Origin of the sequence: Ktedonobacter racemifer DSM 44963 (assembly GCF_000178855.1) — a bacterium.
Lineage (GTDB): Bacteria > Chloroflexota > Ktedonobacteria > Ktedonobacterales > Ktedonobacteraceae > Ktedonobacter > Ktedonobacter racemifer.
Genome location: NZ_ADVG01000001.1, coordinates 2,207,481 through 2,438,166, shown reverse-complemented (window position 1 = coordinate 2,438,166; position 230,686 = coordinate 2,207,481). Strand labels below are relative to the sequence as shown.

General features: G+C 54.1%; 192 protein-coding genes, 1 tRNA gene and 13 pseudogenes (1 of these 206 running past the window's edge). 92 read left to right on the top strand and 114 right to left on the bottom strand.

Features of this window, described 5'->3' with window-relative positions:
• Position 1 carries a 1-nt sliver of an integrase core domain-containing protein gene (locus KRAC_RS10575; RefSeq protein ID WP_007906793.1) on the bottom strand. 1,334 nt of this gene lie to the left of the window's left edge, so just 1 of its 1,335 coding nucleotides falls inside the window; the start codon is cut by the window's left edge — 1 of its three bases falls inside, at position 1; its stop codon lies off the left edge, out of view.
• Between the two features lie 83 nt (positions 2-84).
• Entirely contained in the window at positions 85-258 is a 174-nt protein-coding gene (locus KRAC_RS74490; RefSeq protein ID WP_211221262.1) for a hypothetical protein, read from the bottom strand.
• A gap of 356 nt (positions 259-614) precedes the next feature.
• Here KRAC_RS74490 and KRAC_RS61255 point away from each other — a divergent pair, with 356 nt between their 5' ends.
• Positions 615-3,896, top strand: a complete 3,282-nt coding sequence (locus KRAC_RS61255; protein WP_007906791.1) for a S53 family peptidase — start codon at positions 615-617, stop codon at positions 3,894-3,896.
• 287 nt (positions 3,897-4,183) lie between these two features.
• The gene (locus KRAC_RS73680) at positions 4,184-4,399 is read left to right on the top strand and encodes a hypothetical protein (RefSeq protein ID WP_040442271.1); all 216 of its coding nucleotides are present in this window, start codon (positions 4,184-4,186) and stop codon (positions 4,397-4,399) included.
• A 525-nt stretch (positions 4,400-4,924) separates the two neighbouring features.
• Here the strand turns inward: KRAC_RS73680 and KRAC_RS10555 are convergent.
• On the bottom strand, positions 4,925-5,320 hold the full coding sequence (locus KRAC_RS10555) for a hypothetical protein (protein WP_007906790.1): 396 nt from the start codon (positions 5,318-5,320) through the stop codon (positions 4,925-4,927).
• Between the two features lie 502 nt (positions 5,321-5,822).
• Here KRAC_RS10555 and KRAC_RS10550 point away from each other — a divergent pair.
• Positions 5,823-6,017 carry a hypothetical protein gene (locus KRAC_RS10550; RefSeq protein WP_007906789.1) on the top strand — a complete coding sequence of 65 codons (195 nt, stop codon included), beginning with the start codon at positions 5,823-5,825 and terminating at the stop codon, positions 6,015-6,017.
• 718 nt (positions 6,018-6,735) lie between these two features.
• On the opposite strand, the gene KRAC_RS75770 is transcribed toward KRAC_RS10550, so the two are convergent.
• Entirely contained in the window at positions 6,736-7,152 is a 417-nt protein-coding gene (locus tag KRAC_RS75770) for a hypothetical protein (protein ID WP_040442267.1), read from the bottom strand.
• Between KRAC_RS75770 and KRAC_RS75765 the strand changes: the two genes are divergently transcribed.
• Positions 7,124-7,918, top strand: a complete 795-nt coding sequence (locus tag KRAC_RS75765) for a hypothetical protein (RefSeq protein ID WP_244422006.1) — start codon at positions 7,124-7,126, stop codon at positions 7,916-7,918. The genes KRAC_RS75770 and KRAC_RS75765 overlap by 29 nt on opposite strands.
• Positions 7,919-8,555: 637 nt before the next feature.
• Positions 8,556-9,720 (top strand): annotated as a pseudogene (locus KRAC_RS10530) (RNA-guided endonuclease InsQ/TnpB family protein).
• Between the two features lie 174 nt (positions 9,721-9,894).
• Here the strand turns inward: KRAC_RS10530 and KRAC_RS10525 are convergent.
• The 4 genes and pseudogenes from KRAC_RS10525 to KRAC_RS10515 form a co-directional block, all read right to left on the bottom strand.
• On the bottom strand, positions 9,895-10,068 hold the full coding sequence (locus tag KRAC_RS10525; RefSeq protein ID WP_274532116.1) for a helix-turn-helix domain-containing protein: 174 nt from the start codon (positions 10,066-10,068) through the stop codon (positions 9,895-9,897).
• Positions 10,063-10,173: pseudogene (locus tag KRAC_RS78195) on the bottom strand (helix-turn-helix domain-containing protein); the annotation flags it as partial. The gene KRAC_RS10525 and the pseudogene KRAC_RS78195, both read right to left, overlap by 6 nt.
• Before the next feature lie 72 nt (positions 10,174-10,245).
• Complete coding sequence (locus KRAC_RS10520; RefSeq protein ID WP_244422004.1) at positions 10,246-10,446, bottom strand: hypothetical protein; 201 nt, start codon at positions 10,444-10,446, stop codon at positions 10,246-10,248.
• A 101-nt stretch (positions 10,447-10,547) separates the two neighbouring features.
• Entirely contained in the window at positions 10,548-10,742 is a 195-nt protein-coding gene (locus KRAC_RS10515) for a hypothetical protein (protein ID WP_007906777.1), read from the bottom strand.
• 344 nt (positions 10,743-11,086) lie between these two features.
• Between KRAC_RS10515 and KRAC_RS10510 the strand changes: the two genes are divergently transcribed.
• Entirely contained in the window at positions 11,087-12,592 is a 1,506-nt protein-coding gene (locus tag KRAC_RS10510; RefSeq protein ID WP_007906774.1) for a catalase, read from the top strand.
• Between the two features lie 193 nt (positions 12,593-12,785).
• Positions 12,786-13,331, top strand: coding sequence for a glutamyl-tRNA reductase (locus KRAC_RS10505; protein ID WP_083814588.1), 546 nt, complete (start codon positions 12,786-12,788; stop codon positions 13,329-13,331).
• On the opposite strand, the gene KRAC_RS10500 is transcribed toward KRAC_RS10505, so the two are convergent.
• Together KRAC_RS10500 and KRAC_RS10495 are read right to left on the bottom strand one after the other, a co-directional pair.
• Entirely contained in the window at positions 13,314-14,573 is a 1,260-nt protein-coding gene (locus KRAC_RS10500) for an RNA-guided endonuclease InsQ/TnpB family protein (RefSeq protein WP_007906772.1), read from the bottom strand. The two genes, KRAC_RS10505 and KRAC_RS10500, sit on opposite strands and share 18 nt — an antisense overlap.
• The gene (locus KRAC_RS10495; protein ID WP_007906770.1) at positions 14,545-15,159 is read right to left on the bottom strand and encodes an IS607 family transposase; all 615 of its coding nucleotides are present in this window, start codon (positions 15,157-15,159) and stop codon (positions 14,545-14,547) included. The genes KRAC_RS10500 and KRAC_RS10495 overlap by 29 nt, the downstream gene beginning before the upstream one ends.
• A gap of 44 nt (positions 15,160-15,203) precedes the next feature.
• On the opposite strand from KRAC_RS10495, the gene KRAC_RS79410 reads away from it, so the two are divergent.
• On the top strand, positions 15,204-15,398 hold the full coding sequence (locus KRAC_RS79410) for a hypothetical protein (RefSeq protein WP_083814691.1): 195 nt from the start codon (positions 15,204-15,206) through the stop codon (positions 15,396-15,398).
• A gap of 197 nt (positions 15,399-15,595) precedes the next feature.
• Here the strand turns inward: KRAC_RS79410 and KRAC_RS10490 are convergent, their stop codons facing one another.
• From KRAC_RS10490 to KRAC_RS10475, 4 genes are all read right to left on the bottom strand, one after another.
• Positions 15,596-16,378: an aquaporin gene (locus KRAC_RS10490; RefSeq protein WP_157506381.1), complete on the bottom strand. Its 783-nt coding sequence runs from the start codon at positions 16,376-16,378 to the stop codon at positions 15,596-15,598.
• A 661-nt stretch (positions 16,379-17,039) separates the two neighbouring features.
• Positions 17,040-17,165, bottom strand: coding sequence for a hypothetical protein (locus KRAC_RS78190; RefSeq protein ID WP_007906765.1), 126 nt, complete (start codon positions 17,163-17,165; stop codon positions 17,040-17,042).
• Positions 17,165-19,951 (bottom strand): winged helix-turn-helix domain-containing protein, encoded by a 2,787-nt coding sequence (locus KRAC_RS10485; protein WP_007906763.1) that lies wholly within the window; start codon positions 19,949-19,951, stop codon positions 17,165-17,167. Before KRAC_RS10485 ends, KRAC_RS78190 begins: the two co-directional genes overlap by 1 nt.
• Positions 19,952-21,017: 1,066 nt before the next feature.
• Entirely contained in the window at positions 21,018-22,061 is a 1,044-nt protein-coding gene (locus tag KRAC_RS10475; RefSeq protein WP_007906761.1) for a LacI family DNA-binding transcriptional regulator, read from the bottom strand.
• Between the two features lie 426 nt (positions 22,062-22,487).
• Here KRAC_RS10475 and KRAC_RS10470 point away from each other — a divergent pair, with 426 nt between their 5' ends.
• The 4 genes from KRAC_RS10470 to KRAC_RS10455 all read left to right on the top strand — a co-directional run bounded on the left by KRAC_RS10470 (position 22,488) and on the right by KRAC_RS10455 (position 27,346).
• Positions 22,488-23,822 (top strand): ABC transporter substrate-binding protein, encoded by a 1,335-nt coding sequence (locus KRAC_RS10470; RefSeq protein WP_007906756.1) that lies wholly within the window; start codon positions 22,488-22,490, stop codon positions 23,820-23,822.
• Positions 23,823-24,035: 213 nt separating this feature from the next.
• A complete protein-coding gene (locus tag KRAC_RS10465; protein ID WP_007906754.1) occupies positions 24,036-24,977 on the top strand; it encodes a carbohydrate ABC transporter permease in 942 nt (313 codons plus the stop codon).
• A 5-nt stretch (positions 24,978-24,982) separates the two neighbouring features.
• Positions 24,983-25,897: a carbohydrate ABC transporter permease gene (locus KRAC_RS10460; RefSeq protein WP_007906752.1), complete on the top strand. Its 915-nt coding sequence runs from the start codon at positions 24,983-24,985 to the stop codon at positions 25,895-25,897.
• Positions 25,898-25,945: 48 nt separating this feature from the next.
• Positions 25,946-27,346 (top strand): GH1 family beta-glucosidase, encoded by a 1,401-nt coding sequence (locus KRAC_RS10455; protein ID WP_007906750.1) that lies wholly within the window; start codon positions 25,946-25,948, stop codon positions 27,344-27,346.
• Here the strand turns inward: KRAC_RS10455 and KRAC_RS71060 are convergent.
• The 11 genes from KRAC_RS71060 to KRAC_RS10425 all read right to left on the bottom strand — a co-directional run bounded on the left by KRAC_RS71060 (position 27,317) and on the right by KRAC_RS10425 (position 34,891).
• The gene (locus tag KRAC_RS71060; RefSeq protein WP_157506380.1) at positions 27,317-27,646 is read right to left on the bottom strand and encodes a hypothetical protein; all 330 of its coding nucleotides are present in this window, start codon (positions 27,644-27,646) and stop codon (positions 27,317-27,319) included. The two genes, KRAC_RS10455 and KRAC_RS71060, sit on opposite strands and share 30 nt — an antisense overlap.
• Positions 27,615-27,839 (bottom strand): hypothetical protein, encoded by a 225-nt coding sequence (locus KRAC_RS71055; protein WP_157506379.1) that lies wholly within the window; start codon positions 27,837-27,839, stop codon positions 27,615-27,617. The genes KRAC_RS71060 and KRAC_RS71055 overlap by 32 nt, the downstream gene beginning before the upstream one ends.
• Before the next feature lie 38 nt (positions 27,840-27,877).
• On the bottom strand, positions 27,878-28,921 hold the full coding sequence (locus KRAC_RS10450) for a LacI family DNA-binding transcriptional regulator (RefSeq protein WP_007906749.1): 1,044 nt from the start codon (positions 28,919-28,921) through the stop codon (positions 27,878-27,880).
• A 197-nt stretch (positions 28,922-29,118) separates the two neighbouring features.
• Positions 29,119-29,463, bottom strand: a complete 345-nt coding sequence (locus tag KRAC_RS10445; RefSeq protein ID WP_040442254.1) for a helix-turn-helix domain-containing protein — start codon at positions 29,461-29,463, stop codon at positions 29,119-29,121.
• 156 nt (positions 29,464-29,619) lie between these two features.
• Positions 29,620-30,966: a branched-chain amino acid ABC transporter substrate-binding protein gene (locus KRAC_RS10440; RefSeq protein ID WP_007906748.1), complete on the bottom strand. Its 1,347-nt coding sequence runs from the start codon at positions 30,964-30,966 to the stop codon at positions 29,620-29,622.
• Positions 30,967-31,614: 648 nt separating this feature from the next.
• Entirely contained in the window at positions 31,615-31,734 is a 120-nt protein-coding gene (locus KRAC_RS79405) for a helix-turn-helix domain-containing protein (RefSeq protein WP_083814587.1), read from the bottom strand.
• A 17-nt stretch (positions 31,735-31,751) separates the two neighbouring features.
• Positions 31,752-31,928 carry a helix-turn-helix domain-containing protein gene (locus tag KRAC_RS71050; RefSeq protein WP_169460876.1) on the bottom strand — a complete coding sequence of 59 codons (177 nt, stop codon included), beginning with the start codon at positions 31,926-31,928 and terminating at the stop codon, positions 31,752-31,754.
• A gap of 122 nt (positions 31,929-32,050) precedes the next feature.
• Positions 32,051-33,787 carry a CocE/NonD family hydrolase gene (locus tag KRAC_RS10435; RefSeq protein WP_007906746.1) on the bottom strand — a complete coding sequence of 579 codons (1,737 nt, stop codon included), beginning with the start codon at positions 33,785-33,787 and terminating at the stop codon, positions 32,051-32,053.
• Positions 33,784-33,981, bottom strand: coding sequence for a hypothetical protein (locus KRAC_RS10430; protein ID WP_007906745.1), 198 nt, complete (start codon positions 33,979-33,981; stop codon positions 33,784-33,786). Before KRAC_RS10430 ends, KRAC_RS10435 begins: the two co-directional genes overlap by 4 nt.
• A 24-nt stretch (positions 33,982-34,005) precedes the next feature.
• On the bottom strand, positions 34,006-34,251 hold the full coding sequence (locus tag KRAC_RS75760; protein ID WP_244422002.1) for a Rossmann-fold NAD(P)-binding domain-containing protein: 246 nt from the start codon (positions 34,249-34,251) through the stop codon (positions 34,006-34,008).
• Positions 34,252-34,270: 19 nt separating this feature from the next.
• Entirely contained in the window at positions 34,271-34,891 is a 621-nt protein-coding gene (locus KRAC_RS10425) for an SDR family NAD(P)-dependent oxidoreductase (RefSeq protein WP_244422000.1), read from the bottom strand.
• A gap of 254 nt (positions 34,892-35,145) precedes the next feature.
• Between KRAC_RS10425 and KRAC_RS10420 the strand changes: the two genes are divergently transcribed.
• From KRAC_RS10420 to KRAC_RS10405, 4 genes are all read left to right on the top strand, one after another.
• The gene (locus KRAC_RS10420; RefSeq protein ID WP_007906744.1) at positions 35,146-35,556 is read left to right on the top strand and encodes a MerR family transcriptional regulator; all 411 of its coding nucleotides are present in this window, start codon (positions 35,146-35,148) and stop codon (positions 35,554-35,556) included.
• A gap of 754 nt (positions 35,557-36,310) precedes the next feature.
• On the top strand, positions 36,311-36,712 hold the full coding sequence (locus tag KRAC_RS10415) for a DNA-binding transcriptional response regulator (protein ID WP_007906742.1): 402 nt from the start codon (positions 36,311-36,313) through the stop codon (positions 36,710-36,712).
• A 48-nt stretch (positions 36,713-36,760) separates the two neighbouring features.
• Positions 36,761-37,120 (top strand): hypothetical protein, encoded by a 360-nt coding sequence (locus tag KRAC_RS10410; protein WP_007906741.1) that lies wholly within the window; start codon positions 36,761-36,763, stop codon positions 37,118-37,120.
• A gap of 299 nt (positions 37,121-37,419) precedes the next feature.
• The gene (locus KRAC_RS10405) at positions 37,420-37,707 is read left to right on the top strand and encodes a hypothetical protein (RefSeq protein WP_007906734.1); all 288 of its coding nucleotides are present in this window, start codon (positions 37,420-37,422) and stop codon (positions 37,705-37,707) included.
• A 22-nt stretch (positions 37,708-37,729) separates the two neighbouring features.
• Here KRAC_RS10405 and KRAC_RS10400 read toward each other — a convergent pair whose 3' ends face one another.
• On the bottom strand, positions 37,730-38,296 hold the full coding sequence (locus KRAC_RS10400) for a hypothetical protein (protein WP_007906733.1): 567 nt from the start codon (positions 38,294-38,296) through the stop codon (positions 37,730-37,732).
• Positions 38,297-38,547: 251 nt separating this feature from the next.
• Between KRAC_RS10400 and KRAC_RS10395 the strand changes: the two genes are divergently transcribed.
• From KRAC_RS10395 to KRAC_RS10370, 4 genes and pseudogenes are all read left to right on the top strand, one after another.
• Positions 38,548-39,306 (top strand): TrmB family transcriptional regulator, encoded by a 759-nt coding sequence (locus KRAC_RS10395; RefSeq protein WP_007906732.1) that lies wholly within the window; start codon positions 38,548-38,550, stop codon positions 39,304-39,306.
• Between the two features lie 21 nt (positions 39,307-39,327).
• A complete protein-coding gene (locus KRAC_RS10390; protein ID WP_007906730.1) occupies positions 39,328-40,581 on the top strand; it encodes an adenosylhomocysteinase in 1,254 nt (417 codons plus the stop codon).
• A gap of 431 nt (positions 40,582-41,012) precedes the next feature.
• Positions 41,013-42,553: pseudogene (locus tag KRAC_RS65665) on the top strand (nuclease/transposase family protein).
• A 116-nt stretch (positions 42,554-42,669) separates the two neighbouring features.
• Positions 42,670-43,434 (top strand): NAD-dependent epimerase/dehydratase family protein, encoded by a 765-nt coding sequence (locus KRAC_RS10370; protein ID WP_083814586.1) that lies wholly within the window; start codon positions 42,670-42,672, stop codon positions 43,432-43,434.
• Between the two features lie 475 nt (positions 43,435-43,909).
• Here KRAC_RS10370 and KRAC_RS10365 read toward each other — a convergent pair whose 3' ends face one another.
• From KRAC_RS10365 to KRAC_RS10355, 3 genes are all read right to left on the bottom strand, one after another.
• Complete coding sequence (locus KRAC_RS10365) at positions 43,910-44,803, bottom strand: carbohydrate ABC transporter permease (protein ID WP_007906728.1); 894 nt, start codon at positions 44,801-44,803, stop codon at positions 43,910-43,912.
• Positions 44,804-44,873: 70 nt separating this feature from the next.
• Positions 44,874-45,818: a carbohydrate ABC transporter permease gene (locus KRAC_RS10360; RefSeq protein ID WP_007906727.1), complete on the bottom strand. Its 945-nt coding sequence runs from the start codon at positions 45,816-45,818 to the stop codon at positions 44,874-44,876.
• Between the two features lie 63 nt (positions 45,819-45,881).
• On the bottom strand, positions 45,882-47,189 hold the full coding sequence (locus tag KRAC_RS10355; RefSeq protein WP_007906726.1) for an ABC transporter substrate-binding protein: 1,308 nt from the start codon (positions 47,187-47,189) through the stop codon (positions 45,882-45,884).
• Positions 47,190-48,012: 823 nt separating this feature from the next.
• Between KRAC_RS10355 and KRAC_RS61250 the strand changes: the two genes are divergently transcribed.
• Positions 48,013-48,696, top strand: a complete 684-nt coding sequence (locus KRAC_RS61250; RefSeq protein WP_007906724.1) for a hypothetical protein — start codon at positions 48,013-48,015, stop codon at positions 48,694-48,696.
• An 85-nt stretch (positions 48,697-48,781) separates the two neighbouring features.
• A pseudogene (locus tag KRAC_RS75755) lies at positions 48,782-49,045 on the top strand (IS6 family transposase); the annotation flags it as partial.
• Positions 49,046-49,311: 266 nt separating this feature from the next.
• Here KRAC_RS75755 and KRAC_RS10345 read toward each other — a convergent pair.
• From KRAC_RS10345 to KRAC_RS10335, 4 genes are all read right to left on the bottom strand, one after another.
• Positions 49,312-49,653 carry a hypothetical protein gene (locus KRAC_RS10345; protein ID WP_007906723.1) on the bottom strand — a complete coding sequence of 114 codons (342 nt, stop codon included), beginning with the start codon at positions 49,651-49,653 and terminating at the stop codon, positions 49,312-49,314.
• Positions 49,654-49,695: 42 nt separating this feature from the next.
• Entirely contained in the window at positions 49,696-50,028 is a 333-nt protein-coding gene (locus tag KRAC_RS61245; protein WP_075164198.1) for a LysR substrate-binding domain-containing protein, read from the bottom strand.
• On the bottom strand, positions 49,949-50,263 hold the full coding sequence (locus KRAC_RS65660; protein WP_244422117.1) for a helix-turn-helix domain-containing protein: 315 nt from the start codon (positions 50,261-50,263) through the stop codon (positions 49,949-49,951). The genes KRAC_RS61245 and KRAC_RS65660 overlap by 80 nt, the downstream gene beginning before the upstream one ends.
• A 237-nt stretch (positions 50,264-50,500) precedes the next feature.
• Positions 50,501-54,247, bottom strand: coding sequence for a WD40 domain-containing protein (locus KRAC_RS10335; RefSeq protein WP_007906714.1), 3,747 nt, complete (start codon positions 54,245-54,247; stop codon positions 50,501-50,503).
• A gap of 373 nt (positions 54,248-54,620) precedes the next feature.
• Here KRAC_RS10335 and KRAC_RS10330 point away from each other — a divergent pair, with 373 nt between their 5' ends.
• The 5 genes from KRAC_RS10330 (at position 54,621) to KRAC_RS10310 (ending at position 60,739) form a co-directional block, all read left to right on the top strand.
• Complete coding sequence (locus tag KRAC_RS10330; protein ID WP_040442242.1) at positions 54,621-55,361, top strand: SDR family NAD(P)-dependent oxidoreductase; 741 nt, start codon at positions 54,621-54,623, stop codon at positions 55,359-55,361.
• Between the two features lie 102 nt (positions 55,362-55,463).
• Positions 55,464-56,240: an enoyl-CoA hydratase/isomerase family protein gene (locus KRAC_RS10325; RefSeq protein WP_007906710.1), complete on the top strand. Its 777-nt coding sequence runs from the start codon at positions 55,464-55,466 to the stop codon at positions 56,238-56,240.
• 81 nt (positions 56,241-56,321) lie between these two features.
• Entirely contained in the window at positions 56,322-57,719 is a 1,398-nt protein-coding gene (locus KRAC_RS10320; RefSeq protein ID WP_007906708.1) for a mercuric reductase, read from the top strand.
• 176 nt (positions 57,720-57,895) lie between these two features.
• On the top strand, positions 57,896-58,492 hold the full coding sequence (locus KRAC_RS10315; protein ID WP_040442240.1) for a PAS domain-containing protein: 597 nt from the start codon (positions 57,896-57,898) through the stop codon (positions 58,490-58,492).
• Between the two features lie 486 nt (positions 58,493-58,978).
• Positions 58,979-60,739, top strand: coding sequence for a peptide ABC transporter substrate-binding protein (locus KRAC_RS10310; RefSeq protein ID WP_007906706.1), 1,761 nt, complete (start codon positions 58,979-58,981; stop codon positions 60,737-60,739).
• A 16-nt stretch (positions 60,740-60,755) separates the two neighbouring features.
• On the opposite strand, the gene KRAC_RS75750 is transcribed toward KRAC_RS10310, so the two are convergent.
• The gene (locus KRAC_RS75750) at positions 60,756-60,929 is read right to left on the bottom strand and encodes a hypothetical protein (RefSeq protein ID WP_244422116.1); all 174 of its coding nucleotides are present in this window, start codon (positions 60,927-60,929) and stop codon (positions 60,756-60,758) included.
• Positions 60,930-61,325: 396 nt separating this feature from the next.
• Between KRAC_RS75750 and KRAC_RS79400 the strand changes: the two are divergent.
• Both KRAC_RS79400 and KRAC_RS10300 read left to right on the top strand, forming a co-directional pair.
• Positions 61,326-61,496: pseudogene (locus KRAC_RS79400) on the top strand (DDE-type integrase/transposase/recombinase); the annotation flags it as partial.
• Positions 61,497-61,826: 330 nt separating this feature from the next.
• Positions 61,827-63,176, top strand: coding sequence for a serine/threonine protein kinase (locus KRAC_RS10300; protein ID WP_007906702.1), 1,350 nt, complete (start codon positions 61,827-61,829; stop codon positions 63,174-63,176).
• Between the two features lie 618 nt (positions 63,177-63,794).
• Here the strand turns inward: KRAC_RS10300 and KRAC_RS61235 are convergent.
• From KRAC_RS61235 to KRAC_RS10270, 4 genes are all read right to left on the bottom strand, one after another.
• Positions 63,795-66,251 carry a serine/threonine protein kinase gene (locus tag KRAC_RS61235; protein ID WP_007906700.1) on the bottom strand — a complete coding sequence of 819 codons (2,457 nt, stop codon included), beginning with the start codon at positions 66,249-66,251 and terminating at the stop codon, positions 63,795-63,797.
• 1,175 nt (positions 66,252-67,426) lie between these two features.
• Positions 67,427-68,443 (bottom strand): TIGR03842 family LLM class F420-dependent oxidoreductase, encoded by a 1,017-nt coding sequence (locus KRAC_RS10280; protein WP_007906698.1) that lies wholly within the window; start codon positions 68,441-68,443, stop codon positions 67,427-67,429.
• A gap of 191 nt (positions 68,444-68,634) precedes the next feature.
• Complete coding sequence (locus tag KRAC_RS10275) at positions 68,635-70,092, bottom strand: RNA-guided endonuclease InsQ/TnpB family protein (RefSeq protein WP_040441867.1); 1,458 nt, start codon at positions 70,090-70,092, stop codon at positions 68,635-68,637.
• On the bottom strand, positions 70,061-70,669 hold the full coding sequence (locus KRAC_RS10270) for an IS607 family transposase (RefSeq protein WP_007904553.1): 609 nt from the start codon (positions 70,667-70,669) through the stop codon (positions 70,061-70,063). The genes KRAC_RS10275 and KRAC_RS10270 overlap by 32 nt, the downstream gene beginning before the upstream one ends.
• A gap of 153 nt (positions 70,670-70,822) precedes the next feature.
• On the opposite strand from KRAC_RS10270, the pseudogene KRAC_RS71035 reads away from it, so the two are divergent.
• The 5 genes and pseudogenes from KRAC_RS71035 to KRAC_RS10250 all read left to right on the top strand — a co-directional run.
• Positions 70,823-71,256: pseudogene (locus tag KRAC_RS71035) on the top strand (DJ-1/PfpI family protein); the annotation flags it as partial.
• Positions 71,246-71,590 (top strand): annotated as a pseudogene (locus KRAC_RS65650) (IS6 family transposase); the annotation flags it as partial. The pseudogenes KRAC_RS71035 and KRAC_RS65650, both read left to right, overlap by 11 nt.
• Before the next feature lie 611 nt (positions 71,591-72,201).
• Positions 72,202-72,474, top strand: a complete 273-nt coding sequence (locus tag KRAC_RS65645; RefSeq protein WP_075164196.1) for a zinc ribbon domain-containing protein — start codon at positions 72,202-72,204, stop codon at positions 72,472-72,474.
• Positions 72,471-73,232, top strand: coding sequence for a PHP-associated domain-containing protein (locus tag KRAC_RS10255; RefSeq protein ID WP_007906695.1), 762 nt, complete (start codon positions 72,471-72,473; stop codon positions 73,230-73,232). The genes KRAC_RS65645 and KRAC_RS10255 overlap by 4 nt, the downstream gene beginning before the upstream one ends.
• Positions 73,233-73,554: 322 nt before the next feature.
• Positions 73,555-74,730 (top strand): alpha-D-ribose 1-methylphosphonate 5-triphosphate diphosphatase, encoded by a 1,176-nt coding sequence (locus KRAC_RS10250; RefSeq protein WP_007906693.1) that lies wholly within the window; start codon positions 73,555-73,557, stop codon positions 74,728-74,730.
• A gap of 173 nt (positions 74,731-74,903) precedes the next feature.
• Here the strand turns inward: KRAC_RS10250 and KRAC_RS10245 are convergent, their stop codons facing one another.
• Positions 74,904-75,419 carry a 2'-5' RNA ligase family protein gene (locus tag KRAC_RS10245; protein WP_007906692.1) on the bottom strand — a complete coding sequence of 172 codons (516 nt, stop codon included), beginning with the start codon at positions 75,417-75,419 and terminating at the stop codon, positions 74,904-74,906.
• Between the two features lie 280 nt (positions 75,420-75,699).
• On the opposite strand from KRAC_RS10245, the gene KRAC_RS10240 reads away from it, so the two are divergent.
• The gene (locus KRAC_RS10240) at positions 75,700-76,932 is read left to right on the top strand and encodes an RNA-guided endonuclease InsQ/TnpB family protein (RefSeq protein ID WP_007906691.1); all 1,233 of its coding nucleotides are present in this window, start codon (positions 75,700-75,702) and stop codon (positions 76,930-76,932) included.
• A gap of 136 nt (positions 76,933-77,068) precedes the next feature.
• On the opposite strand, the gene phnD is transcribed toward KRAC_RS10240, so the two are convergent.
• On the bottom strand, positions 77,069-78,769 hold the full coding sequence (phnD, locus tag KRAC_RS10235) for a phosphate/phosphite/phosphonate ABC transporter substrate-binding protein (RefSeq protein WP_007906690.1): 1,701 nt from the start codon (positions 78,767-78,769) through the stop codon (positions 77,069-77,071).
• Positions 78,770-79,077: 308 nt separating this feature from the next.
• Between phnD and phnC the strand changes: the two genes are divergently transcribed.
• The 11 genes from phnC to KRAC_RS10180 all read left to right on the top strand — a co-directional run bounded on the left by phnC (position 79,078) and on the right by KRAC_RS10180 (position 89,342).
• Entirely contained in the window at positions 79,078-79,872 is a 795-nt protein-coding gene (gene phnC / locus KRAC_RS10230) for a phosphonate ABC transporter ATP-binding protein (protein ID WP_244421998.1), read from the top strand.
• Positions 79,873-79,983: 111 nt separating this feature from the next.
• Positions 79,984-81,270, top strand: coding sequence for a phosphonate ABC transporter, permease protein PhnE (phnE, locus tag KRAC_RS61230; protein ID WP_007906688.1), 1,287 nt, complete (start codon positions 79,984-79,986; stop codon positions 81,268-81,270).
• A gap of 87 nt (positions 81,271-81,357) precedes the next feature.
• Complete coding sequence (locus tag KRAC_RS10220) at positions 81,358-82,293, top strand: phosphate/phosphite/phosphonate ABC transporter substrate-binding protein (RefSeq protein ID WP_007906686.1); 936 nt, start codon at positions 81,358-81,360, stop codon at positions 82,291-82,293.
• Between the two features lie 181 nt (positions 82,294-82,474).
• The gene (gene phnG / locus KRAC_RS10215; RefSeq protein ID WP_007906684.1) at positions 82,475-82,891 is read left to right on the top strand and encodes a phosphonate C-P lyase system protein PhnG; all 417 of its coding nucleotides are present in this window, start codon (positions 82,475-82,477) and stop codon (positions 82,889-82,891) included.
• Positions 82,892-82,909: 18 nt separating this feature from the next.
• A complete protein-coding gene (gene phnH / locus KRAC_RS10210; RefSeq protein ID WP_007906682.1) occupies positions 82,910-83,623 on the top strand; it encodes a phosphonate C-P lyase system protein PhnH in 714 nt (237 codons plus the stop codon).
• Positions 83,605-84,852, top strand: a complete 1,248-nt coding sequence (locus KRAC_RS10205) for a carbon-phosphorus lyase complex subunit (RefSeq protein WP_007906680.1) — start codon at positions 83,605-83,607, stop codon at positions 84,850-84,852. Before phnH ends, KRAC_RS10205 begins: the two co-directional genes overlap by 19 nt.
• Positions 84,853-84,936: 84 nt before the next feature.
• Positions 84,937-85,824 (top strand): alpha-D-ribose 1-methylphosphonate 5-phosphate C-P-lyase PhnJ, encoded by an 888-nt coding sequence (locus KRAC_RS10200; RefSeq protein WP_040443268.1) that lies wholly within the window; start codon positions 84,937-84,939, stop codon positions 85,822-85,824.
• Between the two features lie 25 nt (positions 85,825-85,849).
• Positions 85,850-86,713: an ATP-binding cassette domain-containing protein gene (locus KRAC_RS10195; RefSeq protein WP_040443266.1), complete on the top strand. Its 864-nt coding sequence runs from the start codon at positions 85,850-85,852 to the stop codon at positions 86,711-86,713.
• A 26-nt stretch (positions 86,714-86,739) separates the two neighbouring features.
• The gene (locus tag KRAC_RS10190; protein WP_007906676.1) at positions 86,740-87,444 is read left to right on the top strand and encodes a phosphonate C-P lyase system protein PhnL; all 705 of its coding nucleotides are present in this window, start codon (positions 86,740-86,742) and stop codon (positions 87,442-87,444) included.
• Positions 87,445-87,521: 77 nt separating this feature from the next.
• Positions 87,522-88,724, top strand: a complete 1,203-nt coding sequence (locus KRAC_RS10185; RefSeq protein WP_007906675.1) for an alpha-D-ribose 1-methylphosphonate 5-triphosphate diphosphatase — start codon at positions 87,522-87,524, stop codon at positions 88,722-88,724.
• A gap of 51 nt (positions 88,725-88,775) precedes the next feature.
• Positions 88,776-89,342, top strand: coding sequence for an HD domain-containing protein (locus tag KRAC_RS10180; protein WP_007906674.1), 567 nt, complete (start codon positions 88,776-88,778; stop codon positions 89,340-89,342).
• Between the two features lie 103 nt (positions 89,343-89,445).
• Here the strand turns inward: KRAC_RS10180 and KRAC_RS79395 are convergent.
• The 4 genes and pseudogenes from KRAC_RS79395 to KRAC_RS10170 form a co-directional block, all read right to left on the bottom strand.
• Positions 89,446-89,621: pseudogene (locus tag KRAC_RS79395) on the bottom strand (AAA family ATPase); the annotation flags it as partial.
• Between the two features lie 103 nt (positions 89,622-89,724).
• Complete coding sequence (locus tag KRAC_RS79390; protein ID WP_420795785.1) at positions 89,725-89,907, bottom strand: HNH endonuclease; 183 nt, start codon at positions 89,905-89,907, stop codon at positions 89,725-89,727.
• Positions 89,908-90,252: 345 nt separating this feature from the next.
• Positions 90,253-90,705: a hypothetical protein gene (locus tag KRAC_RS10175; RefSeq protein WP_040442233.1), complete on the bottom strand. Its 453-nt coding sequence runs from the start codon at positions 90,703-90,705 to the stop codon at positions 90,253-90,255.
• Between the two features lie 509 nt (positions 90,706-91,214).
• A complete protein-coding gene (locus KRAC_RS10170; protein WP_075164195.1) occupies positions 91,215-92,171 on the bottom strand; it encodes an IS110 family RNA-guided transposase in 957 nt (318 codons plus the stop codon).
• A gap of 256 nt (positions 92,172-92,427) precedes the next feature.
• Between KRAC_RS10170 and KRAC_RS65640 the strand changes: the two are divergent.
• The 3 genes and pseudogenes from KRAC_RS65640 to KRAC_RS73670 form a co-directional block, all read left to right on the top strand.
• A pseudogene (locus KRAC_RS65640) lies at positions 92,428-93,997 on the top strand (nuclease/transposase family protein); the annotation flags it as partial.
• A gap of 105 nt (positions 93,998-94,102) precedes the next feature.
• On the top strand, positions 94,103-94,477 hold the full coding sequence (locus KRAC_RS10155) for a recombinase family protein (protein WP_007906671.1): 375 nt from the start codon (positions 94,103-94,105) through the stop codon (positions 94,475-94,477).
• A 58-nt stretch (positions 94,478-94,535) separates the two neighbouring features.
• Complete coding sequence (locus KRAC_RS73670) at positions 94,536-95,039, top strand: hypothetical protein (RefSeq protein ID WP_007906670.1); 504 nt, start codon at positions 94,536-94,538, stop codon at positions 95,037-95,039.
• A gap of 172 nt (positions 95,040-95,211) precedes the next feature.
• Here KRAC_RS73670 and KRAC_RS75745 read toward each other — a convergent pair.
• Positions 95,212-95,349 (bottom strand): annotated as a pseudogene (locus KRAC_RS75745) (GntR family transcriptional regulator); the annotation flags it as partial.
• A 537-nt stretch (positions 95,350-95,886) separates the two neighbouring features.
• Between KRAC_RS75745 and KRAC_RS65630 the strand changes: the two are divergent.
• Both KRAC_RS65630 and KRAC_RS10135 read left to right on the top strand, forming a co-directional pair.
• Positions 95,887-97,020, top strand: coding sequence for an IS630 family transposase (locus tag KRAC_RS65630; protein ID WP_007906668.1), 1,134 nt, complete (start codon positions 95,887-95,889; stop codon positions 97,018-97,020).
• A 333-nt stretch (positions 97,021-97,353) separates the two neighbouring features.
• On the top strand, positions 97,354-98,187 hold the full coding sequence (locus tag KRAC_RS10135) for an aminoglycoside adenylyltransferase domain-containing protein (protein WP_007906666.1): 834 nt from the start codon (positions 97,354-97,356) through the stop codon (positions 98,185-98,187).
• 143 nt (positions 98,188-98,330) lie between these two features.
• On the opposite strand, the pseudogene KRAC_RS75740 reads toward KRAC_RS10135, so the two are convergent.
• Positions 98,331-98,494 (bottom strand): annotated as a pseudogene (locus KRAC_RS75740) (transposase); the annotation flags it as partial.
• A 24-nt stretch (positions 98,495-98,518) separates the two neighbouring features.
• Here KRAC_RS75740 and KRAC_RS79385 point away from each other — a divergent pair.
• Positions 98,519-98,708, top strand: a pseudogene (locus tag KRAC_RS79385) (hypothetical protein); the annotation flags it as partial.
• A gap of 43 nt (positions 98,709-98,751) precedes the next feature.
• Here the strand turns inward: KRAC_RS79385 and KRAC_RS10125 are convergent.
• The gene (locus tag KRAC_RS10125) at positions 98,752-100,149 is read right to left on the bottom strand and encodes a sensor histidine kinase (RefSeq protein WP_007906663.1); all 1,398 of its coding nucleotides are present in this window, start codon (positions 100,147-100,149) and stop codon (positions 98,752-98,754) included.
• Positions 100,136-100,843: a response regulator transcription factor gene (locus tag KRAC_RS10120; protein WP_007906661.1), complete on the bottom strand. Its 708-nt coding sequence runs from the start codon at positions 100,841-100,843 to the stop codon at positions 100,136-100,138. Before KRAC_RS10120 ends, KRAC_RS10125 begins: the two co-directional genes overlap by 14 nt.
• A gap of 453 nt (positions 100,844-101,296) precedes the next feature.
• Here KRAC_RS10120 and KRAC_RS61225 point away from each other — a divergent pair, with 453 nt between their 5' ends.
• The 9 genes from KRAC_RS61225 to KRAC_RS10075 all read left to right on the top strand — a co-directional run bounded on the left by KRAC_RS61225 (position 101,297) and on the right by KRAC_RS10075 (position 111,708).
• On the top strand, positions 101,297-101,794 hold the full coding sequence (locus KRAC_RS61225; RefSeq protein ID WP_007906659.1) for a GtrA family protein: 498 nt from the start codon (positions 101,297-101,299) through the stop codon (positions 101,792-101,794).
• Between the two features lie 46 nt (positions 101,795-101,840).
• Positions 101,841-102,647, top strand: a complete 807-nt coding sequence (locus KRAC_RS10110) for a glycosyltransferase family 2 protein (RefSeq protein ID WP_007906657.1) — start codon at positions 101,841-101,843, stop codon at positions 102,645-102,647.
• 70 nt (positions 102,648-102,717) lie between these two features.
• The gene (locus tag KRAC_RS74480; RefSeq protein ID WP_007906656.1) at positions 102,718-104,997 is read left to right on the top strand and encodes an ArnT family glycosyltransferase; all 2,280 of its coding nucleotides are present in this window, start codon (positions 102,718-102,720) and stop codon (positions 104,995-104,997) included.
• 175 nt (positions 104,998-105,172) lie between these two features.
• Complete coding sequence (locus KRAC_RS10100; RefSeq protein WP_007906655.1) at positions 105,173-106,630, top strand: ABC transporter permease; 1,458 nt, start codon at positions 105,173-105,175, stop codon at positions 106,628-106,630.
• A gap of 20 nt (positions 106,631-106,650) precedes the next feature.
• On the top strand, positions 106,651-107,457 hold the full coding sequence (locus KRAC_RS10095; RefSeq protein WP_007906654.1) for an ABC transporter ATP-binding protein: 807 nt from the start codon (positions 106,651-106,653) through the stop codon (positions 107,455-107,457).
• Positions 107,458-107,581: 124 nt separating this feature from the next.
• Positions 107,582-108,589 (top strand): IS630 family transposase, encoded by a 1,008-nt coding sequence (locus tag KRAC_RS61220; protein WP_052568120.1) that lies wholly within the window; start codon positions 107,582-107,584, stop codon positions 108,587-108,589.
• A gap of 67 nt (positions 108,590-108,656) precedes the next feature.
• Complete coding sequence (locus tag KRAC_RS10085) at positions 108,657-109,892, top strand: tetratricopeptide repeat protein (RefSeq protein ID WP_007906650.1); 1,236 nt, start codon at positions 108,657-108,659, stop codon at positions 109,890-109,892.
• 594 nt (positions 109,893-110,486) lie between these two features.
• Positions 110,487-110,924 (top strand): MarR family winged helix-turn-helix transcriptional regulator, encoded by a 438-nt coding sequence (locus tag KRAC_RS10080; RefSeq protein WP_007906648.1) that lies wholly within the window; start codon positions 110,487-110,489, stop codon positions 110,922-110,924.
• Between the two features lie 148 nt (positions 110,925-111,072).
• Positions 111,073-111,708 (top strand): LUD domain-containing protein, encoded by a 636-nt coding sequence (locus KRAC_RS10075; RefSeq protein ID WP_007906644.1) that lies wholly within the window; start codon positions 111,073-111,075, stop codon positions 111,706-111,708.
• A 70-nt stretch (positions 111,709-111,778) separates the two neighbouring features.
• On the opposite strand, the gene KRAC_RS75730 is transcribed toward KRAC_RS10075, so the two are convergent.
• Positions 111,779-112,273 carry a hypothetical protein gene (locus KRAC_RS75730; RefSeq protein ID WP_244422149.1) on the bottom strand — a complete coding sequence of 165 codons (495 nt, stop codon included), beginning with the start codon at positions 112,271-112,273 and terminating at the stop codon, positions 111,779-111,781.
• Here KRAC_RS75730 and KRAC_RS10070 point away from each other — a divergent pair.
• Positions 112,154-113,170 carry an LLM class flavin-dependent oxidoreductase gene (locus tag KRAC_RS10070; protein WP_244422113.1) on the top strand — a complete coding sequence of 339 codons (1,017 nt, stop codon included), beginning with the start codon at positions 112,154-112,156 and terminating at the stop codon, positions 113,168-113,170. The two genes, KRAC_RS75730 and KRAC_RS10070, sit on opposite strands and share 120 nt — an antisense overlap.
• A 1,031-nt stretch (positions 113,171-114,201) precedes the next feature.
• Here the strand turns inward: KRAC_RS10070 and KRAC_RS10065 are convergent.
• The 7 genes from KRAC_RS10065 to KRAC_RS10035 form a co-directional block, all read right to left on the bottom strand.
• Positions 114,202-114,774 (bottom strand): peroxiredoxin family protein, encoded by a 573-nt coding sequence (locus tag KRAC_RS10065; protein WP_007906636.1) that lies wholly within the window; start codon positions 114,772-114,774, stop codon positions 114,202-114,204.
• A 539-nt stretch (positions 114,775-115,313) separates the two neighbouring features.
• Complete coding sequence (locus tag KRAC_RS10060; RefSeq protein ID WP_007906635.1) at positions 115,314-117,560, bottom strand: ATP-binding cassette domain-containing protein; 2,247 nt, start codon at positions 117,558-117,560, stop codon at positions 115,314-115,316.
• Between the two features lie 250 nt (positions 117,561-117,810).
• A complete protein-coding gene (locus KRAC_RS69045; RefSeq protein ID WP_052568118.1) occupies positions 117,811-118,479 on the bottom strand; it encodes an NUDIX hydrolase N-terminal domain-containing protein in 669 nt (222 codons plus the stop codon).
• 336 nt (positions 118,480-118,815) lie between these two features.
• Entirely contained in the window at positions 118,816-119,274 is a 459-nt protein-coding gene (locus tag KRAC_RS10050; RefSeq protein WP_007906633.1) for a RidA family protein, read from the bottom strand.
• Positions 119,275-119,364: 90 nt separating this feature from the next.
• Positions 119,365-120,936 (bottom strand): hypothetical protein, encoded by a 1,572-nt coding sequence (locus tag KRAC_RS10045; RefSeq protein WP_007906632.1) that lies wholly within the window; start codon positions 120,934-120,936, stop codon positions 119,365-119,367.
• 470 nt (positions 120,937-121,406) lie between these two features.
• On the bottom strand, positions 121,407-122,513 hold the full coding sequence (locus KRAC_RS10040; RefSeq protein ID WP_040443247.1) for an alanine racemase: 1,107 nt from the start codon (positions 122,511-122,513) through the stop codon (positions 121,407-121,409).
• 25 nt (positions 122,514-122,538) lie between these two features.
• Complete coding sequence (locus KRAC_RS10035) at positions 122,539-124,155, bottom strand: N-acyl-D-amino-acid deacylase family protein (protein ID WP_007906626.1); 1,617 nt, start codon at positions 124,153-124,155, stop codon at positions 122,539-122,541.
• A 265-nt stretch (positions 124,156-124,420) separates the two neighbouring features.
• On the opposite strand from KRAC_RS10035, the gene KRAC_RS10030 reads away from it, so the two are divergent.
• Positions 124,421-124,957: a hypothetical protein gene (locus KRAC_RS10030; RefSeq protein WP_007906624.1), complete on the top strand. Its 537-nt coding sequence runs from the start codon at positions 124,421-124,423 to the stop codon at positions 124,955-124,957.
• A 201-nt stretch (positions 124,958-125,158) separates the two neighbouring features.
• Here the strand turns inward: KRAC_RS10030 and KRAC_RS10025 are convergent, their stop codons facing one another.
• From KRAC_RS10025 to KRAC_RS09985, 9 genes are all read right to left on the bottom strand, one after another.
• Positions 125,159-126,181 (bottom strand): ABC transporter ATP-binding protein, encoded by a 1,023-nt coding sequence (locus tag KRAC_RS10025; RefSeq protein ID WP_007906622.1) that lies wholly within the window; start codon positions 126,179-126,181, stop codon positions 125,159-125,161.
• 11 nt (positions 126,182-126,192) lie between these two features.
• Positions 126,193-127,272 (bottom strand): ABC transporter ATP-binding protein, encoded by a 1,080-nt coding sequence (locus KRAC_RS10020; RefSeq protein WP_007906620.1) that lies wholly within the window; start codon positions 127,270-127,272, stop codon positions 126,193-126,195.
• Positions 127,273-127,293: 21 nt separating this feature from the next.
• Positions 127,294-128,229 (bottom strand): ABC transporter permease, encoded by a 936-nt coding sequence (locus tag KRAC_RS10015; RefSeq protein ID WP_007906618.1) that lies wholly within the window; start codon positions 128,227-128,229, stop codon positions 127,294-127,296.
• A gap of 12 nt (positions 128,230-128,241) precedes the next feature.
• Positions 128,242-129,204 (bottom strand): ABC transporter permease, encoded by a 963-nt coding sequence (locus KRAC_RS10010; RefSeq protein WP_007906616.1) that lies wholly within the window; start codon positions 129,202-129,204, stop codon positions 128,242-128,244.
• Positions 129,205-129,395: 191 nt separating this feature from the next.
• Positions 129,396-131,084 (bottom strand): ABC transporter substrate-binding protein, encoded by a 1,689-nt coding sequence (locus KRAC_RS10005; protein WP_157506373.1) that lies wholly within the window; start codon positions 131,082-131,084, stop codon positions 129,396-129,398.
• A 263-nt stretch (positions 131,085-131,347) separates the two neighbouring features.
• Entirely contained in the window at positions 131,348-132,952 is a 1,605-nt protein-coding gene (locus tag KRAC_RS10000) for a response regulator (RefSeq protein ID WP_007906613.1), read from the bottom strand.
• A 37-nt stretch (positions 132,953-132,989) separates the two neighbouring features.
• Entirely contained in the window at positions 132,990-134,249 is a 1,260-nt protein-coding gene (locus KRAC_RS09995; RefSeq protein ID WP_007906611.1) for an RNA-guided endonuclease InsQ/TnpB family protein, read from the bottom strand.
• Entirely contained in the window at positions 134,221-134,835 is a 615-nt protein-coding gene (locus KRAC_RS09990) for an IS607 family transposase (protein ID WP_007906609.1), read from the bottom strand. Before KRAC_RS09990 ends, KRAC_RS09995 begins: the two co-directional genes overlap by 29 nt.
• 139 nt (positions 134,836-134,974) lie before the next feature.
• Entirely contained in the window at positions 134,975-138,733 is a 3,759-nt protein-coding gene (locus KRAC_RS09985) for a GAF domain-containing protein (protein WP_007906606.1), read from the bottom strand.
• 235 nt (positions 138,734-138,968) lie between these two features.
• On the opposite strand from KRAC_RS09985, the gene KRAC_RS09980 reads away from it, so the two are divergent.
• Both KRAC_RS09980 and KRAC_RS09975 read left to right on the top strand, forming a co-directional pair.
• Positions 138,969-142,535, top strand: a complete 3,567-nt coding sequence (locus KRAC_RS09980; protein ID WP_007906598.1) for a WD40 domain-containing protein — start codon at positions 138,969-138,971, stop codon at positions 142,533-142,535.
• Between the two features lie 385 nt (positions 142,536-142,920).
• On the top strand, positions 142,921-144,372 hold the full coding sequence (locus KRAC_RS09975; RefSeq protein ID WP_007906597.1) for an aminotransferase class V-fold PLP-dependent enzyme: 1,452 nt from the start codon (positions 142,921-142,923) through the stop codon (positions 144,370-144,372).
• 137 nt (positions 144,373-144,509) lie between these two features.
• Here the strand turns inward: KRAC_RS09975 and KRAC_RS61210 are convergent, their stop codons facing one another.
• Positions 144,510-146,714: a serine/threonine-protein kinase gene (locus KRAC_RS61210; RefSeq protein ID WP_007906596.1), complete on the bottom strand. Its 2,205-nt coding sequence runs from the start codon at positions 146,712-146,714 to the stop codon at positions 144,510-144,512.
• A 188-nt stretch (positions 146,715-146,902) separates the two neighbouring features.
• Here KRAC_RS61210 and KRAC_RS09965 point away from each other — a divergent pair, with 188 nt between their 5' ends.
• The 3 genes from KRAC_RS09965 (at position 146,903) to KRAC_RS74475 (ending at position 149,077) form a co-directional block, all read left to right on the top strand.
• The gene (locus tag KRAC_RS09965; protein ID WP_007906594.1) at positions 146,903-147,559 is read left to right on the top strand and encodes a hypothetical protein; all 657 of its coding nucleotides are present in this window, start codon (positions 146,903-146,905) and stop codon (positions 147,557-147,559) included.
• A gap of 117 nt (positions 147,560-147,676) precedes the next feature.
• The gene (locus KRAC_RS09960) at positions 147,677-148,231 is read left to right on the top strand and encodes a hypothetical protein (RefSeq protein WP_007906592.1); all 555 of its coding nucleotides are present in this window, start codon (positions 147,677-147,679) and stop codon (positions 148,229-148,231) included.
• 252 nt (positions 148,232-148,483) lie between these two features.
• A complete protein-coding gene (locus KRAC_RS74475) occupies positions 148,484-149,077 on the top strand; it encodes a DUF308 domain-containing protein (protein WP_007906590.1) in 594 nt (197 codons plus the stop codon).
• A gap of 63 nt (positions 149,078-149,140) precedes the next feature.
• Here the strand turns inward: KRAC_RS74475 and KRAC_RS09950 are convergent, their stop codons facing one another.
• Entirely contained in the window at positions 149,141-149,725 is a 585-nt protein-coding gene (locus tag KRAC_RS09950) for a hypothetical protein (RefSeq protein ID WP_007906589.1), read from the bottom strand.
• Between the two features lie 213 nt (positions 149,726-149,938).
• On the opposite strand from KRAC_RS09950, the gene KRAC_RS09945 reads away from it, so the two are divergent.
• Positions 149,939-150,331 (top strand): hypothetical protein, encoded by a 393-nt coding sequence (locus tag KRAC_RS09945; RefSeq protein WP_007906588.1) that lies wholly within the window; start codon positions 149,939-149,941, stop codon positions 150,329-150,331.
• 108 nt (positions 150,332-150,439) lie between these two features.
• On the opposite strand, the gene KRAC_RS09940 is transcribed toward KRAC_RS09945, so the two are convergent.
• The gene (locus KRAC_RS09940) at positions 150,440-150,967 is read right to left on the bottom strand and encodes a hypothetical protein (protein ID WP_007906587.1); all 528 of its coding nucleotides are present in this window, start codon (positions 150,965-150,967) and stop codon (positions 150,440-150,442) included.
• Positions 150,968-151,339: 372 nt separating this feature from the next.
• Between KRAC_RS09940 and KRAC_RS09935 the strand changes: the two genes are divergently transcribed.
• Positions 151,340-152,248, top strand: a complete 909-nt coding sequence (locus tag KRAC_RS09935) for a class I SAM-dependent methyltransferase (protein WP_007906586.1) — start codon at positions 151,340-151,342, stop codon at positions 152,246-152,248.
• Between the two features lie 182 nt (positions 152,249-152,430).
• Entirely contained in the window at positions 152,431-153,477 is a 1,047-nt protein-coding gene (locus tag KRAC_RS09930) for a proline racemase family protein (RefSeq protein WP_007906585.1), read from the top strand.
• Here KRAC_RS09930 and KRAC_RS09925 read toward each other — a convergent pair.
• Positions 153,467-154,036 (bottom strand): hypothetical protein, encoded by a 570-nt coding sequence (locus KRAC_RS09925; RefSeq protein ID WP_007906584.1) that lies wholly within the window; start codon positions 154,034-154,036, stop codon positions 153,467-153,469. The genes KRAC_RS09930 and KRAC_RS09925 overlap by 11 nt on opposite strands.
• Positions 154,037-154,400: 364 nt before the next feature.
• Between KRAC_RS09925 and KRAC_RS09920 the strand changes: the two genes are divergently transcribed.
• Complete coding sequence (locus tag KRAC_RS09920) at positions 154,401-154,589, top strand: hypothetical protein (protein WP_007906583.1); 189 nt, start codon at positions 154,401-154,403, stop codon at positions 154,587-154,589.
• Positions 154,590-154,738: 149 nt separating this feature from the next.
• Positions 154,739-155,656: a prephenate dehydratase gene (gene pheA, locus KRAC_RS09915; RefSeq protein ID WP_007906582.1), complete on the top strand. Its 918-nt coding sequence runs from the start codon at positions 154,739-154,741 to the stop codon at positions 155,654-155,656.
• Positions 155,657-155,755: 99 nt separating this feature from the next.
• On the opposite strand, the gene KRAC_RS61200 is transcribed toward pheA, so the two are convergent.
• Positions 155,756-157,285 (bottom strand): alpha/beta hydrolase, encoded by a 1,530-nt coding sequence (locus tag KRAC_RS61200; protein ID WP_007906573.1) that lies wholly within the window; start codon positions 157,283-157,285, stop codon positions 155,756-155,758.
• A 609-nt stretch (positions 157,286-157,894) separates the two neighbouring features.
• Between KRAC_RS61200 and KRAC_RS09905 the strand changes: the two genes are divergently transcribed.
• The gene (locus KRAC_RS09905; RefSeq protein WP_157506372.1) at positions 157,895-159,262 is read left to right on the top strand and encodes an RNA-guided endonuclease InsQ/TnpB family protein; all 1,368 of its coding nucleotides are present in this window, start codon (positions 157,895-157,897) and stop codon (positions 159,260-159,262) included.
• Positions 159,263-159,424: 162 nt separating this feature from the next.
• On the opposite strand, the gene KRAC_RS09900 is transcribed toward KRAC_RS09905, so the two are convergent.
• Both KRAC_RS09900 and KRAC_RS09895 read right to left on the bottom strand, forming a co-directional pair.
• Positions 159,425-160,273, bottom strand: coding sequence for a sulfite exporter TauE/SafE family protein (locus KRAC_RS09900; RefSeq protein ID WP_007906570.1), 849 nt, complete (start codon positions 160,271-160,273; stop codon positions 159,425-159,427).
• A complete protein-coding gene (locus KRAC_RS09895; protein WP_211221261.1) occupies positions 160,273-160,737 on the bottom strand; it encodes a DUF1634 domain-containing protein in 465 nt (154 codons plus the stop codon). Before KRAC_RS09895 ends, KRAC_RS09900 begins: the two co-directional genes overlap by 1 nt.
• A gap of 407 nt (positions 160,738-161,144) precedes the next feature.
• On the opposite strand from KRAC_RS09895, the gene KRAC_RS09890 reads away from it, so the two are divergent.
• On the top strand, positions 161,145-162,167 hold the full coding sequence (locus KRAC_RS09890) for an alpha/beta hydrolase (protein WP_007906566.1): 1,023 nt from the start codon (positions 161,145-161,147) through the stop codon (positions 162,165-162,167).
• A 67-nt stretch (positions 162,168-162,234) separates the two neighbouring features.
• On the opposite strand, the gene KRAC_RS09885 is transcribed toward KRAC_RS09890, so the two are convergent.
• A complete protein-coding gene (locus KRAC_RS09885) occupies positions 162,235-163,146 on the bottom strand; it encodes a ribonuclease Z (protein WP_007906564.1) in 912 nt (303 codons plus the stop codon).
• A 19-nt stretch (positions 163,147-163,165) separates the two neighbouring features.
• Positions 163,166-163,351: a hypothetical protein gene (locus tag KRAC_RS09880; RefSeq protein WP_007906563.1), complete on the bottom strand. Its 186-nt coding sequence runs from the start codon at positions 163,349-163,351 to the stop codon at positions 163,166-163,168.
• 182 nt (positions 163,352-163,533) lie between these two features.
• Between KRAC_RS09880 and KRAC_RS09875 the strand changes: the two genes are divergently transcribed.
• Together KRAC_RS09875 and mutM are read left to right on the top strand one after the other, a co-directional pair.
• Positions 163,534-164,205, top strand: coding sequence for a DUF3267 domain-containing protein (locus KRAC_RS09875; RefSeq protein ID WP_007906562.1), 672 nt, complete (start codon positions 163,534-163,536; stop codon positions 164,203-164,205).
• Positions 164,206-164,226: 21 nt separating this feature from the next.
• Positions 164,227-165,153 carry a DNA-formamidopyrimidine glycosylase gene (gene mutM / locus KRAC_RS09870; protein WP_007906561.1) on the top strand — a complete coding sequence of 309 codons (927 nt, stop codon included), beginning with the start codon at positions 164,227-164,229 and terminating at the stop codon, positions 165,151-165,153.
• On the opposite strand, the gene KRAC_RS09865 is transcribed toward mutM, so the two are convergent.
• Positions 165,140-165,625: a hypothetical protein gene (locus KRAC_RS09865; protein WP_007906560.1), complete on the bottom strand. Its 486-nt coding sequence runs from the start codon at positions 165,623-165,625 to the stop codon at positions 165,140-165,142. The two genes, mutM and KRAC_RS09865, sit on opposite strands and share 14 nt — an antisense overlap.
• Before the next feature lie 552 nt (positions 165,626-166,177).
• Here KRAC_RS09865 and larB point away from each other — a divergent pair.
• Both larB and KRAC_RS09855 read left to right on the top strand, forming a co-directional pair.
• A complete protein-coding gene (gene larB, locus KRAC_RS09860) occupies positions 166,178-167,044 on the top strand; it encodes a nickel pincer cofactor biosynthesis protein LarB (RefSeq protein WP_007906558.1) in 867 nt (288 codons plus the stop codon).
• An 89-nt stretch (positions 167,045-167,133) separates the two neighbouring features.
• On the top strand, positions 167,134-167,415 hold the full coding sequence (locus KRAC_RS09855; RefSeq protein WP_007906556.1) for a KGG domain-containing protein: 282 nt from the start codon (positions 167,134-167,136) through the stop codon (positions 167,413-167,415).
• 330 nt (positions 167,416-167,745) lie between these two features.
• Here the strand turns inward: KRAC_RS09855 and KRAC_RS79380 are convergent, their stop codons facing one another.
• The 4 genes and pseudogenes from KRAC_RS79380 to KRAC_RS61190 form a co-directional block, all read right to left on the bottom strand.
• Positions 167,746-167,982: a transposase gene (locus tag KRAC_RS79380; RefSeq protein ID WP_420795794.1), complete on the bottom strand. Its 237-nt coding sequence runs from the start codon at positions 167,980-167,982 to the stop codon at positions 167,746-167,748.
• Positions 167,982-169,249: pseudogene (gene iscB / locus KRAC_RS09845) on the bottom strand (RNA-guided endonuclease IscB). The gene KRAC_RS79380 and the pseudogene iscB overlap by 1 nt, the downstream one beginning before the upstream one ends.
• A 319-nt stretch (positions 169,250-169,568) precedes the next feature.
• The gene (gene ftsZ, locus KRAC_RS09840) at positions 169,569-171,185 is read right to left on the bottom strand and encodes a cell division protein FtsZ (RefSeq protein WP_052568114.1); all 1,617 of its coding nucleotides are present in this window, start codon (positions 171,183-171,185) and stop codon (positions 169,569-169,571) included.
• A 430-nt stretch (positions 171,186-171,615) separates the two neighbouring features.
• Positions 171,616-172,035, bottom strand: coding sequence for a response regulator (locus KRAC_RS61190; RefSeq protein ID WP_007906554.1), 420 nt, complete (start codon positions 172,033-172,035; stop codon positions 171,616-171,618).
• A gap of 751 nt (positions 172,036-172,786) precedes the next feature.
• On the opposite strand from KRAC_RS61190, the gene KRAC_RS09830 reads away from it, so the two are divergent.
• Entirely contained in the window at positions 172,787-174,175 is a 1,389-nt protein-coding gene (locus tag KRAC_RS09830) for an ATP-binding protein (RefSeq protein ID WP_007906553.1), read from the top strand.
• An 85-nt stretch (positions 174,176-174,260) separates the two neighbouring features.
• Here the strand turns inward: KRAC_RS09830 and KRAC_RS09825 are convergent, their stop codons facing one another.
• Complete coding sequence (locus KRAC_RS09825; protein ID WP_157506371.1) at positions 174,261-174,899, bottom strand: hypothetical protein; 639 nt, start codon at positions 174,897-174,899, stop codon at positions 174,261-174,263.
• A 278-nt stretch (positions 174,900-175,177) separates the two neighbouring features.
• A tRNA-Arg gene (locus tag KRAC_RS09820) sits at positions 175,178-175,251 on the bottom strand.
• Positions 175,252-175,568: 317 nt separating this feature from the next.
• Here KRAC_RS09820 and KRAC_RS09815 point away from each other — a divergent pair.
• Positions 175,569-176,744, top strand: a complete 1,176-nt coding sequence (locus KRAC_RS09815; protein WP_007906550.1) for a YncE family protein — start codon at positions 175,569-175,571, stop codon at positions 176,742-176,744.
• Between the two features lie 147 nt (positions 176,745-176,891).
• Here KRAC_RS09815 and KRAC_RS09810 read toward each other — a convergent pair whose 3' ends face one another.
• Positions 176,892-178,070 (bottom strand): FAD-dependent oxidoreductase, encoded by a 1,179-nt coding sequence (locus KRAC_RS09810; RefSeq protein WP_040442218.1) that lies wholly within the window; start codon positions 178,068-178,070, stop codon positions 176,892-176,894.
• 421 nt (positions 178,071-178,491) lie between these two features.
• Here KRAC_RS09810 and aroA point away from each other — a divergent pair, with 421 nt between their 5' ends.
• From aroA to KRAC_RS09795, 3 genes are all read left to right on the top strand, one after another.
• Complete coding sequence (gene aroA / locus KRAC_RS09805) at positions 178,492-179,844, top strand: 3-phosphoshikimate 1-carboxyvinyltransferase (protein ID WP_007906546.1); 1,353 nt, start codon at positions 178,492-178,494, stop codon at positions 179,842-179,844.
• Between the two features lie 170 nt (positions 179,845-180,014).
• A complete protein-coding gene (locus KRAC_RS09800) occupies positions 180,015-180,317 on the top strand; it encodes a hypothetical protein (RefSeq protein ID WP_007906544.1) in 303 nt (100 codons plus the stop codon).
• Between the two features lie 53 nt (positions 180,318-180,370).
• Entirely contained in the window at positions 180,371-181,642 is a 1,272-nt protein-coding gene (locus KRAC_RS09795; RefSeq protein ID WP_007906542.1) for a radical SAM family protein, read from the top strand.
• A gap of 71 nt (positions 181,643-181,713) precedes the next feature.
• Here the strand turns inward: KRAC_RS09795 and KRAC_RS09790 are convergent, their stop codons facing one another.
• From KRAC_RS09790 to ispE, 7 genes are all read right to left on the bottom strand, one after another.
• Positions 181,714-182,922 carry a glycosyltransferase family 9 protein gene (locus KRAC_RS09790; protein ID WP_007906539.1) on the bottom strand — a complete coding sequence of 403 codons (1,209 nt, stop codon included), beginning with the start codon at positions 182,920-182,922 and terminating at the stop codon, positions 181,714-181,716.
• Positions 182,919-183,746: a GNAT family N-acetyltransferase gene (locus tag KRAC_RS09785; RefSeq protein WP_007906538.1), complete on the bottom strand. Its 828-nt coding sequence runs from the start codon at positions 183,744-183,746 to the stop codon at positions 182,919-182,921. Before KRAC_RS09785 ends, KRAC_RS09790 begins: the two co-directional genes overlap by 4 nt.
• Positions 183,743-185,080: a lipopolysaccharide heptosyltransferase II gene (gene waaF, locus KRAC_RS09780; RefSeq protein ID WP_007906534.1), complete on the bottom strand. Its 1,338-nt coding sequence runs from the start codon at positions 185,078-185,080 to the stop codon at positions 183,743-183,745. Before waaF (KRAC_RS09780) ends, KRAC_RS09785 begins: the two co-directional genes overlap by 4 nt.
• A gap of 188 nt (positions 185,081-185,268) precedes the next feature.
• Positions 185,269-186,009: an IMP cyclohydrolase gene (locus tag KRAC_RS09775; protein ID WP_007906532.1), complete on the bottom strand. Its 741-nt coding sequence runs from the start codon at positions 186,007-186,009 to the stop codon at positions 185,269-185,271.
• Between the two features lie 139 nt (positions 186,010-186,148).
• Complete coding sequence (locus KRAC_RS09770; RefSeq protein ID WP_007906530.1) at positions 186,149-187,369, bottom strand: glycosyltransferase family 9 protein; 1,221 nt, start codon at positions 187,367-187,369, stop codon at positions 186,149-186,151.
• On the bottom strand, positions 187,366-188,457 hold the full coding sequence (gene waaF, locus KRAC_RS09765; protein ID WP_274532089.1) for a lipopolysaccharide heptosyltransferase II: 1,092 nt from the start codon (positions 188,455-188,457) through the stop codon (positions 187,366-187,368). The genes KRAC_RS09770 and waaF (KRAC_RS09765) overlap by 4 nt, the downstream gene beginning before the upstream one ends.
• A 216-nt stretch (positions 188,458-188,673) precedes the next feature.
• Positions 188,674-189,615, bottom strand: coding sequence for a 4-(cytidine 5'-diphospho)-2-C-methyl-D-erythritol kinase (gene ispE, locus KRAC_RS09760; protein ID WP_007906528.1), 942 nt, complete (start codon positions 189,613-189,615; stop codon positions 188,674-188,676).
• A 283-nt stretch (positions 189,616-189,898) separates the two neighbouring features.
• Between ispE and KRAC_RS09755 the strand changes: the two genes are divergently transcribed.
• On the top strand, positions 189,899-190,897 hold the full coding sequence (locus tag KRAC_RS09755) for a hypothetical protein (protein ID WP_040442215.1): 999 nt from the start codon (positions 189,899-189,901) through the stop codon (positions 190,895-190,897).
• A gap of 155 nt (positions 190,898-191,052) precedes the next feature.
• On the opposite strand, the gene KRAC_RS09750 is transcribed toward KRAC_RS09755, so the two are convergent.
• A complete protein-coding gene (locus KRAC_RS09750; protein ID WP_007906526.1) occupies positions 191,053-191,865 on the bottom strand; it encodes a hypothetical protein in 813 nt (270 codons plus the stop codon).
• A gap of 251 nt (positions 191,866-192,116) precedes the next feature.
• Between KRAC_RS09750 and KRAC_RS09745 the strand changes: the two genes are divergently transcribed.
• Positions 192,117-192,935, top strand: a complete 819-nt coding sequence (locus tag KRAC_RS09745; protein WP_040443214.1) for a purine-nucleoside phosphorylase — start codon at positions 192,117-192,119, stop codon at positions 192,933-192,935.
• 4 nt (positions 192,936-192,939) lie between these two features.
• Here the strand turns inward: KRAC_RS09745 and KRAC_RS09740 are convergent, their stop codons facing one another.
• Together KRAC_RS09740 and KRAC_RS09735 are read right to left on the bottom strand one after the other, a co-directional pair.
• Entirely contained in the window at positions 192,940-193,653 is a 714-nt protein-coding gene (locus tag KRAC_RS09740; protein WP_007906524.1) for a hypothetical protein, read from the bottom strand.
• Between the two features lie 203 nt (positions 193,654-193,856).
• On the bottom strand, positions 193,857-194,576 hold the full coding sequence (locus KRAC_RS09735) for a hypothetical protein (protein ID WP_007906523.1): 720 nt from the start codon (positions 194,574-194,576) through the stop codon (positions 193,857-193,859).
• A gap of 384 nt (positions 194,577-194,960) precedes the next feature.
• Between KRAC_RS09735 and KRAC_RS09730 the strand changes: the two genes are divergently transcribed.
• Entirely contained in the window at positions 194,961-195,209 is a 249-nt protein-coding gene (locus tag KRAC_RS09730; RefSeq protein ID WP_007906522.1) for a twin-arginine translocase TatA/TatE family subunit, read from the top strand.
• Between the two features lie 33 nt (positions 195,210-195,242).
• Positions 195,243-195,593, top strand: a complete 351-nt coding sequence (locus KRAC_RS09725; RefSeq protein ID WP_040443213.1) for a 4a-hydroxytetrahydrobiopterin dehydratase — start codon at positions 195,243-195,245, stop codon at positions 195,591-195,593.
• 58 nt (positions 195,594-195,651) lie between these two features.
• Here KRAC_RS09725 and KRAC_RS09720 read toward each other — a convergent pair whose 3' ends face one another.
• From KRAC_RS09720 to KRAC_RS09690, 7 genes are all read right to left on the bottom strand, one after another.
• Positions 195,652-196,317 carry an SDR family oxidoreductase gene (locus KRAC_RS09720; RefSeq protein ID WP_007906518.1) on the bottom strand — a complete coding sequence of 222 codons (666 nt, stop codon included), beginning with the start codon at positions 196,315-196,317 and terminating at the stop codon, positions 195,652-195,654.
• 81 nt (positions 196,318-196,398) lie between these two features.
• Positions 196,399-196,869, bottom strand: coding sequence for a 2-C-methyl-D-erythritol 2,4-cyclodiphosphate synthase (ispF, locus tag KRAC_RS09715; RefSeq protein WP_040443210.1), 471 nt, complete (start codon positions 196,867-196,869; stop codon positions 196,399-196,401).
• A 2-nt stretch (positions 196,870-196,871) separates the two neighbouring features.
• A complete protein-coding gene (gene ispD, locus KRAC_RS09710) occupies positions 196,872-197,567 on the bottom strand; it encodes a 2-C-methyl-D-erythritol 4-phosphate cytidylyltransferase (protein WP_007906513.1) in 696 nt (231 codons plus the stop codon).
• Positions 197,568-197,758: 191 nt separating this feature from the next.
• Entirely contained in the window at positions 197,759-198,934 is a 1,176-nt protein-coding gene (locus KRAC_RS09705; RefSeq protein WP_007906512.1) for a PIN/TRAM domain-containing protein, read from the bottom strand.
• 346 nt (positions 198,935-199,280) lie between these two features.
• Positions 199,281-200,702, bottom strand: a complete 1,422-nt coding sequence (gene radA / locus KRAC_RS09700) for a DNA repair protein RadA (protein ID WP_040443209.1) — start codon at positions 200,700-200,702, stop codon at positions 199,281-199,283.
• Between the two features lie 161 nt (positions 200,703-200,863).
• Complete coding sequence (locus KRAC_RS09695; protein WP_007906509.1) at positions 200,864-203,395, bottom strand: ATP-dependent Clp protease ATP-binding subunit; 2,532 nt, start codon at positions 203,393-203,395, stop codon at positions 200,864-200,866.
• An 831-nt stretch (positions 203,396-204,226) separates the two neighbouring features.
• Positions 204,227-205,750 carry a 30S ribosomal protein S1 gene (locus KRAC_RS09690; RefSeq protein WP_007906507.1) on the bottom strand — a complete coding sequence of 508 codons (1,524 nt, stop codon included), beginning with the start codon at positions 205,748-205,750 and terminating at the stop codon, positions 204,227-204,229.
• Between the two features lie 652 nt (positions 205,751-206,402).
• On the opposite strand from KRAC_RS09690, the gene KRAC_RS09685 reads away from it, so the two are divergent.
• On the top strand, positions 206,403-207,038 hold the full coding sequence (locus tag KRAC_RS09685; protein WP_007906500.1) for an NUDIX hydrolase: 636 nt from the start codon (positions 206,403-206,405) through the stop codon (positions 207,036-207,038).
• 786 nt (positions 207,039-207,824) lie between these two features.
• Here the strand turns inward: KRAC_RS09685 and KRAC_RS09675 are convergent.
• Positions 207,825-208,772, bottom strand: a complete 948-nt coding sequence (locus tag KRAC_RS09675) for a P1 family peptidase (RefSeq protein ID WP_007906496.1) — start codon at positions 208,770-208,772, stop codon at positions 207,825-207,827.
• Positions 208,773-209,335: 563 nt separating this feature from the next.
• Between KRAC_RS09675 and KRAC_RS09670 the strand changes: the two genes are divergently transcribed.
• Complete coding sequence (locus tag KRAC_RS09670) at positions 209,336-209,881, top strand: sigma-70 family RNA polymerase sigma factor (protein ID WP_007906494.1); 546 nt, start codon at positions 209,336-209,338, stop codon at positions 209,879-209,881.
• Positions 209,878-211,413, top strand: a complete 1,536-nt coding sequence (locus tag KRAC_RS09665; RefSeq protein WP_007906492.1) for a WD40/YVTN/BNR-like repeat-containing protein — start codon at positions 209,878-209,880, stop codon at positions 211,411-211,413. The genes KRAC_RS09670 and KRAC_RS09665 overlap by 4 nt, the downstream gene beginning before the upstream one ends.
• 230 nt (positions 211,414-211,643) lie before the next feature.
• On the opposite strand, the gene rpe is transcribed toward KRAC_RS09665, so the two are convergent.
• The 7 genes from rpe to mutS form a co-directional block, all read right to left on the bottom strand.
• On the bottom strand, positions 211,644-212,312 hold the full coding sequence (gene rpe, locus KRAC_RS09660; RefSeq protein WP_007906490.1) for a ribulose-phosphate 3-epimerase: 669 nt from the start codon (positions 212,310-212,312) through the stop codon (positions 211,644-211,646).
• Between the two features lie 18 nt (positions 212,313-212,330).
• Positions 212,331-213,077 (bottom strand): 6-phosphogluconolactonase, encoded by a 747-nt coding sequence (pgl, locus tag KRAC_RS09655; protein WP_007906488.1) that lies wholly within the window; start codon positions 213,075-213,077, stop codon positions 212,331-212,333.
• A 161-nt stretch (positions 213,078-213,238) separates the two neighbouring features.
• On the bottom strand, positions 213,239-214,516 hold the full coding sequence (locus KRAC_RS09650; RefSeq protein ID WP_007906486.1) for a glucose-6-phosphate dehydrogenase assembly protein OpcA: 1,278 nt from the start codon (positions 214,514-214,516) through the stop codon (positions 213,239-213,241).
• A gap of 97 nt (positions 214,517-214,613) precedes the next feature.
• Positions 214,614-216,164 carry a glucose-6-phosphate dehydrogenase gene (gene zwf, locus KRAC_RS09645; protein ID WP_007906484.1) on the bottom strand — a complete coding sequence of 517 codons (1,551 nt, stop codon included), beginning with the start codon at positions 216,162-216,164 and terminating at the stop codon, positions 214,614-214,616.
• Between the two features lie 352 nt (positions 216,165-216,516).
• Complete coding sequence (gene tal, locus KRAC_RS09635) at positions 216,517-217,647, bottom strand: transaldolase (protein ID WP_007906483.1); 1,131 nt, start codon at positions 217,645-217,647, stop codon at positions 216,517-216,519.
• A gap of 242 nt (positions 217,648-217,889) precedes the next feature.
• Positions 217,890-219,902: a transketolase gene (tkt, locus tag KRAC_RS09630; RefSeq protein ID WP_007906482.1), complete on the bottom strand. Its 2,013-nt coding sequence runs from the start codon at positions 219,900-219,902 to the stop codon at positions 217,890-217,892.
• 202 nt (positions 219,903-220,104) lie between these two features.
• Positions 220,105-222,891, bottom strand: a complete 2,787-nt coding sequence (gene mutS / locus KRAC_RS09625) for a DNA mismatch repair protein MutS (protein WP_040442207.1) — start codon at positions 222,889-222,891, stop codon at positions 220,105-220,107.
• A 321-nt stretch (positions 222,892-223,212) separates the two neighbouring features.
• On the opposite strand from mutS, the gene KRAC_RS09620 reads away from it, so the two are divergent.
• Entirely contained in the window at positions 223,213-223,623 is a 411-nt protein-coding gene (locus tag KRAC_RS09620) for a lipopolysaccharide assembly protein LapA domain-containing protein (protein WP_157506367.1), read from the top strand.
• A 32-nt stretch (positions 223,624-223,655) separates the two neighbouring features.
• On the opposite strand, the gene KRAC_RS09615 is transcribed toward KRAC_RS09620, so the two are convergent.
• The 7 genes from KRAC_RS09615 to KRAC_RS73660 all read right to left on the bottom strand — a co-directional run.
• Complete coding sequence (locus KRAC_RS09615; protein WP_007906475.1) at positions 223,656-225,194, bottom strand: hypothetical protein; 1,539 nt, start codon at positions 225,192-225,194, stop codon at positions 223,656-223,658.
• Positions 225,187-225,804 carry a hypothetical protein gene (locus KRAC_RS09610; protein ID WP_040442203.1) on the bottom strand — a complete coding sequence of 206 codons (618 nt, stop codon included), beginning with the start codon at positions 225,802-225,804 and terminating at the stop codon, positions 225,187-225,189. The genes KRAC_RS09615 and KRAC_RS09610 overlap by 8 nt, the downstream gene beginning before the upstream one ends.
• Positions 225,805-226,071: 267 nt before the next feature.
• Positions 226,072-227,484, bottom strand: coding sequence for an FtsW/RodA/SpoVE family cell cycle protein (locus tag KRAC_RS09605; protein ID WP_007906470.1), 1,413 nt, complete (start codon positions 227,482-227,484; stop codon positions 226,072-226,074).
• A gap of 54 nt (positions 227,485-227,538) precedes the next feature.
• On the bottom strand, positions 227,539-227,988 hold the full coding sequence (locus tag KRAC_RS09600; RefSeq protein ID WP_007906469.1) for an FHA domain-containing protein: 450 nt from the start codon (positions 227,986-227,988) through the stop codon (positions 227,539-227,541).
• An 11-nt stretch (positions 227,989-227,999) separates the two neighbouring features.
• Positions 228,000-228,872 carry a DUF3662 and FHA domain-containing protein gene (locus KRAC_RS09595; protein ID WP_007906468.1) on the bottom strand — a complete coding sequence of 291 codons (873 nt, stop codon included), beginning with the start codon at positions 228,870-228,872 and terminating at the stop codon, positions 228,000-228,002.
• Positions 228,869-229,834 (bottom strand): bifunctional riboflavin kinase/FAD synthetase, encoded by a 966-nt coding sequence (locus KRAC_RS09590; RefSeq protein ID WP_007906467.1) that lies wholly within the window; start codon positions 229,832-229,834, stop codon positions 228,869-228,871. The genes KRAC_RS09595 and KRAC_RS09590 overlap by 4 nt, the downstream gene beginning before the upstream one ends.
• A gap of 206 nt (positions 229,835-230,040) precedes the next feature.
• On the bottom strand, positions 230,041-230,686 hold a 646-nt coding region (locus KRAC_RS73660), incomplete at its 5' end, for a tRNA pseudouridine(55) synthase TruB (RefSeq protein ID WP_040442201.1).

The following is a 230,686-nucleotide window of genomic DNA, read 5'->3' as shown; positions in this document are numbered from 1 at the left end:
TCGGGTCACTCCTTCTATGGGTTCGGACCAACCATCACCCACTGAATCTACTCCCTTCCCGCTTGCTCAGCCACCCCACCATGCCTAAGTTCGGCCACGATGTTGGTATCCCACCCCGCTGACGATATGAGTGAGCCATACAATGTGTTCTGCCTTGTCGACGACCAGATGCAAGAGGTCCCCAAGCATAGCCAGGCCAAACTGTACCCAAGCGAGTTGGTCACGATCGGCTTGCTGTTCGCTCTGAAAGGAGGCCACTTCCGCACCTTTTATCGCTGGCTCAAACGAGACTATGAGGCCTTGCTCTCATCGGAAGCTTGCTGTATTCCTGTATTCCTTCCCTCACAATGATCTGCTTCTCGTCTTTATCGCACTTTTTCATGTTGAATCGCGCCTGGCGCAGCAAGCCTGGAAGTGAGCAAGCAGAACGTGCGTAGAGACAGAATTCCAACATGAAATCATATGAAACCATATGAAACATATTGAAACACTCTCTGTGGCGGGATAGCCTAAAAAGCCTATCAGATAATATAGAATGTGATAAATCCAGGCGCTTTTACGTATAATAGCTCAGATTAATATATTCTTTCTTATGAATATTTAAAGGAGTTTCAATGACCTCTCTCCCCTCGCAACCAGAGAAGAGAATGTGGGCAAAAAGCGCGTGGATCAAACGCAAAACTGTCGCTCTGCCTCTGCTCTGTATGATCATTTTTGGTATAATTATCAGCTCGCGTCTGATTGGTAATACCACCAGCGCCAGTGCCGCCAGCCTGGTGCCTCTCACCGGGCATGTGCCAAGCCTTGTGAAGAACAGCACACTGGTAGGGCCAGCGGATCCCAGCCAGAACCTCTCGATCTCGATCGATTTGAAGCTGCGCAACGCCGAAGCGCTCAAAGTTTATGCAGACAACACCATCCATTCGCGCTCGACGAAAAAGCCACAGCATCTTACCCAGGCTCAGGTCACTGAGGCTTTTGCGCCTCTGGCCAGTAGCCAGCAGACGGTGATTGACTATCTGCAGGGTTATGGTTTTACAGTAACGATGACTCTTTCACAGCACTTAGTGATTGGTTTCAAAGGCACTATCAGCGACGCAGAGAATGCTTTCCATATCCAGATCGATAACTATCGATCTTCTAAAGGAAAAAATTTCTACGCTCCTGCCAGCGATCCCCAGGTGCCATCCAGCCTGGCGGGATTGATCCAGAACATCTCTGGCCTGGACAATGCGGTAACTTTGACCCACCCACCTGTTACTAAACGTTCGCCATCGGGTCAGAGCACTTCCAATGCGCTGACCAGTAATGCTGTTACCTGTCGTACAGCGGCGCCAGGTCAACCGCTTCTGCCCTCGCAGGTTGCTACAGCCTATAACTTTAATGGCTTCTATAACGCAGGCTTCAAGGGTGAAGGGCAAACAATTGCCCTCGTCGAACTCGATGATTACAATTTATCGGACGTTAAAGCCTATACGGGCTGTTATGGCGGAGGCAGTGTGCCGATCAACAAGATTCTTGTTGATGGCGGCAATGGCGGCACTGGTAGCCCCCCTTCAGTCAACGCTTTCGAGGATGAGATGGATATGGAGCTCATCCTGGGTATGGCACCTCACCTGGCGGGTCTGAATGTCTATGAAGCTCCCAGGAGCCTGCAGGGGTTACATGACATATTTGCGCAGATCATCAATAATGCCGCTATTCCGGTGATCAGCACCAGTTGGGGGATCTGCGAGAGCAAGGCTGGTTCGTCTTACCTCAACGCGGAAAATAATCTTTTTATGCTAGCTGCGGCTCAAGGGCAAACCATCTTCGCCGCTTCTGGAGACCGTGGCACAAACGACTGCGGGGATACTCCTCAACCCGGGCAGCCGCCTATACAACCCTCCGTGGATGATCCGGCATCGCAACCCTATGTCACAGGCGTTGGCGGCACAACATTGGGCCTGAATGGCGACAATACCTACAATTCTGAGTCAGTCTGGTATACTCCTGGTACACCCGCTCTTTCTTCTGGCGGCGGGTTGAGCAGCGTCTGGTCTCAGCCTTCCTGGCAGCAAGGACCCGGCGTGAACAATTCCTATTCCAATGGTAAGCGCGAAGTACCAGATGTAGCGCTGGATGCTGATTGGAATAACTCCGGTTATCTGGTTTATTGCACGGTGGCAGCATCTTGTTCTGGCTATACCTGGTGGTATGGTGGTGGTACATCGGCGGGAGCGCCACTGTGGGCTGCGATGATGGCCCTGACCAATCAGAAGTCGCTGCATGATGGTGGCTTCAATGTGGGCTTTATCAACCCCCTGCTCTACCAGGTCGGTCAGAGCGCCAACGGCACTTTGTACAGCAATGACTTCCATGATGTCACTACTGGCAACAATGATACCATCGATAGCACGGGCCAGTATCCGGCCACAGCCAACTATGACATGACTACGGGCCTGGGCAGCTTCAATGCCTGGAACCTGGGTCAGGACCTGGAGACATTGGCCACTGCTCAGAGCGGCAGCCGGCAGGCACCAGCCAACACTACCTGGTACTTTGCTGAGGGCGCGGTTGGAGGGAGTTACAAAGAGTACATCACCATTCTCAATCCCTCCATTACCAATGCCAATGTGACCGTGCAATACTTCTTCCCCAATAAAGCTCCGGTTACCATCTCGCATGTTGCCCCAGCCAATCTACGCTCCACTATCAGTGTGAATACAGATCTGGGGGTGAGTCCGACCGGCACGCTCCAGGCGCACTCCACGCTGGTGACGTCCAGCGTACCAGTGGTGGTTGAGCGACCCATGTACTTCAATGTCTACGGCGTTCCTGGTGGTACCGATGTGCAGGGCACCAACAGTACTGCCACCAGCTTCTACTTCGCCGCTGGTGACGCACGGGCAAGCAGCTCGGCGACCTCTCATCAGGTGATTGCACTGCTTAACCCCACGAGCACAGCGGCTAACGTAACGGTAAACTACTACAGCGGCGGTACCCTTGTGGAAAGTGATCCGGTGACGCTCCCCGCGCAGTCACGAGGGACGGCCACTCCAACCAAACACGTCCAGGCGGCCATTCAAGTTACCTCTGATCAGCCCATCGTGGCCGAACGCACTGAGTACTTTTCAGGAACTGTGCAAACAGCCGGGGGCCTGACCACTGGCGCTTCTTCGACGATGGGAGTGACCAGCCAGGGCACCGACTGGTTGTTTGCTGAGGGCTACACGGGGACCAACTTCCAGGAAAACCTGGTTCTGGGCAACGTCAGCTCGACAGCGACCACCGCCACCATCAAGTTGGAGTACACCAACGGCACGGTGCAAACGGTCAGCAACGTTGCGGTGCCAGCGATGAGTCAGGTGATCTTTGACGTGAATAACGCCAATGGCCATCCCAACTGTAGCCCGACCAGCACGCCGTCCTGCACGGTTTCCAACAGCGTCTCGATTGAAGTGACTAGCGCTAATCCGATCGTGGCCGAACGGGTGCAGTACTTCCATTTCGGGCTCAACGGACATTCGTATCCGGGCATGGATGACACGGTGGGTCAGCCGGGTCCAGCCAGCCAGACCACCTACAGCTTCTCCGAGGGCTCCTGTGGGACCAATTTCCTCGACTGGTTGACCCTGCAAAACCCGAATGGAGGCAACGTGGTGGCCGTGATCACGGTCTTTGCAGATAATACAATTGTCCAGAAACAGATCACGTTGCATGCCCACAGTCGCACGAGCATGTTGCTCTGTGATATCGTCAACCCGCTGGCAAATGCCTACCCCAACTCGGCAGGTTACACCGTCTCGGCGGATGTGCAGTCCATTGGTGGACCAATAGCAGTTGAGCGACCCCTATACTTCTCCTTCAGTGGGAGTACTGGTGCCAGCTCCATCTTCGGCTACACTGGCCATTGATCAGCGGCATTTGTTTCTATCTCAATCGACGAGGAGCGGCCAGTCAAGCCGCTCCTCGTTGATTATTGCGCGATTTCTGGCCAGAAAATTTTTCCACGGTCGTGGAAGATCACCGTAGGCTTGCCAAAGCAGGGCCAGGAATGTTTGCAATCATAGCGCTTTACCAGATCTTCTTTTCTCTCCATTGCCTATTTGACCAGCCGCATATACTCTTCTTCTTTCAGGCTATCGAGTGAGAGAACTCCGGCAAGGATTGCTCCGGTTTTAACACATACCATGCCAGCAGCGTGAACTCGGCGTGTAATGGGAGTGCCATCCTGCGCGACGATGAACAGGTCTATGGTGTGCTCATCAACCTGGCATTCCTCAGCGGGGAAAGGAATAGAGAGCGTGTAGGAGTATGGGGAGATTTTATCCCTGAGTGGATGTTTGAGCCCGGAGCGGGCTTCAGTAACGCCTTTCTCATTAGAGAAGGACTCGATGAGTACGAGACTTGCCGATAGGTGGGCACTAAAACGGGTGCTCCACTCAATTTGGTCAGCTTATCTGCGAGATCTTTGAGTTCTATACTTTCGTATATCGCCTTGATGGTTGGACGCAGTGGTTGGGTGTACATTTTGCGAATCAGTTCCTGTGAATGAGCTTGCCCCGTTTTCGTAGAGTCTCTCCAGGTTGGAGTTGAGGAGCCATGCTCGCTGTGCCACGACCGATGTGTGTGCAATTTATGTGATAGCAGCCACGAAAATCTCTAGATTCCCTGTCCGCGTATCATTCCAGAAGGGATAGAACACATCTGGCCCACTGGCGAGGCCCTGTTAATTGCCAATCCACCAGGAAAAATCGCCACCGGATGAGGCCAGCTCGGGATCGAATGGCTGATCGGTGACAACTACTGGCCCTTCCAGATAAAGACTTTGCGGACGCGAGCGCGCCAGAACCACATTAATGCGCTCATTTGCATAGGCAAACGCGGAGACCGCGATGATCCCCGCCTTACTCTCAATCTAGACTAGATACAAGTCCTACTCCTATTTTTGCACTTCTGGTTGCATTGAGCGTGTCTGCCTAAAATCGATAAAGAGCTGGATAATGAGAAGCAGTTCAGCTCCCTTCACGAGTACATCGAATGGATCCCACGCTCCGCCTGCGCTTGGGCTACCAAAGAAAAACCATAAGATAATGGTTAACAAGGTGTAGCCGAGAAACAACAGATCAACGATTGCGTGAATCTTTTTAAATTGGGGCAGAACGAAGCCTACAAGCAAAGCAAGATAACCAAACCCATTGAGTAAAAAGATGAACCTGAGAGACTCATCGGGTTGAGAAGCAAGGTACAGATGAGCACCAGCAGTCAGGAGTCCAAGGGACAGAATGCCAGTATAAAAAGTAATCGGCTGAGGGCGTGACAAAGTAAGTTCTTTCATACCAATGAACCCAACTTTCTTTCTCTAAAAGGTACAATGTAGTGCTCGTTAATAACGAGTGGACTTCATTGACGTACTCAGCACAAAATTAAAACCCAAGGAGCTTATACTTGCACCTTCTAACAAAAACACAATCTTACCACACATTCCTGCTGATCATGCCTAAATGCTATGGGGAGTGAGCCTGGCATAAAGGTGCAGTATTGCTCAAATTGATTAGAGCTTACCGGTCTCTTTCCTGGTGGCAACAAGAAAAAGACATCGAGCAGGCACAGTACTGGTACGTTTTTCTAGTGAATATAAACAAGGTTTTTAATGTAGATTACGAATTCTATTCGACTGCCACAATTATTCTTGTAGCTTTATGATGATAATATCATCAATATCCTCATATTACAAATTCTTCTTACACTCTAGTCCCCAGGTACTATCGAGATTTCTAATCAAATATTGCTTATATCATTACAGATATAAGCAATAAATTTAAAATTATCAATGAGGGATGGCGTTCCGCCTGGAATCCACCCCCAAGGGCAATCTGCTAAGTACCGAGACCCGCATTCACGCGATGGACCCAGAGACAATGCGGGCTTTCACGGCGTACTGGTTCGTCATCCGCCCGTTTAGCGATGCGATTCGTCGGGAGGTCTTGAGAGTAGTCGCGCATCGAGCGGAAACGGCGCAAAGGCCGCATTGATTTGCAACGAGTCAGCGATAGCGGTCCAGTCCGGGTCCGTAATGCGGCTCCGTTGCTGGGTGACCGTGATTACAGAGAACGGCCCAGAAAGCCCCGCTTTTTCTAAGGCGGGGATGAATGGGCGTTCCTTTCGGGCTGGTTGGGTGGAGGGGAAGCATCACTCTTCTTTCGTACTGTGTTCTCCACAAGATGAAGAAAGATCATCGTCTTCTCTTGTTTCACGCTTGCGCGCGAAACTCCTTTCAGTCAGAGCGCCGGATCCGGTATCCTTCTCTTCGACCTAACGTAATCGCACGGAGTTGCTTCTCACGAATCCATTTCCGAACGGTACGTCGTCGAGTGACCGGAAGAAGCCTGCCCAACTGGAATAGCGGTGTAGACATGTGAACGTGTGGAAAGACACGAGAGACGGGCAGCCGTCCTGTCTCTTTCTCAAGAGATACTCTGCATCGGAAGGCAAAGCACGTCATGAAGCGAGCCCGCGACACCGACCTTTCTTCTTGAACTCCCCCTCCAAGTCGATTGGAGCCAGGAACGCCATGTACGTGCGCACCTGGAAGGTGCTCGGTGCCTCTACAACGCTCTGCTTGCTGAAGCCATGAAGCGGCTCCGGTGCATGCGCAATGATCCTGCTTGGAACAAGGCGCGGGCTCTCCCACACTCGCACGAACAGAAACGCGCTCAGGCTTTTTCTGCCTTACGCACAAAATACCACTTCTCAGAATATGAGATGCACGAGTATGCCAAGCGTGCCCGTGTCTCCTGGATCGTCGACCACATTGAGAGCACGATGGCTCAAACCCTTGCGACTCGCGCCTATCAGGCGGTCAATCGGGTCTGTGTTGGGAAAGCCAAACGAGTACGCTTCCGCAGCAAGGGACGTGGCATTGATAGCGTGGAGGGCAAACGCAACGACGCCGGCATGCGCTTCGTGCTGGACCCCAATGCGGGAGACGGTGGCTTCCTGATCTGGAACCAAGAGGTCATTCCGACGATCATCGACTGGCACGATCCCGTGATCCAGCATGGTATGCGCCACAAGATCAAATATGTCCGCCTGGTCCGCCGCAAGGCTTCCTCGCCCTCCGCTCAAGGGGCCGATCACGATGGCAACCGCTATGCGCGTCCAGCTCATCTTAGAGGGTCACGCACTCATCAAGAAAAAGCACGTGCAGACCGGAACCGACACGATTGGTCTGGATATCGGCCCCTCCAGCCTTGCCATTGTGTCGCGCGAGGGCAAAGCCGATCTGGTCACGTTCTGCGAGGAATTAACCCAGAACGCCCGAAAAAAGCGGCGCATCCAACGGAAAATGGACCGGCAACGCCGCGCCAACAATCCAGAAAACTACGATGAGCAAGGCCGGGTGAAGTCGGGCAAACGCCTGCGTTGGAAGGAGAGCAAGCGGTACCAGGCGACCAGGAGACAACATGCCAATGCTGAGCGCAGACTCGCCGCACACCGCAAGAGTCTGCATGGCAATCTGGCTCATCGCATCGCTTCGGTGGGGAACACGATCACCATAGAGAAAACCTCGTTCAAAGGATGGCAGAAGCAGTATGGTCGGAGCATCGGACTTCGCGCACCAGGGATGTTTCTAGCGCATTTGACTCGCATAGTTGCAAAAACTGGCGGCACCCTGCACGAAGCCTCAGCCTACCAGACCAGACTCTCTCAGTACTGCCAGAAGTCGGGGCAGTATCACAAGAAGCCAAGATCAGAGCGCTGGCACCAATGTCCTTGCGGATTCGGGCCGGTGCAGCGTGATCTCTACTCGGCATTCGCGGCTTTCCTACCTGGAACCGCAGCAAACGATCCCCTCTCTCACCCAGCCTGTCTGGGAAGGTGCGGAGCCGCGCCTGCAAGCCGTGATGGAGGAGCTTCAACAACGTGCGAATGAGGGGCAGCACTTGCCCCGAAGCATGGGCTTAGTGGCTCGACGCAAAAGCGGAGCTGCCCGTGCCGGAGCGCGTCGGCTGAAAAGTCCTGCCTATCTCCACCAAGAGCCGGTTTCTCCTTCGGGAGAGGCCGGAAACGGTGGGTGAGGAACAGGAACCTCCGTGCATGTATGCCGGAGAGGCCTCAGGGTCAGGAATGCGCGGGGTCATGCCCCCCTCCCTGTTGTTTCCCTTCACGGCGCGACGGGTTCTTCGAATACTCTTTGATGTCGGTCGGGAATTTCAGTAGGTTAAAGCCGACCTCGCGCGAATGCGGCTAGATCGACCCCAGTGTTTCCTCGTATTTGGGCAGCAGCATATAAATAGCCTGATTCCAGGTAAGCCCGCGTGATCCCCGTACATCCCCCCGTATGTTGTCGCGCGCCTTCAGATGGTACTCGTAATAGTCGCGCTGTCTTTCCCAACGTGAGGCTCTGCGCGAGCAGGCGGACTGCCATCGGGAGCGGCATAACCTGGACGAGGTAAAGAGGTTTCAACAGTATTGAAAAAGCGAGGAAAATAGGTTAAGATGTAGTTGTGGAACGTATGTTTTAAACAACAACCTTCTTCGAGCAGCGGTTCTGTGAAAGGATGTGAGGGATGATCAAGGCGCATAAGATCAGACTCCATCCCACAGCGGAACAGGCGGTGTACTTTGCCAAAGCCGCCGGGACCGCACGCTTTGTCTGGAACTGGGCATTGGCTGAGTGGAACCGCCAATATGAGGCCGGGGGAAGCCCCACCGCCTTCAAGCTCAAGAAGCAGTTTAACGAGATCAGGCGGGAGCAATTCCCCTGGACCTGGGAGGTCACCAAGAACGCCTCTGATCAGCCCTTTCTCGATTTGGGCAAGGCGTTTACCGCGTTCTTTGAGGGCCGTGCACGCCGCCCGAAGTTCAAAAGCAAGAAGCGCAGTACGCCGAGTTTCTACCTCGCCAACGATCAGTTTGAACTGGGTGATCACCGCATGTGGATCCCCAAGCTCGGCTGGGTGAATATGGCCGAGAAGCTCCGGTTTGCGGGCCGCGTGAAGGGGGCACGCATCACCAAAACAGCCGAGTGGTGGTTTGTGTCCATCCAGGTCGAGATCCCTGATACCATCGCGGTGAAGAAACCAGCCGCCGTGGGTATCGATGTGGGGCTGAACCGCCTGGCCACCTTGAGTACAGGAGAGGAAGTCGAAAACCAAGCCTTCCTCAAAACCACCCTCAAGAAATTGCGTCAGGCCAACAAACGGCTGCACCGCCGAAAACTGGGATCCCGCGAATCGGGAGAAAGCGCGCCGACAGGTCGCCCGTCTGCATTATCGCATCACCTGCCTGCGCCAGGATGTCCTTCAGAAGCTCACAACCAAACTAGCCGACAGTTACGGGATCATCGGGGTGGAAGATCTCCACCTCAAGGGACTCCTCAAGAATCGCCGTCTCGCTCGCTCGTTCGCCGATGCCTCGCTCGGCACCCTCAGACGTCTGCTCGAGGCAAAAGTGGCGCAACGTGGGGGAGAGGTGATCAAGGTGGACCGTTTCTTTCCTTCTAGTAAGACCTGTCATTGCTGCGGTTGGACGTGGGAAGCGATGACGCTCAAGGATCGCATCTTTGTGTGTCAGAATCCTGCTTGTCCGTATGATCAGTTTCCGCAGGATCGAGATCACAACGCAGGTCAGAATGTGTTACGGGAAGCCCTTCGCTTGATCGGGCTGATGGATCAAGCCGTCTCCGGTACTGGCTCGGACGAAGACGCAAACTTGCCTGCGGACGCGGGGTAAGACCAAAAGGCTTCGGCCCGGAGGCACCTACGGATGAAACAGGAACAACGAAATTCGGTGTGAATGTGTGCTTGCATACGTTTGCATATGAAAATCGGAGCAGAATCCCGTCGGTTCCGTTTGAGCAACCCCAGTGGGACACGCTGACACTCATCGAGTATTGGCGTACTTTTTTTACGAGGGCTTGTGCCTCATGGCCAACCGCCGAAGGGACTCGGGGTTGACGCCGAACTGCTGGGCCACCTGCCTCTGCGATACCCCCTCATCCAGTAGTCTGAACGCCTCTTCCCGCTGCTCGGGCGAGAGCTTCTGGCTCGTCTGCCGCTCGATGCCTTCCTGCTCAACCAACCGCTGGACCGTTCCCCGTGAGGTGCCCAGCCTACTTGCGACTTTGCGAATGGACATCTCGGGTTGCTGCAAGAGCGCGATCGCCTCTTTTCGCTGTGTGGGCGAGAGGCTCGGGGGAGCGGGTGGTGGGAGATGCCTGGTGGCGAGGTCTCGCTTGGGCGGCCAGTACTCGGCGCGTCACCAGAGCCCCTCCTCTCTCTGCTCCCATTTCCCCGTCTGTTGGATCCCTAACGCGAGGATGGGCAAGACGCTGGGCCGCGGGATAAGCCCGACGATGACTTGCCGCTCCAGGTCGTAGACCAGCCCTTCCACCATGAGCAGCTCACCAACGATATCGCGCCGCTCCTCCGGGGTTGCCTCACCCCAAGAGGCGGTCATCTCTGTGAGCGCTTCCCCCACGGAAAGAGCCGCTTGTCTGATTATTTCCGTGCCTTGCTCTAGGAGGGCTGGGAGCGTAAACAATTCTGAGCAGATACCCTCTATCTGGCGTCTAAGTCCTTTTCATCCAGGTAGCCCTTGGTGAGTGCCGTCACGAGCCGCTTTTGCTCTGCTTCGAGTTCTACGCGGCGCTGTGCGATGCGTTCGGTATCCTCATTCTTTGCCACTTCCTGTGAATAGCGTTCTGCAATCGCATCATGCCTTCTGACAGAACTCACCTCAGTGTCCTCCGGCATATGCTCCCTTCATTGGTTATTCCACGAAAGTAGGACAGGTGCTCATATGCACAATCCCACTTTTGTGGGATGACCTCGATCATGTCCAACCCTATACTGTTTCCCATGAGGAAATGCCTCCAAATACCCTTGCCAGATAGGCAGAAGGAGGGTCGAGCGGTCAGGAATTGTATCACCGCAAGGAGCGAGTCTCAGCTATCCTCCACCCGTTGCCAATATGGAGCCTGCTCTCCGACACCTGGTAATAGGGTCTAAACCAGGAGAGCGTGTATGTGTAGCGTGTAATCATTTCATCTGAGGACAACGTCAACATTTATGGAACAGATCACGATTGGGAGGAACAAGTGAGCGATCAACGCGAACAACAAAATCCGATAACGACGACCGATGCAGGCATTCCCGTCTCAAGCGATGAATATTCGGCTACCGTGGGTCCCGATGGACCCACCCTATTGCAGGATAGCTATCTCATCGAGAAAATGGCGCAGTTCAACCGTGAGCGCGTGCCCGAACGGGTCGTCCACGCCAAGGGTACCGGTGCCTTCGGTTACTTTGAGGTAACGGAGGACGTGACCCAGTGGACCAGGGCAGCGTTCCTCAATACAGTTGGCAAGCGCACTCCGCTGCTCATCCGCTTCTCGACGGTGGCGGGTGAACTGGGCTCAGCCGACACGGTGCGCGACCCACGCGGGTTCGCCATCAAGTTCTATACTGAAGAGGGCAACTACGATATGGTCGGTAACAATACACCGGTCTTCTTCGTGCGCGATGCGAGCAAGTTCCAGGACTTCATCCACTCTCAGAAGCGCATGCCCGGCGACGATCTGCGCAGCAACAATGCACAGTGGGACTTCTGGTCCCTCTCCCCAGAATCAGCCCACCAGGTCACCATCCTGATGTCCGATCGAGGGACGCCCCGCACCTTGCGCCACATGAACGGCTATAGCAGCCATACTTATATGTGGATCAACGCCAAGGGGGAACGGTTCTGGGTCAAATACCACTTCAAGACGGAGCAGGGCATCGCCAACTTCACCAACGCCGAGGCCAAGGCGATGACGGCCGAAGATCCCGACTACCATCGTCGCGACCTGCGTGAGGCCATCCAGAAGAAGGATTACCCGGTCTGGCGGCTGGAAATGCAAATCATGCCCTTCGAGGATGCAGCGACGTATCGCTTCAATCCCTTCGATCTCACCAAGGTCTGGCCGCACAAAGACTATCCGACCATTTCCATCGGGCGCATGGTGCTTGACCGCAACCCTGAGAATTTCTTCGCCCAGATCGAGCAGGCTGCTTTTGAACCCTCGAACATGGTGCCCGGCATCGGTCCCAGCCCGGACAAGATGCTGCTGGGCCGCCTGTTCAGCTATGCCGACACGCACCGCTATCGCATCGGCACCAACTACAAGCAGTTGCCGGTCAACGCGCCCGAGGTCGAGGTGCATAGCTATAGTAAGGACGGCTCGATGCGCTACCGCCACAACGGCAATCAGCCCGTCTACGCACCCAACAGCTATGGTGGCCCGCAGGCTGACCCGCAGCGCTATCCTGAGCCCAGTTGGTTCGCCAGCGGCGAGATCATGCGCAGCGCGTATACCCTGCATGCAGAGGACAACGACTTCGTGCAGGCAGGCAATCTCTACCGCCACGTGATGACCGAGACGGACCGCGAGCACCTGGTCGACAATATTGTCGGACACATCAGTCAGGGCGTTGAGCGCGTGATTCAAGAACGCACAGTCAATAACTACTGGTCCCAGGTCGACCCCGATCTGGGAGCGCGGGTGGCCAAAGGCCTCGGTTTGGAGCTCAGACCTGAGCTCCCCACATCGGTTGGAGGAGTATAGCCTTCTCTTAGAAGGGGCAAGACGCGTTCAAGGAAGCATCAGGGCCTGTATGACCAGGCCCTGATGCTTCCTTGAACGCCAAAGACCTGCTGCGATCACATGCGCGTAGCGGCGCTAGAGTCCTCATATACCCACGGGATGCGCAAAGAGGTGCTCTCTCTCGCGAACTGGCTCTGGACATGTTTTTAGCGATTTGGCACTCCCTAGTGAACGATTGCTCATCATAAATCGTACGCAAGAACATGCCATTGACCTGACCCAACGCTTCGGGGCAGTGCATCGATCCTTTGCTGAACTTGCGGCCACTCTGGTAGAGGCGGATGTAGTGATCAGTTCCACGTCAACTCCCCTGGCTCTTCTCACCCCTGCCCTCGTGCAGGAGGTGATGAAGCAGCGAGGCGGGCGCTCATTGCTGCTGCTCGACATTGCTCTCCCGCGCGACGTTGATCCCTCCGTTGGCAGCTTGCCAGGAATCCATCTCTATAACCTGGATGACCTGCATGCCGAAGTAAGTCCGGGTATGCCTCGCCGCATGCAGGAAGTTGAACAGGTGCAATCGATTATCGCTGAGAATGTGGGCGAGTTTGAGCGCTGGTTACGTTCGCACAGCGTTGTCGCCACCATCAGCGACCTGCGCCAGCGAGTTGACGTCTTCCGCAAGCTCGAACTGGCACGCACCATGGGGCAGTTGTCCTGCCTTTCTAAATCTACTCAAAAGTGCTTACACACCCTCAAATAGATTCAATTGCTGCACTTGCCCCTTACAGGAAGCCCCTTTGACTTCTACGCCGCTTTGGGTCGCATGCAGCACACCGCACTCAGGACGAGCCTGAGTGTGTGGCTCTTGCCGAGCAAAAAACCTCGTCAGGATATTGTGCGCACTATTCTCATCGCGATCCATAACGAGTCCACATTCGACACAACAATACGTTCTCTTCCACAGTGGCATGGCTTGCAGATTCCCACAGCCACTACACTGCTTGGAGGTATTGTGCTCATCTAAAAAGTGAAGGTCCTTCCCGTACAATTGGCTTTTGTAGGTGAGCATTTGAATGAAAGTGTACAAGCCCCACTCATTGAATACTGCACGATTGAGGTATTTGTTGCGCTCTCGATGCTCTTTCGTGACCATTTGTCTTTGGGAAAGGTCCCCAACCACAACGGTTCTCTCAACCAGTTTGTGGGCTATCAAGTGTGACGCTTTATGAAGACTATCCTGTTGTTTATTGCGTTTCTTCTGCGAAACGCGCTTGTAGACCTTGCTTAAGTGAATATATCGACGTGATTTCTTTTTGCACTTGTCACGCTTGGAACGAATCTTATCCAGTTGTTTGTTGTGCCAACGTGCCCCCTTGAAGCCGCCAATGGTATAGACTCTGCCTTGCTCATTGACGCCTGTTGCCAGGGTCTTGATGCCTAGATCAAAAGCAACCGTTCCTTCTGTTTCGTGTCGTTTCTCGTTGCGCTCTCTGACAAATGAGGCAGAGTAGTTGCCTCTGCCATCGCGACTGATCGCCACTTCTCGAAAACCCTCTGGGGGCGCTTCTGTGAGGCGTGCAACAATGTTGGGATACACCTTTGCACCATGTTTCCCTCCACCACCAGTAGGCAGAATGAGCGTATCGCCTTCAATCTTGAGATACATTGCAGGATAGCAGAGCGTGAAAAAGCAGTGACGTGGGCGTACTCGCGGGAATCCTGGCGTCTCTCCTGCTTTGACTCTGCGATAGAAGGCTTTCATCGCACCATGAAGGCGGTAGTAGACCTCTTGCAGCAGTTTACCATAGACCTGAACGAGCTCAGGATCATGCTGTTTGCTCTCTTGCAAGCTTCGTTTAGCTTCGTAGAGATCCCACTTCTCGCCCTCTCTGAGCCGCATCACCCACCAGTTGTACAGCCCTCTACACTTGCTTTGCATGAACTCAAGCGTAGCGGCATCCTGCTCGCTCACGTCAATCTTGATCTTTTTGCAAAGCAGCATCTTTTATTGCTTTCTTGTAGGAGCGCAATCCGTGAAGCCGGGCCGAAAAGACGGTCACGATAGCAATCAAATCTCGCACAAGCTCTTGTTCAGGAGAAAGGTTTTCGCCATTGATGACCACGAGTTCGGTATGGTGTCGCTCGCAAAACACTTCAAAGTATTCATAACCAAAGCGAACTAGCCGATCCCGATGGGCAAGAACAATGCGCCGTACCTGACCAAGCTCCACCATCTCCATGAGACGATTGAAGTGTTTGCGTTTATAGTTGAGTCCACTACCAATATCCGACATCCATTCATCGACCTTGAGCGAATGCTGGTGACAATAGGCTTCTAACGCTTTTGTTTGATGAAGCAAATCAGGCTTTTGAGCAATCCCAGAGACACGTGAGTAAGCGATGGTGAGGCCCTGTTCTGGCGCTTTAAACCCGCGATACTCAAGGTATTGATCGTGCGTATAGTAACGCCTGTTTGATTGTGGAGAACGGTGAGCAACTAATTTGCCTTCACGGTCCCATTTTTGGAGCGTTTTGGTGGACTTGCCAATAAGTTTTCCGAATGCCTGGATATCGTATGTGTTCTTCATAAACACATTTTAACACAATTTAGTGCTTATGTCAAAACTGTTTCATAACCTCCTCACTTTCTGAGCCAGAAGCTACTGCGATACAAGAACTGAGCATTCGCCTCATCAATAAGCTGTTACATACACCAACGCTGCGCCTCAAAGAGGCAACGGCAGTCGGTCACGGGCAGGTCTATGCTGAGGCCTTACGCTATCTCTTTGATTTAGAAGGATACACGCATGAAGTGCATGAGGAATAGGGACACGGGCCAGCACATTGGCGATGATCCAGACATATCAGGTGATCGAGCGACAGCGGCAGCAGTCGCCAGATCTTGAGATCAGCATCGAGCAGATACATATATGGGGGGCACATCCCTGATGTGCCCCCACTACCGCCACATCTTTCCTTTGCTCCTACAGAAGTAGAACTGGATGTGCCTGGGAGGCGACACATTCAGGTGGTGCTCTGAACCACCTGATGATCGGCCCGTCCCGTGCGCAAGATCACATACTCGTAGATCAGGGACGCGATAATGGCGCCGACAATTGGTCCGATCCAGTAGACGAGATCATTCTGCCAGAAGCCGCCAGCCAGAGCCGGGCCAAATGCGACCGCAGGATTCATCGCTGCGCCTGTCAGCGCTCCGCCCACCAGGATATCTACCAGCACCGTCAGGCCGATGCCAAAGCCACCGATCTTTGGTGCTCGTGGATCGACAGCGGTTCCGAAGACAGCCAGGAGCAAGAAGAACGTCAGGACCACCTCAACGAGAACTCCAGTGCCGAAGGAGACACCAGGCGCGAGGTTCGGCGTGCCGAGTTGGGCCGCCTGCCAGACCGCTTGCGGATAAATGGCCCGCAGCAGCAGTGCGGCCAGGGTTGCGCCAACAAGTTGGGCCACGATATAGAGGATCCCCAGAAGGGGCGCAATGTGCTTCGTTACCAGCAATCCTATGGTGACAGCGGGGTTGATATGTCCTCCCGAGGTCGCAGCGAAAATGGTGATCACGATGGCAAGTGCCAGTCCATGGGCAATGGCTATGCCTAACAAGCCGATCGCGCCATGCGTCAAGGTATTAGTGATGATCGATCCCGCGCCAATGAAGACGAAGACGAACGTCCCAATGAGTTCAGCAATGAGAGGCTTCACGTAGCCCTTGCTCATCTCCTCACCGAGGGAGGTCGTTTGATCTTTGAGATTTGTCGCTGTCAGCAGCGCTGGGGGCGGTGCCACCATCGTCCTATCCCTTTGCTCGTTTCTGAAGTCGTTGCTCATAATGTTTCCTTATATGTTAATATCACATCGAGCCCTCTCGACAAAGGGCCGGAGCAAGAAAACCCTTGCTGCTCTTTGTACGCTCCACTTGCACGCACTCCTGGTTGGCTTGTTGCCAGGTGCCGGGGAGCAAGCTCCATGTCGGCAAAGGGTGAAGGGGAGCTGAGACGCGCACGTATGGGCACTCTGCTTTGCCACTCGACCGTCTTTCTGCCGATCTGACAAGGGTATTTGGAGGGCATTCCCTCACAGCAAACAGTATAGGGTTGGACATGAAGGAGGTCATCCCACTTTTGTGGGGTTGTGCATATGAGCACCTGTCCTACTTTCGTGGGATAACCAATGAAGGGAGCATGTGCCAGAGGTCACTGAGCTGAACTAAATAAAAAATCGAGTTTTCCGAGAGAAAAAAAGAGGAAGACCTTTGCACCAAAAACATCAGAAGGAAGAAGCATCCTGAAGATACCGTTCTACTTGTCAAGAGTTTGCCCTCTTCATCAGCAAGAAACCTAAACCAGCATAGCCCTGAATGAGGGTGAACAAAGGCATGAGCGAGTATATCATACCGCTTAGCTGGTTCAATGGGAGCGAAGCGACCTCGACACAACTGCGCTTGCATGCTTTAGGGAAGAATGACCTGTTTGACTCCGATCACAAACATATGCGTTAATCCTTCAGCTACTTGAGGCTCATAGCGATTGTAGCGTTCAGATGCCTGGGTTCCGTAGAGGGCACTCTGCTTTGCCATTATCGTTCATCGGAGAGCCAGTCCAGGGCACGGGCTCGCGCCACTGCTTGGACGCGGTTACTCACCCCCAGTTTCTCGAAAATATGAGTCACATGGCGTTTGACAGTATCCAGAGTAATCATCAGCATCTCAGCAATTTTCTGGTTCGAGTCGCCTCGCGCGATCAGATGGAGCACTTCCAATTCGCGTTCGCTTAAAGGTTCCACGAGTGGGCGTTCCTGTATGCGTCCTCTAGACTGGTCTCCACCCTTGGGAGAGATGTGTGTCACGCTCTCAGATGAGAAAGCCGCTAGCAGCGCATCGAGGTACGCTGTTGGTCCTTTCTTCCGCTCCTGTTCACGTAGATGGGAGAGCAGAGCCTTCATCCGCGCCCCTTCGTCCACAAAGATGCGAGTGTAGTTTTCCGGTTCAGCCAGCTGCACAGCCTGGGCAAGGATAGCGCAAGCCTCTCGATCTTCGTCGCACATGGAATGAGCCAGGGCCTGCAAGACCTTCATTTCGATCACATGGCTCCAGCGTTCCTGCTTCTCAGCACGAACCTGCAGAGAATCCAAGAGCGAGAGGGCCTCGGTGGGCATCTTCTGGGCCAGCAAAATACGCGCGCGGGCTACATCTTCGCGTTCACATGCCAATGGAGAATGCACGTTGGCCTGTTGCGCACGTTCCTGTGCCCAGTTCCTGGCCCGCTCCAGTTCTCCACCTGCCAACCAGAACTGAACCCAATGCACGATGAGGTATGCATCACGCCGATACGGGCTGTAGGTTTTCGCCAGGACCTCTTCTGCCTTTTGGTAGGCAAGACGCGCTGCGTCCAATTCTTCTCGTGCCAGGTGGATGCCCATCAGTAATGTATATCCTAAATATAAAGCCACAATGGTTTCTGTCTGTTCACTCAGCTGGACCCCCTGTAATACCAGTTCCAGTGCCTCATCAAGTCGGTTCCACTCGCGCAATACGTCCGCATGGAAGATATACGCCCAACACATCATGGCATGCGGCAGTCCAACCGGTGTCGTTCCTAGCAGCGCGGCTTGCTGGGCAATCTGTACCACCTCATGGAGCTTTCCACGCAAGAGCAAGGAATACGCTGTTCTACACATATAGAGAATGGTTGAAGAAGTGTCCCCTGCTGCCTGGGCGAGAGCAGTGGCCTCCTTCGTGCCCTGGGTGGCTGCTACGATGTCACCGAAGGAATGGTAGGCCAGGGACTGAGCGTAGGCGACTTCTGCTCGTGCTAAGAGACTTTGTTCTGCCAGGTGGGTAAGGGCCTCCTGGCAGAAAGCCAGCGTGGAATGCCCCTCCCCGAGATAGTAGCCGGTAATGATTGCACGATAGGCAGTTATTTCTCCCAACAGGTTGTCCCGCAGGCGTTGTTCGGAGAGTGAGACCGCTCCGGTTCCAGCAGCCTCGTTCGTCAGAGTTGGTGAAGTGCCCCCCAGCGTGGTTTCTGCGTCTTGTAACCAGCGTTCTATCGTCGTGTAAGAGGAAACCATGAAGAGTGTCTTGGCATACGCCAGGCACAGACGAGGCCGCGAGCGTATCATCTCGGTGGGGAGCTTCTCCAGCCAGCGTCTCAACATAGCATGCTCACTGCTTCCCCAGATAAGTATAGAAACTTGCTCGATCAGGTCAGCAGCCAGCTGCCACTCCTGGGCTGTGATGGTATGAGATATTGCCTCGTTCAGGCGACCGTGCTGGGCATACCACTGGCCGGCTCGGTGATGTAAGAGAGGTACTAATGCGGGTTGTGTTTGCTCCAGGAGATGACGCAATGCTTTGGCAAAGAGGATATGATAGCGATACCAGTGGCGCTGTGTATCCAGGGACACGATGAATAAATTGGCTCGTTCCAACTGCTCAAGCATCTGCTGGCTCCCACTCTGTTCCAGGATAGCATCACACAAGGGAGCAGAGAACCGTCTCAGGATCGAGGTGTGCAACAGGAAGGTTTGCACGGAGGGGCTCTGACGCTGGAACACTTCCTCGATCAAGTAATCGAAGATGTAGCGCTGACTTCCACTCACCTCCTTCAGCAAATCGCTAGGATCTGCAAGGCCTTGCAGTGAGAGGGCAAGCAATTGCAAACCCACCAGCCAGCCTTCTATCCGAGTAGCCACTTCCTCGACCATGTGTTGAGAGAGGTGGATTCGTGCCATCTTCTTGAGGAAGGTCTTCACCTCATCTGGACTACAGCGTAACTGGTCGGTGCGCACCTCTAGAAGGTGCCCACGTGCTCGTAGCAACGAGATGGGCAGCGGAGGGTCGGCACGTGTCGCCAGGATAAGATGGAGTTGAGGAGGAAGATGCTCCACCAGGTAGGAGAGAGAGGTGTGAATCGCCTGCTCGGTGATCAGGTGGTAGTCATCTAGAATCAGGAGGAACTGCTCAGATTGCTCTGCAAGACGATTCATGAGCGTCTGCAGGACGGAACGCAGCGGTGGGGCCTGGTGTGTTTGCAGGTAGGTGATCAGCTGCGTGCAGAGCCCGGGCTGCCGGCTGTCCAGTGCGGTGAACGCATACCTCCAGAACAGCGTCGGCTCATTGTCTCCCTCATCCAGGGACACCCAGGCGATCTGCGGGCGCTCTGGTGGAAGTGATCGTATCCAGGTCGAGAGCAGCGTGGTTTTCCCGAAACCAGCAGGGGCCGAAACCAGCGTCAATGCGCACTCTAAGCTCGTATTGAGCAACTCAATCAAGCGGGGACGAGGGATCAGCGCATGGGAGGAAGAAGGGATAAAAAACTTCGTTGCCAGAAGCTGGTCGTGGAATAATTGTGACTCGTCCATAATAGACTCCTTTAGATACGTTGCTAAGTTGCTCTCTCACGATTCGTTGCGTCTGAATAACCCGGTGCTTCGATGTTTACGGGGATTGGCCAAGTTGAACTTTATATGCAGAGGATCGCCCTCAATAAACTGGAGTAACTGGGAGAGGTATACGATCATATCTCCTTTGCTCTGGCCCAAACGTTCTACTACGATTCACCTACTGGAATGGAGAAAAACTTCCGAGACATCCTTTTTCACACGAGAAGTCTCCAGGCTTTGCGCTCAGGGTGATTATCCTAGGGGTGAGCATGTGGCAGCGCTGTAACCATGACAGCACGTATTTGCTTTCACGATACCCGAGGTTACTGACAATGAGAAACTTCTGTGCATCTGACTGGAAGATAACAGGGAAACAGCTGCACGCACTGATGAGGACATTTCTCAGGCTACAGCGCTTCACATCAAAGCTCTGAGATGTGCTTCCCCTTGAAGGGGTGCGACTTTTTGCATTTCTCTCGTCAAGGACGAAGCATATCACACGCTTGTTATTTTATAGTAGAGCATCAAGCTGAGCAGAACCGTGCCTCCTACCTACTGCCTCTTCTACTCTATGGTGGCAGCAAACTCATAAAGTAGTTACCGTAGGCAACACATCACACTTCATTATTGCCTCTCAATGCAAGGGCCATGGCTTAAGATGGATGCGGGCTGCCTTGTGGGTTTCCACACACACATTCCACACCTGCGCAGCCTCCATGGGGAGGGCTTGCAGGCGTGTGAACTGTGTGGAGGGCAGGTGATTCAGTTGGTGGATTTTGACGGTTTTCACGTGTATGAATCTAGAATCCAAGAAAATAGTTTGCAAGTTAGTAAAAACAAGCTATACTCACTCCTCACCCGTCTCGTCTGGATACCGAAGTATCGCAGAGGCATCCTCACTGGGGAAGCGCGAGACGCGAGACCAAGCAGCTCATCGCCGAGGGCTGGCAAAAGCAGGGTTTGACGCTGGTGGCAATGGAGCTGGCCGCTGTCGCGCGCCCCCGCCGCAGAGGTGTGGGGGACTTCACCGGATACGATGAGCCACTCAGGGCCTGTGCGCCTGCTGCGCGAGTGGCCGACAGGACTGGCGTTCGACCAGATGCGTAGGCAGCACCACGCGAGCCGTTTCGGGTGGCTTCTCGTTGATCAGGCTCACGAGTATCGCTGCTGCTGCTCGTCCGAGTTCCAGACGCGGCGCGTGTATCGTGGTCAGCGGAGGATTCATAATTGCGGTGTAAGGGAGATTATCAAAACCAATCACGCTCATTTCATCGGGCACGGTAATGCCCAGTTCATGAAGCGCTCGGTAGACGCCGGCAGCCTGGTGATCGTTGCCAGCGAAGATCGCTGTAGGCGGTTCCGCTAGCTGTAACAGGGCTCTGGTCGCGTGATAGCCGTCAATCTCGTTGAACTCCCCCGCGCACTCCAGTTGCGGGTCGATGGGCAGGTGGGCTGCGTCCAGGGCCGCGCGATAGCCAGCGATGCGCTCGATGGCGTCCCGCGTCGGAGAGGTCTTACCTATATAGGCGATCCGTCGGTGTCCGAGGTTGAGCAGGTGCTGGGTTGCCACAAACCCCCCTTCCCAACTGGTGATCCTCACCGAAGGAGCCATGTTCAACAGACCACCCTGGTTGTGAATGAGCACAAAGGGGCGCCCCGCTTGTTCGAGACGCTCAATGGCTTCTTCTGTTGGCAAAACCAGCAGAATACCATCGATCGAGCGATCGGTCGCGTCATTGATCCACTGCGCATCTTCTTCAGAGTGATAATGAGTTGAGGTCAGCACCAGGCGCATTCCGGCTTCGCGTACCACCTGGGAAGCTCCCTCTAAGATGGGCAGGAAATATTCGTCGTCCAGGCGCGGGAGAACCAGGTCTACTAGCCCGGTTTTGCCCTTGCGTAAAGCGCGCGCTGCCCGGTTGCGGACGAAACCGTATTCCTCTATGACCCTCTCAACTCGTTCGCGGGTTTGTTGAGCCACGTCTGTCCGGCCATTCAAGACCTTCGAAACAGTCGGTATCGAGACGCCCGCAATTTGCGCAATCTCTGCGATGGTTGGACGGCTATCTGTTTTATGCCTCTTTGCCATCAGTTCATTCTCCCGATATTTTCAGAAACTTTCGATTCATTATAGCACATTAGAAGCCAAAATACCAGCTTGTTTTCGCAAAAATCAAAAAACAGCCAGAGGGCTGCGGCTCAACCTTGACAAACCCTCTGAAAGTCAGTATATTTGCATTTATACGATGTTTTAATTTTTCGGAAAATGTCGAAAAATCACTTGAGTCAGCCCTTACATGTGCTCCTCCAGGGCATTCGATTCAAAGGTCAGCACCAGGCCCGCCTGGTCAGAGATAAGGAGGCTCTCGGAAAAATAAACGCGTCAGGCGACAAAAAACCTTAGCTCAGCAATGACGCGGGTTTTGAGACCAGTACCTGATAGGTAGACCTCTCTAGATCAAAGGGAGAGGAGAGTTGTTGCTCCTATTTACACATCCAAAGGAGGTTTCAGACGATGCGGTTTTCCCCTTCTTTTCCGCGGTTGCGACGTTTCTCATCCGGGTTTGCCTTCGTCGCAGTTGCGCTCATACTCCTGCTTCCCCTCGCCGCTTGCGGTGGCTCCAGTCCGGGGAGCAGCAGTACCTCCACTGGCCCGGTGACCTTGACCTATTGGTCCTGGATACCGAATATAGATAAGCAGGTTGCGCTCTTCAACAAGACCCATCCTGATATCCATGTCAACGTGGCCAATGTGGGAGCCGGCCCTGATGAATACAACAAATTGTACACGGCAATCAAAGCCAATAACACGCCAGATCTGGCCCAAGTCGAGTACCAGCTTTTGCCAACCTTTGAGACGACGGGTGGACTTCTCGATCTGGCTCCCTACGACGCTGCTTCCGTGAAGAATCAGTATGCGTCCTGGGCGTGGAATCAAGTGACCCTCGGTAGTTCTATCTACGCCATCCCACAGGATAGCGGTCCCATGGCCATGTTCTATCGGGCTGACATTTTCAAGAAGTATAATCTCCCAGTGCCCACTACCTGGGCCCAGTATGCGGATGATGCAGCCAAATTGCATGCCGCCGATCCCAATGAGTATATCACCGACTTTCCTCCCAAGAACCCCGGACAGTTTGCCGGGCTAGCCTGGCAAGCGGGAGCCCATTGGTTTGGTGTCAATGGTCAATCCTGGAAAGTATCCGTCAATGATGCACCGACTCTGCAAGTTGCGTCATATTGGCAAGCTTTGATTAGCGCCAAGTCGGTAAAGACCGAAGCGGACTTCGCGAATGGCTGGTATCATGACCTGCAGACGGGGTCAGTGGCCACCTGGTTAACAGGTGCGTGGGGCGCTGGTATCATTGAACAAAATGCTCCGCAAAGCTCTGGGAACTGGCAGGTCGCCCCTCTTCCACAGTGGCAGGCTGGTGGAACTGCCAATGGTGATTGGGGCGGATCAGCTACCGTGGTGTTTAAGGATTCCAAGCATCCCCAGCAAGCCGCTGAGTTTGCCAAGTGGATCAGTGGCAACGAGCAGAGCGCCGAATTGGAGTTTACAGGGGGCGGAGCGTATCCGGCCTCGCTGACCTCTTTAAGCTCGTCCACAATCAACGGCCCGGTGCCGTTCTTTAAGAATCAGGTGATCAACGGTGTATTCAAGCAGGGGGCCACACAGGTGAATCAAAACTTCGTCTGGGGGCCAACCATGGACCAGGTCTATTCGGACCTCGGTGATAATTTCGCTAACGCAGTGAACGGTCATGGAACCCTGAGCAGTGCTCTGAATGCAGTGCAGCAACGCACCATCACCTTCATGAAATCGCAGGGATTTACCGTCAGTCCCTAAGATGCCAGAGTCCGAGCAGAATGCGGCATCGGCGATGCTGCTGCCTGGACCCCAGTCGAGTACATGAGGCACCGGAGGGGTGAGTCCCTTTCCAGACGAGAGCGGCTTACCCCTCTGGTGGGTACTTATAAAGAATCGGCAAACATCGTTCCTTGAGAGGTCTCTCGGGGAGATCTGTAAGCAGTGTTGCACTCTAGGGAGGAGCATGTGTCTATGGATTCTGAGTCTGTAATATCACCCTCACCCAGCGTAAAAAAATCATCCTGGTTTCGGAGTCATCGCAAGGTGGCACCCTATCTCTTTACCTTGCCTTTTGGGCTGCTGTTCCTCTTCTTTTTTATCGTGCCTATATTCTATGCTGTCTATGAGAGCTTATTCCGCTCTCAGCGCAGCGGACTCGGATTGGGAGCGCCTACTATCAGCTTCAACGGGGTGAATAACTACCTGCAAGTCATACATGATCCTGACTTCTACACAGGTGTGGGAAGGGTTCTGCTCTATGGCATAGTGCAAGTCCCGGTCATGTTGGGCTTAGCTTTGCTCCTGGCTCTGCTGTTGGACTCAACGGTGGTACGCTTCAAGTCTTTCTACCGCCTGGCCTTCTTTGTCCCGTATGCTATCCCTGGCCTCGTCGCTGCTCTGTTGTGGGGCTATCTCTACGATCCGGGGCTAAGCCCGATCGTCAAAAGCGTGAGTGCGCTGGGTCTTGGTACCCCTGATTTCCTGGGCGCAAACACGGTGCTGTGGTCGATTGCCAATATCACGACCTGGGCCTGGACTGGCTACAATATGCTGATCATTTTCGCAGCTTTGCAAGCCATCCCGTCCGAAATCTATGAGTCGGCGCGCCTGGACGGGGCTTCTGGCTGGCGCATTGCCTGGAGCATCAAAATTCCGCTGGTCGCCCCGGCCCTGATTCTGACCTGCATCTTCTCCATCATCGGCACTTTGCAACTCTTTAACGAGCCGCGGGTTCTCTCGTCCATCTCCAACAACATTTCCGTTTCCTATACACCTAACCTGTACGCTTACAACACCGCCTTTGGCAACAACAACTACTACTATGCCGCGGCGATCTCCGTGGTACTGGCCCTGGTGACGTGCGTGTTCTCTTTCGGCTTCTTACGTATCACCCAACGACAAGCAGGAGTATAAGCAGTATGAGTCAACAAACCGTGCCTGTGCCAATACCAGCCGCCCGGGAACGGGTGGACGCGAGGCGGCAGCGCCCTCGCCGTTCCAACCTGGAAAGCATCGTAGCCATGACCTTGCTGTCCCTCTTCGGCGTCTACTTTCTGGTCCCCTACTTCTGGTTGATCGTTTCCTCGACGAAGGACGCGGGCGACTTGTTTGGCACCTTCGGATTCTGGTTCGCCCCCAACTTTAATCTCTTCAGCAACCTGCAGCAACTGTTCACCTACCAGGACGGGATCTATACACGCTGGCTGCTCAACACTCTGCTCTATGCGGGAGTAGGAGCGCTGGTCAGCACCTGGCTCGCAGCTATGGCCGGCTACGCCCTGGCCAAATACGTCTTCCGCGGGCGCAATCTGATGTTCTCGCTCATCTTGGGAGCCATTCTGGTACCGGTGACCGCGTTAGCATTGCCGCTGTATCTGTTAATGAGCGGGGTGGGGCTGACCAACACCTACTGGGCGGTACTCTTGCCCAGCTGCGTCAGTCCATTCGGCGTGTACCTCTCACGCATCTACGCGGCGACGGCGGTTCCCGATGAACTGCTGGAAGCAGCGCGCATCGATGGAGCGGGCGAGTTTCGGGCCTTTACAATGGCGGTCAACTTGATGATCCCGGCGCTTGTGACGGTCTTTCTCTTCCAGTTTGTAGCCATTTGGAACAACTACTTTTTGCCCCTGGTCATGCTCAGTGATGAGAAGCTCTTTCCGATCACGGTTGGCTTACAGACCTGGAATGTGACAACAGGCGGGGTCACAAAGTTTCTCTACGGCTTGATCATCACTGGAGCCTTGATCTCCTCACTACCGCTCCTGGCTGGCTGCGTCGCGCTGCAGCGCTTCTGGCGTGGTGGACTGGGTGCAGGCAGCGTCAAGGGCTAACGGCACCGGTTTTTAGATGATATCACTGACCAACGAACAGGAGAACACATGGATATTACTCCCAAGGCGCCGATTCAGACTCAGGTCGATACCGACCTTGCCAGGAGATTTCCCCCGCGCTTTCTCTGGGGCGCGGCTACGGCCTCGTATCAGATCGAGGGCGCCGTCCACGAGGATGGCCGAGGGAGCAGCATCTGGGACGATTTCTCGGCGACGCCAGGCAAGGTGTTTGAAGGACACACCGGTGAGGTGGCCGCTGATCACTACCACCGGGTCGAGGAAGATACCGACCTGATGGTGCGGCTCGGGCTGAGCGCGTATCGCTTTTCGATTGCCTGGCCGCGTATCGTGCCGGAGGGGCGCGGCGCTATCAATCCGGCTGGCCTGGATTTCTATGATCGGCTGGTCGATACGCTGCTGGAGAAGGGCATTCAGCCGTTCGCGACGCTCTATCACTGGGATCTCCCTTCACCGCTGGAGCGCGCCGGTGGCTGGCTCAACCGTGAGACGGCCTATGCATTCGCCGACTACACCGAGATCGTCGCGCGGCGCCTGGGGGATCGGGTAGCGAGCTGGATCACGCTCAACGAGCCGTGGTGCAGCGCGTACCTGGGCTACGGGATCGGCGTGCATGCTCCCGGTCGCACCGATCGCCAGGGCGCGATCGACGCAGCTCATCATCTCCTGTTGGGTCATGGCCTGGCGGTGCCGCGGTTACGCGCGCAGGTGCCAGCTGGGACGCCGGTGGGCATTACCTTGATTGTGAACCCGGTGTATGGCGCGGATGAGCGGGCCGAGACCGCGCGTGATGTGAAACTCGCCCACGCGTTTAGCAACGCCTGGTTCCTGGATCCGATTTACCGTGGCTCGTATCCAGAGGGCTTCTTTGAGGCGATGGCCCTCAACCCACCGCCGATTCAGGAGGGCGATCTGGAGATCATCTCAGCTCCACTGGATTTTCTGGGCGTGAATAACTATTCGCGCACCCTGATCCGCGGCGCGCAGGAGCAGCCGCTGGCCGATAGCTGCCAGGCCGTCGCGCCGATCCCGAATGCCTGCTATACCGATATGGGCTGGGAGATCTATCCGCACGGCCTGCGCGATCTGCTGGTCAATGTAGCGCGCGACTATCCAGTGGGCAACATATATGTGACCGAGAATGGCGCGGCCTTTCCCGATACCTGGGATGGCGGCGAGACCATCAACGATCCGCGGCGCGTCTCCTACCTGCGTTCCTACCTTACCGCCTGTGCCGAAGCCCTTGAGCAAGGGGTGCCGCTGCGCGGCTACTTTGTCTGGTCCCTGATGGATAACTTTGAGTGGGCAGAAGGTTACGCCAAACGCTTTGGCATCGTCTACGTTGATTATTCCACGCAGCGCCGGATCATCAAAGAGAGCGGGTATTGGTATGCTGAGCTGCTAAACGCCTTCAACAATAACAACCGCTGAGCAAGCAGAGGTCAGCGGCCCCGCGACGGGAAAGCCCTCAAGAGAGCGGGGCGAAGAGAGGGCAAGGTCTTCATCCTGAAAGATCCCGCCCTCTCCTCTTTTGCCACATCTATAAAGAGCTCCGTTCCAGGAGCTGAGACTCCCCGGTGCATCTATGCGCGGGGGTTCTGGCCTGGCTTCCACGCTCACCGTCGGAGCACGGAGCCTCGTGGAAGCCAGGCCAGACGTGCGAGCCGATGGGCGCTGGCCCTCGTACACATCCGGGCTGTCAGCGGGCAAATGCCTCATCTGCTCGTCCACGGTCGCGCTCCCACAGGGGAAGACGATGTTCTCTCGTCCGACTCACGCCCTCATCCAGGCGCTGGTGGGAATGTCTGCCACCGACGAGAGCGCCGTGCCTTCCGGCACGTCGGAACACGCGTGCCAAAAAGGGGATTGGTGTCAGGCAAAGGAACGGCTTGAAAGCCCCCGCGATGCTCTCCGGGGCTTTCAAGCCACGTTCCTTTGTAAAAGTGTAAACGCGAAGAACTGCTACTGGCTTTTTGCCAGGCGTGCGAGGGGTCGGCAAGATTGGCGTTCGACCAGGTGGGTGGAGAGCACCACGCGAGCCATTTCGAGCGGCTTCCCATTGATCAGGCGCAGAAGCATAGTTGCTGCGGTGCGCCCCAATTCCAGGCGGGGTGCATGAATGGTCGTCAGAGGAGGATTCATGATCTCGGTAAAGGAAAGATTATCGAAGCCGATGACGCTCATCTCATCAGGTACGATCGTACCCAGCTCGTGGAGCGCGCGGTAGACTCCTGCTGCCTGGCGGTCGTTGCCGGCAAAGATCGCCGTAGGGGGTTCTGACAGCTCCAGCAGGGCTTTTGTCGCTTTATACCCATCCTCTTCGGTAAAGTCCCCCTTGCATTGCAACTGCGGATCAATGGGCAGGTCGGCCGCGTCCAAGGCCGCGCGGTAGCCGGCGATGCGCTCGATCGCTTCTCTGGCTACCGTGGCCTTGCCGATGTAGGCGATGCGCTGATGCCCACGGGCGATCAGGTATTGGGTTGCAACAAAGCCTCCTTCCCAACTGGCGATTCTCACTGACGGTGCAGTGGACAGCAAACCGCCCTGGCTGTGAATGAGTACAAAAGGCAGACCCGAACGTTCGAGATGCTCAATGGTTTCCTCCGCCGGCAGAACCACAAGAATACCGTCCGTGGAGTGATCGGTCACGGTATCAACCCCGCGGATTTCCTCTTCAGTTTGGTGATGGGTTGAGGTCAGCACTAGGCGCACTCCTGCCTCATGTAGTACCTGCGCTGCTCCCTCTAAAATGGGCAGAAAATATTCGTCATCCAGGCGAGGCAAGATGCAATCTACCAGCCCAGTTTTCCCTTTGCGTAAAGCGCGGCCCGCGCGATTACGCACGAAGCCGTATTCCACAATCACTTGCTCAACTCTTTTGCGAGTTGGCGGAGCCACATCCGTGTGGCTATTCAACACCTTCGAGACTGTTGGTACGGAAACGCCGGCGATCTGCGCGATCTGCGCCATAGTTAAGCGTTCATCTGCTTTATGCCTTTTAGCCATCCGCAGCATTTCCTCATTCTTTTCAGAGATTTCCGATCTGTTTTGATTTATCGTAGTATAGCATACGAAAATAGAAAGATGGTTATTTATCGCCCCGTTTTTCTCGTCCTATCGTCCTTCTCTCGCGAGCGGCCCCGCCCATCTGAGCTCCCCCAGTGGGACACGCCGACACTCATCGAGTGTCGGCGTTTTTGTTTTTACGAAGGCTTGTGCCTCATGACCAACCGCCGAAGTGACTCGGGGTTGACGCCGAACTGCCGGGCCACCTGTCTCAGCGATATTCCCTCATCCAGTAACCGAAACGTCTCTTCCCGCTGCTCAGGCGAGAGCTTCTGGCTCGTCTGCCGCTCGATGCCTTCTTGCTCAACCAATCGCTGGATCGTTCCCCGTGAGGTGCCCAGCCGACTGGCGACTTTGCGAATGGACATCTCGGGTTGCTGCAAGAGCTCGATCGCCTCTTCTCGCTGTGCGGGCGAGAGGCTCGGGTGTGTGAGCGGTGGGAGGTGCCTGGTGGTGATGTCCCGTTTGGGTGGACAGTACAATGATGCTTGTTTTTATGAGGTTATTCTCGCAGAGTGGTCCGCTCGGCTGTCAAGTTGACAATGGTGGCCCATATTGCAATGAGTGACAAAAGGCTTCCGGGCATTTTTCTATCCCGATGCCCAGAAGCCTTCCAAGATGGGGCGAGGAGTAGGGGGTTATTTGGCGGCCACCTGGTCTACGAACTTCCAGGTATCTTTGCCGTTGACAGTAGCAACTTGCCAGACGGAGATGACCTTATTGGTCGTATCGCCGTTTTCGGTGAAGCTGTGGTGGCCGGTAACGCCGTTATAATCCGTTTTTTGCATCGCTGCGATGACGGCCTCACGGAAAGATTTGCCGCCGGCGGCGTCATTGGAGTCTTTAGGCGTTTGAGCACCGTCGGCGAGGGCTCGTTTGATCGCTTGCAGCAGGATATTCATGCAGTCATAGCCAGCAGCGCTGTACGCTCCATAATCGTTCTCGCCATATATGCGATTATAGCGTGTGATAAAGTCTTTCGCCGAGGGGAGTATGGTTTCATTCACCTTGGCGATGGTGGCGAAGGTTGGACCACCCGTTGAGCCGACGACCTGGGCGAAGACCGGGTTTTCGATGCCATCGCCACCGCCAAAGGCCAGGCTAGCGGTTCCAGAGTCGTTGAGCAGTTGTTGGCGTAACTGGGTACCACCCTGACTATCGGTGCCGCCGTAGAATACCAGGTCGGGTTTAGCGCTTTTAATATTAGCAATGGTGCCACCATAGTCATTGCTCTTCTGCTTGCTTTCGCGGTTCCCCACGAGTTGCCCTCCCAGTTTTTGCCACTCGTTGCTAAAGATGTTTGCCAGTCCAACACCATAGACCGTCGTATCGTCTATAACGTAGACTTTCCTATAGTTTCTTTTCTGATACAGGTAATCCGCCAGGACTGATCCCTGGTGATCGTCCGTCGTCGCGATGCGGAAATAGGTTACCTTTCCAGTTGGGCGCAGTATGGGCACCTTATCCTGTGCCCCGGTGCAGTTAACCGAGGGTCCGCGTTGTGTTAAACAGGTATTGGTGTTGGAAGGGCTAATTAAGGTAATGGGGGCTTGATTGGCAATGGGCATCTCCGCCTGTGCTACTGAACTATTAAATGGTCCTACGATGCCTGCCACGAGGGCATCATTAATCAGCGCGGTAACATTATTCTTCCCCATATCAGGATCAAAGGTTCCCTGAGCTCCAACGTCGTCTTTGGGAACAAATACGATGTTATATCCAGGGATCAGATGCTGCGCATTTGCTTCCTGGACTGCCATCTCTGCCCCATCCTGCGCGGGCTTGCCATTGGGGGTATCCTGTCCCGATACCGGGAAATCAGTGGCTACTTTGATGGTTGTGGAGCCTTTGCCGCCTTTTTGACTTCCCGTGGCGACTGTGGGTCCGCAGGCGGTAAGGAGCAGGAGCAGTATACCAAGACTCACTATTGTCGTCCTTTTCAAGGTGCTGGTATGCGACCGCTGCCGTTGTCTATCGATTCTCATATTGCCTTTGCCTCCTTTAAAAGTAAGGGTCAAAAATCAATTATGATCATTACTTTTGAGTATAAGAAGAGTAAGAGGCGTTGTCAAGGCGGATAAGGGGATTATCGACTTATTTGTAAAAATGAAAGATACCGATGGCCTATAAGGAAAAAAGAGATGGGAAGCCAATGAGAAGTGGAGTGGTCGGTGTGGTTATGCGGCCTGCTTGCCCCCAGTCACCCGCGTTTCATTGCTGGAATCGGTCGTGCAAATTGGCACGGCACTCCCGGGCACACAAATGATGTTTTCGTGGTTGAAATGTCTAGCGATGACGTTTTCGGTGTAGAGATCAGAATGTCATTGCGACCAGCAAACAACTTCTCACTGGGGATCAAGGCCAGGTGCGACCGGTGGTTCGTCGCCCGTCGGTTCCGTTTGAAGAAGAAGCCTTGACACGTTGACAAAATCAACCAGTGTCAAGGCTTCTTCTTGTTCAGCCGTCGTCAGAAAAAGGGGAGAATTCTCTGTTAATAGAGCATATGTTTGCCATGCTTCAATTCTACAACTCTCGACAAAACAGGCTTCTAGAAACAAGCACACAATGGTACGTGGAGGCGTTTCTAGCTCTCCACGTACAAGAAATCCCTGGCACAAATCTAAACGCCCACCTCACCCATTGAGGAGCTTCCCCAAAGCCTGACGACTCACGCCAAACTGGCTGGCTACCTTACGTATAGAAACCCCTGCGGCAACTAATTTACGTGCTTGTTGCTGCTGCTCAGGTGCCAACTTCCTCTCAGTAGGCGTTAGCTTTTGTCCCTTGGGGCCAGTTCCACACCCGCACGAAGCGCCAACCGCCGTATCGTCTCATGAGCTACACCGAAACGACCGGCCACCTCGCGAAATGGTACATCAGATTGTAGCAAGGCCAGCGCCTCTTGCTGTTGCTCAGGAGTTAACTTCATACCAGTAGACGGCAGCACTCCACCTTCTCTCTGTGCCAACCGACGCAACGAACGTCAATCGGAGAGGAGATGGGCAATTGACTGGTGCATGCAACCCCAGAGAGCGTATGGCTCCTCTCTCCCCTCATTCGCTCGGCACCTCAGTTCCGCACAATCACGGGCAGGACAAGGTAGGAGGGATGCGCGCTCTCGTGATAGACGCGGTTGACCGCCTGCACGAATTCCTTCTCGGTTTCCGTCTCAATCGTGCCACCCGTATTACTATTGCGATCAAAGCGCGGGAAGTTGGAGCTGCTAACCTCCAGGCGGATGCGGTGCCCGGCTTTGAACAGGTTAGAGGTCGCCCACAGGTTCAGGCGCAGTTCGTAGATCTGCCCCGGCTCCAGCAACCTGGGCTCAGAGAATGACTCGCGGTAGCGGGCGCGCAGAACGCCGTCGGTCAGGATTTCGGCCCGGCCATTGGGATACACATCGACCAATTTGCCGGTAAAGTCGGTATCGCGTGCCGAGGAGGAGATGGAGAGCACCAATTCAATGGGGCCGGTCACCTCCACCGGCTCCTCCAGGACAGGCGTGCTATAGCAGAGCACATCCTCACGTGCTTCCACGCTGCGTTGATCGCGCGGCCCCTGATCGAGGCCATGAGACAGCAGAATGGCCCCTCCCACTGTCGGGACGGGCCGGCGTGGGTCGTAGAGATAGACATCCTCAGCCTCCTCTGCGGGTGCCTCGGTCGAAAGCTTCCCATCGCCTGCTGCGGTGTTGGCATGGCCGCTGCTGTGCAGGTAGTAGGGACGGAACTGGGTATCGGGCAGCGGCCAGTCTTCTTCCTCGCGCCATTGATCCAGTCCCATCACAAAGATCTTCACCGGCTTCTCCTGTTCCACGCCGTTGTCCTCGCCTTTGAGCCAGTGGTCATACCAACGCAGTTGCACCCCGACGAGATCTGCCGCATCACCACTGGCCATCAGACCGTACGTGCGTTCTGGAAAGACGCCGGTCATCCCTCCATGTGACCAGGGGCCGATCAGGAGCCGCTGGTGCTGGCGCGCCAGAGCACTTCCCCCGCGCTGCTTCATTCCGGTATAATTCTCAAGAGTCCCACCCAGGAAAATGTCATACCAGCCACCGATATTGAGCGCGGGCACCGTGATCTGCTCGTAGTATTCCTTGTGGGCCATCCCGCGCCAATAGTCATCGTAGGTGGGGTGGGCCAGCCACTCGAAATAGGAGGGAGCGAAGTCGTGCAGCAGAGGCATATCTCCCAGCGGGAGACGCTCGAACTGGGCGGGGACATTTCCCATCATCTGCATGAGCGCATCCATGTGTTCTCTGCTGGCTTTGCCCAGGCGTCGTTGCCGTTGCAGTTCCTCCGGTATCATGCCCAGGGACCAAGACAGGGAGATACCTAACTCGAAGACCCCGCCGGTATGACGCCACGGAGCCTGGTAATAGTCAGAGGTGGTGATGGCAGGGGCCATAGCTCGCAGCGCCTCTGGCTGCTCTCTGGCCAGTAGCCACTGGGTGAAGCCCAGGTAGGATCCCCCCACGGTGCCGATCTGGCCCGTAGACCAGGGCTGTTGAGCAATCCAGGCTACGGTATCGGCTCCATCGTTCGCTTCATTGACGATGGGGGTGAATGCGCCCTCCGAGGCAAAACGCCCGCGGCAGTCCTGGAACACGACGGCGTAGCCTGCCTGTACCGCCCGTGAGGCGTCCATAACCGCCTGCATCATTATGGGCAGGTCTTTGTTGTAGGGCAAACGCGCGAGCAGCACCGGGACCGGTCCTCCCTCGGCAGGACGATAGACATCGGTGGCGAGGCTGACGCCATCGCGCATAGGAACCATGACGTTTTTTTCAATCAGAATATTCATCGTTGCACTCGTTCTCCTTTGCCCCATGTGTAAGCCAGCCCACGCGCTCTCGTATACCCCATTCCCGCAGTCACGAAAACGGCCTTCTCCTCTCTCTCCCAGATAGTGTTCACGCTTGTGTCTCCCCCTGGTTTGTTCCTCTCTCTAGGAGAGCGCTGCGCGAGAGCATCCGGGGGATCTTGTTGTGACGTCATACGTTCTCTCCTTGATCTTTTTTCTCAGAGAGCATGGGAAAGCTCGCTTTGACGAATCAACTCCTGGGAGACTTCCCAGAGACGGTGACGGATGGCGACATCATAGGAGCGCTGAGAAGAGGGTGTCTCCTTGCCTTGTTTGCTTTGGGAGAAGTATTTTCCACTCACGCCCTCGACCTCCGGCGAGGTTGCCACGTAGAGCGTTGTCTGCGCCCCCTTCTCGGCATCTATTCCCATGATGAGGTAGAACAAGACCCCGATGGCATGCATAAAGCCTTTCATGCCGTTGTTAAAGTTGGAGCTCACCGGTCCGGGATGGAGTGCATTGACCGTGACACCAGTGCCTTTGAGCCGGCCAGCCAGTTCGTAGGTAAAGTAGATCTGCGCGAGCTTGGACTGGCCCATAGGCTTTCGTGGCGTTATACCTTCGTGTCCCTTGCAGATCAGCAAAATCAATGTTTCCGAGGACATGCCCGTTCGAACTCACATTCACGACACGTGCTGGTGCGCTCGCTTTCAGCACATCCAGCAGCTGTTCCGTGAGCAGGAATGGAGCCAGGTAATTCGTCGCAAAGGTGAACTCTAGCCCATCAGTCGTGACCTTGTGTTCGCTATTCACTCCTCCGGCGTTATTGATCAGCACGTGGAGCTGAGAGTACTTCTGTTTGAACTCGTTGGCCACGCGGCGTACCTGAGAAAGCTCTGAGAGGTCCGCGACGATCAGATCCACCTGGTCGTTCGAGCTTTCCTCTTTGATCTCGGCCTGCGCGGCTTCTCCCTTGGCCTGATTGCGGCAGACCATGACCACGGTCGCGCCCATTTTGGCCAGTTCTCTGGCTGTCACCTTGCCAATCCCTGAACTACTGCCTGTCACCAGGCACACTTTTCCCTGTATGCTGCTCGTTGCCATGAGATCTCTCTCCTCTCTGAATATGCGCGTTCTCTCCCAAAGGAGAGACATTCTTCCCATTTCTCCATGAAGCGCTTGTCGCACGACAAAATCGCCACCTCTTGTGACAAACCTCTAGGGAGACACTCGATGGTGCTTAGGTGAGTGAGAGTATTCCTCTTTCTTTCCTCCTCAAAGGTTATTGCCTCTTTGATGTCTAGAGTGTAAACTGTAGAGTAGGGTCTATAGTCAAGTCTTTTTTGGAGGAGTTTTCCATGCTCATCAAAGAATTGGAAAAAAAGACAGGTTTGACGCGTCACACCATTCGTTTTTATGAAAAACAAGGGTTCCTTGAGGAGCGCTCTTTCCGTCGCAAGGAAAATAACTATCGGGATTATTCCGAGGAGGCGGTTGGGTATCTCATGATACTCAAAGCAGGTCAGGCGGTAGGGTTTACGTTAGCAGAGATCAAAGAACTCATAGATGCAGATGAGGCGAATGATCTCCCTCTCCAAAGGAAAGTTGAGGTTATTCGCCAAAAGATGAAGGATATCGACAGGAAAAAAGCAGAATTAGACCAGATGCAGACATATCTCGCACAGATGTTGGCAGACAAGTTGGCGTGGATCGATGCCGAGGAAAAGGGAACTGCTCATGGTAAGATCTGCGTCATTCCTGGGCATTGACAGGCTGTCTTTCCACTGGGTGGAATATGCGCTCGTCTCACGACCGATCTCATAACTGTGCTCAGTGCGAGCAGGGGACTTAGTTATTGGCCTACCTCAGCTCAGGGGCCGTTCTATTCTATGGGGTGAGGAGTATCGCGACCCTCTTTCGTCTAAAACATATACCTGCCATCTTCTGTCAGGTTTCCGGCAGGTTCGGGCTCGCAGTCGGAATAGTATGTGAACGAAGTTATCTTCAATCCGGCGCTTCCCGCCAGGTCAACAAACCACCGTCAGTGACGAGAGGTCATGGCGCGCGGGTATTGTCAACTTAAAAAAATCTCTTGATGAGCTTTCCCCGCTGAACCTTCATTTGCGACCTTTCAGAGGGCCTTCTTTCGAGTTCATTTTGGGCTGACGCCCCACTTTTGTCTCGAATTTATGGTGATTAGCTCACCAATTATCGCTAAGTTGACAATACCTCGTCTCCGACGTTGGCAACAGCAATTGCACTCGCTCATCTCATCTCTTTTCATCTGCATCACACTGCGTTTACGCTGGGAATGAGCACCAGAAGAAAGCTTAGTGCTCAGATTGCTCTCAGCAACATCTCAGTTTTATTTTATGTCTGATGGTTATACTTCGCATGAAGCAAGAAAGCAAGTAAGAACAGTTTTTCCAGATTCCGTTGTTCCGATAGTGCAACATGGCTTCGCTACTCACCATCAGGGATATAACATACATTCCTCTCTCCTACAGGCAAGGATTCTCTCATATGCATATAGCAGTCATAGATGAAGCAGCTCTCATTCAAGACATGCTCCGCTCAGCTTTGGAACTCAGCGGGCATCAGGTCGAAACATACAGCACGGTGCCTGACCAATTCGCTCATTGTGACCTGATTATTCTAGAACCTGGTGAAGATGCTCAGGAGCTCATTCGTCTTCTCCCACTGCTACGCTCCCGCGCGCTCCCCATGCTGATTCTCACGTTCTACGAAGAAAATATTCTTCTGGCACACCTCAACGCATTCCCTGCTCTGCGTAAAATGCCTTTTGTGCTCTCACCCCTGCTTGCAAGGATTGAGCAGTTTGGCCCGCAAGGCATGCACCAACAGCAACACGATGCTTGCTCACCGATCCCGCTCCTAAAGGGACCTAGGCCCCTCTGCGAGTAGCCGCCTCTGCTCACAATGAGCAGACGATCCAAAGAACAGGAGAGTATCATGAGACCGGAACCACGACAACGTGACCCACAGGTGCCGACAACGAGCGCCCGCTCAAGCACGCCTGGACCCTCCTGCACTTGGCAGGAACGTCTCCCACCTGAAGAATACCTTCTGCTCTCCTGCTCTCCGTTCCTTGATACGTTCGCGATGGAGAGTATCGCTACCTCTCTGGTTGGCATGCAATTCTCTCAAGACAGTAGATCCTATGAAATTGTTGCCGGACGGGTTGATCGCCAGACACACCAGATCTATGGTATCTGTCGGGAAATAGATGCGTCCGCCTTGTTTGCCTCATTCAACTCACCATCAATCACGCCTCATTGGATACGGCAAGACGAGGAATGCATTGGTAAATGAGAGGAGCACCACCCCGTGCTTCCCGGCAGACCTTGCCCATGCTCTCCTCCCGCTCCGTTGTCTCCAGAGGAACACAAAAAAGCATCATGGGGCCGCAAACTGGCGAATGTGGCCCAACATGTCGTGATCTACCAGGAGCAGGGGGGTGATGACGCACGTTGCACGAACCTCTACTCCGAAGTACCACCATATTCCTTGGCAGGTAGAAAGAAGCTGTTTGCATTGAAAGGACGCGGCAGAAGTGGCGTGATTGTCCTTCGGAGCGGAATGAAGATGTGTGCTTTGTGATATGCTGTTTGATGTTGTTTGATGTTGTTTTAATGTATGTCAGAGAAAGTGGGGAAACCATGAATAATGGTGAGCAGAAGCGGAGAATGGTGCTTTTTCGCCAGTATAGAGAGCTATTTGGCGATTTGGTGAGCGATGGCGCGTACATGGTGGGCGATACCATTACGCTTGTCAATGGGATGAAGGGGGAAGTGATTTGGAAGTATCATATTCCCAGAGATGATGTGGTTTACGTTTTGGATGATGATACTGGTTATCTGATTGGGATCACGGCAGATGGCATCGCAGGCGGAGCATAATCTTACGCAATGGCTCTCTCTTTTAGACGACACAACGTACCACGTTCGGCCACTCAGAAACAGGGATTTTCCATTGCGCCTCGTCTGGGCCTGGGTGTCGCCGAGTAAGGGAAGTAATGGCTGGATTATAGAGCGCCTGGTCAAATGGATTATCAGAGTGGGCATAATCAGCACTCGATTTCGGTGTAGAGATCAGAATATCATCGCGACCAGCGAACAACCTCTCGATGGGGATCAAGGCCAGGTGCGACCGATGGTTCGTCGCCCGTCGGTTCCGTTTCGACCAGTGAATTGCTACAAGCAGCTCACTGGTTTCTTTGTGTTCAAAAACTCCTTGAAGCAGACAGAAAATGGGCAGGAATGCCGGGCGCGGTTTGAGCGCGGCAATCATTTTCAATTCGGTATCATAAAATAGTCCCTCTGGCTCCAAGAGAATGGTGATCATTTCATACCGCTCTTCAGGTGTGGCAACATCCCACAGAGCGGCCATACCTGGGAGGTGTTCACCTGCATCTATCACCTCGTCGTAGGTGACTCCCCCCACCTCTGGAACATCAAGCTTTTTGAGTGCGAGGGCGATCGCTGCCATTTCACCATTGAACTCTTCCTCCTCATTTTTCTCCAAACTTCACATGTACACTCAAGGGCGAAGAATCATACGCGATTTGCATCTTCTCCATGGTTTTTCTAGAGAGTTCCCAAAATTGCTAGGATCTTGACCTACCCTCTGCATAAGTAGCGCCTAGCGATTGCTGTCCCTATTCCTCCATCCCTTGCGGTCACCTTCTTTTGGGTGTATACTATTAACCACTAGAGTGGTTAATAGTTTTGGAGAGTGTTATGGATACGTTGCAACTGCTACAGCAGATAGGTCTGACAAAGTATGAGGCGGAGGCGTACGCGACGCTTGTCCAGTACGACTCAATGACGGGGTACGAGCTTGGCAAGCAGTCGCATGTGCCACTCTCGCGTATCTACGAGATCATCGAGCGGCTGGTGGAGAAGGGGCTGGTGCTGGTGCAACCTGGAGAGCCGCCGCGCTACCGTGCACAAGAGCCAGAGTACTTTCTGGGGCAAGTGCGCGCGACGATGGAACATACCCTCAATACGCTCGCGGCTTCCCTGACGCTACTGCACTCCAGGCAACCCAACGATGAGTTCTGGGTGGTGCGTGGCCAGCGCGCTACCCTTGAGCGCGTGCATCGTCTGCTGGGTGAGGCGCGAGAGGACGTGGACTTGGTCATGCCGGCGACGTATCTCGCAGAGATGCAAGAAGATTTGTGGCAGGCTCAGGAGCGTGGTTGTCGTGTCTACCAGGCCTCGACCACGACCATGAGCACACCCGATAGCGTGCTGGTTCTGTGTGACCGATGCCTGGCTCTGGTAGGTACGCTGAGTTCACAGGCCATCGTCACCTCCAATCCGGCACTTACACTCACGCTACGAGGCTACTTCGAGCACCAACGCCTGACAAACGATAACGCGCGCTCCAACGTTGTGTTGCCTGAGCGGGGAACTGCCTGGCTGGTGTGGGAGGAGCGCAAGCAGCGTCTGCTCTGGAACGTCAAGAACGCGTCTTCTCGCGCGACTCAACGCTAAATATCGGAAAGGATTCGACACGTGGATTACGATATTCGAGACATCGCCCTGGCTGCTCAAGGAAAGCGGCGCATTATCTGGGCCCAACAGCATATGCCCGTCCTGAGTCAGCTCAGCGCAGAGTTCGCCTCTGAGCGCTCTTTCGCGGGCAAGCGCATTGCGGCGGCTCTGCACATCACAACGGAGACGGCAGCTTTACTGATGGCCTTGCGCGCCGGTGGGGCGGAAGTGGCGCTCTGCGCCTCCAATCCGCTCTCCACTCGCGACGATGTTTGCGCAGCGCTCGTAGAAGAAGGGATTTCAGTGTACGCTTTCTATGGCGAGGACCTGGAGACCTACGGTCGTCATATCGAATGCGCGTTAGCCTGCGATCCTCACCTCGTCATGGACGATGGCGCGGACCTGATCGTCGCGCTTCACCAGAAGCCCTCGCGTGGGTCAACCGTTGCCGCAATTGAAGAGACGACAACGGGAGTGGTGCGCGCCCGCGCCCTGGCTGAGCAGAAGCTTCTGCGCTTCCCCGTAGTCGCTGTGAATGACGCGCCAACGAAGCACTACTTCGATAATCGCTACGGAACCGGGCAGAACACGATTGACGGCATCTTGCGTGCGACCAATACGCTCCTGGCAGGCGCGACGCTGGTAGCCGCAGGCTATGGCTGGTGTGGGCGTGGCGTGGCGGCGCGAGCGCGTGGCATGGGCGCTCGCGTTATAGTGTGTGAGGTCAACGCGACGCGGGCACTTGAGGCAGTGATGGACGGCTTCCAGGTGCTGCCCATGCTTCAGGCGGCTGAGCAGGGTGACATCTTTGTCACGGTGACCGGCATGGCAGATGTCATTCGGAACGAGCACTTCCAGCGCATGAAGGACGGAGCTATTCTGGCAAACTCGGGACACTTCAACGTCGAGATTGATATCGCGACCCTTGCAGACATCGCCAGCGAGCGGTCACAGATCCGCGAGCATCTTGAGGAGTATCGCCTGCCAGATGGGCGCAAGCTCTACCTGCTGGCCCAGGGGCGACTCGTGGGCCAGGTGGCAGCGGAAGCCAGCCCAGCAGCCATCATGGATCTCAGCTTCGCCGACCAGGCGCTCTGCACGCGCTATCTCCTGCAGGAGTACGAGCACCTAACACCTGATGTGCACGATGTGCCAGCCGAGATCGACGAGCGCGTGGCGGCGCTGAAACTGCGAGCACTGGGCATTGAGCTGGATAGCCTGAATGAGCAACAGCAAGCTTACTCGCGTTCCTGGCAGTCGGGGACAGTGGCGTAGGCTATGCGCGTCTTACAAAAAGTCGGGCTTGAAAGCCCCCGCGATTCCATCCGGGGGATAAAAAGCCGTTCCTTGTTTGGGGGGGAGGTGGGGGAGCAATCGAGGATGGTTTCTCCAAACTTGACAGGAGCCGCTGGTTGTAGTGCACTTGTTCTAATTTGCCGTGATCGGCACCGCGCTCTCGTTGGTGGCCGACATTCCCAGCAACGGGACTGATGCGGGGGTGAGTCGGACGAGAGAACCTCGTCCTCCCCCTGTGGGAACGCGAGACTGGACGATGCGGCGAAAACGGTGCTGATCGGGCCGGGACGCGATCGTTTTGCGCAGATGGCAGGGGACGTGAGCTTTTGCATGTGCACCCCATGCAAAAAGACAGAGAGAGGCTGAGCACCCCATGAAGCGAGCCCGCGACCCCAACGTTTCTCCTCGAAGTGCCCCTGCGCGTGGACTGGAGCCAGGAGCAGCGCTTGCGCGCTCACTTGGAGGCTGCTCGGCAGCTGTATAACGCGCTGCTTGGAGAAGCCAACAAGCGACTCAGGCGGATGCGTAACGATCCTGCCTGGAGCAAAGCCTGTGCCATTCCTCGTACTCACAGGCAAGAACGAACTCAGGCGTTTTCTCATATGCGCACAAAGCATCACTTTTCGGAGTACGCCCTGCATGAGTACGCGAAACGTGCTCGTGCCTCCTGGATCGCTGATCACATTGACAGTACCATGGCCCAAACACTGGCAAGCCGAGCGTATCACGCGGTAGAGTAGCGTCTGTGTGGGCAAAGCCAAACGAGTCCGCTTTCGCAGTCAAGGACGCGGCATCGATAGCGTCGAGGGCAAGCGCAACGATGTTGGCCTGCGCTTTCTCCTTGACCCAGGTGTGGGCGATGGAGGCTTTCTCCTCTGGAATACAGAAGTGATCCCGGCGATCATCGACTGGCGTGATCCTGTTGTCCAGCATGGTCTGCACCACCCCATCAAGTATGTGCGCCTGGTCCGCCGCAAAGCCTCCTCTCCACGAGCACAGGGCGCTGACCATGACGGCAACCACTATGTCGTGCAACTGGTCGCGAGAGGGTCATGCGTTCGTCAAGCCCAAGCACATGGAGGGAAGAACCGATACGATTGGTTTGGATATTGGCCCCTCCACGCTGGCGATTGTCCCGCGCGATGGCGACGCCGATCTTATGGCGTTCTGTGAGGGGCTGGTTCCTGATGCTCAACAAAAGCGGCGCTTGCAACGCAGGATGGAACGACAGCGCCGTGCAAACAATCCAGGAAACTACGACGAGATGGGACGCATCAAGAAACAGGGCAAAGCACGCTTGCCCTGGAAAGAGAGCAAGAGGTATCAAGCAACCAGGAGACAGCATGCCAACCTGGAGCGCAGACTCGCCGCGCACCGCAAAAGTCTCCATGGCAACCTCGCGCATCGCATTGCCCAGGTGGGTAATACCATCACCATCGAAAAAACCTCGTTCAAAGGATGGCAGAAGCAGTATGGTAAGAGTATTGGACTTCGCGCCCCAGGGCTGTTTCTAGCGCATTTGGCCCGCATAGTTGCAAAAACTGGCGGCACCCTGGGCGAAGTTTCTGCTTTCAAGACCAAACTGAGTCAGTATTGCCATCACTGTGGGCGGTATGTGAAGAAACCGAGATCACAACGCTGGCACCACTGCCCTTGCGGCTTAGGGCCGGTGCAACGCGATTTGTACTCGGCCTTTTTGCTGGCCCACCTGGAACCGGAACACACCACCCCCTCTGTCACCCAGCACGTCTGGGAAGGTGCGGAGCCGCGCCTGCGAGCCGTGATGGAGGGGCTGCAAAAACGTGCGAATGAGGGGCAAGTGCTGCCCCGAAGCATGGGCTTGCTGGCTTCTGGGAAAGCTGTCCGTGCCGGAGCGCGTCGGCTCGAAAGTCCTGCTTATCCCCACCAAGAGCCTTGTTCTCCGTCAGGTGAGCAAGGAAACGGTGGGTGAGCAACAGGAACCCCCGCGCATTCATGCCGGGGAGGTTTCAGTTACCGGAAACTCGGGGCTGCTTGGTAGCGCTATCGCTCAGGAGTTGACGGCGCCGGCAACACGAGGTCTATGGTATCGATCTGAGACTGGGACCCTGGACGGGGGAACTCGCCAACATTGGCAACCGCGAGGCGCTCTTCCAGCTGGCTCTGCGGGCTGACGTCGTGATGCATACCGCTTCGCTGCACCATCCAGACATGGCATGGCGCAGCGAGGCTGACTTTGTCGAGACCAACGTGAGCGGGACACTCAATCTGTTGGAGGCGGCGCGGGCCGCGGGCGTGAGACGCTTTGTCTACACCAGTACCACCTCGGTCTACGGGAAGGCGATGCGTTCGCGCCGGGGAGCGGTATGGGTGACGGAGGCGTTGCGTCCGCGACCGCGCGATATCTATGATCGGACCAAGCTCGCCGCCGAAGCGCTTTGCAAGCACTTTGCGCTCACGCAAGGCCTGCCGGCGATCTGCCTGCGTGTCGCGCGCTTCTTTCAGGAGTCGCCACGCGAGGTGGCGCTATACAGGGGCCTGGATGCGCGCGATGGAGCGACCGCTCATCTGCTGGCGGCCCTCAATGAGTCGCTCACCTTTGCTATCTTTAACATCGCCGCGCGCTCACCGTTCCAGTTGGAAGACACACCCCTCTTGCTACGTGATCCCGTGGCGGTCTTGCGACAACGCCTGCCTGAGGCGCTAGACGTGTTTGCTGGGCGAGGGTGGGCGCTGCCCGAGAGCATTGATCGTGTCTATGTCTCGGAGCGTGCGGAGCGTGCTCTGGGCTTCCGGCCCAATCACAACTTCCTTGAACATGTACGCGAGGTTGATATATCAAGGTTGGCCTAGGATACGTGTAGGGCTCGCTCGTGGTGATAGAGCTTTACACATACCGATGATCTGAGAGCTCCCTGCGCTACAGCGGCGGGGGGCCCAGGGGTTCGGCCCACACTTCCAGTCCTTCCCACCGCAGCAGGAAGGCTGGCTCTAGTGGTGGTTCCCTGAACTTTTGGGCAGACGTGCTCCAGCTCAAGGTATAGCAGGACGGTTTGGCTGATAGAGGAGCTGTTGATGACCCATTTCTAAGCGTTTCAAATGACAAAAATCGTAGTGACCGAAGGCTCGGAACCCGTCGGTTCCGTCTGAGCTCCCTCCAGTGGGACACACCGACACTCATCGAGTGTCGGCGTACTTTTTATTGCCGCTTGTGCCTCATGACCAACTGTTGGAGCGACTCCGGGTTCACAAGGAACGCGCCCTTCATCCCCATGTCTGAAGCATAGGGGCTTTCGGGCGCGGGGTCGGTATAGTAGTGTCTCTGGCCTTATTTTACAGCACCCTGGGTAAGACCCGCGATGAACTGGCGCTGGAATATAAGGAACATAAGAATAATAGGTAGCGAAGCCAGAACCGCGCCAGAGAGCAGAATTCCATATTGATAATCATATGGACCAACAAGGGCCGCGATTCCCAGGTTAGCGACAAACATAGATGGATCGGTAGTCACGACCAAAGGCCAGTAGAAGTCGTTCCATAAACCAGTGAAAGAAAGGATGCCTAGAACTGCTAGCCCTGGACGCACCAGGGGGAGGACGACGCGCCACCAGATGGCAAACTCGGATGCCCCATCGACGCGGGCGGAATCGAGAATCTCGTTGGGAACGGTTGTTGTATACTGACGCATCAGGAAGATTCCAAAGGCACCCACCGCGCGAGGAATAATCAACGACTGGTAGGTATTGAACCAGTGAAGTTCGCGAATCACCTCAAATTGTGGAATCTGCAAGACCTGTGGCGGGATGAGAAGCGTTACCAGCATAAGGGTGAAGAGGAGATTTTTGAGACGAAAGTCATATTTTGCGAAAGCAAAGCCTGCCAGCGAACTGAGTAGGAGCGATGTAATCGTACCGCCAATGGCTACAATTGCTGTGTTTAGCATCCAGCGTGCGAAGGGAAATTGCGTAAGCAAGGCCTTCATATTATCCAGGGTTGGGTTGCGTGGCAAGAGCGTAATCGGCGTACCAAAGATCTCTGTGTTAGGTTTGAAGGCGCTAAAAACCATATAGAGGAAAGGCACAACCGTCAGGATTAGCAGCAAAAGGAGCAGGAGGTTGACCAGCACTGAGCCAGTAATAAAAGAGTAGCGGCGTCTACGAGCAGCAGGCGAAAGCTGTGTTTTTGTCTTCGGTTCCTGAAACGTCGTATCAATGCTTGCCATGATGAGAACCTCTCTAAAGAACCCTGTGCGTGACGCACAGGCAAGGCACATAGCACAAACTATCTGGCTATCACGCTGCGTCTGAGGCTGTGGCAGTTCCATAACCACCGAATATCTTGATATTCAGAACGGAGAGGATGAGCAGCAGCAGCGTCATCGAATAGGCAATAGCACTCGCGTAGCCAACATTAAAGTTCTGGAAGCCCTGAGTGTAGACATAGAGCGTGATGGTTAGCGAGGCATCCGAAGGGCCACCACTGGTGAGCAGCAAAGGCTCAGCAAAGAGGTTATAAGAGCCGATAATGGCCTGGATGACGATAAAGAGCGTTACTGGCTTGAGCAGTGGAAGCGTAATGCGCCAGAAGGCCTGCCAGCGATTCGCGCCGTCAATCATAGCCGCCTCATAGTACTCTTTATTGATAGCATTGAGGCCCGCTATCCAGAAGAGTGTATTGATGCCAAGGTAGGTCCAGATGCCGATGAGGACAAAGGCTGGCATGACAACTGGTTGATCTGTAAGCCAACCAACCGGGGGAATACCAAACCAGCCAAGCGCTACGTTGAGCAAGCCGTATTGTGTATCAAGGACGCGCGCGAAGATAACCGTAATGACCACGGTTGAGGTAATGACCGGAAAGAAGAGGCCTATGCGGTAAAGTCCTTTCCAGCGCACGAAGAGGGAATTGATAGCCAGGGCCATGATCAGTGCCAGGGGGGTGAGGATAAACAGACTGCCAAGGGCATACTTCGTCGTATTGAGCACTGCAGTATAGTAGCGAGGGTCCTGAAAGAGGTGGATATAGTTGCCCAGGCCAAAGAAAGTCTTCTTATCGAAGCCAAAGCCTTTAAAGAAACTGAGCCAGAAGGAGTAGAGAATGGGATAGATCCCAAATATCAGGAAGAGAATGAAGAAGGGTGAGATGAAGATGTATGGAGCGAGCTTGCGTTGATTGCGACGCCACCAACTGCTACTCTGGCGAGGTCGGGCTATCATACCGGTATGAATCTGGGCCATGTGTAAACCTCCTTTGAGCATGGCATATGCGGATATTCTCAGGGGGCTAAATGGTACATGGTGTTAAGCAGTCTCGAAATTGATGATGCTCGAAGCCTCGCTATAAGCGGCTTTCAGCGCCGACTCTGGCGTGACGCCTGGCTGCTGTAAACAGGGCGTGAGCGCGATGCGTATAAAAGCATCGTTTGTCTCCGGCCAGTAGGGTGAGTTGTACCACTGATTAATCTCTGGAGAAACCTCTTTAATTACCGCACCCGCCCTCTGATTATCGAAGAACTTCAATGGCTCGCTTAATTTGGCCTGTTCCAGCGCGGGCTTATAGGTAGGCCAGGTCTGGCGTATCCCATAATCGCCAAGTAACGCTTCGATGCTCGTGTGTTCGTAGAGTATAAAGTCGAGGGCTTCCTCAACACTTGAAGAGGTCTTGAGCACAGTAACACCAGTACCGCCCTGCGTAGCGGTCCGCGAACCTCCCGTCTCCCATTGTGGAAGCGGTTGTAGATGCCATTTGCCAGCGGTATCAGCCGAATTCTGTTTTACAAAACCGCTAAAGTTCCAGGAAGGGCCAATGAGAGAGGCAAACGTACCATCGGAAACCTTGGCCCAGTAAGCCTGACCAATGGGGCGTATACCCGCCCAATTTTCGTTGATGGCCTGCTTCTGATAGCTAAGAGTGTTTAAAGCCTCGGAGGAGTTAAAGATAGGTTTGCCAGTGGAATCAAAGAAACCGCCTTTACGTTGAAGTACCTGTATCCACCAGTAGCCGGAGTCGTTGAAGGGGAAATCGATGAAATATTTGCCTGTAGCTTTTTGATAGCGGCGACCCGCTTCCGCAAACTCATCCCAAGTGTTTATGGGGGCCTTAATGCCAGCCTTTTCCCAGAGATCCCAACGGTAACTGAGCAGGCAGGTATTCAGTTCATTGCCAATACCATAGATCTTGCCCTTCCAGGACCAGGGATCGGTAGCCGAGGGATGATAAAACTCATCCAGGACTCCCATTTGCTGAAGCTTAGAGGCCATATCTACGAAAATGACGTCACCTTTTATGAAGCGCGCGAATTGACCAATCTCAATTTCAGCAATGTCTGGGCCGCCTGAGCCAGCCAGGGCAGTAATCAAGACCTTGTCGTGCATTTGCTGAAAAGGAAAGATCATCCAGTTGATCTCAAAGTCGGGTTTCTTCTCCTTCTTGTAGACTTCCCAGGCTTTTTGCTGCCATTGGATACGTGTGTTGGAGAATGCCCAGAAGTTGAGAGTCTTCTTGACTCCAGTATTGATAGCTGGCGCGCAACCGCTCAACAATAGACTGGCTCCAGTGGTCGCGCTTCCCACTGCCTTGAGGAAGGATCGTCGATGCATTGACTGCATATATGTACTCCTTCGTCCATATATTATCTATACGCATGAGCAGACAACAGCTCATCTACTACCATGCTCGAACTTCCATGTTGATTGGCATGAGCGACTGCATAATAGACAAGCAGGCAAGGTATACAAGAAAGATAACGTTTTCTAGATCGATTTGTCAAGCTTTTTAGTAGCGAATCGCGTGCCAAGACCATAAGAAGTATAATATCTCAGAATAAACGACACAATTAGTTCAGCTTTTAAAAGCATAAGCTGAACTAATTGTTGCTCAATATGGTTGTGTAGATAGAACACCACTAAACGGTGGAGGAGCATAAGACCCCTTTGTATAGGCGAACGAGAGGAGGAATGCCAGATTTCCCTGTGAGGAAAGGGGCGTGTCTTACCTGAAAGCTTGTCATCTGCAGCTTCGAGCAGAAGCCGAGAAGCAGCAGCACAGGGAAAAACGACCAGGATCATTCGAGAAAAACACCGTTTCATCTTTTGCCGAGCATACTGTTCGTGACGTCTGGGCTGTCAACAGGATTTATCACGTGTTTGAAACAAGGCAAGCCAGATAGGCCGATACCATCGGTTTTTGCTGCCGCTCCTCTGTTCTGATCAAAGGATACACTCTCAAGTGGCTTGGGAGTCAAGGCGCCTCTTCCTTGGCAAATTCTCTCAAAGACCTCCCTTGACGCAACACCATAATAGCCTGCTCTTGCTGAGAAAGTGTCAATGTGAGTAATTTCTGATTACGGCTTAGAATGTACGTAACAGTTTTTATAAGTGAGAACTCTTTAGTTGTGCTGTCTTTGCGAGTTATAAGAAAAGTTGTGATTACATGTTAAAGAGTGTTGAGATCCGTTGGTTTTTGTGTGGCAAGCTTGAAGAGGATATTTTAAAGAGATTTAAGAGTAAAAGGATAAAAGATGATATAGATCAGGTAAATCTAAGGAAGGATGTATATTTTGTATTGTGTGATACTGAGAGCATAGGGATGAAGATAAGAGGGTGTGGTGATTTAGAGGGAAGTAAGGACAAAATAGAAATAAAGTGGCGCCAAATGAGAGGGGAAACGATTCCTATCAATGGAAATAAGGCGTATGTAGAACATTGGATGAAATGGGGATTCAGTGACGAAGATGATGTAAGCCAATCCTTGTCTCAAATGTTACTGAATACTTCAAAGGAACCCATAAAGGATAATACAAAGAAGGCCTGGGTTACAGTTGAGAAGGCACGATATTCTCGTAAATATGAGTTGGTAGCAGGTACAAAGGTAAAAGATGTCCCAATACAAGTGTGCGTTAAAAATAGATGCACTGCTGAGTTGACTGCCTTGAAAGCCTTGGATCAAGAGTGGTGGACTCTGGGGTTTGAGGCAATCGGAGAGAATTTCTCTGCTATAGAGAATGCTATCAAGTACATTGCAGAGCATATTACTGCAGATTTAGGCTTCAATTCTCTGAAAGCAGAAGATTCATATGGGTATCCTAAGTGGTTGCATATCTTGAGATCGAAGTAGGTGTTATTATCAGAAAATATAGCTAGAAGGAGATATTGTATGACAGCTTATGGATCAAGTGTAGGACCCTATGGAGCTTTGAGCCCCTCGCGTCATCATCACTGATACGCTCAAAAGGTATGGGGCCGAGAAACGAGAGGTCCTGACTGGCGAGCAACATCGGCAGCACACATGCTTGAACCATCGAGCGGAAAATTCGCACCCCCTACACGATTGCGAGAGAAGGACATGCGGCGCTTCACATCAGCCCGCACAGACACAGCGCTTTCTCTCTGCGTTTGGCCTCATCTCTAGCCATTTCCAACCACGGCGTCACCCTCTGCGTGCCGGGGACTATCGTGCCACCTGACAAAGTCGATTCCAAACCTGGAAGAAGGTGGCTGCAGTCAAACGAGTCGCAGAGCCACATCGACCTCCCCACGCTTCTTGGCCTTCAACACCTTTTTCCGTGAGACCTCACCACTCTCTTCTATTTCTCCCAATACGTTGACCATACCTCTGCTACTTACTTGCAGCCCGAACGATACGCCTTATTGTTTCGTATGAGACGCTGTAATCGTCTGCAATCTTGCGTAGTGGTTCTTGGTTCTCAACAACACGGCGTATTACGTTCGATCATTCGGGAACAGGGATTTTCCATGGAGGCGTGTCTGGACCTGGACGGCGTTGCAATAAAGGAATGTCTACTTGATTACCAAGGGCTTGTTCAAATAAGGTACCAGATTGGGCATAATCAGCGCTCGATTTCGGGGTAGTGATCAGAATATCATTGCGATCAGCGAACAACTTGTCAATGGGGATCAAGGCAAGGTGCGACTGGTGGTTCGTCGCCCGTCGGTTCCGCTTCGACCAGTGAACTGCTTGTAGCAATTCACTGGTTTCTTTGTGTTCAAAAACACCTTGAAGCAAACGCAAGATCGGCAGGAATGCCGGGCGGGGTTTGAGTGCGGCAATCATTTTCGATTCAGTATCATAATAGAATCCCTCTGGATGCCGGAATCAAGGTCTCTCTTGCTCAAGCTGTTGGAAATACTGAATGACAAACGCTCGAAACTGCTGTGCCGCCTGCGAGAGGTAGTGCGTGGTGCGCCAGGCCAGTCCGAGATGACGCCGACAGCGCGGCTCTGCAATGGGAAGGATGCTGACCGGCTGTGCCGCGAGATACGGGGCACTGCGCACCATGAGGTGAGAGATAAACGTCACCCCCAGGCCAGCCATGACCAGGCCGCGAATCGTCTCGATCTCGTCGCCCTCAAAAACGACTCTGGGCGTAAAACCCGCCTGGCGACAGAAGCGGTTGGTCAGCTCCCGAAAGATATCCCCGGGCTTCAAACTGATAAAGAATAACCAGACGCCGGAGCGACTCGGGGTTCACGCCGAACTGCCGGGCTACCTGCCTCAGCGACACCCCCTCGTCCAGTAATCGGAAAGCCTCCTCCCGCTGCTCGAGCGAGAGCCTCTGGCTCGTCTGCCGCTCGATGCCTTCCTGCTCAACCAACCGCTGGATGGTTCCCCGTGAAGTACCCAGAGCACTGGCGACCTTCCGATTTCGAGGATAACACTGCATCGACTGATCAAGGTGCCCTCCACCAATTGCGAGCTGACCGCAAACCCCGCGTCCCACGGGGTGCGCAACAAGCAGGGTGTATAGCATGAATGGTTACGACAAGCCGTTTTATTCTTCTGGCTTGCTCGCTTGCTGATACCTTCTCGGACTCGCGTTCCAGGACGCAAGAGCGCAAATCGCTCAAGGCTGGTCCGGAGCTCATGACGAGAGCAAACATCTCGTTGCGCGCCCCGTGGGTTATGAGGCATCTCGGCAGGAGGATTTCCGTCGCCATCCCTCTTTCATCGAAAAGAGCACGCATGTGCTCTCGCCGATAGACGCTTTTTCGAACGCTCCCAACGTGCGCAGAGACGCCTTTTGTGCGTCGGAGAGCCCCCGGATGCCCGTGATGTCGAGCCGTTCGTAGGGGCGATCCCGCCGCAGCGTTCGAAGAGGTTTGCCTCGTTCGAGGTCCCAGAGCACAATCGCTCCATCATCACCGCTGCTCGCCAGCCTGCCTCCATCGGGACTCACCTTGAGCGCATGCACTGCTCCCTGATGCCCCTCTTGCACATGCACACACTCTCCGCTGTGGACCTCCCACCAGCGCACCTTGCCGTCCCTGCCTCCACTGATCAGCATCTGCCCATTGGGACTCCAGGTCAGCGCGGAGACTCCCCCCGGATGCCCCGTCAAGATGCGCACATATTCCCCATTGTGGGCATCCCACACCAACAGTTCCCCGTCCTCCTGCCCTCGGCTGCCACCACCAGAGGCCAGCCGGGAGCCATCGGGGCTCCAGGCCACGCTCATGACGGCTCCCTGATGCCCCGACAGCTGCTGGAGCAGCGTGCCATCAAAAGCGTCCCACACATACACGTGGCCATCACCGCCCCCGCCGACCAACCGCGTCCCGTCCGGGCTCCAGGCCACGCGACGGATCCAGGGAGGGAACTGTTGGCTCAGCCAGTGTGGGGAGCGCGCTGTCCCGTCCCACACCAGCACGCCTTGCAGAAGCGTTCCGCTCGCCAGGCGCTCCCCGTCCGGACTCCAGGCCACACCGGAGAAGACGGTGTCGGGGTGATCGAGATCCCGCAGGATCTGCACGCAGGTCCCGGTGGTTGGGTCCCAGAGCCGGATGGCATGATCCCACCCACAACTGGCGAGCAATCGTCCATAGGGACTCCACGCGACGCCGTACACGGTCCTGCTATGGCCGCGCAACACGCCTCGTGGCATCCCACTGGCCACCTCCCAGACGGTGACGTGCGTATCCGTGCCGCCACTGACGAGCTGGGTGGCATCCGGACTCCAGTCGAGGTCGTAGAGGGAGGCCGCGTAGCCCTGCAGGACGCGCAGCGACTCGCCACGCTCCACCTCCCACAGCCGTAGCGTGCCATCGTCACTGCCGCTGAGCAGATGGCGGCTGTCGGACGTGAAGGTCAGACTGTACACTGCGGCGCTATGGCCAGAGAGGACCACCCGAGAGCGGCCTCTCTGGACATCCCACAGTCGAATCGTGTGGTCAAAGCTGCCACTGGCCAGCGTGGCCCCGTCCGGACTCCAGGCCAGGCAGTGCACTCGCTGGGTATGTCCCTTAAGCGTTTGCACACAGCGCCCGCTGGTAAGTGCCCACAGCTTGACGGTCCCATCCCAGCTCGCGCTGGCCAGGACGCTGCCATCGGGGGAAAAGGCAAGCCCCCGCACCCAGTTGTTATGCCCGGCGAGTGCCTGTCTGTCGTGAGCCAGTCCAGTCGGTTGCCTCTTCCAGAGTTGAATGTGTCCATCAGAGCCGCTACTAGCGAGCCTGCGCCCATCGGTACTCCAGGCCAGTGCCCAGACCGCACCGGGATGGGACACGTCCTGGAGGAGAGTGCCCAGCTTCGGGTCCCAGACCCGGATGCTGGCATCATGTCCCCCACTGGCGAGCAGGTCTCCATCGGGGGAAAAGGCCAGGCAGACAATGGCGCTGGTATGCCAACCTACCCAGAGCAAGGCACGGCTTTCAATGTCCCACAGCTTGATGGTCCCATCCCAGCTCGCGCTGGCGAGCTGGCGTTCGTCCGGGCTGAAGGCAAGGGTCCAGACACTGTCCGCATGCGCCGACCAGACCAGGTGCAAGGTCTGGCCTGCCTCGCGCCACACCCGCACTTCCCCGCGCCCACTAGCTGCGGCCCAGTACTGTCCGCTCTTGCTGGTGGCGACTGCAGTGATGGCATCGAAGGTCTCCCGAAAGACGCTCTCCTGGAGATGCGACCCGGCAAGGGTCGCATCTTGCATCTCGACGCCTTGCAGATGCACGCCGCGCAGGGCCAGGTGCGAGAGATCCAGCCTACGCAGGTCCCCGCGCAGTAGCCGCAGTAGCGCCACCAGGTTCGCCGGGCCATACCCCTGGGCCTGTTCATCCCATGCGCGCACCGTCGAAAGCAGCTCGCGCAAGCGCTCCTCCACCTCCGCTCGCCCCCGATACACGCTCTTGAGGAGATCCAGCAGGGGAGTGAGCAGCAACCGCTCCTGCGTCTGTCGCACGTATTCCTTGGCCTGGGCTTGCGAGAGGCCATGCTCACGCAACAGCCGGAGCCTGCCGTGCTCGATCTCCTGTTTGGCCTCTGTGACCAGCCGGTCGGTCACGTACTCCAGCACCACCGACTGCAAGGTAAAGCTGCCAGCCCGTTGCCCCCGCTCGATGAGACTGCGCCGGCGCAGCCCATCCACGGCTTCCAACAGCTGCAGGGGCGCAAGCGGGGCCACCAACACGCAGAGGAGTTCCTCCAGGCTCACCGGCTCGCGCAGAATGGCCAGCCAGCCCAACACGGTCTGCTCGAGCGCCGAGAGGCGGGCATATTGCTCGTCCAGCAGTGCTCGCACCCCTCCAAAGACCGCCTCGCCTTGCCTCAGAAACGGGACAATCTCGCCCCCGAAGAGCTCCACGATGGTCTGCGCCACGATCTTTAAGGCCAGCGGGTTGCCCTGGTACACCTTGACCAGGCGCACCAGGTCCTGCGGGGAACCCACCACCTCTTTCTCTGTCAGGACCTGAGCGCCCGCCAGGTCGTCCAGTCCAGCCAGACGCAAAGCACGTACTGGCGAGCGCTTGCCTTCCAGGGGCCCGAGATCCGCCGGTTTCTCCCGGCTAGTCAGCAACAGGCAACTCTGGTGCCTGGTTTCCCCCATGAGTCGAAGGAGTTGGGCATAGCCTAGTGCTCCTGCACGTATGCGACCTGTGCCAGTCCCCTCCTCCAGGAGGGTCTCCGCATTGTCCAGCACCAGGAGGACCCGCCGAGCGCGCAGTTGCTCCATCAGCAGACGGAGGCGTTCTTCCAGGGCGTCCGGCACAGCTGACTGCGCTTGGGGATCAAGCACCTGGAAGCAGCTCTCCACCAGCGTGGCACAGGTGGGACTATCACGCAAGGAGCGCCAGATGACGACCTCGAACTGCCTGGCAACCTGGTGCATCACCGAGATGGCCAGCGCCGACTTGCCAATGCCGCCCATGCCCAGCACACTGACCACCCGGCAGCGGTCCTCTCCGATCCACCGTGCGAGCAAGGCCAGTTCCTCCTCGCGTCCATAGAAACTGGGCACATCGAGCGCCTCTCCCCAATCCACCCGTGGCCCACTTCCGGGAGCCGATGCGTTGGACAGGTCAGCGCTCAAGGGCCGTTGCACCGCACCTTCGCTTCCAGACGTGGCTGGTTGTCTGAGCAGTTCCCGCAGCCACGTCTCATCGAGCAGCACCTTCTGGTGAGCCGCTCGCCAGAAGGCGCGGATCGCCTCTTCCTCCTGTCCGGCGGGAAAGGCGCGTTGCTGATGAGCGAAGGCTAGCAGCACTTGCAGATGTGCGGTGATGGGATACGTCTCCCCTGCCTCCCATCGGCCAATGGCTTTGCGCGTGATGCCCAACCGCGCCGCCAGGCCCTCTTGCGTCAGCCCGATGCCGGTGCGCAGGGCCAGCATCCTCTGGCCGAAGACATAATCGCGTTCTCTGTGCGAGAACTGACTCATGAGTAGACTCCTTTGAACGGACTGCAGGAGGCTACTGACATGGGACGTGAAATGGGACGCGAAATGCGACCCGGTGAGTACTGCTTTCCTCGGCCTCTGCCAGTATACTGAGTCGTGTCGGATGTGCTCTATGCAGGTCCACACTGATGGCTGAGGGCCTCTTGACCTCTCACGTGCTTGCAGGTCCTCCCTTTGACGATTTGTCTCTATCATCATAGCAAATGTGCAATTACACGTCGAGCAGACAGCGTGTTGGGGGCGCAGGAAGCCAGCAAAAATCCTGCCTCACGGTGCAATGGACCGTAGAGTCCGATTTGCGGGACTGCGTCGTTCAATGCGTGACGAGAAACAGACGCTAGAAAAGGAAATATATATGCGCTTACAGGGAAAAACGGCTTTGGTTACGGGGAGTACCTCGGGGATTGGACAAGCGATTGCCGAAGCTTTTGCCAGGGAAGGGGTCCGAGTGGTAGTTAGTGGTCGAAACGCGCAGCGTGGACAGGCGGTGGTGGATGCCATTCGGGCCAAAGGAGGTCAGGCGACCTTTCTCGCCGCCGATCAGGCATCGGTGGAGGGGGTGCGCCGCTTAGCCAAAGAGGCAACAGCCGTGTTCGGGTCGATCGATATTCTGGTTAATAATGCAGGGATCTTCCCCTTTGCTCCATTAGAGCAGGTGGATGAAGCCACCTTCGACACCACCTATGCGATCAATGTGAAAGGGCCATTTTTTCTGACAGCCGCCTTAGCGCCGCAGATGGCGGAGCGTGGTTCAGGCAAGGTCATCAACATCACGACCATGGTTGCCCACGTGGGGGAGCCAATGATGTCGCTCTATGGCTCAACGAAAGCGGCACTGACGCTGTTGACTAAGGCCTGGGCCACCGAGCTTGGACCCAAGGGGGTCAATGTCAATGCCATCGCTCCAGGCCCGACGTACACGCCCTCAACAGAAGGTATGGCGGAAGGACTTCAGCAGTTAGCTGCTGCCCTGCCTGCCAAGAGGGTGGCCCAGGCTGCTGAGATTGCAGCCGCAGCCGTGTACCTGGCCAGTGATGAGGCGGACTTTGTCCACGGAGCGACCCTTCCCGTTGATGGGGGACGGATCGCCATCTAAACACGTCCACTTCTCTTTGTCTATCGGGAGGGGAAAGCGTGCATTACTACATTTCTCTCGATAGGTGGCAGTAAGATAGAAACATTTGAGAAAGTAAAAGCAATGACAGCGCATTCAACCACTCCAGGCTACTTCACTCACTACGAAAACCTTGCTTTCGAGCGGACGGACGACGGCGTCCTGACGCTGCGTTTCCATACCAACGGCGGTCCCATTACATTCACGGGCCAGACTCACGAGGATCTGCCGCAAGCGCTTGAGGAAATCGCGCTCGATCAGGACAACCGGGCGCTCCTTCTCACTGGCACAGGCGATACCTTTATGGATGCGATCGATGGTGCCAGTCTTGGTGAAATCTTCAAGCCAGCGCATTGGGAGAAAATTCGCCGCGAGGGAATCAACATCCTCCAGCGTCTCGTCGATCTTCCCATGCCAGTCATTGGGGTCGCCAACGGTCCGGCTACTGTTCACTCGGAGTATCTGCTCCTGGCGGATGTGCACATTGCGTCCGAGCGAGCCACGTATGGTGATTTCCCGCATCCTGCCTTTGGCATTACCGCTGGCGATGGTCTGCAGGTGGTCTGGGAAGAGGTCGCTGGTCCAGCGCGGGCCAAATGGTTGTTGTGGACGGGCGAGACCATCGATGCCCGAACGGCTGAACGATGGGGAGTCGTGACTGAGGTGCTGCCACATGAGCAGGTACTCGCACGAGGACTGGAAATCGCCCACAAGTTAGCGGCAAAACCCGATCTGTATCGCAGGCTCCAGCGCCAGACGCTCAACCAGCGTCTGCGCCGTCGCATTGCCGAAGGCGTGCCCTTTGGGATGGCCCTCGAAGGGCTCACCGCCGCTGATCTCCCTTACCAGGCTCAGGGGTAGCAGAGCCGTTGCCAGGGGCGGGGCGTCTCCCCGCCCCTGGCAGTCGTATGCATGCGTCGTGTTCGTAGGAGATGAACAAAAATGACTTCGACACACTATGATGTGATTGTGATCGGGACCAGTCAGGGCGGTAGGTTCCTCCCCATCGAGTTCGCGAGGGCGGGCCGGAAAGTGGCGCTGATTGAGCGCGATCACATGGGTGGGGTCTGCGTGAACGTCGGCTGTACCCCAACAAAAACGATGGTTGCCAGTGCACGCCTCGCCTATCAGGCAAGGCGTGGTGCTGAGTACGGCGTTCACACGGGCCCCATTTCGGTCGATCTGCAGGCCGTGCGCCAACGCAAACAAGGCATGGTCGAGGGCGCGCGCCTGAACTACGAGAGCCGTCTGACAGAGCTGCAAGGGCTCGGTCTGGATCTGCTCTTGGGCGAGGCCCATTTCCTCGCTCCCAAGACGCTTGAGGTCTCTCTCCAGGACGGCGGGACGCGGGAGATCACCGCGCCACTGATTGTGATCGATACGGGTGCCCGACCAGAGCCACTCACGATCAAAGGCGCCGAGCGCGTCCCTGTGCTCAACTCAACCACCATCATTGAACTGGACACGCTCCCCGAGCACCTGTTCATTCTCGGTGGCGGATACATCGGGCTGGAGTTCGGACAGATGTTTCGCCGCTTTGGCAGCCAGGTCACCATCATCCAGTCCCGTCCACGCTTGCTGATGAATGAGGATGAAGATGTCTCTAAAGAAGTCGCGAAGATTTTGCGCGAGGAGGGGATCACGGTCCTGACGGGAGCGATGCCGCAACAAGTTGAGTCGCTGGGCGAGGGGCGCATGCAGTTGACTGTACACACGCCTCAAGGCGAACAACAGCTTATTGGCTCGCACCTGCTGGCGGCAACCGGTCGCGTCCCCAACACGGAAGCGCTCACCCCCGAAGCGGCTGGCATCCACCTGGACCAGGCGGGCTACATCCAGGTCAATGAGCGACTGGAAACGAACGTTTCCGGTATCTACGCGCTGGGGGATGTCAAAGGGGGGCCAGCGTTCACCCACGTCTCGTACGATGACTACCGAATTTTGCGCACCAATCTACTGGAGCATGGCAGCGCCAGCACGCGGGATCGTCTGGTTCCCCATACCATCTTCATCGATCCCCAGCTTGGGCGTGTTGGTCTGACCGAAAACGAGGCCAGAAAACAGGGGCGTACCATCCGTGTGGCGAAATTGCCCATGAATGCCGTGCCCCGGGCCCTGGAAACCGGGGAGATGCGTGGCTTCATGAAGGCCATCGTCGATGCCGAGACCCAACACATCCTGGGCTGCGCCATCCTGGGTGTGGAAGGTGGCGAGATCATGACCATCATCCAGGTGGCAATGATGGGGAACCTCCCCTACACCGCCTTAAGAGACGGCATCTTCACGCATCCAACGCTGGCAGAAGGGCTCAACTCGTTGTTTATGACGCTCGATTCGTAGGGGACGTTGCTCCTCGATTGGTGCTTCTCGAAGAGATCCCATCATTTCAAGAGACGTCTTGAAGTTAGAGCAGGTATGCATCTTCGCGACCAGGGATGGGGACACGTGCAAGGGAGGTTAACCGCACGATGATAAAGACAACGCAGACCAAGCATCTCACTTGACACAGGAATGAGATGCTCCTCGCGCTTCTGGAGGCGCTTCCTGGTGCCTTGTTTGTCATTGATGACGACGCGACCATAGTGTATGCTAATGCCAGCGCGCAGACCATGCTCGGCACCACACAAGAGGCGCTTGTTGGAAACTGCTTCTGGTGCCTCGCTCCCCACCTGGTGAGCACCGCGCTCTATCAGGCGGTGCTCAAGGCCAGGCAGACGCGGAAGCTGACCGACGTGGACTATCGTTCCCCGGTGACCCAGACCTGGTTCCATGCACAGATCTCGCCCACCGGAGTGGGCCTCGCGGTCTGGTTCCAGGAAAACACGGAACCAGCGCAGTGCCAGGATGCCCTTTGCCAAAGTGAACAGCGGTATCGGGATCTCCTTGAACACAGTGCTGAGCATGTCGCAGTGTTGACACCCGAGGGACTGATTCTGGAGATCAGTCAGCGACCCTTGACGGACGCGCAGGTCCAGCTCGAGGAGGTGATTGGCAAACCGCTCACCGCTGTTCCCTGGTGGTCGTCTGTCCTGCTTCTCAATGGGGATCAACGCCAGGTGCGACCGGTGGTTCGTCGCTCGTCGGTTCCGTTGCGACCAGTGAGCTGCTTGTAGCAATTCACTGGTTTCTTTGTGTTCAAAAACTCCTTTACGCATACGGAAAATGGACAGGAATGCCGGGCGTGGTTTGAGTGCGGCAATCATTTTAGATTCAGTGTCATAATTGAACCCCCTGGCTCCAAGAGAATCGTGATCATTTCATACCGCTCTTCAGGTTGATATCAATGCGGAAACAAAGGTTGTACACATTTGCCTGGCAACGTAACGGGAATATTCTGTCGAATGGCTATGTTAATTATAGACAGGCAAGCGGCGTTGCCGTGCTTCTCAGTCTGGTTTCTGATGGTGCTGTAGAATCGCTTTCGATACCTGCTCGTAACGGGAAGTGGGCCTGTTTCTTGTCATTCTCAATGAGGAGACATGTGGTAGTTGGGCGCAAGTGAGCATACGTACCACATACTCCTGCTCCTTTCGACAACCGCCATGTAACACCATGAAGGTGTGTCCTTTTGGCTCCCAATTCATTAGAAGGATGTCTCTATGTATTCTCACAGAAAACGCCTACTTATGCTGCCACCACTCATTTTGTTGGGTCTTGTCGCCGCTCTCCTGCTGACAGCCTGTGGCGGCAATACCAACGTCGCGACGAATATCAGCAAGGCCGCGGCGAATCAGCAAATCTTGGTGCAGCCAATCAGTGGCTACTCGGATATTCAGACCCTTGATCCCGCGCTCGCGAATGAAATTCCGGCCCTAAACGTTGACAACATGCTGTATTCAGGGCTGGTACAGCTTAATAACAAACTCCAGGTGCAGGGGGAACTTGCCTCCTCTTATAGTGTGGCGCCAGATGGTACTACCTGGACGTTCAAGTTGAAACCAAACCTCACATTTAGCGATGGGCAGCCCCTCACTTCGGCGGAAGTTGCCTATAGCATTGATCGCGCCCTTGAGCCGACGCTGAAGTCCAGCGTCTCGCCCGCATATCTCGGCTTAATCAAAGATGCGGCGCGGCGCAACCATGGCGAGATCAAAACTCTGATAGGTGATAGTTTGCTGACGCCTGACAAGCAGACGATCATTATCAAGACCAGCAAACCAGCCGCGTATTTTCTCCAAACGCTGACCTACCAGTGCTCATTTGTCGTGGAAAAGAGTCTGATCGATAAGTATGGCAACAATTTCAGTGATCATCTGAATGAGGGTATTGGAGGATCCGGACCCTGGATGGTCTCGCAGTATATTCACAACAAAGAGATCGATTTCGTCCCCAATCCAAAGTACTTTGGTCCCAAACCCCAGCTCAAAAAGGTCGTTATGCCGTTCGTCAGCGAGGGCGATACGACGTATAAGCTGTATCAGAGCAACCAGGTTGATTCATCTCCCATCCCCTCGGTGCAGATTGCGAACGCCAGATCTCAGCTTGGAACACAGTTCCACCAGCAGCCCTTGCTAGATGTCTATTACGTGAGCCTGAACTACCTGGCAAAGCCGTTTGACAATATCAAGATACGTCAAGCTTTCGATCTGGCAATCAATAAAGATGCCATCGCTCATAATATCTTTCACGATATGGTCATTCCGACGAATCATATCGTTCCATCCGGAATGCCTGGCTATAATGCCAACTTGACAGGACCACAAACCCATAAAGGTACAAATAGCGATGTTCAGCTTGCCAGGCAGTTGTTTAACCAGGGCTTAAAAGAAGAAGGCCTGACCCTGGCTGACCTTCCTCCCATCACATTCACCACGGCCTCACAAGGATCTGTGGACAAGAGAAATGAGTACTCCGCGCTCCAGCAGATGTGGAAGTCCGCACTAGGGGTCAATGTCAAGATTGATGACATTGAACTCACGCGTCTATACGCTGAACGCAGCGCCACGGTCAATAATCCCAATGGTCTCCAGTTGCACACATTGGATTGGAGTGCGGACTATCCAGATCCTCAAAACTGGTTGACTCTGCTGTTCGATCAGGCTTCGCCCAAGAATGCCGGGAACTACGGGCAGAACCATACGTCAAATGCCATTCAACAGCAGGCGAATCAACGCCTCCTGGAGCAAGCTGACGTCAATCAAAATCCGACCGAGCGTCTCAAACAATACAATCAAGCGGAGCAAGCACTGATCAACGATGTTGCCTGGATTCCAATTTACCAGAACACGAATGTTTTGGCACGTAAATCTTGCGTCGTTGGTATTGTTGATAATGCCCAGAATATGATTCCTCCCGCTGACTGGGGAAACATCTACATCTCAACAGCGACTCCTTGTGCCAATACCAGTCAATATCAATAGCGGAGTTGTACCCGATTCAGTAGCCTGAGCAGACAGCGAGAGGGCGAGGCAAATGCTGCCTCGCCCTCTCGCTGTCTGCTCCTCTGAGCGCATGGTCATTCGGCTGCCGCTCGATGCCTTCCTGCTCAACCAACCGCTGGATCGTTCCCCGCGAGGTGCCAAGCCTACTTGCGACCTTCCTAATGGACAACTCGGGCTGCTGCAAGAGCTTGATCGCCTCTTCTCGCTGTGCGGAGATGAAGAAAAACAATATTCATCTTCCCACTATCAGGAGGCAACATATATGAATAGAGTAGCTCAACGCCGATTATGTTTTATCGCAGCCATTTTGTGGCTCGTTCTGGCTTGCTTCTTTTTCCTTTTTCTGAATTAGCCACTGCAGTATATAGTTCCTGCCATTTTATGTATCGCTACTTTGATTTTCTTTTTTACATTTCTCCGCAATACCACAAGAAGCTGAAAAGTGTGAAGATTACTCACGGACTGGCTCGCCTTCCAGGACGTGAGTGATATCTTGTCTGGTGAGTGCAGTCAGGGCCCGCGAGCCCTGACCGCGCTCACCATCGCGCTGTTGGATGGCCTATGCAATGCCAAGGCAGCCAGGCGATTTTTCTGCAAACGCCTCAAGGGATTGCACGTTGTCCCGCGTGATTATTACTGATAACTCAGAAGTTACGGTGCGACGAAACGCAGAATCTTGCCTGGGGTGGAGCACCGGCAACACAAAGGACTCAATAATCGGGCCGAGATCTCTCACCATTCCAACCTCTCCCCAAACTTCAACATCTCACTTTGTTCTGGTTCACCAATATATTTATCTCTGCAAATAAGTTGACGATACCTGTTGCCCTTGTCTGGGGCAAGACCAAGAAATCTACTAAAGTAGATACTACTATACCTCTTCTCATCAGTACTATTTGGTTACCCTTGCATCGTGAAAGCAATCGTATATGCTATATTTTATCTGTACAATTTTATGAACATATTCTCATGTTTTGCTTGCTGGCGAATGAATGTACTCCATGCCCTCTTCGTCCTGAGACGAGCTTTTATTTCGGACCACGTTAGTATGATGAGGTTTTGCTAGATGGATCAAATATTTCATGCGTATCAACTTGTGACAGCACTTGCCAGGAAGACAGCGAGTACTCTCTACCTCGCCCAGTCCATTACCGATCCTAATGAAAAGGTCATTATTAAGTTCTTTCACGCTCTTGATTCCAACGTTGAGCAAGAACGTTTCCAGAATGAAATCGACCAGATCTCCCAATTGCGCCATCCCTTTATTCTCCCTCTTCTCGAAGCTGGGATCGATGAAGAGCGCCCGTATTTGATAAGCGCATATGCATCTGGGAACTCATTACGTCATCGTATGATGGCCTTCACTCCTGATCCTTTCCCTTTTGATAAAGCAGTCGCTACGCTTGTACGAGTGGGACAGGCTCTTGCATATGCTCATACGCAAAATATCATGCATGCAAACATCAAACCCGAAAATATTTTTTTCAATATCCAGGAAGAGGCACTACTGGCTGACTTTACGCCTTTGAGTCTCATAGAAACGTATTTATCTACCTCTCGGATTGATCTCTTGCATGTGCATTCTGTGCCGCCCGAACAGTTTGAAGGTATCTATAGCAAGCAGAGCGATCAATATGCACTTGGATATCTGGCTTACGAACTGCTGACCGGTCAATCCCCTTTTCCTCCTGGAGACTCAACGACAGAAGAGACTTCGAAGTCTCCCACCCCGCTCACTCACATTGTCCCAGAACTCCCTCAGCATGTCGATGTAGCGGTGCTCAAAGCATTGGCAAAAGACCCGCTTGAACGTCATGAGAGCATTCAAGCTTTTCTCGAAGCACTCACGGCTTCTTCTTGGGATAGGATCATGACCACATTCCCATTGGCGACGGTGTCATCCTCAACTGGAAATGTGTCTCAGACTCCATCCATGAGCTTGGATGGCAAGAGTCTTGCGTCCTCAGAGAGTGAAGTCACGGCAAAACGTCCCGCTTTGGGGAGAACACCTACTCCTTCACCTCCTCAAAGCAGAAAAAGAGTCGCAATAGGGGTGGGGGTAGCCCTTGTTCTGGCATGTTTCCTGCTCCTGGGTATGGGAGTTCTGCCTCGCTTGCTTCTCTCGTCAGGCGTATCAAAGCAGAGCTATCAGCAAGGAATACCGACTCCGTCAGCAGGCTCAGCTACAACGACAGCAGCACAGGTGACACCTACCCTTCAACCAACTGTGACCGCTACTCAGGCTACACCATCACCTACGGTAGCGCCGCCTACCGTGGCACCATCGCCTACCGTGGCACCATCGCCTACTGTGGCGCCATCACCACCATCCCAACCCAAGCCAACGCCCAGGCCGACATCAGTTCCAACCCCCACTCCAACTCCTTGCCGATGTCTCCTCCTTTGTTCGTGTTGACCGTTTCGACAGAAAGGGTGTGGAGAGCAAACGGAACGAGGAGGTAAAATGCCTAAACCAGGCATTTTACCTCCTCTCTTTACACATCCCGATCAGCGGATACCATGTTTACACAATGGCTCTATTGTACGCAGGTAGCCTGCTTTGGTGGCGATTACCCGCTCTATGTCAGAGATAATCAGCCGAGGATGTGTGAGAACATGCTCCTCTATAGTGAGAAATAGAGCGCGTTAGAATGGTTTGAGGGAGGAAGTACAATTCCTATCAGTTAGTGGTCGCCAGCGCTGTGTTGAGAGAACCATCTGGAGCATAAGCAACTCTTGCCCTCCAGATGGCGCTTTTTCATTGTAAGCAGTGGCTTCGATTGGGGATGTCTCCTGATGCGCTACAACGGTTTCCTGAGGGTGTGGGTCTTTGTGCTGGTAGATAGTGTTCACATAGCACCAGAATACGAATAATGGGAGCGCAATTGTTCCTGCTGCCACAAGTCCATTGCCCTGGGCGATCCCATTGCTCTTGAGTATAGCACCGATGCCCATGGCAAAAATCGTAATTGCGAGCGCCCACACGGGTATTATCAATTTATTTGCAGAGATAAATTGATAATACCCACGCCAATTAGTAGCGGCTCCAGCCTACAAGGCGCAGATCGGTGCCATCGGAGATATCCGCAAAGTAGGTTGGGTCCCCTGTATCGAGGGAGCCATAGTACATCTTGCGATTAGCGCTATGAGGATTGGCCTCCTGGAGCGCAAAGAGTTGTCCATCCTGCGAGACATTCGACCAGGCATACTGAGAAAAGGGGCAGAGTGACTGACCACCGGTTGTATCGCTGGAGAGGCGTGTGAGGCTCGTACCATCGGTATTCATCCGCCAGAGACCATTCTGGCTGGTATCTCCGCTACCATTCTTGATCAGGAGGAGCAGTGTTGTAGGAGAGACGGCGCGTAGCATGGTAACGGCCTGATCTAGATGTGCGATGACCTGGGAAGTACCACCTGTTAAGGGCTGAACAGTGATCGTCGTTGGGCCAACGAGAGTGTGTCCATCGCTGGTGCCGCAGTTGGCAACGTAGAGTTTTGTGCTATCGTAGCTTGCATCAAAGCTTCCGCAGTTCCAGTTCTGACTAAGCAGCTTTTGCAGGTCGGCATCGTGCTGATTGGGCCCTCGTGTAATATCTAGGGTATAGAGATCGTTGAGAGTAGCACCCGAGTTTGGGATGAAAGAAGACAAAAGGACGCGGTTATTATCCAACCAGGTCATAGGTCTATAGGCCTGGGCATTTTGTGATTGGAGGATCATCTGGAGCGTGCCTGTGCCCATAGTATACAAGTAGAGCAGTGGCTTGCCTCCACTACCTGAGTACTGATTGAAGACTAGCTTCTGCCCGTCGTAGGAGAGCTGCATCTCAGCGAGCTGGCTGCCACTAGGGGCACAGTACAGCGTTTGTTGTTCCTGTCCATCCACTCGTAGGAGGCGGAGCTGGCTTATCCCATTTTTGTTCAAGATATAGACAACCCACTGCCCATTCTGTGTGACCTGTCCCTCATTGATATGGACGTTTAGTTCACCCAGGATGGGAGTAGCTTTATCTGTATTGTCGGCGTCGCGACGTTTTAGCGTTCCTTGTGTTGGTGCGCTGTCTGGTCCTTCATTCACGATGTAGATAAGCTGGCGATGGCTACCTTGCGTAACGGGATGGAGTATTGCGGGGCGGGCTACATTCCCTATTGGACAGTCAGTGGTAATAGCCGCCGCGGCTGGCTGGGGTAGTGTTTTTGAAGGTGTTTGGGTTGACCTATCACTTGTGCGTGTATTTATTGCGACCTCGGGTTTGGAGGGCGATGCTGCATGATTATTGAGGTAGCCAGTATTGTAGAGTAGGGCAAAGATACTGGCGGTCAATGCGGTACCAATTAAGATGTAGGTAAACGCAGTGAAGCGATTCGTTGCCCGTGCCGTGGGAGGAGTTGAATATGTTGATGGAGGATATGAAGCGAGGATAGTTGGGGCGAAGGTGGTCTGCTTCTGCGTAGGGACGGCCCCATGCAGCATAGGGAGGGAGTGGCTTGTTGGGGCAGTATAGTAATTCGCGCCTGTAGATTTAGGACCCATAGGTTCAGGGGGGGCGGGTGTGGTGGCGAATTGCGTCTGGAAAGGACTAGCTGATAGCCTCGAGTCTTTGACTATAGTAGAAGACATATCAGTGAGGACCGGGGCAGCAGAATCTGGTTTTACTGCCTCATTGAGAGCGGTGCGAAATGCAGCGGCCGACTGGAAGCGGTACGCAGGATCTTTTGCCAGAGCTTGGAGCACAACACGCTCAAGTATTGGCGTGATAGTAGGGTTGAGGGCACTCAAAGGACGTGGTTGCTCGCTGAGATGTTTTACCAGGAGTGCCATAGAGTCTTCAGCATGAAAGGGGCGCTGCCCGGTGAGTATTTCATAGAGCACTATACCGAGCGAGTAGATATCGCTCGTTTTATCGGGCCGGCTCTGAATCTGCTCTGGTGCCATATAATCGGGCGTGCCCTTAATGGCAAAGCTATCCGTGCGTGTGACATCATGCGTTAGGGGTTTGTTGTTTGTGTGCTCTACAATCTTGACGAGGCCGAAATCCGAGAGCATAAGTGTCTCTTCATTTTTGAAGAGGATATTGCCAGGTTTAATATCGCGGTGGATCAGACCTTGCTGATGAGCATATTCTAGTGCATTAAGGATTTGATGGATAAACAAGAGTGCTTGCTCAAGAGGGAGTGGCCCCTGGTGTTTTTGTAGATAGTCTCGAAGAGAGCCTCCAGGCATATAGGGCATAACCAGGTAGGCGTAAGTATCTTGCTCGCCATACTCATATACTGGGAGGATATGGGGGTGGTCCAGGCGCGCCAAAACGCGTGCCTCTCGCGTAAAATGAGCAAGGAATTCTGCTGTATTAGATGCCTGAGGGTTGGGTTCAAAGACTTTTACCGCAACCTGGCGATGTAGATGAATGTCTTCAGCTAGATAAACGGTCGCGGTACCACCCCGACCCAGTTCGCTTAACAGGCGATAGTGACCTAACATTGTTCCTAGCATGCTGTTACTTCCAGTTAATAGATAAAATTTAACTACGTCAATTCGCGCTTAATATCGCAGATAGGTGTTTAGCATAAAAGAAAGAGATGCAGTTGTGCATCTTGCTATAGCTATTTATTATGCGCAGATAACAAACAAAAACTCACAGCAAACTCGCCCCGGCTCATGCCATAATCTCCCCTCTCACTGGGTTCCTGATGCAGCCCAGGCTTCATGTTCGACGCTTTCGCCGAAACAGCCTACAGGCAGACCGTGCGTGAGCAAGTGGCGGAAGCGGAAGCTCTAAAATATGTTTGCGGGAGAAAGGCTTCCGGGCATTTTTCTATCACGATGCCCAGAAGCCTTCCAGGATGGGGTGAGGAGAAGGTTGGTAGCACAAAAAAAATCTCCTGACGAACACGCGAAGGAGAACTCTGACCTCCACGAAATAACTTATCAATGCTTATCAAAACTGTTCGTTTTCAGATTCAGTGGTTCTCTGTAATTACTAACCCTCTTTTGTCAGAGAGGGAGAGACAACCAGTGAGGTGTGGAGAGCACCACCCTCTGCAAGCCAAGGACTCTTCAACGTCCCTGCCCAAAAACACGGTGCTCTGTTTTGAGCATCTACTATCTTTGACAGAAGACCATCATGTCTGGGGACACCACCCAGCACCAAAATGGTCATTTAGAGAGGAGAGGGTTAGTGGTTAGTCCTTTTAGCTTTTAGGGAGATGATCCCCTGAAAATTGGTTCTGGCACATTCTCGATACTGCTGGCGAACCCCTCTCGACCGCATCAGAGTGGCATTGTAAAGGGCGCGTCTGGATCCCAAGCATGCTGAAAGCTCCTCAATCTTCGGTGAAATGCGGAATATATGAGCAATTCCTCCTTTTGTCAGTCTTCTGTTTGGCTCAAGGGTGTTCGCAGACTCGGCTCTCTTCACGTTACGCCTGTTCCCTGGCTGCCTCATCGCTCTCTCCAAGGTTCGCCAGCGGTATCATTCTCGGTGATTCCGCTTGATTGATTGCTTCAATCCATCGAAAGGACTCTCAACCCCATATATATGAGAAGTAAATAGCCCTGCTAGCGCTGTGCCTCTGTACAAGACAGAGGCACAGCGCTAGCAGGGCTATTTCGCGTTTTCGTGAGGCCATAACTCATCCATCTATTGCTCTCCCACGGGAGACTTTTTTTCAGGTGCGAGGTCTCACCTGGACATTGCAAAACTCTGGAATAATTTCTCGACCATAGATTTCCAGCAGGCGCTCTTGCTCTTCGGCCATCAGGTAGAGGTTGAATTCGTTGACGCCAATGGCGGCCAGTTCGCGGATACGCTGGCGACACTGCTCCGCTGTACCAATCACACAAAAGCGATCAACAACCTCGTCGGTGACAAACTCGGCATGGGATGCCCCTACTTGGCAATGCTCCTGGTAATCGTAGCCCAAACGCTGACGTACATAGCTGGTCAATTCCGCTGGCAAATCAGTGGCGGGATAGCGAGAGAGCAACTCGATAACGTGGTTGGAGACAAGCGCGGGGAACCAGCGTACCTGCGAACGCGCATACTCAAGGTCATCCGAAACATAGCCTGCCGTGGCACACATAATATGGAATTGTGACCAATCACGTCCCGCCTCCTCACAACCCTCGCGCACAAAGTTCAGACTCCATTTAATCAGATGGGGATCGGCACATTGCAGGACAACGCCATCGCCCACGCGTCCCGCCAGGCGTAAAGCTTTGGGTCCATAGGCAGCGACAAAAATAGGCAGGCGGCTACGCGCCCATTTTAGCTGGATAGCCTGCTCATTCAGATGTGTAGCCTCTCCCGAAACAAGGGTTCGTATCTCTTGAATAGCGTTCTCCATGACAGCCAGCGATACAGGTTGCTTTCCCATAACACGCAAGGAGCTATCTCCGCGACCAATGCCCATAATCATCCGGCCGCCTGAAATCGCCTGTAAGGTCGCGAAGGTGCTAGCCGTGACGCTGGGATCACGAGTGCCGGGATTGGTCACGCAGGTCCCTAGCCGTAAGCAAGTAGTATTCACGGCCATCAATGTGAGTAGAGGATAGGGATCCATCCAGAGTACATGTGAATCAAACAACCAGCCATAGGAGAAGTTCTGGGCCTCGGCCATACGCATCAGCTCAACAATACGCTCTGGTGGTCGATCGGGCCTGAGGGTAATACCAAACTCGATCATATTTTCATCTCCCTGTCACTATTCAAGTTCCCTTGTTTTCATCATAGGTAGGTAGTATAGTTGATCAAAGCATAACCATCTATTGCAATGATTATCCTTCTCACTTTAACCTACGCCTGTTTACCAAACAGCGGACTAGGCGGGAGGATGCACTACGAGCATCCTATGCACCTCTCTCTACTGAGAGATGTTCACTCGTGAGATGATTCCAGGAACATCTCTGGGGGATCCCAGAAGCTCAACTGGACGGGAGGCCCGGCATCCTGGATCCTCTGCTGATTCTGCTGTTTCCACGCTTCATGCCGCGTCATGAGGAGCGCCTTGACCTCCGAGGTCGAGCGACATGCCGCCAGTTTCCGATCCCCCCAGCGTCCCGCGAGCGTCTGTGCGGCTTTGCGGTCGGCCTGGTCTGCGTAACCACAGACCAGGCACTTGAAGGTTTTCTGGTTCGGCCGATTAGCGCGATCGACATAATGGCAGCGGGGGCATTCCTGAGAGGAATAGGCGGCTCGGACCGTGTGGGCTGCCATGCCCTGTTTGGCGGCGGCCCAGGCCAGCTGCTCTGGGATATGCCCCAGGTGAGAAGCATACAGATAACTGTTCATCACCCTTGCTTTGAAGCGCATCGAGGCCACATTGAGGTCCTCATAAATGAGTCTGGCATCTCGATGATCTTTGACCAACGCATTGACCGCCCGGTTGATCTCTTGCTTGACGTGACGGCTCAAGCGTTGCGACGTTTCAGAACTTGTCGAAGGAAGCTTGCCCTTTGGGACGCCTTTCTTTTCCAGACAGGCTCGCAGTTTCGCCTTGCGGCGACGCTTTTCCCGATCGTGCTTGTGCTGTCGGGCCATCTTGCCATGAAAACTGCCATACGCTTTATTGGTGGAGGTCGTGAGGAAATGGGCAATGCCCACATCGACGCCTACTGTAGGGGCGTCAGGCTTGGTTTGAAGAGGAACGTCCTCGTCAAAGGAGAGCGTCAGCCACCAGACTCCATTGCGCTTGTGAAGTGTTGTGGATGCATTGAGCGTGCGGCCTTCGAGTGCTCGTTTGTGATAGGAGGCGAGTTTGACTGGGACTCGAAGCGGATTCCCGACATCTAAGGTGGACACGCGCAGCCAGTAGTCGAACGTGGAGTCCTCCGACTTCTCGAGCACCACCACGTTGACATTGGCTTGGATGACTGGCACACGCAGCACAGGGAGATCCCATTCGGTCCAGGTCGGTTCGCGGCGTTTGAAGGCGGACATCCGGCCTTCCGCCTGAGCTTTGGCCTTGGCCTGAGCGTAATCAGCCACATCTTCCAGGTACGCCTGATAGGCGTTCGCTCGATTCGTGCGAACGCTTTTGGCAATGCCTGCGGCTTGCTGTATTGCCACTCGATGCAAGCGGTCGGAAAGATCGGTTTTGAAGACGGTTTCTTGGTACTTGTCTGGGCTTGTCTCGGCCTCGCAAAACAGGGTGGTGTACTGTTGGCACAGCGGCAAGTAAACCGCCACAAGCTGATCGAGCGCCTCAAGTTTGCCAGGATTGGCCTCAATGAGACGGATATGGGTCACCGCTCGAGTGATGGTCTGCTTCGTCTTCTTTTTGCGCTTGCGCTTTTTTTTCTCATCAAGCGAGGCTTTTTGGGGCTTCTTGCTCACGGGCGGGTCCATTCTGCTGCAAAGCCGCTAGCACTTGTTCCGTCTTGCGTTTGGCTTGTCTGCGACCATAAAGACGAGCGCAAAACGAGGGAATGATGCTGATAAAATCGCCCATGAGATCATCTTCGGCAGTATCAGCGGTGTTGACGATGACCAGTTTCCGTCCTTGCATAGCCAACAAGGTCTGAATATAGGCCACGCCAAAGCGAGAAGCGCGATCTTTGTGTTCAACCACGATCTGCCCGATTTTGGGATCTGCCAGCAGCGCCAGAAACTTGGGCCGCTGATCGTTGATGCCACTGCCGCACTCTTTGACGACTTTGCTGACCGACCAGCCTTGGGCATTGCACCAGGTCACCAGCCGCTCGGCTTGCCTTTCCAGGTTGTCTTTGTTTTCGCTGCTTGAAACACGAGCATACACAGCGACGGCGTGGACCGGAACCGAGCGAAGCTCTGGCGGATCAATGATCACGGTGCCGGTGGGCAATTGATAGCCGGGAATCTGGCCGCGTTTCCACATACGCCAGGCGCTGTTATAACTGATCCCAATCTTCTTGGCATAACTCGATAACTTCATACATCCAAGTATACTCTATCTGCTTGAGATATGCAAGAGATGATGATACTTTGTGATGGTTGCTTATACAAAATGGATACCTGGCAGGAAAAACACGATTCACCCCTGGCCTGAAGCCGCTTTTGCTCATTTCTTATTTGAAATCACTATCTCATCCCCTGGGTAGAACCACCGATTGAGGTGTTCGGGCGCACCCGTTTGCCAGGCGGACAAGCTGCTTACTGGGTACGAATCTGCGCGCCCACCAATGAGATCGACGCAGGCACATTTACGCTGCGCGTTCCCTATCGTCTGGATGTGCTGGCTGAGGCAGACACCATTATCCTGCCCGGTCTGGCTGACCCTACAGTGTCAATTCCCAATGAAGTATTGGTCGCGTTGCGCAACTCCGCGGCACGTGGTGCTCGGATCGCGTCGATCTGCGGCGGAGCATTCATCCTGGCTGCCACAGGACTGCCAGCTCGCTGGGTGCAACCACCCACTGGGTTGCACCCAGCGAGCTGGCACGACAATATCCCAAAGTGGATGTCGATGCCAATGTGCTCTTCGTCGATAATGGGCAGTTTTTGACCTCCGCTGGGGCGTCATTTTGAGGCAGAGATCATTTTGCTCTGCGTTCGCCGATATCTGCGGTATTCGCTCAGCTATCGTGACCTCGAAGAGGTCATGGTAGAACGAGGGTTGCATGTCGATCATACAACGATCTATCGCTCTCGTCCAACGGTATGCTCCCGAACTGGAGAAGCGTTGCCGTCCGCATCTCAAAACGACAACGGACTCCTGGCGAGTGGATGAGACCTACATAAAGATCAAAGGAGTGTGAATGTACCTGTATCGGGCTGTGGACCCCAAGGGAACACGCTCGAATTCTTTTTGAGTGCTGCTCGCGATACCCAAGCAGCGAAACACTTTTTGAGAAAGACCTCATCGCCGTACGTCAGTGAGAACGGCGATGATTGTAACAAGTGTGATAAAGTAACATGAATAACTTGTACTTTATGCTAAATGTAACAAGTTTTACAATATTTTAATGTGCATTTTACAATTAATTAATTTAACTATCATATCCTTCCCAAGGAAACTATTGAAGAATATGACTTTGCAAGATATGCTGTCGTATTTTTCTAATCTCATCTGTAGCTTTTTGCCGATGATGTTTCTGGTGGGATTGGTGGCAAATCAGCTGCAAATCCTGCTGCTCCTTATGCAGGTTACTGTTGTTAGGTTGGCTGTCTTCCATCTTCATTGGCTGCTGACAGGTGGAACGCAAGCTGGATTTGTCTGGATGTACCTGAATTTCTCCGTACGGCTGGGATCTCGAAGGCGAGTAAGGAGAAAGTGAGCAAGGAGATGTTCCTGGCATGATCGATTTTTTGTCCATACGTTGATAGGTCAAACGATCGTGGGTTACTTACTCGTGCTTACGATTCCGCCGTGCTGCCCCTTTCGTTCATCAAACTCGTCGGGTTGAAAGGACTCAGCAATGTCCTCTCTTTGCCCTGTGCGAGTACAAAGCGGAAGAGGCTGGTACGGTGCAGGTCGTGAAGGTTGACCCACGCTATACCAGTCAGATATGCAGCGGTTGTGGGACCGTTCGTCAAAAGACACTCTCTGAGCAATGGCATTTATGTGAGTGCGGCTGTGAGTTGGATCATGACCACAATGCGGCGCGCAACGTCAAACGGCTTTGGCTCGGAACCATCAGGAAGCGCAATCCTCCTGAGAAGCCTCCGCATGTATGTGTGGGGAGTCGTCACAAAACTATTACCTATTCTCTTCCTATTGTAGAAGGAGTTGCGAGATGATCATTGATTTTCATAACCATGTTAAAGTGACAAAGACAGCACCGTTTTCCTTGGAATATTTTCTTAACATTGTTCAAGAGGCACAAAGCGAAGGGTTAACGGCCTTTACGCTCACGGAACACTTCAATGCCGACCACTTTTTTGATATTTATGATACCCTGGATGCACGATATCCATATGTGAACGAGTATTACAATGTTGACGGGTTAAAGATTTTTGCAGGCATGGAGATTGACATTCAGGAAGGCAGCCATCTCTTGTTCACTGGCCATCGCCAGGACCTCCGTTCGCTACGTCAACAACTAGAGAATTATGTTAGTAAAGGTAGCTATATTCCTGTAAGGGAGTTATTCAAACGAAGCGAAGCATATAACTTTCTAAAAATCGGTGCTCATCCGTTCCGGCCCTCAAACCCATTGCACCATTTACCGGAAGACATTCTGAAGCAATTTGATGCATTTGATTTAAATGGATCTGATCTATTCAACAAAGGTATTGAACAAACCCAGGCCGAAGTGCATGAATTTGCTGCCAGGTTAGGAAAGCCCGTCGTCGCCGGCAGTGATTCCCACCACTCGCTCCAATTGGGATGTGTATACAACACCCTGGAACAGGAATGTGACACGATTAACGAATTGCGCCAGGCCATCCAGTCCGGCGCTTATCAGTTGAGTATCTCTCCGAGTCTTGGTATAAAAGTGAAAGCAGCGAAGCAAATCAAGGAATTGCTGAAAGCGAATTTACGATTAGTCTCCTAAACGAAACGGTCACGAGCTAAAACCAGGAACGTCAGCCGATCTTGAGAAGCTGAGTTTCAAGATCAGTCAAATAGAAGGTAAAATGGCAGGGCAACGCATCTAATTTGGAGGTGATGAATGCAAATATCACAATTCGCCTATCAAGTGCTCCAGAACGAGCCATACGCTACAAGGGGTTTCTTTTTTGTGCTCCACATGGCATTAGGCTGTTGGACGGTAGCGTGCTGCCCTGGTAGAGTGCTTTTCAGACTTTAATGATCTGGCTTTCTTTTTGAAAAAGCATGGTCGTGAGTAATTCCCTATGAAGTGATTAAAAAAATAGATGGATAAAAATATTACTGTTATTACGGGTGGCACAATCGTTCTGCCGGATCAAGCTGTAGCGGGTTCTCTCCTGATCCAGGATGGGTGTATTGAAGCCATCGTGCCAGCGGAGCAGACAGATCTTGTCCAATCTGCGCACAAAACGATCGATGCACATGGCATGTATGTCGTGCCGGGGATCATCGATACGCATAGTGATGCCATTGAGAAGGAGATTGAGCCGCGTCCCGGTTCGTGTTTCCCCATGGAGACCGCTTTCTATGAATTAGAAAAGAAGCTGGTAGGGCATGGTATCACGACGATCTATCATGGGCTCTCGATGTCTGGGGGCGTAGGGCCTCGAAGCGATGAAGTGGTTGAGCAGGCGTTGCAGACATTTTATCGGCTGGCGCAGGAACGCTGCCTCATGCGTCACCGTCTCCATCTGCGTTACGAAATGCTCAATTTTCCCGCGATTGAGATTGCGCATAAGCATATTCGCGATGGCTCAATCCATCTGCTCTCTTTGATGGATCATTCGCCCGGTCAGGGACAATATCGTACGCCCGGCTCCTATGCGGGCTATGTGAGCAAGACCCATGGCTTACAGGAGGAAGCGGCCAGAGCCAAGGCAGAAGAGATGATGGAGTTGCATAAGCTCATAGACTGGCAGGCGGTAAAACATCTGGCGCAGTCTGCGGTTCAGGCGGGCATTCCCGTAGCATCCCACGATGATGATACGCACGAGAAAGTCGATCAGATGCTGGATAGTGGCGTTTCGGTGTGCGAATTCCCCATGAACCTGAAGACGGCATTCTATGCCAGTGAGCGCGGCTTACAGGTGAGCGTGGGAGCTCCGAACGTGGTACGTGGCAGTTCGCACGGTAAGAATATGAGCGCGCTGGACGCGATCAATGCGGATGCAGCACATATCATCTGCTCCGATTATTATCCTGCAGCCATGCTGGTCTCAGTATTCCGTCTGGTCCGCGACGGTATGGATATGGCGAAGGCGTTTCGCATGGTCACGCTCAATCCGGCACGAGCACTCAAGATCGATCGCGATCTCGGTTCGATTGAGCTCGGGAAGTTTGCAGACCTGGTGGTGGTCGAGGAATATAACGGCTATCCGCTGGTGCGCAAAACGCTGGTGCAGGGCGAGATCGTATATCAGTCCGATTATGTCCAGCTTTAACGGGATTCAAAAGATGCTGCTCCGGGCGATTCAAGAGAGAATATGAATCGCCCGGAGCAGCATCTGTCTACTCTCTACTTTTTAGACTCGTTCCTATGCCTATCGTCGGGTAGTGGTCAAAACGAGAATGATGTAGTAGAAGTAGCAGGAGAGAGTGAAAGGAAAAGCTACCATTATTCCCGGAGAAGAAATGCATTGATTTTTTGCCAATCACTCACGGCGCCTTCAGTGAGATAGAGATAGAGAACAGTAGCCTCAAATGTATCCGTAAAGTGATCCCCTATCTTCTGTATGATTTCTTTCTTTGTCTCAACAGAAAAATCTCCATAGAGAAGACTGAGGTGGGGCATATAATCGGTTTTTTTGGCGCTCGGAAAGAGGTTTCTTGCCTGCTGATAGGCGCTCAGTACCTCTGCCGAAGCTTCTACTCTCACAAACAGTGCCCTGTAGTAAACGTCAGTATAGTCGACGTTTGTCAATTGAAGAGGATAAGGATGAAGCAATGACGCTAGTTCTTGTGCTTTCGTAAGGATCTCTTCCTCTTGTGCCTCTATACTTCCAATCAGGGTGACATGTGGGAGAAACGTCGGGGACGAGTAGCGTTGTGCTAGTTGTGAAATAAGTCGCGAAAATTTTTGCGCTGTTGCTCCTGCTGGCATGAGCCACAATGAATACTTTCGCAGTGACATCTTGCTATTCCTTTCGCTACTGCTTGGGAAACTGTGGGTAAAGTGGTATGATCTTCCTTCTCAAGGGCCTTGGTGTCATACCTTTGAGGACTTTTCACAGAGCCTCTTATAGACGAACAGTCATTCACCCAAAACGCCGCAGGATGCCCCTGCCCTTTCAGGCATGGGGAGGAATGCGGCGTTCCTTTGTCGGTGGCTTGGGTGGAATACGCCGTAGACATGCTCTCATCTGCTCATGTATTGTTGACAGTCAGATGAAAACTATGGTATAATTTAGCGTATGCAAACGGTATTAACAGCGAAACTCAAATTGAATACAACGCCCGAGCAATTCAAGGCATTACGTACAACGCAACTGGCGTATCGGGATTCTCTCAACTATGTGAGCCAGTACGCCTTTGCGCATGGCAAGATGAGCAATGCTGTTCGTTTGCAAGATGCCACCTACGAAGAGATCCGCCTCCGTTTTCATCTGCCTTCGCAAATGGCCTGTTCTGTTCCTCGCCAAGTTGGTGCCTCGTATAAAACCCTCTGGACAAAGGTCAAGAACAATGCTGTTCATCGTAAGGAAGGGAAGACCAAGAAACGCTACAAAGGGCTTGATAAGGCTCCCACGTTCATCTCCCCCACGTTGACCTATCAGTACAAGAAAGACTACACCTTCAAGAAAGAGCAGCAGGTGAGCATCCTGACCCTTGAGGGACGTGTTATCGTGCCCTATACTGGCTACAATAAGCATGTGGCATTGATCCAGCGTGGAGCGGAGATTGGTGCATCGAAACTCTGGTATGACAAGCCCAAGAAACAATTTTACCTCCTTGTCTCTCTTGCAATTGAGACGGCTGATCCTACACCTGAAACACACAAGCAAGTCGTTGGCGTGGATGTGGGGATGCGATACCTTGCCGTCACGGCGACGATGCAAGGGGATTGCACCTTCCATTCAGGCAAACAGATTGTCCCCAAGGCAAACCACTACGCACGACTGAGAAAACGTCTGCAAAAGAAAGGCACTCGTTCAGCGACAAGAAGGCTCGTTGCCATCAGTGGACGAGAGAGACGGTTGAAAGCAAACGTCAATCATGTCGTGAGTAAGCGGATTGTCCTACAGCACCCTCAAAGCTTGATTGGACTGGAGCATCTGACAGACATTCGAGAGCGTACCAAACGACGCAAAGGCAAAAATGCAAAACAGCGAAAAGCCAATCGTACCTTCTCCAAATGGTCCTTCGCTGAGTTGCATAGCATGATTGCCTATAAAGCGCTCTTACATCGAAGTATGGCGATCAAGGTCGATGCCAACTCTACCTCGCAAGCGTGCCCCAAATGTGGGCACACCTGCAAAGAGAATAGGCCCAACAAAGGATTGCTCTTCGTCTGTCAGAATTGTCAGTACACGCTCCATGCCGATCTGGTTGGTGCAAGAAACATTGCGATGCGAACGCTTCTTATCCGGCAAGACTGGATAGGAACGGGCCTCTTGTCAGTACGCGCCTTCTGTGTCGGACGATGAAGCCAAAGCAGCACGCCTGAAAAGGTATGCTGAATTGCGGTGGAGTTCAGACACAACTCCAAGCCCTCGGCTTTAGCCGTAGGGTACTGACTCAAGGTTATAACGATGACTGACTGATATGATATTTGTCATCATTTTAAGATATTGTACTCGTCTCAACATGGAAGGTTACATGTTCCTCACAAGGGGACATGGGTTTGTTGAGCATTCTCAACAAACGTCCAGCTACCACACGACCCAATGTCGACCCGTTGAAGGTCAGGCTTGGCCATCCTGAGAGGCGAGCCAGCGAAGTACGTCCGCAACTGACAAGTAGTGGCATTTCTGTGGATACTTTGAGGGATCGTCGTATGTGCCAGGCCGTCTGATCATCACTACAAAAAAAAGCGTTTGGTGGTTCCAAAGAGCTTTGAAGGCGTTCGATGAGATTCGTGCATTGCTCCATGTCTGTCAATTGATACACACAAATGTCTGGGAATTGCGCGCCAAATCGCTGTAATGTCGCAGGTTCAAGCCAGGTAGTCGGCCCAATGATAAGTGCTATCTTTCTGCTTCCTTGCTCACGTAACCAGTCATACACAACCTGCAAGCCCTCACTGAGGATATCCTGTTCAAATATTACATAGGGATTCCCACTGCGAATGACGTTATCAAGCGCTAAAGAGTCGAGGGCACTCCACTGGGTGAGAATGCTGCCATCAAAACGACCACTCGTAAGCATATGCAAATAGGCATTCTGTTGCATTACCCGTTCATGAGTATCTAGCAAACCGATAGGGCAAACGAGAAGGTGCATCTGCGCCTCATGTAGTTGACTCTGAATGCCAGCCACAATTTCGTTAATCTGTGGATATTCCAGAGTTGGTAACAACATCGCGATTAGATCGCTACGCCCTTTGTGCAGGCTGCGCGCATTGATATTAGGGCGATATCCTAGCTCCTCGACCAGACGCAAAATTCTGGCGGTCGTCGTAGACGAGATGCGATCACGCCCATTAATGGCGCGCGAGACGGTCGCATAGCTTACCCCCGCCAGATCGGCGATCGTCTTGAGTGTGTGTTCGCGGTGGACGGCTGCGGTATAGCGATGACCGGGAAAGAGAAGCAGTTCCTTAAAAGCTTCCTGGCTCTGGTGCAACTGCTCAAGGGCTGCCAGCAGACCCCGCTCTACTTGGGTCGGCAGCCCTTGACGGATTACCACAGGACCGCGTGACAACAGTGGCGAAGTTGCCAATCTCCTCAGAGGGAGGGAATGCTCTTTCTGTGCCAGACGTATCCATTCGGTCTCCATCATTGCTCCCCCAGCCACCTCACCCCTCAATACAGCCTGCGCAACTACCTGATGGCTGTGCAAAAACCGCGGCTGTAAATCAACATTGGCATCAATGCCCGCCTGCTGAAGCAAAAATGTCGCGACAAGATACCCCGAAGTCGAGTGGGGGCCAACAAAGCCAAATGACTTTCCCTTCAACTGCGCCAGGTGCGTAATCCCGCTATCAGCGCGTGTGAAGATCAGGCTTCGATAAGGAGGAGGCAGTTCACCCTTAGCCGAAGGAATTTCGATAGGGTTAGCCAGCGGTTTTACCCCTAAACGAGCCTGGGCGAGGGCAAAAGCATAGGGCCCAAGCTTTGCCCCATCAATTGTCCCCTCTTCCAGGCCGGTGAGTATCTCTTCATAATTTTGACTGAGCATCACCTGGACTTCTTGCTGGAGGTATCGGCCCAAATATTGCTCCAGTCGAAGCATGGTTGCTTGTAAATCGCCAGATCCACGTTCGAGACCGGGGTCGGTCGCAAAGACGAAAGGGGATTTGGCTCGTCGCTCTTCTTGTTTCATAGATATGAATTATAGCTTGCAGCCTGAGCATTTACAACTGCTCTTTCAGGCATATTTATGTGCTTCAGAGCCTCATTCTGCCTACTCACTGGCATCTTTTGACGAATGTTAAGCCTTTGTTTCATCTTTGTTAAAGAATCTCACTCTGCTTTTTACAGACACTTTACCTTCTCTTGATTGACTTGCCTCTTCAAAAAAGGTACAACATAAGTGCGTAAAGCCTTACGCGATAGAGCATGAGAAGCGGAGAAAGCCCGCTTGCATAGTAGCATGCTTTAGTAATGGAGAAAGAGATAGGCAAAGAACTCTTGAGTACCTCGAACACAGCCATTCTTGAGGTAGAAGATCTCTCAAAGATCTACCCAAACGGGTACGAGGCTCTGAGTGCTATTAGCTTCAAGGTAGAGCGTGGCGAATTTATCTGTATTATCGGTCGCAGCGGTGCTGGTAAATCAACGTTACTTCGTTGCATCAACGGTCTGATTCCTGTAACGCACGGTAGCATCCGCATCCAGGGAAAAGATCTGGGCGGCATGGATGATAATCAGCAATTAGCTCTGCGCCGTCACATTGGTTTTATCTTTCAGGAATTTAACCTTGTAGACCGCTTATCTGTTCTACACAACGTGTTAACCGGACGACTGGGTTATGTAAGCGATTTTGAAGCTTTGACAGGATACTTTGGTCGTAAACATCGCGAGAAGGCTCTCTCCTGTCTGGAGCGCGTCAACATGCTTCCACGCGCAACATACCGTGCAGACCGCCTCTCAGGAGGCGAGAAACAGCGCGTCGCCATCGCACGCGCCCTGGCACAAGAGCCGCTCCTCCTCCTGGCAGATGAACCAGTTGCCAGCCTGGACCCTGAACTCTCCTGGAACATCATACATGATCTGCGTACAGTCGCGAAGGAAGAGGGTGTACCCACACTGGTCAACATTCACGATATAGATACTGCCAAACAATTCGCTGATCGCATCATTGGCATCGCTCAGGGGCGTATTCTCTTTGATGGTCCCCCCGCTGAACTGGATGCGGAAACCTTGCGGGAGATCTATCGCGGCGCAAACCCCGCCGGTGTTTCGCGCTACGAACAACCTGCGTAAGCAGAACTTGCTACAAGCTTCCGCTTTTGCGCGCACCTGCTGTAGATGAGGAGTGAGACACTCAGGTATACCGCGTAGAAAGTTGGTGGATCGTGAAGGAGTTTGCTAGATATGTCTATTCCAATTGAAGAGAAAGTTCCTTCGGCGCGTGCGAACGAGGCGGTAGTCGCCGTTGGCAGTCAGGGGAGTACTGGTTTCCAACGCTGGTTGCGTGGTCCCGAACCAGATTTACGTCGCCCCTTCGGGAAGTTACGTTGGACACTGGCTATTCCCGCCGGGGCGTGTACGCTGCTGGCTGCTCTGCTCTTCTCTCGTGTTATTGACTGCGGCTCACTCGATGCTGGCTGGACCATCACCTTTCCAGTAAACATAACGATTGGGATTGTTCTCCTGCTGCTGATGCTCTATACCACAGGCGCGAAAGCATTCAAACAGCCACGCACACACGCATGGCGCAACCGCAATTCGCTCATCTCATTGATCTTGCTCCTTGTGCTGGCTGGCTATTTTGCGCTCGGTGCCGCTAGCCTGGGGCCGATACATGGCATCGACCTGGGAACATTTACTTACACGGTACAGACACTGGATATCAACTTGCTCCTTATCCTGGTGCTGGTCGCGGTATTAGTTGGCCTCGCTCTCATGAGAAGCGCGATTGCGGGCGCCGCATTGCTGGTGGGCTTTATCTGGTGGGGATGTAGTATTGATGGCTTTGGATGGCAATCGTTCGTCGATCTCTTTACTAGCCCGAGTGGGGGACGTTTCCTTCACGAGATGGTGCCCCCAGACTGGTCCTATTTCGGCAACGTCATCAACCCGCTCCTTCTCACGATTCAGACGGCGATTCTTGCAACCCTGATTGGCATCGTAGGCGCCTTGCCACTCAGTATTCTGGCCGCGCGCAACACCACGCCGCACCCAATGTTCTACAATGTCGTACGCTCCATTGTAAACACACTACGCGCGATTCCTTCCCTGATCCTGGCGATGGTATGCATCACCTTCGTGGGTCTGGGTCCCGTCGCGGGTGCCTTTGGTCTGGGAATCCACTCCCTTGCGGTGCTCACAAAACTCTTCGCCGAGGCTATCGAATCGGTCAAACCACAACCTATCGAGGCACTACGTGCTACGGGAGCCAATGGTTTGAAGATTTTTCGCTGGGGTATTATTCCTCAGGCGTTCCCGCTTCTAATAAGTTCATCCATCTACTACTGGGAATCCAATGTGCGTGACTCAACGGTGGTAGCTTTTGTAGGTGGAGGCGGCATCGGCTTCGTCTTACAGGCAAACCTCTCGCTCTTTGAATACGCTCATGTCTCAGTGATTATTGCCTCGCTTGTGCTGGTCGTCATTCTGCTCGACCGCATGAGCGATTATATTCGCTCGAGAGTTCTCTAGTCCCTGTTTCGGGACGTAGAAGTACATAGACGTACACGATTGTTTCTTCCAATTATATTGGGAATCACTTGAAAAAGGAGTTATTTTATGTCTAGCGTAAAGCTTTACGCGCGAAAATTTGGCTCACTGAGCACCGTACTGGTGCTTTGCCTTCTCGTACTGGCTGCTTGCGGAAGCGCCAGTAATAACACAAACGCTGCCGCTTCGAGCAATCCGAACTGCCATAAGGTGAGCCTGAGCCAGGTGAACCTGGGCGTCATTCCCGCTGAGAACGCGACGAAAGTGATGGATACAACTCGTCCCTTTGCCGACGAATTGAGCCGTCAGTTGTGTGGAGTGAAAGTGAACCTGACGGTGGGTACCAGCTACAGCGCCACCATCACGGCCATGAGCAGCCAGAAGGTAGACGTGGCATGGTTCGGCCCCTTCAGCTATGTTCTGGCAGCCGACAAGTATAACGCTCAGGCGATCCTGCGCCAGTTGTCGGTTGGCGGCGCTGACCACTACCAGAGTTACATTATCACAACGCCTAAAACGGGTATCAATTCGCTGCAAGATCTCAAGGGTCACAGCTTCTCGTTTGTTGATCCCGCTTCCACAAGCGGTAACCTGATTCCCCGCTATACGATGGTGAAGAATGGCCTCAACCCTGATAAGGATGTCAAGGGCATCTTCTCTGGTTCGCACGACCTCTCGCTGCTCGCCGTCATCAACGGTAAAGCCGATGCTGGTGCGGTCGCGAGCGACACGTTCGCCGAACTGGTCAAGCAGGGCAAGGTCAAAGAGAGTGACGTGAAGATCATCAGCAAGAGCGATCCTATTCCAAACAGCCCGATTGCCGTACGGAAAGAGTTAAGTCAGAGCGACAAGGACGCGATCCGTGATGCCTTCGTGGCAATTAAGGATCAGAAGCTCCTCGAACCGATGAATGCTGGCGGCTTCCGCCCGGACACGGACAGCACGTATAACAATCTCCGCGATGTCGCCCGCTCCCTCAACCTGGATCTCACCAAACTGAAATAGTTTGAAAGCTTTTGAGGGGTCCTACGCGATTGTAGAGACACGGTCAGCGCCAACTACCAGGCGCGACCGCGTCTCTACAATCGCCAATAAAGGCATATCAATTAAGCTATCTGGAGACGACATCTGGAAGCATGAGAGGGCGGCTCTGGCCGGTTCTTCCTCTCCTAGAGAGACACAAGGCATGACACACTACCGTATTCTTGCGAATGCCCCCGAGACTGATGTATGCCGACTCGCCTCGCTGGTAATGAATGATTATCCTCGTGAACAGGTGAAAATCCTCCGCGGTCCTAGCCTGGGTTTGGTGATGTTGCGAATGCGCGAGACGGTTGCCAATAGCCTGTTTAACGCTGGCGAAGTCCTGGTGACAGAGGTACGGCTTGAACTCAATGGACAGTTCGGCTTTGGGATGGTCATCGGTGATCGCCCGCGCCACGCCCTGGCGATTGCCCTGGTTGATGCCGCACTGCGCCAGGAAGGTGCGACGGCTGCCCGCCTCCTTCTAGAGCTTGAAGCCCTGGACCAGCACATCGCAGCCCACAACAGGCAGGAGCAACTGCTGGCTCTGGCCACCAAAGTTGAATTTGAGCGCATGTAGGAAAGAATTGGAGAGAAGATGATGGCAACCGCACAGGAGCGGCAGGTATGGAACAACACGCGTACCTTCCGCTTGCTCCTTGACAGTCTGGCTCGGCCCGGTAAGCAGAATAAGCTCCCCACATTTGCAGGCACGTTCCCCACCTACCAGGTGGGACATGAAGTACCAAAACAGGCCAATGGCTTCGCCCTGGGTGCCATGCTTTCGCTCCTCGACCGTGAGGTATCCTTTGCCATCGCGGCTCAGGGACAGTGGCTGACGCCGACGGATGCCCTTGTGCAATGGATAGCCTTATGCAGTAATTCAGGGGTAGCGGCCCCTGAGAAAGCCGACTTTGTCCTCTTCTGCGATGATGCCTGTGCTGAGCTCGTCTCACGTCTCCACGTTGGGACGCTGCTCAAACCCGAGGCCAGCGCAACTGCCTTCCTATGTGTTGATCGTCTCGTGCAGCTATCCCAACATGTAGGTAATGAAGAGGAAGCTCATGCAGAAGCAGGGGCCTTGCAGCTGACGTTGAGTGGGCCTGGCATTGAGCACACACACGAAGTAGCGCTGTGGGGACTTTCCCAAAACATGTATAGCGCCTTACAACACGTGCGCCAGGGATATCCTTTAGGCATTGACCTCTTTATTGTGGATCAGGAAGGGGGCTGCATAGGATTGCCACGCACAACTCAAATCAGCATGCGAAAGCACACGAAGGAGGTACAAGCATGGCCTACGTCGCGGTAAAAGGTGGCTCGCAGGCGGTCTTAAACGCCGAGCAACTGGTGGAGTACTACCGCCTGAAAGGGCAGAGCGAGCCTATTCGGACGCGCCAGATCCAGGATCAGATGCGCTTGGCTGTTGATCGCGCTATGAGCGAGGGCGCGCTCTACGCGCCAGAACTGGCGGCCTTAGCGCTAAAACAGGCCGAAGGCGATTCGCTAGAGGCGAGTTTCCTGCTCAGGGCCTATCGCTCCACCGTGCCGCGCCTGGACTATAGCCTGCCAATTGAAGGCGTACACATGCGACCGATACGCCGGATCTCGGCTACCTTCAAGGATATTCCTGGTGGCCAGATACTTGGTCCAACACGCGATTACCAACTGCGCCTGTTAAACACGTTGCTCACAGAAGAAAGCAGCACCTCGACCCGTGAGCTCTTGCGCGAGATCGAAGAGAGGCTGCTAAAGCAGGCAGAAGGCACGGAACTGACACCCATCTTTCCCAAGGTGATCGAGAGTATGCGTGCTCAGGGCATACTCGTTGACATCCCTCCTCAGGAACAGGCGGAGGCAGAGGCAGAGCCATATGACATCACTCGCCGCGCCCTGGTGTTCCCTGTTCCTCGTAGTGCACGCTTACAATCTCTGGCGCAGGCTGACGTTGGTAGCTTGCTCGCCTTCGCGTATAGCAGTGTGCGGGGCTATGGTGATGCGCACCCCACGCTAGGGGAGGTGCGTGGGGGCTATCTACCGATCCAGGTCGCGCATCCCTTGACCGGGGAAGCGGTAGACATCGGCGAGATCTTCGCGACTGAGTGCGAGGTGGTCTCCAAAGCCTTTACGGATGACGAGAAAAATGGTCTAGATGTGGTGGAGGGGGGAGTGCCCAAGTTTGGCCTGGGGTACGGCTTTAGCTTTGGGCAAAATGAGGTTAAAGCCATGAGCATGTCTATGCTCGACCGCGTGATGAGTGCCGCCAAAGAGGGGAGCGCGCATGGAGCTTCCGGTCCCGCCTCGAATGAAGAGTTTGTCCTGCTGCACAGCGATGGTATCGAAGCCAGCGGATTTACCGCTCACTTCAAGCTACCACACTATGTAACGTTTCAGGCAAATATCAGTGTGCTGGAGCGCGCGCAGGGACACCAAACGTCACTTTCTGCCCAGGCAGCCGGGCAGCGCCAGCAGGCCATGCAACAGGTGCAGGATTTGTTGCAGTCGATCACTGAGCAGGGGAACGAGCAGGAGCAGGAATAAGCAGACATGCAAGAGGATATACTACAAACACTACTACAGCAACCACAGAGTGACGAGAAGCAGGATCACTCACAGGCAAATGCTATGGGGCGCGAGACGCTTTACAACTTCGCCTTTATCGACGAAGATTCCAAGCGCGAAGTCCGTCGCCAACTTCTCAAAGCGGTCGCGATCCCTGGACACCTGGTGCCGTTTGCCAGCCGAGACCTTCCCATCGCGCGCGGCTGGGGAACAGGTGGCTTGCAGGTGACGATGGTGCTGGTAGAGCCACAGGACATTGTCAAAGTCATCGACCAGGGCGACGATGATAGCGTGAATGCCGTGAACCTGCGTCGCCTCATTCAGAAAACAACGGGCATTGAGTTCACCACCGATACCGTCCAGGCATCTATCATTCAGACACGTCACCGCATCCCGGAGGAAGCACTACGCGACGACCAGATTCTCGTCTTCCAGGTACCGATGGCCGATTCATTGCGCTGGGTTGAACCCGTCCTGGAACACTCGGCGCAGATGCATGCAGAAGCTGACTACGGGCGGATGTGGGTCTTTATGTACGAAAGCGTTGTGCGCGCTGGCGATGTGGAAATCTCCTCCCAATACCCGGTGATGGTTGAGGACCGCTACATCATGGACACCTCACCCATCCCACGCTATGACGTGCCACGCCTGCACATGGCGGAGACGCTCTATCTCTTTGGCGCTGGTCGCGAGAAGCGCGTTTATGCTGTCCCTCCCTATACGAGAGTAGTTCCTCTCCAATTTGAGGACTACCCCTTCAAGACGGAGCATGATCCCTCACAATCTTGTGAGCGCTGCGGCACGCATAATACGTTCCTGACGCGCTCTTTCGTTGAGCCTAAAAAGCCCGAAGAAGCTGGGCGCTGGATGCTTACCTGCTCAGATACGAGCTATTGCGACAAGCGCCTGCGCCAGCAAAGCTCGCATGAAACGTCTGAGGTTTCATTGTAGTATGCAGCAGATGGAGAGAGAACGTATGCACACAGAAGAACGTCCCTGGGTCCTCAAAGCAGAACACCTTCATAAACGCTATGGCCCCGGTTGCTCTTACTGCGAAGCGCTCACAGGGGCAGATACCACCAATCGCTGCCCGGTATGCGGAAGTGTCACTGGATGTGTAGATGTCAGCTTTACACTGGAGCAGGGCGAGGTCCTGGGCATCGTCGGCGAGAGTGGCAGTGGTAAGAGCACCCTGATGCAGATCGTCAACCTCAGCCTGCCCGTTGAGCAGGGCCAACTCTGGTATCGCGAGTTCGATGGTCAGCAGACGCCCCAGCGCGAGCCAGTCAACCTCCTCGCCCTGGATAAGTACGCACGTCGCCAGTTCCGCAATGAGCGGCTGGGAATTGTCTACCAGCGCCCGGAGCTTGGCTTAAATATGAACTTTACCGTGGGAGGCAATGTGGCCGAGAAATTGCTACTCGCAAACTGGCGACATGTTGGCAAGATCCGTTCGCGAACCAGCGAGTTGATGCGCCTGACCGAGCTACCACCCGAGCGCATCGATGAAGAGCCGCGCAAGTTTAGTGGCGGCATGCTCCAGCGTGTGCAGATCGCCAAAGCACTCTCAAGCGACCCTACCGTTCTGCTCCTGGACGAGGTTACCAGCGGCCTGGACCTCTCAGTTCAGGCAAGGGTGCTCGATCTCATCAAACGCCTGCGCTGGGAATTGCAGATGACCATGCTAGTGGTTTCACACGATCTGGGGGTCATCAAGCAGCTGGCCAGCCGCACCATCGTCATGAAGAACGGGCGGATTGTTGAAAGCGGCCTGACTGATCAAATCCTGGAAGATCCACAGCACCCCTACACACAGTTGTTGGTCTCCTCGGCGCTCTAATTTCTCAATAGCAATAGGCAAAGAATATGATGCACAATACAGAGATTCCCTACATTCTGGATGTCGAAAATCTCGGCAAGCAGTTCCAGCTTCACCTCGTGGATGGCCGTGTTATTACGCCATTTGCCAATGTCTCATTTAAAGTACGCCAGGGTCACCTCTTCATGATTAGCGGCAAGAGTGGGGCTGGAAAAACAACCATTTTAAAGTGTATCTACCGCACCTATTTGACGAACCAGGGCCACATCTGGTATGACTCGCGAGAGTTTGGCAGGATAGACATCGCTTCGGCTGATGAAAATAGTATCTCTCGTCTGCGTGAACAAGAACTCGGCTTCTGCTCGCAATTCCTCAAGGTGCTGCCGCGTGTACCAGCGCTGGAGGTAACCGCCGAGCCACTGATCAAGTGCGGAGTGCCACGCGATGAGGCTTTAGAAGAAGCAGCGCGTTGGCTTGGCCGCCTGGGAATTGAGGAGAGTCGCTGGCTGGCCAGCCCCATCACCTTTAGCGGTGGTGAACAGCAACGTTTGAACCTGGCACGGGCTTTTATCGCCGCGCCACGCATTCTCTTGCTCGATGAGCCGACCGCCAGCCTCGATGCTGTCTCCAAGTCAATTGTGCTCGACATGATACGCGAGGCCACGGAGAAAGGTATCACGATTCTTACCGTCTCGCATGATATTGCGGCGATCCAGGAACTTGCTGACGATACCTTCTGGCTTGAGGCGTAAAGGGGTATCTCTTTTTTATAAATATGCAAATATTGAAGCACACAGGGAAAACACTTTGATATAGCAGGAGGACGCGGGTGAAAACACTCATAACGCATGCCAGGCTGGTACTGCGTGACCAGGTACTCGATGATGGATGGTTGCTGATAGAGGGTGAGCGCATCCTTGACCTGGGCAAAGCACAAACATGTCCACAGGCCGAACCGGGCATCCATCTGGTCGATGCCGCAGGAAGCTACCTGCTACCCGGACTGATTGATCTGCACTGTGACGTTATAGAGAAACTGGTTGAGCCCCGTCCTGGTGTCCACGTCGACATGTATGTGGCGCTACAGGAGGCAGATTTACGCCTGGCTGGTTGCGGCATCACCACAGAGTTCCACGCGCTCAGCCTGGACGATAACGAGTTCGGGGTCCGCTCGGAAAACTTTTTCCGTGATCTCAATACGTACGTGCATATCATGCATGAGCGGTTGCTCATTCGCCATAAGATCCACGCACGCCTGGAACTTACCAGCAAGCATGGGTGCGAGAAGGGAATGGAGATGATGCGTCAGGGGACAAGTGCTCTGGTCTCCATGATGGATCACAGCCCGGGTCAGGGCCAGTATCGAACCGAGCAGGCATTTAGAGAGTACGTGATTCGCACCACCCATCGTACTCACGAAGAGGTTGATGAGTTGCTTGCGCGCAAGCGCGAGCAGATGCGTGAAAAGCCAGCGCGCATCACCGCTCTTAGCCAGGTTGCACATGAGACAGGCATACCTCTAGCAACACATGATGACGACACGCCCGAACTGATCGAGCAGTGGCATTCGCTCGGTGTCGCGATCAGCGAGTTCCCTACGACCATGGAGGCCGCTCGGTGCGCGCATGAGCTTGGCCTGAAAGTCTGCATGGGCGCGCCTAATGTCTTGCGCGGACGCTCAAGCGGTGGCAATTTAAGTGCACTCTCAGCTATAGAAGCGAACATCGTTGATGTGCTCTGCTCTGACTACTACCCATCCGCGATGCTGGCATCGGTCTTTCTGCTGGCAAAGAAGCAATATAAGGCCTTGCCGGAGGCGGTTCGCATGGTCACTCTGCACCCGGCTCAAGCAGTGGGAATCGGTCACGAGTACGGCTCGCTAGAAGTGGGGAAGATAGCCGACCTGATACAGGTTGAAGTCAGCGATCAGTACCGACCGCGTGTTCAGCGCGTGCTCGTCGGCGGACAAGAACGCTTCAGCATTACCGGAGTTCGTAACTCACAGGTAGCTGTGGAGACGATTACTTTGTAGTTATTGTAAAGTACAAAACGGCCTGAAGCACATTTGTAGGAGTAAGAGATAATGACAACCAAAAACCTGGAACCATTTCAAACCGCGGATGAAGCTTGGGCGGCGCTCGAAGAGCAGCAAGGCATGAGCGATGGAGAGCTGGTTGACCTCTGGCAACACCAACTCCAGACCGCAGAACAATTGCGTCACTTAGGAGCGGACGACGAACTCATCGTCGCGGGACTCCTCCATGACCTTGGCGATGGTCGTGTTGCGGAAGCTGAACATGCTCCCTGGGCAGCGCAATTGGTACGACCTCTCTTTGGTGAACGCATCGCCTGGGTCATTGGTGCCCATGCTGACGCAAAACGCTATCTCTGTACGACTGACCAGGGATACTGGTCTACCCTTTCACCAATCTCGCAGCAGACGATGATCCAACAGGGAGGGCTTATGAGTCAGGAGGAGGTGTCTGCGTTTGCAGCGAATCCCTGGGCCGAAGATGCTCTCCTCTTGCGCAAGTGTGACGACGCAGGGAAGAATCCCATGTATGAAGTCACCGATATCCAGTTTTTTCGCATAACTCTTCAGCATGTGGCTACATCTCGCATGCTGGATAAGAGCCGCTTAAATGAGTAACCTTAACCATGCCTCTGGAGGCAGAAGTTGATCGGTGGATCAGGCACAGAGTCACCGATAGAGGTAGGACGAGGATATTAGCATCTGAGAGCTCCCTGCTGCTTTAGCGCGGGGGTTCCAGGTGTTCGTTCCACGCTTCCAGTCTTGCATGCCGAAGCAAAAAGGCTGGCTCTTGTGTCGGTTCCCCTGGACAGTTGGGCAGACGCGCTCCGGCTTTGGGATGCCAAAGCTTCGGGGCAGCATCTGCCCCTCTTTCGCGCGTTGATGAGTACGCTCGTGTGGTAGGCTAGATCGCCAGCGAGTTGCGTTTCTTCGTACTTTTCTGACGATCCGCCACCGAATGAAGTAGGGGACCGGCGAGGCCCTTCACGGGCCTTTTCCGTTACCCTCTTCCCGAATCGAGCGGGCAAGATTTCCCCGCCGTTCCCACTTTCCGAAAAGGTGTGGTTGATCTTCCTCCGTGGATGGCTTCATGGCAGGAACGACAGACCACAAGGGTCTTGCGCCGTCGAGCGGCCATTTGTTTCATCCATTCCGGTTTTTTCCTCCGTCCTGGCTTGTCCATATCCGCAAGTTTACAGAGAAGGTGGCGAGAAAGCCCCGGTCATTGATGCCGGGGATGAATCGCCACCCCCGCGTGAGCGTGAGGACCGGAAAAAGCCAGCCTTCTAGAACTTGCGTTCTTCTCGACTCTCTGGTACAATAGACGTGCGAGGATCGATTGCACGTATGAGATTGAAGGAGGAGCAGGCATGCCAAAGAAATGCCTGGGGCAACGCAAGAAGAAGGAACAGCAGGAGAAACGGCCTGCCACTCCCACCTTTCCTCTGAAAACTTGGGACGAGAGACAAGAAATCTCCCCCTAAAATCTGAACTCTCTTTCTCAATTGTTCAGATGACGTAAGAGCGCTTAAGCGAGGGTCGTCTCGGCTTGAGGCTGCAAAATGACTGTGTTGCCCAGGCGTTCCAATTGGCGAACCAGCCGTTGTTGAATCTGCTGCTTATTGACCGTGATAAAGTAATCAGCTCCTTTCTCGTGATACGGCTCACCTGTCTTGACCATGTGATAGAAAATCACCAGAATGCTGTGGCCGACCGCCATTGCCGCTTTCTTGCTTCCCCGCCGTGCACTGATCCGACGGTATTGTTCGCCTAGATAGGTCCGAGTACGACCTGCCGCGTGCGCCGCCTGAATAAGGACCGCTTTGGCCCAGCGATTGCCTTGACGCGTACGGCCACTCTGTTGTTTGCCTCCCGTGCGCATGTTGACCTGGACAGTAGGATAGGCCGCGGGCGAGGTACTGCATAAACAGCCCTTTTCCCCCGGCCCTCCTCCGAACGCCGCATGCGAGTTTCCAGGCACGGCGCTCTCCAGTGCTTCTCTGTTTCCAGTGAGTCTTCCTTCAGTTATGGCAGAAGCGCATCTCGCGCACCTCCCTGAGAGGAAGACTCCAAGCACCTGTTTGGCTTCCCCCTGTGGCCAGCTCTCCTGGCTTCCCTGATCGGGCGTGACTCCGAGGAGTACTATCCAAGCTCCGTAACCATGAGGGTCTCCCCTTTTAGGTCATCCTGCATTCCGTCACTTGAGTACGTACGAGCACAACGTAGGTGTTCCACTCATCCCCTTCAAGAGACTCGCTGTCCATCATCTCGCCTCACGAAAGGTGGAGTGTCGGCATCTGAGTTCACTCCATGAGGCGACACCGCTCTTAGACGCTGTAGCGATGGGTGTGGGCATACACCGATTGGGGATTGGAATTTGAGCAGTGTAGCTCTCACCATATTGCACGGGTCTTGCGAGACGGTTCCATAAGCGTCTTCTGGTTTCCTCTCGCTTTCAGTGGCATGCTCTTGTCCCCGTTGTCTTTCGACTCAAGGTAAGCAATTGACCCAAGAACCTCCTTTCGAGTTCCTCCTGGCTGCGCCAGGGATACTCAAGTGCGTGATACAGCGCACGATCCCCACCCATGAAGCCGCATGGGCCGCATCTGGGAAGTGACTCATATCCCAGCCCAGTTCGCCGAGCAATACTTCGATGCTCCGTCGAGAGAGTCCTGTCACCGCATCCATTCGTTCAATGAGGGCATCAAATTGGTGTAAACGTTCAGCCACCTCCCGATCAAAGCGAGCAATCGAGTGATCTAACGTGGCAATCAACTGAAGCAGTTCTTCGAGCTGCATCCGGTGATGCGGAGCCAGCTTGCCTTGCAAGGCAGCTTGCAACTGATCTTCTTTCTTGACCAGGCTCCCGCGCGCCAAATGGGCCAGGCACTCAGGATTTTCCTGCCCAGCCACCAGCGCCTGGAGAATCGCCTGCCCGGTTACTCCCATGACGTCAGAAACGACCGAGGCCAGTTTGAGGTTGGCATCTTCGAGAACTTTTTGAATGCGATTGATCAGACGGGTACGCTCCTGAAGCAAACGCATCCGTGTCCGCGTCAGGTCGCGCACGGCCTGCTGCTCTGAGCTTGGGAGAAAGGAAGCTTTGAGCAGGCCATGCTGCAACAGATCCGCAATCCACTCGGCGTCTTTCACATCGGTTTTTCGTCCAGGTACCGCCTTCATATGCTGGGCATTCACCAGCACGATCTCGAAGGAGTCTTCGAGCAAGTGATACAGGGGTTTCCAAAACACACCAGTGGATTCCATCGCAATCTGGTGACAACCTGAAGCCTGAAGCCATCCTTTTAATGCCAGGATATCACTGGTCATCGTGCCGACCTGTCGCAGTTCTTTGTGACGCTGCCCGTTCTCGACGATACTCAAGCAGGCCACCACAAAGCGCTTATGGACATCGAGACCACTGCATCGTGGATACACTACTTCCATCGCCATTCCTCCTGAAACCTGTTTGACAGATGTCTTGAAAGATCCCCAAGAGGGCGTCTTTCCATGATGAGAGTTTCCTCTTCGTGCTTCCAGCATTGGAGCGACAATGAGCGGTTCTTCCAGACGCCCGAAGACAGCTTCTGCTTCAAGCTTTCTCACCTTAGTAAGGGGGTTGTTTTCATTCTTGGGATCTTTCCTCCACAAGTATAGCCCGCTGAAGCCGTTTTCATGCGGAGCGGTGCGCTTATGGCGCATAACCCTTCTGCTCGAACTGCCCCTGGTCGTCAATGCAGGGCAAGCCGCCCGCCTGCGTGCTCACCTGGAAGCCGCTCGTCAGCTCTACAATGCCATCCTCTCCGAAGGACAGAGGCGCCTGCGCCGCATGCGGGCTGACCTCGCCTGGCAAGAGGCTCGTGCCCTTCCTCGCACCCACAAAGCGGAACGAGCCGCCGCCTTCTCCGCTTTGCGCAAGAGGTATAGTTTCTCTGGAGCCGCTCTGCATGAAGCGGTCAAAGGACTGCGCGTCGGCTGGATTGCGGAACATATCGAGGCGGTGCTGGCTCAAACCCTGGCCACCCGCGCCTATCGCGCCCTCAACCGCGTCTGCCTGGGCCAGGCGAGACGGGTGCGTTTTAAGAGCCGAGGACGCGGTTTCTCCAGCATCGAGAACAAACGCAATGATACCAGTCTCCGCTTTGTCCTGCAGCCACCCGAGGCCGGAAATGCAGGGTTTGTGCTCTGGAACGGAGACCAGCTGCCCGCCCTCATCGATTGGAAGGATGAAGTGGTGCCCCATGGGCTCAGGCACCGCATCAAGTATACCCGCCTCATTCAACGTCCCGCCAGCAGCCCCAAAGCGGCTGGCGCTGATACACAGGGCTATCGCTACGCGCGTGCAACTGGCCTTGGAAGGCAAGCCCCACCACAAACCCAAGCACACGGTTGGGCAAGGTATCGTTGGGGGGGATCTCGGTCCCTCGACCCTGGCCCTCTTCCCTCAGGAAGGGGAAGCGAGCCTGGAGGTGTTCTGCGCGGAACTGGCACCTGAGGCCCGTGCCATTCGCCGTTTGCAACGGCAGATGGAGCGACAGCGGCGAGCCGCCAATCCGGAGAACTACGACGAGAAGGGGCGCATCAAGAAGCAGGGCAACAAGAAACTGCGGTGGAAGCAGAGTAAGCGCTACCAGGCCACCCGGCGGCGCAAAGTGACCAAAGAGCGCAAGCTGGCAGCGCACCGCAAGAGCCTGCATGGCCGCAAGGTGCATGAGGTGGTTGCACAGGGCAAGACCATCATCCTCGAAAAGATTTCCTACAAGGCATGGCAAAAGCAGTTTGGCAAGAGTGTGGGACTGCGCGCCCCAGGGATGTTTATAGAATGGTTGAGACGCACCGTTGCAAGCACGGGCGGCACCCTGGTGGAAGTTCCCACACGCACGACGGCGCTGAGCCAATGGTGTCACGGCTGTGGCAAGCGGGTGAAGAAGCCGCTCTCTCAGCGTTGGCATCAGTGCTCCTGTGGCGTGGGTCCCGTCCAACGTGACCTGTATTCGGCGTATCTTGCCGCCTCCCTTGATCCAGCAGACCCTATTCCCTCGTGTGCCCGATACCAGGCGTATTGGGAAGGTGCGGAGGCGCGCCTGCGGGCAGCACACGAGCGTACAGCACAACGCGCGAAAGAAGGGCAGAGCATGCCCCGAAGCTTTGGTCTGACCAGAGCCGGAGCGCGTCTGCCCAAAAGGTCAGGGGAACCACCACTAGAGCCAGCTCATCTCCTTCGGGGTGAAGAGCAGGAAGCGTGGGCCGAACCCCTGGAACCCCCGCTGCTTTCGCACGGGGAGCTCTCAGGTGGCATCGTTCACAAGCTGGAAGAGGACGGCATACCGATGCCGACACAGACTCGTTTCCCCGGTGCTAAACGCGCCCAGCATTAGATGCATACCACCGTCTATGACTTTTTGCGCAACCCGGTCAGCATCGGGACGCTAGTAATCTGTAAACGCCAGACGGTAGTTGACGAGCAGGGGCGTACCAAGCGCGTACCCCATCCCCAGCGCATCGAGGTCGAGGACGGCTTGCCTGCTATCGTGTCGCGCCTGATGTTCGAGCGCGCCCAGCGCAAGCTTGCCAATAACCAGGTGGATTTAAGCAACCTGTCGCGAGTGCCGGAAGCGTTTCTGCTGCGCGGCCATATCCGCTGTGGTACTTGCAAGTGGAGAATGTCGACCTGGACCATACGGCGCAAAAAAATATGTTTGGCCCTACTACTGCTGCGCCAACCGCCGCAACAAGTACGACAAATGCCCTGACATTCCGGTAGTCCGCGCTAGTCTAGTCAACGAGATTGTGTGGGAAGATTGCTGCAAAGTGTTTGAGCGTTTAGACCGCATCCAGGCTAAAATTGACCAGGAGCTTGAGCGCACGGTGCGCACTATGTTAGAAGATACGCACGGCCAGGAGCAGATGGTAGAGTTAAAGACTCGCATTGACTATGCGCTCACGGAACGCAGTAAGCACCCTGAAGGCAGCTACTACTACGAACTCATCACCGAAGACTTGCGAGTAAAACAGGAGCAGTTAGAGCGCTACGAGTCTGAGCATACCAATAGCCGGAGCTTAGTAGAGGTGACCGAACGCTACCGACAACGGGTGGCGGAATTCATAGAGTTTATCAATGTCATGCGCGGCAAGTACCACGATGCAACATTCCAGAGAAGCGGAACGCGCTTGATATTCTTAACAGTAGCACCCATCCCGCCAGAGAAGCGAGTGCGCGGTAAATACCCGACCATAGAGGATTTGCGCCCAAGGGTAAGTATCGCCTACTCGCCAATGCTGACAGGTGTTCAGCCAATTGGGCTTGGCACGTGAGTGCCTCTCCCAAGTGAGACAAGAAGAGGGTGGAGTGTGTGCTTTCGTCGGGAGCTGTTTTTCCCTGTGGAACTCCTTTGGGAAGGAAAAAGGTCTCAGGAAGGTCGCACGCTACCCTGGTCCCCTGCCCGACCCTTCTTTCGATATAGCCTTCAGCACAGAGATGTTCATAGGCATTGCTCACTGTATTCAGAGAAAAACCTAATTCGCTTGCCAGAACCCGTGTTGATGGGAGGACTTGACCTGGTTGCAATTGACCACTCAGGATGGCATGACGCAGTCGATCATACAACTGGCGATGCAATGGCATCGTGAATGTGTGATTGAGGGCAAGATCTGCTGTGTTTTGAAGTGCTTGTCGTCTTTTTGCCATGATTGAAAAGGAAGCCTCCAGCAAATGACACCATCAAATTTGCAAAAATGACTCTTGAAGGGGCTCTCTTTCTAGATTATGCTTCCTGCAAAGGTCATCACACGTTCTGATTGTAAGACTTCTTATTGGTAGAGATTGCTGAGAATGTGAGGAGAGTAAGCAAAGTGAAGGAGAAGACATTTGCCGTTCTGGAGTGTCAGTGGATTGGGAATGACTTACACCGAATTCGACATTTACAGCAGGAGCAACTCGTCTATGGTCCCTATGCTCTCATTCCTGACACTGTTCAGACGTATGAAGAGGCAATTCAATCTCTCGTGGCAGAGAACTTACGTCAACAATATGAAACACGACGGGAGAGGAGGAAATTGAACACTGCGAGGTGATGCTTGGGCTCAAATACTAGTGCTCCGTTCGTGAAGTGGTGATAGAATCAGAAGAGAGGAAGGTGGAAAAGAGAAAGGAGCGCGAGAGATGCCGAAGATCCTGCGAGCGCGAGCAGCGCAAGATGAACGCGAAGAGAGGCGAGTGCGCAAACTGGCCGCCAGCCGGCATGGACCAGCGGATTGGATCCTGCATGCACAGATGGTCGTGCGCAGCTGGGATGGAGAACGCGTGGAAGCCATTGCGCAGGCCCTGCACTGTGACGCGCAGACCGTGCGCCGTCGGTTGCACCGCTTTGAGACAGGGGGGATTGAGGGGCTGGGTGATCGACCCAAAGCCGGCCGTCCTCGTCGCTTGACGACAGAAGATGACAGCCGGATCATTGCCCTGGCCAAGCAGCCGCCTCCCGGGCGGTTGGTCAGGTACACTGACGGAAGCCTGGAGGCCAGAGAGGAGCAAAAAGCCGCGCAGTGGAGCCTGGATGCACTGGCCCAGGCAGCCAAGGAAGCCGGGATTGCCGTGAAACGCAGCCAGATCCGTACGATCTTGCTGCGCGAAGGGGTGCGGTGGCGTCGGACCCACAGTTGGGGGACCAGCGATGAAAAAGACGCGCGTCCCAAAAGGGTAGCGGTCGTCAGCCACTACACCGACCCACCCGCAGGCTCGACGACCATCTGTACCGACGAATTAGGGCCGGTCTTGCCCCGCAGCTTTCCCCCAGCACCTGGCTGGTCGCCGAATGGGCACCGGATCAAAGCGCCTCTGGAGTACAGCCGAGGACTGGAGAAAACCTGGATCTATGGGGCGTTGCGTGTGCGCGATGGCAAAGAACTCACCCGCTGTGCGCCCGCGCGCAACTCGACGAATTCTATCGAGTTGCTCAAACTGATCGAAGCCGACAATCCAACGGGCGACATTTTCATTATCACAGATAATCTGAGCAGCCACAACAGCCTGGAAACCCGCACCTGGCTGGCAGAACATCCCCGCATCCACCACGTCTTCATTCCCAAAGGAGCGTGCTGGCTCAACCTGCAAGAAGGCTGGTGGCGGCTCTTCCGCCGCGATGCCTTCGCCGGCCAGAGCTTTGCCAACCCGAGCGAGATTGATCTGGCCAGGCGCGTGGCGACCGCGCAACTCAACCACCGAGCCAAGCCCTGGGTTTGGGGACGGCCTCCCAAGACTCGTCGCCACTATCGGCGGCTCTTTTCTTACCGCATTTAACGAACGGAGCACTAGATAGTTGCTTCAAGACCTCGAGAAAGCTAGCGTTATCATACTTGTACTGTTTTATACTATAAAGAGGTCTGTCGCTGTCAAAATGTCACTATCTCCATCGAATAGTTGCGATTCTGCTGGCATTATTGCCTCAAATTGCTTTCCCAATACCGCTCGTAGCCGTTCTCCATGCTGGTAGACGTACTCTTGCAAGAGAGGAAGAATACGGATGGTGTAAGGAATGAGAAGAGGGGAAGTGGGCAAGGCTAGCTAGAACTTCTCAGGCATCTGGGTGCGAGATAGGAAACGCTTGTGTGTACTCATCCAAGGAGGTGTCAAGTGTCAATCAATCCTGATACTCGATTGCAGAACCTGCCACCCGAAATTCAAACCTACTCTCTGCAAATGGTTCAGTTACTTCATAACTATTTGCAAGGGAATTTATTAGGGGTCTACATAGTCGGTTCCGCAGCATTAGGAGGGTTTATTGTTGGTAGAAGCGATATCGATATACAAGGGGTATGTGCACGACAACTCAGCCAGGAAGAAAAGGAACAGATTACTTCCTTACTTGCCCATCCTTCCTTACCATGTCCAACGCGAGGATGTGAATTTGTTCTCTACAGTAGAGAGAAAGTAACTATCCCCTCTCCAACTGCCGGATTTGAAGTGAATCTCAATTCTGGTCCTCAAATGTGCTTTCACGTCACCTATGATTCAAAGGATGAATCATTTCACTGGTTTCTCCTCGATCGATCAATTGCACGAGAACATGGTATCAGCATTTTTGGCCCAGATGCTCACGAACTCTTTGGGGTCATTCCGAGAACATGGCTACTCAATGCTCTTCTCACTTCATTGCGCTGGCATACAGACCATGATGAGGCTGGCTATTCCAGTATCCTCAATGCATGTCGAGGGTGGCGATTTGCTGAAGAGAATCAATGGTCATCAAAAGTAGATGCGATTGAGTGGGCCAAAACACGTGTTGCTGATGGTGAGCTGCTTACGCAAGCCCTCGCTTTACGCGCTGGAACATGTGACGAAACATTAGATCAAAAGAAGGTAAAACAGTTTCTCAACAGCATCAGAGAGAGAATAGAGCAAGTACAACAGGTTGACACTCCCCGCACACATGACAGGGGATGCTTCTTTCATCCAGGCGGCTTGTAGCCTCCCATTGCTGAGGCTCCGTAGAGGCCCTCCTGTCCAGAAGCGTTTTACGAGACAAGCTCGTTGGTTCTCGTCTGCCCTACAATATTCCCTGCTTCCATTCTTCCGGTTTGAGCGAATTGCGCACCAGATGGAAGCTGGACGCGTGTGTGGGTAGAGCGTCTCAATGGCTTCAGGTAAGCCTGTGAGTCCATCCACACAGGCGATAAAGATGTCCTTGATTCCTCGGTTGTGCAATTCTGTGAAGACGGGTAACCAGAATGAGGGCGCCCTCATTCTGCCCCAATCACATCCCAAGCAGTTCTTTACATCAGCCCGCACAGGCATAGCGCTTCTTTCGGCCATTGGTCCCATCGCTGGACATTTCCAACCACGAAGACATCGTTTGCGTGCTCGGGAGTACCGTGCCATTTTGCAGGGCCGATTCCAACAATGAAACGCGGGTGACTGGAGTCAAGCGGGTCTGCATCACTATACCAACCTCCCACTTCTCATTGTCCTTCCACCGCTTTTTTATATAGATCATCAGCATCTTTCGTTTTTATAAATAAGTTGACAATACCTTTAAATAGCCTTGCTTGAACTTGCAATAGGCAGGGTAAATATGAAGCAGGTGCCCTGTCCCACATAGCTTTCCACGGTAATACGCCCACCATGTGCACATACCAGTTGCTCAACGATCGCCAGCCCGAGGCCGCTACCCCCTGTCTCACGGGTACGGGAGGTATCGGCACGGTAAAAGTGTTTAAAGATATAAGGCAAGTGCTCGGCTGCGATGCCCATCCCATTGTCTCGTACAGACACCTGTATCTCTTTTTGCAGAGCCCGTGCGCTCACCCGAACCTCCCCTTGCTCAGGCGTATATTTGATCGCATTATTCAAAAGATTGCGCATAATTTGTCCTACCCGTTGTGCATCTGCCTCGACCAATGGCAGATTGGGTGCGATATTGGCGGAAAAGGAGATCTTCTTGTTCTCTGCCTGAAGGGATAGAGCATTGATCGCCTTGGTGATGACATCCTCCAGCGCGATGTGAACTCGTTGCAGGCGCAATTGTCCTGCTTCAGCCAGGGCCAGATCCTGGAGATCTGTAACCATACGACTCAGGAGCATGGCTTCTTCATAGATTGATGCAATGACTGCGGGATCTGGCGTGATCACCTGGTCCTGGAACGCTTCGAGGTAACCACGAATATTGGTGAGCGGTGTTCGTAGCTCATGAGCAATATTGCTCAATAATTGGCGGCGCAGATGCTCTGAACGCTCCAGGCTATCTGCCATTGTATCAAAGGCGTGTGCCAGATCGCCGATTTCGTCTAGCCTCCGAATCTGCACTCTCTGCGTGAGATTCCCCTGCTCCAATTGTCTGGCCGCACGAGTTAAGGCGCGAACTGGTTTGAGAATGGTACCTGATAACATAATTGCCAGGATAAAGGCCACAAACCCGGCTACGAGAACGGCGAGCTCCAGCGCACGATTCACAGAATCAATAAAGTTTGTATTCGTCAGTGGCGCTGGCGGACCAGAAGCTACGATTCTCCCATCGGTTGACATAATGCGTACCGCTCTGCCGGGTGGAAATGGGGCTTCGGGCAAAGGAGGTTTTCCTGCGTTTGTGCTTTCAAGCGTGAGGAACAAGGGAATCGTCAGTGTCTGACCGACGAGCTTGCTTGCCGAATCGGCGACAATGAGCTGGTTGGGGTTAATTACAAGCGTCCTGACCTTATTTTGGGTCGCGCTTTGCTCAATCAGGGCTTGCAACCGCTGTGCATCCTGGTGCTGGTGATAAATGGCCTGAATTTGAGAGATCAGCCCTTGATCATTAGTCTGTCCGTTATCCAGGTAATGTTGAAATCTGTCTCGCGTGATCTGGCTGGCAAAGACAGCATATGCTCCTAACGCTATCGTTACGACGAGCATGAACATCAGTATCAAACGTACTCGTATACTACGAATCCTCATACTCTTTCTCTTTTCGTAATTTATAGCCAACTCCATATACCGTATGTAGATAGATGGGCTGATCAGGGAAAGGCTCAATCTTCTTGCGCAAGTTCATAAGATGCACATCAATGGTACGATCAAAACCCTCATAGTCAATGCCAAAGACCCTCGTGACCAGTTCTGCACGGCTAAAGGCACGGCCCGGTTCCCTTGCCAGTGTCTCCAGGAGTTTGAACTCTTTGGGGGTGAGACGAACGACAGTATTATGCAACCTGGCTTCATGCGCGTCAAAATCTACAACGAGGTCGCCCAGGCGCAGCGCTGGTAGACGATCATCCTCTTTCTGCTGGCTTGCGCGTCGCAACACCACTCGCACGCGAGCGACGAGTTCGCGCGGACTGAAGGGCTTCGTCAAGTAATCATCAGCTCCCAGATTCAGACCAAGCAATTTATCGTCCTCGGTCGATCTGGCAGTCAACATAATAATGGGAATGTCACATTCAGCGCGGAGAATACGACAGACATCCAGCCCATCAATGCTTGGCAACATCCAATCCAGGATGATCAGGCTCGGTTGTTTCTGTCGGGCCAGTTTCAGGGCCTGGGGCCCATCAGAGGCAATGATGACCTGATACCGCTCTTTCTCAAGGTAGATGCGGATCAGGTCTACTATTTTTCTATCGTCATCAACGACCAAAATTGTGTGCTGCATATTTCCTTCTGGAGTTCATTGAACTTGTTAGGGTAGATGCGGATCAGGTCTACTATCTTTCTATCGTCACCAACGACCAAAACTGTGTACTGCCTGGAGCTTATCGAACTAGTTTTTGCACGTTCGTATAGAGCCAAGATGCGGTCCTCTCGCTGCGCTTAGTATAGAAGAAAAATATAAAGTTTGTATGAAGACAGCGGAAAAGAAAGACAGAGCATTGTGGCATGCTCGACGTGGGCACTTGCGAACCCTTGCAATAAGCAAACAAACAGTATCTTGATGACTTCTTTATAAGATCTTCATAATGCTCCTGCTATAGTTGGATGTGTCGAGAAGGGAACTTGAAAAAAGCAAGCCAATCGACATTAAGAAAAACCATCGCGATTCTCTGACTCATATCAAAGAACGGAAAACTTTTTTGTTGGTTGTCAATGCGAGTGAAAGGAGTGTCTATTGATCGAGACAGAGGAAGTTCACAATAGACAGCAAGAGACAAAAGATGTCTACAAGCCTCCCTTACTTGCACATTGGAAGACGCATCCTCTGCAGGTAGTACGCTTTGGTCTGGTAGGGGGTGTCAACACCGGGCTGGATTTACTCGCCTTAAATGCTCTCCTCTTGCTGTTGCCAACGAACCGGACCTGGTTGATTCTGGCCTATAACGTCGTAGCATATAGCTTTGGTGCGTTCAATAGTTTCTTACTGAATAAGTACTGGACATTCCGCAATAAGCAGAGCATGAGCTGGCACGAATTAACACGTTTTGCTTGCACAACCTTTTTGGGGATGGTGGTGAATACGATGCTCGTCTGGGTGATACGTACTTTTCCTCATCCTTTCGTTCAAAGCATTACCCTCTGGACGAACCTTTCTAAGGTCCTTGCAATCATTGTCTCTGCTTCCATTTCGTTTCTCGGCATGCGTCTCTGGGTTTTTGTGCAAAAGCCATGAAACGTCGATTTCTGCAAGCAGACAATCTAGGGGAAGAGAGGAATTTATGTCTTATCATTTTGAGCAAATCAATAAACAAGCTTCAGCGTCGGCTGTAACCACTGCCGAGCCCATCGCAGAACACCCTGATACCAGATTGAACACCACCTATAGTCTCTCTGTTGTGTTGCCAGCGTATAACGAAGAACATGTTATCGCGATGACTGTACGTGATGTGCTCACTCGGCTTGATCGCTGGGGTATCGACTATGAGATCATCGTCATAAATGACGGCAGCAAGGACCGGACTGCGGCTCTTGTTGCCGAGATTTCCGCTGTCCATCCTCAGGTTCGCCTGATCAACCATGCCACCAATCAAGGATATGGGGCAGCGCTCGTCAGTGGCTTTGCCGCAGCATCAAAGAGCCTGACGTTCTTTATGGATTCTGATGGACAGTTTGCGATTGAGGAACTGCGTAGCTTTTTCGCCTTTATTGATACCTATGATGCCGTGATCGGGTACCGCCTCAATCGCCAGGATACCTGGATACGCAAATTGAATGCCTGGGGATGGAAATTTCTTGTTCATCTCGTGCTGGGTGTTTCTGTCCGTGATATCGATTGTGCATTCAAGCTTCTGCATACGCAATTGCTCCACGAATCCCCTCTGGAGACCCGAGGAGCCATGATCAATGCAGAATTACTCTACAAGTTGAAGCAAACACATCATTTCTATAAAGAGATCGGCGTTCATCATTTCCCTCGGCGCGCTGGTCGTGCGACTGGTGCTAAGGTCAGCGTTATCTTACGTGCTTTTGGAGAGCTCTTTTCTTATGCGACCAAATGGAAGCGTGACGGAATGAAGCAAAGATAGCTTTACGTTGGATGATTCATGCATGCAGCATCTGATAGTTGCTTGATTTTCATATATGGGGATAATACACATGCAAATGAAAAACATGTCTTTCACAACGCATCGCCAGGGCGATACTTCTGCGCAGGATGTGGGACAGCGTGAAACGGTCGCACCGACTCGCACCTGGCACCGCATCGCGCTAGCTTTGATTGTCGTCATCGCGGCGTTTTTGAACTTTTTTCAACAGCAACAAAATGGCTATGGAAACCAATTTTATGCTGCCGCCGTCAGAAGTATGCTTGATAGCTGGCATAATTTCTTCTTTGTCGCCTTTGATCCGGCTGGCTTCGTCACGGTTGATAAACCACCGCTTGGATTATGGATTCAGACCGCCAGTGCAGCCATATTTGGCTTTTCTGGGTTCAGCATTATCCTGCCACAATCCGTAGCCGGTATCCTCTCGGTGCTCGTGCTTTACTGGCTGGTGCGCCGTAAATTCGGTCCGGTCATGGGCTTGCTCGCCGCGCTTTTCCTGGCCCTGACCCCAATTAGTGTCGCGATGAACCGTGATAATAATCTTGATATGCTTCTGGTGCTCTTTGTTTTGTTAGCAACCTGGGCTGTCAGTCTAGCGGCTGAGACCGGCCGTTTGCGCTGGCTTTTGCTCGGGGCACTCCTGATTGCGTTTGGCTTCAACGTCAAAACATTAGAGGCCTATCTGGTCATTCCAGCGTTAGGGTTGCTCTACCTGTTGACGGCACCATTGAGTTGGCGCAAGCGGATACTCCATCTGGTTCTGGCAACGCTGATCATGCTCATTGTGTCATTTTCCTGGATTGTGGCCGTCGATATGGTACCAGCTTCGCAACGCCCATACGTTGATTCAACCTCGGATAATTCCGAACTCAGTTTGACTCTTGGCTACAACGGTATTCAACGTTTGCTGGGAACGAGTCAGGCTGGAGGAGGATCCCAGCCAGGCACGACCGACTCAAGGAGCACTTCTGTTACACCACCGACGTCTACATCCCAACCACCCTTTCCTGGGAGATTGGGCAATGGTGGAGGTACGGCGAACGGACTTCGTGGAGGAGCGGGCAATGGTGGAGGTACGGCGAACATATTCAACGGGGGCGGGCCAGCAAGTCCATTGCGATTTTTTAACGTGGATTTAGGTGGACAGGTCAGCTGGCTCTTGCCAATGGCGATTTTGGGACTCCTGGCTTTGCTCTGGCAACGTCGTGTCAGCTTCCCTCTTGATAATCGTTTGCAGGCGAGTGTGTTGTGGGGAGTATGGCTGTTAACAATGGGAACCTTTTTCAGTATCGCCAGCTTCTTTCATACATATTACATGGTGATCATCGCTCCTGCAATCGCTGCACTTGCAGCGATTGGTCTGGTCACCTTATGGAATGATTATCGTATGCGTGCTGACTGGCGTGGTTGGATATTACCGCTAGCTCTGCTGCTCACAGCGGGAGAACAGCTCTATCTGCTCTCCTCCTCTAACAGTTGGAATACAGTATTATCTCCAATTGTATTGATCCTGACGATACTTTCGGCAGCAGTACTCGTTTTTGCACGACTACGCCCCACATTGATCATCAATTCAAATTCCTGGTTGCGTTCTGCAATCGTTGCCGGTGTAGCTGTGTTGCTCATTACGCCAGCGATCTGGTCGTTTACAACGACCCTCCACCCGGAAAATACAACGTTGCCAACTGCTGGCCCTTCAACCATGGGGGGGATGATGGCCTTTCCAGGCGCTGATGGCGGTAGTATGTCATCCAAATATCGCACGGGTTCATTTAGCTCAACAGATTCCAAAGGTCGTGCTGGTGGCCCTCCGGCCGGTTTTGGTGGTATGGGAATGGGAGGAGGTGCGGCATCAGATCAAAAGCTGATCGATTACCTGACAGCAAATCAAGGAACGGCCCGTTACTTGTTGGCAACAATTCGCTCCACATCTGCCGAGTCGATTATTGTACAGACGAATAAGCCTGTAATGGCCTTAGGTGGATATCTCGGCAGTGACCCGATTCTAACCCAGAGTCAATTGACCTCGCTGATCAAGGATGGAACGGTACGTTACTTCCTGCTCCAGTCTCCGGGTAATCCGAATACAACGACCGATGCTTCTCCGACTCAGGCGAGCGGACCCACAGGGACAGGACAAATGAGGGGGAATGGCGGCGGTGGCCTATTAGGTGCTGGTCAGAATCAACAATTGACTGGCTGGGTACAGTCGCATTGTTCGATCGTACAGGCAAGCCTCTGGAGCACCAGTTCTACGCAATCGAATACGGCCGCCGGTGGTGGCTCTGATGTGGGCGGTCAACAACTATATGACTGTTCCTCGTTGCATTAAATAAATATCGTTCATAACCTTCCTCGATTCCTCCAGTGTTGAGGAAGGTCATGTATTGTTGGTGACCCGTTTCTGTGTACTTTGAAGGTTTGCCGCTTTGCATCAAAGATCAACAGCGGAAAAAAGATAAAACCAGTCACCGGGCTAACGGATAAAACGAAGGAGTACTAGTTGCATGGGTATAGTCTTACGCGGTATGCGAAACGTGGTACGGAATCCACTACGGTTGCTGCTCATCGTCTTGCTACTGGGAGCAAGCTTGATGTTTGTTGCGGCCATGGTCAGCCTCAACAGTAGCGCGCAGCAGCAACTTACCAAAGTGCGCTCAGAGGTAGGAACGGGCGTTACCATCAGTTATGTGACCGACAACCAGAGTCAAACACAGGATAATGGGAATAACAGCAGTGGAAATACTAGAGGTTTCCCCGGTGGCAATGGTGGTAATGGTGGTAATGGTGGTAATGGCGGCTTCAATCTGTTCCAATCACAAAACGCGAGCACGCCGATACCATCTGATGCCATCGATAAGGTCAAAAAGGTTTCTGGTGTTACCAGTGTCGAGGAGAGCCTGAGGCGCTACGACACCGATCAGGAATTGAAGACCGCCAGTGTCCAGATGCCTAATGGACAAAGCAGGACTATTCCAGCCTCGATTTATGGGATTTCAAGCGGCTCCACGCATTTCACTATCCAGGGTGGCACACCTACAATTACCTCTGGACGCGGCCTCCAGACGAGCGATGCTACGGCAAACGTCGCGCTCATGAGCAAGACACTGGCTGACACGAATAACCTTAAAGTTGGTTCAACCTTTACGCTCAAGGGTACCAAGCTCACAGTTATTGGACTCTACACCTCGGACGCAGCCACAGCCGATAATACGCTCACCTTGCCCCTGGCAACCATGCAAAAGCTTTATGCCGTTAGTGGCGTCGACAGTATTACGGCCTATGCTACCACCTATGACCAGGTAGACGCCGTTGCAACCACTATCCGCACAGCACTGGGCAGCAAATATAACGTCGTCACCGAGAGCAAAATGTACTCAAGCTCGATTAGTGCGCTCAGTACCGCACAAAACAGCATCAAGCTGGCGCTCATCGTCGCCATAGCTACCTCGGCCGCGATTATCATCTTCTCGGTCTTCGTTATCGTTCGCGAACGCACCGCGGAAATCGGTACGCTCAAGGCAATAGGTGCCTCACACTGGCAGGTAATAGGGCAGTTCTGGACGGAAGTCTTGGCCCTCAGTGTCCTGGCATCGGCGGTCGCGACCGTGCTTCTCGTGACACTTGGTCCCATCATCTCACAGAAGTTTGATGTCTCCACTGCATCCAGTGATATTGGTTCTGTAGCTGGCAGAGGCTCATTTATGACGAGAGGAACTCCAACGACACAAGGCACACAGGGAGGTCCATCGTTCCAGGGCTTTCAGGGTGGCTTCCAGGGCTTTCGCCAGGGATTAACGCAGCAGCTTGGCGATATTCACCTATCAACAGTGACCCTTAACGGGCAAACATTGCTCATCATCATGGGGTTGGGAATCGGTCTGGCAATCTTAACAAGCGTCATTCCCGCGCTCTATGTCGCGCGCATCCGACCTGCAGTCGTACTGAGAAAAGGCAACAACTAGTCTGAGGAGCGAGGAAAACTATGGAAGAAGAGACCATTATTGACGCGGCTACGCCCGCAGTTCTAGAGAAAGAGCCAACCGTTCAGAAAGAGCCGGTTGTTACGATTGTCGCTGATCATCTCAGCAAGCACTTTAAGATGCATGGTGAGGTCATCAAGGCCGTAGACGAGGCAAGCTTTGTCTTTACAGAGGGGCAATTTGTCACCATCATGGGTCCCAGCGGCAGCGGCAAATCGACCCTGCTCTATATTCTTGGAAGCCTGGATAAACCGACTGGAGGCGAACTGGTCGTCGATGGTGTTAATGTGATGAGCCTGACCGGGCCAAAGGAGCACACGTTCAGGCGTCAAAACGTGGGCTTCGTTTTCCAATCGTTTCACCTGATTCCCAATCTGACGGCGCTAGAGAATGTCATGCTTCCAATGGAGCTGGCAGGAGGAAAGTCACGAGCCGACATGCGCGAGCGAGCGCGGACACTTCTGCTCCAGGTCGGTATCGATGAGAATCGCCACCGGCATCACCCTGGCAGGCTCTCTGGTGGACAAAAGCAGCGCGTCGCCATCGCGCGGGCACTCGCCAACGATCCCAAAGTCATCCTGGCGGATGAGCCGACTGGAAACCTGGACTCACAGAATGGCAAGCGCATTATAGACCTGTTAAAGCGCCTGGCGAATCAAGGGCGCACGGTCATCGTAGTCAGTCATGATCGCAGCGTAGCGAAGGTGGCGGATGTGCGCATCGAGATTGAAGATGGCAAGATCGAGGAGATCAGTGGCGTCGTCGTACCTGCGCCTCAGCCAACCCTCAAGAAGAAGCGTAGAAGATAGCGGCTTCACTTCTGGTCATATGCATCTAGAGCCATGCTGGAAAGAATTCATTCTTTCCAGCATGGCTCTAGTCATGCCCACTACAGCGGTGTCCAGAAGGGTTGATCTATGATACACTGTCTGCGTGAAAGCCTATTCTCAAGACCTACGTCAACGCGTGCTGCGAGCCATCGGCCAAGGAAAAAAGCAGGCCGAAGTTGCAGAGATGTTTGCCATTTCCACCGCCACCATCAAACGCTATCTCAAAGCGCGACGAGAGAGGGGGCATGTCTTGCCCCAACCAATCCCTGGTCGTCCCAGCATCAAAGGAGCGGCCTTGCAGGCTGGCTTGCTCGACCAGTTAGAGGCCAACCCCGATGCGACCCGAGAGCAGCACTGCCAGATGTGGGAAGCCAGGACCGGCACCAAGGTCAGCCCCGCTTCCATCAGCCGTGCCAGAATGGCTTTAGGCTGGACGCGAAAAAAAAAGATTCTGAGAGCCAGCGAACAGGATGAAGCGGAACGCGCCGTCTGGCAGGAGCAAGCCAAGCAGTTGCCCACCCAAGATCTGGTCATCGTGGATGAGACGGGTTCGCGGATCAACATGACGCCGCTGTATGCCTATGCTCCGCAAGGAAAGCGGGCCATCGGTACGGTTCCCCGCAACTACGGGGCGAATTTGACATTAATTGCCTCGTTGTCGGTGCAAGGCATGGGCGAATCGATGCCGCTGGATGGCGCAGCTGATGCCGCCGCCTTTGAGACCTACATCGAGCAAATCCTGGCTCCCAGCTTGCGCGAAGGCCAGATCGTGATCCTGGACAATCTCTCGATACACCTGGGGCCTCGGGTCAAAGAGGCCATCGAAGCCCGAGGATGCCAACTCCTGTTTCTGCCTGCCTACTCGCCTGATTTCTCCCCGATAGAGGGAGCGTTTTCCAAATTGAAAACGATCTTGCGACGGGTCGGCGCTCGTACGCGCGAGGCGCTCCAAGACGCGATCATTGAGGTATTGCCTCGCATTACTCCTGCCGATGCGCTCGGCTGGTTTCTGCATTGTGGCTATCCTACGCCTTCGACGCTCCTGGATGGCGCAACAAGAAGGGAACCAGAAGCCGTGAAGTACGAAAGGCGGAGTGAGTTACCGCAATGAGCACACGGAGAGAGAATAGAGAGCCAAAACGACCAGGAAGGTGAATATCCTTCAAGGAGCAATGCCTATGAACGCACCTTTTCCGATGGAGGAACAGCCCTTTTGGGCAGTGATTGAGCAAACCAGACAAGCTACAACTCAACAGGAGCAAACGCAGCGGCTCGCTTATGGGCTGCATGCCCTTTCGCCTGAGCAGATTCGAGCCTTTGACCAACGCTTCCGTTCCTTATCCAACGATCTGTTCCCATCCCAATCCCTGCGACAACTGCTGCTCAATCGGCATTACACCTGGGGAGACGATAGCTGGCACTACTTTCTGTCCTGGATCATCATGCAGGGAAACGATGCCTACACCCTGGCATCCCACGCTTCAGCAAACCTTCTCCCTTTGATTCACGCGCATTCAAAGCCAGCAAAGGGATTAGCAGATATCCCCACCTGGTTTCGCCCCAGATGGCTTCCAGATTTTGAAGGAAGTGCATATGTTGCCGGGAAAGTCTACCTGAAAAAAACGGGACACGAGATCGAGGAGGACGAGGCCCAAGAAGATGAGCACCAGCAGGAACCAGAACCCAACGAATGGGAGGCCCTCCGGATCGCACGAGCCCGTGGCCATAGTCTCCTTCTTCAAGGGTTACGACGCCTTGCAGCACGGCGCAAGCAAGAAGAGGAAACAGATCTGAACGAGGCCGCCTGGGCGTCCAAGCAGTTTTATGCGCTCAATCGGCATGTTCTCAATCCGTACGGCACCCATCGTCCCTGGAGCTTGGATCGCCATCGGTACGAAGAGGCCCTGGAAGCTTTTAAACAGGTGCTACGCTTGCAACCTGATAATCTCTTTGCTCACCGCAAAAAAGGTCAAGCGTTGCAAGCGTTGGGACGGTATGAAGAAGCTTTGATTATCTTCGGTCAGCTTATCCATCTTACACCCGAAGATCTCTCGCTATTCTATGAGAAAGGGGCTCTCTTCTTCGAAGCCGAGCGCTACTGCGAGGCGCTTGCCGTCTTTGATCAGATCTTCCGTCGCAATCCTGACGATGCCATGCTTCATTACTACCAAGGTCTTGCCCTGCTTCGTCTTGGACGCATCCAGGAAGCACTCGGGGCGTTTGAACAGACGCTCCAGCTCGATCCGGACTACTTGCCTGCATACATCGCTCAAGGCAAGCTACTGGTGCAAAGCGGGCGTTCTCAGGAAGCGCTTCATGCCTGCGAACAGGTATTGCGCCTCAATCCACAAACGGCATGGGCGGTCCAAACGCACCAGGTGCTTCTCAGGCACGTTGAACGCAACGATCAGTGACCGAGATCGTTGCCCTCCCTCGACCAGAACCGCGATCTGTCCATGCTGATGAGGAGACGATGGCGGAACATCATTCAGCAACGCTCACTGGAGCGCAATCCTTCTGGACGCCGCTGTAGTCTGCAAAGTCTCAACGTCTGTTGGTACTCAGGAGGAACGATTTTTGTATGACTTTCAAGAGAGCCCTCTGTTCCCCAGGAAGGAGGACGCATGTGATAATCATGTAGAGGCACACGCATCCTGACACGAACACTCATTCTAGTATGTATCTCCCTTCTCCTGGATAATCAGAGGACCAACCGGCTGAGAGGAAGTATAAAAGGGAAAATGTTATGGAACCAGATGAGCAATTTTCCTGGGATGATTTTTCCCACTTTTACAGGTATTGTCAACTTAAAAAATTCTGTTGTTGAGCTTTCACCATTGGCTCCCCATTTTGCGGATGATTTTGTAGAAAACGTCCCCTGAAAACAGGGAAGCGTCACCACTTTTCCCTTATTTCTCTACATGCGTCTTGCTTACCCATGCTTCCTCCTCCTTGACAGGAGTGTCAAATTAGTTTATACTTCAACTATCAAAGACAGGGGGCGATGCATGAAGCATGAACTCAACCTTGGTGTACGGACATGGCTGCACCTTAACCGCGTCAGGTTTAAGGTTGAAAAACACCTTACAAAGCATCTGGAACACTATGACCTCACACCTGCACAATTCGCGGTGCTGGCTCATCTTCAGGCGTTTCCTGACATCTCACAGCAACGGTTGGCCGACCTGCTGTTTGTAACGAAAGGAAATATTGTCGGGCTACTCAACCGTTTGGAGTGTCGCGATTTAGTCCAGCGACGGTCTGACCCGGAGGATGGCCGCATGCATGTGGTCTCTTTGACAGAACGTGGCAGTGCGCTGGCCGCACAGGTGGTCCCAGAACAGGAGAAGTTGGTTGCTGAGTATATGGCGTTCGCCACGCCTGAAGATCAACGTGACCTCCATCAGTTGTTATTCACCCTGAATCGGAATCTTGGACCCGACTAATTTTTTTTGTCAAATTCGTTTAACTATAAACGAATTTGACAAAAAACTGTATCTCCGATGAGAGTTCTAGAGAAAGAAAGTCAAGAGCAAAGAGAAACTTTCTTCGTAGGAAGGCCCTTTGCTCCAGATCGGTAAAGGAGTTATAGACATGGGCAAATCTCAATTGGTACCGAATACGGAATTTCGTTATCTTGCACCTCTGGAGCGCGTGGCGAAAACCGCCGAGGCCCTCACCGCCAATGGTATGCGGACCTTCGTGGTCGCTAACGCTGAGGAGGCACGCAAGAAGGTTTTCGAGCTGATCCCCAATGGCGCTGAGGTTTTCAATGCGACATCTCGTACACTTGACCAGATTGGAGTTGCTACTGAGATTGAGTCATCCGGTCGCTATGATGTCGTGCGCAATCGCCTGATTGGGCTCGATCAAGAGGGACAGGAGCGTGCCAAACGTCAGCTGGGTGCCGCGCCTGATGTACTTGTCGCCAGTGTACACGCAGTCACAGAGCAGGGCCAGTTGATGATTGCTTCAATGAGCGGAAGCCAAATAGGGCCTGGTGTGTCTGGCGCCGCGAAGGTTATCTACGTGGTCGGTACACAGAAGCTGGTTGCGAACCTCAACGAGGGCATCCGCCGCATTCATGAATACACACTGCCACTTGAAGACGAGCGGGCTCTCAATGCCTATGACGTCAATAGCGCGGTGAACAAACTGCTGATCGTCAATCGGGAAATTTTCCCTGGACGCATTTCTGTCATTCTGGTCAATGAGAACCTTGGCTTCTAGACCCATCTAGCACAGCCCTGCTTAACCTGTGTTATCCCTACTACTATTAACATGCCATAAGTATGGCATGTTAATAGTAGTAGGGATCCGATGAAGGCGCCCGGCGCCCAATGAGGAGGTCTGCGACATGCTTGACGATGAAATGGCTGCTGGTGCGGTAATGCTGCAGCGTCTGACGGCTCGGGAGCTGGTGACCTGGCGTTCCCTGCTCGATACGACAGCCGAGCTTCGAGGGATTCTGGGTGCGAAGCCAAGGGAGCCCTGTCTTCGGCGCGTCGTTACACCGAACTGAATTTGAGCTTGCGGTCCGCGCCGAGGCATCGTAGGCCAGCACCGACTCGCTTAGACCCCATATCAGAAAGAGAGCATAGACATGACAACAACACCATCCAGTGCTGCATCCGTACAGTTTCCACTTATCCTGGGCCTTGACACCTTCGGCGATATCGCACACAACGAGGATGACCGCCCACTCTCGCACGCTCAGAACATCCGCGACATCGTTGAACAGGGGGTCCTTGCCGACCAGGCCGGCGTGGATTTCTTCGGGATTGGCGAACACCATACCGGTGACTACCCGCTGTCGGCTGCCGACGTGGTGCTTGGCGCGATCGCTGCACGCACCTCCCGCATCCATCTCGGGTCGGCCGTCACGGTCTTGAGCTCGGACGATCCGGTCCGGGTATTTCAGCGCTACTCCACACTCAACGCTATCTCCGCCGGTCGGGCAGAGGTCATCCTTGGACGAGGCTCCAGCATCGATTCGTTCCCTCTCTTCGGCTACGATCTTGCCGACTACGATGAGCTCTTCGAGGAGAAGACCAGCCTTTTCGCTGAGCTTGTCAAGGGCAGTCCCATCACCTGGCAGGGCAAGACCCGCGCGTCGCTCCACAACCAGGATGTGGTACCGCACGTGGAATTCAGACCGTTTCCCGTGTGGATCGGTGTTGGCGGAAGCCCTCAGTCGGTCATCCGCGCCGCACGCCATGGCTTCTCGCTGATGCTCGCTATCATCGGCGGGTCCCCGCTACGCTTCGCGCCTTTCTCACAACTGTTCCAGCAAGCCCTGGAGCGTTTCGGGCGCCCTCCGTTGCCGGTGGGCATACACGCGCCGGGTCATGTCGCCGCGACCGACGAGGAGGCTCGCGAAGAGTTCTGGCCGCGTTGGCAGGAGGCCGTCCGCAGGATGAGCAAGATCCGCGGCTTCGCCATCCCGACCAGGGAAGGCTTTCTTCATGATATTGGGCCAGAGGGAGCGCTCTATGTGGGGTCGCCAGAGACCGTTGCCCAGAAAATCGCGGCCAATCTCCCCGCTCTCGGCGCGGCCCGCTTCGACCTGAAGTACGGGATGATAGGTCTCTCGCAGCAATCCCTTATGACTGCCATAGAGCTTTACGGCACACAAGTGGTCCCCCGCGTTCGCGAACTCCTGGTGGAAGCGCAAGGTTACCGTTCTCATTGACAGGATCGAATTCGTCATATAGATGGTATTGTCAACTTAAGGAAAATTGTAGAGATTATAGTAGAGAAATAAGGGAAAAGTGGTGAAGCTTCGCTATTTTCAGGGAACATTTTCTACAAAATCTTCCGCAGTGGGGAGCCAATGGTGAAAGCTCAACAACAGGATTTTTTAAGTTGACAATACCTGTGTTTACGCGTTCGTCTCTCTTCTCTCTGAGAGTTTCTGGAGGTCCTGGTCCGATCAGATGGATCATCTGGGTTTCGAGTCGAAGGTGGGTTGCAGTTCATACTTGTTATCAAGCACACTTTCACTGACGAAGACATTCCGTCGTCGAAATGGTTCGGGTGTTGCTGAGCAAAGGAAATAATGGCTGGATTATCGAGCGCCTGGTTAAAGGTATCATTAGAGTGGGCATAATCAGCACTCGATTTCGGTGTAGAGATCAGAATATCATTGCGATCAGAAAACAACTTCTCAAAGGGGATCAAGGACAGATGCGATCGGTGGTTCAGAACCTGTTGGTTCCGTCTGAGTATCCCTAGTGGGATACGCCGACACTTCACAGTGTCGGTGTTTTTTTATGCGTGTTTATGCCGCTTGACCAGTCGCCTCAGCGATTCTGGATTCATCCCAAATCGCTTAGCAACCTGCCGCAATGGCATTTCCTCATCTCGCAAAAGGAATGCCTCTTCTCGCTGGTCACAATGCGTGTGCCAAGCCCTGGATCTGGGGATGACCTCCTCTGTCACCCCGTCGCCGTCGACTACTTTTTTCTTATCGCATTTAAGGAACGTAGCACTAAGGCCAATATGGGCAAGACGTTGGGTTTTGGGAGAGCCCTACAATTGTTTGCCGTTCCAGGTCGTAGATGAGTCCTTCTCCCATAAGCAATCCTCCTACCGTATCGCGTCGTTCCTCTTGCGTTGTCTCACTCCAATACTTTGCTCTATCCTTTAACGTTTCTCCTGCTGAAATAAAAGAGTATGCCGCCCCTGGCGAAGCCAGGGGCGGCATACTCTTTGTCCACAAGATTACTGCCTGGCTGCCTTGTAGGGATAATGTAAGGTCTTGTCGCCCTCCCAGTTCTCGCGGAGCCCGGGTTTAGCGAGATCCCAGTCAGGGCGCGTCTTCTGCATAATAGCGCGTAAGTCTTGACGGAGATCGTCAGGTGACGGGCGGCCCCAGAACCAGTAGCCATTGTAGATCTTGTAGATAATCAGCCCTGGCTCTAGTACGATGGTATGCGGGATCATTGGATTATGGTGGGGATCGGTGTATTCCTGGATATCCAGGTCTTGCTGAATCTTGCGACCTGAATCGGAGAGGAAGGTCCATTGCGCCCCCACTGCGCTGCGAAATTCGTTTGACTCCAGAATATTATCCGTCGAGATAGTCACGATCTGTGTATAAGCGACGGCTATTTTGGGATAGAACGCGGCCAGCTCCAGGTGTTGCTGATGATCTTTGGGACAGTAGTGTCCACGTGAGAGAATCAGGATCATCGGGTCAATGCCCTGTAGCTCACTAAGCTTACGCCGGGTTCTGGTGTGATCGGTCAGTTCATAGTCGGGAAATTGCGCACCGGGAACGATATCTGCTCGCATGCTAGACCTCCTGTATGGTATAGATGGAACGGCTGAAGGCCTCACTTCTACTATAAGCTTGACTGCTTACTTCTCTATAACACATGAGGCGCGAGGCTTCTTCCCCTGGCTGAAGTTGGTAATAAAATAGACGGTTGGCTGCCTGCTCTGAGAGATATACTTCACTATACAAGTTTTTGCCTGTTTGTAGGAGAAGAATCCTGTCCTTCAATATAATAATACCTGTGTGTTTGAGTCAGGCCTGCTCATGCTGGCCCGGACGAATGGTTTGAGCGTGGGGAGCGGGTACCGGGCTGGGATGATTGCGCGACCGTTGTCACCTTTGTGATGAAAACCAGCAGCCGCAGCCTTTTCCCTGGTGTGGAGAGGGTGTTGCCATGGACGCGAGATCCTCGCCTTCTTGCCCGAGCACTCCGACGGGATGTGGGCCCTCTGGCAAACCAGGCGTAGAGAGGAAGGACCGAGAGGGAGGGCAATGGCGCTCTCCCTCTCTCTATGGGCAGTATGATGCTGACCCGATCACCAACGCTTCCTTCTAGCTAGCGCAAATACTGGCTTGTCAGCGAATGCGTCGCATCGAGCAAATCTCGTGGCGTGCCCTCGAAGATGACTGAGCCTCCCTTATTGCCACCCTCAGGACCCATGTCAATGATCCAATCGGCATTGCGAATCACATCCAGATGGTGTTCAATCACAATTACGGTATTGCCACCATCGACCAGCCGGTTCATAATGGTAAGCAGGTGCCCAATATCCGATAAGTGCAGCCCGGTCGTTGGCTCATCCATAACGTAGATACTGCCTTGCTTATGGAGTTCGCTGGCCAACTTCAATCGCTGGCATTCGCCGCCAGAGAGGGTGCTCAAGGGCTGACCGAGGGTCAGATAGTCTAATCCAACATCGCTCATCGCCTGGAGCTTTGACTGCACATCTTTGATTGTGAAAAACGCGAGTGCCTGCTGGATGGTCATGCCCAGGACATCCGTAATGGATTTCCCATTGAAGGTATAGCCCAGCACTTCGTCCTTAAAGCGCTTCCCGCCACACACCTCGCAGGGAAGTTTGACCCCCTCAAGAAAGCCCAGATCGTTGTAGGTAACACCGAGTCCTTTGCAATTGGGGCAGGCTCCCTTCGAGTTGAAACTGAACAGACCAGCGTCAACGCGGTTGACCGCCGCAAAGGCTTTGCGCACATCATCCATGATGCCGGTATAGGTAGCCGGATTGGAGCGGCTGGAGATGCCTACTGGTGATTGGTCAATCACCACGGCCTCAGGATGCTGGCGGAGGAATGCCTCATTGATCAACGAACTCTTGCCCGAACCAGCCACGCCAGTAACGACCGTTAAGATGCCGGCGGGAATATCTACACTGACATCCTTCAGATTATTCGCTCTGGCGTGGACAATCGGTAGAGTTCCACGGGGTTGCCGGAACGTCTCCTTGAGCGGCCTTTGAAACTGCAAATGGTTGCCAGTGAGCGTGTCTGCTTTGAGCAGGCCAGCAAAGTCGCCATCATACACTACCTGACCACCTTCGCTCCCAGCGCGCGGTCCCATATCCACAAGGTAATCCGCGATTTTCATGACATCGGGGTCATGCTCTACCACGATCACCGTATTGCCTTTATCTCGTAAGTTCTCCAGTTGCTCGTTCAAACGGTGAACATCGCGTGGGTGTAAGCCGACACTGGGTTCGTCAAAAATATACATGACATCCGCCAGGCTCCCGTTGAGGTGCTTGACCATCTTCACACGCTGTGATTCACCGCCAGAGAGAGTGTCAGTTGGGCGATCCAGGCTCAGATACTCCAGACCAATATCCACCAGGTGCTGCAACCGTTGCGTTAGCGTTCGGATGACAGGTGCTGCCTCCGGCTCTTCGATGGTCTGTATCACTCCTACCAGCTCACCAATCTCCATCGCTGAGCACTCGGCAATCGTATACCCATTGATCTTGCAACTCAGTGCCGCTTGATTGAGACGGGCACCCTTACAAAGCGGGCAAGGACCAAGTTTCAAGAAAGGCTCAACCTGCTGCCGGGTGCGCTCGGAGAGGGTTTGAATATCTCTTTTAATAAATTTACGGTTAAATTTGAAAATTAAGCCTTCGTATGTCGCATTCATCTCCTTGTTGCCAATGTCCAGCTTATACTTCCTCGGCTCGCTTTTGAGTAGCAGGTCCATTTCTTCAGCCGTGTAATTGGCCAGTTTCTTGTCATTGTCAAATAAGCCAGAGCGAATATAGAGATCGCGCTCCCAGCTAGCCAATCCCGGGGCGATGACAGCACCCTCATTCAATGACCTGGTTGTGTCAATGAGCGCCTCCGGGTCCACGCCTATCTTGCGGCCAAGACCGTTACACTCCAGGCACATGCCTTGAGGGTCGTTGAAGGAAAACGCATTGGCATAGCCAACGTGTGGTGTACCGATGCGCGAAAAGAGCAGGCGCAACACAGGCGCAATGTCGGTGACCGTTCCTACTGTCGAGTGCGATCCACCCCCCAGGCGTTTCTGGTCCACAATCACGGCCATGCTCAGATTCTCAATCGCATCGGCGTCCGGGAGGGGATAGCGCGGCAGAAAGTTGCGAATGAACATACTAAAATTCTCAAATAAGAGTCGTTGCGCTTCTTGAGCAATGGTGTCAAATACCACGGATGATTTTCCTGAGCCAGACACACCGGTAAAGATGATGATTTTGCGCTTGGGTAGCCGTAACGAGACCTCTTGGAGGTTGTTCTCGCGTGCGCCACGAATTTCAATATATTCTTGAGATATGGTCATAGAAGCTCCCTCTTATATTGCTAGAATAGTGATGGCCGTAGCTTGCAACCAGGAGGTGTTTGTGCCTTGATGCCAGCAATCCTTCGCCCTGACGTTTCCGCTCTTTCCGCACAGACAATCAGTATAGCAGAGGTGGAGAGGCAAAACTTCTCCTTTCTTGCGATTTCTCAGGAAACATCGTTATTGGTCTACCTCAGCTCAGGGATCGTTCCATTCTATTGAGGGGGGAGCAGATGCAAAGTGATTTATTTTACGAGCCGTGAGCATCAAAATATGCCTGGGAGTCACCATGCCAGACGCGAAACGCTTCCGGGATACGCGCCGCATGACCCGGATCAAGATCATCAGGCAAAACATCCTCGGCGAACCAGCCCATTTCTTTTATCTCATTGGAGTGCGAGGGAGGATCAACGCGCTCAACGCCGGGTTTGAGACGACAGAGAAAGAGGAAGTGGTAGAGTTGAGCATTTGATACTGTGCCGCAGAGACGAGAGTCATGTACTCCGACCAGGGCGACAGGCTCGCAGGCCAGACCAGTTTCCTCCAGTGCCTCGCGAACCGCACCCTGAGCCGGAGTTTCTCCCACATCTAATCCACCACCCGGTATAGCCCAGCGCAAATTATCGGCCCGACGAATCAGTAGAATGCGCCCTTGCTCATCGATAATCGCGGCGTCACTCACCGGAATGGGCGCGCGATGCGCGAAAAGGTCAGCGTGTAATGGCTCAAAATCTTCTACCGATTTTGCGGAGGCAAGTGCCAGCAGTTCTAGCGCAACCTCGCGTACCTTGTGGTAGTGTTCCTGGTCGTAGATGTTGGAGGCAAAATGCAGGCCATTGTTGGCACGGGTAAGTAGAATATCAGCCCAGAGAGACAGTTTCTGTGCTGTATTCTGCGTGCCATTACTAGTTGTAGTCAAGATTATTCTCCACGTAGCTGCCTTTTGTTGGGAAAAGAAAGCACCATGTCCTCTCAGAATGCGCTTTGTAGAGCTTTTATTGTAGCATAGTTGCTTGTGAGGTTTCGATGTATTTTCTCTCAAGAACCTACTCAAGTTGTTATCACTAGCCGCAAAGGTACTGGCCAGGTATGCAACTATATCAGGTTGCCCTAAAGCCTGATAAGGCGAGGTGATTTTTGAAAGAAATAGTGTCATATATTGTGATGAATAACAATTGCCTAGCGTGAGTACGCACGCTCAAGAAAAGCTTGAGCGTGCGTACTCACATTTAGAGAGCGCCCAACCCACCAGGTATTAGCGGACCTCGACGACCATTTCCACTTCGACTGGGGCGCCAGCAGGTAGTTCCGCGACGCCAAGAGCCGCACGGGCATGTTTTCCCGTCTTCCCAAAGATTTCTTCAAGAAGGGTAGAGGCACCGTTGATGACGCGTGGCTGTTCCGTAAAGCCCTCCGCCGAGGCGACATACCCATTCAGCTTGACAATGCGCACTATAGCATCCAGCGAACCCGTCAAGCCACGTACCTCGGCCAGGCAGTTGAGCACCGCCTGGCGGGCTGCCTCCTGTCCCTGCTCAATCGAGACCTCGCGCCCCAATTTGCCTTGTATTGTCAACTTTCCCGCCACAGTCGGGGTCTGACCAGAGGCAAAAACAAGTTTGCCCACCTGAACGGCGGGAACATAGCTAAAGGCCGGCTTAGGCAGTTCCGGCATGGTGAGACCTAATTCTTTTACTCGTTCTTCAAAAGACATCGTATGCTTCCTTTCCTAGTTCTTGCTATAAATAGAGATAAGCAGGCAACTGAGGCCTCTCCGGCATACATGCACGGAGGTTCCTGTTCCTCACCCACCGTTTCCGGCCTCTCCCGAAGGAGAAACCGGCTCTTGGTGGAGATAGGCAGGACTTTTCAGCCGACGCGCTCCGGCACGGGCAGCTCCGCTTTTGCGTCGAGCCACTAAGCCCATGCTTCGGGGCAAGGGCTGCCCCTCATTCGCACGTTGTTGAAGCTCCTCCATCACGGCTTGCAGGCGCGGCTCCGCACCTTCCCAGACGTGCTGGGTGATGGAGGGTGTTGTTTGCTCAGGTTCCAGGTGGGCAATCAGGAAGGCCGAATACAGATCACGCTGCACTGGTCCCAACCCGCACTCACAACGATGCCAACGCTCAGATCGTGGCTTCTTGTGATACTGCCCCGACTTCTGGCAATATTGAGACAGTCTGGTCTGGTAGGCTGAAACTTCGTGCAGGGTGCCGCCAGTTTTTGCAACTATGCGAGTCAAATGCGCTAGAAAGATCCCTGGGGCACGAAGTCCGATGCTCCGACCATACTGCTTCTGCCATCCTTTGAACGATGTTTTCTCTATGGTGATCGTGTTCCCCACCGAAGCGATGCGATGAGCCAGATTGCCATGCAGACTCTTGCGGTGAGCAGCCAGCCTTCTTTCGGTCGTGGCGTGTTGTCGTCTGCTCGCCTGGTATCGCTTACTCTCTTTCCAGGTTCGGCGACCTTTTTTTACACGTCCCTTTTCGTCGTAATTGTCGGGATTATTGGCGCGTCTTTGCCGCTCCATCTTGCGCTGCAACCGGCGTTTTTTGCTGGCATTGGGGGAAAGCTCCTGGCAGAACGTGACCAGGTCCGCCTTTGCTCGACGAGGGACAAGAGCGAGGGTCGATGGGCCAATATCCAGGCCAATCGTGTCTTTGCCTCCCTCCTCATGCTTCGGTTTGACGAAGGCATGGCCCTCTAAAACCAGTTGCACGTAATAACGATTGCTGTCTTTATCGGCTCCCTGTGCCTGTGGTGAGGAAGCTTTGCGGCGAACCAGGCGCACATACTTGATGGGGTGGCGCATGCCATGCTGCACCACTGGGTCTCGCCAGTCGATGATGGCTGGGATGACCTCTTTGTTCCAGATCAGGAAGCCGCCATCGCCCGCATTGGGGTCCAGCACGAAGCGCATGCCGACATCGTTGCGTTTGCCCTCCACGCTATCGATGCCACGTCCCTTGCTGCGGAAGCGTACGCGTTTGGCTTTCCCAACACAGACCCGATTGACCGCCTGATAGGCGCGAGTCGCAAGGGTTTGAGCCATCGTGCTCTCAATGTGGTCGACGATCCAGGAAACACGGGCAAGCTTGGCATACTCGTGCAGCTCGTATTCCGAGAAGTGATACTTCTTGCGTAGGGCAGAGAACGCTTGTGCGCGTTCCTGCTTTTTTGAGTGAGGGAGAGCCCGCGCCTTGTTCCATGCCGGATCATTGCGCATGCATCGGAGCCGCTTCATGGCTTCAGCAAGCAGAGCGTTGTAGAGGCACCGAGCCGCTTCCAGGTGCGCACGTACCTGGCGTTCCTGGCTCCAATCGACCTGGAGAGGGAGCTCGAGAAGAAAGGTCGGTGTTTTTGTTCGCTTCATGACGTGCGTTGCCTTCCAATGCAGAGTATCTCTTCAAGAAAGTGAGGGGACTGCTGCCCGCCCCTGGTGTCTTTCTCCACGTTCACATGCCTACACAGCTATTCCAGTTGGGCAGGCTTCTTCCGGTCACTCGACGACGTACCGTTCGGAAATGGCTTCGTGAGAAGCAACTCCGTGCTCTTACGTGAGGTCGAAGAGGAGGATACCATATCCGGCGCTCTGACTTCCATGAGCTTCGCGCGCAAGCGTGAGACAAGAGAAGACGATGACCTTTCTTCATCCTGTGGAGAACACAGTGCGAAAGAAGAGCGATGCTTCCTCTCCACCCACCCAGCCCGAAAGGAACGCCCATTCATCCCCGCCTTAGAAAGAGCGGGGCTTTCTGGGCCGTTCTCTGTAAGACGGTCTCTCCAAAGGGTACCCTTCAATGTTGCCTTCTTTTCAGGCGGGAGTGGAAACCAGTGTTTTTGTTACTGCCTTCGCCCACGTGCCGCAACGCGCCAAATAGCCTTGACAACCTCTCCATGTGTCACAAGGACTTCATCCGACAGATTGACCGTCGTACAAACGTGATTTGGGAAAAACAATAGTTTGTCGCCAATTTCAGGGCTAAAACCTGGAGCAAGGCGTACTGTTCCGTGCTCCTCGTTCATACGAATCACCACCCCGTTCTGACCGTCTATTGTGGCGCCATATCCCTCTAAGCCTACATTGGCGGGGATGACATCGCCACAAAAGGTTTTTGACCCGGCATCGATGATCGCCAGGTCGGGTGCCGGACGGCTAACCACTGTTGCCAGAATGGAGAGCGCGAGCTCATCTGGTGCGCTCGTTCCCACTTGCGTGGTCATGCGGTCAAAAAAGACGTAGGTTCCCGGACGCACCTCGGTTATGCCTGGTACCTCGGCGGCCGATGTCGCGGTTGGCGTTGAACCCACACTGATCTCTTGAATCGGGATACCAGCACGACGCAGCCGTTCAGCGATCGCAACCATCATCTCTCCCTCCAGCCGGCCTAAGATCTGTGGATCTCTACTGGACGCCTCGGGGAAAGAGGCTCCGCGAAAGGTAAAAATGCCATCCAGGCTTAAACCTGGAGCATCCAGCACCTGGCGACACAGCTTTCCTGCGGCCTCCTGCCCCACTCCCGTACGACCCAGGCCTGAGTCGATCTCTACGCGTACCAGGAGCGTGGAACCAATCTGACTGGCGGCCTCAGAGAGTTGTTGCACTCCTTTCTCGCTCTCAACACCCACAATCAGGCGACAATGTTGAGCCAGTCGCGCCGCGCGCAGCGCTTTTTCAGGTCCAATGATGGGGTATGCGACAAAGATATCCTCGATGCCTGCCTCGGCGAAGACTTCTGCCTCGCCTAATTTGGCCGCGGTAATTCCTCCCGCCCCCGCTTGTAGTTGCATCTTTGCGATTTCTAACGTTTTATGCGTCTTGATATGGGGCCGCAAACGTACCCTGGCCTTCGCGGCGCTATCGGCATAGCGGCGGATATTCTTCTCTAATCGCGCAAGGTCGACAAGCAAAGCTGGTGTATCCACCTCTGTGAGAGAGCGACCAATCATCGACATCCACGTCTCCTTCCTGATACTATTCCACGACGTATGTTTCTCCATGAGCTGGCGCTATCAACTGTCCAGGTCGCTGCGGCGTGAGCTGCTTTTCTCGCACAACGATCTGACCTGAGACAATAACGGCCGAAATCCCCTCAGGATATACACGGGGCTGCTCATAGGTAGCGAGATCACTAATGGTTTCGGGATCAAAGATCACGAGATCGGCGATCTTGCCCACTGCAATCATACCGCGATCCGCAAGACGAAAACGCTCCGCGGGCAGAGCCGTCACCTTGCGTACAGCCTCTTCCAAAGCCAGGCTCCGCGTCTCGCGGACGTAGCGCTTAAAAAAACGGGGAAAGGTGCCATACAGTCTAGGGTGAGGACGTCCCGAGCGAAGAGGCAAACCATCCGAGCCAATCATCGAGAAGGGTGCTCGCACCACCTCGTCTACATCACGTTCATCCATATGGAAGATGAGAATCGTCATCTGCCCCTGCTCTTCTACGATCAGGTGAAAGAAGGCCTCTTCCGGTGCCATACCCAGGATTTCAGCTACTTCGACCAGGTTCAAGCCCTCAAGCGACCGCAAACGCTCCTTGCGCACCGCTGAGACAAACACACGATCCCAGCCGTTCGCGCCAACCTGGTTCTCCCAGCCCTCAATACCACGCGCGAAATCACGACAGACCTGGCGCTGCGTCTCTGGCTCGCGTAGTCGCTTGAGCATTGTTGCGAGGCCGCCTTCTTGCAACCAGGGTGGGAGAAGTTGCGTGCCCAGCGTTGATCCTGCGTTGTATGGATAGACATCGATGGTCACATCCAGACCGCGTGTATGTGCATCCGAAATAAGATTCAATGCCCGCTGAATACTGCCCCAGTTATTGCGCCCGGTTACCTTCAGGTGGCTGATATGCACCGCAACCTCTGCGCGCTCAGCGATGGTGAGCATCTCTGTAAGGGAGCTTAGAAGTTGGTCACCTTCGCCACGCATATGTGAGGTCACCACGCCGCCATAACGGCCCACTACAGAGGCAAGCCGTATAAGCTCAGATGTGGGCGTATACATGCCGGGCACATACATCAAACCCAGGGACATCCCGGCCGCGCCCGCCTCCATCGCTTCTCTCACCAACCCTTCCTGCGTGGTCATCTCCTGCTCCGTAGCATCACGCGGCTCAAAGCCCATGACCGCCACACGCACAGGGCCATGCCCAAACAGGGGACGTATATGCTGCCCCAGCGCTACATTGCGCAACGTCTCAAATAAAGCCTCCGTTGTATACCAGTTCCATGGGTGCGTGTCCTCCCCCAGCACAGGGGCCGAATAGTTTTTCACCGCGTCCGCGTGCGTGGGAGCCAGAGGAGCCAGGCTGAAGCCACAATTGCCGGTTATAACGGTGGTGATGCCCTGCTGGACCTTCATCGGAACCACACCCTCTCTCAGCACCGCCAGGTCATCATGTGTGTGTGCATCGATAAAGCCAGGTGCGACGACCTGCCCTCCGGCGTCAATCACGTGATGAGCCTCCGAAACAAGCTGAGGACCAAGCGCGACGATACGCTCGCCGACGATGCCGATATCACCTAGAATGGCTGGAAAGCCTGTGCCATCGACGATATGAGCATTCCGGATGCAAAGATCATACATTTGCGTTCACCGATCTATCATTTTTCTGCGTTCTTGAGGAATATCTTTTCTGCACTTTCTCTCCAGGTGAGCGAAAAGGAAAAGAAGAAATTACACATGCTCTATGCAGCGTACCATAATTTAAGGTGGGGAATCTATGGATGCTAGCACACGATGTGCCTATGGATCATCTATACCTATCTGGCCCTCTTTTCAGTTCCATTTCAGTTTACCATGTTATACCCGTATCAGATATCGTGTTCTATAGAAAGTGAAGAACCTATCTATGCCCTATTACCGCAAGTTTCTCATGTGTGGTCTCATTCTGGCCCTGCTCATGCTTTGCCTCTCGGCCTGCTCGTCAGGTAATACCTTCTCCACGAGCACGACTCCAGCCCCTTCCAACGCGGCTCCGACCGCTACGCCAACGCCCCGCCAGGCCAGCTTGCTCCCCTTTACACCTCCAACGAAGTGCCAGCCTCCCTCGCCTATCTCAACAAAACTTCCTGAAGTACGAGGGACCACGCCAAACGCCGAGCTCTGGGCCTTGCTCTTCCCCACTAGTGGCCTGCCCATCAAAGCCAAACAAGAAATCAAAATCGTCTGGCGTATGACCGGCTCTGGCGACATCCATCTGAGGGCCTACAATCCCGATGGCAAAAGTGTGAATCCTGTTTGGGGACCTGAAGAGCATGGCGGGTCAAGCTGGAATCGTCCCGGTGCTGAGTGGGGCACAGGCTTTAACTTTCCTACCCCCGGCTGCTGGAATGTCCACGTCGAGCGCACCAACGTCTCCGGCGATGTCTGGTTCAACGTAGCGTGATATTTGCGAATAAAAGCAGGAGTGAGAATATGGACACCACCATATTATTTAGTGACGAGTACCTGGTTGGTGGTCTGCTTGGACTCTTTCCGCAAATACACCACTTGAGGCGTATAAGGCCATGCTTGCATGGCCCCTACATAGGGTGTGGGAATGAGAAGAGGTGCTTGTCAACGCCGTTGACAAGCACCTCTTCTCATTTCAATTTGTTCCTAACTGGGCGACCCGCTCGGAGAAGTGGCAGGCGGCGTAGTGTTCTCGCCCCTCTTTGGCTTCGAAGGCAGGTTCTACCTCGCGGCAGATATCCTGGGCCATGGGACAGCGCGTGTGGAAGCGACAACCCTTGGGGATGTTGATCGGGCTGGGTAGGTCGCCGGAAAGGATGATGCGCTTACGCTGCTTCTCGATCTGGGGGCTGGGAATTGGCACGGCTGAGAGCAAGGCCCGGGTATAGGGATGTTGAGGCGCCGTGTAGAGTTCATCTCTATCCGAGATCTCAACGATCTTGCCCAGGTACATGACGGCGATGCGGTCGGCAACGTGTCGGACCACGCTCAGGTCATGCGAGACGAAGAGATAGGTCAGGGAGAACTGGCGCTGTAGGCTTTGGAGGAGGTTGAGCACCTGGGCGCGTACAGAGACATCCAGGGCCGAGACTGGCTCGTCGGCGATAATAAAATCGGGGTTGATCGCCAGCGCGCGTGCCACGGCGATGCGTTGGCGCTGTCCACCGCTGAACTCATGGGGATAGCGGTCATAGTATTCTGGACGCAGGCCCACCACGCGCAGCAGTTCAAGGACGCGCTCATGGACATCTCTTCCCTCAGCGACCCCGTGGATGTGCATTGGCTCCCCGATTAGTGAGCCGATGGTGAAGCGTGGATTGAGCGAGGCATAGGGGTCCTGAAAGACCATCTGAATGCGCTGGCGCACCTTGCGTAGCTCTTCCCCCTCTAAGCTGGCCAGGTTCTGCCCATCGAAGATGATCTGGCCTGCGGTTGGCTTATAGAGGCGTACCAGGGTTCTGGCGATGGTCGTCTTCCCCGAGCCACTTTCGCCGACCAGGCCCAGCGTCTGCCCGCGCACAATGCTGAAGCTGACATCGTCGACTGCACGTATATCTCCAATCTTGCGCTGGAAGACCAGGCCCCTGGTCAGGGGAAAGTAGGTCTTGAGGCCCTGCACCTCCAGGAGCGTCTGACTCCCTACGGCTGTGTCTGTCATGATTTTCCCCTTTAGCTTGAATGCAGAACTTTCTCGATGCTTTCCTGGCCCAGGCGGCGCATGGCTTCAGTGCGTGCCTCCTGTCTACGGGCCGCGTATGCCTTCTCCTTGGGATCAGTGATATCGGGCCAGCAGGCCTTATGGTGTGCAGTGTTCCCAGGTATGGCCTCCAGGGGCGGCATCTCGCGACACTTTGGCCGGGCGTAGAGGCAACGCGGCATAAAGGGGCAGCCCGTGGGGGGATGCAGCAGGTCAGGCGGCGCGCCCTCAATAGTTTTTAACTCTACCTGGCGCGCTTCATCCAGTCTGGGGACAGAGGCCAGCAGACCAAGTGTGTAGGGGTGGCGTGGATTGGCAAAAATCTCGTCGGTTGGCCCCTCTTCAACGACTTTCCCCGCGTACATGACGATGACGCGGTCGGTCATGCCCGCGACAACCCCCAGATCATGCGTGATAAGCATCAGGGCTGTCTGAAACTCTGTGCATATCTGGCTGATGAGTTCCAGAATCTGGGCCTGTACGGTGACATCCAGGGCTGTGGTTGGCTCATCGGCGATGAGCAGGCGCGGGTTGCAGGCCAGGGCTATAGCGATCATGACGCGCTGGCGCATGCCGCCGCTGAACTGGTGAGGATAGGCGTTGAGGCGCTCCGCCGCCGCTGGAATGCCAACCTGCTCCAGTAGGGTAATCGCGCGCTTGCGTGCCTCGCCCTGCGAGACCTTGAGGTGAATGCGCAAGGCCTCGATAATCTGGTTGCCAATGTTCATTGTTGGATTAAGACAGGTCATGGGGTCTTGAAAGATCATACTGATCTGGGCACCGCGTATCTTACGCATCTCGCTCTCAGGCACGCTGAGCAGGTCGTCTTCCGCGAAGATGATACTTCCATCGGCATACTTTCCAGGCGGTTGGGGAATTAGGCGCATGATTGAGAGTGCAGTGACGCTCTTGCCGCAGCCACTCTCGCCGACGATGGCCACTTTCTCGCCGGGCCGAATGCCAAAGTTGACGCCATCGACGGCATGCACATCGCCCTGTTTCGTCTTGAAATAGGTCTTGAGATTCTGGACATCTAAGAGATACTCACTCATGGTTGCTTCCCTTTTTCGCTACTAGCGCTCAGTCATATGGGGGTCGAGGGCATCGCGCAGACCATCGCCCACCAGATTGCAGCTCAGGACGGTCAGGAAGATCAGAATGCCGGGAATAAACACTAGCTTGGGATCGATATCAAGCTGTCCCTGTCCGTCGTTGATAAGTGTGCCCCAACTGGGGAAGGGGACCTTGACGCCAAAGCCAAAGAAGCTGAGGACCGATTCCAGGATGATGTTATTGCCTACTTGCAGGGTCGCGTTCACGATGATTGGGCCGATGGCATTGGGTAAGATATGGCGAAACATCAGGCGGAAGTCACCGGCGCCAATCGTACGCGCCGCCATCACATATTCACGCTCTTTCAAGGCCAGAAACTCGCCACGCACCAGGCGAGCAGCCGTGGTCCAACCAAAGACTGCGATAAGCGTGATAATGCTCAGTGTTGATCCATTAGTAAACGAAGCCGAAAGCACGAAGAGCAGAAGGTAGGTGGGGACTGAGAGGAAGACGTCGGTCACGCGCATAAGGACATTATCGATCCAGCCGCCATAGAAGCCAGCCAACGCGCCAATGGTGGTGCCAAGGATGATCGCGACCAACATGGAGGAGAGTCCCACCAGTAGCGAGACCTGGCCGCCAATCGCCGCGCGCGCGAAGAGGTCGCGCCCCAGGTCATCCGCGCCAAGGGGATACTGCCACGAGGGCGCGGCCGAGGGATCGGTCAGGGCGGGCTGCGTTGCGTTGTTATGTCCGGTGATAATCGGCCCTACAAAGCAGAAGAGGAAGAGCAGGATCAGGCAGCAGGCGCCAACAGTTGCCGCGCGGTTGCGTACAAAGCGATCAAAGATGATGCGTGCCTGGCTACGCCGCTTGCGCGCAAGCTCTGGCGTGACATCGAGCAGGGGTTCTAGCTCGTCTTCAGGTGTCATGTCGAGTTGTTTGGGTGTCTCCATACAAATACCTCCTCATGCGTAGCGTATGCGCGGGTCCATCACGGCATAGAGGATATCCGCTAGCAGATTAAAGAGAACCACAAAGACCGCGCTCAATATCAGAATCGCCAGCAGGACGGGATAATCGCGGTGCTCTGCCGAGTCCAGGAAGAGTCTTCCCATGCCGGGCCAGGCGAAGACGCTTTCGGTAATCGCCGCGCCGCCGGCGACCGAGCCAAAGTCGATGGCGACAACCGTAATCAGCGGGATAACCGCGTTGCGCAACGCGTGCCGTCGCAGGAGCGGAATGGGGGGGAGTCCCTTGGCGCGGGCGGTGCGGATATAATCCTGGCGCGTGACTTCAAGCATACTTGAGCGCATATAGCGGCTCCAGCGCGCGGTAAAGGTCAGGGCCAGGACGGTCATAGGCAGGATGAGGTGAATGAGATGGTCGAGCAAACCATTAAAAAAGTCATAGGTGTAGCCTGCGGTTGTGCTCCCCGATGGAGGTAGCCAGCCAAGCCAGCGCGAAAAAACCTCCTGCATGAGCAGGCCTAGTAAGAAGATAGGTAGCGAGATACCTACGTAGGTCAGCGTCGTCACAAGATAATCTGTCAGTTTCCCCTGACGCGTCGCGGAGAGCGTTCCCAGTGTGATGGCGATGATGAGCGCCAGCAGGAGGGCCAGAGAGAAGAGCTCCAGCGTCGATGGAAAGTGATCGAGAATTACGGAGGAGACGGTCTGGTTGGTGAAAAATGAGTAACCAAAGTTGCCGTGCAGCGCGCTCACCAGCCATTTAAGGTACTGGATAGGTATCGGGTCATCCAATCCCAGGCTGGCGCGTAAGGCCTGGCGTCCCGCTTCATCCAGATTTGGATTATAGAGCACCTCTTCAGGGCCACCCGGCAGGAGGTGGATGAGGGTGAACATAAAGATGGAGAGCAGGAAAAGGAGTGGAAGCGCTTGAAGCAAGCGCCTGGTCACATATCGTCCCATAGAGATCTCCAGTACTGCTAGAGGTATGTGGACAACTAACGTCTATAGTGTAACATAGCCACCAGGAATAGTATGAGGGTATTTCAATTATGCTTTGCAATCCCTGGGTAGTGCAGGTGGTGGTTCTCCAGACGAAGTCCAGAGAACCACCACCTGCACTCAAGCTATTTCGCGTTCTACGCGCTATCAGTCTAGGCGGGGCACTTGCCGTTGTCGCACCACCACTGGGCCGCGCCAACGGTCTCGGAGTTGGCGAAGGGTCCCGGCTTATAGTTGTGTGTACCCTTCTTATGGATTTCAAGGTCGATCAGGTTGTAGAGGCCGATAAACGGTAACTTGTCCAGCATCGCCTGGTGAATCTGGTTAAAGACCTGCTGGCGCTGCGTGGGATCGGATATCGCCTGCTCCTGCTGGAAGAGCTGATCAAGGTTTGGATCGCAGAAGAAGTTCAGATTCTGCCCATGTGGTGGAATCTGGTTGCAGGCGAAAGAGGCGGCGTCATCGGGATCATAGGTATAGGAACTGGCCCACTCCGCCAGGTCATACTTTCCAGGTTGTCCTCCTTTGAGGAAAGGCCCGAAGAAGGTACTACCGGGATAGTTGGTGATGTCCAGCTTGATACCAATCTTGGCGAAATCGGCCTGGATCAAGGCCTGGTCTTTCTCGCGCCAGCGGTTGTTGGCCGTAGTCGAATACTGGAACTCCAGCCGTTGCCCACCCTTCTGGCGCACATTATCGCTGCCTAGCTTCCAGCCAGCGTCATCGAGGACTTTGTTGGCGCCCGCGATATCAAACGGAGGACACTGCAAGTCTTGCTGGTAGCCAGGATGATAGGCGGGACCATGATCGGTACAGAGAGGGATGGCCTGCCCCAGGCGTGCCACCTGCTGTAATTGCTGGCGGTCAATGGCCATCGCCATGGCCTTACGCACATTAATGTCTTTGAAGATGGGGTTATTGGAGTTAATGTGCAGGCCCTCATAGCTCGCGGAGGGATTGGTCACGATCTCGTAGTTCGAAAGGGCCTTGTAGGATGGTGTTTTGGTGACGTCCAGGAACCAGGCCGAGTCGGCAGTTCCGGCCTGAAGGTCCTTCAGAATGGTATCCTGGCTGGGAACAGCACGGAAGACGATCTCATCCAGGTATGGCAGCCCCTGGGAGGCCAGGTAGTAGTTGTCGTTGCGCACAACGGTGTAGTGGTCACCAGGCTTGCTCTCCTTCATCTTGAAGGGTCCGCTGGTTACCTGGGGATCGAGCCCCTCAGTCTTTTTGATATCTGCTGGGTTCATGCTCTCGAAATGATGCTTGGGCAGGGGCGCGAGAGCGCCATCGGTCCAGGACGCGATAAAGGGGGCATAAGGCTTCGAGAGGTGGAATGTAATCGAGAGCTTGTCAGAAGAGACATCCGCCGACTCGATCAGGCGGAAGGCGACGGTGCTGGCGGCTGCGAAGCTCGGGTTGGTCCAGGTCTTCCAGCTAAAATACACATCGTCGGCGTTCAATGGTTGTCCATCAGACCATTTCAAGCCAGGTTTGAGGGTGAACTTCCAGGTTTTAAGGTCGGAGCTGATCCCGCCGTTCTGCTGCGTTGGCAGTTCGGTGGCGAGCGCGGGATGAATCTGTCCGGAAGCATCGCCTTCAAAGAGCGCGGAGTAAAGCGTTCCATCTACCATGTTTGCGAATGTCTGCACTGACGCGTTAGGAATGAGTGCGTCTGGTTCGTTGAACAAATCGTCAACCCAGATACCACCACGCTGTGGTTTACTCGTATTGCTGGTAGTTGGCGTCCCCTGAGGGGCGCAGGCGCTGGCGAAGAGCATCAGCACCGAGGAGAGCGCGACAAGTATTGTCAGGAAGCGTGAACCAGGTCGTTTGACCATTTGATCCTCCTTGCAGATAAGGGCGAACAGGTAGCGTGTTGAGTCTGGCTGCATAAGCATGTTCCCTCATGCTTATTTTTACGCTACCTCTTCAACAGTTTGAGAATGCGTTTCCTTTGCCGCTGGCTTGCTTGGGGATATATACGTATCTTAACATACAAACGAGCCTTTATTGAAGTCTAGTTTGTATTTGCCATATACTACGCAAACTATCCGTTAATACTCACAAGGAAGAGTTAATAGCGGTCAATTGCCGAAGTGTTTTATTTGTGCCCATCGATGTTGTCCAGGAGCAGGCTGGCGCAGAGGAGGGCATGCTGGCGTTGCTGGGGCGAGAGGGTCGAGAACGTCAGTGTGCGCAGGGCGTTGTGAAGAAGCGCGATAAAGTATTCGCTCATATCGTCATTGCTGAGCCTATCCAGGTGGCGAACCATACGGCGAATGTGGATGACGGTGAGATAGGCCTTGCGTAGAGCGGCGTTCTCTGTTCGGAAGGTAGCTTCAGCCTGTGCTAACTGGGTGAAACGCGTGATGCGGCAGAGCGCCTCCTCCATGTGCAGGCGTTCCTCCAGCGAGGCTGCGCGCGAGGTCAGTAATTGGAAGCGCACGACAGAGTCAAGCATCGCCAGGTCGCGTAGGTAATGTCCCTGACCTGTGCTACAGAAGTCAATCAGCCATGTCCGGTGCTCCTCGTCAATGAGAATGTTATGCTGGTTGAGATCGCCATGCGTCGTGCTGATATAGGTGGAGCGCCGGAAGGGGCGTGTTGCTGCGGGCAGCGGATCGGTGAATGTGCGCTCATCGTCGAGGGCGCGTAACGAGAAGCGCTGTTTGGGGTGAGGTACAATCAGGCCATCCAGGGTCTCCTCCAGTGGACGCGAGACCTCGCCAAAGGTCTGGTTATAGTTTTCGGTGAGATCACAGAGCTGCTGGCGTCCCAAATTCGCGTACCAGGATTTACAGGTATCGAAAAAGAGATTATCGAGAACTTGCTGGATGGCCTCGCTGTCTGACTTCTGGTAGAAGGTGCCAAAATCTTCCAATCGCTCATTCGCCGTTCCGAGCAACGAATAGATGATACCTCCCAGTAAGGGCGTATAGCGCACGCTCTGGACCATCGTGTTACGCCCACCACCGATAAAGGGGAGAACATAGGTATTAAAGTTGGTGTTCTCCTTCTCGATCTTCTGCGTTGCGCCAAATTTGGTGACCACGACACGTGCCCCACCATACGGATTAAAGGGCTGCACGAGCATGACCCCTGTGCCACTAAAACCCGGGGCCAGGGGCCTGACCAGAACACTGTTCGCCGTGCCAAAAAGGCGGCAAAGAAGATCTGCCAGTTCTTCACGTACCTGCTGATAGCGCTGGGTGCCGGGGCGAATCCGTTCACGCTGGATATCGATGTGTGAGAGCACCTGTTCTTCGGCTTCGAGTGGCTCCCAGTGGATTTCTAGCTCCAGGTTGATCTTTTTTAGTGCTTCGCGTACGCATGTTAGCAGTTTATCGGGACTGAAACGATCCTTGGGCAGAAAGTCTGCTACCTTGTGATCATGAAAGGCCTCGTGTACATGGTCGAAGGTACCGTGTGCCGAGAGAATCACAATTTGCAGCGCGTCATTGAGGCTGTACTGGCTCAAGATCTTGAGCATGGCGACGCCTTCAAAGTTGCTAATATCCGATGAGTTCATGCGCAAGTCGAGAATGAGCAGGTGGAAAAAGGTGTCCTGTAGCTTTTGGAAAGCCGCGTCAATAGTGGCCGCGCTGTCGACCAGGTAATGCTCGGCCTGCAAGATCTCTGTAAGCTCTTCACGCCATTGAGGCAGGTCATCTACAATGAGTATGCGTCCATGCCGCTGCTGTGCCATTGTCCAGTACTGCCTTTCTAAATCTACTCAAAAGTGCTTACACACCCTCAAATAGATTCAATTGCTGCACTTGCCCCTTACAGGAAGCCCCTTTGACTTCTACGCCGCTTTGGGTCGCATGCAGCACACCGCACTCAGGACGAGCCTGAGTGTGTGGCTCTTGCCGAGCAAAAAACCTCGTCAGGATGTTGTGCGCGCTATTTTCATCGCGATCCATGACGAGTCCACATTCGACGCAACAATACGTTCTCTTCCACAGTGGCATGGCTTGCAGATTCCCACAGCCACTACACTGCTTGGAGGTATTGCGCTCATCTAAAAAGTGAAGGTCCTTCCCGTACAACTGGCATTTGTAGGTGAGCATTTGAATGAAAGTGTACAAGCCCCACTCATTGAACACTGCACGATTGAGGTGTTTGTTGCGCTCTCGATGCTCTTTCATGACCATTTGTCGTTGGGAAAGATCACCCACCACAATAGTTCTCTCAACCAGTTTGTGGGCTATCAAGTGTGACGCTTTATGAAGACTATCCTGTTGTTTATTGCGCTTCTTCTGCGAAACGCGCTTGTAGACCTTGCTCAAGTGGAGGTAGCGACGTGACTTTTTCTTGCATTTGTCACGCTTTGACCGAATCTTATCCAGTTGTTTGTTGTGCCAACGTGCCCCCTTGAAGCCGCCAATGCTATAGACTCTGCCTTGCTCGTTAATACCGGTTGCCAGAGTCTTGATGCCTAGATCAAAAGCAACCGTTCCTTCTGTTTCGTGCCGTTTCTCGTTGCGCTCTCTGACAAATGAGGCAGAGTAGTTGCCTCTGCCATCGCGACTGATCGCCACTTCACGAAAACCCTTTGGGGGCGCTTCTGTGAGGCGTGCAACAATGTTGGGATACACCTTTGCCCCATGTTTCCCCCCACCACCAGTAGGCAGAATGAGCGTATCGCCTTCAATCTTGAGATACATTGCAGGATAGCAGAGCGTGAAAAAGCAGTGACGTGGGCGTACACGTGGGAAACCGGGCGTTTCTCCTGCTTTGACTCTGCGATAGAAGGCTTTCATCGCACCATGAAGGCGGTAGTAGACCTCTTGCAGCAGTTTACCATAGACCTGAACGAGCTCAGGATCATGCTGTTTGCTCTCTTGCAAGCTTCGTTTCGCTTCGTAGAGATCCCACTTCTCGCCTTCTCTGAGCCGCATCACCCACCAGTTGTACAATCCCCGACATTTGCCCTGCATGAATTCAAGCGTGGCGACGTCTTGCTCGCTCACTTCAATCTTGATCTTTTTGCAAAGCAGCATCTTTAATCGCTTTCTTGTAAGAACGTAGTCCATGAAGTCGAGCACTAAACACAGTCACAATGGCGAGAAGGTCACGTACAAGCTCTTGCTCAGGCGAAAGATTTTCACCATTGATAACCACAAGTTCGGTATGATGCCGCTCACAAAAGGCTTCAAAGTACTCATAGCCAAAGCGAACAAGCCGATCTCGGTGGGCAAGAACAACTCTCCTCACTTGTCCAAGCTCTACCATCTCCATGAGACGATTGAAGTGTTTGCGTTTGTAGTTGAGTCCACTGCCAATATCCTGTATCCATTCATCAACAGAAATCTCATGCGCAATGCAATACGCTTGCAAGGCTGCAACTTGATTGGCAAGATCAGGCTTTTGTGCGACTCCTGAAACGCGGGCATAGACAATGGTAAGTCCCTGTTCAGGCGCTTTTAACCCACGATACTCAAGGTACTGATCGTGCGTATAGTAACGCCTGTTTGATTGTGGAGAACGGTGAGCAACTAATTTGCCTTCACGGTCCCACTTTTGGAGCGTTTTGGTGGACTTGCCAATAAGTTTTCCGAATGCCTGGATATCGTATGTGTTCTTCATAAACACATTTTAACATAATTTAGTGCTTATGTCAAAACTGTTTCTAAACTCCTCTCTTTGCCAGAACTGATTACGCGTCACGCTCTCTACCTCTTAGACGATGTGTCATTGCGTTTCTTGAAAAGATGAGCGCTTTTTTCTACTCCTTTGGTAGCAGTAGCGTAAAGGTGACGCCAGGGCCATCGGGGTTGTCTTCAAACCAGAGATATCCATTCTGACGCAAGGCATTGCGGCGGGCGCTCCAGAGGCCAAAGCCCGAGCTGCCCTTGGTGGAGTAGAACAGGCTAAAGACCTTGTTCTTGATGTGTGGCTCAATGCCCTTGCCGTTATCACGAACCTGGATGGCAACCTTATCCTTCTGGTTATAGGCACGCAGGCTTAAGCGTCCAGCGGGTTGCCGCTGCATGGCCTCTATCGCATTATTGATTAGGTTACGTAGGATGTCATGTACCAGGGCTTCGCGCACATGCGCTTGGTTAACATCTGGCGCGATATCTTGATGTACCTCGATATGGGCCGGGATGTGACTCTGGAGGATGGCGTTCTCAAGGAGCGTACTCGGTGAGATAGAGATTTTTTCGTCGGCAGCACCGGGACCCGGATCTGTGATCACTTCTTTGAGTTCTGTGCTCAGGTCAAGGACCGTACGTACCGACTTCTCCGTCTTATCGAGCTTACTTTCTATAATTTCATCACGCATATGATGATAGTCCAGGCGTCGTTTAATGCTAGAAATATAGGTTTCGACCAGGCCCAGATCGTTGCCCAGGCGATGTGTCAACTCGAAGGCCGATTGCCCGATCAGACTCACCTCCTCGGCGGCCCTGGCGCGCTGTTCGGACTCTAACCGGGCCTGTGACGCTTCCAGGCGATAGATGGTACTCCCAAGCTGCTGAGCCAGGCTATCATAGAATTCGATATCGGTCTTGCCAAAGTGTCCCGCCTCACGATGGACCAGGGCGAGCGTGCCATACAGGCGTCTGTCGAAACGAATGGGGAGGAGGAGCATGGCTTGACCATCTCTGGGTTCTGGCTGCGAGGTGGATGTATAGGCCTGCTTGCCGATAATGATCTTCTCATGATGTTTGAGGATCGACTGGTAGTGCCGCTCAGCGGTGCTGATGGGTCCATGTTCATGCAGGATGCCTGGTGCGGAGAAGCGCAGACGCTGGAGTGCATCAGCGTGCTCATCATAGCGGCACAGCTCAACATAGCTCTGGCTATAGTGTTCCGCTAGCTGAAAAACGATCTGGTATCCTTGCTCAAGCTGGCTGATATCGTTGAGTTCTCCCAATTCGCGACTGGCGCGATACAGTAGGGCGAAGTGTTGCTTCTCCTTCTCTGCCTCCTGGTAAAGCTCGGCGTTGCGTAAGGCGACAATCGCCAGGTCGGCCAGTCCCTGGAGCAGGCGCTCATCGCTCTCATCAAAGGCCTGTTCTTCTGGACTCTCGATATTGAGCACACCTTTGAGCTCACCATTGACGAGCATCGGTACGGCCAGCTCTGAGCGTGTATCCTGAATGTAGCGCAGATAGATCTCTTTCCAGCCTGGCTGTGAGGGATCGATATTCAACAGTTGCCTGGTGCGGGCAACCTGTCCGACGATGCCTTCGTTCACGCTATGTTCCCTTCCTTTCTTATCTGGTAAGACGCCACGCTCGGCAGCCATCCAGAGGACTTGCTCTTCGCGATCATAGAGCATGAGGCAGCCCGTACGCGATTTGTTTTGCATGAGTTCGAGTGCTTTATCGAGGATAAGCGCAAAGACACGCTTCGTTTCTAGCTGGCTGGTAAGCTCCTTGCTAATGGCGTAGAGTGCCTGCCGTTCGTTGGCGAGGCGCTTCTCTCGCTCATAGGCCTGGGCTTTGGTAATGGCCAGTACGGCCTGTCCCGCCAGCGTCTCCAGAAATTCCTGGTCTTCCTGGTGAAATGCGCCGATACGCGTGCTTTCAAAATTGAGCACACCAATGGCTTGCTCGCCATTGAGAAGGGGAATATCTAATTCGGAGTTGGTATCAGGCACCTTATTGATATAGAGGCTGCTCCAGGGAGCATCGCTATGCACGTTATCGACGCGCACTGAACGTTTGTAGTGAATGGCCCAATTGGTCAGGCCGCGCCCCTCAGAGAAGGGGATTTTAAAGGGTTGTTTTAGAACGGCATGGGTCCCATAGGCGGCTTTGGCCTCAAGTGTTTGTTTCTTGCGATCATAGAGCATGATACATGCCCCTTCGACGGGGACATAGGTAAGGGCCTGGTGTAAGAGCGCCTCTAGAAGCGCCTCCAGGTCGAGTGTGCTATTCAGCTCTTTATCGATGCGTTGTAAGATTTCTAGCTCGCGTACCCGGCGTTGCAGGAGACTATTGAAGGTCTGCGCGTTACGGATCGCGATGGCGGCAAAGTGGGCCAGGCCTTCAATTAGCAGCTTTTGCGACCGGTCGAAATATTGGCTCTGCTCGTAGAAGATGAAGAGGACGCCAACCGCTTCCACGTCCACGCGCAAGGGCACAATGGCCAGCGATTTGATGCCTTCCTGGACCAGGGGGAGCCGAACTCTTTTGAGCAGTGGCTCACGGGTCGAGCTACATGTAGGCTCAAAAAGGGTATGGGGATGGAAGGTCATATGTTCGGTCACCTGTTCTTGCCAGTCTCTCACCAGGGGTTCATGCTTGAGGATATGAGATGGCTCGCCGCTCAGGAGGCGCTCTGGTGGTGTTGGGTCATAGGTAGTGCCGACCAGGGTGGGCTTCAGAACAACGCGTTTGGCCCCGCTTGCGATCTGGATGCGCTCGATGATCTCTCTAAGGGGATAATGGAGCTGGCTGGTGAGCAGGCGACCTGCCTCATTAAGCTGTGTCAGACTATCATAAAGGCGGATATTATTGATAGCCATGAGGATATGGTTGCCCAGCACTTGTAGGATAGCCATATCTTCATGCGTGTAGGTATATGGCTGGGGATGCTGGACGGAGAGCACACCCAGGGGAATTTCCCCCAGTAGCAGGGGGACAAAGATAAAGGATTCCTTGGGCAAGGTGCCATGCACCGGAGCGATATGAAAAGGGAGCTGCTGAGCCTGGCTACTGAGATGCTCGACCAGGACGGGGCGGCGTGTTTGTAAGACATACTGGCTGGCCCCGCTAGGTGGGCGATCTCCTTCACGAATCGCATTCCCTTCATCGATGCCATAGAGGTCACGCGTATGCGTTGGGGCCTGGTAGATGGCCAACATCAGGGCATGGCGAGCATCGAGCAGATTATTTAAGAGTGGATAGAGGGTAGGAAGCAGAGTATCAATGGATATAACCTCCTGGTTGAGGACCTGCCCGATATGCGTCGCCTCGCGGTAACGTTGCAGCATCCATGTCTCTTGTAAGACAAACGTTGCCAACCTGGAAAATTGCTTTAATAGCTCCTCTTCGAGAGAAGTTGCCTGGGATAATTCACGGAAGGCCAGGGTGAGCATCGCAAAAGGAGGGTGACCTGGTCGATTGCTCAGAGCAAAAGAGATCAAGGAGTGTATCTGCTCTGCCTGTGTATAGTTGGAGTGATAGAGAGGCGCTGCCTGCAAGTCTGAGACATAAAGGATTTCTGGCTGGATCTCCTGAACTTCTCGCGAGAGGGAGGGGGCTATGGTCTCTTCGCGAAGAATATGCGCGCGCGGCGTGGCAGGCGACGAGTCTCTCTGCTGGTTCTCGGCGTAGAGGGCACGTGCGTAGTGAAACGTCCCTGTGACGGGATGATAGGCGGTCAGGATGCAGATATCAGGTGTAAAGAGGGTACGCGCCTGCTCTGCTATGTGCAGGAGCGCTTCAGCGAGATTCCCGCGCTCATGTATCTCAGTTGTGAGCCGCTGCGCAAGCTGAGTAAGGGGGATTGAGGCGAACGACGAGCGCATAGTGTATTCCTCCACCTGGAAATAGAATACGTTAGATGTTTTTGCAAATATATTGTAGTATTGAGTGTACTTTGTTATGCTAACAAAAACAATTGTTTTGTAGCTGGCTCCTGTTTTGAAGATACTCTAAGCACGTTGGTGGGAGAACCCCATATATGGGACAGGTGGGGGACATCTAAGGGACATCGTTCGCTTTTTTTAGAATGCCAGGACCATTTGCAGCAAAGGGAATTGGATGAAGAAACAGGCAGTCTGGTATGAAAACCTGCGACGTGAGCGCAAGCTACGCGGATTATCCCAGAGCGAGGTCGCGACTGCGCTCCAGTGTGATACAAAAACCGTAGGGCGTTGGGAGCGAGGAGAGGCCTTTCCCAGTCCGTATTATGTCCAGCGGCTGACCCATTTTTTTCAGAAAGACGCGCTTACTCTGGGCCTGTTTGAGGATACTCTGGTACCTGAGATGGGAGAAGAATTGCCGCAGTTGCAGGCAGCCACCCCACAACCAGCGGGGCCAGCACCTGCGATGCATACCGAGCAGCGCCTGGAGATGACACCTCGTCATGAAGAGTGGGGCGAGGCTCCCTATGTCGAGGAGTTCTTTGGCCGGGACGTAGAACAAGAACTCCTCAGAGGTTGGATACTTGAGGAGCGCTGTCGAATCGTAGCGTTTCTGGGGATGGGCGGCGCGGGAAAAACCACCTTCGCGCGCGTCATCGTTGAGCAACTCAAAAGTGCCTTCTCATACGTCCACTGGTTCTCGCTCCAGAATGCGCCTACCCCTGAAACCTATATGCGCGCCTGTCTGCAACACCTGGGGGCGCTGACTCCCACTGAGACCCTGTCATTTGAAGCCTCCCTCGCTCGCCTCTTGCAATGTTGCGCTGAGAAGCGCTGCCTCTTGATTCTCGATAACATGGAATCGATTCTTCAGGGAGGCGAACAGGCCGGGCGCTATCTCACTGGCTATGAAGCGTATGGTCAACTCCTGACCCATCTCGGCACCCACCCCCATCAGAGCTGTTTGCTGCTAACTAGTCGCGAGAAGCCGAAGGAGATTACGCGCCTGGAGGGGGGGAGCGCCCGCGTGCGCTCACTTGTGTTGCCAGCGCTGGGAGTAGCCGAGAGCCAGCAGCTATTGCAGGAGAAGGAACTGACTGGCTCAGATGCCGAATGGGAGGCACTTCTACAGCTGTACGCGGGCAATCCCCTGGCGCTCAAGCTTGTCTCGGCCTCCATTCGTGAACTCTTTGATGGCTATATTGGCGAGTTTCTCCGTGAGGGCGAGGCCATCTTTGAGGATATTTCAGAACTCTTGGAGCAGCAATTTCATCGTCTCTCCAGCCTGGAGCAGGACCTGCTCCAATGGCTGGCGATTGAGCGCGAACCCGTCAGTCTCCAGACCTTGAGTGACGACCTGGTCATCCCAGTTGCGAAAGGGGCGCTTCTGGACGCGCTTAATTCCCTGCGGCGGCGCTCGATGGTGGAGATAAGCGTCGAGCATCGTTTTACCTTGCAGCCCGTGATTATGGAGTTTATGATTGAACGCCTGGTCGAGTTGTTGTTTGTGTGCCTGCGCGGGGGGGACTTGGCGGGATGTAGCGGCTACGCGGTAATGAAGGCGCAGGCCAGCGACTACATCCGTGAGAGCCAGGTGCGGTTGATTGTCCAACCGCTGCTCAAGCGCCTGCTAGCCACATTAGGGCATACGCATTGTGAGAACCATTTGCGGTCCTTGCTGGACCGCTTGCGCGAGGGGGAGGGCCTGGAAAGCGGCTATGGAGCCGGAAACATTGTGAACCTGCTTGTGGAGTTAGGTGCGAACCTGCAAGGACTGGACTGCTCATCGCTCACCATTCGCCAGGCTTATCTGCAAGGTAGCGACTTTGCCTTTGTGAACCTGGCACACGCCACGCTCTTGAACTGTGCGCTTAACGACTCCTTTGCCTGGATACTGTGCCTGGCGGTGAGTCCGGACGGGCGCTTGCTCGCGGCTGGCACGACTGTCGGGACCATCCATGTCTTGAGGACGGATGATGCCACGCCTGTCCTGACCTGTAGTGGGCATAGCGAGGAGATACGCTCGCTGGCTTTTAGCCCGGACGGTCGCTACCTGGCGAGTGGGAGCGAGGACCATACGGTGCGTCTCTGGGAGGTCGAGAGTGGAGCCTGCCAGCATATCTTACATGGGCATCGCGACCAGGTGCGCACCGTTGCCTTTAGCCCAGATGGACGCTATGTAGCCAGCGCGGGTGAAGATCGGCTCATTTATCTATGGGATGCCTTTTACGGGCATGTAGAGAGCGTGCTGGATGGACATAGTCAGCGGGTGCGCTCCCTGGTCTTCCATCCCAGCCTGCCATTGCTGGCCTCAACTGGAGATGAGACGACAGTACGCCTGTGGGATTATGAGCAAGGTGCGCATGTCGCGACCCTGGCTGGGCCGAGCCAGGCAGGGCGCGTCGTGGCCTTCAGCCCTGATGGACGCTTGCTGGCGGCTGGAAGCGAAGACCACACGATTCGGCTGTGGCGAACGGAGGATTACGAGCAAGTCGCGGTATTGCAGGGCCAGGGGAGCCGCGTCCGTACCATGCATTTTAGTGCCGATAGTACCTTGTTGGCGAGCGCAGGCGACGACCAGATGCTGAATCTCTGGGATATGGCAAGCCATCAGCGCATCCACCAGGTACATGCCCACGGGAGTCGCATCTGGTCCGTAGTGTTCGTCCCCAACACTACGCAACTCATCAGTACCAGCGAGGATGACACAATCCGTTGGTGGGACCGGCGGAGTATGCTCTGTTTGCGTACCTTACGCGGCTATACCGACCTGTTGAAGGCGCTGGCCTATAGTCCAGATGGGCACCTGCTATTGAGTGGGAGCGAGGATCGCACCCTTCGCCTCTGGGAGGTAGAGACTGGGCGTAGCCTGCGTACGTTGCGTGGACATCAGAATCGCGTTCGCACCGTTGCCTATAGCCAGGACGGCTTTACTATTGCCAGCGGAAGCGAGGATGAGACGGTACGTCTCTGGGACGCGCGCACGGGGCACTGCCTTCGTATCTTACGTGCCCACACACACCTGGTCCGCTCAGTCGTCTTCAGTGCCGATGGCTCCTTGCTTGCCAGTGCCAGCCATGATTTGACGGTATGCGTCTGGGTGGTCGCCACTGGCCAGTTGCTCAGACGCATAGAGGGTATCACCGGGTATATCTGGAAGGTCGCCTTTCATCCAGTCACCAGGCAACTTGCCTGTGGCACTGATGATCCCGTAATTCGCTTATGGGACAGCGAGACGGGCGAGGTGGTGCGCGAATTTACCGGTCATACCCATCGTGTCTGGGCTATAGAGTTTAGCCCGGATGGGCGCTATCTGGCCAGTTGCAGCGACGATCTAACGCTGCGGGTATGGGACGTAGCGAGTGGAGCCTGTCTACGTATCATGGATGGACATACTGGCTGGGTACGCACGCTGGCCTTTCACCCTGACGGCACGCTGCTTGCCACGGGCAGCCACGACCAGACTATTCGCCTCTGGGAGGTGCAGACGGGGCGCTGCCTGGCGGTATGGCGTGGACATGAAGGCTGGATCTGGTCGGTAACCTTTCGTCCAGGTGGGGCGCAGCTAGCTAGTTGCAGCGATGATGGCACAATCAAGCTCTGGGACGTGGCGAGTGGCGCCTGTACACGCACTCTACGTAGCACACGGACCTATGAAGGCACAAACATTTACGGCGTCATCGGCCTTTCAGAGGCGCAGCGCGAGGCACTCCACTTCCTCGGAGCCATCGAAGAGGAGATATAATATCGCAAGGTTATGAGGCGTGCTGTGGTAAGACCGGAGGTCTTACCACTGCACGCCTCATAACCTTGCGATATATTTTGTTGGGACCGACGGGGGCGGTTCCAACGTGCTGCGTGTAACATACATCGTTTTCAATATCTTATGGGATAGAAAAGAATAAACAAGTATTACTAAAGAGAAAGCCGCGCTGTGCCTCGGGAGGCACAGCGCGGCTTTCTCTTTAGTAATACTTGACTTATATTATCAAGTGTATCAACTCGACATTAGATCACAAATTTTGTGGGGAAACTTGATATTTGCGCGATACTCTTGGTATACTTTTAGGCAAGGTAGAGAATATCTGGTTTAAAAGAAGCTGTATTTTCTGGGAAGGAACATGGAGCTAATGACAACGACCGCAGAGCATCGATCCGATCGATCCGTAAAGGGAACAAGAAAGTCAGCCTATGCGCGCCCGCGCGTGGTGGGTATAAAGACCGAGGTCCCCCTGATTACTGGCGAGCAGGTAAGGTACGTAAACCTGGATAGCGCGGCGAGCACGCCGCCCCTGGTCAAGGTACGCCAGGCCGTCGATGACTTCCTCCCGTGGTATTCAAGCGTACACAGGGGCGCGGGCTATAAGTCGCGCCTCTCGACCCACCTCTACGAGCATGCACGCGATGCCGTAATGCGTTTCGTTGGTACGACGCCAAAGACGCACGTGGTGGTATTTGTACGCAACACAACCGAAGCCTTGAATCTTTTGGCTCACCGGACCTTGCTGGAAGATGATGAGCTTATTTTGACGACGAAGATGGAGCATCACTCCAATCTCCTGCCCTGGTTCCGCAAGAAGCATGAAATGGTGCAGCTTACAGAGGATGGCCGTATCGACATGGCGGACCTGGAGCAACGCCTGTACCAGCATGAGGGGAAGGTTAAGCTGATCACCATCAGTGCTGCCTCGAATGTGACGGGTCTGGTCAATGATGTCCACCAGGTGGCGCGCCTGGCGCACGCGCATGGCGCGAAGATCGCCGTCGATGCCGCGCAATTGACACCACATCGGCATATTTCAATGGGAACATATGGGGCCGCTGATTGTATCGATATCGTAGCCTTTTCAGGCCATAAGCTCTACGCGCCTTATGGAACTGGAGCGCTGGTGGTTCCCGCTACCCTCTTCGCCGATGGCGATCCCATGCTCGTTGGTGGTGGTACTGCCTGTCTGGTGACAAGTTCTGGCATTAAGTGGGCCACGGGTCCCGATCTAGAGGAAGCTGGCTCGCCAAATGTGATTGGCGTGGTGGCGATGGCTGCCGCTCTGGAAGAACTGATGCGTTTCGGCATGGAGCGCGTGGCGGAACATGAGCGCGAGTTGACGCGCTATGCCATTCAGCGCTTGCAGGGAGTACCGGGCCTTACCCTGCGCGGCCCTGCGTGGGAATCGGTGCTGGCAGGTGAAGAGGATCGTCTGGGCGTCTTCTGCTTCACCATGGGGGGCCAAAGCTATGAGAAAGTCGCCGCGGTGCTGGCGAACGAGTGGGGCGTCGGCGTGAGGAGTGGCTGTTTCTGTGCGCATCTCTACGTGGCGCACCTGCTGGGGATCTCCGAGGAGGACGCCTCAGAGGCCCGTGAACGCTTGCTTACAGGTTTACCGGTCGAATTGCCAGGGATGGTGCGGGCCAGCTTGGGTCTTGCCAATAGCAAGGACGACATCGACCGCCTGGCATCTGGCCTGATGGCCATCGCTCGCGGAGATATCCACGCTCAGTACGCGCATAATGAGCACGGCGATCTGGAGCCAGTTGGGACTGACCATTTCTTCGAGGCCCATGGCATGAGCTTCCTCGCCTGATCCCCATATGACCAGGCCAATGGCCCCCACAGAGTCGTAGGGGCCATGCTGGCATGGCCTTAAGCGAGATGGTCATGGTTGTAGGTCTGGGAATTGTGAAGACAATTCTGTGTCTGTCGATGACAAGAATGCTTTGATTATTGGTCCAGTAGAGTGTTGCCCCGCCATAGCCCGGTTCTGGCCCCGGTACGGAACCCAACAATTTTCGGGTATTTGTATCCCACGATGACAAGAACGCTTTGGTTATCGTTCCAGTAGAGTGTTGACCCGCCATAGCCCGATTCTGGCCCCGGTACGGAACCCAGCAATTTTCTTGTATTTGTATCCCAAAAGTAAACGATGTTTTTCTGGTCGACTGCGGCTATCGTGCGTCCATCAGGCGACCAGGCCAGGTCAGAGAAAATAGATCTCGGTTCGCTAGCGATAGGATCGAAGGTAAATGCCTGTTTAGTTGTGGGTGACCAGAGGCTCAGTGGTCCTGCATAGGGCGCGGCGGCGATCCATCTCCCGTCGGGCGACCAGCGAACGACGGCATCGTTGTGGTCGGGAGGATTACTTTGGGTCTGAGGAAACATATATGTATGAGTGGGCTGGCGAGAGACTCCTATCTCCCAGTCTTGCAGTGTATTGTGCGTATTGTTGGTTGCCAATCTTTTACTATCAGGTGACCAATCAAGTCCGAGTATGGCCTCGTGGGGTGTTATATAGTTAGCTATAACTTGTTTAGTTGGGAGATAAAGTATTTGGAAATGTGTCACCTGGCTTTCTCCATCCTTCTGTGCTATTGCCAGGTATTTGCCATTAGGTGACCAGGCCAGATGTGTGCTTACTTCGTTTGCGGAGCTATACGCATTTGGCTCTACAATTTGTGCTTTTTGCTGCTTTTGCCAATCCCAGATCGTGATACTGCCATCACCAACGGCGGTAGCAAAGCGCTGGCTATCAGGCGACCAGGCAGGACGGACCTGCGGTATGATGTCCGCTTTCCCAGCCCAGATTGTTTGTTCCGTATGTATGTACCAGATGAGAAAGATATTCGTAGCAATACTAACGCATGTGCGCCCATCAGGAGCGATGGCGCTGGAATAGATAATTTTCGGATCATTGAGAACGTTTTCTGGAATCGCAGTTTCTTGCGCTTTAAGGTATGCGATAAGATTTTGAATACCGCCAATGGTCGCCCCGCCAGCGATTGTGACAACGCTCAGGGTCAGGCCCCCCGCGACAATGGCGCGCCGCGAGAAGCGACGCCCCGGCTGGGAATGCTTCGAGGTGGGGGCCTGAACCTGGACCTGTACTTGACCTGCCCCTGGCGCTGTACCAGGCATACCCAGTGGCTGTGTTGGCGTATGGGGGCGTGCCTGCTGGTTGCTGCTAAGGATAAGGGATGCAGTACGAATGCCCTGGTTGCGCGCGATGCGCAGGATTTCGTGATAGACCTCGGCGATGGTGGAGGGGCGTTCAGTGGTATCGAGGCGCACCATACGCTCAACGAGCGTTGCTAGTTCAGTAACGCCTGCCTGTCTATAAGCGTATGAGGGGGCGAACTTAAAGGGGTTCTCCGCCGGGTCCTCGCCCGAGAGCAGGTGATGCAGGAGCGCGCCGAGGCTGTAGATATCTGAGGCGGGTGTTGTCTGGGCCTTGCCATATTGCTCGGGCGCGGCATAGCCGGGGGAGCCAAAAGGGATGGTATCTCTGGCCTGGCCCGGTTTGAAATGGCGGGCGATGCCAAAGTCGATCAAATAGAGCTGGCCCGATGGGCTGCGCATAATATTGGAGGGTTTGAGGTCGCGAAAGATAACCGGGGGCTGGCGGGTGTGCAGGTAGCTCAACACATCACAGAGCTGTAGCGCGATTGAGAAAATCTCTTCAAAAGCCAGGAGAGGCGCTGGCTGAGCCGAATGCCCAGGTGCCCCCTGGCTCTCAAGATAGCTTTCAAGTGTCTGGCCTTCGATAAAACCCATGACCAGGTACCAGTGCTCGGGATCGGTAAAGTGGTCATAGACGCGTGGCAGGTGGGCATGCGTCAACTGCGAAAGAAGGCTTACCTCGCGATTAAAGGCATCCGTCGCCTCGATGGCCTGCTGGGGAGTAAGGTTGCGCAGGTTGATTTGCTTTAGCGCACGGACAGTATTCTGCTCCTGCGTATCCAGCACTTTATAGACCGCGCCAAAGCCACCCAGGCCAACCTGTGCCAGAATGAGATAGCGCTCTCCAACGAGAAAAGGCGTCTCCTCCTCGCTCTCAGGTAGCGTTAGTTGGCGTTGGCAGGCGAAGCAGGTGGCGTCTTGTAGTGAATTACCTGCCCCGCAATAGGCGCAGTAGAGCGCTTCTAAGGCCATCGTTGATATCCTTGTATTGGCGTGGGCTGGTTGCCTGGTAAATAAGGAAAAGAGGTAGGTCGCGGAGGGATAAAATCCCCTTATATAGTATAGACGCGCATTGTCGGTTTTTGTTACATCAATTTTGTGTTCAAGTAGGAAATTTTAAATAAGCGTTTTTTCTTATTGTGAGTAATTTGGGAGAAATAATGCTAGAAGAAATTGAGAGATTGAAGCAAGCTTTGCGGCATGTCTACTGGCTGGGTGGCTCGCCTTGTGCGGGGAAAAGCTCGATTGCGGATGAACTTGTTACACGTTATGGCTGGCGGCTGTACCGCTGTGATGACGCGTATGCCAGGCACGCTGAGGAGGCGACTGTGACACATGAGCCAACGCTCTATCACTTAAGCCGCCTGGCGCCTGATGCCCTCTGGCTTGAGAGAAGCGTCGAGCAGCAGATTCGCGAAGAATTTGCTTTCTACCATGATGAGTGGCGTTTGATTGTGCGCGACCTTGAGGCATTGCCGCGTGACGTCCCTATTCTGGCCGAGGGAGCGGCCCTCTTGCCGGGGCTGGTTGCCCCTCTTTTGTGCGAGAGATCAAGGGCGATGTGGATGGTCCCAACTGTAGATTTCCAGTTAACGTACTATCGGCAGCGTGCCTGGGCCAGAGAGGTAGTGAGGGAGTGTCGTGATCCTGAACAGGCCTTTGAGAACTGGATGCAGCGCGATAGCGGTTTCGCGCGTGCCGTAATCCAGGAAGCGCGGCAATATCACTTGAATGTGGTAGTCGTTGACGGTACACGCACGTTAGCGCAGAACCTGGCCTATGTGGAGCAAGCCTGGCGTGGTGGTGTACAGGTTTAGCGTAGAGCGAGGATGATTGTTCAGGTATCTCAGAACGCTATACTGAATGTGGAATGGGGCTGAGCGGAAGATAAGGAGCTATTTTTTTAGAATCGATGAATGGATGGAAATTGATGCATGGATCAGAACATAGGATCAGGGTGCGCTGACCTCGTGAGCGCGATGGAGCGCTGGTACCACAGTGGAACCACGGCCCCGCTTGAGCAGGTACATGCCTGGATGGCCTCAGATTGCCGTGACGCGCAGGGCTATCTCTGGGACTGCCTCTTTGAGCACCCTGGACGCCTGGAAGCGCCAGATCTCTCTGAGATCGTCGCGTTTGGTTCCTGTTACCTGGAGCGCTGTGTCATTGAGAATAGTGAGACGCTCTATGCCGATGGGCGCTTCTCCGCGTGCGATACGCTGCGTTCCTGGTTCCAGCGTGCCTGGAACCAGCGGGAGGAGCAGAACGCAACCGTTGTCGCGCTACGGGATCTGCTGGCGCGTTTGTGCTGCCGAGGTGACGAGCAGATAACCGATGTAGTTATGACTGCTGTTCTTGAGCATCTTTTTATCCAGCCAGAGATCCGCGAGTTTTTTCGTGCCTGGGAGCAGGAGCCTATGTTGGCGAGCGTCTATAGGGACGCTCTTACCCTAAGTGATACCTGGGATGTTTTTGAAGAGGGCAGATAAACGTCGCTTTCTTGCTGGATATCACGCATGTTGTTACTCTTTTGCCGCCAGGCAGTTGTAATAAATACAAGCTAGCATAGCAGCCGAAGCAGAAAACTACCTCATGTGACAGCACCAGAAAATGCTATCACTCACTACAAAAGTGGAATTTTTGTATTCATATATTTCTATGTGGAATTGTATGCAAAGCGTTGCCTGGTATGAGGAAGGCATGTGAAAAGTGGCTGCAAAGCATGGAAAAGGAAAGATGAAATGGGTCGTTTAATTATCTGGCTTTTTTATCGTGTATTGGGCAGGAAGGTTGGCCGCATCGTCGTGGGGAGTTTTATGATCCTGTTGGGTCTCCTCTGTCTGATTGCGAGTCCGTTTTCAAGTAGTGACGCTACGGGTACAGTTATCGCCGGCCTGCTCTGCCTGGCGTTCGGTATACTTCTCCTGGTATTAGGTATACGTGATAATGGTGGTTCTAGCTTCGGTAGGAGCACCTTTAGTGCGCGCAAAGCCTCAGGCGTGCAGGGCCAGCCCCAGTATGGTCAGCAGGTGCCACCCCAGCAATACGGCCAGCCCCAGTATGGTCAGCAGGTGCCACCCCAGCAATACGGCCAGCCCCAGTATGGTCAGCAGGTGCCACCCCAGCAGTATGGCCAGCCCCAGTATGGTCAGCAGGTGCCATCCCAGCAGGGCCAGCCAGCACCCTATGGACAACAGGCTCCTTACGGCCAGCCAGATCCCTATGGGCAGCAGCAGCCAAACCAGGCATATGGCCAGCCGCCACAGTACCCGGCGCAGAATAGTCCCTACGCGCAGGAGTACCAGAACCCCCAGCAGTATCCTCCGCAACGCTAATAAGGAGAGCATAAGTCAGGAGCGACAAGTATAGAGTGCCTGTCGCTCCTGCTTTTTTCTTTCTCACATCGTAGGGTAGTGGGCCTGGGGCTGTTCTTGCTGATCAGAGTGTGAGGGGGAGGAAACGGGATAGGTCAGTCCGCCTTCTTCATAGGTTGCCTGCTGTGGTTGCGCCGCCTGGTAGCCCTGTTCATAGGAACGTGGGGAAGGATTGGGAGTGCTTCGCGGCCTTCTGGGCTGATAATAGACGCGTGTTTGGGGCCTATTAGCTTGAAAGAGGGGGAGCCGTCGCAGGGAAGCCAGGATGCTCTTGCCGTTTGTCCCTAGCAGGATGGTCATGCCCAGAGGAATGAAGAGCCAGAGGCAAGCCACGAGATCCGCGCCAGGAAGTTTGCTCAGCGCCACGGCGAAGCCAATGCCCGCTATCCAGTTCGCGAAAAAGAGAAAAACATAGAAGAGGGTCGCGCGCCGTGGCGCGGCCCCGATTACCAGGGTTCCCAGGCCAAGATAAAGCGTCATCAAACAAGCCGTCAGAAAAGGTGGAAAAATGGCGGTGACGAGCGAAGCGATGGGAATACCAATAATAACAAGCGCACAGGCCAGAAGGAATGCGCGAAAGCGACGATAGCGACGTACTGGCACCGACATTGATCTACTCCTGATAAAATTCTGCCTTGTCTCTAGAAGATTAAAATACTTACACGAAATATACGTTCCAGGAGAGAGAGAAGTTTGTTTCACTGAAGCAGATGAGAAAAAAGAGCGATACCTTTGACGTATTGCGTCCTCAAACGTTTATATCATTGTGTGTCAATTTTATTCTGGCGTCATGAGAGATCATCTTCTAGAAGTAGGTATTCTATGTCCGGATATGTCCTTTCGACCGGGCCATTGAAGCGCCTGAGGAATACGCCCAGGGTTCATACTATCTTCAACACGCTTATGTGTTTTGTCGTTGGTGCGGGCTTGTGGCTGCCTGTGTTGGGGATCTGGCAGGGCTTTTTCTACGCGCCCAGCCTGCTGGCAACGGATCGTGCTCAGGCGGAGCAGATCTATGGAAACGCGCTTGGGATGACGCTCTTCCCTCTGATCGCTGATTTCTTCGTCTTCCTGGCGGTTGGCGTGTTTATGACTGCCTGGAGTCGCTCTCGTGCGGAGCGGCTCGCGTATCGCCTCCTCCTGGGTTTTGCGGTTAGCATTCCCGCGCTTGTGTTTGTGTTGCTGATCCTTTTCGCTTTTAAAGTTGGTATGTAGTGCCACTACGTGGCTCGCAGGGTAAGAGTGTGTGGTGATGGCCTGGCAGAGCCAGGCCATCACCACACACTCTTACCCCATTAAAGCACCGCAGGTGCTGAGATGGAGTTATTTGCTATCCGTGTAGGTGATGGGCACGTCGCCTATCTTTGTGGCGCGTAGCTTCTGGTCGTAGCTGATCTTGGACGCGCCGACATTGTTTGCCAGGTTCTGACTATTATAGGTGACGCTCTCATCGCCGATGCGTGCCACGCGCTGAGGAATGTCTTTGTCAAACTCAATCTTGGTCGAGCCAACGCTTGTAATTTTGCCCTCGTCATACGTTACAGCCAGCCCGCCAAGTTTCGTGATACGTCCTTCGTCATCGTAGCTCATCTTCATATCCCCGACCTGTGTCAGGCGCCCCTGGGTATAGATCACCTTGTCTTTCCCGATGGTATGCATGTTGTAGCGGAGCAGGCGCAGCACGAACAGGTATTGTGTTGCCGTCTGTGCGTCATGAATCGGCTTGCCGCTGGTGGCCTGGATACCAGTGGCTCCAGTGTTGGTGCTACTCCCACAGGCGGTAAATGGTAGCAGCAAGAGGCTAAGGCAGAGTGTGCATAGAAGCAGGCAAATAGGTAGTGGACGCGGCATAGCATTCCTCTCTAGAGCTGTCACAATAGCCCTGTTTTTTACTCTCTACGTTGCTGTTTCCATTATAGTGATTGCCTCCTATTGGTGGATGTGCGTCGTGGCTGCCAGGATGCACATCCACCAATATACTCATATAGCATCTATAGCATCGCGACTTAGAAAGAACCCGAGCCAACGCTCAGGTTTGCCAGTGAACAAGTTAGAGAAGATGTAAATAATTATTTGAATATGGAAAAGTATATTAATTATACAGAATGATTATAATGCATATATACGTTCGCTTTAGGCAAAGCAATACTTGCGAAATACATCTCTCTTACTGGTTGGTCAACTATTGTTTGTGTTGTTTGTGTGGAAAGGGATGTGTCTACTATGTCTTTACAGCTCTCTTCTGAGCCGAAGTATGCCCCCCTACCCGCGTATGCGGCCGATCTCCTTCACGCTTCACTGTATACCGCCGAAGATGTACAGCGCTTACTGGAACGCGAACTATTGATTCAAGATGCATGGGGTGGAGGACCGTTGCCAGCCTCTATTTTTCCGGGCGACGCATTGCACGTCCTGGATATTGGTTGTGGTGCGGGTACCTGGCTGATGTCCATGAGCCAGGCATACCCCCACATGCACCTGGTAGGCGTTGATCGAGATGCGTCCGCCATCAGTACGGCGTGGACGCTGAATGCTCGCCATGTAGATGTGCGCCTGTATCAGTGTGATGCGCATAACATGGGTGTGAGTGAGGGCGAGAACGCCAGCTATGACCTGGTACACATGCGCTTCCTGGCATCTGATAGCGCACCTCACCAGTATGCCGCTCTACTGCGCGAGGCTGAGCGCCTCTGTCGCTATGGCGGGCTGATTACGGTCTGTGAGATCGAGTTGCCCATCAGCGACTGCAAGGCCTTGAACCAGTTGATGAATCTGTTGCGGCAGGCGCTAGAGCGAGATGATCGCGCCTTTACTTCTGAGACCTCGCATCAATTGGGTATTATGTCCTGGACCCAACGCTGCTTACAGGCGTTTAATTGCAAGCTGGTACAGGATGAAATGTTCTATATCCCGTGTGCCTACGGCAGCAAGGGATATTTGCTCTTCTGCCAGTATCTAGAGCAGATCATACGCTGTATCAAGCCCCTACTCATCTGCACCCAGACCATTGCCTTAGAAGAGCTAGATGAGTTGGAGCACGAGGTGCGCTGTGAGGTCGCGAGCCAGAAATTTTATGGCCTCTGCCCACTATACGTACAGTCCTGGCGCCGCCTCTATCCCCAATCCCACTAATGATGTAGTGCTTAAAAAAGAGCATGGGCGAACGCGAAATATACGGTTTCGCGTTCGCCCATGCTCTTTTTTAAGCAAGAGTGTAGATAGAAAGATTAGATTCGGAAAAACCTGTTACACTGATATCAAGAGATATTTTTTAAGAAAGCGCGCTTTGAGCGCAGCAAAGGAAGGAGCGCGACGTGAAATTAGACTTGGATGCTCGCCTGGTTGGTTCTGGAGCGAGCGTGATTAGCGCCATAGAGGCGCATGCAGCGGGCGAACCGCTGCGGATCATCACTGGTGGCTTGCCTGAGCTGCCAGGTCGAACGTTGTTGGAGCGCAGGCATAATTTCGCGCGCCACTTTGACTGCCTGCGGAAGGCGCTGGTCTGGGAGCCGCGAGGGCATCACGAGATGTATGGTTGTGTCCTGGTACCTCCCGGTGACCCCGAGGCCGATATGGGCGTGTTCTTCCTGCATAACGAGGGATACAGCACCATGTGTGGCCATGGCGTTATCGCGCTAGTGACTGCCCTGGTCGAGACGGGCGCGATTGAGTGTAAGGGACAGCAGACACCAGTAACCCTGGAGACGCCCGCGGGTCTGATCCGTGCGACCGCGCACCTCAATGGGCAGCACTATGTCGACCATGTCTCATTTGTGAACGTTCCCTCCTTTGTCTATGCGCGTGATGTCCGCGTAGTGGTTCCCCAGATTGGTGAGGTGGTGGTGGATGTGGCCTATGGTGGAGCTTTTTATGCCATTGCTTCGGTCGAACAGGTTGGCCTGCGCGTCCTACCGCAATGTGTGAGTGAACTGGTCGAGGTAGGCGAAGAAATCAAGCATGCAGTTAACGGCAAGTTGCGGGTGGAGCATCCATTGGAAGACGAGTTAAGTTTCCTCTATGGAACAATTCTTGTGGATCTGCCAGAGAAGCTCAATCATCATAGCCGCAACGTATGCATCTTTGCGGATGCAGAGGTTGACCGCTCGCCTACCGGGACGGGTCTCTCCGCGCGCCTGGCGCTGTTAGATGCTCAAGGGCAATTGCGGGAAGCGGAAGCGATCACGGTAGAGAGTATCCTTGGCGCGGAGAGCGTCTTTCGCGGGCGTATCGTTGGACGGACCAAAGTGGGTCCATTCAATGCCATCGTACCCGAGATCAGCGGCAAGGCCTTTATTATTGGGCGCCATGAGTTTATCTTGAACCCACGAGATAAAATTGGGCGCGGATTTTTCATGAATTAGGTCGGCCCCGTAAACCACCCATTGCGGCCAGGCCCGCTCCCAGCAGGAGGGCCAGCACCAGGAAACCGAAGGTGTACAGGAAGGTATCGCGAATAGTGGCAAACTTCACGGCGTCAAGCAAGGTCGGGCTGGCACTGCCGTAGGATTGGGCAATCGAGGGCAGAGTCTCTGCAAAGAGAATGACCGCGCTCACAACCAGGTCGCAGATCCCAAGCACCAGTCCGGCCAGCAGACCTGTGAGGGCCGAGGCGCGAATATTGCCCCCACTGTGTCGGGCGATGATATAGCCAGCATAGAAGTAGATAAAGCCAGCGATGCAGAGAACGGGAAGATAGATTGCGGCATTGGTAATAAAGCTTACCATTGACCAGGGAAAATAAATGACATTCATCAGGCTGGTCATAAGGTGGACGGGAAAGCTAGTGAGACGTGCGAGAATAGTTACCATGAGATCGAGTCCAACCAGGATGAAGCCAAAGAACATGCCTCGTTTGAAAATAAGCCTCTCAACCTGCTGTGAATTATATCCATTGTCGGGACTATGCGCGCTGCGTTGCATAGGGACCTGCCTCCACGTCGTGATAGTGATAATGTTTTTTTGCGTAAGCACAAAATATATAGGGTGATTATAGCGGGAGCAAAGGCGTTCGACAAGCATCTCTTGAATATAGCAAAATCAGAGAGATTGTATGGTGGTTAGAGCTATGGTATACTAGGGAAACGCCAGGAATGGTAACTACACCTGAAGGCCTCCTTTTGCGATATAAGGAAGTTGTCACTTCGTGCTTGCGTCGTTTGGTATACTGAACGACGATAGGTAACGGTTGCATCCTGGTTGGGAAGAAATTATGAACACGCTGTGTTTATAATAGCGAAGACATTCCCAAAAGTAAAAGACACCAAGCGAAAGGGGTTTATACACAATGCCAAAGAAGGGTGAACTTTCAAAAACCGCTCGTGCCTCGCTGGCAAACAGAGAGACCGTCAACCACCTGACCACTCGCGTTTGCGATCAGTGTGGTGAGCGCATCATGCTTGCTGAGCTACAGCCGGTCAAGGTTCTTGGCACGGGCATGAAGTATTACCATAAAGAGCACTTCAAGGTCGGCTAGTCGCTGCCCTGTCTCAAAAAAGCCACAAGCCCCCATTGTTTGGGGCTTGCTTATTTTTGGTGAGTGGTGAGGTTGACCGGGGAGAGGTGTACCGCGCCATTATAGTGGGAGCATGGTCGCCGTTGTGTGTAGAAAGGCAGAGTGCTGTTATGGCACAACAGATCGAGATGAAGGATAGCAAGCAGGAGCAGAAACAAGAGGAGACGGAGACTCCGGGTTCGCAGGTCAAGGTTGCCTTTCAGGGGGAGCGAGGAGCCTTTGGCTATGAGGCCTCGCGCACCTATTTTGGTGCTGGAGGGAAAAGACATCTTCCGGGAACTGAGGTAGAGCCGGTGCCCTATCGGGCGTTTGCCGATGTCTTTCGCGCGGTGGCTGCGGGCGAGGTTGATTTTGGCCTGGTGCCTGTGGAGAACTCGCAGGCTGGAAGCATCAACGATGTCTATGATCTCTTGCGCCAGCATGACCTGTTTGTAATCGGTGAGATCTCTCACCCGGTCAATCACTGCTTGCTCTGCCTGCCAGGACAGCGAATTGAGGATATCCATCGCGTTATCTCGCATCCACAGGCCCTGGCTCAGAGCGATGCCTTCCTGCGCGAACTAGGTGTGGAGATTGTCGCCACCTATGATACCGCGGGAAGCGCCAAGATGGTGCGCGAGGAGCAACTTCAGGGGGTAGCGGCCGTCGCGGGTAGCGGTGCGGCCGAACTCTATGAGTTAGATATTCTGGCGAGTGATATCCAGACGATTAAGGATAACTACACGCGTTTTATCGCCCTGGGACGCGAGCCCGCGCCGCGTAGTGGCGCACCAGCCAAGACGATGATCGTTATGGCCACGGCACACCAGCCTGGCTCGCTCTACCACTGCCTGGGGATGCTGGCGGAGCAACAGATCAACCTCTTGAAGCTGGAGTCTCGCCCATCGCGTCAGCGACCCTGGGAATACGTCTTCTATCTCGACTTTGAGGGGCATCGCGAGGATGTCCGTGTAAGAAGAGCCCTGGCGGACCTGGCAGGTCACACACTTTTCTGTAAAGTGCTAGGCTCCTTCGACAAGAATATATAATCCAGTCAAATAACGCTGGGGAGGAGGGAGGTGTCCCATGGCGGCCGCCATGGGACACCTCCCTCCTCCCCAGCGTTATTGTACTAAAGACTAATCCCACTAATCCCATTTGAGCCATCCCAGGGCGTTGTACATCTGAGTGGCCCAGATGCCCCAGGAGTGGTAGCCCTTCTGGAGATCAAAATGATATGGGATTTTGAGCTTATCTAACTGTTTCATAAAGCCGAGCGTATCGTTGTAATACGGCTGGTCTTTGGTGGCCGCGCCCAGGTAGATGTGCAGCTTCCTCGCGCGTGGTGTAGACAGGATGGTATACGCCGGGCTATTGTCGAGGCGGTAGGTGGGATCGCTTCCCCAGACAGAACCTTCAGCATAGTAGTAGCCACCGAGTGAAATGAACGTGCCGAAGATATCGGGGTGATGAATCGCGATATTGGCCGCGCCAAAGCCACCCATCGAGAGGCCCCCAATGGCACGCTGTGAAGGGTCTGGAATGGTGCGATAGTGTTGATCGACATAGTCGACCAGGTCGGTGGTGATATATTTCTCGATTGGTTGCTTCTTATTATAGCTATCTCCCCATTCACTGGTTCTGCCAGGCTTGCCATTTCCATCGGGCATTACCAGAATAAGCTCGGGGATTTTACCAGTGGTGATCAGAGTATCGGTGGACTGGCCTGCCTTGCCACCGGTGAGCCAGTCGATATCTTTGCCCGGCGACCCATGAAGGAGGTAGAGGACCGGGTAATGCTTTATTTTTCCCTGCGGAGTGTTATAGGACGGAGGGAGATAGACCTCAAAGGGTTTTGTCGCCCCAAGCGCCTTGCTTTTCACATAGTCTTGCTTAATCGAACTCACCCCAATTGATTTCTCCGCATTTTTATCGCCGCTTTTCGAAGCCGTGATATGTGGAGCCGCATGCAGGCCAACGTCGGGCGAGAAGATGAAGAGATCACCCGAACGCAGAGCAAAGACCAGGATCAATATAATGGCAATCGCCCCTGCCCACTGGCTAAGCGAGCGTCCCAGGTTAGTACGTGCAAAAAGGCCGGGCTGTGTAGCTGCTTCGTCTATATCGAAGGCGCCGCGCTGGCGTAGGCGGCGTACCTCCCAGCGTCGCCAGAGAAGCATGAAACCTCGTTGTAAGGTATGCAATGGAGGATCAATCACGCTCTCGCCCGTAGCGACACCAACCGCTGAGCCAATAAAGGCACTTAAGAGGGCCAGGGCAAGCATAATGAGGGAGGTATTAAAAAGCGCATTAGCTTGAAGCGGTTCGAGGTGCCCACCTGGATCATAGACTGGCTGTCGCTCTAAATTAATAAAGCCTTTCAAGTAGCCCAGGCAGAAGACGAGGGCGGCTCCTAGAATAGTGGCAGCCTTGCGGCGACCTATCAAAGCACCAATTAAAGCCACCAATGCAGTCATAATGAGGGCGGCGATGAGTTGTGAGCGTAGGGGATCGAGACCTACATCGATAATGGATGAGGCTATGGTTCCCAAAGTGGCATTGGTAAAGAGGAAGAGGCCACTGAGCAGAGCCGCGATTAGTGAGGCGGTGTAGCGCAACAGCTGTAGTAGTTCTATACGTTTAAAAAGCTTGCGCAAGCGTGGTTGCAACTTATTCATAGGATGCTTTCTCACCCCTGTAACCTGTGACACAGTCAAAACTTCAGGCATTGAGCAATGGGGTTGGTTGTATAAGTATTTGGCCAGATGGCTGCCTATACAGTATACATGCCTCAAGATTGAAGGAACATTAAAACGGGGTTGAGGCCCAAAAGTACTTAGATCCGAGGTCCTCTTGTGGTACAAAAGTAGCCTCGAAGTAAATGTCTTTCCCTTTTATCGAACCGGCCCGTAAAACCCCTGGCTTGAGCCCTGCCTTCTATACACATTTAACAAAGTGATTTTGCCACTTGGCTGAAGAAGCTGTCTTGGAAAGAAGAGCTGGCAAACAGAGATGTGAAAGCTCAAGCTTCCCGTCCCGCATCTGATGCTGCCTCCCATTTGCCAATGTTAAATGCGTATAGAAGGCAGGGCTTGAGCCATGGGGATACAAGGGCCGTTCCTTTTGGGAGTGGCCGGGGCTGCGGGGGAAGGAGGGAGGAAAGGAGGAAAGTGAAGGCTTGACAACAAAGCGAGGCTTCTGTATACTGCTTCTTGAAATTCCGTTCTACGTCTCTAAGCACGTCTCAGCATGGCAAGAGGCAGGAATGCCACAAGAGGAGGAGATGCATGCAAGATGCGAACGACGCACCAGGATCGCAGCCAGACGAGGCGTTACTGCCGGTGCGCACCAGAGCGTACGTCTATCGCTTGTATCCCACTCGCAAACAAGAAGAGACCCTCCTGTGGACGCTTCGTCGCTGTAAAGAGCTCTACAACGCGAGCCTGGAAGAACGCACGGCCGCCTACAAGATGGCTAGGGTCTCCGTCTCCTACGGCATGCAGGCCGAGCAATTGCCCCAGATCAAAGAGGAGCGTCCCGAGTATCAGGGGATTCATTCCCAGGTGCAACAGGATGTGCTCCGGCGCCTCGACAAAGCCATGCAAGCCTTCTTTCGTCGCGTTGATGAGGGGCAACCCCCGGGCTACCCAAGGTACAAATCCAATACCCGCTATCACTCGTTCACCTATCCGCAGAGTGGGTACACCATCATTGGCGCCCTCGCCCCTCACGACAAAAAGGGCAAGAAAACCTGTCGGTTGAAGCTTTCGAAGATCGGGCATCTCAAGATGCTGATGCATCGACCCATCAAGGGCACGATCAAAGGCTGTACCATCAAGCGTGATGGCGACCAGTGGTATGCCGTCTTCAGCGTGGAGCAGGCCATCCATTCCACGCCGGTCCATCCCTCGAGCAAGACCGTGGGCATTGATATGGGCATCACCTCCTATGCCACCCTCTCCACCGGCGAGCAGATCGCCAATCCGCGCATCTACCGCTACACCGAGCAGCAGATCAAAGAGGCGCATCGCAGGCTGGCGCGGCGTAAGCAAGGCAGCCATCGACGCATCCGAGCCAGGCGCGCATTGACGCGACTCTATCGCAAGGTGCGCCACCGGCGGCAGGACTTCCTGCACAAGGCGTCACGCCGCCTGGTCAATCAGTATGGGACCCTGGTGTTTGAGGCGTTGCAGATCCCCAATATGACGGCAAGGCCTAAGCCCAAGAAGGAGGAGGCTCCTGCAACGACAGAGGGAGTCGAAGGCGGCACGGCAGCGGCGGTGACGCGCTATCTGCCCAACGGAGCGGCAGCCAAGAGTGGTTTGAACAAGAGTATCCTTGATGCGGCCTGGGGCCGTTTCATCACGCTGTGTGCCTGCAAAGCGGAAGAGGCTGGCGGCATGGTCGTGAAGGTAGCGCCCCAACAGACGAGCCAGGTGTGTAGTGGCTGTGGGGTCCTGGTGCCCAAAGACCTCTCGGTACGATGGCATTCCTGCCCCACGTGTGGGGCCGAGCTCGATCGCGATGAGAATGCCGCGATCAACATTCTGCGCCGCTATGAGCTGCAAGGAGCCATTCCTGCTCGTAAGAAACGTCAATCCACCAGGAAAGGTGGTCGGGGCGGGAAGCGTCCCACAGCGACTGGTGCCCTCTGAGGAGGGTGCCGGCCACTGTCGAAGCCCCCGCCTTTAGGCGTGGGGTACTTCACAGTAACGTCGTAATGCCACAAAGCACAAAGAGTTGCAGAGAGGTAGAAGGGGTATGGGATGCAGACATTTGCCGTGCCTATGCCCCTCTACCTCTACTTGTATTGGTGTCTACCAGGAGATGCCAAAGCCATGGAGAACCATTTGGAGTGCGATGAGACTGAGCACCGGGATAAAAATCTTGCGCAGGGTGGTATTTTTCATGAGTGGAAGGATGCGGGCGCCCACAAAGGACCCGGCCAGAATGCCGAGTGCGACGGGGGCCGCGATAAGTGGATGTACATCGCCGCGTGCGAAGTAGATACTCGCGCTAGCAGCGCCAGTGACGCCGATCATAAAGTTACTGGTCGTGGTCGAAACCTTCATGGGGATGCGCATAATCGTATCCATGGCCAGGACCTTAAAGACCCCACTACCAATGCCGAGCAGGCCCGAGAGGCATCCGGCGATACACATCACGAGAAAGCCCCAGCCTGTATTCGTCACTTCGTAGGCGACTTCTTTTCCCAGGCGTTTGTCGGGATAGCTGCTGGCGAGCGAGAGTGTAGTTGCCAGGCGATCATTCTTCACATTTTGAGGTAGCTCTTCACCCAGTTTGACAAGGATGGGTAGCAGTGAGATCAGCAGGACAATGCCAAAGATAATATAGAGTAGTTGGGGCGCAACGATAGTTGTCAGGAGCGCGCCTACAATCGCGCCTGAGACAGTGGCCGTCTCCAGGAACATACCAACGCGGATATTCGAGAGGCGGTCGCGTACATAGGCGGCGGCCGATCCACTGGAGGTGGCAATAATCGCAATTACGCTTGCGCCGATCGCATATTGGATTGGTAGACCAAAGGCCAGGGAGAGCATGGGCACAATCAAGATTCCACCGCCCAGTCCAAGCAGGGAGCCTATGAGTCCGGCTAGAATCGAGCCAGAGAAGATAAGCAGGATGGTTGTCAGGGTGAGTGTCATTATGCGCCCCCCTTCCCCAGGAGCATTCCTAGAATCAGCAGCGCCAGGACGATACAGGTGATAATGACATAGCGATAATCGCGTTCCAGGTAGAAGGCCAGAATCGAGAAGGCCACGCGTAGTATCGGCGTCGCGATGAGAATGGCCAGGCCCAGCATGATTACTGCCAGGGGTTGCAATCTGAGCAAGCCAGCGAAGAATTGATCCAGAGTATGCGGAAAATTCGTGAGCGATTGATTTGTCAGTGCTCCCGGCTGTAGAAGCGTGAGCAAGAGACCGATGATGATAATGATAGAGCTAACGATCACACCAATCTGTAGCAGCCAGCTAATCATATCGTTGGTGCGCGTGCTCGCGTTGAAGTGGGGAGGTGGAGGTGGAGCTGACTCCAGGGACGCTGCCACGCTGCCTGCCTCTGGATTTTTTGCCTCTTCAGCAGAGGATTCATGATGATGAGATGACATAAGAACTTTGTTATACTCCTCACAGAAGGTGTATGCTTGCTTCACATCCATGCAGAGAATGATCAATATCCTTTATGAATAGTGGCGAAGCCACTAACATATATTGGCTTCCCTGTTCTCTATTTTAGAGCCGTGGAGTGGCAAAGTCCAATACAGGTTCGCTATACAATTAATAACCAGGAGGAATATATAAGTATGAAAGCATTCGCTAGCAGCACGTGATCTCCACCCGACAGCTATACGCCAGGCGTATATAAGATAGAACGCCCTGCGTAGTTGTAATGCCGAAGAGATCTGATGGCAGATGGGAAGCATGGCAATACAGGCATAAAGTTGATCCGCCAAATGTTATTACTAGTAAGTTTTAGAAATGCCAATCACAACTAGAAAGGTTGGCCTGTGTACCTATGATGAATAAAGCAAAGCAAAACTGGGGACGTCCCTCCTGGAAACAGATGTTACTTGGTGGTTTCGTGGGTGGTGGTATAGGCGTACTAGGAGCCATTGCAGGTGTTGGCCTCTATATTGTCGATACCCTGATTCGGCCAAAGCGGCAAACAAATTTTATCGAGCAGTATACATTTAGCCCCTTTGAGGTCAATTTACCCGCGGAAGAAGTCACATTCCCGCCTTTGTATGGCGACTACGAGGTGAGTGGATGGTTTGTGCCTTCACCAGGGGCGACCACGACGATTCTTATCTGTCCTGGCTATCGCGGGAGGCGTTCGGATCTATTGGGAACCTGCGTCAACCTCTGGCGGGCGGGCCATAATATCCTGGCCTTCGAGTATTATGGGCATGGCGAGGTAGTGGGGAAGCCGGTGACGCTGGGCTATCGTGAAATCAACGATTTTCTCGGGGCGGTGGCCTATGCGAAGCAGCGCGTGCCAGAGACACGCCTGGGAGCGGTAGGCTATTCTATGGGGGCCGCGGTCGCGCTTATGGCCGCTGCGCGTGCGCCTGAGATTGAGGCTGTAGTCGCAGATAGCCCCTTTGCTACGCATCGTAGCCCCATTGACTATGCCGTACGCCGCACTCTGCATCTCCCCTTCTTCCTCTTTGACTGGATGACGGACATGATTCTCTGGTGGCGTGCGGGGTATCACTTTAACCAGGTGGAACCCTTGCGCGATATCGGGCGTATCGCGCCGCGTCCTGTGCTGATTATTCATGGCTTGAAGGATTCTATTGTCAATCCCAATGATGCCCCTCTCCTCTACAAGGCCGCGGGCAATCCCAAAGAACTCTGGCTCCTGCCTGATGTCGACCACTGTGGAGCGTACTTTGAGGACCGCGTGGCGTACGTCAATAAGCTTGTGAACTTCTTCAATCTCTACTTGAAGGAAATGCCAGCTCCTATTCCCTTGCCAGAGCGCAAAGAGAGCCAGGCAGCAGATTCCGACGGGCACCACTTTTCAGAGGCAGGCTAAAAACGATCAGATGGAGTGTCCAGGGCTGGACGCTCCATCTCCTTAGAGGCAAACCGTCTGTGCGAACTCAGGCATCGGCATAGTCGAGGGTTAGCACCATGCCATCTCTGGCGGCGCGGGTGTTGGGAAAGACACTACGCGCCAATTTTTCTGCCCGCGTCGTATCATTTACCTTTGGGCTAAAGTGGGTGAGCACCAGTTGATGCGCGCCTGCGTCCCTGGCGATGCCAGCCGACTCGGAGGCGACCATATGCGCGTTCGAACGGGCTAGTGGCAGGTCGTCAAGTGTGTCATACATACTCTCGCATACCAGCAGGTCTACATCGTGTGCCAGCTCGCTAAGCGCGCTCTGTGGGCGGGTGTCGGTGATATAGGCCAGGGCGATCCCGCGCCTGGCCGCGCCCAGGACGTCTTGCGGAGTAAAGGTACGCTCATTGTAGCTGACCGTCTCGCCTGTTTGTAGGCGCTTCCAGAACTGGACAGGGATATCGAGGGCGCGTGCCTGTTCGACCTGGAAGGCTGGTTGACGTTGTAGCTCGACGCGATACGCCAGGCAGGGAATGCCATGGGACGCGGGAGCGCAGGAGGCCTGGAGATTGCCAGGAAGCTGAAAATGTTCGCCACCCTTGAACTCATGGATGTGAATGGGGAAAGGGAGCTCAGCGGCGATGCGGCGCAGGCCCTCGACGACATACGAGGTCCCCGCTGGGCCATAGATATCAAGTGGCTCCGTACGTCCGGCATGGGCAACCATAAAAAGGACGCCTGGGAGGCCCGCGACATGATCGGCATGCATATGCGAGAAACAGATAGCCCCAAGCTGGCGAAAGCCCCAACCAAGTGTTTTCCAGGGGATCTGTGTCCCCTCCCCACAGTCAAAGAGTGTGAGGTGAGACCCGCTACGCACAAGCATGCAGGAGAGCCAGCGATTGGGGAGTGGCATCATGCCGCAGGTTCCAAGGAGGCAAATATCTAACATAAAAAGACCTCTAGAATAGTCACTTGTCGTTCTGGTACATCCACGCAAGGGCAATAATGACGCAGGAAAAAGCCCCCGTAACGGTCAAGGCTATGCTAATGACAAGAAAAGGAAAGCCGCTAAAGATGGTGAGAAAGCTCGCGAAGCCGACCCAGAAAAGCGCAAATACAATAATGAGATAATGCCATGCCTGCCATTTTCGCATTTCCTTGCCTTTCGTCTCAGCCTGCCATTGTGTCCCTACTGGGTTTGGCTTATAGTATATCAGTTGTGTGTGGCCGGGACTATAGTTTCGGTCACTAGGAGGCGGCTTGCCAGGAAATATGAGTCGCGTTCAGCCGTATTGAAAGATGTATTGTCGCAGGAACGCGAGAAGAGGAGCAGCGAATGGCGTTACAGGTCATTAATCGTTATCATCCCCAGCGTCGCAGGCTGATGCAGAGGGGTGTCGACCAGGGACAGGCCCGTGCGATTGATGAGATAGAACTGTTGGGCGAGGAGCAGCTAAGGCCCCTGGCTCTTTTGAGTCTGCGTATGCTGTTGGTGAGTGGCCTGGGTTTTCTCGTGTTTAATATCGCAGCTTACGCTCTATTTGCCGCCCGGTATGGGCAAAATGGGGCATGGTGGCAGGGTTTAACCTTCTGGAACGTCATACTATGGGTAGTCATCAATATTGTTGGTTATACTGTGATCTTGCCCATTCATGAAGCTATCCATGGGCTGGCGATTCTCTTTTGGGGAGGCCGACCCTATTTTGGCGCGAAATTGCCGTTGGCCCTGTACTGTGGTGCACGCAGTCAACTTTTCTCACGCCAGCAATATCGCGTGATCGCGCTCGCGCCCCTGGTCGTTATTACCCTGCTCGGCGTATTGCTTATCGCCTGGCAGCCGGGATGGGCCAGCTATCTTCAACTGGCGCTCAGTGGCAACTTTGCGGGTGCCGCTGGAGATGTACTGGTGGTCGCGCGCATGCAGAAATTGCCAGCGGATGTGTTGTTAGAGGATACGGAGACAGGCTATCGCGCCTGGCAGATTCTCGAAGAGAACGAGAAAAGCTAAAAAACTAGAAAAGAATTACCTATGCCAGAGTTACCAGAAGTTGAATATACCGCCAGGCAGTTGCAAGCCTCTATCGTTGGTGCGACCATCCGTGAGGCACAGGTCTTCTGGGAGCGTATCATTGCACACCCGCTTCCAGAAGATTTCTGCGCCCAGATAAGCGGCCGTACCATTGAGGGCGTCAGGAGGCGTGGCAAGTTCCTGTTGCTTGACCTTAGCGGTGAGGGATTGCTTATCATTCATCGCCGGATGACCGGGAACTTCCTGCTCTTAGAGCCTGGCTGGACGTTGGACACAAGCCTACGTGAGCGCGATGCCCAGGCCTGGAGCACGCGCGGTCCCAGTTTCACGCTGGAGACAGATGGTTCCCAGGCCTATAGCTCGGAGATGAACTATTGCCGGGTGTGCTTTATCCTGGAGGATGGGCGCAACCTGCTCTTCACGGACCAGCGAAAATTCGGGCGCGTCTCGCTCTGGCAGCGTTCTCAGGAAGAGGAGGTGCTCAGGGGGCTAGGACCTGAGCCATTGAGCGAGGCCTTTAACATCGAGGGACTGGCGCAGGCGCTTGCTCATCGCCGGAGCCCGATCAAGCAGGTGTTGCTGGATCAGACCGTGATCGCGGGCGTCGGCAATATCTATGCCGACGAAGCGCTTTTTCATGCCAGGATTCACCCGCGTCGTGCTGCTAACAGTCTGACATCGCAGGAGATCGCAAGCCTGCACGAGGCGGTAGTATCAGTCTTGCTCAAGGCTATTGAACATGGTGGGACCTCGTTTAGTTCCTACCGTGATCTCTGGGGTGAGGCAGGCGATAATTATAACCATGTGCATGTCTACAAACAGGCTGGTAAACCCTGCACACGTTGTGGTACGCTAATTGAGCGTATCGTTGTCGCCCAGCGCAGCACGCACTTTTGCCCTGTCTGCCAGGTCCTCACTCAGGAGTAAAAAAGGCGGGCGCGCAGGTCAGCGTCTCCTGCCCAAGGGTAAAGACAACATCGGCTGTCGCGGGTATGCCCACTGGTTGACGCCCTAACAGGGATAAGTTAAAGCTGACGTAGCCGCCAGTATCGCTGGTTGGATGTTGTGTAAGGACAACATCGCCATAGCGAAAATGGACCGTCGTGGTCGCAGCCATACCAGCCACGCCCGCTATATCATGCGTCAGGCGAGCATAGATAGTGATGGTGCCAGAAGACGCGGGCGCGTTATTCGAAGACCAGGCACCGCAGCGATAGGCGGGACTGGTCGTAGCGAGCGTATCTTGTTGAAAGTCCTGGTTGATGGTCATGGTGTGGGTTTGTTCCGCGTCGGCTGACGAAGTCACCGTAGCACTACAGGCGACGAGGCAGGGCAGGCCGCAGAACAACAGCGTTAGACTTGCCAGGAACCAGGCCCTGGCCGAGTGAAGAAATAGCATAGTAATCTGTCTCACGCAAAAAAGAGCTAATCCGGAGCAGATACCGGAAGGCCGGCGGCAGTGGAGGGTAAGGGTGAGGGGAAAGGATTGTTCATCTCCACATCATCCACATATCATCCACCACCTGAAGCGTCTGAACACAACATAGTATAGCATAGCGCAAGTGAGGAAGAAAGTGCTGATCTGATTCTAGTGTATGCGTTCGTGATGGGTGGAGCGCACGCGCTCCACCCATCACGAACGCATACACTAGAATCAAAGGCGAGCTTGCGAGCCGATGAGGAGAGTAAAGAAAGGAGGTCACTCATGCGTTGAAAGCGCGAGGAGCCTTGAGCAGCGAAGCTTCTTAGATAAAGAATTGCTTCTTTTCAACGTTTTTAAATAAGAATGTACTACTGTTGGCTTGCTGATTGTGATTGGCTGTGTTACACTGTAAATGTTGCACGACAGTCACATCATTACCACTATGGGAAAACACTAGATCCATGTTTTTTAGGTATGGAGCGTGTGTTCTCTCTAGTGTAAGTAAGCCAGGGAACCCAGGTGATTTGATTGAATCGTGAAATTGAAGAACAACTCGAATTATTAGGTCAATTGCTCAGTGATGTACAGGATGGGCAGCGTGACAAGGACGCGGCACACATAGCTGAGCAGGTGGCACCGTTGAAGCAGATCAACGAGGCGCCACAAGGAACACAGGACTCAATACACTGCGATGTCTCATCTGTGATGGAGACCCGTCCTGATGCTGGACGAGAGAGACGCAAGGGTGCCCCTGAGGTTATATTTGGCGAGACCAAAGAGACCGAGCAAATTCTTGCCATGGCGCGTGGATTACTGGCAGGAACGGGGCGGGCGATTATTAGTAGGATGCCTGCGCGCTCACTGGAGGCCATACGTTCGGCTTTCGAGCACTATGAAATGCGCTATCAGGAGGCGTCACATATGCTAGTGATTTATACTCCTGAGTATAGTAAGCGCGTCACGGGTGGCAAGGTGGGAGTGATTAGCGCGGGGACATCCGACATTCCTGTTGCGGAAGAGGCCGCGATGATTACCGAGGAGATGGGCTGTCGGGTGACACGCATCTATGATGTAGGCGTGGCAGGATTGCATCGGTTGATCGAGCCTTTGCGCGCGTTATTGGCGGAAGATGTAGATGCGATTCTTGTAGTAGCTGGTATGGATGGTGCATTACCATCTGTCATAGCTGGCCTGGCTCCTGTACCGGTTATCGGAGTGCCGACATCAGTGGGCTATGGTATGGGTGGCAAGGGCGTGGCGGCGCTATTATCGATGTTGCAGACGTGTGCGCCTGGCTTGACCGTGGTAAATATTGATAATGGCGTGGGCGCTGGCATTACGGCAGGGATGATCGCCAATCGCGTGGCACATGCGCGTGGACAACGTTCGCAGTAGGATGATACGGGGTGTTCTGATCTAGGATGTCTCACCGCAATGTAGTTGGGAAAATGTGGTAAAGAAGTTAAAGAGAGGCGGGACTTTCCATGGCAAACAACAAGCGTGGACCAGAACCTGGATCACAAAAAGCCAAGCATGGCGGACAGGCCGTGCGCGAAAAGTATGGCCCCGAGTTCTACTCGAAAATTGGGAAGAAGGGTGGCGAGACGGTCAAAGAGAAGCGTGGCCCACAGTTCTATGCTGAGATTGGGAAAAAAGGTGGTGAATCCACCAAACGTCAGCAAGGTTCGGAATTTTACTCGAAGATTGGGAAAAAGGGGGGAGAGAAAGGGCGTTCTTCCACTAATGCTGCTGATGCTAAGGAATAGCCGAGGCGTATGAGGAACGTTGTGTGTTCTCTCTTCTCTGCTCGCGTATCTAGCGTGCCACATAGCGCTGCCACAGTATCGCCATAGATGTAGAAGCGTCAAGCAGAAGCGGAGCAATTCAAGTTTGAATTGCTCCGCTTCTGCTTGACGCTTGTTTATACGGGGAGCGGCGAGAAAACCACGAGGTCTTCAGCCTCGTGGATGAACGCCGCTCCTTCCTCCTATCCCTGGCTTTCAATGTACGGGTGAATAGTCTCCTGCTTGCATTCCCGATGGTGCAGCAGAAGTACCCATCACTCCAGAATGTCCTCTCTTTCCAAAATTGCCCTTTTAACGCATTGCGCATGCCTTTGCCAACGTTGCATGGTCGAGATGTGTTTCCGTCTGCCGACGATGGCCAGCGGTGCGCATCCGAGGTTCGCTTTTCACCAAACAGTGAATATGATCTTGATCCACTTCAAGTGCCTCAAAAGAAACCTCTGAGCGAGCTGCAATTTCCTCAAATACTTGTTTTTCCTCATTTCCAGAGAAGAGAAGCAGCTTTTTCCGGTATTTGCACACGAACATCAGATGAGAGAGCATGAGGAACCTGGCATGATGCTTTGACAGGTCATCCATGAGGATCGCGCACTCACTCTCTTCATCTTCTCAAACTTGGGAATGGGTTTCAAATCGACCTTTTTCCCGTCTATCATCATCAAAATAGCATAACCAGTAGACATACGCCCTTTGATAAAGTATTCCTGACCTCGATAACGCACTTTGTCGCATTTGCGCGCATCCCTGGATTTTTCCTGTCGGGATACGTTGCTCGCTTCGCTTTCCTTTGGTTTGCTGATACTCTCCATCTGGAATGCATTTCTTGACAAACACCGTTTGTATCTGGAAAACAGGCCGATTTCCGCGTGTCGCAATCATGGCCGCGTCAAAACGATGTTCTTTGGGCAAACCCGCAAGCAATCGATGTTCTTTCGTCACGAAGCCCCAGGTTTCTTCCGCCTCAACCAGTTTCAACAATTGCACGCGGATGCTATTCATCTGGGTCGCGTGCAGCAAATCCCCTTTTTTCTTGCCGGTGCGCTTGAGGGGGATAGTCCCAGCGTGAAGGGCATCATGACAGGTCTTGCAGAGCGTCAAGAGATTGCTTTCCTCATCGCTTCCGTGTTGGCTACGAAAGATGATGTGATGCACCTCGAGCCGTTGATCCTTGGATTTCCCCTGGCAGTGTTGACAGGTGTAGCCATCCCGTGTGAGCACATAGGCTTTGGTATTGGCAAAGCCGTAATTGATACCCTTCTGATAGAGCCACTTCTTTCGCAGCACCTCCGGGTTTTTGAGTGCATGCGGGTCAAAGGTTCCTGTTTCCAGCACAATGGACGAGATTGGCAACAAGGAGTGCGCAAAGTGGATTTCTCGCAGATGGGCGTCGATCTTGCTTCTCATGGTTGGGGAGAATCGCCCGATCTTGATGGAATTCCTTCGATGTAACCAGCGTGCAGGCCGATAGCGTGTCTTTCGGTTGCGGCGATCTCGACGATGGGTGGCTCGTTCTTTCATCGTCGTGGCAATATCATTGCGCACTTCCACTTCAGAAAGATACAAGATGCTGCCCTGTTCCATCCGCGACAGCCGAACCAATCACCGCACTCCCGGTATCCACTCCCAAGGTCAAGGGTTGGGTGTAGGTACGCTCTGGCTGTACAGACAACTTGATCGTAAAAGGGGTTCTGCGGACGACTTTGGCCTTTCCCTCTTTGAGCAACAAACGGGCAATCGCAGCAGAGCAAGGCATAAGCGGCGTCCTATCTGGTGAGAGGACATAGACCATGTTCAGACGATTCCTTTCGGAAAAATGCTCCGGCAAGCGCCGGGTGATGCGTATCCCTGCACTGTGACCATGCAGGGAATCCGACCTCATCTCGACAGTGTTCAAAAGGCTTTTTGCACCTGGATCACCGGGCCTTTCCTCAGCCCTACTTAAACCCAGGCGACAGAGCAGCGGTCTGATGCGTCAACCGCAGGTGTCATGACCTTTCAAACGGTCTCATCATTTCTGATGAGGAGTCTGGTGAACTTGAGCTTCCTAAAAAGCTCCCAAACCGCAGACCCGACGACTTCCGAAGAAGCTGCTGCGTCTTCAGCTTAGTGGTAGTTCACTCGTGGCGTTTGAGGAAGGGAGGGACATCAATGATGTCCTCGTCATTGGCATCGCCAGCGTATCTGCGTAGCTCCTGCCGGCGTCCCAGACCACGTAGGCCGCGTAAATCATTCAAGCTGCGCTGTGTCCGTTGTTCCTGAGCTGGTTGCCCTGGCTGTCCCGACCGTATGGGCTGTCCCGGAGCCGGTTGCCTGGAGGGCATGGGACGCTGGTCAGCGGCGTTAGGCAGGGATGGCATCCGTGGTGATGTTGAACTAGCCTGTCGCCGTTCAGGGAGTTGCGTTCCTCGCTGCTGCTGAGCTGTCCGAGAAGGTGGCTTGGGCGTGGCAGGGGCCGCTGGCGGCTGATGAGGAGGCGTGTTTTGCACCACCTGTCCTGTCCCCGTAAGGGAGTTTGAGCGCGCAGCGGTATGCCCGAGACGGACTGCCTGGAGACGTGCGGTCGGGATCTCCTCCATACCAGCGGCGATTAGCGTCACACGAATGGTATCGCGGAGCGTGGGATCAATAACCGCGCCAAAGGTGATATCAGCGGCATCATCGATGGCGGCGCCAATGCGTTCAGCGACCTCATTGATCTCGAAGAGGGTCATATCTTCGCCACCACTGATATTGAAAAGCACGCGTTTCGCGCCACGGATAGTCACATTCAGGAAGCCACCCGCGATGGCCTCTTCGGCGGCAAGTTGTGCCCGGTTACGTCCCTGACCCTGTCCAATGCTCATCAACGCGGTTCCCGCCTCATGCAAGACGCTGCGCACATCGGCAAAATCAACGTTGACCATGCCAGGCACGTTAATGACCTCGGCGATACCCTGAACGCCCTGGCGTAGCACATCGTCGGCCACTTTAAAAGCATCCGAGAGGCTATAGTCACGCGCGACCGTGGTCAGGAGGCGATCATTGGGAACGGTGATAAGGGCGTCAACCTCTTTACTGAGTTCGGCCAGGCCCTGATCGGCGATGCGACGGCGGCGTGTCCCCTCAAAGGAGAATGGCAGGGTAACGATACCAATGGTGAGCGCGCCAATTTTTTTGGCAATGGAAGCGACAATGGGGGCCGCGCCCGTGCCAGTACCACCGCCCATGCCGGCGGCGATAAATACCATATCGGCCTCACCCAGGGCTGCGCGAATTTCGGCTGCGCTTTCGGTCGCGGCACGCATGCCTACGGCTGAGTTGCCGCCTGCGCCCAGACCCTTGGTGTGGTGCTGTCCTAAACAAATACGCTCTGACGCTTGCGAGAGCGCCAGTACCTGGGCATCTGTATTTAAGGCCATATAGCGTACGCCGCGTACATTGGTATTGATCATACGGTTAATAGCATTCATACCACCGCCACCAACACCAACGACCACAATATCAACATCGTACTCAGGATCTACCGCGCCAAAGTAAGATGAGGAGGAGGAGGCAGGATTCTCGTCGGTGTCACGCCGCTCCCATTCAGCACGAGCACGCTCATCGTGCTGCTGGAATTGTTTGCCCTGGACCTCGTGGTGCAGGACAGCCCACTGGTCTGCTTGTTCCTGATTATTACCTGGTTGGGCCTTAGCCGTCCCTTGCCTCTGGACGGGGTCTCGCCTCTGCGAGTCGTGGAATAATGGCTGCATGCACACCCCCATTTCCTCTCATCGGAACTACGGCACAGGACTCTCGCCTTCAGATAGGGTGAGCAGGTGCCGGTTGATTAGATGTTTTTGCCTTGCGCCAGAGATAGATCAGATGCATGTCTGATCTATAAAACAAGCCCCAATCCATAATAGAGAAGAAGAGACACTAAAAAAACATACTAGTCGTATTGTATCAAGAGTGTCAAGTATATGCTTAAGTGTTTGAAGACATGCCAATATGGCTGGGGTTGCTTGCCTCTCTATATAAATAACGAACGAGAAGACGAAAAAGGTGATACGACTTTTCGCTGACGAAGTCCTTGTGGGGAGAGAGGCAAAAGGCGAGGAAGGAAAATGTATATCAGGAAGAGGGATGCGCAGGAGGCTTATACCCAACGAACGCGTCCCTCTTCCTGGACAAAGGACAATATCAGGATAACGCCTTCTCTTCTGAGGTTGCAAGGGCGTGTGTAATCATTCGAATGACACTCCCAATATCCATGGGCTTGCGTAGCTGATAGATGCCACGTTTGCCTAATTCTTCAACCGGGAGGGTCGCGCTCATCATAATAGTCGGGATATTGTGCAATGCATGATACTCTTGTAAGCGGTCATACAATTCAAGCCCATTAATGCCTGGCAGGCGATAATCGAGAAGCAGCAAGCAGGGGTCGATACGAGGAGCCTCTTCCAGTGCCTTTAGACCGTTATCAATCAGTCTAGTGGTATAGGGGGTCTCCTCTTCGATGAGTTGCTGTAAGAACTGACCAATATCGGCGTCATCTTCGACAATCAAAATGGTCGTATTCTGTGGGCCCTTTGCCGCTGGTGGAAAAACATCCCCTGGCATGACAAACTCCTTTTGCAATGGATGAGATTAAACGCCAAGTGTATACGTTTTTCTTAACGAATATACTTTGGGTTCGGTGACGCTACACAATATTTTTCATATGTGCCCTGGTGAGAGCTGTTGCAGAGCAGATACGCCTTCTACTAATAGACGTAGCCTGTCCGCAAAAATAGTAGTTTCGTCTTCCCTGATATATGCATAGAAGTAGGCAGGTGCTAGGCATAAAAGCCGGATTTGGCTATCGCTCTACCATCATTGTAGTCCTCTGATATATAGACATTGGATATATCAGGAAAGAAAGCTTTTTTACAACAGTGTAGTACCTCTACTATTGACATTCGACAAAAACATTGGAAAAAACAAAAAATTCATAGCTCCCCTCTCAAGTTATGCAAGACATTGAGAAGGGAAGGTTCCCAAAACGATAGCAAGTATTGTATCACCTGTATCGAAATTTGTGTATGCTTACTGCCAAGAGTACAGGGCCTTCCAAATTTCTGCTGGCTCTTACCTTGGCTCGCTACGCTCGCCTTCGGGGAAGGGATGTGCAGGAAAAACGGCAAACCGTTTTTCCTGCACATCCCTTCTCCCTTCGCGCCGCAGGCGCGAAGGGCCTTCTTCAAAAGAAAAGTTTCCCATAGGGAGGATGCTTTACTGGTAGCCAGAGAGTTCGTGTGGTACAACATGTGTTTATAGGGGCAAAAATATAGCGATTCGGGGTTACTACATGACAACAACGCAAGGCAAAAATATGACAACTTCTTTTCTGGTTAATAAACGCATCGCCTCGGCGATGCAAGAGGCGCTGTATGGCGCGCAGGGATTGGCGCTTTTAAGACATGTTCTTGATGATGAACCAGGGCAGGCTTTCTTACACCTACTACGGCTTTTAGCGGGTGCCGAGCAGGTGCCTATGCAGGTCGCGTCGGCCTATAGCGAGGTCTTTTACTCATTGGCAGCATCAGAGAATGTGTATATAACAACAGAGCTGTCAGATGCCTGGCAGGCTCACCTGGTGGGTCGCTTGCTTGAGGATGAAAATCCCTGGACGGCTCAGGTCGAGCGGCAGGGGCGCGCATGGCGGGGGAATCAGGCGCGGATTTCGGCTACGCTGCACCGCCAGGCCGCGCGTGAGTTGAAGGCGCTACAGCGACTCTTCGCCCTCTCGGCTGAGGTGGTGTGGGAAGCAGTGCAAAGCGTGCTGGGTGAGACGATGCCCGTATTACGCGATGCCTGGGAACCCTGGCTTGACCTGGGGACAGTTCAGGAGTCAGGGCAGAAGAGTGTGCGAGCCGCTCTTATACACCAGGTTGCTGAGCTGGCGGACTGGAGCGAACTGGCGGGTATGCTGGAAATGCATTGGGCGCGCCAGGGGACAGGCACACTGGCTCGCTATGCTGTCCTACGCTGGCAGGGAAATACGCAGACCCTTGAAGGAATTGCTTATCCCGATGCTATTCATCTCGACAATTTTGTAGGCTATGAGCGGGAACTGCGCAAACTCAAGGCAAATACTGAGCGTTTTCTCGCCGGTATGCCGGCACATGATGCCCTGCTTTATGGGCCGCCAGGAACGGGGAAGTCATCGAGTGTAAAGGCGCTGATCAATACCTACGCCGACCAGGGGCTGCGCCTGGTCGAGGTGCGCAGGGAGTATATTGGTGATCTGCCGCAGATCGTGGCGCGATTGCGCCAGCGCGCGCCGAGCTACCTTGTGTTTATTGATGATCTCTCCTTTGAAGAACATGAAACCGAGTATAAAGTATTAAAGATGCTCCTTGAAGGGACGGCAGAGGCTCGACCACAGAATGTACTCATCTACGCGACGACCAATCGGCTTAACCTGGTACGCGAGCTACATACTGATCGTAGTAAACCCACCGAAGAGGTAAACTGGCGCGACACGATGGATGAGAAGCAATCGCTGGTACATCGCTTTGGCTTGCGGATCACATTTAGCGCACCCAGCCAGGAGCAGTATCTACAGATCGCCCAGGGATTGGCGCAGCAGCGAGGGCTAGCGCTTGAGGACGAGGAGCTGCGTAGCCGGGCTTTGCAGTGGGAGCGCCAACGGGTTGGCCGTTCTGGTCGTCTCGCCCGTCAATTTGTCGATGAATTAGAGGCCGAGATCGGCAGATAGGCATGGAGTGGCCAGTATATGTACTGTACTGGCCGTGCCACGACAACAATCCCAATGGCGCAACCCTGGCAGCGAGCACGACTGATTAAGAGGACTGGCGCAGGATAATTACGCCCTGCGAGATCATTGTCTGCAAGATGCCGCGCATATCCTGGGGTGAGAGTGTGAGCATAGTCGCGATTTTATCAATGGTCATGTTGCCATTGGCGAGCATATAAATTTGACGCCACTTGCGCGGCCAGCGTGAGAGTTCGGTAAAGGGGATCTCTCTGGCGCGCAGGGGGTAGATCTGTGTTGCCTGTGGTGGGCGTATCGCTGGCAAGGGCCGTGTCACGCGTGGCTCCATTGCTGGAACCTGGGGCCTTGCTTGCGAAGGACTGGGCAGGTGAAGAGCGGGAATAGGGCGGGTCGTGCGGTCAGGCGAAGAAGATCTAATGGCGGGATGGGAGGGAGCAGGCGTCTCCGGGTCCTGGTAAGACTTGAGTGACCAGCTAAGGGGGTTGGCTTGCTCAATCAGGCCCTGGGCCTCTTTCCCGGTCATAAGGACTTGCCCATCTTTCCCGGCAATATAACAGGTCTTAATCTCTCCCTGGTAGATGGAGAGCACGATACGGCATGGCTCCTGAATGTGCCCAATACCTGCGGGCAAGGTGGCGTAGCCCCAGCCGTTGTAGCTATAGTCGCGTAACATGCGGTTGAGTGCAGTGAGAGTAACGGTATACACCTGTAACCCCTTGGTATTGTTTTTTGAAGTAGCCAAAGAACGCGGAATGGCACCCTGATAAAAGGGATGGGAATATCCTGACCATTCAGGATATTTGGTGATAATAAAGGCCGAATTGAGATATTGATTTGTGGAAAGGAAGGAAATGCCTGGGCAATAATAACATGTATCGCGACGCACGTCAATACGCTCCGAGAGCCAAACTAGATCTACGCGCATCAAGATATACGTTGATAATACTTAATACAAAAAAGTGCTCTGTAAAAGAGCATAAAAAACGCACCCAGAGGGACTCGAACCCCCGACACTCGATTCCGAAGATCGATGCTCTAATCCGCTGAGCTATGGGTGCTTGCAGCACCTATAAACTACCATACCCTGGTTGTAATGTCAATTCTTTGTGGCCAAATTTTCAAATATGAATTCGTTATATTTTGCATGTAATTATTTTCATGCAAGTTACTCCCCCTCAAACTCTAGAGTTTTATATGATGAGAACGAAAATATTTCTATCCATTGTTTGAGCAAAGTTCTAAAAGTCCTATATGTAAACGTGCAATGCTAGTGCCGGGCTGGGATGGTAGGGAACTTACTTTACTGTAGAACCTCCTGTAGATAACAAATATTGCCTTACGCTGGCGTTGGCAGAAGATGTGGAAAGGGTTGTTTATGAACCTACTACGTAAATATAAGAATTTGTTACTCATTTGCTCCCTCTTGCTGATTGTGCTGGCCGGGTTCGCATTTGTGATGGTGCGTTCCAATCAGGCGGGGGCGCAGGGAGCGTCGGTCCTGACCAGGCATTATCTCTATGTCATTCCCGATGGGGGCATAGATGTCTATGATATCGACCGCGCGCATGCGTTTGTCAGGCATATTGATCTGCCCATGCTCAAAAGTGGGCGTGGCGTGGTCGCCGACCCGGCGACGGCCAGTCTCTTCATCAGTTATGGTGGTAATGGTGGCGCGCATGGCAATGGCTCGTTGCTGAAATATGATTTACTACATGATAGGGTGGTGTGGACGAAAAGTTACGACTTCGGTATCGATAGCATGGCGATTACGCCTGATGGCCAGTCGATTTATATGCCGGGTGGTTCTAACCAGTATCAGGGTTTCTGGCATGTATTGCGCGCTCGTGATGGAGCGGTTCTCCAGGCGATTCAGGTTGGTGGCGGAGCTGCGGGTCATAACACGGTTGTGGGCCTGAGTGGGAAGTATGCCTATCTGGGCGCGCTGAACAACAATCAACTCTATGTGGTGGATACCGCGAGCAACAAGGTTGTGAAGAAGGTGGGACCACTCAAAGATGGCGTCAGGCCCTTTACCGTGAACAACAAGGAGACGCTAGTCTTTACAACTGCCTCCCATTTCCTTGGTTTTGAGGTGAGCGATTTGCAGACGGGCCAGTTGCTCTATAGTGTTCCAGCCGAGGGCTTTGTAGATGGGCTGCATATGTCGGCACCCAGCCACGGTATCTCTCTCTCCCCCGATGAGAAAGAGGTGTATATTGTTGATGCCCCCAATAGCTATGTGCATGTCTTTGACGTGAGTGGTCTTCCCGAACGTGTCCCTCGTAAGATTGCTGATATCAAATTAACAGCTTTCCAGGGCGAAGAGACGCCCTGCGTGTATGATTGTTTGCGCGAGGGCTGGGTGCTGCATAGCCGTGATGGCCGCTATGTCTATGTCGGCGACTCCGGCGACGTCATTGATACGGCGACGCGAACCGTCGTGAAGCATCTTCCTGACTTGATGAATACACGCAAGTACCTGGAGATCGATTGGCGTAACGGTATCCCGGTTTTTACAACCAGTCGCCAGGGGCTGGGCTATGCGTTTTAGCGCGTTCCAGCGGTAATGTGTCTCTCTGGAGAGGGCCTGCTCGACGAACTCTTCAGCCTCCATGTCAAGGTAAAGCAGAATCAGGTTTCCTCTCCAGAGATTTACTGTCGGCCATGACGGATTGTTGTTTTGTATACAGTAGCTTGTTTATGCGACCGAAGATGCTTGCTCAAGGGGATAGGCCGAGAAACGCGCCAGGCGAAAACGCTCCAGGGTGATAGAGGGCGCTTGCTGATAGAGCAAGGCGCCAAGAATTTCTCCCAGTAGTGGGCCGAATTTGAAGCCATGCCCTGTGAGTCCAGTTGCAAAGACAATGCGTGTGTCGCGCGGGTGGTAGTCGAGAATAAAATCTTCGTCGGGGCTGACATCGTACATGCATGTATCAATATGGGCCAGGTGCGCGTCTTGCAGAGCTGGGAGCAGGATTCGTACTTTCTGCGCTATCTGCGCGACAATACTCTGTTCAATAGCAGGTGGCATATCTGGATCAATAGGGGTGCCAAAGGCATGAGAAGTGGCCTTTAACCAGGTGGAACTATAGCCCCTGGTGTTGGTGGTATGCAAGGGAAAACCATAGAGATCATCCGCGATAAAAGCTGGAAATGTGTGGAGCGCAAAGGCTGTGCTGGGAACATCAGTAAAATAGAGCACATACTGGCGTGTTGTTGTAATGGGCAGGCGCAGGTCGCCAAGGATATGTTGAATCCAGGGACCAGTCGTTAAGGCAACCCTTTCGGTCAGCAGGTCGTGCCCATTCTCTAATAGCAGACGAATAGGCAGGCGTGAATTCTCATTGATGATGTGTGTCACACGACAGTTACCAATGATCTTACCACCCATGTCGAGAATAAGTTGTTTGAGGGTTTGTAGGCAGGTTGATGCGTGCAGCAGGCCCGCATCAACGTTATAGGTGAAGCGGTCATATCCGTGGGTATTGAATTGAGGAAAGAGCATATGGCAGTCGTCTTGTGAGAGGAGATCAATGGGGATGCCCTGCTCCTGGAGTACGTGGTAGGCGGGGAGCGTATAGTTGTCCTCTTCCTGTCCCAGCACAAGGACGCCAGTTCGCGTATAGAGGGTGGAGCGACTGTGACGTTCCAAGTGTCTCCAGGCCTGTAAGCTCTGCTGAACCATACGCGGGTAGAGGGTGTCTGATCCATACTCAAAGCGCAGCAGGCGTGAGGGACCACGAGATGTGGCGCGCGCGTGGTCGACAGTATATTGCTCTAAAACATAGACATTCTTAATACCTGCGCGTAGTAAGGCATATGCGGTTGCCAGTCCTACAATGCCTGCTCCTATAATGGCCACATTTGCATGTTGCACGATATATTTGCCTCCTGGAAAATAGCTGTAACATGGAGTAATACGATTATAACAAAATATTTGTATATTATCAATGAATTGCTGCGTGTTATAATTTTGCAGTGTTACGTGTAAATATGTAAGTATTTTTAGTATATATTGTAAGCAATATGTCATAACTTTGTACATGCCATATCAGAGGAAAAGTATGGTGTTATGCTCTACAAATTACATCACTGCTAGGGTGATGTGATAAACGTTATCTACAAATAGCTCCCTGAATGAAGCTTGCGCACTCTGTAAATGATGCCAGCGAAGAGACAACTCTTGTTCCAAATGATATGATAAGGCCAATAATTGATCTGAGAGTGCTGGTTGCTGAAGACGTATGCTTCTGGTCGGAAACGAATGACATAATCTGTAGATTGAGAATGAGAGACATATGGTACACGAAGAATTGCGATCACTGGTTGGCACCGATGTACGTATCGCGATAGAGGAGGCGTCTCGCATACAGGGAAAGCCCGAACTGCCTTCATCGAAGTATTTCACCTTGCGTTATGTGCTGGCGGCCGCGCTTGCTAAAGGCACGAGCATGGTTTACTATCCCGCTCAGAGCGACGATAGTGAGGCCCTTTTTCGTGGCTGCCGGGCCTTAGGTGCTCAATTAGATTGGGTGGATGCGGAGGAAACCATATTGCGTGTGCAGGGTGTGGGCTATCCGCAGGCCGCAGACGCCGTCACCTTGAATGTGGGGAACGCGGGCGCCGTCCTGCGTTTATTGCTGGGCCTGGGCGCCTGTCTGTCTGAAATCACCTTTGTAACCGATCACCCGCAGTCTCTGGGGAAACGCCCCAATCGCGAGCTACTGGAGGCATTGAGTACGCTGGGCGCAACGTATCAGGCGGAGGGAGCAGAGGGATGCCTCCCCATCACCTTGCGGGGAAGCGCTCTCCATGGCGGCAAGGTGCGTATTTCGGGTGCGCGTAGCTCGCAGTATATCAGCGCCTTGCTCTTCCTGGCCCCGCTTCTCCCAGAGGGTTTGGAGATCGAGATTATCGATGGCTTAAAATCGCAGCCCTTTGTGCGCTCCACCTTGCAGGTATTGCACGAGGCTGGCATCCAGTTTGAGCACTCGGCTGACTTGAGTCATCTATCGGTTCCAGGCAAGCAGCAGTATCAAGCTCGAGAGTATATCTTACCAGGCGATTATCCTTCCGCGGCGGCGCTGATCTCAGCCTGCATAAGCGCGACTGATCCAGCAAGTGAACTGGTATTAAACCGCTTGAAGCCCGGAGACGAGATTGGCGACGCCCTGCTGGTGGCTTACCAGGCTATGGGCGCCCAGTTGGATATCGCTGGCGAGCAGGTAACGGTACGGGGAGGAACTACCCTCCAGGGGGTTCGCGTAGATGGTGATCGCATCATTGACTGTATTCCGGTGCTGGTTGCCGCGGCCTGTTTTGCCCAGGGGGAGAGCGTCTTCTACAATATCGAGACATTGCACTACAAAGAGTCAGACCGCATTGACGATCTGTGTGCAGAGCTACGGCGTGCGGGCTGCGATGTCACACCTCAGCGTGACGCAATTATTGTACGCGGTCGCCCGCAAGGGATTGAGGGAGGCGTGACCGTGGATGGACATAATGACCACCGCCTCCTGATGGCCCTGGCAATTGTGGGCATGCGTTGTCGCCATGGCCTGGCTCTGACTGGTAGCGAGCATATTGCCAAGAGCTACCCCCATTTCTTCGCGCAGCTTAAAGAACTGGGCGTGCCCATAAGATTGGCATAGCCCTCTCATCCAAGATGTCTAAGTATCCCTGGCTACCTTTGGCGGGAAGCTGGAAAAAAAAGAGCTATGGTGATACAATAGCCTGCGATCAGGCGACGACGAAGCGACCGGGGTATGACTGAAGATCCACTCTAACGATCCGTGGCGATGACAGCGAAAGGAATTGAATTGTGTATAAGTTTAAAGGCTTTGATAGCGCGGAGTGCGGCGACAGCATGTCCGCACTGGAAGCGATGATCAATGCCTGGATGGAAGCCGAGCATCCACGCATTCGTCATGTCTGTCAGAGTATGCGTGGTGAGCATATTTTACTCAGCTTCGTCTATGAGGATGCACGGCTGTTGGAGCAACGGGTCGCAGCCAGCACGCAGACTGGAATCACAGGTGGCTTCCCCCGTATTTACGATGAAGATCTTATGGATGAGCGCCCAACAAGCCCTCGTATTCCGGCGACACCACCTCCTATGCATTAGCTCCGGGCTGTTACTCTATAGTTGCATTTTTTGAGGTAAAATAAAGGATCAGCATGCCAGTTCCACATTTGCTTTACAGTACTCCAGATGGAGAGATTCGCGAAGAGACGCGGCTACAGGCGCTCGCCTTTGGTGGCAAGCCGTTGGAAGCCAGAGACTTAATACCCTTGCCAGACGGAGTGACGCTTTCGATGATGCCGGATCGTCTCGCGGTTGGACTCAAGAAGACTGGTGAGCGACAGGTGCTGGCAGCGAGCAGGGGGTGGGCCGTAGCGGCTCTCTTGCCAATTGGATATACGCGTACTCTGTTGCCAGAATATGAAAAGGTGCCGGAGACCGAGCCTCTGCCCTTCTTTGGCTATAGTGCTGTTGCCTCCATAAACGGCGAACTTTACGTAGCCGCCGTCAAGACGGATGACCCCCATAAGTGGCACCCTCGTTCGTTTCCGCGCAAGAAGCTAGAGCACGCGGTACATGCCAAACTTGAGGCCTTCCCCGAAAACCGCGTCGTGCGCCAGCATGCGCATTGCGCCCTGGATTACTCCTGCCCAACCGCCAGTAACCTGTTCCTTGAGCGTTGGGAGATGGCTATCGCCGTGTCGCCCGGATGTAACGCGCGCTGTATTGGGTGTATCTCTAAACAGGAAGAAGAGGACCTGATCTCACCTCAGGACCGTCTGGACTTTATTCCCACGGTTGAGGAGATTGTAGAGGTCGCGGTCCCTCACCTGGAGAGCGCCGAAGAGGCCATCGTCAGCTTTGGGCAGGGTTGCGAGGGCGAACCCCTCATGCAGTGGAAGCGGATCGAGCGCGCCATTATGGCGATGCGCGCACAAACGAAGCAGGGCGTCATTAATATCAACACGAATGGTAGTAATCCCCGCTGGTTGCAGCGCTTATATGACGCGGGCCTGGATACGATTCGTGTCAGCACCATCTCCGGGCATCCCGAAACTTACACCGCCTATTATCGCCCCATCGGCTATCGCTTTGAGGATGTCAAAGAATCGCTGAAGCGTGCTCATGAAGAGGGGCTGTATACCTCGATCAACCTGCTCTGTTTTCCAGGGATGATCGACCGTGAACGCGAGATCGAGGCACTCCTGGCCCTCGCGCGTGAGACGGGCCTGCGCCTGATTCAATTGCGCAACCTCAATATTGATCCAGAGGTCCTGCTTCCACGTATGCCTGACCTGGACAGCATGGGGAAGGCGCTAGGCATGAAGGCCTTCATTGAAACCCTTCGGCGCGAGATTCCCGAGGTCGCGCTTGGCAATTTCACGCGTCCCATCCAGCGTGCCCAGGCGCAGCCTTCAGAGTTATAACAAGAGGAAAGGGTATGGTGACAGGTTAACGGAGTCAGCCTGTCACCATACCCTTCTTCTATGCAAAATTGCTATTCTGTGGCGGTGGATGTGGCACCGTGCCATTTGCCGTGAAGGCGGAGCATGCGGCGGGCGGCGGCGGCTACAGGCTCGACGCCAAGCTGCGTCAGGCAGTCGCGTGTCGCGCAACCTTCGGGCGTGCCGAGCTGATGCCCACGATAGAAGCAGGGCATACAGGGGAGATCAAGGTGGACAATAGTAGCCAGGTCTTTCCTATCGCCGGTATAGGGTCCCCAGGCCTTGTAGTTGGTCAGGCCAAAGATGGCAACCACGGGCGTTTCCACGGCGGTCGCCAGGTGGGCCAGACCTGCATCATTGCCGATAAAGAGGTCCGCTAGCTCCAGCACAGCGGTCGCAACCTTAATATTGCCCTTCCCCGCCAGGCTACGCACCGGAATGCCCGAGTGAAGCTGGCTCATAATCTGTTGATGTAGCTCGACTTCTTCAGGCCCTCCAACTAGCAGTAGCTGACCTCCGGTCTCTTTGTACAGTGTGTCGGCAAGCTGGGCGAAGCGCTCAGGTGCCCAGCGACGCGCCGTGCTATAGCCACCGCTTCCTGGATGCAAGGCGATAATTGGATGTGGTGCTGCCTCTGGCAAGCTTGCACCATAGACCAGTTCGCGCGCCGCTTCTCGTTCGGCCTCGTTGAGCGGAATTTCGAGTTTCGGTGTGTGTACCGTCGCGCCAACCGCGGCCGCGACCGCCATATTATATTCCGCTTCATGCATCGTGCCAAAGCCCTCGTCCTTGACCCGAACATTGAGAAACCAGCCATGCCCATTGTCGAGACCAACGCGCCACTTCGCGCCCGTGGCCCGCATCAGGGCCTGGTGTTTTAGGCGTCCAAAGCGCAGTGTCAGGTGGTGGAAGAGCAGGACTGCGTCATAATGCCCCTCGCGTAAAGGTTTGAAGATATCCGCGAGGCGCTTTAAATTGCTTGGATGCTTGATGATCTGTTGTGGGTAGTCGAAGAGATATTTATCCAACACAATAATGTTATCAATCACAGGCCAGCCCTTCAGGAGGCTCGCGGAATCGGGAGTGACCAGCAAGTCGATACGTGCCCGGGGGTAGCTCTCGCGTAGAGCACGCAAGGCCGGAGTCGCGAGGAGCAGGTCGCCGAGGCCCGCCAGCTTCACGACCAGGATGCGCGCATCTGGAGCCAGGGTGATGGATGAGTGTATTGGCTCAGTGGTCTCGTGTGTTAGTGCATTGTTCATGCCAGGCTCCGCTTATAAAAAGATTTCTGCCCCAGCGTACGAAAGCCAATACGCTGGTAGAGACGTTTGCTCTGCTCGGTTGGAGAGAGGGTCGCGATGTGATAACCCAGGCGCTCTGCCTCATTAAGGACATGAAGTATCATGCTGGCGGCAACGCCCTGGCGGCGTGCCTCGGGCAGTGTGCCAATGCCATAAATACCTGCCACGCCATGGGAGAGCAAGAGCGAGGCGCTGGCAACCACGCGACTATCAAGCGAGCCAGTAAAGTGGCGCCAGGCCAGGCCTGGGCCGAAACCAGAGGCGAGATACGTCTGGTAGTAGAGCTTTATCCTGTCTGCCGTTGATTCAAAGGCGACCTGTTCAACATCGCAGAGCTGTTGTAATTCCTGCGCATTGCTGACTTCCCTAATGGCTAAGGTTGGCGCTGTAATTACGTTCTGTTCACGTGCGGGTAGTGCGAGCGTCATAATGTCATCGTCGTAGACATGGGTAAAGCCCTGGGCCAGTAATAACTCTTTCAGGTGCGCTGGCTGTGAGGCTAGATAGAGTGTCCAGCCAAAACTCCTGGCCTGGCGTTTCGTATAGTACTCAATGATCGCCTGGATGCGTTGTTCGATGTATGCCGGGTCGTCTGGTGTGAAGCGCGAACGCAAGACACCATTCAGCGTAGGCGTGACCGCGAACCAGAGCAGTTCCGCATCCTCTCGTAGCTCCGCACCATGAATAACGCGTCCAAAGCAGGCCATTTCTTCGGCGAAGTTCGCGGATGCCGAGGCTGGCAGAGAGGGATCGTTGGCGAGTATCGGCTGGTGTTGCTGGCTCATGCGTTTCCTCCCTGGAGAGACTGGCTGGACTCCTGCGTACGTGTCCGAGCGCCCTCCAGTTTGCTGAGGACGGCGGAGTGTACCTGTTCGGGCGAAATATCCTTCATACACTGCGTTGTATGGAAGCGGCAGTTGGCAGGTCCCTTGGCGAAGTAGCAGGGGCTACACCAGATGTCGCTGCGCAGTACCGTGGCGTGAGGACTTACCGGGCCGCTCATCTGGGGATCAGTTGGGCCATGAATGGCGATTAGCTCCGAGCCCACAGCAGCGGCAATATGCATGGGGCCGCTATCGCCAGAGATGACGATATCCGCGTGCTTGAGCAGGGCCGCCAGTTGAGGCAGATTGGTCTTGCCAGCAAAATTATACATATGTGCATGCGTGCGTTTGAGCACGGCCTCGATTAATGGCTGATCTTTAGGGGCCCCGGTCAGGATGACGTTCATGCCATCCTCGTTTACCAGGCGCTCTATGAGACGCGCCCAGTAGGGGATCGGCCAGCGTTTCGCATAGCCATTGTGTGAGCTAACCTGGCAGGCAACCAGCGGTTTCTGTGGATCTATGCCCTCCGCCTGGAGCAGGTCGGCGACCTCTTGTTCACTCTTTGGCGTGATATGCAGGGTGGGCACACGCGACTCCTGGTCAAGGGCGGCGCCACAGGCATGTAGCAGCTCCATACAGTAATCGACTTCGTGTTTCCGCTCTCCCTCGGCCCAGTGACGGCCAGGGACACTCTCTGTCATAAAACCGGGATAGCCCTCCGCGCCGAAGCCAACACGTCGCGGTGCGCGACTGAGCACAGAGAGGATACTGGCCCAGGGACCAGAGACGCTAACGGCCAGGTCATAGTCTCGTTCGCGCATCTGCTGACGTAGGGCCTGGGCCTCGCGCCAGTTGCGTGTTTGCAGCAGGGCTTTGGGGCGGCGCCAGATATTGGGATCATAGGTCAGAAGTTGCGTGATATCGGGATCTCCGCGCACAATGGATGCGCTAGAAGGAATGGCCAGCAGGTCGATCTCCGCCTCCGGGTAGGTCCGCTTCAACTGGCGCACCACAGTCATAGACATAACCAGGTCGCCAATAAGATCGACGCGAATGACCAGAATGCGTTTGGGATGGAACGTCTGAGGCGAGAGAGGCGGTCGCGCTTGCCCAAGAGCGCGAAGCTTGAGATAGGCTCCCACACCTCTCAGGGCCAGGGAAATACCACCTAGCAAGAGGCGCCGGCTGGTATGGACGACCGTGTTGCGCAGCTTGCGCTGGGCGTCGGGTCGTGTTGGGTAACCGTACTCGTCGAGATCTTGTATTGTTGGATCGACTGCTGTCTGTGTCATACTACCATCCCAGATTGTGAGCTGTTTGCCTCGGCGATCCTGCGGCAGGGCAGGGGCCTCCTCCCTGCATTATAGAGAGCTAAAGAGAAAGATGCAAACTTTTAACCGAAACGCATATATTTAGTTGGCGTAGTGTGGGAGGCCCTGGCAGCTGCAGACTGCCAGGGCCTTCCACACTACTTTAACACTTAGCGGACCTCTGATTCAAAGCGGTTATGGATCTGGAGAGTGCTCTGGCCATCGTCGGCAATATACTTTACGGCGAGCGAGATGCGATTATCCTCATTCAGCGCGTTCCAGTAGAAGCTGAGGACCTCTTCTGGTGCTCCCTGGCAGGGAAGGAGGAGGGGATCGCCTGTAAAGCTAGGCAGAGGCGTGCCAGGACTCATATAGGTCGTGAGCCCATAGCCATAGCCAGGGGCGGGCGTAGCGGGATGGTAGGTGTAGCGGTCGGTAAGTTCTGGATTTGTCTGATTTGCTTTGAGAATGCTCAGGGTGATGGGGCCTGGCTGCTGTCGTAGATCGATCATACCGCTGATGCGAGGTGTAAAGTGCGGGGCGTCCGGTTCACGTTCACGCGTCGCCAGGGCCGCGTCAAAGGATAGCCCCGCCTGGAGGGACTGGTACAGCGTGCGCGTCTGGTCCCCATTGCTGACGAGGTAGATCCCAGGAAGTTCGAGCATGGCCTCATAGATGATCAGGCTGGGATCGGCGACAAGGCTGGCGTCAACTGGCTCCGTCTTCAAAACGTTCCCTGACACAGTGAAGCGCCGATTACGGCTCTGTTCGCTGCGACCCATGATCCAGTACGCGATAATCCAGCCATGATCATCTGAAGCACGACCAAGGACGAGTCCGCGCCCTGGATAGGGATTGCTGCGAATATGCTTCACAAAGGCATTGGTAGCGATAGTATTGGCATCTATCATAAAGCGTAAAAAACTCCTTCAAGCGGCCTTGCGGCATGGTTAAATGGGGGTTCTGTTCCCAGTATAGAACATGGAGGGAGAAGTGCGCTAACCAGGGTGAGCATGGGCTACTCAGATTAGCGCCCGTTTATCATGCGGCTCAAGAACGCGAAGGAGTATTATGCGCGTTGTTTGCGGGAGAGAGGATATTTCTGGCGAGCGCGAGCACGCTTTCTTCAGGTACCACGCGTACGCAAGGGTGCTGGGGAAGCTCTTCGGCTGTAAAGTCCAGGCGTCCGCACGGGATGCTTGGGCAGCCGGGACAGCGCTGTGTTGAAGTGATAACGCGGTGACGCGCAGGAGCGCCCCAGGGGCCAAAGATGCGGCTATCGGTTGGACCAAAGATGCGTATGGTCGGTACATCTTGCGTGACTGCCAGGTGCAGGGGACCATTATCCACGCCCATCACCAGGCTGGCGCGTTGCAATAGTGCGGTAAGCTGTCCCACACTGCTATCGCTGATGCTGAGCGGTTGCGTGACCATCCCCTCAGCGACCTCTTCCAGCAAGGGTCGCTCCTTCGGCGTCCCGGTCAAGACAAAGCGGAGCGTAGGATAAGAGGCCTGGAGCTGATTGGCGCAGTTCGCCCAGGCCTCCGAGCGCCAGAGCTTGACCGCTCCACCGGTGCCGGGGTGAATGACCACGACAGGCGTCTCGGGCGCGATTCCGGCATCATGCAGCGTCTGAGCCACCCACCGCCGTTCTTGCTCCGTTGGCTCAAAGCGAAGTGGATAGCGTTCTGGCGTGAACGGTGCCTCCAGGGGAGGCTGCCCAAGAGCTTGTAGGCCCGCACTGGCCAGCTCCAGATTATAGAAGGTCGAGTGCTGATGCTCAGGAAAAGGGAGCGCGTGCGAGAGGAACGGCGTCGCGGGCGGGAGCGCGTAGCCAACACGGCGGGGAATACCCGCCAGGTAGATGAGGACCGCGCCCCACCAGAAGTCGGGCCGCAGGTTGATCGCGACATCGTAGTTGCCAGCGCGTAGCTGCTTCGCCAGTTTGAATAGGAGCATGTAAGGCGCGAGTGGGTGCTGCGAGGCGCGCTGAAAGCCTGGAAAAGCACAGGGAATGAGTGCATCCAGGGCCGGGTGGCGCTCGACAATCGCGCTGGACCAGGGACCAACCATCATCGCGATATGCGCCTCGGGGAGTTGCGTGCGTAGCGCATCCAGGACGGGCGTCGCCAGCACCATATCCCCCAGGTGATCCGGGCGCAACAGCAGAATACGTGGGTTCTTTCCTGGCTGTTTACGCGCTCGCTGGATGCGAGGCCAGCCCAGGAGACGGACCAGGAGGAGGATCAGCGTGCGTAGAGCCAGTTTCATGGGCGCACCTCGTGATCGCTCCCGCTGGGAACCAGGCGCTGAACGGCTTCCCAGGCATCCTCTACCGTGATCGCTTGCATACAGGTGCAATTCTGGCACTCGCGCATCTTGCCCAGGAAGAAGCAAGGCTGGCGTGTGGGATGCTTCCACAGGCCGATATGCCTGGGATCATTGGTGGGATAGGGGCCATACTCCTCGGGACTGGTCGGACCGAAGATGCCTATGACGGGAATATCGACGGCGGCGGCCAGGTGCATGGGACTGCTATCGTTGCCAATATAGAGCGAGCAGGCTTCGAGTTGTGCCGCCAGCTCGCCAATGCTGGTCTTGCCAGCCAGGTCCAGGACGCTGCCCGTAGGCACCTCCAGGCCTTCCAGCAATTGCTGGGTCAGTGGAGCATCGCCAGGACCGCCAATAAGCAGGACACGCGCGCCCAGATCCCATACCAACTTCTGCACCAGAGCGCGATAGCGCTCAAGGGGCCAGCGCTTGGCCGTCAGGTCCATGCCGGGATTACTGCCACCACCGACAAAGACGGCGATCTGTGTTCCCTGGTAGTGTTGCGCCGTTTGACACTCCTGGGGCGTAGGCACAAAGCGCATGCTTGGCTGCTCAATAGGAAGCTTTAGCGCACGCGCCAGGTCGAGGTAGATATCGGCTTCGTGCTGCAAGTGTTCAGACGAGGAAGAGACTGGAACGCGATCTGTGAGGGAGAAGCCACGCCCCTTGCTATCTGGTCCAACACGTCTTGGCACGCCCGCGAGCCAGGGGAGCAGGGTCAGCATCGGCGAGCGATCAAGCACGAAGGCCATATCAAAGTGCAAGGCTCGCAGGCGACGGGCAAAGGCACGATAGTCGCGCAGGCTGTAGCGACCAGGAATGCCAACAGAGCCACAGTCGATGACCTCGGTCACGGCTGGATGGTGCTCGGGAATAACTTTCGACCAGGAACCCGCTACATAGGTGATACGCGCTTCAGGGTAAGCTCGGTATAGCACCTCCAGCAGAGGCGTAGTCATGATCAAGTCACCCAGACAGCAAGGTTTGATAATGACAATGGAGCGTGGATGTTTTTTGGCGCGTTGCACGAAAGGAGCGCGAAATAAATCGAGAAGCGCAAATGGGAAGCGCAGAAGCGTGCAAAGCGCACTGATAATATGCTGACGCAGGGCTGGAAACCTCCAACTTCTCTCTATATACACAAGTCTCTAGAGACTTACCTATTCCTCTACTGGAATGGCTCTATTGTAGCAGATTTCCGCTCACTGGAGAGAGAAGTTGGGACCGGTGTGGTCAGAAAGGCCCTAGAAGAAGCTTGCCTCTGTTCCCTGAGGATAGATGGCGCGTGTCAGGTAGACTTCGTAGCCTTGCGCCAGCAACTGCTGATGGACCTGGGAAGCGTTGCTCAATTGTGCGAAGGGCGCGAAGAGAGTGGGGCCGCTGCCAGAGAGAAAGATATGGGCCGCGCCCGCCTGGAGCATATTTTCACGAGCCTGCGCGACTTCAGGATAGCATTCAAGCACGCCGCGCTGGAGGCTATTGTGTAGATCTGAAAGCTGGAAATTGCTCTTGTGCGCGAGCGCGTCCTGTACCTTGCGGCTATTGGTGCCATCGCTGTAGTCAGCAGGGGAGAGATTGCGAAAGACCAGGGCGGTCGAGACGCTGATAGATGGTTTGAGCAGAATGAGCCAGCGCATAGCTTGTGGCCAGTGGGGAGCAAGAGGCGTGATGCGCTCGCCGCGTCCCTCGCACAGGGCCAGACCACCGGTCAGGAAGAAGGGGACATCTGAACCCAGGGCAGCCGCGATTTCATGCAGGTCAGTCATTGACAGCGGCAGATTCCAGCCCTCTTTCAGCAGGAGCAGCGCCGCAGCGGCATTGCTACTTCCGCCACCCAGGCCAGCCGCTACGGGAACGCGCTTCTGGTGCTCAATGACAAAACCATGCTCCAATGAGAGGCGCTGGCGCACCGCCTGCACGGCGCGCACGATCAGATTCTCTGCCGTGCTCAACTGTGGTCGTGAGCAGATAATCTCGACTCGCGGCTCCTCAATTTCGCTGACACAGATGGTATCGTAAATATCTAGTGTTTGCATCAGTGTAACAAGCTCATGAAAGCCATCCGCGCGCCGTCCCAGGACATCGAGGGTCAAATTAATTTTGGCGTATGATTGAACGAAGCGCGTCCGTCCAGGCGTCGAGCCAGTGTAGTCTGTTGATTGTGATGTGATATATGCGTTTCCCATGCCTGCATTGTGCCTTGAACGCCTGTGATTGTCAAGCTTTTGTGCTGCTCTTGCTCCAGGTTCCCCAACCTCCTTTGCATCTGCCTCCTTCACGCCTGCAAAGCCAGCCCACCACCAGGCATCCCCTTACCCCTAGGCGCCGCAGGCGTGAAGGAGGCATAGCCTAGAAATCCCCTTGAACAAGATGACACGGACTAGGCTATGATATACTGTGATATAAACATGCACCGATTGCCCGTGTAGAGCTTCGCGTAGAACGCCTATTTCTGGAGTTTTGATGTCAATGGATATTACCGTCGCCTACTTCCATCCTTTATTTCATCCTGAGATGGTTAAACGTGATTTTGAGCAGATTCGTGCGGCTGGGGCAAATAGCATTGTCTATGCCGTTCACGAAGAAGAGGAGCAGCGCTGGGGAAAGGATCTGGAGCGAGGGTTACGACAGGCACAGGATGCTGGCCTCAAAATCATCCTTAGCCTTGGGCGCTATGGCAATCTTTTTGCAGGCCCCTCACATATGCCAAGCTGGTACACTTTTCGGCATCCACAATCGCGTGTGCAGGATCGGCATGGGCGTCACCACGGGATGACCTGTTACAATCATGAGCCCTTCCGCTCCTGGCTCCTGGGGGAGATCGAATTTTACCTGAAAAATTACCCCATTAGTGGCCTGCTGATCGACGAGCCGCGCGGCCCTGAGATTACCTGTTATTGCCCGGTATGTCGTGCGCTCTGCCCAGATATTACCGATCTGGAACATTTTCGGCGCCGCTCCATGGTGGACTTCTTTGGCGAGCTGTTTGAATCCGTGAAGCGCATAAACTCCAGGATCACGACGACCATTGTGCTCTTACCCGAGGACCTGGAATTGATGGAGGAGTTGGCGACTATTCCTGAACTTGATACGATGGGTTGCCATCTCTTCTGGCAATTATTGGGGGAGGATGTCGCGAAGGTTGAGGAATGGGGGCGCAAGCTTGTTGAACTGACCAGGAGGCAGGAGAAGCGCAGTCAGCTCTGGTTACAGAACTATAACCTGCGGGAAGCGGAGGAGCCAGAGCTGGAGGTCGCCTTTAAAAAATTATGTAGCGCTGATCCAGACGAGATTGCCTGCTATTACTACTGGCGCAACAATGAGCGCCCCGAGCAGGTCTGGGAAACGACCAGGGGTCTCCTACGGCGTATTCCGCGCAAGCAACTCTTCTGGCGGCAATCCACGCTCCCGCGTGTCCCCGCTATCGTCCTGCCTGACGAGAAGCATGTAGACACAGGCAGCAAATGAGTCCAAGCTAGCTTGGACCCTACAACTCATAGAGACGCTTGCGGTACTCCGCATTGGGTAAGGGGAGTGTTGGCAGGTTGGCTTTGCCAACCTGCCAACACTCCCCTTTATTACCCTGCGAGCCACGTAGTGGCGAGAAGTCGCTTTTTATGTAGCTAGCGTTGAAGCGAGAACGGTGAGGAGGAATCCCCCTTCTCCTCGTGAAGCTTTTCCAGGAGGGCGCGGAGCGCTTTTACCTGCTCTTGGGTGGTCTCCAGGCTCTTATCTGCTTCCAGCACCACACCCTGGACATTGAGGGCCTTGAGGGTGCGGGTATCGTTCTCATTGAGACGCCCACCGACACGGATGAAGGCAGGATGCTGGACGGACCCACGAACGGTATTGTAATGGAGAATATCCTCGATGCTCAGGGAGCCAAATGGCTTCTCGATATCGAAGTCCAGGAGAATCGCGGCAATGCCATCGAGTCCAGACAGGTTACGGATAGTAAAGTATGGTGAGACATCGCCCGAGCGGAGCGGCGACATAATATTTTGTACGGGGAGAATGACAACCTTCTCTACATCTTTGGACTCCTGAGCCAGGAGGTGCGCTGGCGCATTGAGCGGCAGCGTGATGTAATTGAAGCCCTGCTCTTTGATACTGGTAATAGCTTCGCCATTGAGCGATTCGCCATTGCCAGCCAGGTGCAGCCCGAGGACTATATCCTCCTGGTAGGAGCGTGCTGCGTCAACTTCTTGCTTTAGTGCGGAGAGAGCAGCGCTATCTTTGCCGTCCCATTGAAAAAGCAACCCATCGGCACCAGCTTTGAGCGCTGCTTCCGCGCTGCCCGAGCTAACCGTGGGAAACTCGACGACGATGGCGGCGGCGTGCGCCTTGGATTCGGCTCTGCTTTTGCCCAAAAAGCCCATCCCGCTACTACTTCGCGCCCGGCGTGCCTGCGTAAACAAATCATGCAGTTTAGCCATATCCTAACGTGTCTCCTTATCGTTTCACAGCCACCTCCTGGTGGCCAGTGCGATGCAATATGCAATAGAGTAGAAAACGGTTCTGATCAAACTGGATGTTGTGTGCATTATAGCACGTTTTCGCGAGGCCCGGCAGGAGCCTCTTATGGGTTGCGTCTTGTGCGAAGATAATAGCAGGATGGTAGTGGGAGAGGAGGGAGAACAGAGCAAACAAACGATAAAGGAGTCAAATCGTGATATACGAACAGGTGATGGAGGCGACGGAAGCTATTCAAGCTCGTGCGCCCCAGAAGCCCCTGGTGGGCTTGATTTTGGGGTCTGGGCTAGGAGACCTTGCCATGGAGATTGAGAACGCCGTAGCGTTGCCATACGAAGAAATACCATACTTTGCGCACTCGACTGTGGCTGGCCATGCAGGCCGATTACTTATTGGGACCCTGGCAGGCGTGTCTGTGGTTATCATGCAGGGGCGCTTTCACCTCTATGAGGGCTATAACGCGACCCAGATCACGCTGCCTGTGCGTGTCATGCATCAGCTGGGGGCAGAGACCCTGATCGTCACCAATGCCGCCGGTGGGGTCAATCCCGAGTATAAGCCGGGCGATGTCATGTTGATGAGCGATCATATCTTCTTACCGGGTATGGTGGGGATGAGTCCCCTGGTTGGACCCAATGATGAGCGCTTTGGCGTGCGCTTCCCGGCAGTCGCCAACGCTTACAACGCGGAACTACGAGCTATAGCACGTGATGCCGCACAGGACTGTCCGGATCTGCGTCTACACGAGGGTGTCTATACCATGGTTGTAGGTCCACAGTTTGAGAGCAAGGCCGAGCTGCGCTTCCTGCGCCTGATCGGCTCGGACGCAGTAGGCATGTCGACGGTGCCTGAGGCCGTAATTGCCCGGCATATGGAGATGCGTGTCCTGGGTATGAGCTTGATTACGAATACTGCGACGGGCGCGGAGCAAGAAGAGGTGGATCATGTAAGCGTGCTGGAGGTGGCGAACTCCGCGCGTCCGAAGTTCGCCGCCTTAGCTCGAGGGGTTCTGCGCAGGCTGGCCCTGCTATAAGCGGTTAGGCGGCTATAGTGACCTGCATATAGCTCCAGTTGAAGCGCTTTCCCTTCCAGTCAACAACGTAGACGAGATAGTATGTACCAGGTTGGACCGATGTACTGACCTGGTACTGCCAGCTAGCGGTCCCATCGTTATGACATGGTTGTAGCGATTGTGTGTTGCTGGAGAAGACCAGGGCACCCTGCTCCTCATTGGGAATTGGCTGTTCCAGATTATTGAGGTCTTTAAGAAGTGCATAGCTATCTTTGGTCAGGGCCTTGTTGGTCTCATCTGGATTTTTGGTAAGCCAGAGTTTGCATGTAATCTCAGGGGCTTTGAGTACAGCGCCTTGACATTTATTTGATCCATCGGTGCCTTTGGTCACAGCCTGGAGTGATGCTGTGTAGGGGGTTGTGCCATCAGGTTTTTGCGCGCCCGGGGGGTCGATTGTTGCTGTTGGGCATCCCAGGCTCGTTGCCGCCACATCGACTGTAGGCTGTGTCGTAGGGGAGGAAGTGGGAGTCTTTGTTTTTGTCGCAACCGGAGATTGTTTGGTAATATTCGTTGTGGGTGGTGTACTTTGGGGGGGGCGATTCATAGCCTTGAATGTGAAGCCAGAAAGCAGGCCTGTAATGGCAAACAGCAAGAGGGCGGTGGTGATTACTGTCTGGGAACGGCTCTTGGTATGGAGCGTGTCTGTGGTTGGTAGATTGTTACGATCATATTGTTGCATGCTGCAAGCGCTCTCTTCTTCTCATAAAATACTCTGTGCGTATATCTAAATATTTTGTTGATCCGTATTCATGATACCATGCAGGCGAGAAAGGGATTATGAAACAGGACTATGTGTAGCCCAAAATGGGGACGTGCTCATGCGAAGGTGAAACTGGCGGCATTTATAGGGGGGAAGCAAGGTGGCTCTGCTCGTTTGTGTGCTCAGGCGTGAGCCGCTTTTACTGTGAAATAGAGCCAGGTCCAGTTGGCGTATGTGCCATCCCAGTCTGTTAGCACAACGAGGTAGTAGGTCCCAGGCTTTACCTCGGGCGAGACGCCAAATTTCCAGGTTCCCTGTCCCTGGTCATTGCTTGCCTGTACCTGGGGCGTGGCGGCATCGAACTGGAGTCCGTTGGCGACCTCCTGTGAAAGAGGGGCCTGGAGTTTGTTGAGGTCTGACCAGGTAGATGCAGGAATATCGATGCGTTTGTTACTGGGAACTTTTGTCAGCCAGAGCCTGAAGGTGATGCCTTTCTGGTGAATGGCATTCCCAGATTTGGTACATGTGCCAGATTTATCGACAGCATGCGCTGAGAGCATATACGCAACCTCGCCGTTGGCTACGCCTTGATAGACGCCCTGATCGATCAAGGGGCAGTTGAGCGGAACTTTGGTGATGGGCGCGGTATGGGTGCTGGTCGCCGTAATGTGGGTTGTGGCGGCCAGCGCTTGTGGGCTTTTTTGCGGGCCTTTGAGGTGCTGGAAGATGCCCACGGTCAGGCCAAGGATCAATCCTGACAGCGCGAAGAGGAGCATAGCAATAATGATGACACCCACCACGCTTCCACCTTGTGTGTACGGCGGGCGTGGATTGATGGTGTGAGTGGGTGACAGATAACTGGCCTGTCCCCTTGAAGGTGTTTTAAATGACGATGCGGGCATGTGGCGTGTATGCTCTTTCTTGTGTCTTGCTGACTAATCTGTTTTCTTATCATACCATGCTTTAGTGAAGATGACATATGATTTCTGGCGCGATAGGCCAAATTGGTAATCTTGCGTGATCCAGATAGCCTGGGTCGCGAAAGAGAGGCCAACCGGCGTCATGGGGGAGAACCGGTTGGCCTACCCAGTGTAGGGGGTATGGGGAAGTGCTGGGTAGGGATAAGCCCTCTGTGAAAAGAGAACGCGTGTCTCTATCAATTTGGGGTAGTATTTTTTGCATGGTGAGATGCAAACAATATGGTAGAATATGGAAATGGAAGGATCATTGAGAGCGAGACCTGGGTACATAAACTGACCCATGACGCTCGACAAAGGAGTCTGAAAATGGGTTTTCATCCCTTAGAGCTTGCGGTTCTGGCCGTGGTGGTGCTGGCTATCTTTGGCCCAAAGACCCTCTCTTCGTTTATGCATGGTGCTGGTAAAACCATGGGACAGGCCAAGCAGGCCAAAGATAAGTTTATGGCTGAAGTACCGGTCGAGGACTTTTCAAAACTGAAAGACCAGGTGAATGCGGTCTCCAACCCTGGCAAGGCCGTGCAGAAATTGTTGCTTGAAGAGAAAAAAGCTGAATAGCGACGTTTCCGGGACAGGAAAGGGATGGTTGTGATGGCAGAACTGGCTTCTATGAAATGTGAGGCGTGCCGTGCTGAGTCACCTCGGGCCACAGCCGAAGAGATCAACAGCTATATCGCTGAAATTCCCGGCTGGAAGACTGTTGAGCATGAGGGCGTGTTGCACCTGGAGCGCCGGTATAAGGTCAAAGATTTTGCCACCGCCCTGGAATTGACAAACAAGATAGGGACCCTGGCAGAGCAAGAGGGGCATCACCCCGCCATTACGCTCCAGTGGGGCCTGGTGGATGTGGCGTGGTGGACGCATGCCATTCGCGGCCTGCATCGCAATGACTTTATTATGGCCGCCAAAACTGAAGAACTTTTTAAGGCCCTCAAAAAGTAGGCAGAATTTGAAGTAAGAAAGCAGGCAAGCAGGTGCTATTGCCTGCTTTTTTCTCTGGCTAGACGCGAAAGAGGCCTAGGCGAGTGGCGGGTCCCTGCCCTGAGAGGCTAATGACGTCTACGCTCTTGTTGCGTGCCTCTGGTTGCAGAAGGGCCTGTACTAGGACTTCTGCGGCGTCCTGGCGCGAAATCATACCATCGGTTGGCAGGGGATGGGGAGCCACAAAGATATCCTCGCCGCCTGGTTCGTTGTTCAGGCCTCCCGGGTGGACAATGGTATAGGTCAGACCGCTCGCGATTAAAGCCTGCTCGGCCTTATATTTGGCGCGGAGAACCCGGGTCAGGGGAGGGATGCGTTCGGGCTTGTTGGTGCTCATGGAAGAGCAAAGCACTACTTGCTGGATACCCGTTGCTTTCGCTGCCGCGATAAGATGCATAACAGAGGTGTATTCGCTCTCCCCGATAAGCTCCAGGTCGCTCATCGAGCGGGTGCCAATGGTGCTAATAACCGCGCTGACCCCCTGCATCGCATCCTCCAGCGTCTCCTTGTCAAGGTGTTCGCTGATCACAATTTCTGTATTGGATGAGTCCAGCCCCGCCGCTTTTTGTGCGCTACGAACGACAGCGCGGACGGGAATATGTTTTGCCTGGAGGGAGGCCACCACCTGGCGCCCTGTCTCGCCGTTGGCCCCCAGCACCAGGACACGTCCGGTAAATTCTGCCATGGATAATCTACCACTCCTTACAAAACATGTTTCTATGTGTCTATTGTATAGCGCGGTACTATCCTGGAATGTTGCCTATGGTTAGCGTTCTAGAAGCGCCACGGCCTGGCAGGCGATGCCTTCGCGTCGTCCGACAAAGCCCAGACCATCGGTGGTGGCGGCTTTCACACTGACCTGGTCAATATCCAGGCGCAGGTGTTTGGCGATGTGTTCACGCATGGCCAGGGAGTGCCCCGCGAGCTTTGGGCGCTGGGCAATAATCATCACATCAATGTTGCTGATTTTCCACTGATGCTGCTCCAGCAGGTCACGGGTATACTCCAGAAAAACGGTGCTGGGTTGATCCTTCCAGCGAGGATCTTCGGAGGGGAAGTGTTGCCCAATATCGCCGAGTGCCGCGGCTCCCATTAGCGCGTTGACCACGCTGTGCAGAACGGCGTCCGCGTCTGAATGGCCGGCCAGGCCATACTCATAAGGAATCTGGACGCCACCTAGAATGAGGGGGCGGTCGGGCGCGAAGGCGTGTACATCATAGCCAGTACCAATACGCATTGTCATTGTGTTTGTCCTTTAATAAATACTTCCGCAAAGAGGAGATCCTCCTGGGTGGTAATCTTGATGTTGGTGTACGAGCCAGGAAAGACGGCCACGGCATGCCCCAGGCGTTCAAGCAGGGTCGCATCATCCGTCATATCCTCCTGTGCGAGCGGCATATGATGGGCCTGGTGAATGAGGGGGAAGGCAAAGACCTGGGGAGTCTGCACAGCCCACAAGAGTGCGCGGTCAGGCGTCTCAGTAATGATGCCCTCGCGTACCTGTTTGATAGTATCTTTCACTGGAACGGCGGCAATGGCTGCTTGATGCTCTTGTGCGGCCTGGAGACCCGCGGCCAGGATGTCCTGGGTTACAAAGGGGCGCGCGGCATCATGGATCATGACCCAGCGGCAGGTGGGGACCTGTCGCGCCAGCTCGTCGAGTCCATACCGAACAGAGTCCTGGCGACGTGCGCCACCGGGAACGACCGCGATGACTTTTTGCCACTGCTCGTGCTGGCAGAGGTTGCGGACATCGGCAAGGCGCTCCGTGTTGGTCACAATCACAATGGTATCTATGAGAGGCGAAGCCTGGAAGGTATCGATGGTATGAGCCAGGGTCACGCGGCCCGCAAGCGAGAGCCAGAGCTTATCTTGGCCCTGCATGCGCCGGCTGGAACCCGCGGCCACAATAACGGCGGCTGACGTTTCTTGCATAGTGCTATGAGGAGCTATTCCTCGGCCTTTCTCCGTAGTGAGCGTGTGCTAGCGTCTCCCCGTGTTTCCTACCACCTGGAATGAGACGAGATGATAGGTGCTCAACGGGTCAAAAAGAAGGCACCCGCAGAGGGGTGCCGACCAGGTTTTTCAGTCTTGTGGAGGTGTGCCTTGCGCTGAAGGCGCACGCCTTATTGCATTTGTCGTTGTTTGGTTGGCGACTGAATGGATGTCGTGGTGGCTCCACTCTGAGGCTGTGGCTTGGGGTGAGCGAAGATCATGCGTCCCGCCACCGTTTGCAGAACGCGAGTAACAGTTACCTCAATGGTCATGTTCATATATGAGCGACCGTTCTCAACCACAATCATGGTGCCGTCATCGAGATAGCCAACACCCTGCCCAAGCTCTTTGCCATCCTGCATAATTTTAATGTGAATGTCTTCTCCTGGCAAGAGCACAGGTTTAATGGCATTCGCCAGCTCATTGATATTAAGGACTTTAATCCCCTGTAGTTCCGCTACGCGGTTGAGGTTAAAGTCATTGGTGATGATGGGGCAGTGAAGTTCTTTGGCCATCTTGACCAGCTTGCCATCTACATCGGCTATGCCCTCGATATCTGTATCAACGATCTCAATTGGCACGGTCGCATCTTTCTGCAAGCGGTTGAGAATCTCCAGACCACGACGTCCGCGATTGCGGCGCATGGTATCGGCGGAGTCGGCGATGCGCTGGAGTTCATTGAGCACAAAGCGCGGAACCGTCAGGGTGCCGCTGATGAAGCCGGTCTGGCCAATGTCGGCGATACGACCATCGATGATCGTGCTGGTGTCGAGCAGGATGGGAGACTGCACCCCTATCTGGAGGCCGCGGTCCTTATCGCGATCTTTGCGCTTGCTCTCGCGCTCACTCTCGCGTTCTTCGTCGCGCTCACGCCGGCGGAGCAGAGAGCTTTGGACGAGGCTGGCGATGTCGCTCTTGCGCATGACAGCAATCGCCACGCCCAGGTAGCCGAAGAGGACAGCTCCCACGAAGGGCAGGATATGTCCCACAGGCTCAGGCAGGCTGGTGAGTGGAATTGCCAGCAGGGCCGAGATGATCAGGCCAACCGTCAGGCCGATGGAGGCAGCTACTAGGTCGCTGGCGGCGGTTTTGCGGATCTTGTCGCGCATCCACACGTAGGGGATCACTGTCAAGTAGGGAGTGAGAATAAAGGCGATAATACCGACGATGACAGCGATGACAGCGATCCATTGCCAGCCAATAAGTGTGCGTGGTGGCACATGCGTGAGCTGGTAGACGTAGTAACTGACTACTGCCCCGATTGCTACGAGGCAGCCAATAATGCGTGATAAAGTGTTAACGAACATCCCTGCATCCTCCGTCGCAGTGCACGGTAAAGTGCATAAAGTAAGTATGCGCTCAAATGGCAGTGTTTTGCGTGCCTGTGCAGGTAACGGCGGTGATAAAAACAAGAAAGAATAAGTGCGAAAAATGTTGCCTATTCCTGCGACACACGAGTGCATGTTTACAAGCTAGCAGAAAAATGCCTATTGCGCAACGAAAACAACGTATTGATTACGCAGTATACATGTTTTCTGTACAGGTATCAACAACCATACGAAGACTTGCCTTTCTCCCGTTGAGAATAGTGACACAGCAAGACGCGTAGAAGACTTGCATGCGTAATAGAGAGATCATGTGATTGCTCTATTACTAGTGTAGTGCAATCTCCAACGCTACCGCAAGACTACTTGCAGTAAGCACTTGAAAGCCACCAGGTAGTCCTGCCTCTTCTAGTTCGGCGCGGACGCGTGCGCCTTTGCCGACTGCGCTGGGAACGATACAGCGTTTAAAGCCAAGTTTGGCTGCCTCGCGGACGCGCATCGCCAGGCGGCTCACGGCTCGTAATTCTCCTGAGAGTCCGACCTCGCCGATCAGAACCATATCGGAGGGGACATTCTTCTCGCGATAACTCGACGCAATGGCCGCGGCCACACCTAGATCGATGGAAGGTTCCTCCAGGTTAAAACCGCCGATGACGTTGGCATAAACATCATGGCTACCGACCGCCAGCCCGACGCGTTTGGTCAGGACAGCCAGGAGCATCAGGAGGCGATTATGATCGATGCCATTGGTAGTGCAGCGGGCATTGCCGAAATTGCTGGGAGTAACCAGGGCCTGTACCTCAACGAGCAGCGGGCGTGTTCCCTCCATGCTCACCACAATAGCCGAGCCAGTGGCATCCGCGTCGCGATCAGCCAGGAAGACGGCCGAGGGATTGGAAACCTCTACCATGCCCTCGCCCTGCATCTCGAAGACGCCAACCTCGTGGGTTGCGCCAAAGCGGTTTTTTACACCACGCAGCAAGCGATAGGAGTGATAGCGCTCGCCCTCCAGGTAGAGCACGGCATCCGCGATGTGTTCAAGCGCCTTGGGGCCAGCAACGGTCCCTTCTTTTGTTACGTGCCCAATGATGAAAACGGGGACATGGCTGCTCTTGGCAAGCTGCATGAGCTGCAAGGTACATTCGCGCACCTGGCTAATGCTACCAGGGGCGGCGGTGAGATGGCTAGCAATCAGTGTCTGGATCGAATCGACAATCAATAGTGATGGTTTGAGGCGATGCACAGCCTCTGTAATCGTGTCCAGCTCAATGGAAGCCAGGAGGTAGAGGCGCTCACCCGCGATCTCCAGGCGTTCCGCGCGCATCTTCACCTGTTCGACCGATTCTTCGCCCGAGACATAGAGAACTGGCCCGACCTGTTGAGCAATCGCGCCTGAGACCTGGAGTAAAAGTGTTGATTTACCGATACCAGGTTCGCCACCAATGAGAATGACAGAGCCTGGAACGAGACCACTCCCTAGCACGCGATCCATTTCTGGATAGCCCACGGAGATGCGGGGCTGACTAAGGGGTTGGATCTCGGGAAGGACAACTGGCACGTTGGTGCCTTGGGTGAGTGGGGCATGCGTGAGGAGAGCCTGGCGACGTTGTTGGGTCGCGTTCTGGCTCGGTGAGGTCTCTGCGACCTCTTCCAGCGTATTCCATGCACCACAATCGGGGCATTTCCCCATCCACTTATTCTGTTCACCACCACATTGCTGACAGACGTATTTTGTGCGTACTTTTGCCATATTAACGCTTTGAATGTTATAGGCGAGAGAAAATACAAGGGCTGCCTGAAAAATCGTCAGGCAGAAAGATCTGTCCAGTTCGCGAAAAGCAAGCGGAACAAGTCTTACGTCGACAAGAAGAAATGTGGGGCATGTTGTAGCATGCCCCACGGACTTGTCTCCTAGGATTCGGAACCGGAAGGATTACCTTCGCTACCAGCCGAGAGCGCGGCCTCGGGAGCTGCGGGAGGCGGCAATTGCTCGATGCGATTGCGAACTTGTAGGTCAAGATCGCCCTCCACAATGCTTGCCTCGATCAGGTCACCAGGATGGAACTTACCCTGGAGCAGACCTTCCGCCAGCGGATCTTCGACCATACGCTGAATGGTGCGGCGCAACGGGCGAGCACCATACTGCGGATCGAAGCCCTTCTCAATCAAGAAGTCCTTCGCGGGCTGCGGTACGACTAGTTCAACCTGCTGCTCGGTCAGCTGTGTGCGGACGCGGTTGAGCAGGAGATCGACGATCGAGTACATCTCCTCCATCCGCAGGGAATGGAAGACGATGACCTCGTCGATACGGTTCAGGAACTCAGGTTTGAAGGTATTGCGTAGTTCGCCGAGCACCTTCCCCTTCATGGACTCGTATTCGGCCTGGTTGGCCTTCGCCTTGTCCTTCGACTGGCGGAAGCCCATGGAAGCTTCCTTGTTTAGCAAGGAGGCACCGACGTTCGATGTCATGATGATGACGGTGTTACGGAAGTCTACAGTGCGTCCCTTGGCGTCTGTCAGCTTACCATCTTCAAGGATCTGAAGCAGCATGTTGAAGACATCGGGGTGGGCCTTCTCGATCTCGTCGAGCAGGATCACACTATAGGACTTACGACGCACGGCCTCGGTGAGCTGACCGCCCTCTTCATAGCCGACATATCCAGGAGGGGCACCAACCAGGCGAGCCGCGGCATGGCGCTCCATGAACTCTGACATGTCAATTTTGATCAGGGCCTCTTCGCTGCCGAACATGAACTCGGCAAGCGTGCGAGCAAGCTCAGTTTTACCAACGCCGGTGGGACCCATGAAAATGAAGGAACCAATCGGACGTTTGGGATCTTTCAGGCCGGCGCGTGCGCGGCGGACGGCGCGCGAGATCTTCTCGATAGCCTCGTTCTGACCGATAACGCGGGAGTGGAGCGCCTCTTCCATCTGGAGTAAACGCTGAGACTCTTCCTGTGCGATGCGCATTACCGGGATTCCGGTCCACATCGACACGATCTGAGCGATCTCTTCCTCGCCAACGGTCGGCTTATCGGAGCCGCGCTCTTTCTGCCAACCGGACTCAAGCTTCGCGATACGCTCGCGCAGCTTCACCTCGCGGTCGCGCAGTTCGGCAGCCAGTTCATACTCTTGCTGCTGAATAGCGGCTTCTTTCTCGCGTAGGACCGATTCCAGACCTTTCATGGCTTCTTTAAGATTGAGAGGAGCGAGTGAGTTTTGCATACGCACACGGCTGGCTGCCTCGTCGATCAGATCGATAGCCTTGTCGGGCATAAAGCGGTCGGTAATATAGCGACTGGCCATTTCGGTTGCGGCTCTGAGGGCCTCATCGGTGATAATCAGGCGATGATGCTGCTCATAGCGTTCGCGGATACCCTTGAGGATCTCAATGGTTTCCTCAACCGAAGGCTCACGGATAATAACTTCCTGGAAGCGGCGCTGAAGTGCGGCGTCGCGCTCGATGTACTTGCGATACTCGTCGAGCGTGGTGGCACCGATACACTGTAACTCACCGCGTGAGAGGGCGGGTTTGAGAATGTTGGCAGCATCGACCGCGCCTTCAGCGGCACCGGCACCGACCAGGGTATGCACCTCGTCGATAAAGATGATGCAATCGCGACTATTGCGAATTTCCTCAATAATTTTCTTGAGGCGTTCCTCAAACTCACCTCGATATTTGGTACCAGCGACCAGCGAGCCAACATCAAGTGTCAGCAGGCGTTTATTGGCGAGGGTCTCAGGAACCTCACCAGACACCAGGCGTTGGGCCAGCCCTTCCACGATTGCCGTTTTACCAACACCCGGTTCACCAATAAGCGCGGGATTGTTTTTATTGCGGCGGGAGAGAATCTGGATGACACGTTCAATTTCCTGGTGGCGACCAATGACCGGGTCGAGCGTGCCAGCACGAGCGGCTGCGGTCAGGTCAATGCCCATCTGGTCGATGGTAGGTGTTTTCGAATGCTTCGCATCTCGTTCATGGGGAGGATTAGATTGACTAAGCACCTGAATGGTCTGAGTGCGGACCTTTTCAAGGTTGACACCCAGGCTCTCCAGAACGCCTGCGGCAATGCCTTCGCCTTCACGAACCAACCCGAGCAGGAGATGTTCTGTACCGATATAATGGTGATTCAGGCGACGAGCCTCATCGACAGCCAGCTCGATGACCTTCTTCGCACGAGGCGTCAGGCCGATCTCGCCGAGCACGATGCGGTCTCCGCGCCCGATAATAAATTCAACGGCGCTACGAACTTTGTTCAGTTCGACACCGAGATTTGCCAATACTTTGGCAGCAACACCCTCTCCTTCACGCACAAGGCCGAGTAGAAGATGTTCTGTACCGATATAGTTGTGTTGGAAGCGCTGGGCTTCCTCTTGAGCGAGACTCAGAACTTTTCTGGCGCGCTCTGTGAATTTATCAAACCTATCTCTATCGTTCACCTGTTTGTCACCCCCCTTTCAGTGGCAGAGGGTGGAACCGAGCCCTCTGTGTCGCTCAGGTAAACCGTGTGATTCATCATACAACACCCAACATACAGCGTCAAGGATAACAACCGTAGCCTCCCGTCTGTCGTTATACGTCTATACGTCTCATACTGCTTACTGAGAAACAATCGACCTCTTAACCAATTCCTATAGTAGAGGAACGCGTCCTGAAGAAGTTGTCTGCTTCATCTGTTCAGGTGCGCGGCCTTTGTCGCGTGTGCGCGACGAAAGCGAGAGAGAAAAACTGGTTCAAAAAAGCCTCCCTCTGTGTGAATGTCTCAGCCATTCCTGCGTAGGATTGGGATGGTCACTGGGTGATAAGCAGGGAAATGGGACAACTGAGATAGGCACGTGGTCTGGAAATGGAACACTGTTCTTGCCAGCGCCCGGTGTGTAAAGAGGGAGACAGATTGCTAAGGTGCAAGTGACGCAAGTGAGATAGACTCTCTTGTACTCTGACCAAAAGTGAAGTGTGTCCAGTTTTATCCTCCCCCACCACCTCGACGTTGGAAAAAATTCCTTGAACCTCTCGAACCCTTTTAAAAGGATTGCGAAAACCGACGCTATTAACTGCGCATTTCATCATACTACACGGAATTTTGCGCGTCAAGAAGGCCCAAAAGTGCTATGTGTGCAACGTTTAAAAAGGGTAGCTACATGTAAATGCGGTCAATATAACAAGGAACCTCCCAACTACCTCGCGTATGCGATAGGTAGCGGGGAGGTAGAAACTTTATGGTGCGAGCCACAGCTATGCTGGTTGTGGCTCGCACCAGAGCGCTGCTCTTATTCAGCAGGCTCAGTCTCGTCCTTGGAGCGCTGGCGAGCTGCGGCGCGGAAGGCCTCAGCCATCGCGGTCGTCTCGCCCTCGTCCTCCGCTTTGCTTTCGGCGCCACGCTCACGTTGAGGTGCGCGCTCACGCTTGCGCTCTTCCGTGGGGGCCGTGCTCTCAAGGGAGGGCGTGGTGGACTCCAGGGAAGGCATGGGCTCACGCGTGGCCGAAGCGGCGGTTGAAGCGGCCTCTTCCGTGGTGGCGCTTGCCTCTGGCTGCTGTTGCTCAGCACCCTCTGGCTCTAGCTCGTCTACCTGGCGCAGGCTCAATCCGAGGCGACGACGCTCGGGATCGATGCGTAGGATGCGAAGCTGCAACTGGGCGCCTTCCTGCAAGATCGACTTAGGATCAGTGCCGGGAGCCAGCTCAGAGTGGTGGATCAGACCCTCGATGCCATCTTCAATGCGCGCAAACGCACCGAAGGGAGCGATCTTGGTGACTGTGCCATTGACGAGCTGACCAGGCGTGTAGCGCTGCTCAACCGTGGTCCAGGGATCGACCTCTGCGCGCTTGATCGAGAGGGCAATTTTCTTGCGCTCCTTATCAACGCTGAGGACCTGTACCTCGACCTCCTGGCCGACATGCAATACTTCGCTTGGATGATTGACGCGGCTCCAGGCCAACTGGCTGATGTGGACCAGTCCATCTGCACCACCCAGATCGACGAAGGCACCGAAGTTGGCCAGATTGCTGACCACACCCTTGCGTACTTCGCCGGGCTTAAGCTCCTCGAGAAGCTCTTCGCGGCGACGCTGGCGCCATTCCTGAACGGCCATACGCTCAGAAAGGATCAAGCGGTTGCGCGCGCGATTGATCTCGATAATCTTGAGTTGGAGCTCTTTGTCTTTCATCGCCTGCAACTTGGCCGCGGTCTCTTGATTCTCGCCGCCAGCTGCGACCTCTTCCCGTTTGAGGTTGAGGATCTGAGAGATAGGCACGAAACCACGGATGCCGTTCACGTCAACGATCAAGCCGCCCTTGTTAAAGTCAATGACTTTGGCTTTGAGAAGCTCGCCGTTTTTGAACTGCTCTTCCGCGATGCGCCACTGGCGCTCGGTGTTGGCTCGCTTGAGCGAGAGAACTGCATGTCCCTCCGACGTCTCTGGCTGAATAACATAGACCAGAACTTTGTCGTCGTTGTGCAGCTCCTCAAAGGAGCCATAACCACTGGAGGGCAGCTCTCGCGTGGAGAGAACGCCTTCTGACTTCAAGCCGATATCAACCAGGATCTCATCCTGATCGATACGCACGATAACACCTTCAACGACATCGCCTCGTTTGATACCGATTGTCATTGGCGAGGACGCCAGCAAGGCTTCCATGTCGTTCTGGTTGAAGTCTTCCACGTCTTCGTGCGTGATGCTTGGATTGTTGTTTTCTACTTGAGGATCATTGCCTTCGATCATCGTCTGTACCCGCCCGCTGTTAGGATTTTCCGCTGGCATTGTCGAAAGGTCGCCGTGCTTTTCTACTTGCATGGGTGAAACCCCCTTCGATCCACGGTTTTTGCCCGTTTCAGAGGAACACTCCAGCCCAGTTTCTCGTTTTGTGCATGCGGTAAAAAATGCTTTATGCTGCTCTATGCTTGTCTTCATGTTTGCTGGCACATGGCCAGAATGAGTTGTGAAAACGAGATGGACCTTCAGTTTTTTATGCCTGGGGAGTGTGCCATCGGAATTGGGCTTATCGGAGGAGATGCTTAGGCGGTAGTCGTTTCGGCCATCAATACAGCTTCTGGCTAGCCAGAATATCTGTCGCGACCTGTTGCTTTGCTCTACAGAACGGTGATACGAAACGATACGCACAGGCAAGGTAGGCCCTAGTTAAGACACAGAAACGCGCCTGGACAAAGCATACCCCCACTCGATGTTGTAATTATACCAAAAGCCGTCCTTGAATGCAAGACAATACGCGGCCTTTTCGCAATGCTCTCCGATGTTTTTCTATCTTTCACATTGTATCATAATAATGCAAGCCCCTTTCACTGAGACAAACCGGCCCTCATAAAGGCCATCCGTTCCTACCCATCATGAAAAGTCTTCGCCTCGCAAGCACGCCTCAATGATCTCAATGGTAAGATAGTGGACATGTGCAGGCGCGAAGGCCCAAGGGGTATGCTAAAATAGAGATATGGATGGAAGAGTTCTACAGGAGCGCACCCTGCTCCTCACACACCTGCGCACCTACCTGGAGGCGCCTGAACACGCTCATTTCTTAGATGATCAATTGGAAGGTCATCAGCCGGGGGCGCGCCAGGCGGCGGTCTTGCTTGTCTTGTTCGAACATGAAGGCGAGCTTTCACTGCTTTTTATTCGTCGTGCCAGCACGCTCCGCGCGCACAGCGGCGAGATTGCCTTTCCCGGAGGAAGCGCCGAATCTCAAGATGCTTCGCCCGTTGAAACCGCTCTACGCGAGGCCTGGGAAGAGATTGGTCTCGCGCCTGAACGCGTTGAGATTCTAGGCGCCATGCCACCAGTCTTTACAGTGGTCAGTAACTTTTTGATTGTGCCTGTGGTCGGCTACCTTCACCAGGGACCTGGCGAGTTACGACTTCAGGAGAGCGAGGTGGCCGAATTGATCGTCGCGCCCTTGCGCGCCCTGACTGATCCCGCCATTCAACGCGTGGAGCACTGGACGCGTGGAGAGAAGACACGCACTGTCTACTTTTTCGATTATGGAACGTATTGTATATGGGGCGCGACAGGACGTATCCTGGCCGCGTTGCTCTCGATCCTGGATACCCACGATGCCGGATCGTCTTTGTAGGAAAGCCAGGAAAGCTACCAAATAGTTCTATTACTCTTGCTAATCCCTCTGTTTTGACTACAATTAAGAGTGTAACGCGATGGCTTGTAGTGCGTTCGTCGTACGATGTCTCTTGACGTAGTGGTTGGTCTGTAGCACCCCAAGTGGAGAAGACAGTGACATTGCCAACGTCCGATGCCCAGTTTGCACAACTTTGGCCGCAGAGACTCCCCATTCAATCACACTCGATGCCTGTTGATACCTCTTCAACCTATCCTCCTTTTTCCCTCACCCCCACTCTCTGTGTGCCCAAAGCGAACGTGCAACTGGCCGATACGTTGCTTTACTCTCGCTGGATGCTACCCCAAAAGAGCGAAATGCTCACTACGCCAGGCGCTGTTTCCTCTTATGCCGAGCACTACGTGAGTAGTAGCCCGTTGGTACAGCCAGGACAAAAAAGCGTTGTGCACGCGATGTTTTCCTCATATATAATGCGTTCTTTTCGCCTCCTGTCGCAGCTGGAGAGCGGACATTTTTGTCGTATTGATATACCAGGCTTGTAAAGCTACTATCTTACTCTAGAAATTGCATATAGTCGAAGAGAAGAGAGAGAAGCGCTATCGCTGCAAAATAACAATTGAAAAAATCAGGCCGAGGCGTGTAAGCAGAATATCGCATATCCGCTGTTGCGCACGTACCTGCCAGGAGGGTTTAGGTCTCTCTTGCGCCGGAGAAGGAGCGTGCGCCCTGAAAAAGGAAGCCCCTTTCGCGTTCCTTTGAGGAGTTACTCAAGGGGCTGGCGCTTACTTATGCCTGAGCGGCGGGGATGCTATGGAGCGTTCGGGCGTGACGAATGGCTTTGATAATGGCACGTGCGAGCGTCTGGGCTGCGGCAGCTCCTATAATGCTGACGCGCTGCGCTGCTTGTGCTGAAGGGAGCCGTGGCGTGTCGCGTGGACCAAGCGCCAGGGCGTAGATGGCGTCGCCATCAAACATGGTGTGCACCGGGCGTATGACCTGGGCCATACCATCGTGCGCCATTTGCGCGACTTTGGTACACTCTGCTTTGTTCAGCGAGGCTGTGGTCGCAATCGCGGCTATCGTCGTGTTACTAAAGGGATTGGCGGCAAGTGTGTCAGATCCCAGGAGTTCTCGTGTGCCTGCGATGACCTGCTGCGTCTCTGGATCATGAATATTGCCCAGCGCGTTGACTACGACCAGGGCTGCTATAAGCGTGCCATCGGGTAGTCGTGTGCTCGCTGATCCCAGGCCACCTTTCATCGCGAGCAGAGGGCTGACGAGCTTGCCTACGGTCGCCCCGGTTCCCGCGCCTACATTTCCCTGGATAACAGGGTCGCTGCTGGCTTGCAGACAGGCGCGGTAGCCTGCCTCTGCGTCTGGACGGATATGTGGCGAGCCGAAGGCGAGATCAAATATGGCGGCTGCGGGGACAATCGGCACCCGTGCGACCCCAGTATCTACGCCTCTGTGCTGCTCCTCAAGGTAGCGCATGACGCCAGCCACCGCCTGTAGCCCGAAGGCGCTTCCGCCGGTGAGCAGAACGGCGTGAACCTCGTCCACCATATGAATTGGATTGAGGAGATCTGTCTCGTGGGTGGCGGGAGCGCTGCCCCGTACGTCGACGCCGCCTACGGCGTCACTATCGCAGAGAAGAACGGTACACCCTGTTCCTGCCGTAAGATCTGTGTCGTGTCCGACACGAATGCCGGGGATGTCGGTGATGTCGTCATGCATAAATACTGCTCCATCCTGTGCTTATACGCTTCTTCCTATAGGAGACGACAGTAGAGTCCTCAAAAAATATAGGAAATGGATTCGATAGATTGAGACATACCTATTATAGTTCCAAAAACCAGAACGTGGTGTAACGAAATCCTGCGCACTATTGACCGCTTGTTTTCGCTACTTTTCGCTTGCTTTCAGGCTTTGTGAGGGGAACGACAATCCTCACCGGATGGACTACCAGTGATGCAAGCATCCCTTTACCATCCTCTACCCGCTCTGACCCGAAGGCGTCAGGGGAAACGCACAGGTAGCGGGTCCAGATCAAGCAAACTGGCTTTAGACGTGTAGGATTCTTCGGTGATCTCGACACAAATACCAACCAGGTGCGCCTTATAGGTCAACATATCAATATGTCCAATGAGTAGAAAAAAAAGAAGGTTGCATAATCAAGCGCAATTCATGATCCTCGCCCTCACTCTTTATGTCACATTTTCCTTCCTTTGGCATCTATATAGAAGAACTTGAAAACCCATCGCTCTCTGTGACAAAAGAGCCTTCAAAAGGAGAGTTGTATGCTGCAACCAGATGAAGACACACCTCCGGCAGATCATGATCAGCTCTTTGATCGCTATCATCCAGTCATCTTTGCATACATACGTTCATATGCTCTCTCACGTGAGGATGCTGAAGACATGACCCTGGATACATTTACCATAGCGTTAGAGAACAGTGACATTATTACGTGGGAGGGACCAAGACAACTTGCCTGGCTGAAACGAGTGGCTCACAACAAACTGATGGAACACTATCGCCATCTCCGGCGCCATCCTGTTATCGCTCTCGACCTTCTCGCCGATATCATCCCAGACAGTAGTACTCCCGAACAGATGGCGTTACGGAACGAAAGCTATTCACAATTACGACTCTATATTCGGCAACTCCCCCCTTTGCAGCAGCAACTCTTGCTTCTACGCTATGGGCAGGGGCTACCAACTTTGGAGATCGCTACGCTACTGCAGAAAAGTAATCAGGCGACCCGCAAACTGCTTTTACGTACCATTTGCTCTTTGAGAACAATGTATGCTCGTTCCCCTGAGAAGAAAGGAGAGAGACGATGAATCAGTATGAGTACAAAGACCTTCTTCCAGAAGAAAGGGACAATGTTGAGCTTCTTGCACAATTACAGAACATCCATCGCACGACGTCAGAAGATGAGCAGTCTCTCAAACACCTGCGAAAGCGCTGGTATAAGATGCGTCAAGAAGAGTCCTCGAAACCCAACGCCATCTCACCCAGACCAAAAAACATACAATCACGCATCAATCCTCTTAAAAGGGGAGACACCAAAGGGAGAGCCTGGCTACGCCCTTTGAATGCAGTTGCAGCCATTCTCGTCGTCTGTCTTTTAACTGGGGCATTCCTCTTCACCATTTCTGCTCTCAAACAGAGAACAAAGACAACCGCCACGCAGGGAGAGGGGACATCCGGGATATGGCTTGGTTTCAGACAAACACTCGCTATGTTTGATGAACAAGTGGGTTGGATGATGGATAACCAACTCTCGACAAAAGAAGGCTACACGCCAGTGTGGCATACAACCGATGGAGGAAAACACTGGCAACAGATCACACCCAATCTCACGCTTCATAAAGAATTCTCGTGGTCACTCTATGTACGCGATAAGGTGACGGCCTGGCTCATCACCAGGTATGATGGAGAAAGGTATGCTGCACTTTACCGGACTCTTGATGGGGGAAAGACCTGGCAACGTTTCGCTTGGCCTTATGCATCAGAACCCCTGGATTTTATGACGTTTACCGATCAGAATCATGGGTGGAACTTGCTTGTGACCTCGCCTTTTGTCATCAATCTTGGCGATGTCAGAACGGGGAATTATGTGAGCGAGGCTGACAAAGGACTTCAGCAGTTTTTGCTCCATACTCGTGATGGAGGAAAATCCTGGCAAAAGATTGGTCCACTTCCAATCGCTGGAAGGATTGAGCAAGTCCAGTTCCTTGATGAACAAACGGGGTGGATCACAAGTGAGACGGTTACCCAGAAAAAAGGCGCGCCTCTTCCAGAACATACTGGGTACCTCTATATGACGCATGATGGGGGACGTAGCTGGCAACGACAGTCGCTAGATACCGCCCTGACAGGGATCAAAGCAAATGCCTATCTCGATCTTACTTTTTTTAACAAGCGAGAAGGGTATGTCTACGCGGAATATGGTCTTATTGGCGTCAACTTACAGTATTACTTGTATGTGACCCATGATGCGGGCCAATCCTGGCAAAAGAGTGGGAACGCCCTTCCCTGGGGGAAGGATATAGGCCTCATCATCCCTCCTTTGGAGATACCCAAACAACAAGTGCTCCCTGATGGCCAGCACATTGCAGAATACCAGGTAAACGCGTTTCCTTCTGAGATAGAAGCTATCAACACCTTCTCGTTGATCAATGGCCGCTGGCAACAAAAGCAAACCACTTTTCAGCGTCACAATCCTACTGCTAACGGTATCATAAGTGGTTTTAGCTTCCTTTCCACTCAAAGAGGATTTGTCATGATCCAAGTAGGGCAAAGGGGTCGAGAGTTCTACCACACCATCGATGGAGGCAAAACGTGGCAGAAAGTGGGCCTTCTCTCCTGAGCATTTCCGTTTCCGCTCGGATACGTTCCATGGAGAGGGTGGTGGGATTGACCAATGCGACTGGAGGCAACGAACAGTAGAAACGCTCGATTGGAACCGGGACTCGGAAAGGGAGCAGATCACGGTAAGGCTCTCTTCAACCAGGGGAAGACAGGGAGAGAGCAAAGAGGAAGAGGCTCAAGTGATGTTGTTTCATTTGAGCCTTTTCCTCGTTATTCTCCAGATCCTGGTTAGAGCCTCTCGCTGGTCGCAGCTCGCTGTAGGCGCTCAATGGCCTGCTTAACTGTTTCGCGCTGGTTATAGACCGAGGAGCCAGCGACCAGGAGGTTTGCCCCGGCTTTGACAACGCTTGCCGCGGTCTTCTCAGAGATACCGCCATCGACCTCGATATCGCAGGAGAGGTTACGCTCGGCCAGCATGCGGCGCAGTTCCACGATTTTGGGCAGGGTCTCAGGAATGAAGTCCTGACCCCCAAAGCCGGGATTCACCGTCATGATGAGTACCATATCGAGGAGCGAGAGCACATCCTTCAAGAGGAAAACAGGCGTAGAGGGATTGAGCGCTACGCCAACCCGTCTCCCCGTCGCTTTAACCTGTTGGATGACGCGGTGCAGGTGCGGGCACACCTCCTGGTGCACGATAATCACATCGGCGCCTGCCTGGGCGAAGGTCTGAATATACTCCTGGGGATTGGTGATCATCAGGTGAGCCTCAAGCGGGAGCCTGGTGCTGCGGCGAACCGCCTCGACTACCAGGGGACCCATCGTGATGTTGGGCACAAAATGCCCATCCATCACATCGATCTGGATACGCCCGGCCCCTCCCGTTTCAGCGTCGCGGACCTGCTCCCCAAGGCGGGTAAAGTCGGCAGAGAGGATGGAAGGAACGATCTCGACCATGCTTCTTTTCCTTCTTTCTTACGCCTTATGCGTGAGTTGTGAGGCTGCCGCAGTATCGAAGAGCCAGGTCACATCACCCTGTGTGGGCTGGACCAGCTGCGCTGGGTACTCGTCAGGGTTGCGTGCTCCTTCAATGACTTCTTTGACGGCTTCTGCCTTATCCTGGCCCGTGACCAGGAAGAGCACATGGCGCGGAGCCTGCAAGACAGGAGGCGTAAGGGTCAGGCGCGCAGGGGGAGGCTTGGGTACGCTCACAGGCATGACCAGGCGCTCACGCTCCTGAAGCGAGGGCTGATGTGGGAAGAGGGAGGCGGTATGGGCCTCGGGTCCCATGCCTAAGAGAATCAGGTCAAAGGCGGGGGTGCCAGAGGTGCCAAAGACGCGGCGCATCTCCTCGGTATAGGCTTGAGAGGCTGCGTCGCGATCCTTCTCCTCGGCATGCATGCGGTGAATCTGGCTGGCGGGAATGGGAACTTTGCTCAGCATGGTGTCCATCGCCAGGCGGTAGCTGCTATCCTCGCTCTCGGGCGGCACGCAGCGCTCGTCAGACCAGAAAATATCGACCAGGTTCCAATCAATCTGGCTGGTGTAGGGTTCGGCGGCGAGTAGTTTAAAAAGTGCTTTAGGGGTATTGCCGCCAGAGAGCGCAAAGGTAAAGCGCCCATGTGAGACGATGGCTTCTTGCGCGACTTGAATAACGTAGCGAGCCGCAGCCTGGCTGAGTGTGTCCAGGCTGGAGTAGACGGAGATATGTCTATTTTGCATGTTTGTTTCTCTCCTACAAAGCTGACTGAGTAGTACACGATGTGCAGGTCTTTGGCGTGACATCTCACGCCTGTGGCGCTCGCCCTGGTATGTGGTGAGGTGCAGTCTGGCAGCCAGTGGCTGCCAGACTGCACCTCACCACATACCAGACGTGCCTGTTGTTATTCTACAAGAAGTCTATAGACTTCATTGAGCGCGGCCTCAAAGAGGCGATCATGTCCTAGAATCTCTAGCTCATCGTGCAGCAAGGTGCTGGCTATGCGCGAGGAACTTTGTCCCAGGCTAACGGTGCGTTGATGGCGTGTGCCTTCGGGTAGCTCGACCGAGGTGATCGCATATTCCGCGCCATCGGCGCGATCAATGGCAAAGGTCGCATGTTTATCATCGAGGGCACTTAAGATACGGACCAGGCAGAGTGAGCCAGGTGTGAGCGCGGGTTCAACACGAGGGCGAATGGTAATACTGCCACGCCCACTATGAACCAGGAGTTCATCTGTGCCTGGTAATTGGAGCTTGCCCGTGGCGTGTGATGTATGCCAGGAATGCTCGCCCGTCTCTGGATGATGCTGGTTCCGTTCATTGGCGGTATCGATCTGCCAGTTCAGGCTCTTGAGTAGCCAGGCGGAAAAGAGGAGCGCGCGCGTTGGATTGACGGTAGGAGTTGTAGGACTGCTGCCGTTCGCGCCAGTGGTGTCCCTGGTAGGTGAAATGGCGTGCTCAATCTCTATTTGATAGATGCCGCTCAAGTAGTCTTGATAGGCGGGCACATCGAAAAATTGCGCGACCAGTTGACGCCAGGGCGTGATGCGCCCCCAATTAAGATCGCTGAGCGCCCAGCTGGAGTTCTCCGCCGTGTCTTGCAGGTGCGCTGCCAGGCGAGCCAGGCTATTCTCTGGCTGAAGGAAGCTTTCGGAATCGACAATGACGCGATTGCTTGTCTGTGCCAGGTGCGAAAAGAGGGTCTCATCACGGGGCGGATCCTGGAGCCACCACAGATAAATGGGAAGCTCTGGTTTGAGCAAGGGCTGGATGATCGTAGCTGCGGAGCGAAGAGCGGACCCACTGAGCATGATCGTAATCTGTTCAAAGTTGTGGCGCATGATATCGGAGATGACTGGAAACGAGCGGAGGGTCACCCACGTGCTGACCTCGGTGGGTGAACTTTCGCTGGTATCAAGGATGAGCAGTATGACGCGCGCAATATGGGTACTACAGAGATCGCGAAGCAGTGAGCTAGCGCGCTGCGCTGTGGCTATGTCCGGCGCACAGATGACAAAATTGAGGACACTGGCGCGCACATTCACATTCTGGCTAATGCGCACGTTGTCGGCGGACAGGTGCCAGAGCGAGGTGAGAATCTCCTCGGCCTCTTCCATGCGTACCGGTTTACCAGCCCAGGGGAGATGCACGCCTGGGTTTTCAAAGGATGCCTTCGTCATTCCCGTTCCCCTTCATCAAAGTGAACTTCATTGTTCATGTGGACTGCGTTGTGCTACATCTTTTATCGCTACAAACTAAGCATACAGGCTGTTATAATCAAGGACGGCGCCAGCGGAAGCCATCTCGCCAGATGAACTCATCGGAGCCCTGGGGTCCCCACGTACCAGACTCATAGGTATGAATGGTGGCAGGTGACTCGTTCTTCCAGGCATCAAGAATGCCCTGTACAAAGGTCCAGGCGGCCTCTACCTCGTCGCGGCGGGTGAAGAGGGTTGAGTCGCCGAGCATGGCATCAAGCAAGAGACGCTCGTAGGCCTCGGGCTGCTCGCGTACGAAGGACGAGCCGTAGAAGAAGTCCATATTAACCGAGCGAATCTGCTGATCGGTACCCGGTACCTTGGCACCGAATTTCAAGGAGATACCTTCATCTGGCTGGATACGCAGCGTCAAGACGTTTGGTTCGACCTGCCCCTGAGCATCATTTTGCTTAAAGATCATCAGAGGTGGCTGCTTAAATTGAATGGCGATCTCTGTGACACGCTTGGGAAGGTGTTTGCCTGTTCTCAGGTAGAATGGAACGCCTGCCCAGCGCCAGTTGTCAATGAACAATTTCATGGCAACATAGGTCTCGGTGTAGGACGTTGGTGAGACGCCGTTCTCGCTCAGGTAGCCGCCGACCTGGTGTCCACCGACATAGCCAGCCGTGTATTGGGCGCGTATCGTGTTTTGGAGGGCCTCGCGACCAGAGAGCGGCTGAAGCGCGTGGAGCACTTTCACCTTTTCGTCGCGGACCGCGTTGGCATCAAAGGCAATGGGGGGTTCCATGGCTACCAGCGTCAGCAACTGGAGCATATGGTTTTGAATCATATCGCGGATGGCGCCTGACTCTTCGTAGTAGCCACCGCGGCCCTCAATGCCGATATTCTCGGCAACAGTAATCTGGACATGATCGATATAGCGCCGGTTCCAGATAGGTTCGAAGATGCCATTGGCCAGGCGGAAGACCAGGATATTCTGGACGGTCTCTTTCCCCAGGTAGTGGTCAATGCGATAGATCTGATCCTCTTTAAAGACCTTACCGATCTGGCGGTTCAACTCGCGAGCAGAAGTGAGATCATGACCAAAGGGTTTCTCGACAATGATGCGCGTCCACCCTTTACGGTTGCGGTTGAGACCAACGGCCCCCAGGTTCTGAATAATGGTAGGATACTGGCTGGGTGGCGTGGATAGGTAGAAGATGCGATTGCCACTGGTGCCCCGCTCCTGGTCAAGGCGGTTGAGTAGAGCTGCGAGTTTCTCATAGCCTTCTGGCTCATGGAAGTCGGATTGCAGGTAGAAGATGCCATTGGAGAAGCTCTCCCAGACCTGCTCGTTTACTGGCTTCTGACGAGAAAACTCGTTGATAGAGTCGAGCGCCTGTTTGCGAAAGACCTCATCATTGTAAGGACGGCGTGCGAATGCCACGACAGAGAAGCCTGCGGGCAGGGGATGTTCCAGGGCCAGGTTATAGAGCGCTGGCAGCAACTTGCGGTGAGTCAGGTCGCCGGTAGCGCCGAAGATGACCATCACGCATGGTTCTGGGCTCTGTTTAATGCGTAGCCCCTCGCGAAAGGGGTTGGGCGCTTCGACTACGCTACGCTGAGGCATGAGTGTAATCTCCTCATTCAAGAATGTGTAATCTAAGACATGTAATCTAAGATCGTGTTGTCAAACTCTGGTAACGCCGGTCTCCTGGTGCTTGTTAGTCCAGCAGATAGTTCGTCTCTACAAGAAGTATAACCCCTCATGGTAGCATCTGGCTACCTGCCATGGAGAAAAGAACCGGTGATAAGCGAACTGATGCAGTGAAATACTTTATAGTATATACGCGCGCGAGTGCGCCTGAATTTCTGTGCTTGTTCTTCAAGAAAGTCTATGAAGAAACGCAGCAGAACAGGGCAGGGATAATGTATCCCTACCCTGGCGCCTGGCAGGCGTCTATTGGTGCCTGTGCAGACCTCTAGTCAGCAACCTGCTCTTTGAGTGCCTGTTTCTTGCTCTTAATACCAGCGAAGAGCTGGTGGAAAGAATCAATGAACTTCTGGACCCCTTCGTCCTGCAACTGCTTGGTGACCTGGTCGTACTGGATACCATTCTTCTCCAGCTCATCAAGTGTCCGCTTCGCGCCCTCGATATCGTTCTCGATGGTGTTTTTGACGATACCATGGTCGCGGAAGTTCTTGATGGTGTCAAGAGGCATGGTGTCAACCGTATCAGGGCCAATCAGTTCCTCGGCATAGAGGACGTCGCGGTAGGCCGGGTTCTTGGTGCTGGTGCTGGCCCACAGCGGACGCTGCACATGCGCGCCCGCATGCTTCAACGTCTCGAAGCGAGGGGTGTTGAAGAAGCGTTTGAAGTCCTGGTAGACGAGACGCGCGTTGGCGATAGCGGCCTTGCCCTCAAGCTCTTTGAGCGAGGCAGCGCCACCGGCCTTGATCTTGTCCTCAAGCAGCTTGTCGACCAGCGTATCAACGCGGCTGACAAAGAAGCTGGCGACCGAGGCGATGCGGCTGATATCCTGACCCCCGCTGTTGCGCTCCTCGAGTGCGCGCACATAGGCATCGACGACATCAGCATAGGACTGTAGTGAGAAGATCAAGGTGATGTTGACGTTGATGCCTTTGCGTAGGGTCTCATAGATGGCGGGAATGCCAGCCGGGGTCGCAGGGATCTTGATCATCAGGTTGGGGCGCTCGACTATATTCCAGAAGCGCTCAGCCTCTTTAATCGTGCCCTCGGTGTCGTTGGCGAGCTCTGGGGAGACCTCCAGGCTGACATAGCCATCCTTGCCCTCGGTGCGATCATAGATAGGGCGTAGCAGGTCGGCAACGGTGCGGATGTCCTGAATAACCAGGTCCTCGTAGATCTCGTTGGAGCTCTTGCCCTCTTTGATGAGCTGCTGCATCTGCTCATCATAGGCATGACCGGCGCTAATGGATTTCTCAAAAATTGTCGGGTTGGCGGTCACACCAAGAATGCCATCTTCTTTCAGCATTCTCGTGAACTCGCCAGAAGCGATCTGAGCACGGTCAATATTGTCGTACCAGACGCTCTGTCCCTGGTCCTGTAACTGTACCAGTGGATTGGTCATTACATTCTTCTCCTTATATGATGAATGTACGCTTGTAAGTACACATCTTCGTCAAGCTTGTATCTGTTGCCCTCTAAATCGTACTACCAAAGGCAACCCATTTGTCAAGTAGATATAACAGGTATTTGAGGGTAAGAGGGAGAGGTGTCTCCCTCACTTTCAAAGATGTGCCAGGAGCGAAGGCTGGCTATAGTACTCTTGTCCCTGACAGTGGCTCCTGGCCCTTCTCTTTCTCTCTGCGCTTAAAGCAGATTTTTCGCCTTAGTGGTGACATTCTCTACGGTGAAGCCAAACTTCTCGTAGAGGACGCTGAACGGAGCCGAGGCGCCGTAGTGATCCAGGGTGACGGTATCACCATCCAGGCCAACGTAGCGCTCCCAACCGAAGGGAGAGGCAGCCTCGATCGCGATACGTGCCCGTACACTCTTAGGCAGGACGCTTTCTTTATACTCGGCGCTCTGCTTCTCAAAGAGTTCGTGGCTGGGCATACTTACTACACGAACGGCGATGCCCTCTTGTCGCAGCTTTTCTGCTGAGCTAAGCGCCAGGGCCAGCTCGGAGCCAGTCGCGATCAGGATAACCTGTGGTGTCGCCTCGCTATCGCTGATGACATAGGCACCTTTAGCCACATTGGCCGCGCTGGCATGCGTGGTGCGGTCCACGGTGGGCAGGTTCTGGCGTGAGAGCACGATGGCGACCGGACCCTCAATGGTGATGGCGTTGCGCCAGGCCTCGGCTGTCTCGTTCGCGTCACCCGGGCGGATGACGGTCAGGCCAGGGATGGCGCGCAGGGCCGCCAGCTGCTCGATAGGCTGATGGGTAGGACCGTCCTCGCCGACGCCAATGCTGTCATGGGTGTAGACATAGATGGCCTTCTGGCGCATGATTGCGGCCAGGCGGATGGGTGGGCGCATGTACTCAGAGAAGATGAGGAAGGTCGCGCCAAAGGGAATGAGGCCTCCGTAGAGTGCCATACCATTGAGGATCGCGCCCATGGCATGCTCGCGGATACCAAAGTGCATATTGCGACCGTTCTCGTCAGCCGTGAAATCGCCCAGGCCTTTCATATAGGTATTGGTGGAAGGCGCCAGGTCGGCGGAGCCTCCGATCAGGTTAGGTAGCTTAGGCGCGAGCGCATTGATGGTCTTGCCTGAGGCAGCGCGGCTGGCCAGGGCCTCGCCTGCTTTAAAGGTTGGGATTTCGCTGTCCCAGCCCTCGGGAAGCTTGCCGTCCTGCTCCTGCTGCCACAACTGGGCCAGCTCGGGATAGGCTTTGGCATAGGCCGCGAACTGCTCCTGCCAGGCCAACTCTTGCTGCGCGCCACGCTCAACGGCCTGGCGGAAATAGGCCACGGCCTCTTCTGGCTCGTAGAAAGGCTCCTCAGAGGGCCAGCCAAGGTTTTTCTTGGTCAGCAGAATCTCCTGCTCACCCAGAGGCGAACCATGGGCCGACTCTTTGTCCTGTTTATTTGGGCTGCCATAGGCGATGTGCGTGCGAGTGACAACGATTGAGGGACGTTCATCGGCCTGGGCAGCTTCGATGACCTGGCTCACGGCTTCCAGGTCGTTGACGTCGGCGATGTGCTGCACATGCCAGCCGTAGCTCTCGAAGCGCGCACCAACATTCTCTGTGAAGGCCAGGCTGGTGTCGCCCTCGATGGTAATCTTGTTGTCGTCATAGAAGTAGATGAGTTTCCCCAGCTTCAGGTGACCGGCAATAGAGGCCGCCTCGGAGGTGATACCCTCCATCAGGTCGCCATCGCTACAGATAGTGTAAATGTAGTGATCAAGCAGTGTATGGTCAGGGCGGTTGTAGCGGCTGGCCTGGAAGCGTTGTGCGATTGCCATACCAACACCATTGACGAAGCCCTGCCCCAGGGGGCCAGTTGTGGTCTCAACGCCGGGGACGTGGTGGTATTCGGGATGACCAGGCGTGCGGCTACCCCACTGGCGGAAGTTTTTCAGTTCTTCAAGGGGCAGATCATAGCCCGTCAGGTGTAGCATGCTGTAGAGCAGCATAGATGCGTGGCCCGCGGAGAGAATGAAGCGGTCGCGGTTGAACCAGTGTGGATTGCGCGGATTGTGGCGCATATACTTGGTCCAGAGCAGATAGGTGAGTGGCGCGAGCGCCATGGCGGTGCCGGGATGTCCGGAGTTGGCTTTCTGTACACCATCCATAGCAAGAGTACGAATAGTATTGATGCAAAGGTCCTCAAGTTGCTTTGGCTGTACTGGTGATTGCTGTTGCGTTGTCATTAATCCTCCAACAAAGAGATTTTATTTATTGTAAATCGTACACTATCGCCAACCTCTTTAATGATATCACAGATGGGTTCAAGATGGTAGATAGATGAGTAATGTACGTTTAGCATCTGCTCTCGCGCCTGCGGCGCGCAGGGATAGGGTGTATATGCGTATGGCGCGGACATTGCCCGCGCCATACGCATATACACCCTATTCACGAGTCACGTTGTGCTTTTTGTTGTAGTTCATAGAGCTTACTGATAGCCTCTATGGGCGTTAGCTCATCAACCTTCATGGTTTTCAGCTCATCAATGAGCGGGTGTGGCTCGGACGCCAGTAGCGTCATCTGCCAGGCGGCGGGCATCGCCATATCGCGCATGGCCTTGCGGCGCGCCTTGGCATCTCCCTGGCGTTCAAGCTCGGCGAGGATCTCTTCTGCGCGGTGGAGAACGGGCCGGGGAATGCCAGCTAGCTGGGCTACGTGAATGCCGTAGCTGCGATCCGCGCCTCCAGGCACAATCTTGCGCAGGAAAATGACCTTGCCATCTTCCTCGGCCACGGCCACATTGAGGCAGCGAATGCGTGGGAGCAGTTTGCTCACCTCGACCAGTTCATGATAATGCGTGGCGAAGAAGGTGCGTGCGCCACAGCGCTTATTATTATGCAGGTACTCCACGATGGCGCGCGCGATGGCCAGGCCATCATAGGTACTGGTGCCGCGCCCGATCTCATCGAGGATCAGCAGGCTGCGCGGCGTGGCGTGATGTAGGATATTGGCGGTCTCGACCATCTCGACCATAAAGGTGCTCTGGCCCGTGGCCAGGTCGTCCTGGGCGCCGATACGGGTAAAAATGCGATCCACAATGCCAATGGTGGCCGACTCGGCCGGGACATAGGAGCCAATCTGAGCCATCAAGGTAATGAGTGCCACCTGGCGCAAGTAGGTTGACTTACCTGCCATATTGGGGCCTGTGATGATGGCGATCTGGGCCTCGTGATTTGAGATGTCGGTATCATTGGGGATAAACGGGGTATCCGTCTGTGCCTGCTCGACAACGGGGTGACGCCCGGCCACAATATGGATGGTGTCGTCCTCGTTGAGCTGGGGGCGACAATAGTCACTTTTTGCCGCGACCTCCGCCAGGCTCAGAAAAACGTCGATCTCAGCGATGGCGTGGGCGGTATCCAGGATGCGTTCAGCGGCATGGATCGCGATATCCGAGCGCAATTGCGTAAAGAACTCGTTCTCCATCTTGTTGATGCGATCTTGTGCGTTCAGGATCAGCGTCTCGTACTCTTTGAGATCGGGGGTGATATAGCGCTCGCTATTGGTGAGCGTCTGGCGGCGAATATATTCAGTGGGCGCGCGATTCAGGTTGGCGTTGGTGATCTCGATAAAGTAGCCATAGGCTTTGTTGAAGCCGACGCGCAGATTTGAGATACCCGTGCGTTTGCGCTCGCGCTGTTCCAGTTCGGTAATCCATTGCCGGCCATTCTGTGAGGCCTCTTTAAGCTTGTCCAGCTCGGCGCTAAAACCCGCACGGATGATGCCGCCTTCGTTGATACTGACGGGTGGCTCTTCGATAATGGCCTTTTCAATGAGCTCGATGATATCGTCATTCTCGGCGAGGCGATCAACCAGGCGTACAAGGGAGGGCGCGTTCTCGCTCGCGGTTTCATCGAGGCAGGTGCGTACCTCGGCGGCGGCGTGCAGGCCCGTTGCGAGGGCCACCAGGTCGCGTGGGTTGGCGATACGCTGGCGAACGCGGTTGATCAGGCGCTCCAGGTCGCCTGCGCGTTTGAGTGCCTCTCCCAGGCGCGCCTGGAGCAGGGTATCGGTGAGGAGTTCGCTAATCGTCTGCTGGCGCAGTTGTAGGGTAGGAATATCCAGCAGGGGCTGTCCGATCCAGCGCCGCAGCAGGCGCCCTCCCATCGGCGAATGCGTCTTATCCAGCACCCAGAGCAGCGAGCCTTTGACCGAGTTCAGGCGTCCTGTCTCAAAGAGTTCCAGGTTGCGGCGGGTGTAAGGATCGAGGGTCATAAAGTTATTGGTCGAGTAGGTTTCCAGCGCGATCAGGTGTTGGAGCAGGCCCTTCTGAGTCTCCTGCACATAAGAGAGAACGGCGCCTGCGGCCCGGACGGCCAGGGGCAGATGGGCGCAGCCAAAGCCTTCAAGTGAGGAGACCTCAAACTGCTTGAGCAGGCGGTGACGGGCATCGTCTTCGGCGAAGTAGCGTGAGTCATAGGGGGTGACATGCCCGGCCAGACCTGAGAGCAGTTTGACGAGGGGCGCATAATCTTCTTCCTCATCCTCTTCCGCCTCCAGGTCGGGAATTTCCGCGTTGGCGTTCCCGTTGCTCCCCAACTTTGTGACCTGCTTCTCGCTCATGACAGTGGCCAGCCAGCGCTTCTTGCGATTGCCCAGGCGGCTATAGTGGGCTTCGACCAGCACCTCGGCGGGACTGACGCGTGAGATCTCCTGTTGAATGGCTAGCTCAGGCTCAGGCGTGGCAAATTGTGTGACCGCGAACTCGCCCGTTGTAATGTCGATATACGCGATACCAATGGCACCTCGACCGGGGACGACCGCAGCCAGAAAATTATTGCGTTTCGCGGCCAGCATGGAGGGGTCTATGATGGTGCCAGGCGTGACAATGCGGACTACTTCGCGCTCAACCAGTCCCTTCGAGAGGGCGGGATCGCTCACCTGCTCGCAGATTGCCACGCGGTACCCCTTGCCAACGAGTCGGGCAATATAGCCGTCGGCCGCGTGATGAGGAATACCCGCCATGGGGGATTTCTGCCCACGCCCAAAGTCGCGCCGGGTCAGGGCGATTTCCAGTTCGCGGGCGACGATCTCGGCGTCATCATCAAACATTTCGTAGAAGTCGCCCATGCGGAAGAAAAGGATGGCGTCTGGATTTTGGCGTTTAATATTCAGATATTGTGCGCGTACTGGACTCTGGCTGTTGGTCTCGTTCGCGAACTCTTCAAATAACACTTGCTTTTTCCCTCCTGTGATCACGTGTCTCAGTATAATTCTATTCTGTGCATGCGTCAATTTGGTGGAAGAAGAGTAGGAAATGCAGTGCCCTTGCGTGAGAGGAGCTTTCGCGCCTGCGGCGCTCAAGGGTACAGGGTATGGTGGTAGATGACCTGTCAAAGCCAGATCATCTACCACCATACTCTGTACCCTAGGTGAGCTTGCGAGCCGAGGCAGGGGCGAAAGAGAAATTGGGAATTCCTGCTAATAATGGCTATACCACTTGTAACTCGCGCCAGTTGGATTATAATATTGATATATTTGATTAAGGAGGGCATCGTGTTCTACCTTGTACTAGTGATGATCGTGCTTGCGGGTGGTGTGATAACGCTCGTTGCGGTCCAGAACCTGAGTAATACAACGCAACTCGAGGTCTTGATCTGGCAAGCGCCAGCGCTGCCAGCAGGGCTTTTGATTCTGGGTGCGTTTATCCTCGGTGCGCTCTTGTTATACCTTTCGAGCGTGGGGTCTGCCATCTCTGATCGCAAGCAGATCCAAAAACTGCGCCAACGAGTCAAAGAGCTGGAACAGCAGCAAGCGCAGCAGGCGCAGTCGCCTCAGCCTCCCCAGGCGCCCAGTGCGACGATGCCGCCCCAGGGACCTGCTGGCTCTGGTCCAGGTCCTATACAGATGCAGCCGACCGCGCCAATAATGCAGATGCCGGGCATGTCTGGTCCATTAAAGAACTAATACGTCGTGCCAGGGCCTGTCCCTGGCTGCGTTTACGTATTCCAGATCTGCCTGAGCACTTTCCGAACGAGGACTGGTAACCCCTTCTCACTGGTCCTCGTAGCCTTTTCTTGAGGCTTTTCAGGCGCTGGATTTTTTTTATTTTCGCTATCTGTCGTATGTTCCTGTATGGTTTGCTTACCAGGCTCCTCGGCCATCCTGGCAGCCTCTTCTCTAGCCCCTTCAGGTTGACTATGGTTTGTCATGGCTGTGGGCGCGTTATGTTGCATTTCTGCGCCTGCGTCGGGCAGATGCCTGGGCTGGAGGGGGATGGTTGGCTCATCTTCGATAGCAACCGGTGCTGGCAACTCAACTTCGCCCTGTACCTCTTCCTCTTCCAGGACCTCATCTTCTTGAGGCTTTCGTGGAGACGCCTCAGCCCCTGGTTCGGCGCTGGCGATTTCTGGGGATGTGCTCTTCTGGGGTTTGCGACGTGGCACCAGTTCAATCGTGTCCTCTTCATCTAGCCCCGTCACCTCTTGCTCCTCTATTGCTTGTTCGCTGGGCGAAGGCGTATGCATCTCAGGTGTCTCTGTAGGAACCTGCTCATTCTGGTCGGCGCTTTCGCCTGGCTCCGGAGTCATGGGACGAGTATCGATCTCGTCCAGGGCTAGCTCTAATTCTGGCTCGTTTACCAGTGACTCTTCCGCTTGCACTATGGCGTGCTCTTGAGTGGCATGTGGCAGCGTCTGCATGTCTTCAATAGGGGTTGGTTCCTCTTCCTCCAATGGGGGGAGTTCCTGGGTAGTGCGCCTGGTTGCCTGGATTTCTGCTCTAGGAGACTCCACTGTAGGCTGTTCCTGTATCGGGGCAGAGGTGATTTCATCGCTCGCTACAGGCGATGTTGTCGTTTCGGTCATCTCTGCTTGTTCAGGCGCGGGAGCGATACTCTCCTGGTGTGCCTGCTGCGGCTCTTCAAGACTGTCGTCATCGCTCATGAGCTTCTGTAAAAGCTCTTCCGCAGTAGGCACAATCGCCAGGTCATTTCCCTCCTGGGCGACGGGCTGGAGAACCTGGGAGGACTGTAGATCCTGCGAGGCCTCTTCATCGTTCATGGAGTCGAGCCAGTCATAGGCCCCTTCGAGGGCGTTCTCGCACCAGCGAGTGTAGTCACCGCGAATAAGGTCCAGCTTTTCACAGCGCTCTAAAAGTTGCGCGGTATGGTCGAGCCAGGTGTCGCCTCGATCAAGCATCTGATCCAGCAGATGCAGATTCTCGACGCCACTGGCTTGCAAGCGCGCAAGGGCTGCCAGCGCGATGGGAGAGGGCTGTACTGACTCAGTAAGCGATGCATTATCCGCGATTTGTTGCTGGAGCCAGGCGACCTCCTGCTGTACCAGGGCCTGGCGCTGTTGGAGCGTCCAGAGCTGGTAGGAGTGCGTAAATTGCTCAACCTGCGCGGGATCCAGGTGCGCGAAGAGCGCCACCAGGGCCTCAGGCAAGGCTACTGGCTTGCCGATGTGTTCCATTTCGGCGTGTGTGTGTTCACGCTTCTCCTGGCCGGCTGCCAGCCTGCTATCGGGTTTATTCATGCCCTTCCAGCCTCCTCTCCTGACCAGGTTTTGATGAGGTATCACGGTGCCAGCGCTTCGCCCAGCGCTGAATGGACTGATTGACCCGATCTGCCTGCTGATCGACCAGGAGTTCATCAGACTCTTCAGCGGACGCTGTGGAGTTGAGTTCTGGCTGGTTCTGGCTAGCCTCCTCTACGGGGGTGCCAAAGATCGCCGACGCTTTGGAGGCGTCAGGGCGCTGACTGGGGGTCGCTGTTTTCTCCGGAGTAGCAGGAGGAACTGGAGAGATGGGACCGTCCCAGATGGCGACTGAGGGAGCATCAGGGGCACGTTGAAGTGGTTGCCTGGCCGCGGGGGCCTCTTCATTCCTGGCCTCGGACCTGGCGCTGGCCTGCTCACTGGCTGTTACCGCGTGTGCTTCTTCTGTCCTGGGTGCATGGGGGGCGGTCTCGCCCTGTTGCTCGATCACAGCAAGCGCTTGTTCGCGCTGATGCTCGGACAAGAGCGCTTTCACCAGCGGATTCGTGTAAATTGGCTCGTGATGCTCTGCAAGCGCTTGCTCGAGTGCGTGTGCCTGCTCTTCGAGTTGCTGCAAGATTTGCTCTTGCTGTTTTAATTGCGCCTGCAACTGCTGATTCGCTTCTCTATAATAAAGCCATTGCCGGTATTGCCCCATAAAACGTGTGCCCCGCAGAGAAAATATGGATGTGTTTATTGTGTGATGGAGACGCTTCTCTCCACAATGGCAGTATAGCACCAGGGGAAACGAGAAACAAGCAGCGTGTTTGCGTAAACACTTTGAGGCCCGTAGAGGGTGATCCTGGTTGACTATGCCAGTCAACCAGGATCACCCTCTACGGGCCTCAAGGCAATCTGCGTACGAGGTTTAGTAGTGTTAGATTCCTCCGTTGCGTTGAAGTGCAGTGTTATGCGAGATGCGCAGGAGGATACCAATAATGATGTAGTTCGCCAGTACCGAGCTACCTCCCTGGCTTAAGAATGGGAGGGGGATACCGGTCAGAGGCATGAGCTTTAAGTTACCGGCGATAATGACCAGGGTCTGGACAGCAAAAATGGTTGTCAGGCCGGCTGCCAGGAGTTGCGAGAACGTATCGGTGGCCTGCGTGGCGATGCGATACCCACGATGAATGATCAGGAGGTAGATGCCTAGAATGGCAAAGAGGCCCATCAGACCAATCTCTTCTCCCAGCCCTGAAAACATCAGGTCGGATTCGACGACGGGAATAAAGCCGCCTGGATGTCCCATGCCAATACCCGCACCAAAGAGCCCGCCGCTGCTGAGGCCAATCAGGCCCTGCAAGATCTGATACCCCGCATTGTCGGCGAAGGTGTTGTCTTTCGTGGTCCAGTGCTGCCAATTAACGACGTCGAAGCCCACAACGGCGAAGCGGTTACGGACATAGCTGAGGAGCATGTAGCCCACGAAGCCGAGTATGATAAAGGCGCCAAGCGCTGAAAGCACGTAAGTCAGGCGTCCAGTGGCGAGATACATCAGCGAGAGAAAGGTACAATAGATCAGCAAGGCCAGCCCCAGGTCGCTCGCGATCAAAAAGATGAGCAGGGCCAGGCCTAGCATTGTCAGCAGGGGGCCGAGCTGACGTAGCGGGGGTAGATGTAGCTTCCCCAGGCGCAGGTAGCCCTGGGCCAGGATATCGCGGTTATCATTGAGATAGGCGGCGAAGAAAATCACCAGGGTGATCTTAAGGAGTTCAGAGGGCTGTAAGCCGGTGCCGCCTACCGTCAGCGCATCACGTGTAGGACCACCACCATGGCTACGGATACCATTGTAAAGGGCTGGGAGTGCTAAGACGAAGCTCACGAATGCCCAGGTATATTTGTAGCGTCCGAGCCAGGTGACATCGCGGAGTACTGCTAGCACGATACAACAGAGTCCCATACCAATGACTACCCAGAGTAATTGGCGGGAACCCAGCGTCTCAATAGGAGTAGGTAAATCGGGTCCGATGCGTGTGGCAAAAAGCACGCCGATACCGCTGAGGAGACCAACGAGAGGGAGTAAAACCTGGTCGGCTTTGCGGAAGAAGATATTGAGCACGGCGTGCACGCCCAGCAGGGCCGCGATCAGGCCCAGAACTGGAATCAACCCCTGAAGTGGGGGGAGTGTTTTGGTGCTAAAGGGAGCATTGGCATCAAGCGCGGCCTGTTTGAGCGAGTTGGCCAGAAGTAGCTGAGTCATTACCAGGATAATGATCAAGCTGGGAATGATTAGCAGGCCTAATTCTCGCCAACGGTAGCGTGACAATGTCCCGGGTGCTTGGCTTGCCATCCTCGATTAACACCTCTCTATCTTGTAAGCATTTACAGTCGTACGGCTCGTTGGTTACTGGGTGAGTTTGAATTGAATATAACCAACGCTCACAATATCGCCCGCTCGGGCAGGAAGAGCTTCACGGGCAGGTTGGTTATTGACGTAGGTACCATTGGAGCTACCAGCGTCCTGGACGTACCAGGAGCCGTTACGGAACCAGACGCGGCTATGTTCCGCGGAGACAACTGGATCCGAGATCTGAATGGTATTGGTTGGGCCACGACCAATCGTGGTCTGTGGCTCCAGGGCAAAGCGCGTACCCGGCATCAGGTTGCTAGGGCCGCTATTGACGACCACAAGATGCCCAATGGTTTTGGCGCGAGCAGCACCGCCATCTTCACCGGTGGCTGATTTGCGCAGGTCGCGTGTAATGGCCAGGACAACCTGCATCAAGAAGAGGTACAGCAGGATGACCAGGAGAATACGTAAGATGAATAAAAATGAATCAATTTGTAATGGCATGGGGCCGAGGCTCACCTTCTCTCAAAGTAAAAGTCGTAGCTACCAATGGTAAAGTAATCACCATTGCGCAGCATATGTTGCCGCATATGCGGGGTCCCATTAATAGTAATGCCATTGGTGCTGCCGAGATCAAAGATCGAAAAATGGCCACTCTGGAACTTGATCTGGGCATGGTAGCGCGAGACGCGTTTATCTTCAACAATAATATCGTTACTTAGCTGGCGACCAATGTTGACGATTGGCTTTTCGATGCGATAGATCTGCTGATTGGCCTGCGGTAGTCGGATTGTGAGCCAGGCCTGTGGCATAGGCGGCTGGGCTACCTGTGGCACGGGCGATGCAGAAGGCTGCTGAGGGAAATTTGGATTACTTCCCGAGGCGGGTGGGTTGGATGGCGCGGACGAAATGCCGGGCAACTGTTGCCCCTGGGGAAGAGCGGCACGGATTTGTGCGAGTTGTTCCGCGCTCAGAGCCTGGGTGGCCATTGCGCCACCGGCCTGTCCATCAGCAGTCTCGGTCTCGATGCGTACCTCGCTGACACCCAGGTCGCTTGCGGCATGTAGGCGAATCACTGGCATGGTACGCAGGGTATAGCGGCGATGACGTGCAAACTCCACCAGGTGGTTCTGCCAATCGCGGACCAGCATTGCCTGGGTGGGTGTAAACTGTTGATGATCTTTGATGCTCAGGTAAATGTCATAGACGTTGGGCGCAAGGCGTCGTCCCTCGCCCTGAAGGAGGGTATTGTCTTCCATGGCTCGCTCAAGATGGCGCTGTAACTCTACCGGCTCGAGGCGAGACGGAAAGAGGCGAGCGAACGGGCGCTCAATCATGCGCTGCATGAACGATTCAAATTTATTCAGCGGGTTCTGGCGAGCTTTCAATTGCTCACACTCCTGAGAGTTAAAATGTGTCGCGCTTGCTGGCTATCAGCTTCAATCTGTGCCTTTAAGGCTTCAATTCCGGGAAAGCGCTGCTCACCACGCAAGCGGGCAATAAATTCTATCACAATATAGGCGTCGTATAAATCAAGCTTAGCATCGAGTAGATGCGCTTCAACAAGACGCTCTTTACCATTAAACGTTGGACGAATGCCAATATTGACTACACCGTTATAAACGGGGGAAATTGCCTGCCCGTCACTTTCTGGGCCTTCTTGCTTGGATATAAACACACGCGCCGCGTAGACCCCATTGGCGGGCAAGAGCTTATGGGGATCAGGACGGACGTTTGCTGTCGGGAAACCAAGGACGCGCCCACGCTGATCGCCATGGACAACGATGCCGCCCACCTGTACCGGGTGCCCGAGGAGCCGGTTGGCCTCCTCGACCTGACCCTCGCTTACTAGCGTACGAATGCGTGTGCTACTAATGCGCTCCTGTCCCGCCTCTTCCAGGGCGACCGACTGAACCTCAATGCCATGGCGTTGCCCATAGGCTTGCAGGAAAGCGACGTTTCCTGTCCGATTATGTCCGAGGCTAAAGTTGGAGCCGACGACCATACCACGAATCTGAAAGCGCTGGCAGAGCTGATCCATAAAGTCTTCCGCGCTTAAAGCCGCCACCTCAGGGGTAAAATTGATAACGATAGTATCCTGAATATATCCAGTCTGGTGCGCGATTTGCAGTTTTTCTTCCAGGGTCGTCAAGTATTGGACATAAATATCTGGCCGCAGGACCATAAGGACATGTGGCGTAAAGGTCACGAGCACTGGTTTGCTGTGAAGCTGTTCGGCGAGCGAATGTAGCCTCTGCAACAGGTGCCGGTGTCCACGATGTATGCCATCAAAGTTGCCGATGGTCACGACAATCGGCTCTGAATTAGTGAGTGTTGTTGTGTAGTTCATAGATGTATGTGTGTATGTGAGAGTATTTCTGAGAATTGCGTATAGGCATGCATCTGCCTTTGATGCATAGTATAACTATAGTACCACAGCCCATTTTTATCAGCAATAATATTAGCCATTGCGCCTACATTGTGTCTACGAAAAATACGCTCCTTACGAGGCTGGGCGCCTTTTTCGTAGCCCCCAGGTAATTACAGGGGGTACACCTAGTGCGTGCTGGTGGCAAAGACCTTTTTAGGATGCCAATACTGGCGCTGGTCGTCCCATTGCGCAATCGCCAGAAATTGACCCTCTTCGCTATATATACGCGCCAGCGTGGAAGCGGGTTGTGGGGCCTGGACAGATGTCCTAATGGGATTACCATGCAGAACCTGGGTGACCTGTTCGGTACTCAGGGTAAGCGCGGGATACTGGCGAAGAGCGGCGTCGGCTGGAAAGAGATATTGTGTGACGCTTTCGTCTGCAATGGCGCTCTCTAATTGGTCGAGGGTAATGCTCTCAGCGAGGGCAAAGGGGCCACTGCGTGTGCGGATCAGCCCTCCCAGGTGTGCGCCTGTTCCTACATGTTCACCCAGATCATAAGCAAGCGAGCGAATATACGTACCCTTGCTACACGCCACCACCAGCGTCAGGCGTGGAGGCTCCCAGGCCAGGATCTCCAGTTGCGAGATCGTAATGGGGCGAGGTGCCAGCTCGATCTCACTTCCGGCACGTGCCAGCTTATAGGCTGGCTGTCCCTGAATTTTGATCGCGGAATAGCGAGGAGGCTGCTGCATCTGCTCTCCGAGGAAGGCTGGTAACGCTTGCTCAAGCTGCTCTTGTGTGAGTGAAGTCGCGTCATGTGTGCGTAGG

Excerpts from the sequence above, each read along its gene's own strand:
- KRAC_RS10500 (WP_007906772.1), bottom strand. The coding sequence starts at position 14,573 with ATGCTGCTTTGCAAAAAGATCAAGATTGACGTGAGCGAGCAGGATGCC.
- KRAC_RS09770 (WP_007906530.1), bottom strand. The coding sequence starts at position 187,369 with ATGAAACTGGCTCTACGCACGCTGATCCTCCTCCTGGTCCGTCTCCTG.
- KRAC_RS09685 (WP_007906500.1), top strand. The coding sequence starts at position 206,403 with ATGGATGGAAGAGTTCTACAGGAGCGCACCCTGCTCCTCACACACCTG.
- KRAC_RS10410 (WP_007906741.1), top strand. The coding sequence starts at position 36,761 with ATGAGACCGGAACCACGACAACGTGACCCACAGGTGCCGACAACGAGC.
- KRAC_RS10245 (WP_007906692.1), bottom strand. The coding sequence starts at position 75,419 with ATGTCACTGCGAAAGTATTCATTGTGGCTCATGCCAGCAGGAGCAACA.
- ispE (WP_007906528.1), bottom strand. The coding sequence starts at position 189,615 with ATGGGAAACGCATATATCACATCACAATCAACAGACTACACTGGCTCG.
- KRAC_RS09940 (WP_007906587.1), bottom strand. The coding sequence starts at position 150,967 with ATGCCGCGTCCACTACCTATTTGCCTGCTTCTATGCACACTCTGCCTT.
- KRAC_RS10400 (WP_007906733.1), bottom strand. The coding sequence starts at position 38,296 with ATGGCAGCGATCGCCCTCGCACTCAAAAAGCTTGATGTTCCAGAGGTG.
- KRAC_RS09990 (WP_007906609.1), bottom strand. The coding sequence starts at position 134,835 with ATGAAGAACACATACGATATCCAGGCATTCGGAAAACTTATTGGCAAG.
- KRAC_RS10250 (WP_007906693.1), top strand. The coding sequence starts at position 73,555 with ATGGATAAAAATATTACTGTTATTACGGGTGGCACAATCGTTCTGCCG.
- phnD (WP_007906690.1), bottom strand. The coding sequence starts at position 78,769 with ATGAAACAAGAAGAGCGACGAGCCAAATCCCCTTTCGTCTTTGCGACC.
- waaF (WP_007906534.1), bottom strand. The coding sequence starts at position 185,080 with ATGACACAGACAGCAGTCGATCCAACAATACAAGATCTCGACGAGTAC.
- aroA (WP_007906546.1), top strand. The coding sequence starts at position 178,492 with ATGGTACACGAAGAATTGCGATCACTGGTTGGCACCGATGTACGTATC.
- KRAC_RS10475 (WP_007906761.1), bottom strand. The coding sequence starts at position 22,061 with ATGGCAAAGAGGCATAAAACAGATAGCCGTCCAACCATCGCAGAGATT.
- KRAC_RS09615 (WP_007906475.1), bottom strand. The coding sequence starts at position 225,194 with ATGAATAAACCCGATAGCAGGCTGGCAGCCGGCCAGGAGAAGCGTGAA.
- KRAC_RS10020 (WP_007906620.1), bottom strand. The coding sequence starts at position 127,272 with ATGAGTGAGTATCTCTTAGATGTCCAGAATCTCAAGACCTATTTCAAG.
- KRAC_RS09980 (WP_007906598.1), top strand. The coding sequence starts at position 138,969 with ATGAAGAAACAGGCAGTCTGGTATGAAAACCTGCGACGTGAGCGCAAG.
- phnG (WP_007906684.1), top strand. The coding sequence starts at position 82,475 with ATGACACACTACCGTATTCTTGCGAATGCCCCCGAGACTGATGTATGC.
- KRAC_RS65630 (WP_007906668.1), top strand. The coding sequence starts at position 95,887 with ATGCCGAAGATCCTGCGAGCGCGAGCAGCGCAAGATGAACGCGAAGAG.
- KRAC_RS09985 (WP_007906606.1), bottom strand. The coding sequence starts at position 138,733 with ATGCGCTCGTCGTTCGCCTCAATCCCCCTTACTCAGCTTGCGCAGCGG.
- KRAC_RS09900 (WP_007906570.1), bottom strand. The coding sequence starts at position 160,273 with ATGACACTCACCCTGACAACCATCCTGCTTATCTTCTCTGGCTCGATT.
- KRAC_RS10310 (WP_007906706.1), top strand. The coding sequence starts at position 58,979 with ATGTATTCTCACAGAAAACGCCTACTTATGCTGCCACCACTCATTTTG.
- pgl (WP_007906488.1), bottom strand. The coding sequence starts at position 213,077 with ATGCAAAATAGACATATCTCCGTCTACTCCAGCCTGGACACACTCAGC.
- KRAC_RS09965 (WP_007906594.1), top strand. The coding sequence starts at position 146,903 with ATGCTAGAAGAAATTGAGAGATTGAAGCAAGCTTTGCGGCATGTCTAC.
- KRAC_RS09945 (WP_007906588.1), top strand. The coding sequence starts at position 149,939 with ATGTCCGGATATGTCCTTTCGACCGGGCCATTGAAGCGCCTGAGGAAT.
- KRAC_RS10520 (WP_244422004.1), bottom strand. The coding sequence starts at position 10,446 with ATGACCGCCTCTTGGGGTGAGGCAACCCCGGAGGAGCGGCGCGATATC.
- KRAC_RS10005 (WP_157506373.1), bottom strand. The coding sequence starts at position 131,084 with ATGGTCAAACGACCTGGTTCACGCTTCCTGACAATACTTGTCGCGCTC.
- ispD (WP_007906513.1), bottom strand. The coding sequence starts at position 197,567 with ATGCAAGAAACGTCAGCCGCCGTTATTGTGGCCGCGGGTTCCAGCCGG.
- KRAC_RS09745 (WP_040443214.1), top strand. The coding sequence starts at position 192,117 with ATGGAGGCGACGGAAGCTATTCAAGCTCGTGCGCCCCAGAAGCCCCTG.
- KRAC_RS10200 (WP_040443268.1), top strand. The coding sequence starts at position 84,937 with ATGGGGCGCGAGACGCTTTACAACTTCGCCTTTATCGACGAAGATTCC.
- KRAC_RS10320 (WP_007906708.1), top strand. The coding sequence starts at position 56,322 with ATGACTTCGACACACTATGATGTGATTGTGATCGGGACCAGTCAGGGC.
- KRAC_RS61250 (WP_007906724.1), top strand. The coding sequence starts at position 48,013 with ATGTTAAAGAGTGTTGAGATCCGTTGGTTTTTGTGTGGCAAGCTTGAA.
- KRAC_RS74480 (WP_007906656.1), top strand. The coding sequence starts at position 102,718 with ATGCAAATGAAAAACATGTCTTTCACAACGCATCGCCAGGGCGATACT.
- KRAC_RS10550 (WP_007906789.1), top strand. The coding sequence starts at position 5,823 with ATGGCGTTCCGCCTGGAATCCACCCCCAAGGGCAATCTGCTAAGTACC.
- KRAC_RS65660 (WP_244422117.1), bottom strand. The coding sequence starts at position 50,263 with ATGCAGTGTTATCCTCGAAATCGGAAGGTCGCCAGTGCTCTGGGTACT.
- KRAC_RS10440 (WP_007906748.1), bottom strand. The coding sequence starts at position 30,966 with ATGAGAATCGATAGACAACGGCAGCGGTCGCATACCAGCACCTTGAAA.
- KRAC_RS09865 (WP_007906560.1), bottom strand. The coding sequence starts at position 165,625 with ATGCTATTTCTTCACTCGGCCAGGGCCTGGTTCCTGGCAAGTCTAACG.
- KRAC_RS10415 (WP_007906742.1), top strand. The coding sequence starts at position 36,311 with ATGCATATAGCAGTCATAGATGAAGCAGCTCTCATTCAAGACATGCTC.
- KRAC_RS09735 (WP_007906523.1), bottom strand. The coding sequence starts at position 194,576 with ATGCCCGCATCGTCATTTAAAACACCTTCAAGGGGACAGGCCAGTTAT.
- KRAC_RS10190 (WP_007906676.1), top strand. The coding sequence starts at position 86,740 with ATGATGCACAATACAGAGATTCCCTACATTCTGGATGTCGAAAATCTC.
- KRAC_RS09950 (WP_007906589.1), bottom strand. The coding sequence starts at position 149,725 with ATGTCGGTGCCAGTACGTCGCTATCGTCGCTTTCGCGCATTCCTTCTG.
- radA (WP_040443209.1), bottom strand. The coding sequence starts at position 200,702 with ATGGCAAAAGTACGCACAAAATACGTCTGTCAGCAATGTGGTGGTGAA.
- phnH (WP_007906682.1), top strand. The coding sequence starts at position 82,910 with ATGATGGCAACCGCACAGGAGCGGCAGGTATGGAACAACACGCGTACC.
- KRAC_RS10430 (WP_007906745.1), bottom strand. The coding sequence starts at position 33,981 with ATGACGTCACAACAAGATCCCCCGGATGCTCTCGCGCAGCGCTCTCCT.
- KRAC_RS10435 (WP_007906746.1), bottom strand. The coding sequence starts at position 33,787 with ATGAATATTCTGATTGAAAAAAACGTCATGGTTCCTATGCGCGATGGC.
- KRAC_RS09755 (WP_040442215.1), top strand. The coding sequence starts at position 189,899 with ATGGATATTACCGTCGCCTACTTCCATCCTTTATTTCATCCTGAGATG.
- KRAC_RS10470 (WP_007906756.1), top strand. The coding sequence starts at position 22,488 with ATGCGGTTTTCCCCTTCTTTTCCGCGGTTGCGACGTTTCTCATCCGGG.
- KRAC_RS09665 (WP_007906492.1), top strand. The coding sequence starts at position 209,878 with ATGAATCAGTATGAGTACAAAGACCTTCTTCCAGAAGAAAGGGACAAT.
- KRAC_RS09790 (WP_007906539.1), bottom strand. The coding sequence starts at position 182,922 with ATGAACAATGCACTAACACACGAGACCACTGAGCCAATACACTCATCC.
- KRAC_RS10465 (WP_007906754.1), top strand. The coding sequence starts at position 24,036 with ATGGATTCTGAGTCTGTAATATCACCCTCACCCAGCGTAAAAAAATCA.
- KRAC_RS10110 (WP_007906657.1), top strand. The coding sequence starts at position 101,841 with ATGTCTTATCATTTTGAGCAAATCAATAAACAAGCTTCAGCGTCGGCT.
- KRAC_RS09855 (WP_007906556.1), top strand. The coding sequence starts at position 167,134 with ATGGCAAACAACAAGCGTGGACCAGAACCTGGATCACAAAAAGCCAAG.
- KRAC_RS10420 (WP_007906744.1), top strand. The coding sequence starts at position 35,146 with ATGCTCATCAAAGAATTGGAAAAAAAGACAGGTTTGACGCGTCACACC.
- KRAC_RS09960 (WP_007906592.1), top strand. The coding sequence starts at position 147,677 with ATGGATCAGAACATAGGATCAGGGTGCGCTGACCTCGTGAGCGCGATG.
- KRAC_RS61235 (WP_007906700.1), bottom strand. The coding sequence starts at position 66,251 with ATGCTAGGAACAATGTTAGGTCACTATCGCCTGTTAAGCGAACTGGGT.
- KRAC_RS74475 (WP_007906590.1), top strand. The coding sequence starts at position 148,484 with ATGGGTCGTTTAATTATCTGGCTTTTTTATCGTGTATTGGGCAGGAAG.
- KRAC_RS09880 (WP_007906563.1), bottom strand. The coding sequence starts at position 163,351 with ATGCGAAAATGGCAGGCATGGCATTATCTCATTATTGTATTTGCGCTT.
- KRAC_RS10050 (WP_007906633.1), bottom strand. The coding sequence starts at position 119,274 with ATGTCTTTTGAAGAACGAGTAAAAGAATTAGGTCTCACCATGCCGGAA.
- KRAC_RS09670 (WP_007906494.1), top strand. The coding sequence starts at position 209,336 with ATGCTGCAACCAGATGAAGACACACCTCCGGCAGATCATGATCAGCTC.
- KRAC_RS10100 (WP_007906655.1), top strand. The coding sequence starts at position 105,173 with ATGGGTATAGTCTTACGCGGTATGCGAAACGTGGTACGGAATCCACTA.
- KRAC_RS10490 (WP_157506381.1), bottom strand. The coding sequence starts at position 16,378 with ATGGTGGCACCGCCCCCAGCGCTGCTGACAGCGACAAATCTCAAAGAT.
- KRAC_RS10495 (WP_007906770.1), bottom strand. The coding sequence starts at position 15,159 with ATGAAGAACACATACGATATCCAGGCATTCGGAAAACTTATTGGCAAG.
- KRAC_RS09690 (WP_007906507.1), bottom strand. The coding sequence starts at position 205,750 with ATGCAAGTAGAAAAGCACGGCGACCTTTCGACAATGCCAGCGGAAAAT.
- KRAC_RS09785 (WP_007906538.1), bottom strand. The coding sequence starts at position 183,746 with ATGAGCCAGCAACACCAGCCGATACTCGCCAACGATCCCTCTCTGCCA.
- KRAC_RS09720 (WP_007906518.1), bottom strand. The coding sequence starts at position 196,317 with ATGGCAGAATTTACCGGACGTGTCCTGGTGCTGGGGGCCAACGGCGAG.
- KRAC_RS10125 (WP_007906663.1), bottom strand. The coding sequence starts at position 100,149 with ATGAGGATTCGTAGTATACGAGTACGTTTGATACTGATGTTCATGCTC.
- KRAC_RS10220 (WP_007906686.1), top strand. The coding sequence starts at position 81,358 with ATGTCTAGCGTAAAGCTTTACGCGCGAAAATTTGGCTCACTGAGCACC.
- KRAC_RS09705 (WP_007906512.1), bottom strand. The coding sequence starts at position 198,934 with ATGTTCGTTAACACTTTATCACGCATTATTGGCTGCCTCGTAGCAATC.
- KRAC_RS10120 (WP_007906661.1), bottom strand. The coding sequence starts at position 100,843 with ATGCAGCACACAATTTTGGTCGTTGATGACGATAGAAAAATAGTAGAC.
- KRAC_RS10180 (WP_007906674.1), top strand. The coding sequence starts at position 88,776 with ATGACAACCAAAAACCTGGAACCATTTCAAACCGCGGATGAAGCTTGG.
- KRAC_RS09675 (WP_007906496.1), bottom strand. The coding sequence starts at position 208,772 with ATGCATGACGACATCACCGACATCCCCGGCATTCGTGTCGGACACGAC.
- KRAC_RS10095 (WP_007906654.1), top strand. The coding sequence starts at position 106,651 with ATGGAAGAAGAGACCATTATTGACGCGGCTACGCCCGCAGTTCTAGAG.
- KRAC_RS79390 (WP_420795785.1), bottom strand. The coding sequence starts at position 89,907 with ATGGACAAGCCAGGACGGAGGAAAAAACCGGAATGGATGAAACAAATG.
- phnE (WP_007906688.1), top strand. The coding sequence starts at position 79,984 with ATGTCTATTCCAATTGAAGAGAAAGTTCCTTCGGCGCGTGCGAACGAG.
- pheA (WP_007906582.1), top strand. The coding sequence starts at position 154,739 with ATGGCACAACAGATCGAGATGAAGGATAGCAAGCAGGAGCAGAAACAA.
- KRAC_RS10060 (WP_007906635.1), bottom strand. The coding sequence starts at position 117,560 with ATGACCATATCTCAAGAATATATTGAAATTCGTGGCGCACGCGAGAAC.
- KRAC_RS10355 (WP_007906726.1), bottom strand. The coding sequence starts at position 47,189 with ATGCAGTCAATGCATCGACGATCCTTCCTCAAGGCAGTGGGAAGCGCG.
- KRAC_RS61200 (WP_007906573.1), bottom strand. The coding sequence starts at position 157,285 with ATGAATAAGTTGCAACCACGCTTGCGCAAGCTTTTTAAACGTATAGAA.
- KRAC_RS09730 (WP_007906522.1), top strand. The coding sequence starts at position 194,961 with ATGGGTTTTCATCCCTTAGAGCTTGCGGTTCTGGCCGTGGTGGTGCTG.
- KRAC_RS61190 (WP_007906554.1), bottom strand. The coding sequence starts at position 172,035 with ATGCCAGGGGATGTTTTTCCACCAGCGGCAAAGGGCCCACAGAATACG.
- KRAC_RS10025 (WP_007906622.1), bottom strand. The coding sequence starts at position 126,181 with ATGACAGACACAGCCGTAGGGAGTCAGACGCTCCTGGAGGTGCAGGGC.
- KRAC_RS09935 (WP_007906586.1), top strand. The coding sequence starts at position 151,340 with ATGTCTTTACAGCTCTCTTCTGAGCCGAAGTATGCCCCCCTACCCGCG.
- KRAC_RS10315 (WP_040442240.1), top strand. The coding sequence starts at position 57,896 with ATGCTCCTCGCGCTTCTGGAGGCGCTTCCTGGTGCCTTGTTTGTCATT.
- rpe (WP_007906490.1), bottom strand. The coding sequence starts at position 212,312 with ATGGTCGAGATCGTTCCTTCCATCCTCTCTGCCGACTTTACCCGCCTT.
- KRAC_RS10240 (WP_007906691.1), top strand. The coding sequence starts at position 75,700 with ATGCAAACGGTATTAACAGCGAAACTCAAATTGAATACAACGCCCGAG.
- zwf (WP_007906484.1), bottom strand. The coding sequence starts at position 216,164 with ATGCCTCAGCGTAGCGTAGTCGAAGCGCCCAACCCCTTTCGCGAGGGG.
- KRAC_RS61210 (WP_007906596.1), bottom strand. The coding sequence starts at position 146,714 with ATGGCCTTAGAAGCGCTCTACTGCGCCTATTGCGGGGCAGGTAATTCA.
- KRAC_RS09885 (WP_007906564.1), bottom strand. The coding sequence starts at position 163,146 with ATGTTAGATATTTGCCTCCTTGGAACCTGCGGCATGATGCCACTCCCC.
- KRAC_RS10460 (WP_007906752.1), top strand. The coding sequence starts at position 24,983 with ATGAGTCAACAAACCGTGCCTGTGCCAATACCAGCCGCCCGGGAACGG.
- KRAC_RS10040 (WP_040443247.1), bottom strand. The coding sequence starts at position 122,513 with ATGATTGGTCGCTCTCTCACAGAGGTGGATACACCAGCTTTGCTTGTC.
- KRAC_RS10030 (WP_007906624.1), top strand. The coding sequence starts at position 124,421 with ATGCCCTATTACCGCAAGTTTCTCATGTGTGGTCTCATTCTGGCCCTG.
- KRAC_RS09905 (WP_157506372.1), top strand. The coding sequence starts at position 157,895 with ATGCAAGATGCGAACGACGCACCAGGATCGCAGCCAGACGAGGCGTTA.
- KRAC_RS10395 (WP_007906732.1), top strand. The coding sequence starts at position 38,548 with ATGGATACGTTGCAACTGCTACAGCAGATAGGTCTGACAAAGTATGAG.
- KRAC_RS10455 (WP_007906750.1), top strand. The coding sequence starts at position 25,946 with ATGGATATTACTCCCAAGGCGCCGATTCAGACTCAGGTCGATACCGAC.
- KRAC_RS10065 (WP_007906636.1), bottom strand. The coding sequence starts at position 114,774 with ATGCGAGCAGATATCGTTCCCGGTGCGCAATTTCCCGACTATGAACTG.
- KRAC_RS78190 (WP_007906765.1), bottom strand. The coding sequence starts at position 17,165 with ATGGCAAAGCAGAGTGCCCTCTACGGAACCCAGGCATCTGAACGCTAC.
- KRAC_RS09795 (WP_007906542.1), top strand. The coding sequence starts at position 180,371 with ATGCCAGTTCCACATTTGCTTTACAGTACTCCAGATGGAGAGATTCGC.
- KRAC_RS09975 (WP_007906597.1), top strand. The coding sequence starts at position 142,921 with ATGACAACGACCGCAGAGCATCGATCCGATCGATCCGTAAAGGGAACA.
- KRAC_RS09725 (WP_040443213.1), top strand. The coding sequence starts at position 195,243 with ATGGCAGAACTGGCTTCTATGAAATGTGAGGCGTGCCGTGCTGAGTCA.
- KRAC_RS10205 (WP_007906680.1), top strand. The coding sequence starts at position 83,605 with ATGGCCTACGTCGCGGTAAAAGGTGGCTCGCAGGCGGTCTTAAACGCC.
- KRAC_RS10085 (WP_007906650.1), top strand. The coding sequence starts at position 108,657 with ATGAACGCACCTTTTCCGATGGAGGAACAGCCCTTTTGGGCAGTGATT.
- KRAC_RS10325 (WP_007906710.1), top strand. The coding sequence starts at position 55,464 with ATGACAGCGCATTCAACCACTCCAGGCTACTTCACTCACTACGAAAAC.
- KRAC_RS09895 (WP_211221261.1), bottom strand. The coding sequence starts at position 160,737 with ATGTCATCTCATCATCATGAATCCTCTGCTGAAGAGGCAAAAAATCCA.
- KRAC_RS09920 (WP_007906583.1), top strand. The coding sequence starts at position 154,401 with ATGCCAAAGAAGGGTGAACTTTCAAAAACCGCTCGTGCCTCGCTGGCA.
- tkt (WP_007906482.1), bottom strand. The coding sequence starts at position 219,902 with ATGACAACGCAACAGCAATCACCAGTACAGCCAAAGCAACTTGAGGAC.
- KRAC_RS09890 (WP_007906566.1), top strand. The coding sequence starts at position 161,145 with ATGATGAATAAAGCAAAGCAAAACTGGGGACGTCCCTCCTGGAAACAG.
- KRAC_RS09775 (WP_007906532.1), bottom strand. The coding sequence starts at position 186,009 with ATGATAGATGCCAATACTATCGCTACCAATGCCTTTGTGAAGCATATT.
- KRAC_RS09815 (WP_007906550.1), top strand. The coding sequence starts at position 175,569 with ATGAACCTACTACGTAAATATAAGAATTTGTTACTCATTTGCTCCCTC.
- KRAC_RS09590 (WP_007906467.1), bottom strand. The coding sequence starts at position 229,834 with ATGAACTACACAACAACACTCACTAATTCAGAGCCGATTGTCGTGACC.
- KRAC_RS10330 (WP_040442242.1), top strand. The coding sequence starts at position 54,621 with ATGCGCTTACAGGGAAAAACGGCTTTGGTTACGGGGAGTACCTCGGGG.
- tal (WP_007906483.1), bottom strand. The coding sequence starts at position 217,647 with ATGACCAATCCACTGGTACAGTTACAGGACCAGGGACAGAGCGTCTGG.
- KRAC_RS10360 (WP_007906727.1), bottom strand. The coding sequence starts at position 45,818 with ATGGCCCAGATTCATACCGGTATGATAGCCCGACCTCGCCAGAGTAGC.
- KRAC_RS09600 (WP_007906469.1), bottom strand. The coding sequence starts at position 227,988 with ATGCCATTACAAATTGATTCATTTTTATTCATCTTACGTATTCTCCTG.
- KRAC_RS10155 (WP_007906671.1), top strand. The coding sequence starts at position 94,103 with ATGCATACCACCGTCTATGACTTTTTGCGCAACCCGGTCAGCATCGGG.
- KRAC_RS10195 (WP_040443266.1), top strand. The coding sequence starts at position 85,850 with ATGCACACAGAAGAACGTCCCTGGGTCCTCAAAGCAGAACACCTTCAT.
- KRAC_RS75765 (WP_244422006.1), top strand. The coding sequence starts at position 7,124 with ATGGCAACCGCTATGCGCGTCCAGCTCATCTTAGAGGGTCACGCACTC.
- ftsZ (WP_052568114.1), bottom strand. The coding sequence starts at position 171,185 with ATGCAGCCATTATTCCACGACTCGCAGAGGCGAGACCCCGTCCAGAGG.
- KRAC_RS10010 (WP_007906616.1), bottom strand. The coding sequence starts at position 129,204 with ATGGGACGATATGTGACCAGGCGCTTGCTTCAAGCGCTTCCACTCCTT.
- KRAC_RS10080 (WP_007906648.1), top strand. The coding sequence starts at position 110,487 with ATGAAGCATGAACTCAACCTTGGTGTACGGACATGGCTGCACCTTAAC.
- KRAC_RS75770 (WP_040442267.1), bottom strand. The coding sequence starts at position 7,152 with ATGAGCTGGACGCGCATAGCGGTTGCCATCGTGATCGGCCCCTTGAGC.
- ispF (WP_040443210.1), bottom strand. The coding sequence starts at position 196,869 with ATGCGTATTGGTACTGGCTATGATGTACACGCCTTCGCGCCCGACCGC.
- KRAC_RS10425 (WP_244422000.1), bottom strand. The coding sequence starts at position 34,891 with ATGGCAACGAGCAGCATACAGGGAAAAGTGTGCCTGGTGACAGGCAGT.
- KRAC_RS09925 (WP_007906584.1), bottom strand. The coding sequence starts at position 154,036 with ATGCAACGCAGCGCGCATAGTCCCGACAATGGATATAATTCACAGCAG.
- KRAC_RS79380 (WP_420795794.1), bottom strand. The coding sequence starts at position 167,982 with ATGTTCGTGTGCAAATACCGGAAAAAGCTGCTTCTCTTCTCTGGAAAT.
- KRAC_RS10335 (WP_007906714.1), bottom strand. The coding sequence starts at position 54,247 with ATGAGTCAGTTCTCGCACAGAGAACGCGATTATGTCTTCGGCCAGAGG.
- KRAC_RS10045 (WP_007906632.1), bottom strand. The coding sequence starts at position 120,936 with ATGAAGCGAACAAAAACACCGACCTTTCTTCTCGAGCTCCCTCTCCAG.
- KRAC_RS10365 (WP_007906728.1), bottom strand. The coding sequence starts at position 44,803 with ATGGCAAGCATTGATACGACGTTTCAGGAACCGAAGACAAAAACACAG.
- KRAC_RS10075 (WP_007906644.1), top strand. The coding sequence starts at position 111,073 with ATGGGCAAATCTCAATTGGTACCGAATACGGAATTTCGTTATCTTGCA.
- KRAC_RS09875 (WP_007906562.1), top strand. The coding sequence starts at position 163,534 with ATGGCGTTACAGGTCATTAATCGTTATCATCCCCAGCGTCGCAGGCTG.
- KRAC_RS10170 (WP_075164195.1), bottom strand. The coding sequence starts at position 92,171 with ATGGAAGTAGTGTATCCACGATGCAGTGGTCTCGATGTCCATAAGCGC.
- KRAC_RS10035 (WP_007906626.1), bottom strand. The coding sequence starts at position 124,155 with ATGTATGATCTTTGCATCCGGAATGCTCATATCGTCGATGGCACAGGC.
- KRAC_RS10485 (WP_007906763.1), bottom strand. The coding sequence starts at position 19,951 with ATGGACGAGTCACAATTATTCCACGACCAGCTTCTGGCAACGAAGTTT.
- KRAC_RS09995 (WP_007906611.1), bottom strand. The coding sequence starts at position 134,249 with ATGCTGCTTTGCAAAAAGATCAAGATTGAAGTGAGCGAGCAAGACGTC.
- KRAC_RS09740 (WP_007906524.1), bottom strand. The coding sequence starts at position 193,653 with ATGCAACAATATGATCGTAACAATCTACCAACCACAGACACGCTCCAT.
- KRAC_RS61255 (WP_007906791.1), top strand. The coding sequence starts at position 615 with ATGACCTCTCTCCCCTCGCAACCAGAGAAGAGAATGTGGGCAAAAAGC.
- KRAC_RS10345 (WP_007906723.1), bottom strand. The coding sequence starts at position 49,653 with ATGATTGCCGCACTCAAACCCCGCCCGGCATTCCTGCCGATCTTGCGT.
- KRAC_RS10280 (WP_007906698.1), bottom strand. The coding sequence starts at position 68,443 with ATGATCGAGTTTGGTATTACCCTCAGGCCCGATCGACCACCAGAGCGT.
- KRAC_RS10300 (WP_007906702.1), top strand. The coding sequence starts at position 61,827 with ATGGATCAAATATTTCATGCGTATCAACTTGTGACAGCACTTGCCAGG.
- KRAC_RS09830 (WP_007906553.1), top strand. The coding sequence starts at position 172,787 with ATGACAACTTCTTTTCTGGTTAATAAACGCATCGCCTCGGCGATGCAA.
- KRAC_RS75760 (WP_244422002.1), bottom strand. The coding sequence starts at position 34,251 with ATGCATGCCATCGGGGTCTTGTTCTACCTCATCATGGGAATAGATGCC.
- KRAC_RS10015 (WP_007906618.1), bottom strand. The coding sequence starts at position 128,229 with ATGGAGACACCCAAACAACTCGACATGACACCTGAAGACGAGCTAGAA.
- KRAC_RS10515 (WP_007906777.1), bottom strand. The coding sequence starts at position 10,742 with ATGCCGGAGGACACTGAGGTGAGTTCTGTCAGAAGGCATGATGCGATT.
- KRAC_RS75730 (WP_244422149.1), bottom strand. The coding sequence starts at position 112,273 with ATGGTGTTCGCCAATCCCGAAGAAATCCACGCCGGCCTGGTCGGCAAG.
- KRAC_RS10000 (WP_007906613.1), bottom strand. The coding sequence starts at position 132,952 with ATGGCACAGCAGCGGCATGGACGCATACTCATTGTAGATGACCTGCCT.
- KRAC_RS10555 (WP_007906790.1), bottom strand. The coding sequence starts at position 5,320 with ATGAAAGAACTTACTTTGTCACGCCCTCAGCCGATTACTTTTTATACT.
- KRAC_RS09605 (WP_007906470.1), bottom strand. The coding sequence starts at position 227,484 with ATGGCAAGCCAAGCACCCGGGACATTGTCACGCTACCGTTGGCGAGAA.
- KRAC_RS10270 (WP_007904553.1), bottom strand. The coding sequence starts at position 70,669 with ATGAAGTTATCGAGTTATGCCAAGAAGATTGGGATCAGTTATAACAGC.
- KRAC_RS10450 (WP_007906749.1), bottom strand. The coding sequence starts at position 28,921 with ATGGCTAAAAGGCATAAAGCAGATGAACGCTTAACTATGGCGCAGATC.
- KRAC_RS09750 (WP_007906526.1), bottom strand. The coding sequence starts at position 191,865 with ATGGCTAAACTGCATGATTTGTTTACGCAGGCACGCCGGGCGCGAAGT.
- KRAC_RS10405 (WP_007906734.1), top strand. The coding sequence starts at position 37,420 with ATGTTGTTTGATGTTGTTTTAATGTATGTCAGAGAAAGTGGGGAAACC.
- KRAC_RS09650 (WP_007906486.1), bottom strand. The coding sequence starts at position 214,516 with ATGACGAAGGCATCCTTTGAAAACCCAGGCGTGCATCTCCCCTGGGCT.
- KRAC_RS10255 (WP_007906695.1), top strand. The coding sequence starts at position 72,471 with ATGATCATTGATTTTCATAACCATGTTAAAGTGACAAAGACAGCACCG.
- mutM (WP_007906561.1), top strand. The coding sequence starts at position 164,227 with ATGCCAGAGTTACCAGAAGTTGAATATACCGCCAGGCAGTTGCAAGCC.